207 protein-coding genes and 5 pseudogenes (2 of these 212 only partly in view) are annotated in these 228304 nt (G+C 66.8%); 117 read left to right on the top strand and 95 right to left on the bottom strand.

Annotated elements, in window-relative coordinates; all coding sequences use genetic code 11:
* The 7 genes from DIE15_RS05320 to DIE15_RS05350 form a co-directional block, all read right to left on the bottom strand.
* On the bottom strand, window positions 1-266 hold the 5' portion of the coding sequence (locus DIE15_RS05320; RefSeq protein WP_124832579.1) for a DJ-1/PfpI family protein. Its footprint begins 589 nt before the window's first position; the window shows 266 of its 855 coding nt (coding positions 1-266); its start codon is at window positions 264-266; its stop codon lies off the left edge, out of view.
* A gap of 152 nt (window positions 267-418) precedes the next feature.
* Window positions 419-1165, bottom strand: a complete 747-nt coding sequence (locus DIE15_RS05325; protein WP_124832580.1) for an SDR family oxidoreductase — start codon at window positions 1163-1165, stop codon at window positions 419-421.
* A 334-nt stretch (window positions 1166-1499) separates the two neighbouring features.
* Complete coding sequence (locus tag DIE15_RS05330; RefSeq protein ID WP_057925490.1) at window positions 1500-2351, bottom strand: carbohydrate ABC transporter permease; 852 nt, start codon at window positions 2349-2351, stop codon at window positions 1500-1502.
* A gap of 21 nt (window positions 2352-2372) precedes the next feature.
* Window positions 2373-3326, bottom strand: coding sequence for a carbohydrate ABC transporter permease (locus DIE15_RS05335; RefSeq protein ID WP_057925491.1), 954 nt, complete (start codon window positions 3324-3326; stop codon window positions 2373-2375).
* A gap of 54 nt (window positions 3327-3380) precedes the next feature.
* Window positions 3381-4640: an ABC transporter substrate-binding protein gene (locus DIE15_RS05340; protein WP_124832581.1), complete on the bottom strand. Its 1260-nt coding sequence runs from the start codon at window positions 4638-4640 to the stop codon at window positions 3381-3383.
* Window positions 4641-4703: 63 nt separating this feature from the next.
* Entirely contained in the window at window positions 4704-6689 is a 1986-nt protein-coding gene (locus tag DIE15_RS05345; protein WP_124832582.1) for a beta-galactosidase, read from the bottom strand.
* An 8-nt stretch (window positions 6690-6697) separates the two neighbouring features.
* On the bottom strand, window positions 6698-7846 hold the full coding sequence (locus DIE15_RS05350; RefSeq protein WP_124832583.1) for an ABC transporter ATP-binding protein: 1149 nt from the start codon (window positions 7844-7846) through the stop codon (window positions 6698-6700).
* A 186-nt stretch (window positions 7847-8032) separates the two neighbouring features.
* On the opposite strand from DIE15_RS05350, the gene DIE15_RS05355 reads away from it, so the two are divergent.
* The gene (locus tag DIE15_RS05355) at window positions 8033-9055 is read left to right on the top strand and encodes a LacI family DNA-binding transcriptional regulator (protein ID WP_124832584.1); all 1023 of its coding nucleotides are present in this window, start codon (window positions 8033-8035) and stop codon (window positions 9053-9055) included.
* A gap of 217 nt (window positions 9056-9272) precedes the next feature.
* On the opposite strand, the gene DIE15_RS05360 is transcribed toward DIE15_RS05355, so the two are convergent.
* Window positions 9273-9914: a GntR family transcriptional regulator gene (locus DIE15_RS05360; protein WP_124832585.1), complete on the bottom strand. Its 642-nt coding sequence runs from the start codon at window positions 9912-9914 to the stop codon at window positions 9273-9275.
* A 92-nt stretch (window positions 9915-10006) separates the two neighbouring features.
* Here DIE15_RS05360 and DIE15_RS05365 point away from each other — a divergent pair, with 92 nt between their 5' ends.
* From DIE15_RS05365 to DIE15_RS05375, 3 genes and pseudogenes are all read left to right on the top strand, one after another.
* Window positions 10007-10483 (top strand): OsmC family protein, encoded by a 477-nt coding sequence (locus DIE15_RS05365; protein WP_057925497.1) that lies wholly within the window; start codon window positions 10007-10009, stop codon window positions 10481-10483.
* A gap of 270 nt (window positions 10484-10753) precedes the next feature.
* Window positions 10754-11080, top strand: a pseudogene (locus DIE15_RS05370) (IS4 family transposase); the annotation flags it as partial.
* Between the two features lie 105 nt (window positions 11081-11185).
* A complete protein-coding gene (locus tag DIE15_RS05375; RefSeq protein WP_124832586.1) occupies window positions 11186-12367 on the top strand; it encodes a DUF6402 family protein in 1182 nt (393 codons plus the stop codon).
* Window positions 12368-13298: 931 nt separating this feature from the next.
* Here the strand turns inward: DIE15_RS05375 and DIE15_RS05380 are convergent.
* The gene (locus tag DIE15_RS05380; RefSeq protein WP_124832587.1) at window positions 13299-14249 is read right to left on the bottom strand and encodes a LysR family transcriptional regulator; all 951 of its coding nucleotides are present in this window, start codon (window positions 14247-14249) and stop codon (window positions 13299-13301) included.
* A gap of 114 nt (window positions 14250-14363) precedes the next feature.
* Between DIE15_RS05380 and DIE15_RS05385 the strand changes: the two genes are divergently transcribed.
* The 7 genes from DIE15_RS05385 (at window position 14364) to DIE15_RS05415 (ending at window position 22747) form a co-directional block, all read left to right on the top strand.
* The gene (locus tag DIE15_RS05385; protein WP_057925500.1) at window positions 14364-16115 is read left to right on the top strand and encodes an IlvD/Edd family dehydratase; all 1752 of its coding nucleotides are present in this window, start codon (window positions 14364-14366) and stop codon (window positions 16113-16115) included.
* 103 nt (window positions 16116-16218) lie between these two features.
* Window positions 16219-17148, top strand: a complete 930-nt coding sequence (locus tag DIE15_RS05390) for a dihydrodipicolinate synthase family protein (protein ID WP_124832588.1) — start codon at window positions 16219-16221, stop codon at window positions 17146-17148.
* A gap of 24 nt (window positions 17149-17172) precedes the next feature.
* Window positions 17173-18102, top strand: a complete 930-nt coding sequence (locus tag DIE15_RS05395) for a Gfo/Idh/MocA family protein (RefSeq protein ID WP_057925502.1) — start codon at window positions 17173-17175, stop codon at window positions 18100-18102.
* Between the two features lie 74 nt (window positions 18103-18176).
* The gene (locus tag DIE15_RS05400; protein ID WP_057925503.1) at window positions 18177-19181 is read left to right on the top strand and encodes an arabinose ABC transporter substrate-binding protein; all 1005 of its coding nucleotides are present in this window, start codon (window positions 18177-18179) and stop codon (window positions 19179-19181) included.
* A 20-nt stretch (window positions 19182-19201) separates the two neighbouring features.
* Window positions 19202-20752, top strand: a complete 1551-nt coding sequence (gene araG / locus DIE15_RS05405) for an L-arabinose ABC transporter ATP-binding protein AraG (RefSeq protein ID WP_124832589.1) — start codon at window positions 19202-19204, stop codon at window positions 20750-20752.
* Window positions 20753-20782: 30 nt separating this feature from the next.
* Window positions 20783-21802, top strand: coding sequence for an L-arabinose ABC transporter permease AraH (araH, locus tag DIE15_RS05410; protein WP_124832590.1), 1020 nt, complete (start codon window positions 20783-20785; stop codon window positions 21800-21802).
* Between the two features lie 45 nt (window positions 21803-21847).
* A complete protein-coding gene (locus tag DIE15_RS05415) occupies window positions 21848-22747 on the top strand; it encodes an SMP-30/gluconolactonase/LRE family protein (RefSeq protein WP_124832591.1) in 900 nt (299 codons plus the stop codon).
* Between the two features lie 105 nt (window positions 22748-22852).
* Here DIE15_RS05415 and DIE15_RS05420 read toward each other — a convergent pair whose 3' ends face one another.
* From DIE15_RS05420 to DIE15_RS05430, 4 genes are read right to left on the bottom strand one after another with little or no spacing between them, the layout of a single operon-like run.
* Window positions 22853-23728, bottom strand: coding sequence for a hypothetical protein (locus DIE15_RS05420; protein ID WP_124832714.1), 876 nt, complete (start codon window positions 23726-23728; stop codon window positions 22853-22855).
* Window position 23729: 1 nt separating this feature from the next.
* The gene (locus tag DIE15_RS05425) at window positions 23730-26885 is read right to left on the bottom strand and encodes a type VI secretion system Vgr family protein (RefSeq protein ID WP_260428186.1); all 3156 of its coding nucleotides are present in this window, start codon (window positions 26883-26885) and stop codon (window positions 23730-23732) included.
* A complete protein-coding gene (locus DIE15_RS37490; protein WP_260428187.1) occupies window positions 26822-27598 on the bottom strand; it encodes a phage late control D family protein in 777 nt (258 codons plus the stop codon). The genes DIE15_RS05425 and DIE15_RS37490 overlap by 64 nt, the downstream gene beginning before the upstream one ends.
* Window positions 27599-27868, bottom strand: coding sequence for a PAAR domain-containing protein (locus DIE15_RS05430; protein WP_124832592.1), 270 nt, complete (start codon window positions 27866-27868; stop codon window positions 27599-27601).
* A gap of 232 nt (window positions 27869-28100) precedes the next feature.
* On the opposite strand from DIE15_RS05430, the gene DIE15_RS05435 reads away from it, so the two are divergent.
* The 8 genes from DIE15_RS05435 to DIE15_RS05470 all read left to right on the top strand — a co-directional run bounded on the left by DIE15_RS05435 (window position 28101) and on the right by DIE15_RS05470 (window position 38287).
* Window positions 28101-28604 (top strand): MarR family winged helix-turn-helix transcriptional regulator, encoded by a 504-nt coding sequence (locus DIE15_RS05435; protein WP_057925509.1) that lies wholly within the window; start codon window positions 28101-28103, stop codon window positions 28602-28604.
* Window positions 28605-28823: 219 nt separating this feature from the next.
* Complete coding sequence (locus tag DIE15_RS05440) at window positions 28824-29654, top strand: p-hydroxycinnamoyl CoA hydratase/lyase (RefSeq protein WP_057925510.1); 831 nt, start codon at window positions 28824-28826, stop codon at window positions 29652-29654.
* 46 nt (window positions 29655-29700) lie between these two features.
* Window positions 29701-31149: an aldehyde dehydrogenase gene (locus DIE15_RS05445; RefSeq protein WP_124832593.1), complete on the top strand. Its 1449-nt coding sequence runs from the start codon at window positions 29701-29703 to the stop codon at window positions 31147-31149.
* Window positions 31146-33065 (top strand): feruloyl-CoA synthase, encoded by a 1920-nt coding sequence (locus tag DIE15_RS05450; protein ID WP_124832594.1) that lies wholly within the window; start codon window positions 31146-31148, stop codon window positions 33063-33065. The genes DIE15_RS05445 and DIE15_RS05450 overlap by 4 nt, the downstream gene beginning before the upstream one ends.
* A gap of 201 nt (window positions 33066-33266) precedes the next feature.
* A complete protein-coding gene (mhpT, locus tag DIE15_RS05455) occupies window positions 33267-34472 on the top strand; it encodes a 3-(3-hydroxy-phenyl)propionate transporter MhpT (RefSeq protein ID WP_057925513.1) in 1206 nt (401 codons plus the stop codon).
* A 65-nt stretch (window positions 34473-34537) separates the two neighbouring features.
* On the top strand, window positions 34538-35686 hold the full coding sequence (locus DIE15_RS05460; RefSeq protein ID WP_124832595.1) for a porin: 1149 nt from the start codon (window positions 34538-34540) through the stop codon (window positions 35684-35686).
* 28 nt (window positions 35687-35714) lie between these two features.
* Complete coding sequence (locus DIE15_RS05465) at window positions 35715-37439, top strand: tannase/feruloyl esterase family alpha/beta hydrolase (protein WP_124832596.1); 1725 nt, start codon at window positions 35715-35717, stop codon at window positions 37437-37439.
* Window positions 37440-37669: 230 nt separating this feature from the next.
* On the top strand, window positions 37670-38287 hold the full coding sequence (locus DIE15_RS05470; protein ID WP_057925516.1) for a PolC-type DNA polymerase III: 618 nt from the start codon (window positions 37670-37672) through the stop codon (window positions 38285-38287).
* 130 nt (window positions 38288-38417) lie between these two features.
* Here DIE15_RS05470 and DIE15_RS05475 read toward each other — a convergent pair whose 3' ends face one another.
* Complete coding sequence (locus tag DIE15_RS05475; RefSeq protein WP_057925517.1) at window positions 38418-38894, bottom strand: Lrp/AsnC family transcriptional regulator; 477 nt, start codon at window positions 38892-38894, stop codon at window positions 38418-38420.
* 179 nt (window positions 38895-39073) lie between these two features.
* Here DIE15_RS05475 and DIE15_RS05480 point away from each other — a divergent pair, with 179 nt between their 5' ends.
* Both DIE15_RS05480 and DIE15_RS05485 read left to right on the top strand, forming a co-directional pair.
* Window positions 39074-40411: a PLP-dependent lyase/thiolase gene (locus DIE15_RS05480; protein ID WP_124832597.1), complete on the top strand. Its 1338-nt coding sequence runs from the start codon at window positions 39074-39076 to the stop codon at window positions 40409-40411.
* A 38-nt stretch (window positions 40412-40449) separates the two neighbouring features.
* Window positions 40450-41634 carry a M20 aminoacylase family protein gene (locus tag DIE15_RS05485; RefSeq protein ID WP_124832598.1) on the top strand — a complete coding sequence of 395 codons (1185 nt, stop codon included), beginning with the start codon at window positions 40450-40452 and terminating at the stop codon, window positions 41632-41634.
* Between the two features lie 49 nt (window positions 41635-41683).
* Here the strand turns inward: DIE15_RS05485 and DIE15_RS05490 are convergent, their stop codons facing one another.
* The gene (locus DIE15_RS05490) at window positions 41684-42397 is read right to left on the bottom strand and encodes a GntR family transcriptional regulator (RefSeq protein ID WP_124832599.1); all 714 of its coding nucleotides are present in this window, start codon (window positions 42395-42397) and stop codon (window positions 41684-41686) included.
* 172 nt (window positions 42398-42569) lie between these two features.
* Between DIE15_RS05490 and DIE15_RS05495 the strand changes: the two genes are divergently transcribed.
* The 4 genes from DIE15_RS05495 to DIE15_RS05510 all read left to right on the top strand — a co-directional run bounded on the left by DIE15_RS05495 (window position 42570) and on the right by DIE15_RS05510 (window position 47351).
* Window positions 42570-43868 carry an MFS transporter gene (locus tag DIE15_RS05495; protein ID WP_124832600.1) on the top strand — a complete coding sequence of 433 codons (1299 nt, stop codon included), beginning with the start codon at window positions 42570-42572 and terminating at the stop codon, window positions 43866-43868.
* A 51-nt stretch (window positions 43869-43919) separates the two neighbouring features.
* On the top strand, window positions 43920-44648 hold the full coding sequence (locus DIE15_RS05500) for an aspartate/glutamate racemase family protein (RefSeq protein ID WP_057925522.1): 729 nt from the start codon (window positions 43920-43922) through the stop codon (window positions 44646-44648).
* A 10-nt stretch (window positions 44649-44658) separates the two neighbouring features.
* A complete protein-coding gene (gene hydA, locus DIE15_RS05505; RefSeq protein WP_057925523.1) occupies window positions 44659-46074 on the top strand; it encodes a dihydropyrimidinase in 1416 nt (471 codons plus the stop codon).
* Between the two features lie 77 nt (window positions 46075-46151).
* Window positions 46152-47351: a serine hydrolase gene (locus tag DIE15_RS05510; RefSeq protein ID WP_057925524.1), complete on the top strand. Its 1200-nt coding sequence runs from the start codon at window positions 46152-46154 to the stop codon at window positions 47349-47351.
* A 13-nt stretch (window positions 47352-47364) separates the two neighbouring features.
* On the opposite strand, the gene DIE15_RS05515 is transcribed toward DIE15_RS05510, so the two are convergent.
* Window positions 47365-48417 (bottom strand): RNA-guided endonuclease TnpB family protein, encoded by a 1053-nt coding sequence (locus DIE15_RS05515; RefSeq protein ID WP_057925525.1) that lies wholly within the window; start codon window positions 48415-48417, stop codon window positions 47365-47367.
* Window positions 48418-48536: 119 nt separating this feature from the next.
* Here DIE15_RS05515 and DIE15_RS05520 point away from each other — a divergent pair, with 119 nt between their 5' ends.
* A complete protein-coding gene (locus tag DIE15_RS05520) occupies window positions 48537-49832 on the top strand; it encodes a serine hydrolase (protein ID WP_124832601.1) in 1296 nt (431 codons plus the stop codon).
* A 58-nt stretch (window positions 49833-49890) separates the two neighbouring features.
* Here DIE15_RS05520 and DIE15_RS05525 read toward each other — a convergent pair whose 3' ends face one another.
* Entirely contained in the window at window positions 49891-51249 is a 1359-nt protein-coding gene (locus DIE15_RS05525) for an aspartate aminotransferase family protein (RefSeq protein WP_124832602.1), read from the bottom strand.
* Between the two features lie 547 nt (window positions 51250-51796).
* Here DIE15_RS05525 and DIE15_RS05530 point away from each other — a divergent pair.
* Window positions 51797-53794, top strand: a complete 1998-nt coding sequence (locus DIE15_RS05530) for a glycosyl hydrolase family 28 protein (protein WP_124832603.1) — start codon at window positions 51797-51799, stop codon at window positions 53792-53794.
* Between the two features lie 71 nt (window positions 53795-53865).
* Here the strand turns inward: DIE15_RS05530 and DIE15_RS05535 are convergent, their stop codons facing one another.
* Window positions 53866-54372 carry a GNAT family N-acetyltransferase gene (locus DIE15_RS05535; RefSeq protein ID WP_124832604.1) on the bottom strand — a complete coding sequence of 169 codons (507 nt, stop codon included), beginning with the start codon at window positions 54370-54372 and terminating at the stop codon, window positions 53866-53868.
* 279 nt (window positions 54373-54651) lie between these two features.
* Window positions 54652-55266: a glycine zipper 2TM domain-containing protein gene (locus DIE15_RS05540; RefSeq protein WP_057925530.1), complete on the bottom strand. Its 615-nt coding sequence runs from the start codon at window positions 55264-55266 to the stop codon at window positions 54652-54654.
* Between the two features lie 529 nt (window positions 55267-55795).
* Between DIE15_RS05540 and DIE15_RS05550 the strand changes: the two genes are divergently transcribed.
* Complete coding sequence (locus DIE15_RS05550; protein WP_124832606.1) at window positions 55796-56995, top strand: amidohydrolase family protein; 1200 nt, start codon at window positions 55796-55798, stop codon at window positions 56993-56995.
* A gap of 68 nt (window positions 56996-57063) precedes the next feature.
* The gene (locus DIE15_RS05555; RefSeq protein ID WP_057925714.1) at window positions 57064-58248 is read left to right on the top strand and encodes an amidohydrolase family protein; all 1185 of its coding nucleotides are present in this window, start codon (window positions 57064-57066) and stop codon (window positions 58246-58248) included.
* 28 nt (window positions 58249-58276) lie between these two features.
* Here the strand turns inward: DIE15_RS05555 and DIE15_RS05560 are convergent, their stop codons facing one another.
* The gene (locus tag DIE15_RS05560) at window positions 58277-59143 is read right to left on the bottom strand and encodes a LysR family transcriptional regulator (RefSeq protein ID WP_057925532.1); all 867 of its coding nucleotides are present in this window, start codon (window positions 59141-59143) and stop codon (window positions 58277-58279) included.
* Window positions 59144-59280: 137 nt separating this feature from the next.
* On the opposite strand from DIE15_RS05560, the pseudogene DIE15_RS05565 reads away from it, so the two are divergent.
* Window positions 59281-59493 (top strand): annotated as a pseudogene (locus tag DIE15_RS05565) (ankyrin repeat domain-containing protein); the annotation flags it as partial.
* Window positions 59494-59706: 213 nt separating this feature from the next.
* On the opposite strand, the gene DIE15_RS05570 reads toward DIE15_RS05565, so the two are convergent.
* Both DIE15_RS05570 and DIE15_RS05575 read right to left on the bottom strand, forming a co-directional pair.
* On the bottom strand, window positions 59707-60264 hold the full coding sequence (locus DIE15_RS05570) for a nucleotidyl transferase AbiEii/AbiGii toxin family protein (RefSeq protein ID WP_260428189.1): 558 nt from the start codon (window positions 60262-60264) through the stop codon (window positions 59707-59709).
* 127 nt (window positions 60265-60391) lie between these two features.
* Window positions 60392-60871: a helix-turn-helix domain-containing protein gene (locus DIE15_RS05575; protein ID WP_057925716.1), complete on the bottom strand. Its 480-nt coding sequence runs from the start codon at window positions 60869-60871 to the stop codon at window positions 60392-60394.
* A 485-nt stretch (window positions 60872-61356) separates the two neighbouring features.
* On the opposite strand from DIE15_RS05575, the gene DIE15_RS05580 reads away from it, so the two are divergent.
* On the top strand, window positions 61357-62160 hold the full coding sequence (locus DIE15_RS05580; protein WP_057925534.1) for an ABC transporter substrate-binding protein: 804 nt from the start codon (window positions 61357-61359) through the stop codon (window positions 62158-62160).
* Between the two features lie 75 nt (window positions 62161-62235).
* Window positions 62236-63084, top strand: coding sequence for a phytanoyl-CoA dioxygenase family protein (locus DIE15_RS05585; RefSeq protein ID WP_057925535.1), 849 nt, complete (start codon window positions 62236-62238; stop codon window positions 63082-63084).
* Window positions 63085-63184: 100 nt separating this feature from the next.
* Here the strand turns inward: DIE15_RS05585 and hutC are convergent, their stop codons facing one another.
* Window positions 63185-63922, bottom strand: a complete 738-nt coding sequence (gene hutC, locus DIE15_RS05590; RefSeq protein ID WP_057925536.1) for a histidine utilization repressor — start codon at window positions 63920-63922, stop codon at window positions 63185-63187.
* A gap of 47 nt (window positions 63923-63969) precedes the next feature.
* Window positions 63970-64734: an SDR family oxidoreductase gene (locus DIE15_RS05595; RefSeq protein WP_124832607.1), complete on the bottom strand. Its 765-nt coding sequence runs from the start codon at window positions 64732-64734 to the stop codon at window positions 63970-63972.
* A gap of 430 nt (window positions 64735-65164) precedes the next feature.
* Here DIE15_RS05595 and DIE15_RS05600 point away from each other — a divergent pair, with 430 nt between their 5' ends.
* Window positions 65165-65875 carry a YceH family protein gene (locus DIE15_RS05600; protein WP_057925538.1) on the top strand — a complete coding sequence of 237 codons (711 nt, stop codon included), beginning with the start codon at window positions 65165-65167 and terminating at the stop codon, window positions 65873-65875.
* Window positions 65876-65966: 91 nt separating this feature from the next.
* Here DIE15_RS05600 and DIE15_RS05605 read toward each other — a convergent pair whose 3' ends face one another.
* Window positions 65967-66389: a hypothetical protein gene (locus DIE15_RS05605; protein WP_124832608.1), complete on the bottom strand. Its 423-nt coding sequence runs from the start codon at window positions 66387-66389 to the stop codon at window positions 65967-65969.
* Window positions 66390-66417: 28 nt separating this feature from the next.
* A complete protein-coding gene (locus tag DIE15_RS05610) occupies window positions 66418-66972 on the bottom strand; it encodes a hypothetical protein (protein WP_057925717.1) in 555 nt (184 codons plus the stop codon).
* Between the two features lie 238 nt (window positions 66973-67210).
* Between DIE15_RS05610 and DIE15_RS05615 the strand changes: the two genes are divergently transcribed.
* Together DIE15_RS05615 and DIE15_RS05620 are read left to right on the top strand one after the other, a co-directional pair.
* Complete coding sequence (locus tag DIE15_RS05615) at window positions 67211-68341, top strand: 3-deoxy-7-phosphoheptulonate synthase (protein ID WP_057925540.1); 1131 nt, start codon at window positions 67211-67213, stop codon at window positions 68339-68341.
* A 388-nt stretch (window positions 68342-68729) separates the two neighbouring features.
* On the top strand, window positions 68730-69158 hold the full coding sequence (locus DIE15_RS05620) for a PRC-barrel domain-containing protein (protein ID WP_057925541.1): 429 nt from the start codon (window positions 68730-68732) through the stop codon (window positions 69156-69158).
* Window positions 69159-69213: 55 nt separating this feature from the next.
* On the opposite strand, the gene DIE15_RS05625 is transcribed toward DIE15_RS05620, so the two are convergent.
* The 7 genes from DIE15_RS05625 to DIE15_RS05655 all read right to left on the bottom strand — a co-directional run bounded on the left by DIE15_RS05625 (window position 69214) and on the right by DIE15_RS05655 (window position 74042).
* The gene (locus tag DIE15_RS05625; RefSeq protein WP_057925542.1) at window positions 69214-69729 is read right to left on the bottom strand and encodes an Ohr family peroxiredoxin; all 516 of its coding nucleotides are present in this window, start codon (window positions 69727-69729) and stop codon (window positions 69214-69216) included.
* Between the two features lie 25 nt (window positions 69730-69754).
* Window positions 69755-70510 (bottom strand): SDR family oxidoreductase, encoded by a 756-nt coding sequence (locus DIE15_RS05630; protein ID WP_124832609.1) that lies wholly within the window; start codon window positions 70508-70510, stop codon window positions 69755-69757.
* Window positions 70511-70715: 205 nt separating this feature from the next.
* The gene (locus DIE15_RS05635) at window positions 70716-71738 is read right to left on the bottom strand and encodes a LysR family transcriptional regulator (RefSeq protein ID WP_057925544.1); all 1023 of its coding nucleotides are present in this window, start codon (window positions 71736-71738) and stop codon (window positions 70716-70718) included.
* A 127-nt stretch (window positions 71739-71865) separates the two neighbouring features.
* Window positions 71866-72270, bottom strand: coding sequence for a cupin domain-containing protein (locus tag DIE15_RS05640; RefSeq protein WP_057925545.1), 405 nt, complete (start codon window positions 72268-72270; stop codon window positions 71866-71868).
* A 77-nt stretch (window positions 72271-72347) separates the two neighbouring features.
* The gene (locus tag DIE15_RS05645; protein ID WP_057925546.1) at window positions 72348-72827 is read right to left on the bottom strand and encodes a carboxymuconolactone decarboxylase family protein; all 480 of its coding nucleotides are present in this window, start codon (window positions 72825-72827) and stop codon (window positions 72348-72350) included.
* A gap of 181 nt (window positions 72828-73008) precedes the next feature.
* A complete protein-coding gene (locus DIE15_RS05650) occupies window positions 73009-73917 on the bottom strand; it encodes an RNA polymerase sigma-70 factor (protein ID WP_057925547.1) in 909 nt (302 codons plus the stop codon).
* Window positions 73914-74042 carry a hypothetical protein gene (locus tag DIE15_RS05655; RefSeq protein ID WP_260428188.1) on the bottom strand — a complete coding sequence of 43 codons (129 nt, stop codon included), beginning with the start codon at window positions 74040-74042 and terminating at the stop codon, window positions 73914-73916. The genes DIE15_RS05650 and DIE15_RS05655 overlap by 4 nt, the downstream gene beginning before the upstream one ends.
* Window positions 74043-74318: 276 nt before the next feature.
* On the opposite strand from DIE15_RS05655, the gene DIE15_RS05660 reads away from it, so the two are divergent.
* From DIE15_RS05660 to trhA, 3 genes are all read left to right on the top strand, one after another.
* Complete coding sequence (locus DIE15_RS05660) at window positions 74319-76397, top strand: carbon starvation CstA family protein (protein WP_057925548.1); 2079 nt, start codon at window positions 74319-74321, stop codon at window positions 76395-76397.
* A gap of 12 nt (window positions 76398-76409) precedes the next feature.
* Window positions 76410-76616 (top strand): YbdD/YjiX family protein, encoded by a 207-nt coding sequence (locus DIE15_RS05665; RefSeq protein WP_006761279.1) that lies wholly within the window; start codon window positions 76410-76412, stop codon window positions 76614-76616.
* Between the two features lie 211 nt (window positions 76617-76827).
* Complete coding sequence (gene trhA / locus DIE15_RS05670) at window positions 76828-77448, top strand: PAQR family membrane homeostasis protein TrhA (RefSeq protein ID WP_057925549.1); 621 nt, start codon at window positions 76828-76830, stop codon at window positions 77446-77448.
* A 21-nt stretch (window positions 77449-77469) separates the two neighbouring features.
* Here the strand turns inward: trhA and DIE15_RS05675 are convergent, their stop codons facing one another.
* Both DIE15_RS05675 and DIE15_RS05680 read right to left on the bottom strand, forming a co-directional pair.
* On the bottom strand, window positions 77470-77904 hold the full coding sequence (locus DIE15_RS05675) for a nuclear transport factor 2 family protein (protein WP_124832610.1): 435 nt from the start codon (window positions 77902-77904) through the stop codon (window positions 77470-77472).
* A gap of 101 nt (window positions 77905-78005) precedes the next feature.
* Window positions 78006-78359 (bottom strand): DOPA 4,5-dioxygenase family protein, encoded by a 354-nt coding sequence (locus DIE15_RS05680; protein WP_057925551.1) that lies wholly within the window; start codon window positions 78357-78359, stop codon window positions 78006-78008.
* Between the two features lie 493 nt (window positions 78360-78852).
* On the opposite strand from DIE15_RS05680, the gene DIE15_RS05685 reads away from it, so the two are divergent.
* The 3 genes from DIE15_RS05685 (at window position 78853) to DIE15_RS05700 (ending at window position 80388) form a co-directional block, all read left to right on the top strand.
* Entirely contained in the window at window positions 78853-79230 is a 378-nt protein-coding gene (locus tag DIE15_RS05685) for a hypothetical protein (RefSeq protein WP_124832715.1), read from the top strand.
* Between the two features lie 230 nt (window positions 79231-79460).
* Complete coding sequence (locus tag DIE15_RS05695) at window positions 79461-79946, top strand: hypothetical protein (protein ID WP_057925553.1); 486 nt, start codon at window positions 79461-79463, stop codon at window positions 79944-79946.
* Window positions 79947-80127: 181 nt separating this feature from the next.
* Window positions 80128-80388, top strand: coding sequence for a hypothetical protein (locus DIE15_RS05700; RefSeq protein ID WP_057925554.1), 261 nt, complete (start codon window positions 80128-80130; stop codon window positions 80386-80388).
* Window positions 80389-80539: 151 nt separating this feature from the next.
* On the opposite strand, the gene hpnH is transcribed toward DIE15_RS05700, so the two are convergent.
* Both hpnH and ispH read right to left on the bottom strand, forming a co-directional pair.
* Window positions 80540-81700 (bottom strand): adenosyl-hopene transferase HpnH, encoded by a 1161-nt coding sequence (hpnH, locus tag DIE15_RS05705; protein ID WP_057925555.1) that lies wholly within the window; start codon window positions 81698-81700, stop codon window positions 80540-80542.
* A 12-nt stretch (window positions 81701-81712) separates the two neighbouring features.
* Window positions 81713-82654, bottom strand: a complete 942-nt coding sequence (ispH, locus tag DIE15_RS05710) for a 4-hydroxy-3-methylbut-2-enyl diphosphate reductase (RefSeq protein WP_057925556.1) — start codon at window positions 82652-82654, stop codon at window positions 81713-81715.
* 433 nt (window positions 82655-83087) lie between these two features.
* Here ispH and DIE15_RS05715 point away from each other — a divergent pair, with 433 nt between their 5' ends.
* Window positions 83088-84275, top strand: coding sequence for a glycosyltransferase (locus DIE15_RS05715; RefSeq protein WP_124832611.1), 1188 nt, complete (start codon window positions 83088-83090; stop codon window positions 84273-84275).
* A 108-nt stretch (window positions 84276-84383) separates the two neighbouring features.
* On the opposite strand, the gene DIE15_RS05720 is transcribed toward DIE15_RS05715, so the two are convergent.
* Together DIE15_RS05720 and hpnA are read right to left on the bottom strand one after the other, a co-directional pair.
* Window positions 84384-85805: a phage tail protein gene (locus DIE15_RS05720; protein ID WP_124832612.1), complete on the bottom strand. Its 1422-nt coding sequence runs from the start codon at window positions 85803-85805 to the stop codon at window positions 84384-84386.
* A gap of 108 nt (window positions 85806-85913) precedes the next feature.
* On the bottom strand, window positions 85914-86921 hold the full coding sequence (gene hpnA, locus DIE15_RS05725; RefSeq protein ID WP_124832613.1) for a hopanoid-associated sugar epimerase: 1008 nt from the start codon (window positions 86919-86921) through the stop codon (window positions 85914-85916).
* Window positions 86922-87126: 205 nt separating this feature from the next.
* On the opposite strand from hpnA, the gene DIE15_RS05730 reads away from it, so the two are divergent.
* The 3 genes from DIE15_RS05730 (at window position 87127) to DIE15_RS05740 (ending at window position 89852) form a co-directional block, all read left to right on the top strand.
* Window positions 87127-87423 (top strand): acylphosphatase, encoded by a 297-nt coding sequence (locus DIE15_RS05730; protein ID WP_057925560.1) that lies wholly within the window; start codon window positions 87127-87129, stop codon window positions 87421-87423.
* Window positions 87424-87435: 12 nt separating this feature from the next.
* The gene (gene rarD / locus DIE15_RS05735) at window positions 87436-88341 is read left to right on the top strand and encodes an EamA family transporter RarD (protein WP_124832614.1); all 906 of its coding nucleotides are present in this window, start codon (window positions 87436-87438) and stop codon (window positions 88339-88341) included.
* 386 nt (window positions 88342-88727) lie between these two features.
* The gene (locus tag DIE15_RS05740; protein ID WP_057925562.1) at window positions 88728-89852 is read left to right on the top strand and encodes an OpgC domain-containing protein; all 1125 of its coding nucleotides are present in this window, start codon (window positions 88728-88730) and stop codon (window positions 89850-89852) included.
* 55 nt (window positions 89853-89907) lie between these two features.
* Here DIE15_RS05740 and DIE15_RS05745 read toward each other — a convergent pair whose 3' ends face one another.
* Window positions 89908-90114, bottom strand: a complete 207-nt coding sequence (locus DIE15_RS05745; protein WP_057925563.1) for a hypothetical protein — start codon at window positions 90112-90114, stop codon at window positions 89908-89910.
* A gap of 119 nt (window positions 90115-90233) precedes the next feature.
* Complete coding sequence (locus DIE15_RS05750; protein WP_057925564.1) at window positions 90234-91757, bottom strand: peptide MFS transporter; 1524 nt, start codon at window positions 91755-91757, stop codon at window positions 90234-90236.
* A gap of 485 nt (window positions 91758-92242) precedes the next feature.
* On the opposite strand from DIE15_RS05750, the gene DIE15_RS05760 reads away from it, so the two are divergent.
* From DIE15_RS05760 to DIE15_RS05790, 7 genes are all read left to right on the top strand, one after another.
* On the top strand, window positions 92243-92821 hold the full coding sequence (locus tag DIE15_RS05760; RefSeq protein WP_124832615.1) for a cupin domain-containing protein: 579 nt from the start codon (window positions 92243-92245) through the stop codon (window positions 92819-92821).
* Between the two features lie 178 nt (window positions 92822-92999).
* Window positions 93000-94613: a peptide ABC transporter substrate-binding protein gene (locus DIE15_RS05765; RefSeq protein WP_124832616.1), complete on the top strand. Its 1614-nt coding sequence runs from the start codon at window positions 93000-93002 to the stop codon at window positions 94611-94613.
* 11 nt (window positions 94614-94624) lie between these two features.
* Window positions 94625-95563 carry an ABC transporter permease subunit gene (locus DIE15_RS05770; protein WP_124832617.1) on the top strand — a complete coding sequence of 313 codons (939 nt, stop codon included), beginning with the start codon at window positions 94625-94627 and terminating at the stop codon, window positions 95561-95563.
* 13 nt (window positions 95564-95576) lie between these two features.
* Entirely contained in the window at window positions 95577-96479 is a 903-nt protein-coding gene (locus tag DIE15_RS05775; RefSeq protein ID WP_057925568.1) for an ABC transporter permease, read from the top strand.
* 106 nt (window positions 96480-96585) lie between these two features.
* On the top strand, window positions 96586-97578 hold the full coding sequence (locus tag DIE15_RS05780) for an ABC transporter ATP-binding protein (RefSeq protein ID WP_057925569.1): 993 nt from the start codon (window positions 96586-96588) through the stop codon (window positions 97576-97578).
* Window positions 97575-98606: an ABC transporter ATP-binding protein gene (locus DIE15_RS05785; protein ID WP_124832618.1), complete on the top strand. Its 1032-nt coding sequence runs from the start codon at window positions 97575-97577 to the stop codon at window positions 98604-98606. The genes DIE15_RS05780 and DIE15_RS05785 overlap by 4 nt, the downstream gene beginning before the upstream one ends.
* A gap of 160 nt (window positions 98607-98766) precedes the next feature.
* On the top strand, window positions 98767-100239 hold the full coding sequence (locus tag DIE15_RS05790; protein ID WP_124832619.1) for an OprD family porin: 1473 nt from the start codon (window positions 98767-98769) through the stop codon (window positions 100237-100239).
* A gap of 54 nt (window positions 100240-100293) precedes the next feature.
* Here the strand turns inward: DIE15_RS05790 and DIE15_RS05795 are convergent, their stop codons facing one another.
* The 3 genes from DIE15_RS05795 to DIE15_RS05810 form a co-directional block, all read right to left on the bottom strand.
* The gene (locus DIE15_RS05795; RefSeq protein ID WP_124832620.1) at window positions 100294-101289 is read right to left on the bottom strand and encodes a DedA family protein/thiosulfate sulfurtransferase GlpE; all 996 of its coding nucleotides are present in this window, start codon (window positions 101287-101289) and stop codon (window positions 100294-100296) included.
* A gap of 163 nt (window positions 101290-101452) precedes the next feature.
* Complete coding sequence (locus DIE15_RS05805; RefSeq protein WP_057925572.1) at window positions 101453-101722, bottom strand: hypothetical protein; 270 nt, start codon at window positions 101720-101722, stop codon at window positions 101453-101455.
* A gap of 234 nt (window positions 101723-101956) precedes the next feature.
* Window positions 101957-104266: a phosphocholine-specific phospholipase C gene (locus DIE15_RS05810; protein ID WP_124832621.1), complete on the bottom strand. Its 2310-nt coding sequence runs from the start codon at window positions 104264-104266 to the stop codon at window positions 101957-101959.
* A 515-nt stretch (window positions 104267-104781) separates the two neighbouring features.
* Here DIE15_RS05810 and DIE15_RS05815 point away from each other — a divergent pair.
* Both DIE15_RS05815 and DIE15_RS36875 read left to right on the top strand, forming a co-directional pair.
* Window positions 104782-105282, top strand: coding sequence for a GNAT family N-acetyltransferase (locus DIE15_RS05815; RefSeq protein ID WP_124832622.1), 501 nt, complete (start codon window positions 104782-104784; stop codon window positions 105280-105282).
* A 21-nt stretch (window positions 105283-105303) separates the two neighbouring features.
* Window positions 105304-105444 carry a hypothetical protein gene (locus tag DIE15_RS36875; protein WP_160327441.1) on the top strand — a complete coding sequence of 47 codons (141 nt, stop codon included), beginning with the start codon at window positions 105304-105306 and terminating at the stop codon, window positions 105442-105444.
* Between the two features lie 128 nt (window positions 105445-105572).
* Here DIE15_RS36875 and DIE15_RS05820 read toward each other — a convergent pair whose 3' ends face one another.
* Complete coding sequence (locus DIE15_RS05820) at window positions 105573-105824, bottom strand: DUF4148 domain-containing protein (protein ID WP_057925720.1); 252 nt, start codon at window positions 105822-105824, stop codon at window positions 105573-105575.
* Window positions 105825-106279: 455 nt separating this feature from the next.
* On the bottom strand, window positions 106280-107683 hold the full coding sequence (locus tag DIE15_RS05825) for a GntP family permease (RefSeq protein ID WP_057925575.1): 1404 nt from the start codon (window positions 107681-107683) through the stop codon (window positions 106280-106282).
* Between the two features lie 326 nt (window positions 107684-108009).
* Here DIE15_RS05825 and DIE15_RS05835 point away from each other — a divergent pair, with 326 nt between their 5' ends.
* From DIE15_RS05835 to DIE15_RS05855, 5 genes are all read left to right on the top strand, one after another.
* The gene (locus tag DIE15_RS05835; RefSeq protein WP_124832623.1) at window positions 108010-109491 is read left to right on the top strand and encodes a sigma-54-dependent Fis family transcriptional regulator; all 1482 of its coding nucleotides are present in this window, start codon (window positions 108010-108012) and stop codon (window positions 109489-109491) included.
* A gap of 66 nt (window positions 109492-109557) precedes the next feature.
* Entirely contained in the window at window positions 109558-110085 is a 528-nt protein-coding gene (locus DIE15_RS05840; protein WP_124832624.1) for a BON domain-containing protein, read from the top strand.
* A 61-nt stretch (window positions 110086-110146) separates the two neighbouring features.
* A complete protein-coding gene (locus tag DIE15_RS37495) occupies window positions 110147-110431 on the top strand; it encodes a hypothetical protein (RefSeq protein ID WP_242431784.1) in 285 nt (94 codons plus the stop codon).
* 103 nt (window positions 110432-110534) lie between these two features.
* Window positions 110535-110831, top strand: coding sequence for an H-NS family nucleoid-associated regulatory protein (locus DIE15_RS05850; RefSeq protein WP_057925578.1), 297 nt, complete (start codon window positions 110535-110537; stop codon window positions 110829-110831).
* A 583-nt stretch (window positions 110832-111414) separates the two neighbouring features.
* The gene (locus DIE15_RS05855; protein ID WP_124832625.1) at window positions 111415-113772 is read left to right on the top strand and encodes a GNAT family N-acetyltransferase; all 2358 of its coding nucleotides are present in this window, start codon (window positions 111415-111417) and stop codon (window positions 113770-113772) included.
* A 681-nt stretch (window positions 113773-114453) separates the two neighbouring features.
* Here DIE15_RS05855 and DIE15_RS05860 read toward each other — a convergent pair.
* Both DIE15_RS05860 and DIE15_RS05865 read right to left on the bottom strand, forming a co-directional pair.
* The gene (locus tag DIE15_RS05860; RefSeq protein WP_057925580.1) at window positions 114454-115005 is read right to left on the bottom strand and encodes a hypothetical protein; all 552 of its coding nucleotides are present in this window, start codon (window positions 115003-115005) and stop codon (window positions 114454-114456) included.
* Between the two features lie 267 nt (window positions 115006-115272).
* Window positions 115273-116097, bottom strand: a complete 825-nt coding sequence (locus DIE15_RS05865) for an IclR family transcriptional regulator (RefSeq protein ID WP_185734374.1) — start codon at window positions 116095-116097, stop codon at window positions 115273-115275.
* A gap of 657 nt (window positions 116098-116754) precedes the next feature.
* On the opposite strand from DIE15_RS05865, the gene DIE15_RS05875 reads away from it, so the two are divergent.
* Window positions 116755-117603 carry an ureidoglycolate lyase gene (locus DIE15_RS05875; protein WP_124832626.1) on the top strand — a complete coding sequence of 283 codons (849 nt, stop codon included), beginning with the start codon at window positions 116755-116757 and terminating at the stop codon, window positions 117601-117603.
* Window positions 117604-117808: 205 nt separating this feature from the next.
* Here the strand turns inward: DIE15_RS05875 and DIE15_RS05880 are convergent, their stop codons facing one another.
* Complete coding sequence (locus tag DIE15_RS05880) at window positions 117809-118192, bottom strand: VOC family protein (RefSeq protein ID WP_057925582.1); 384 nt, start codon at window positions 118190-118192, stop codon at window positions 117809-117811.
* Window positions 118193-118292: 100 nt separating this feature from the next.
* On the opposite strand from DIE15_RS05880, the gene DIE15_RS05885 reads away from it, so the two are divergent.
* The gene (locus tag DIE15_RS05885; RefSeq protein WP_124832627.1) at window positions 118293-118940 is read left to right on the top strand and encodes an ABATE domain-containing protein; all 648 of its coding nucleotides are present in this window, start codon (window positions 118293-118295) and stop codon (window positions 118938-118940) included.
* Between the two features lie 51 nt (window positions 118941-118991).
* Here the strand turns inward: DIE15_RS05885 and prpR are convergent, their stop codons facing one another.
* Complete coding sequence (prpR, locus tag DIE15_RS05890) at window positions 118992-120974, bottom strand: propionate catabolism operon regulatory protein PrpR (RefSeq protein WP_124832628.1); 1983 nt, start codon at window positions 120972-120974, stop codon at window positions 118992-118994.
* Between the two features lie 170 nt (window positions 120975-121144).
* Here prpR and prpB point away from each other — a divergent pair, with 170 nt between their 5' ends.
* The 6 genes from prpB (at window position 121145) to DIE15_RS05925 (ending at window position 129680) form a co-directional block, all read left to right on the top strand.
* Window positions 121145-122038: a methylisocitrate lyase gene (gene prpB, locus DIE15_RS05895; RefSeq protein WP_057925585.1), complete on the top strand. Its 894-nt coding sequence runs from the start codon at window positions 121145-121147 to the stop codon at window positions 122036-122038.
* 154 nt (window positions 122039-122192) lie between these two features.
* Window positions 122193-123365 carry a 2-methylcitrate synthase gene (gene prpC / locus DIE15_RS05900; protein ID WP_057925586.1) on the top strand — a complete coding sequence of 391 codons (1173 nt, stop codon included), beginning with the start codon at window positions 122193-122195 and terminating at the stop codon, window positions 123363-123365.
* 81 nt (window positions 123366-123446) lie between these two features.
* Window positions 123447-126041 (top strand): Fe/S-dependent 2-methylisocitrate dehydratase AcnD, encoded by a 2595-nt coding sequence (acnD, locus tag DIE15_RS05905; RefSeq protein ID WP_124832629.1) that lies wholly within the window; start codon window positions 123447-123449, stop codon window positions 126039-126041.
* Between the two features lie 26 nt (window positions 126042-126067).
* The gene (prpF, locus tag DIE15_RS05910) at window positions 126068-127258 is read left to right on the top strand and encodes a 2-methylaconitate cis-trans isomerase PrpF (RefSeq protein WP_124832630.1); all 1191 of its coding nucleotides are present in this window, start codon (window positions 126068-126070) and stop codon (window positions 127256-127258) included.
* Window positions 127259-127632: 374 nt separating this feature from the next.
* On the top strand, window positions 127633-128685 hold the full coding sequence (locus DIE15_RS05915) for a CaiB/BaiF CoA-transferase family protein (protein ID WP_124832631.1): 1053 nt from the start codon (window positions 127633-127635) through the stop codon (window positions 128683-128685).
* Between the two features lie 290 nt (window positions 128686-128975).
* Window positions 128976-129680 (top strand): hypothetical protein, encoded by a 705-nt coding sequence (locus DIE15_RS05925; protein WP_124832632.1) that lies wholly within the window; start codon window positions 128976-128978, stop codon window positions 129678-129680.
* Between the two features lie 33 nt (window positions 129681-129713).
* Here the strand turns inward: DIE15_RS05925 and DIE15_RS05930 are convergent, their stop codons facing one another.
* Window positions 129714-130157 carry a PaaI family thioesterase gene (locus DIE15_RS05930; RefSeq protein ID WP_057925591.1) on the bottom strand — a complete coding sequence of 148 codons (444 nt, stop codon included), beginning with the start codon at window positions 130155-130157 and terminating at the stop codon, window positions 129714-129716.
* 259 nt (window positions 130158-130416) lie between these two features.
* Here DIE15_RS05930 and DIE15_RS05935 point away from each other — a divergent pair, with 259 nt between their 5' ends.
* A complete protein-coding gene (locus DIE15_RS05935; RefSeq protein WP_124832633.1) occupies window positions 130417-132042 on the top strand; it encodes a methyl-accepting chemotaxis protein in 1626 nt (541 codons plus the stop codon).
* Here the strand turns inward: DIE15_RS05935 and DIE15_RS05940 are convergent.
* Complete coding sequence (locus DIE15_RS05940) at window positions 132015-133124, bottom strand: AGE family epimerase/isomerase (protein WP_124832634.1); 1110 nt, start codon at window positions 133122-133124, stop codon at window positions 132015-132017. The genes DIE15_RS05935 and DIE15_RS05940 overlap by 28 nt on opposite strands.
* Window positions 133125-133235: 111 nt before the next feature.
* Between DIE15_RS05940 and DIE15_RS05945 the strand changes: the two genes are divergently transcribed.
* From DIE15_RS05945 to DIE15_RS05955, 4 genes are all read left to right on the top strand, one after another.
* A complete protein-coding gene (locus DIE15_RS05945) occupies window positions 133236-133934 on the top strand; it encodes an MgtC/SapB family protein (protein ID WP_124832635.1) in 699 nt (232 codons plus the stop codon).
* A gap of 103 nt (window positions 133935-134037) precedes the next feature.
* Window positions 134038-135465 (top strand): flagellar hook-length control protein FliK, encoded by a 1428-nt coding sequence (locus DIE15_RS05950; protein WP_124832636.1) that lies wholly within the window; start codon window positions 134038-134040, stop codon window positions 135463-135465.
* A 176-nt stretch (window positions 135466-135641) separates the two neighbouring features.
* A complete protein-coding gene (locus DIE15_RS36880) occupies window positions 135642-135797 on the top strand; it encodes a hypothetical protein (protein WP_011548928.1) in 156 nt (51 codons plus the stop codon).
* A 166-nt stretch (window positions 135798-135963) separates the two neighbouring features.
* A complete protein-coding gene (locus tag DIE15_RS05955; protein WP_124832637.1) occupies window positions 135964-136443 on the top strand; it encodes an N-acetyltransferase in 480 nt (159 codons plus the stop codon).
* 189 nt (window positions 136444-136632) lie between these two features.
* Here DIE15_RS05955 and DIE15_RS05960 read toward each other — a convergent pair whose 3' ends face one another.
* A complete protein-coding gene (locus tag DIE15_RS05960) occupies window positions 136633-139695 on the bottom strand; it encodes a heavy metal translocating P-type ATPase (protein WP_124832638.1) in 3063 nt (1020 codons plus the stop codon).
* Between the two features lie 378 nt (window positions 139696-140073).
* Between DIE15_RS05960 and DIE15_RS05965 the strand changes: the two genes are divergently transcribed.
* Together DIE15_RS05965 and DIE15_RS05970 are read left to right on the top strand one after the other, a co-directional pair.
* On the top strand, window positions 140074-141513 hold the full coding sequence (locus tag DIE15_RS05965) for a DUF1254 domain-containing protein (RefSeq protein ID WP_124832639.1): 1440 nt from the start codon (window positions 140074-140076) through the stop codon (window positions 141511-141513).
* Between the two features lie 152 nt (window positions 141514-141665).
* A complete protein-coding gene (locus DIE15_RS05970; protein ID WP_124832640.1) occupies window positions 141666-145475 on the top strand; it encodes a DUF748 domain-containing protein in 3810 nt (1269 codons plus the stop codon).
* Window positions 145476-145540: 65 nt separating this feature from the next.
* Here the strand turns inward: DIE15_RS05970 and DIE15_RS05975 are convergent, their stop codons facing one another.
* On the bottom strand, window positions 145541-145762 hold the full coding sequence (locus tag DIE15_RS05975; RefSeq protein ID WP_057925599.1) for a hypothetical protein: 222 nt from the start codon (window positions 145760-145762) through the stop codon (window positions 145541-145543).
* A gap of 251 nt (window positions 145763-146013) precedes the next feature.
* Between DIE15_RS05975 and DIE15_RS05985 the strand changes: the two genes are divergently transcribed.
* The 4 genes from DIE15_RS05985 to DIE15_RS06000 all read left to right on the top strand — a co-directional run bounded on the left by DIE15_RS05985 (window position 146014) and on the right by DIE15_RS06000 (window position 149777).
* On the top strand, window positions 146014-147690 hold the full coding sequence (locus tag DIE15_RS05985) for an alkaline phosphatase family protein (RefSeq protein ID WP_124832643.1): 1677 nt from the start codon (window positions 146014-146016) through the stop codon (window positions 147688-147690).
* Between the two features lie 170 nt (window positions 147691-147860).
* Window positions 147861-148055 (top strand): YqaE/Pmp3 family membrane protein, encoded by a 195-nt coding sequence (locus DIE15_RS05990; protein WP_014900862.1) that lies wholly within the window; start codon window positions 147861-147863, stop codon window positions 148053-148055.
* 102 nt (window positions 148056-148157) lie between these two features.
* On the top strand, window positions 148158-149474 hold the full coding sequence (locus DIE15_RS05995) for a type II toxin-antitoxin system HipA family toxin (protein WP_124832644.1): 1317 nt from the start codon (window positions 148158-148160) through the stop codon (window positions 149472-149474).
* A gap of 15 nt (window positions 149475-149489) precedes the next feature.
* Window positions 149490-149777: a helix-turn-helix domain-containing protein gene (locus tag DIE15_RS06000; RefSeq protein ID WP_057925602.1), complete on the top strand. Its 288-nt coding sequence runs from the start codon at window positions 149490-149492 to the stop codon at window positions 149775-149777.
* 91 nt (window positions 149778-149868) lie between these two features.
* Here the strand turns inward: DIE15_RS06000 and DIE15_RS06005 are convergent, their stop codons facing one another.
* The 4 genes from DIE15_RS06005 to DIE15_RS06020 all read right to left on the bottom strand — a co-directional run bounded on the left by DIE15_RS06005 (window position 149869) and on the right by DIE15_RS06020 (window position 153994).
* Complete coding sequence (locus DIE15_RS06005; protein ID WP_057925603.1) at window positions 149869-150051, bottom strand: hypothetical protein; 183 nt, start codon at window positions 150049-150051, stop codon at window positions 149869-149871.
* A complete protein-coding gene (cydB, locus tag DIE15_RS06010; RefSeq protein ID WP_124832645.1) occupies window positions 150023-151030 on the bottom strand; it encodes a cytochrome d ubiquinol oxidase subunit II in 1008 nt (335 codons plus the stop codon). Before cydB ends, DIE15_RS06005 begins: the two co-directional genes overlap by 29 nt.
* 29 nt (window positions 151031-151059) lie before the next feature.
* Complete coding sequence (locus DIE15_RS06015) at window positions 151060-152481, bottom strand: cytochrome ubiquinol oxidase subunit I (RefSeq protein WP_124832646.1); 1422 nt, start codon at window positions 152479-152481, stop codon at window positions 151060-151062.
* A gap of 460 nt (window positions 152482-152941) precedes the next feature.
* Window positions 152942-153994, bottom strand: coding sequence for an RNA-guided endonuclease TnpB family protein (locus DIE15_RS06020; protein ID WP_124832647.1), 1053 nt, complete (start codon window positions 153992-153994; stop codon window positions 152942-152944).
* A 119-nt stretch (window positions 153995-154113) separates the two neighbouring features.
* On the opposite strand from DIE15_RS06020, the gene ltaE reads away from it, so the two are divergent.
* On the top strand, window positions 154114-155127 hold the full coding sequence (ltaE, locus tag DIE15_RS06025) for a low-specificity L-threonine aldolase (RefSeq protein WP_124832648.1): 1014 nt from the start codon (window positions 154114-154116) through the stop codon (window positions 155125-155127).
* 114 nt (window positions 155128-155241) lie between these two features.
* Here ltaE and DIE15_RS06030 read toward each other — a convergent pair whose 3' ends face one another.
* Both DIE15_RS06030 and DIE15_RS06035 read right to left on the bottom strand, forming a co-directional pair.
* Entirely contained in the window at window positions 155242-155454 is a 213-nt protein-coding gene (locus DIE15_RS06030; RefSeq protein WP_057925608.1) for a DUF1059 domain-containing protein, read from the bottom strand.
* Between the two features lie 159 nt (window positions 155455-155613).
* A complete protein-coding gene (locus DIE15_RS06035; RefSeq protein WP_124832649.1) occupies window positions 155614-156474 on the bottom strand; it encodes an HTH-type transcriptional regulator ArgP in 861 nt (286 codons plus the stop codon).
* Between the two features lie 232 nt (window positions 156475-156706).
* Between DIE15_RS06035 and DIE15_RS06040 the strand changes: the two genes are divergently transcribed.
* From DIE15_RS06040 to DIE15_RS06070, 7 genes are all read left to right on the top strand, one after another.
* Window positions 156707-157342 (top strand): DUF3274 domain-containing protein, encoded by a 636-nt coding sequence (locus tag DIE15_RS06040; protein WP_260428190.1) that lies wholly within the window; start codon window positions 156707-156709, stop codon window positions 157340-157342.
* On the top strand, window positions 157339-159033 hold the full coding sequence (locus DIE15_RS06045) for a DUF2875 family protein (protein ID WP_124832650.1): 1695 nt from the start codon (window positions 157339-157341) through the stop codon (window positions 159031-159033). Before DIE15_RS06040 ends, DIE15_RS06045 begins: the two co-directional genes overlap by 4 nt.
* Window positions 159034-159052: 19 nt before the next feature.
* A complete protein-coding gene (locus DIE15_RS06050; RefSeq protein WP_124832651.1) occupies window positions 159053-159451 on the top strand; it encodes a hypothetical protein in 399 nt (132 codons plus the stop codon).
* Window positions 159452-159468: 17 nt separating this feature from the next.
* Entirely contained in the window at window positions 159469-159729 is a 261-nt protein-coding gene (locus tag DIE15_RS06055; protein WP_124832652.1) for a PAAR domain-containing protein, read from the top strand.
* Between the two features lie 329 nt (window positions 159730-160058).
* Window positions 160059-160868 (top strand): hypothetical protein, encoded by an 810-nt coding sequence (locus DIE15_RS06060; protein WP_124832653.1) that lies wholly within the window; start codon window positions 160059-160061, stop codon window positions 160866-160868.
* A gap of 607 nt (window positions 160869-161475) precedes the next feature.
* Complete coding sequence (locus DIE15_RS06065) at window positions 161476-162546, top strand: MBL fold metallo-hydrolase (protein WP_057925610.1); 1071 nt, start codon at window positions 161476-161478, stop codon at window positions 162544-162546.
* Between the two features lie 118 nt (window positions 162547-162664).
* Window positions 162665-163324 (top strand): glutathione S-transferase family protein, encoded by a 660-nt coding sequence (locus tag DIE15_RS06070; RefSeq protein ID WP_124832654.1) that lies wholly within the window; start codon window positions 162665-162667, stop codon window positions 163322-163324.
* Window positions 163325-163460: 136 nt separating this feature from the next.
* Here the strand turns inward: DIE15_RS06070 and DIE15_RS06075 are convergent, their stop codons facing one another.
* On the bottom strand, window positions 163461-164156 hold the full coding sequence (locus DIE15_RS06075) for a phosphatase PAP2 family protein (RefSeq protein WP_124832655.1): 696 nt from the start codon (window positions 164154-164156) through the stop codon (window positions 163461-163463).
* A 427-nt stretch (window positions 164157-164583) separates the two neighbouring features.
* Entirely contained in the window at window positions 164584-165816 is a 1233-nt protein-coding gene (locus DIE15_RS06080; protein WP_124832656.1) for an MFS transporter, read from the bottom strand.
* Window positions 165817-165916: 100 nt separating this feature from the next.
* On the opposite strand from DIE15_RS06080, the gene DIE15_RS06085 reads away from it, so the two are divergent.
* Window positions 165917-166900 (top strand): LysR family transcriptional regulator, encoded by a 984-nt coding sequence (locus DIE15_RS06085; protein WP_057925613.1) that lies wholly within the window; start codon window positions 165917-165919, stop codon window positions 166898-166900.
* A 30-nt stretch (window positions 166901-166930) separates the two neighbouring features.
* Here DIE15_RS06085 and DIE15_RS06090 read toward each other — a convergent pair whose 3' ends face one another.
* Together DIE15_RS06090 and DIE15_RS06095 are read right to left on the bottom strand one after the other, a co-directional pair.
* Window positions 166931-167569 (bottom strand): 2-hydroxychromene-2-carboxylate isomerase, encoded by a 639-nt coding sequence (locus DIE15_RS06090; RefSeq protein WP_057925614.1) that lies wholly within the window; start codon window positions 167567-167569, stop codon window positions 166931-166933.
* A gap of 139 nt (window positions 167570-167708) precedes the next feature.
* Entirely contained in the window at window positions 167709-168530 is an 822-nt protein-coding gene (locus DIE15_RS06095; RefSeq protein WP_124832657.1) for an IclR family transcriptional regulator, read from the bottom strand.
* Between the two features lie 174 nt (window positions 168531-168704).
* Between DIE15_RS06095 and DIE15_RS06100 the strand changes: the two genes are divergently transcribed.
* From DIE15_RS06100 to DIE15_RS06115, 4 genes are all read left to right on the top strand, one after another.
* Window positions 168705-169691: a hydroxymethylglutaryl-CoA lyase gene (locus tag DIE15_RS06100; protein ID WP_124832658.1), complete on the top strand. Its 987-nt coding sequence runs from the start codon at window positions 168705-168707 to the stop codon at window positions 169689-169691.
* Window positions 169688-171001, top strand: a complete 1314-nt coding sequence (locus DIE15_RS06105) for a CaiB/BaiF CoA-transferase family protein (RefSeq protein WP_124832659.1) — start codon at window positions 169688-169690, stop codon at window positions 170999-171001. Before DIE15_RS06100 ends, DIE15_RS06105 begins: the two co-directional genes overlap by 4 nt.
* Window positions 171002-171082: 81 nt before the next feature.
* On the top strand, window positions 171083-172390 hold the full coding sequence (locus tag DIE15_RS06110) for an MFS transporter (RefSeq protein ID WP_124832660.1): 1308 nt from the start codon (window positions 171083-171085) through the stop codon (window positions 172388-172390).
* 1 nt (window position 172391) lies between these two features.
* The gene (locus tag DIE15_RS06115) at window positions 172392-173516 is read left to right on the top strand and encodes an amidohydrolase (RefSeq protein WP_124832661.1); all 1125 of its coding nucleotides are present in this window, start codon (window positions 172392-172394) and stop codon (window positions 173514-173516) included.
* Between the two features lie 37 nt (window positions 173517-173553).
* On the opposite strand, the gene DIE15_RS06120 is transcribed toward DIE15_RS06115, so the two are convergent.
* From DIE15_RS06120 to DIE15_RS06130, 3 genes are all read right to left on the bottom strand, one after another.
* A complete protein-coding gene (locus DIE15_RS06120; RefSeq protein WP_057925620.1) occupies window positions 173554-174030 on the bottom strand; it encodes an SRPBCC family protein in 477 nt (158 codons plus the stop codon).
* 132 nt (window positions 174031-174162) lie between these two features.
* The gene (locus DIE15_RS06125) at window positions 174163-174648 is read right to left on the bottom strand and encodes an SRPBCC family protein (RefSeq protein ID WP_057925621.1); all 486 of its coding nucleotides are present in this window, start codon (window positions 174646-174648) and stop codon (window positions 174163-174165) included.
* Window positions 174611-174988, bottom strand: a complete 378-nt coding sequence (locus tag DIE15_RS06130) for a helix-turn-helix transcriptional regulator (protein ID WP_057925622.1) — start codon at window positions 174986-174988, stop codon at window positions 174611-174613. Before DIE15_RS06130 ends, DIE15_RS06125 begins: the two co-directional genes overlap by 38 nt.
* Window positions 174989-175184: 196 nt before the next feature.
* Between DIE15_RS06130 and DIE15_RS06135 the strand changes: the two genes are divergently transcribed.
* Entirely contained in the window at window positions 175185-175715 is a 531-nt protein-coding gene (locus tag DIE15_RS06135) for a GNAT family N-acetyltransferase (RefSeq protein ID WP_124832662.1), read from the top strand.
* A 198-nt stretch (window positions 175716-175913) separates the two neighbouring features.
* Window positions 175914-176492, top strand: coding sequence for a hypothetical protein (locus DIE15_RS06140; protein WP_057925624.1), 579 nt, complete (start codon window positions 175914-175916; stop codon window positions 176490-176492).
* A 42-nt stretch (window positions 176493-176534) separates the two neighbouring features.
* On the opposite strand, the gene DIE15_RS06145 is transcribed toward DIE15_RS06140, so the two are convergent.
* The gene (locus tag DIE15_RS06145; protein ID WP_057925625.1) at window positions 176535-177119 is read right to left on the bottom strand and encodes a TetR/AcrR family transcriptional regulator; all 585 of its coding nucleotides are present in this window, start codon (window positions 177117-177119) and stop codon (window positions 176535-176537) included.
* A 333-nt stretch (window positions 177120-177452) separates the two neighbouring features.
* On the opposite strand from DIE15_RS06145, the gene DIE15_RS06150 reads away from it, so the two are divergent.
* Window positions 177453-178157, top strand: a complete 705-nt coding sequence (locus DIE15_RS06150) for an SDR family oxidoreductase (RefSeq protein WP_124832663.1) — start codon at window positions 177453-177455, stop codon at window positions 178155-178157.
* Window positions 178158-178212: 55 nt separating this feature from the next.
* On the opposite strand, the gene fabV is transcribed toward DIE15_RS06150, so the two are convergent.
* Window positions 178213-179415 carry an enoyl-ACP reductase FabV gene (gene fabV / locus DIE15_RS06155; protein ID WP_124832664.1) on the bottom strand — a complete coding sequence of 401 codons (1203 nt, stop codon included), beginning with the start codon at window positions 179413-179415 and terminating at the stop codon, window positions 178213-178215.
* Between the two features lie 204 nt (window positions 179416-179619).
* Here fabV and DIE15_RS06160 point away from each other — a divergent pair, with 204 nt between their 5' ends.
* From DIE15_RS06160 to DIE15_RS06175, 4 genes are all read left to right on the top strand, one after another.
* The gene (locus tag DIE15_RS06160) at window positions 179620-180153 is read left to right on the top strand and encodes a GbsR/MarR family transcriptional regulator (protein ID WP_006760784.1); all 534 of its coding nucleotides are present in this window, start codon (window positions 179620-179622) and stop codon (window positions 180151-180153) included.
* A 141-nt stretch (window positions 180154-180294) separates the two neighbouring features.
* On the top strand, window positions 180295-181548 hold the full coding sequence (locus DIE15_RS06165; RefSeq protein WP_124832665.1) for an SDR family oxidoreductase: 1254 nt from the start codon (window positions 180295-180297) through the stop codon (window positions 181546-181548).
* Window positions 181545-182015, top strand: coding sequence for a DUF2269 domain-containing protein (locus DIE15_RS06170; RefSeq protein ID WP_057925629.1), 471 nt, complete (start codon window positions 181545-181547; stop codon window positions 182013-182015). The genes DIE15_RS06165 and DIE15_RS06170 overlap by 4 nt, the downstream gene beginning before the upstream one ends.
* Window positions 182016-182156: 141 nt before the next feature.
* On the top strand, window positions 182157-182780 hold the full coding sequence (locus DIE15_RS06175) for a glutathione S-transferase family protein (protein ID WP_057925630.1): 624 nt from the start codon (window positions 182157-182159) through the stop codon (window positions 182778-182780).
* A gap of 64 nt (window positions 182781-182844) precedes the next feature.
* On the opposite strand, the gene DIE15_RS06180 is transcribed toward DIE15_RS06175, so the two are convergent.
* Both DIE15_RS06180 and DIE15_RS06185 read right to left on the bottom strand, forming a co-directional pair.
* Window positions 182845-184248: a serine hydrolase gene (locus tag DIE15_RS06180; RefSeq protein WP_124832666.1), complete on the bottom strand. Its 1404-nt coding sequence runs from the start codon at window positions 184246-184248 to the stop codon at window positions 182845-182847.
* A gap of 192 nt (window positions 184249-184440) precedes the next feature.
* Entirely contained in the window at window positions 184441-185619 is a 1179-nt protein-coding gene (locus DIE15_RS06185; RefSeq protein ID WP_185734376.1) for a hypothetical protein, read from the bottom strand.
* A gap of 288 nt (window positions 185620-185907) precedes the next feature.
* Here DIE15_RS06185 and DIE15_RS06190 point away from each other — a divergent pair, with 288 nt between their 5' ends.
* The 5 genes from DIE15_RS06190 (at window position 185908) to DIE15_RS06205 (ending at window position 189935) form a co-directional block, all read left to right on the top strand.
* Window positions 185908-186327 carry an HIT family protein gene (locus DIE15_RS06190; RefSeq protein WP_124832667.1) on the top strand — a complete coding sequence of 140 codons (420 nt, stop codon included), beginning with the start codon at window positions 185908-185910 and terminating at the stop codon, window positions 186325-186327.
* A 255-nt stretch (window positions 186328-186582) separates the two neighbouring features.
* Window positions 186583-186747 (top strand): hypothetical protein, encoded by a 165-nt coding sequence (locus DIE15_RS36885; protein WP_162840550.1) that lies wholly within the window; start codon window positions 186583-186585, stop codon window positions 186745-186747.
* Between the two features lie 166 nt (window positions 186748-186913).
* Window positions 186914-187573, top strand: a complete 660-nt coding sequence (locus tag DIE15_RS06195; RefSeq protein ID WP_057925633.1) for an isoprenylcysteine carboxylmethyltransferase family protein — start codon at window positions 186914-186916, stop codon at window positions 187571-187573.
* A 376-nt stretch (window positions 187574-187949) separates the two neighbouring features.
* Entirely contained in the window at window positions 187950-188390 is a 441-nt protein-coding gene (locus DIE15_RS06200) for a hypothetical protein (protein WP_057925634.1), read from the top strand.
* Window positions 188391-189098: 708 nt separating this feature from the next.
* Window positions 189099-189935 carry a bifunctional allantoicase/(S)-ureidoglycine aminohydrolase gene (locus DIE15_RS06205; RefSeq protein ID WP_057925635.1) on the top strand — a complete coding sequence of 279 codons (837 nt, stop codon included), beginning with the start codon at window positions 189099-189101 and terminating at the stop codon, window positions 189933-189935.
* A gap of 105 nt (window positions 189936-190040) precedes the next feature.
* Here the strand turns inward: DIE15_RS06205 and DIE15_RS06210 are convergent, their stop codons facing one another.
* Window positions 190041-190835, bottom strand: a complete 795-nt coding sequence (locus DIE15_RS06210) for an aminoglycoside phosphotransferase family protein (RefSeq protein WP_124832668.1) — start codon at window positions 190833-190835, stop codon at window positions 190041-190043.
* 391 nt (window positions 190836-191226) lie between these two features.
* Between DIE15_RS06210 and DIE15_RS06215 the strand changes: the two are divergent.
* Both DIE15_RS06215 and DIE15_RS06220 read left to right on the top strand, forming a co-directional pair.
* Window positions 191227-191763 (top strand): annotated as a pseudogene (locus tag DIE15_RS06215) (penicillin-binding protein); the annotation flags it as partial.
* Window positions 191764-191771: 8 nt separating this feature from the next.
* Window positions 191772-192383, top strand: coding sequence for a trimeric intracellular cation channel family protein (locus DIE15_RS06220; RefSeq protein WP_124832669.1), 612 nt, complete (start codon window positions 191772-191774; stop codon window positions 192381-192383).
* 292 nt (window positions 192384-192675) lie between these two features.
* Here the strand turns inward: DIE15_RS06220 and DIE15_RS06225 are convergent, their stop codons facing one another.
* From DIE15_RS06225 to DIE15_RS06240, 4 genes are all read right to left on the bottom strand, one after another.
* A complete protein-coding gene (locus DIE15_RS06225; RefSeq protein WP_057925725.1) occupies window positions 192676-192903 on the bottom strand; it encodes a hypothetical protein in 228 nt (75 codons plus the stop codon).
* Between the two features lie 70 nt (window positions 192904-192973).
* The gene (locus tag DIE15_RS06230) at window positions 192974-193357 is read right to left on the bottom strand and encodes a DUF6232 family protein (protein ID WP_057925639.1); all 384 of its coding nucleotides are present in this window, start codon (window positions 193355-193357) and stop codon (window positions 192974-192976) included.
* Between the two features lie 123 nt (window positions 193358-193480).
* A complete protein-coding gene (locus tag DIE15_RS06235) occupies window positions 193481-193741 on the bottom strand; it encodes a DUF2866 domain-containing protein (protein ID WP_011548992.1) in 261 nt (86 codons plus the stop codon).
* Between the two features lie 217 nt (window positions 193742-193958).
* Window positions 193959-195113 carry a porin gene (locus DIE15_RS06240; RefSeq protein WP_057925640.1) on the bottom strand — a complete coding sequence of 385 codons (1155 nt, stop codon included), beginning with the start codon at window positions 195111-195113 and terminating at the stop codon, window positions 193959-193961.
* A 307-nt stretch (window positions 195114-195420) separates the two neighbouring features.
* On the opposite strand from DIE15_RS06240, the gene DIE15_RS06245 reads away from it, so the two are divergent.
* Window positions 195421-196227: a MetQ/NlpA family ABC transporter substrate-binding protein gene (locus DIE15_RS06245; RefSeq protein ID WP_057925641.1), complete on the top strand. Its 807-nt coding sequence runs from the start codon at window positions 195421-195423 to the stop codon at window positions 196225-196227.
* A 136-nt stretch (window positions 196228-196363) separates the two neighbouring features.
* On the opposite strand, the gene DIE15_RS06250 is transcribed toward DIE15_RS06245, so the two are convergent.
* From DIE15_RS06250 to DIE15_RS06265, 4 genes are all read right to left on the bottom strand, one after another.
* Window positions 196364-197479, bottom strand: a complete 1116-nt coding sequence (locus tag DIE15_RS06250; protein WP_057925642.1) for a succinylglutamate desuccinylase/aspartoacylase family protein — start codon at window positions 197477-197479, stop codon at window positions 196364-196366.
* 258 nt (window positions 197480-197737) lie between these two features.
* Complete coding sequence (locus DIE15_RS06255) at window positions 197738-198520, bottom strand: ABC transporter substrate-binding protein (RefSeq protein WP_057925643.1); 783 nt, start codon at window positions 198518-198520, stop codon at window positions 197738-197740.
* 226 nt (window positions 198521-198746) lie between these two features.
* Entirely contained in the window at window positions 198747-199667 is a 921-nt protein-coding gene (locus tag DIE15_RS06260) for a LysR substrate-binding domain-containing protein (protein WP_057925644.1), read from the bottom strand.
* A 464-nt stretch (window positions 199668-200131) separates the two neighbouring features.
* Window positions 200132-201520, bottom strand: a complete 1389-nt coding sequence (locus DIE15_RS06265; protein ID WP_057925645.1) for an NCS2 family permease — start codon at window positions 201518-201520, stop codon at window positions 200132-200134.
* Between the two features lie 591 nt (window positions 201521-202111).
* Between DIE15_RS06265 and DIE15_RS06275 the strand changes: the two are divergent.
* Window positions 202112-202438: pseudogene (locus tag DIE15_RS06275) on the top strand (O-methyltransferase); the annotation flags it as partial.
* Between the two features lie 80 nt (window positions 202439-202518).
* Here the strand turns inward: DIE15_RS06275 and DIE15_RS06280 are convergent.
* The 8 genes from DIE15_RS06280 to DIE15_RS06315 all read right to left on the bottom strand — a co-directional run bounded on the left by DIE15_RS06280 (window position 202519) and on the right by DIE15_RS06315 (window position 210259).
* Window positions 202519-203301: an SDR family oxidoreductase gene (locus DIE15_RS06280; RefSeq protein ID WP_057925646.1), complete on the bottom strand. Its 783-nt coding sequence runs from the start codon at window positions 203299-203301 to the stop codon at window positions 202519-202521.
* Window positions 203302-203556: 255 nt separating this feature from the next.
* Window positions 203557-204561: an aldo/keto reductase gene (locus DIE15_RS06285; protein ID WP_057925647.1), complete on the bottom strand. Its 1005-nt coding sequence runs from the start codon at window positions 204559-204561 to the stop codon at window positions 203557-203559.
* A gap of 40 nt (window positions 204562-204601) precedes the next feature.
* On the bottom strand, window positions 204602-205564 hold the full coding sequence (locus tag DIE15_RS06290) for a cyclase family protein (RefSeq protein WP_124832670.1): 963 nt from the start codon (window positions 205562-205564) through the stop codon (window positions 204602-204604).
* Between the two features lie 20 nt (window positions 205565-205584).
* Window positions 205585-206700 (bottom strand): alkene reductase, encoded by a 1116-nt coding sequence (locus DIE15_RS06295; protein WP_124832671.1) that lies wholly within the window; start codon window positions 206698-206700, stop codon window positions 205585-205587.
* A gap of 69 nt (window positions 206701-206769) precedes the next feature.
* Window positions 206770-207576, bottom strand: a complete 807-nt coding sequence (dkgB, locus tag DIE15_RS06300) for a 2,5-didehydrogluconate reductase DkgB (protein WP_124832672.1) — start codon at window positions 207574-207576, stop codon at window positions 206770-206772.
* 148 nt (window positions 207577-207724) lie between these two features.
* On the bottom strand, window positions 207725-208687 hold the full coding sequence (locus DIE15_RS06305; protein WP_124832673.1) for an LLM class oxidoreductase: 963 nt from the start codon (window positions 208685-208687) through the stop codon (window positions 207725-207727).
* A 16-nt stretch (window positions 208688-208703) separates the two neighbouring features.
* Window positions 208704-209027, bottom strand: a complete 324-nt coding sequence (locus DIE15_RS06310; protein WP_124832674.1) for a MoaF-related domain-containing protein — start codon at window positions 209025-209027, stop codon at window positions 208704-208706.
* A 29-nt stretch (window positions 209028-209056) separates the two neighbouring features.
* A complete protein-coding gene (locus tag DIE15_RS06315; protein WP_124832675.1) occupies window positions 209057-210259 on the bottom strand; it encodes an MFS transporter in 1203 nt (400 codons plus the stop codon).
* A gap of 109 nt (window positions 210260-210368) precedes the next feature.
* On the opposite strand from DIE15_RS06315, the gene DIE15_RS06320 reads away from it, so the two are divergent.
* Window positions 210369-211313 (top strand): LysR substrate-binding domain-containing protein, encoded by a 945-nt coding sequence (locus DIE15_RS06320; protein ID WP_057925654.1) that lies wholly within the window; start codon window positions 210369-210371, stop codon window positions 211311-211313.
* 143 nt (window positions 211314-211456) lie between these two features.
* Here DIE15_RS06320 and zwf read toward each other — a convergent pair whose 3' ends face one another.
* Window positions 211457-212932, bottom strand: a complete 1476-nt coding sequence (gene zwf, locus DIE15_RS06325) for a glucose-6-phosphate dehydrogenase (protein ID WP_124832676.1) — start codon at window positions 212930-212932, stop codon at window positions 211457-211459.
* Between the two features lie 203 nt (window positions 212933-213135).
* On the opposite strand from zwf, the gene DIE15_RS06330 reads away from it, so the two are divergent.
* Complete coding sequence (locus tag DIE15_RS06330) at window positions 213136-213714, top strand: TetR/AcrR family transcriptional regulator (protein WP_057925656.1); 579 nt, start codon at window positions 213136-213138, stop codon at window positions 213712-213714.
* Window positions 213715-213902: 188 nt separating this feature from the next.
* Window positions 213903-214778, top strand: coding sequence for an SDR family NAD(P)-dependent oxidoreductase (locus DIE15_RS06335; RefSeq protein ID WP_057925657.1), 876 nt, complete (start codon window positions 213903-213905; stop codon window positions 214776-214778).
* A gap of 130 nt (window positions 214779-214908) precedes the next feature.
* On the opposite strand, the gene DIE15_RS06340 is transcribed toward DIE15_RS06335, so the two are convergent.
* From DIE15_RS06340 to DIE15_RS06350, 3 genes are all read right to left on the bottom strand, one after another.
* Entirely contained in the window at window positions 214909-215487 is a 579-nt protein-coding gene (locus DIE15_RS06340; RefSeq protein ID WP_057925658.1) for a peroxidase-related enzyme, read from the bottom strand.
* 85 nt (window positions 215488-215572) lie between these two features.
* A complete protein-coding gene (locus DIE15_RS06345; RefSeq protein WP_124832677.1) occupies window positions 215573-216556 on the bottom strand; it encodes an MDR family oxidoreductase in 984 nt (327 codons plus the stop codon).
* Between the two features lie 45 nt (window positions 216557-216601).
* Window positions 216602-217240 carry a TetR/AcrR family transcriptional regulator gene (locus DIE15_RS06350; protein WP_057925660.1) on the bottom strand — a complete coding sequence of 213 codons (639 nt, stop codon included), beginning with the start codon at window positions 217238-217240 and terminating at the stop codon, window positions 216602-216604.
* Between the two features lie 229 nt (window positions 217241-217469).
* On the opposite strand from DIE15_RS06350, the gene DIE15_RS06355 reads away from it, so the two are divergent.
* Entirely contained in the window at window positions 217470-218660 is a 1191-nt protein-coding gene (locus DIE15_RS06355; protein ID WP_124832678.1) for a M20 aminoacylase family protein, read from the top strand.
* A 56-nt stretch (window positions 218661-218716) separates the two neighbouring features.
* Complete coding sequence (locus tag DIE15_RS06360) at window positions 218717-220048, top strand: MFS transporter (protein ID WP_057925662.1); 1332 nt, start codon at window positions 218717-218719, stop codon at window positions 220046-220048.
* Window positions 220049-220082: 34 nt separating this feature from the next.
* Here DIE15_RS06360 and DIE15_RS06365 read toward each other — a convergent pair whose 3' ends face one another.
* The gene (locus DIE15_RS06365; RefSeq protein WP_124832679.1) at window positions 220083-221003 is read right to left on the bottom strand and encodes a LysR family transcriptional regulator; all 921 of its coding nucleotides are present in this window, start codon (window positions 221001-221003) and stop codon (window positions 220083-220085) included.
* 136 nt (window positions 221004-221139) lie between these two features.
* On the opposite strand from DIE15_RS06365, the gene DIE15_RS06370 reads away from it, so the two are divergent.
* Together DIE15_RS06370 and DIE15_RS06375 are read left to right on the top strand one after the other, a co-directional pair.
* Window positions 221140-221922 (top strand): transporter substrate-binding domain-containing protein, encoded by a 783-nt coding sequence (locus DIE15_RS06370; protein WP_124832680.1) that lies wholly within the window; start codon window positions 221140-221142, stop codon window positions 221920-221922.
* A gap of 45 nt (window positions 221923-221967) precedes the next feature.
* Window positions 221968-223083, top strand: a complete 1116-nt coding sequence (locus DIE15_RS06375; RefSeq protein WP_124832681.1) for a succinylglutamate desuccinylase/aspartoacylase family protein — start codon at window positions 221968-221970, stop codon at window positions 223081-223083.
* A gap of 278 nt (window positions 223084-223361) precedes the next feature.
* Here DIE15_RS06375 and DIE15_RS06380 read toward each other — a convergent pair whose 3' ends face one another.
* A complete protein-coding gene (locus tag DIE15_RS06380) occupies window positions 223362-224150 on the bottom strand; it encodes an IclR family transcriptional regulator (protein ID WP_057925726.1) in 789 nt (262 codons plus the stop codon).
* 227 nt (window positions 224151-224377) lie between these two features.
* On the opposite strand from DIE15_RS06380, the gene pcaF reads away from it, so the two are divergent.
* Window positions 224378-225580: a 3-oxoadipyl-CoA thiolase gene (gene pcaF / locus DIE15_RS06385; protein WP_124832683.1), complete on the top strand. Its 1203-nt coding sequence runs from the start codon at window positions 224378-224380 to the stop codon at window positions 225578-225580.
* A gap of 99 nt (window positions 225581-225679) precedes the next feature.
* On the opposite strand, the pseudogene DIE15_RS06390 reads toward pcaF, so the two are convergent.
* Window positions 225680-225826: pseudogene (locus tag DIE15_RS06390) on the bottom strand (DUF523 domain-containing protein); the annotation flags it as partial.
* A gap of 288 nt (window positions 225827-226114) precedes the next feature.
* Between DIE15_RS06390 and DIE15_RS06395 the strand changes: the two are divergent.
* A complete protein-coding gene (locus tag DIE15_RS06395; protein WP_124832684.1) occupies window positions 226115-227659 on the top strand; it encodes a PAS domain-containing methyl-accepting chemotaxis protein in 1545 nt (514 codons plus the stop codon).
* A gap of 398 nt (window positions 227660-228057) precedes the next feature.
* Window positions 228058-228304 carry the beginning of a PAS domain-containing methyl-accepting chemotaxis protein gene (locus DIE15_RS06405; RefSeq protein ID WP_124832686.1) on the top strand. Its footprint extends 1298 nt past the window's final position, so the window shows 247 of its 1545 coding nt (coding positions 1-247); the start codon lies at window positions 228058-228060; the stop codon falls past the right edge of the window.

The raw sequence follows: 228304 nt of genomic DNA on the forward strand, positions 1-228304 counted from the left end.
CGATGGAAAATCTCGCTGGGGCCCGCGAAGTCGAGAAGCGTACCGCCGTCGTAATTGACGATCAAAATGTCGAGCGGGTCATTCGGGGAAAGTATTCCTTCGCTGCCGGCCTGTGCACGAGCAGGCGTCGCGTGCCCAAGCAATGCGCTACCCCCCAGCACGGCGCCGAGGGTGGCGATGCTTCCAAGCTTGAGAACATCGCGGCGCGAGCGACCTGCCCGGGCGAGTTGCGTGACGGAATCGTTGTTATCGCTACTGTCGATCAAGATGATTTCTCCTGGCACTTCGGCCCCTCTGCGAGCGCACCCGGGCTGGGCCGGATTGAATAACCGCCACGACGAAGTGCGTGGCGGATGCGAGATCAGGATGTGGATGTGACGCGATGACGTGTCGGGCGCGGGAATCGAGAACCGCGGGCTTAAAGCTGCGACGCACCACCATCGACGACCAGTTCGGTGCCGACGACGTACGAGGATTCGTCGCTGGCGAGATAGAGTGCCGCGTAGGCGATGTCCTCGGCCTTGCCCATGTAGCCCACCGGAATGGCTGCGGCGAACTCGGCCTGACGGTCGCGCACCCATTCGTCGGGCATGCCCCACTTGGTGAGCAGTGGCGTCTTCATCGCGCCGGGCGCGATCGCGTTGAAACGGATTTTCCGGTCGAGAAACTCATAGGACCAGCTGCGAGCAAGCGATCGCACGGCAGCCTTCGCCGCCGCAGTCAACGAGATGCCATGCTTGCCGGTCTGCGCGACGAACGATGTATTGAGGATGACAGAGGAACCTTCTCGCAAGTACGGCAGCACCGCTTGAAGCGTGTACACCACGCCCTTGACGTTGATGTCCATGATCTCGTCATAGCGTTCGTCGTCGATGTCATCGATTGCGGACGGGAAAGCCCAGCCAGCGTTGGCGAACACGACATCCAGGCCACCGAACTTCTCTTTTGCTTCTGCGGCAATCGCTCGCATGTCCCGGATCGACCGTACGTCGCCCTTGAGAACGACCGCATTCTCGCCGAGTTCGGTCTTCACGCGCTCGAACACGGCGTCATCGCGACCGGTCACGGCGACTCGGGCGCCTTCCGCAATGAACAGCTTCGCGGTTGCAAGGCCGATGCCACTGGTTCCACCCGTGACCAAGGCCGACTTGCTCTTGAGTCTCATCTTCCGTTCCTTTTCATGTCATGTGATCGATCAGGCCGAAAGTCCAAAACGCAATCGCGTTTCCGCGCTTTTCCCGGCTTGATCTTCCATGCGAAGTATGGAACGTGACGCATATGGCGCAAAGGTCTTATAACCCTCAAAAAACGCCACTCAATCCGCATTGGCGACAACGTATCCCGGCGCCTGGTGACGCCCGCGCGTCAAGCAACCACGGCAGGGTCGGGGCGGGGCGGCAAGCGACATTCCCCAAGCCCCGTCAGAATGAAAAAAGCCCGCCGAAGCGGGCAACCTCTCGATGAAGAGGGAGAGAGCAGAATCCGCGATCAACGCGCGCTCAGCCTTTCGTCGCCCCAAAGGTCAGCCCCGCGACGAAGTGCTTCTGCATCGCGAAGAACATCGCGACCGACGGCAGCGCGGCGAGAATCGACCCGGCCGACACGAGATTCCACGACGTCGTCCATTGCCCCTTCAGCGCTGCAACACCCGCGGTAATCGGCGCAGCCTCATCGCCTTGCGTGAGGCATAGCGCCCAGAAGTAATCGTTCCACACGAACGTGAACACGAGAATCGCGAGCGCGGCCAACGCGGGCCGGATCAACGGCAACACGATCCGCCAGAACACCGTCCACTCACCGGCCCCCTCAATCCGCGCTGCCTCGATCAACTCAAACGGCAGCTGCTTGATGAAGTTGCGCAGAAACAGCGTGCAGAACCCCGTCTGAAACGCGACGTGAAAAAGAATCAACGCCTCGACCGTATTGAACACCCCCAGCCTGAGCGACAGGTCGCGTACGGGAATCATCAACACCTGCACCGGCACGAAGTTCCCCGCGACGAAGGTCCCGAACAGCGCGGTATTCCCGCGAAACCGGTAAGTCGCCAGCGCGAACCCGGCCATCGCCGCGAGCGCGATCGACCCGAGCACCGACGGCACCGTGATCTGCACGCTGTTCCAGAAGTAATGCAGCATCGGCGACGTGGTCAGCGCGTCGCGATAGTTCTCGATCATCGAGAAGTGCCGCGGCCAGCCCCAGTAGTGGCCTTCGACCAGCTCCTCGGTCGAGCGCACCGACGTGACGAACACGGCGATCATCGGCAGCAGCCAGATCACGAGCGCGACGGGCAGCGACAGCTTGTATAGCCGGCGCGATACCGGCTTCCAGTGGGCAACGGGTGTCGGAAACATGATCGATGAATCCCCGGTAGGTCACTGCTCGTTGCGCAGCATGCGGCGCAACTGGAACACGATGTAGACGAGCATGATCGCGAACAGCACGACCGCGATCGACGCGGAATAGCCGAGCCGGTAGTACTTGATCGCCTGGTCGTACATGTAATACGCGAGCACGGTCGAGCTCTCGAACGGGCCGCCGCCCGTCATCACCGAGATCAGGTCGAAGCTGCGCAGCGCGCCGATCACCGTGACGACGATCGCCATGAACGTGGTCGGTCGCAGTTGCGGCAGCACGACGTGCCACAGCAGCGCGAAGCCGCGCGCGCCTTCCATCCGCGCCGCTTCGATCTGCTCGGGGTTCACCGACGTGAGGCCGGTCAGGTACAGGATCATGCAGTACGCGGTTTGCGGCCACAGCGCGGCGAACACGATGCCGAACGTCGCGTAGCGCGCATCGCCGAGCACCGGGATTCCGTGTCCGGCGATCAGCGCGAGCAGCCCGAAGGTGGGATCGTAGAACCACGAGAAGATCAGGCCGACGACCACGCCGGACAGCACGAACGGCGCGAAGAACAGCGACTTCACGAGCCGGATGCCGGTGACGGCCTGGTTCAGGTACAGCGCGAGCGCGAGGCCGAGCGGCGGCGCGAGCATGAACAGCGCGAGCCAGATCACGTTGTTGCGCAGCGCGGTATAGAAGGTCGGCGCGTGCAGCAGCTCGGCGTAGTTCGCGAGACCGACGAACGTGCGCTCGGTCATCCCGTCCCAGTTGCAGAGGCTTAGCCAGAGCGTCGACAGGATCGGCCAGATCACATAGACGGCAACCATCGCGCACGCCGGCGCGAGAAAGAGCCATGCGGCGCGCCGCTGCCGCCGCACGGCCGGCGACGGGCGGCGCGCGGGCAGTGCGGTGGCGGCGGATGCGCCGCGCGGCGGCGGCGCGGCGCCAGCGCCGGCGGGCGGGGTGGACGTGATCGGACTGGACACGGCAAGCCTCCTGGGCGGACGCGGCGGCCCGAGGCCGCCGCAGAGGTCACGCGGTTACTTCTTGTAGATCCGCTTGCGGGTCTGCTCGAGCTGCGCGAGCACGGCATCGAGCTGCGCGGGATTCGCGACGAACTGCTGCATGCCCTTCATCCCTTCGTCGGCCATTTCCTTCGTCATGTCGCGATCGTAGAACTGCGCGACGCCGCCCTTCGTGTCGGCGAGGATCCGGAAGCCGATCCGCGAGACCGGATCGGCCGGCTCCGGCGACTTGCTGTTGGCCGACAGCGAGCCGAGCCCTTCCGCGAGCTTCGCGCCTATCTCGGGCGTTTCGACGAACGCGAGGAACGTGTGCGCGTCGGCCTTGTTCTTCGCCTTGGTCGGGATGTGCAGCGATTCCACCGGGCCGTCCTCGGCGATCGGCACCTTCGGGTCGATGATCGGGAAGCGGTAATAGCCCATTTCCTGTTTCACGTTCGGCGGAAAGCCCGCCGCGATGAAGGTGCCCATCAGCATCATCGCGGCCTTGCCCTGGAACAGGAACGGCTGCGCGCCGTCGAGATCGTAGGACAGCGCGTTGTCGATGAAGTAGCCCGCGTCGATCAGCGATTTCCACGTCGTGTAGACCTTCTTCACGCGCGGGTCGGTGTACGGCACGTCGCCGGCCATCAGCTGCTGGTGGAATGCGTTGCCGTTCAGGCGCAGGTCGAGATAGTCGAACCAGCCGGCGAGCGTCCACGCGTCGCGGCCGCCGACCGCGATCGGCGTGATGCCGGCCGCCTTCAGCTTCTTGCACGCATCGAGAAACTGGTCCCACGTCTTCGGCTCGTCGGCGATGCCGACCTTGCCGAACAGGTCCTTGCGGTAGAACAGCCCCCACGAGTAATAGACGGTCGGCGCCGCGTACTGCTTGCCGTTGTATGACGACGCGTCGCGCGTCGACGCGTACATCGCGCCCCAGCCGTTCTTCGCCCAGTCGCCGCTCAGGTCCTCGAACAGCCCGCGCTTCGCGTAGTACGCCATCCGCTCGCCCGCGTGCCAGTTCACGACGTCGGGCGCGACGGTCGTGAGCCACGCGGGCAACTGCACCTTGTACGCTTCCTCGTCGACGAAGGTGGGCTTCACGTCGATGTCGGGATGGGCCTTGTGGAACGCCTCGAGCGTCGACTGCCAGACCGCGCGCTGGCTGGCGCCCTTGAACGCGATGTTGATCGTCAGCGTGCCCGCGTCGGCAGGCGCCGCGGCGCCGAACGAAGCGAACGCGATGGCGGCGGCGGTCGCAAGCCGGGCGGCGACGCGAAGGGGGCGATGGGTCATGTGTGTCTCCATTCCTGTATGTCGTTGTGCGTGACCGGTGCATCGCGGCACCGGGGGCGGTTGCTACGAACGGCTTCGATACACGGCGACGCCTTGCGGCTCGACCGGTGCGGCGCCGACCACGAACGCGGACGGCGGCACCCCCTCGATCGTGTGCGGCGTGTCGCGGTAGTTGAATACGTAGGTGAGGCCGCCGCGTCGGCTTACGCGCACGCCGTCGCCGAGCGGCGACGGTGTCAGGCCCGCCTCGGCCGCGACGTCGGCGAACAGGCGCGCGGTGGTCGCGTCGTCGAACAGCGCGGCCCAGTAGTGCAGCGCGCCGTGCGACACGCACGCCGGATGGCCGTCGGCGAAGCGCGCACGCACGACGCTGCGCGCGTCGTCGTGCAGTTCGACGAGGTCGCGCCAGTGACGCGCGTCGCCGGTGAGCGGCGAGCCGTCGCGCAACGTGCCGTCGATCCGCTCGGCTACGTTCGGCCGCAGCGATTCGACGCGCCATACGCGCATCGGCAGGATCGACGCGAGCGGGCCGGGCGGCAGCGCGGGCGGAATCTGCAGGTCGGCGGTCTTCGAACCGGTGCGCGGGCCGAACACCGCATGCGCGCCCGATGCGGCGAGCCGCGCCGCGAAGTCGTCCGGCACGACCGGCAGCGGCGGCACGACGACGAGCCGGTAGCCGTCGAGCGGTGCGTGCGCGGAAATGATGTCGACGTCGAGGCCGAGCGAACGCAGCGCCGAGTAGTACTCGAACGCGATGCGCGGGTAGTGGAAATCGGCGCCTTGCGGCTGCACTTCGAACAGCCACTTCGCTTCATAGTCGAACACCAGCGCGACGGGTGCGCACACCGCGCCGTTCGCGTCGGGATCGGCGTCGAGCACGGCCGCGATCTCGCGCGCGACGCGCTGCGCTTCGCGGCCGCCTTCGTCGAGCTTGTCGTCCGGCGTGTGCAGGCCCGCATGCATCTGCTCCTGCGCGAACGGCGCTTGCCGCCAGCGGAAGTACGACACGCAGCCGGCGCCGTGCGCGAACGCTTCCCAGCTCCACAGGCGCACCATGCCCGGCAGCGGCGCGGGGTTCCATTGCGCCCAGTTCACGGGCCCCGGCTGCTGCTCCATCACCCAGAACGGCAGCTTCGACATCCCGCGATAGAGATCGTGATTGAACGACGCGAAATCCGGATGGCCGGTGCGCAGCCAGCGTGCCTTCACGTCGGGCGCGAACCACTGCTCCTCGAGCGCGCCGAGCGGATAGCTGTCCCACGTCGCGACGTCGAGGTCGCGCGCCACTTCGTAGTGGTCAAACTCGGTGAAGAGCTGCATGAAGTTGTGCGCGACGGGGCGGCCCGGCGAATGCGCGCGGATCACGTCGACCTGCATCCGGTGATAGCGCGCGACCTCGTCGGACGCGAAGCGCCGGTAGTCGAGGCGGTGCGACGGATGCGCTTCGGTCACGGTGCCGACCGGCGCGTCGATCTCGTCGAAATGCCGGTACTCCATGCTCCAGAACACGGTGCCCCATGCGCGGTTCAGCGCGTCGATCGTGCCGTAGCGCGCCTTCAGCCATTCGCGAAAGCGCACGAGCGCGGCGGGCGAGTAGCTGACGACCGTCTGGTGGCAGCCGAGCTCGTTGTCGGTCTGCCAGTAGCGCACGGCCGGGTGTCGGCCGTAGCGTTCGGCGACCGCCGTGCAGATGCGGCGCGACGCCTCCAGATAGGTCGGCGACGAGAAGTCGTAGTGGCGGCGCGAACCGAACTTGCGCGGCCGGCCGTCCGCACCGATCGCGAGGATGTCGGGGTGACGGTCGACCAGCCATTTCGGCGGCGTCGCGGTCGGCGTGCACATCACGATCTCGAGGCCGGCCGTGCCGAGCACGTCGACCGCGCGGTCGAGCCAGCCCCAGTCGTATTCGCCCGGCGACGGCTCGATGCGGCTCCACGCGAATTCGGCGATCCGCACCTGCGCGATGCCGAGCGCCTTCATCCGGCGGGCGTCGTCGGCCCACATCGATTCCGGCCAGTGTTCCGGGTAATAGCAGACTCCGAGGCGCATGCCGATCCTTATGCGTAGTGGTGGACGGGAACGTCGGCGCACGCGGGCACCGCGCGGCCGTCTTCGGTGAAGAGATGACAGGCCGCGGCCGGCGCATGCGCGTGCACGCGCTCGCCGCTGCGCACCGGCGCGTCGCCGGGCACCTTCGCGATCAGCGGCGTGCCGCCGGGCTGGTCGAGGTGCACGTAGGTCTGCTCGCCGAGGCGTTCGACGAGCGCGATGTCGCGCGCGAGCGTGGTCGCGTCGTGCGCGGTGCCGAGCGTCAGGTGCTCGGGGCGGATGCCGAGCGTGACGGTCGCGCCTGGCGCGAGCGCGGAGCCGTCGCGCGGCAGCGTGAAGGTTTCGCCGGACGGCACGAGGGTGACGGTGGTGCGCCGCGCGTCGCAGGCGGCGACGACGGCCGGCAGGAAGTTCATCCGCGGCGAGCCGATGAAGCCGGCGACGAAGCGGCTGGCGGGATGGTGATAGAGGTCGAGCGGCGCGCCGACCTGCGCGATGCTGCCGTGCCGTGCGGTGTCCGCGCCGGTGTGCAGCAGCACGATCTTGTCGGCGAGCGTCATCGCTTCGGTCTGGTCGTGCGTCACGTAGACGACGCTCGCGCGTTCGAACTGCCGGTGCAGCTTCGCGATCTCGATGCGGGTCTGGCCGCGCAGCGCGGCGTCGAGGTTCGACAGCGGTTCGTCAAACAGGAACACGCCGGGCTCGCGCACGATCGCACGGCCGATCGCGACGCGCTGGCGCTGGCCGCCGGACAGCGCCTTCGGCTTGCGCTCGAGCAGCGTGTCGAGCTGCAGGATCCGCGCGGCGTCGCACACCTTCCGGTCGATCTCGGCCTTCGGCACGCGCGCGAGCTTCAGCCCGAACGCCATGTTCTCGTAGACCGTCATGTGCGGAAACAGCGCATAGCTCTGGAACACCATCGCGACGCCGCGCTCCGCCGCGGGCACGTCGTCGACGCGGCGACCGTCGATCGACAGCTCGCCGTCGCTCAGATCCTCGAGCCCGGCGATCATCCGCAGCAGGGTCGACTTGCCGCAGCCGGACGGACCGAGGAACACGCAGAACTCGTGCGCGCCGATCTCCAGATCGACGTCGCGAATGACCGGCGCATGCTCGCCATAGGCTTTCTGCACGCGCCGCATCGAGATGCTCGCCATTGTCTCCACTCCATGTTCTAATGCGCTTTCATTGATGCTTAAGCGCTTAATCATCGCGATCAAAAAAAGAGCCCGTAGCGATCGCGGCCGAGTCGCGCCCGTTGGGCGGCAGGGTGTGCGGCGATAGTGCGCCGCTTCGGTGAGCGAAGCAAATACTGGATCGGCGTCTCATATAGTGAGCAAACGATGGCGACACTCGATGAAGTGGCCCGCCGCGCCGGCGTGACGGCCGCGACGGTCTCGAACGTGCTGCGCAACCGCGGCCGGGTCGGCGAGGCTACCCGTGCGCGGGTGCTCGAAGCCGTGCAGGCGCTCGGGTATCGACCGAATCTCGCGGCGCGGGCACTCGCGGAAGGGCGCGCGCCGACGGTCGCGCTGATGGTGTCGAGCATCGCGAACCCGTTCTATCCGGAGTTCGCGCTCGCGGTCGAGCGTGCGGTGCGCCGCAACGGGCAGTTCCTGATCATCTGCAATACGAACGAAGATCCGTTGCAGGGGCGTGCGTATCTCGACCAGATCGCCGGCACGATTTCCGAAGGCATTCTCGTGACCAACGCGAACCTGCACCTGCCGGATCTGGTCGACGTCGCACGGCGCGGCGTGCCGGTCGTGCTGTGTCTGTGGGAGCGGCCCGATGCGCCGCCCGAAGGGTTGCCGTGCGTGGCGGTGGATTTCCGCGAGGCGGGGCGGATCGCGACGCGGCATCTGCTCGAACTCGGGCACCGGACGATCGGCGTGATCGTCGGCGGCTCGGCGAGCGGCGTGCAGGCGGCGCGCTACGACGGCTTCGTCGACGTGATGCGCGACGCGGGGCTCGACGCGTCGATCGTCGCGGCGGAACCCGACTCGATCGAAGGCGGCGTGCGCGCGGCGGGGCGGTTGCTCGACGCGCATCCCGGGCTGACCGCGCTGGTCGCGACCAACGACCTGCCGGCGATCGGCGCGCTGCATGCGGCGGCCGATCGCGGCCGGCGCGTGCCCGACGACCTGTCGATCGTCGGCATCACCGACATCCATCTGGCCAGCGACACGCGTCCCACGTTGACGACCGTCGCGATCCCGACTGCCGAGGCCGCGGGGCTCGCGGTCGAACTGCTCAATGCGTTGCGCGAGGCGGGCGGGCAGGTCGACGATGCGTCGCGCGTGCGGACGGCGTCGGTGCCGAGGTTGGTGGTGCGGGGGACGACGGGTAAGGCGCCGAGGGCTTAGCGCGCGTGGGTGGCCGTGTGGCGCTACACCGGGCGTGACGCGGTTTGCCGGCGCGGGGGCACGACCCGCCAAGCGACGAACGGCACCGACCACCTGACGGAACAGGAGTCCGACGCGGATCGGCTGGCCGCCTCGGTCGCGTTCGACGGGCCGCATCACGATACGCGTCGCCGAATCGAGATGCGTGGCAACCGGCGAGGCCGGATTGGCCGCGGCCTCACTCGCCTTCGACGAGCCGCATCACGATGCGTCGGGCGGATTGGAGATGCGCGACCGTCATCGCACGTGCGCCGCGAGCATTGCGTTCGCGGCAGGCTTGCAGGATGGCTTCGTGCTCGACCTGGAACGATGGCGTATCCGCGAGCAGCGTCGCCTGCAGCCGCTCGTACCGCTCGACCTGGCTGCGCAATTCCGCGATCGCCTTCGGCAGTCGCTCATTGCCGCAACACGAATACAGCAGCGCATGGAACTCCCGGTTCAGCTCGCCTTGCCGGCGCGGCACGCTCGATTCGCCGAGCAGCCGGTGCACGAGTTCGGCGCGCGCGAGCGTTTCGTCGTCGATCCGCTTCACGCTGCGGTAGATCGCGTCGCCTTCGAGCAGCGCGCGCATGTCGTAGATTTCCTGCACGTCGGCCGCGCTCAGCATCCGCACGACCGCGCCGCGATTGCGGAAGATGTCCAGCAGCCCTTCACGCTCCAGACGCTGGATCGCCTCGCGCATCGGAATCCGGCTGATCCCGAAGTGTTCGGCGAGGTCGCGCTCGACGAGCCGCTCGCCTGCCTGCAACTCGCCGTTGATGATCATTTCCCGCAGCGATGCGGCCACCGTGTCCGCCGTGGAATCGAGTCTGCCTTCCATGCCCTAGAGTCCTCATTTTGGAATAATGGTATACCAAACGGCATTCCGGTGCCACAATGGCGGCCTCACATCCGATAGCAGAGGAGAGCGAGATGGCGCATGGCGAACACAAGTATCGCGTGGCAGTGGAGTGGACCGGCAACCGCGGAACCGGCACGTCGGGCTATCGCGAATATGGCCGCGATCATGTGATCCGCGCGGGTTCGAAGCCGGACATTCCGGGTTCGTCGGATGCCGCGTTTCGCGGCGACGCCGCGCGCTGGAATCCGGAAGATTTGTTGCTGGCGTCGGCATCGGCGTGCCACAAGCTCTGGTATCTGCATCTGTGTTCGGATGCGGGCATCCGCGTGCTTGCGTATGTCGACGATGCGGAAGGGACCATGCTCGACAGCGCCGAAGCGGGCCGCTTCGCGGAAATCGTGCTGCATCCGCACGTGACGATCCGTGCGGGCGACGATCGTGCGCTCGCCGAGCGGCTGCATCACGACGCGCATGCGAAGTGTTATGTGGCGAATTCGGTGAATTTCCCGATCCGGTGCGAGCCGGTGATCGAGGTCGCGGCCGCGTGACGCGCGCCAGGGAGAAGACGTGCAAATAATCAATTGTTATTAGGCAGGGCCCGAGTCAAATTATTGGTTGTATGGGGTGACGCTAGGTCGTCTAGTGCTACCCACTGGTGTTACTTCTGGCTGTCGATAGCGGCCTTTTTTGTTGGAAAAGCCGGAGCTGAAAATTAAATAAAGATCGATTATCTAGAAAATCGGCGGTGTGTGAAACTGATAACAATAGTCAGGTGGCGTTGAGAGTGAGAGGTATTCTGTAGATAAATGGCCGCCGTCGACCGGATCGAGCGTGTGCTGGCCTTGTTCATGGTTGTGGCGTGGCGCGTCACCTATCTGATGTGCAAAGGCGGAACCTGCCCGGATCTGGATGCCACCTTGTTCTTCGATCCAGATGAAATTCGTGGTGCTCATCTGCGCGCAAAAAAGAAAATGCCGACCAAGGCGCCCACGGTGAACGAGGTCGTACGGCTGATTGCTCAAATCGGCGGCTTCCTCGGTCGCAAGAGCGACGGCGAGCCCGGCGCCAAAACCATCTGGCGCAGTCTCGACAAAGTGCTTACCGCTGCTGACACGTTACGTGCGCTACGCGAAGGACTCGACTGACTTATGCATAACGCTCTGGGTTTGGGTATTCGGCTTGCAAGAACAGCAGCCCGCGAGTGAAACTCAAATCTAACCTAGATTCTTTGTTCGATTTTTGGAGAGCACATGTCAGAGTTACTGTCCTACTACGAAATAAACAAGATGCTTTGGCGATGGCGAAAACAGGACGGCGCGCGCATCGTGGATGAAGCCAAGCTCTCGATGGACGCAGCCCCGCCATTGCCCCCAGAGCCGCCCAAACCACCGGCACCCAAACCGGCTTCGGCACCCAAGCGGGATTCGCTGGACAAGATGGCCGACGACTTCGAAAGGATTGGTAACGCTTTTTCACGATTCAAGAGATGGCTGGATACCCCCGATCCGCCAAAGCCCAAACCTCCGCTCAAAGTCGAACCGACCATTCCCCCCTTCGACATTCAAGAGATTCCGGACGCTATGCGCCGGGAAATGATGCCGGTCGGCGCAAAGCTGATGGAGCGATGGTTTGCTGGCAGGCTTAATTATTCAACCAGTTCGGATGATCAAAAACATGCGATTGACCAGAACGGGAAGCCGTATGCGGATGACATGTACGACTACTCAATCGTCAAGTTAGACTGGGTTTTGAAGCACCGGAGAGCGAAAGAAAAGTATGACCAGCTAATTGAGGTCGGCATTTATTCGCCCGATGCACTCAAAATATTAAGGGAGAGCTTGTCCGCATACTACGATCACTACGGCTTCTTTAGAACGGCGGAAGTTTTTAAAGATGACGTGAGGATGATGCACGAAATGTTTCAGTTTCAACGGGCAACGGTTGACGGAGGCTTGGCGGATAAAATAAAGTCGTTCATGTACTTCACCGAAGAAAACAAGGGGGTGCCGGATGATTTATTTGCCTCTCTTGGAAGTTTCAACATCTGCGCGGCAGTTGCGCAAGCCAACTTCTACATTGACGAACGCAGCCGGAGTAGATGCGTTGACATAATTGGCATTTTTGTTTATGTAAAAGATGGATACACCTTTGAGGCTGATGCGGGTAAGTCATCGCAATACTTGGGTCATTGGGGCGAAAACGGAATCATTGTAGTTCCATACTCGTTTGTCAGTTCGCGAGATTCTCGAATCCCGCAACTTAATTATCCAGTGGCCGTCGGAGACGTAAGGAAAAAAAGAAACCTTTATTATCCGGTGCGCAATAGTGACTTCCGGGAGTGGCAAAAAAAGCATAAGCGGGGCGGGGACTTCATTATTTTTTCAGATAAGAAATTTGTTCGTCTCGATAAGTCAATCCGGGTGTTCCTATGAGTCGGCGCAAAGTAATACTACTTGTCGCCCTGGGTGCATGGGCTTGTTACATGTGGGGGTTTGACCGAAGCCCTATGGGGGAGGACTGCCAAAAGTCAATCTCCCCTGACAAAAAATACTATGCCACGATGTGCTTTATCACTCATGAGACATTTAGTGAGCAGCCGTTTAACATCATAGACTATGTATTTGTCGCCAGACTTTACGACAACAAAGACAATAAACTTTTGGCAATAACAACTTTTGACTCACCGGTTCCAGACTTTATCTGGGGGAAGGATTACCTACTGCTTCAAAGGGGAGACGGCGATGGATCGGAATTTACTTTGCCACCATCCCTAATGGATAGGATTTTGGCGAACCGCCCACGGTTAGTCCCACTCAGACAAACTTGGTCCAAATACGAGCGGATAGACTAATCCGGGTGTTCCTATGGACGGGATTCGACCGCCTGTATCAGACGGCCATAGCGCGGCTGGGTGTGTGTCGTGAGTCTTCCGAGCACGATGGACCTTGGGCGGTGTTCAGTACGCAGGAGGGCGCGTGGATAAGAGGATTTGAAGCGCCGCCCGTGCGCAGTCGCGGGCTGCATTGATTCAGGCATGGGGGGCCGCCGGTTCAGAACGTCGTCAGGACAGCTCTGATGGCTCTGTCAGTGTAGGTCGTAGGGCAGGCTAAAAGGCGGAACTGGAGCTTCTACACTGGGCGCGACGCTTCAGGCGTGCGGCAGGTAGCTAAGAGGTTGTTGTGTCAACGATGAGAACAGGGGCCGCGCGGCTCCTTTTCTTTTTCTGGAATCAGGACAGCCATCCGTACGCGCAGGCATGAAATGCATAAGTAATTGAAAATAAAGGAAAAATTCACGGATTCACCATACCGATAAGGAGCCCTTCAACGGGCAGGCGGCCCACATGAACCCGAGGCCGCCGCCTCACAACCCGATCCCGTACACGTCCCGCGCGGCCGCGCGGATCGCCTCCGCCATCACCGCGACGGCCGGCGAATGCAGCCGGTCGGTGCGCGTGATGATCCCGAAATCGTCCATCCGGCAATCCATCTGCAGCGGCAGCACCGAGACGATCCCGTGTCGCGCGTAGTACAGCGCGACATCTTCCGCGAGCACCGCGATCATGTCGCTCTGCTCGATCAGCTGCGTGATGAACAGCAGCGCGGCGGTTTCGACCACATTCGCCGGCGGCGCGAGGCTCGCGCGCTGGAACACGAGCTCGAAGCGGTGGCGCAGCACGCTGCCGGCCGGCGGCATGACCCACGCGGCGCGCTGCACGTCGGCGAGCGACAGCGGCGCCTGCGCGAGCAACGGATGGCCGGGCCGCACGACCGCGGCGACCGGCTCGCCGGTCAGCGCCTCGTAGCGCAGGTGCAACTTGTCGTGTTCGGCGGACAGCCGGCCGAGCACGATGTCGAGCTTGTCCTGCGCGAGGTGTTCGAGCAGCGCGTTGCTCGTGTCGATCTCGACGGATACCCGCACGTTCGCATGCGTGCCCTTCACCGCGGCGACGGCCGGCGGCACGAGCCGCAGCCCCGGCGACGTGATCGCACCCACCGCCACGTGCCCGAGATGGCCGGCCTTCAGCGCGGCCAGCTCCTCGCGCGCCTGGTCGAGGCTGCCGAGCGCCGCGCGCGCGTGGCGGATCAGCGCGTCGCCGTACAGCGTCGGCCGCATCCCGCGCGGCAGGCGCTCGAACAGCACCGCGCCGATCGATTCCTCGAGCTCGCGCAGCAGCTTGGATGCGGCCGGCTGCGTCATGTTCAGCGCGGCCGCCGCGCGATGAATGCTGCCTTCGTCGGCGAGCGCGACGACCAGCAGGAGCTGGCGGGTTTTCAGGCGGCTGCGGTTTCCCCACGGGCTGGCTTCGGTCATCGTACGGGTTTATATCGATATCGAAATGGATATCGTAATCGCCTAAAACGTCATTAGCGAGTTATCAAAATTCTCCCTAGACTGCGTCGGTATCCCGTCACCACAGGACTGACGATGTCGGCAACAAAACCCAGGCTGCGCTCCACCCAATGGTTCGGCACGAACGACAAGAACGGCTTCATGTACCGAAGCTGGATGAAGAACCAGGGCATCCCCGATCACGAGTTCGACGGTAGGCCGATCATCGGCATCTGCAACACGTGGTCCGAACTGACGCCATGCAATGCGCACTTCCGCAAGCTCGCCGAGCACGTGAAGCGCGGGATCTCCGAAGCCGGGGGCTTCCCGGTCGAGTTCCCGGTGTTCTCGAACGGCGAATCGAACCTGCGGCCGTCGGCGATGCTCACGCGCAATCTCGCGTCGATGGACGTCGAGGAAGCGATCCGCGGCAATCCGATCGATGCGGTCGTGCTGCTGGCCGGCTGCGACAAGACGACCCCCGCGCTGCTGATGGGCGCGGCGAGCTGCGACGTGCCGGCGATCGTCGTGTCGGGCGGCCCGATGCTGAACGGCAAGCTCGAAGGCAAGAACATCGGTTCCGGCACGGCCGTGTGGCAGCTGCATGAAGCGCTGAAGGCGGGCGAGATCGACCTGCACCACTTCCTGTCGGCCGAAGCCGGCATGTCGCGCTCGGCCGGCACCTGCAACACGATGGGCACGGCTTCGACGATGGCGTGCATGGCCGAGGCGCTCGGCGTTGCGCTGCCGCACAACGCGGCGATTCCGGCCGTCGATTCGCGCCGCTACGTGCTCGCGCACATGTCCGGCATCCGCATCGTCGAGATGGCGCTCGAAGGGCTCGTGCTGTCGAAGGTCCTGACGCGCGCCGCGTTCGAGAACGCGATCCGCGCGAACGCGGCGATCGGCGGCTCGACCAACGCCGTGATCCACCTGAAGGCGATCGCGGGCCGCATCGGCGTGCCGCTCGAACTCGAGGACTGGATGCGCATCGGCCGCGACACGCCGACGATCGTCGACCTGATGCCGTCGGGGCGCTTCCTGATGGAGGAGTTCTATTACGCGGGCGGCCTGCCGGCCGTGCTGCGCCGGCTCGGCGAAGGCGGGCTGCTGCCGCACCCGGATGCGCTGACGGTGAACGGCAAGTCGCTGTGGGACAACGTGCGCGAAGCGCCGAACTACGACGACGAGGTGATCCGCCCGCTCGACCGCCCGCTGATCGCGGACGGCGGGATCTGCATCCTGCGCGGCAATCTCGCGCCGCGCGGCGCGGTACTGAAGCCGTCCGCGGCGAGCCCCGAGCTGCTCAAGCATCGCGGCCGCGCGGTGGTGTTCGAGAACCTCGACCACTACAAGGCGACGATCAACGACGAAGCGCTCGACGTCGATGCCAGCTCCGTGCTGGTGCTGAAGAACTGCGGGCCGCGCGGTTATCCGGGCATGGCCGAGGTCGGCAACATGGGACTGCCGCCGAAGCTGCTGCGCCAGGGGGTGAAGGACATGGTGCGGATCTCCGATGCGCGGATGAGCGGCACCGCGTACGGGACGGTCGTGCTGCACGTCGCGCCGGAAGCGGCCGCGGGCGGGCCGCTCGCCGCGGTGCGCAACGGCGACTGGATCGAGCTCGACTGCGAAGCCGGCACGCTGCATCTGGACATTACGGATGACGAACTGCAGCGCCGTTTGTCGGATGTCGATCCGACCGCGGCGCCGGGCGTGGCCGGGCAGCTCGGCAAGGGCGGCTATGCGCGGCTGTATATCGATCACGTGCTGCAGGCGGACGAGGGGTGCGACCTCGACTTCCTGGTCGGCACGCGCGGCGCGGACGTGCCGAGCCATTCGCATTGAGCGCAAGGCGCGGCGCGGGCAACCGTCCGCGCCACGCGAAGTGGGTGATGTGAAACCGTGAACGCTTGATGGCCTCGCCTCGAGGCCGACGCAGGACCGAACCATGACATCGAGCAGCACGCCGCGCTATCGCGGCATCTTCCCCGTCGTCCCGACGACGTTTTCCGATACCGGCGAGCTCGACCTCGCGAGCCAGAAGCGCGCGGTCGACTTCATGATCGACGCGGGCTCGGACGGGCTGTGCATCCTCGCGAACTTCTCCGAGCAGTTTGCGATCACCGACGACGAACGCGACGTGCTCACGCGCACGATCCTCGAACACGTCGCCGGCCGCGTGCCGGTGATCGTCACGACGTCGCACTACAGCACGCAGGTGTGCGCGGCGCGCAGCCTGCGCGCGCAGCAGCTCGGCGCCGCGATGGTGATGGCGATGCCGCCGTATCACGGCGCGACGTTCCGCGTGCCCGAAGCGCAGATCTTCGACTTCTATGCGCGGGTGTCGGATGCGATCGCCATCCCGATCATGATCCAGGACGCGCCCGCGAGCGGCACCGCGCTGTCCGCGCCGTTCCTGGCGCGGATGGCGCGCGAGATCGAGCAGGTCGCGTACTTCAAGATCGAGACGCCGGGTGCGGCGAACAAGCTGCGCGAGCTGATCCGGCTCGGCGGCGATGCGATCGAAGGGCCGTGGGACGGCGAGGAGGCGATCACGCTGCTCGCCGACCTGCATGCCGGCGCGACCGGCGCGATGACGGGCGGCGGGTTTCTGGACGGCATCCGGCCGATCCTCGAAGCGTTCCGCCAAGGGCGGCACGACGATGCGTTCGCGCGCTATCAGGCGTGGCTGCCGCTGATCAATCACGAGAACCGCCAGTCCGGGATCCTCACCGCGAAGGCGCTGATGCGCGAAGGCGGCGTGATCGCGTGCGAGCGGCCGCGGCATCCGATGCCGGAACTGCATCCGGACACGCGTGCGGAGCTGATCGCGATCGCGCGCCGGCTCGATCCGCTCGTGCTGCGCTGGGCGCACTGAGCGAGTGGCGAAGGAGGAACGCAGATGAGCAAGGTGATTTCGCTGGGCGTGATCGGGATCGGCAAGATCGCGCGCGACCAGCATTTGCCGGCGATCGCCGCCGAACCGGGCTTCGCGCTGACCGCTTGCGCGAGCCGCCACGCGGAAGTCAGCGGCGTGCGCAACTATCAGGATCTGCCCGCGCTGCTGGCCGCCGAGCCCGAGCTCGATGCGGTGTCGCTGTGCGCGCCGCCGCAGGTGCGCTATGCACAGGCACGCGCCGCGCTCGAAGCCGGCAAGCACGTGATGCTCGAGAAGCCGCCGGGCGCGACGCTCGGCGAAGTGGCCGCGCTGGACGCGCTCGCGCGCGAACGCGGCCTCACGCTGTTCGCGACCTGGCATTCGCGCTGTGCGAGCGCGGTGGAGCCGGCGCGCGCGTGGCTCGCGACGCGCACGATCCGCGCGGTGCAGGTGCGCTGGAAGGAGGACGTGCGGCGCTGGCATCCGGGGCAGCAGTGGATCTGGGAGCCCGGTGGCCTCGGCGTGTTCGATCCCGGCATCAACGCGCTGTCGATCGTGACGCGGATCCTGCCGCGCGAACTGGTGCTGCGCGAAGCGACGCTCTATGTGCCGAGCGACGCGCAGATGCCGATCGCAGCCGAACTCGACTGTGCCGACACGGACGGCGTGCCCGTGCGTGCGGAATTCGACTGGCGGCACGGCCCCGTCGAGCAATGGGAGATCGCGGTCGACACGTCGGACGGCGTGCTTGCGATCAGCCGCGGCGGCGCGCAGTTGTCGATCGGCGGCGAGCCCGTCGAGATCGGGCCGCAGCGCGAGTATCCGGCGCTGTATGCGCAGTTCCGCGCGCTGATCGCGCGCGGCGAAAGCGACGTCGACGTGCGGCCGTTGCGGCTCGTCGCCGACGCATTCCTGTTCGGGCGGCGCGTCGGGACCGACGCGTTCGGCCGCTGACACCATGCCGGCGCGCTCCACCGCGAGCGCGTACGACGGAAGTTGAAGACCCAAGCCAATACAAGGAGACACGCATGAACCGCACGATTCGCCGACACACCCTGCGCGCGCTGCTGGCCGCGCTTTGCATCGCGCCGCTCGGGATGACGGGCGCCGCTCACGCCGACGCGCCGCTGAAGATCGGCTTCCTGGTGAAGATGCCCGAGCAGGCATGGTTCATCAACGAGCAGAACGCGGCCGCCACGCTCGGCCAGAAGGAGAATTTCTCGGTCGTGAAGATCGGCACGCCGGACGGCGAGAAGGTGCTGGCCGCGATCGACAACCTCGGCTCGCAAGGCGCGCAGGGCTTCGTGATCTGCGCGCCCGATGTGCGTCTCGGGCCGGCGATCGCCGCGCGCGCGAAGCGCTACAACATGAAGTTCGTGACCGTCGACGACCAGCTCGTCGACTCGACCGGCAAGCCGCTGCCGAACGTGCCGCACCTCGGGATGTCGGCGATCAAGATCGGTAATCAGGTCGGCCAGGCGATCTCCGACGAGATGAAGCGGCGCGGCTGGAAGCCGGAGGAAGTCGGCGCGCTGCGCATCACCAACTACGAGCTGCCGACCGCGAAGCTGCGCACCGACGGTGCGACGCAGGCGCTGCTCGCGAACGGTTTCCGCAAGGAGAACATCTTCGACGCGCCGCAGAAGACGACCGACGACGAAGGCGGCTTCAGCGCGGCAGCGCCCGTGCTCGCGCGCCATCCGAACATCAAGAAATGGGTGGTCTACGCACTGAACGAGGAAACCGTGCTCGGCGCGGTCCGCGCGACCGAGCAGCTGCACATTCCGGCGGCCGACGTGATCGGCGTCGGCATCAACGGCGCGGGCGAGGCGTTCGCCGAATTCCAGAAGAAGGAGCCGACTGGCTTCTACGGGACGATCGCGGTCAGCTCGACGAACCACGGCAAGGACAGCACGCAGAACCTCGTCGACTGGATCCGCAACGGCAAGACGCCGCCGGCCGACACGCAGACGAGCGGCAAGCTGATGACGCGCGCGAACTGGCAGGCCGTGCGCACCGAACTCGGCATCTGAGCGTGCGGGGCGCAGACGCAATGACGATGCAGACGATGACGGTGGTGCCCGGCAACGACGCCGAAACCGCCACGCCGCCTCCGGGCGGCGCGCTGCTCGCGCTCGACGGCATCACGGTGACGTTCCCGGGCGTGCGCGCGCTCGACGGCGTGTCGCTGTCGGTGCGCGCGGGCGAGGTGCACGGGCTGATGGGCGAGAACGGCGCGGGCAAGTCGACGCTGCTGAAGGTGCTGTCCGGCGTGAACCAGCCGCAGGCCGGTACGCTGACGCTGAACGGCACGGTGCAGCGCTTCGCGTCGACGCGCGCCGCGCTCGAAGCCGGCATCGCGATCATCTACCAGGAACTGCATCTGGTGCCCGAGCTGACGGTCGCGGAGAACCTGATGCTCGGCCAGCTGCCGAGCCGGCTCGGCGTGGTCGACGAGCGCGCGCTCGCGGTGCGCGCGCTCGATGCGCTGGAGCGGCTCGGCGAGCACATCGATCCGGACATCCCGGTGAAGTATTTGTCGATCGGCCAGCGCCAGATGATCGAGATCGGCAAGGCGCTGATGCGCGACGCGCGCGTGATCGCATTCGACGAACCGACCAGTTCGCTGTCCGCGCGCGAGACGACGCAGCTGTTCCGGATCATCCGTTCGCTGCGCGCGGAAGGCCGCGCGATCATCTACGTCACGCACCGGATGGAGGAGGTCGACGCGCTGTGCGACCGCGTGACGGTGTTCCGCGACGGCCACCGGATCGAGACGTTCGAATCGGTCGCCGACCTCGACCGCGACCGGCTGATCGGCTGCATGGTCGGCCGCTCGATCGAGGACGTGTACGGCTACCGGCCGCGCGCGGCCGGCGACGTGCTGATCGAGGCGAAGGAACTGACGGGGCCGGGCTTGTCCGAGCCGGTGTCGTTCGTCGCGCGGCGCGGCGAGATCGTCGGCTTCTTCGGCCTTGTCGGCGCGGGCCGCTCGGAGCTGATGAAGCTGCTGTACGGCGCGGCGCGCCCGAGCGGCGGGCACATCGAGCTGGGCGGCAAGCGCGTCGCGTTCGCGAGCCCGCGTCATGCGGTACGCGCCGGCATCGCACTGTGCCCCGAGGACCGCAAGCAGGAAGGCATCGTCGCGATCGCGTCGGTAGCCGACAACCTGAACATCAGCGCGCGCCGTCATTTCAGCCCGGCGCGCATGTTGCTCGATGCGCGGCGCGAACGCGAGCTCGCGCAGAAATACATCGAGCGTCTCGCGATCAAGACCCGCGACGGCGACACGCCGATCGGCGCGCTGTCGGGCGGCAACCAGCAGAAGGTCGTGCTCGCGCGCTGGCTGGCCGAGCGCATCGACGTGTTCCTGATGGACGAGCCGACGCGCGGCATCGACGTCGGCGCGCGTGCGGAAATCTACAACCTGTTCTACGAACTCGCGGAAGCGGGCCGCACCGTGATCATCGTGTCGAGCGATCTGGCCGAGGTGATCGGCGTGTCGGACCGGATCATCGTGATGAAGGAAGGACGGATCGCGGGCGAGGTGGCGAAGGCGCAGGCGACGCCCGACACGCTGATCAAGCTCGCACTGCCGCGCTAGCGGCCAGCAGTCAACCGGAATGCAAACGTTATGAGCCAGGCAATGCAACCCCAACGCACTTCCCCGCCCCCGGATGCCACGGCCGCGCCCGCGCGAGCGCGCGGCGGCGTGTGGCAACTGATCAACCGCTCCGGCATCGTGATGGTGTTTCTCGTGCTGTTCGCGACGCTGTCGCTGACCGTGCCGGACTTCCTCACGCCGCGCAACATCCAGGGCCTGCTGCTGTCGGTCACGCTGATCGGCTCGATCGCGGTGACGATGATGTTCGTGCTCGCGCTCGGCGAAGTCGACCTGTCGGTCGCGTCGATCGTCGCGTTCTCGGGCGTCGTCGCGTCGACGCTGATCACCGCGACGCACAGCGTCGTGCTCGGCATCGCGGCCGGCGTGCTCGCGGGCGGTGCGGTCGGGCTCGTCAACGGCGTGCTGATCGCGCGCTGGCGGATCAACTCGCTGATCGTCACGCTCGCGATGATGGAAGTCGTGCGCGGCCTCGCGTTCATCACGTCGAACGGCGACGCGGTGATGATCTCCGAGGAACGCTTCTTCGATCTCGGCGGCGGGTCGTTCCTCGGCATCTCGTATCCGATCTGGAGCAACATCGTCGGCTTCGTCGTGTTCGGCTTCCTGCTGCGCAAGACGGTGTTCGGCAAGAACGTGCTGGCCGTCGGCGGTAACGGCGAGGCCGCGCTGCTCGCGGGGCTGCCGGTGATGCGCATCAAGATCGCGGTGTTCGTGCTGCAGGGGCTCGTGACCGGCTTCGCCGGCGTGATGCTCGCGTCGCGGATGAGCCTTGGCGATCCGAAGACGTCGGTCGGGCTCGAACTCGGCGTGATCTCCGCGTGCGTGCTCGGCGGCGTGTCGCTGACGGGCGGCGTCGCGACGATCTCCGGCGTGCTGGTCGGCGTGCTGATCATGGGCTCCGTGCAGGACGCGATGAGCCTCCTGAACGTGCCGACCTTTTACCAATATCTGATACGCGGCGGAATTCTGTTGCTCGCGGTGCTGTTCGACCAGTATCGTCGCAACCAGCGGCGCGCGATGAAGATCTGACGAATGCGTGGCCGCCTGCAAATGCGACAGATATCGGGAGACGGCATGCAACAGATTCATCCGGGCGCGGCGGCGCTGCTGGTCGACAGCCGCAACATGCTCGGCGAAGGTGCGACGTGGTGCGACGCGACGCACGCGCTGTACTGGACGGACATCGAAGGCGCGCGACTGTGGCGCTGTCGCGCGGGCGGCTCGGATCTTGCGCAGTGGCCGATGCCCGAGCGGCTCGCGTGCTTCGCGCTGACGAACGACCCGGACGTGCTGCTCGTCGGGCTCGCGACGCATCTCGCGTTTTTTGATCTGCGCAGCGGCGCATTCACGCGGATCGTCGACGTCGAACCCGAATTGCCGACGCGCCTGAACGACGGGCGCTGCGATCCGTTCGGTGCGTTCGTGTTCGGGATGAAGGACGAAGGCGGCGAGCCGCCGCGCGCGGTCGGCGGGTTCTACCGGCTCAATCCGGACCTCACGCTCGAACGGCTTGCGCTGCCTGCGGCCGCGATCGCGAACAGCATTGCATTCTCGCCGGACGGCACGAAGATGTACTTCTGCGATTCGATGGTGCGCGAGATTTTCGTGTGCGATTACCGCGCGGGCGGCGACGTCGCCAACGTGCGGCCGTTCGCGCGGTTGACCGATGCGGACGGCGATCCGGACGGTTCGACGATGGATCGCGACGGCGGACTGTGGAACGCGCAGTGGGGCGGGCGGCGGGTGGTGCGTTACGGGCCGGACGGTGTTGAGACGGACCGCGTGGCGGTGCCGACCGCGCAGCCGAGCTGCGTGACGCTTGATGGCGAAGGCCGGCTGTACGTGACGAGTGCGCGGGTTGGGTTGAGCGACGACGCGCTGGCGAGCGATGCCGATGCCGGCGGTGTGTTCGTCGCGCAGACACGGCATGCGGGGTTGCCGACCGTGCGGTTTGCGGGGAAGCGCACGCGGTGAATGACGGGGCGACGGCGGGTGTTCATCGGCAGGCGCACAAGAGCACGATTTGGTCGGTAGATATGCCTCGAACACGAAATTACCGATCGGCCCCGTCTTTCCGGTTCATGCTTGATCGGATTCCGGGTCGTCCTGCATCCACCATACCGGATGATCGTGCGGCTCTCGCAACCACATCCACCGACCCGCTACGTGCTCGGTGGCCCGCCGCTGTTGGCGTTCCTCTTGAGGCGTTAACGTACGGACCGTGGGGAATTTTCGCCCCTTGTAGACCACCAATGGGTGGGAGCTGGAAATCGTGGTGAATCCCTCCCACAACCCCGTCTCGGGACACAGCATGCCTGTGCGCAGGTTCATTTCGCCGTATTTCTGACGTTTCGCCTGCCGCTCTTCAAGGCGGCGTTGCTTGCGTTCCTCAGGCGTCAAGATTTTGTATACGCGGCGTATCTCGACTATCCACAATTGCTGCGGAAATGATCCATCTATCGGATTGATGTAACCAAGATCGACATCGATCGGAAATTTACTGCCCGGAATATCTTTTGAGCGGTAGCGAAAGGACTGCAAATTGGGAGCATCGGGGGTGCGCGTCCTTATTTCATTCCCATATCGACGATTCCCGCGATGATTAATCCAATAGTCCTCTAGCTGGAGAAGCGACTTGATTTCCGTGTCCGGCAAGCTGGCAACCCTTGAATCAACGACTATTCTTACCCCGGCCGGGACAATTTTCGCCTTATCTCGATTGTCGCTGTAGTCCTCCGGATCGTCGCCAGTGGAAAACTCAATCTCCGTCCCACGCAGCGCACGATTTGCGTACTTATAAAGAAACCCTTTTGCAGGGTGGTGCGTCCACGTCGTGTAGTTTGTCCCAAAGACAATATGTTTCGGATCGTATGGCGCATCATCGCGCAGGATTGCCATTGCTGATTCGAGAATGGTGCGCAGCACGACACGTTGCTCTTCGTCTGTCGTCTGCATTTCAAATCCCTCCCCCAATGGCGTTAAGTGAAGCATTGTATTCTCCTGTGCATGTACCGGGGTTGCGCACGAAAGCACGATCAGGACGGTCCCAATAGGCTTGCACCACCTCCGCACACGCATAAGCATCTTCTTCATGTAACTGGCTCCGGTATCCATCTTCGAAATTCACCATCTTGGCCGCCGTTTCTGGCGACACTCTCAACAGCTTGCACACCTCGGCCTGTGCAATCGGCACGTCGGACTTCACATAGGCTCCGCCCGCCTGATTTTGCATGTGCGAAATCATCCAGTAATAGTGAAAAACCAACATGCGATGCAGCCCCGCCATTACCCGCGCGTCATCTGGAAGTCGCGTCTTTTCGGCCGCATCAAAGACATCCTTTCGCATACTGTCTCCATACACCTGCATTGCCTGCGAGAACATCGCATAGTCGCTCGGATGTTGTTGAAGCAAGGCAATCATCCAGAATGTTTGCTGGCAATGTCGCGCTTCGTGATAAAGCAGATCCGCGAAGGCCTTCAGGGTGCCGTCCAAGGCAGCTGCATTGCTCGACGATGCAACGATCTTCGTTATTTCTCTCTCTTGGATAGCGATTACCCAGGGTATGCCGATAAATGACGCGCTGACATCCGGGCGCATGTTGTATTTGGATTTCCCCTCCTTTTCATTAACGATATTTATCTTGGGGGTTGCGCCATTTGATCCAGTCGGATCGCCTAACAGGCCCTTGGGTAACCCAAATGGCCCTGCGCCAAGGGCGCTGCTCAGTATATTTTCAACCGCGAGCGCGATATTTGCCTTTAGGCTTCTTGATATCTCGCCACTCAACGTATTGAACCTGCCCCACTCGATCCCCTTGAGCGCCTTTTTGATCGTCGCCGTATAAGCCTTCGTCACCGGATACTCAACATCCCGGCGTATCGGCATATCGGGGGGCGTATCGCTCTGTTTAGCCCCGTCGATGAAGTGATGGAAGCGCAACCCGAAGTTGAGCGGGTCGCAGGTCGCGAACGCGGCCGGCTGATTCTCGGACGTCGCCCCCTGTTCCGGGGTGCTGACCTTCTTGCCCTTGATCGTTGTGGTGCGTTTGTCGGCGTTCGGCGCTCGGGCGGTGTAAGGCGTCGTGTTGTCGCGCACGACGGCTGCCCGGTTCACCGCAATCACCTTGTCCGGATCGCTCGCCGCCAGCAGCTCCACCGTGCCGAACGCGATGTCGTGGCTCGTCACCACATCCGTTTCGCCCAGCGCGTTACTCACGCCCTCTATCACGCGTCCGTTGTCGAGCGTGACCCGGTACGGCTGGTTCGGCAGTGCAAACCCGCTGTCGTGCTCCAACAGCACGAAGTGCGCCGCATACTGCCCCGGATTGTCGGGCGTGACCGGCAGGCGTATTGGTCGCACCTGCGCTTCGTCTGTCTGATGACTGCCTGCAAAGATCGTGTGCTCGCCCGCTGTTCGCACCACATACCCCTGATCGCTGATGCGTACCTCGGTACTGCCGGCGTGCAGCACGATTTCCTCTGCCGCATGCAGATGGATACTGTCAGTCATGCTTGTGATCTGGATTGTCTTCTTGGCGGTCACGTCAACACCGTCGTTCCGCGCCTCGATCCGCACTTTCCCCGCGGCGGCAACGAGTGTCATGCCTGCCTTGTGCACAAACAGAGAGAACGCATTCGATACGCTCGCGAACAACGAACGCCCCACGGCAATCCCGACATGCCGGCCGCTCGTCACGGCAACGTCCTCACCGCTCGCAATATGGGCGCTACGCTCGGCCGCCAGGCTGATACCCGCCGGCCCGGCCAGCACGATATCGGCTTCGGCAAGTTCCGGGAAATCGTCCGGGCCGGCAGACGTATTGCCCCGAATCGCATCGTTACGCGCCTTGATCGCACGGGCTACGTCGCTCTGGTCTGCGCCACGTTGTTGTGTGTTGTGCTGTTGCGCCAAATCCGTCAGGCTTTCCTGTAGCTCGCGCGCCTGCGTCAGCCGGCCCATTGCCTCTTTGGCGTCCTTCGCGTGACCCGGGCCGCCCGGTTGACCGTCCGTCGACACGAACAAACCCTTCAACGCCCGGACAACACCCCAGTCGTCGGTGCGAAGATCGAAGCCTTTGCCGCACGCATCGGCACGACCCTTCTTTCGAGTGATGCGCCGAAGGTTGCCGAGACTCAGCATCGACGTGCCTGCGTCGCTGGCAATCTGCGTCTGAATTTGCTCCCGCGTATCGTCGATAGCCACGTGGCCGGATGCAGTGCCGTGGAGTTCCTTGCCGCGCAGCACCGACAGCGCCTGATTGTGCGGCAGGTCCAACGCAGGCTGGCGGAATGCGTTGACGGCACTGCCGATAATCACCGGCAAATCCGGGTCGCCATAGTAGTGTGACACCGCGACTTCATGACCGACGCGCGGGATGAACGTCGCGCCCATGTCCACGCCCTGCCATGGTGACAGCACCCGCAACCAGATACCGGAATGCTCGTCGTGCCGGCCCTGCCGGCCCTGCCGGTCCCATGCGAATTGCACCTTGACCCGGCCGTATTGGTCCGTCCAGATTTCCTGTCCGGCCGGCCCGACCACAATCGCCTTCTCGGGCCCGCTCAGGATCGGCTTGTGGACGCTGCGTTCCAGTCGGAACGGCTCGTTCGTCGGCAACAGTTCGAATTGAGCGTCAACGCGATAGGGCTGCGCGCTGCTGGTGCGTCCTGCGACTTCCTCGATATCGAGCGCGCACGATACGACGAGGTATTCGCGGTTTGCCGCCTGCTGCGGATAGCCGGTCAACGTAAAGGTATGCCCGACCGTGAGCCCGCGCAGATGCCCTCGTCCGTTTGCGCGCCGCCCCGCGCAGCGTCGCGCCTCAAGCTGCACGCGCGCGAAATGTTGCGCCTCCCGCTCAGTATCGTTCGGTTGACCTGTCAGCCCTTGCGCGCCCGCGAGCGGCTGACTGTAATCCCCCCAACCGTAAAGTTCGCCGTCGGCGCTTGCGGTCGGGCGAGGGTCTTCCACAGTAGCGGCGAGATTGGCGCGCGGGCGCGTGTAGTCGTAGTCCGTCACGGTCACGCGGCCCGGCGTAAGGCGGCTGGTCACGGACAGCGTGTGAATGTGTTCCTCGTCGATACGCTGCCCGCCGGGCGGCAGATAGCGCAACGTCTCGTAAGCCGTGCCGTGCCGTGCGGTGGGTGACCGCCCATCGAGTCGCACAGAACCAGACGATGATGGCCGCCGTCGTGCTCGAACCACCACCAGATTCCCCATTCTTCCCAAAGGCGTTGCAGGAACGCCCAATCCGTCTCCGATGCTTGCCGCTGCACGTCGCGTTTCGGATAGACGCCCCGAAATGCACCCAAACGCTTGTCGACGGGGTAGGGATATTTCGAGAGTACCGCGTCGGTGATGTCGACGACGGTCATATCTTGAAACAGGCGACAGTCCTGCGTCAGCGTCGCCCGATAGAGCCATGGCCGCAATTCCAGTTCGTACAGAATCGAATCGCGATCCTGTCCGGCGATCCGGGCGGCTTCAACCAACCCCGTTATCTCGCGCGTACCCGCGCCGATGTTGCCGAGTCCGGCGACACCGGCCAGCCCAGGAATGGGCTGGCCTATGCCTTCGAGCTGGATCGACACGGTCACTTCGGTGCCGACCATCTTGTCCAGATCGAGATCGGCCGTACGACTCGGCGAGAACGCATAGGCGTCGTCGGTTCGCAACGTGACGAGGTAGCGGCATTCATCGAGACGGCCAATGGTTTCGATGCCTTGCAACCGAACTGGAACAAAGACCGGCAGCGCATCCATGCCGTAGGTGGGTAACGCCGCGCCGGAGATGGACAGCGTTCGGGCCTGGGTAAAAATCTCCATTTACTCTGCCCTCGCCGTTCGCTGGCCAATGACGATTGCACCGCAGCCGGTTTTGTCGCCGCGATATCCGACCAGGCGGCCACGGTGCGTGCGCGGGCCGCTTGCCAGCAGCGGAAAAACGCCACCACATTTCGGGCACGTCACGCCATGGCCGTCCAGTGCCACACCAATGCCGAGATGCTTGAGATCACCGGCGACTTCGGTGACGGTGCCGCCATGATCGGTGATGTCTCTCAGGCGAACCATTTCGCGATCTTGTGCGTTCTTCATCGGTGACTCGTGCGAGGAATGAAGACGTTCTTTTATCTCGCTCCGATGTGCAGCGCAATTTTCAAGATGGAAATCGATGGTTTTCGATAATTTGATTAGCAGATCGATGGATGTCTTCGTACTTATACGAGTCAATCGTAAATGGGGCGCGCGTTGAGATCGATGTCACGGCTATGCAATTTGCCCCCCGCCCTGCTGGTAAGATGGCCCGCAATCCCATCCCGCCCGTACCATGAGCTCCACCCCGACCAAGCCCGCGAAGCCGAAAAATGCTGCGAAGAATGCCACCCGCGCGATGGGCGACAAGCCGAAGGCGCGCGTGCAGCAGCGCCTGACCTATGTGATCGGCGGTCTCGACCGGCTGCTGCGCCGGCATATGACCGACGCGCTGGCACCGCTCGGCATCACGCTCGCGCAATACACGGCGCTGTCGGTGCTCGAGGCGCGCGGCGCGTCGTCGAATGCGCAACTGGCCGAGCGCTCGTGGATCACGCCGCAATCGGCGAACGAGGTGATGAGCGTGATGGCCGCCCGCGGCTTCGTCACGCGCGAAGCCGACCCGTCGCACGGCCGCATCATCCTGCTGACGCTGACCGACGAAGGCGCGGCGATGCTGCGCGAATGTGAAGCCGTGCTGCGCCCGCTCGAGACGCGCATGCTCGGCGAGATCTCCGCCGACGACGCCGCGCACGTGCAGCGCGCGCTCGAACTGTTCTCGCGCAACCTGCGCGGCTGACCCCTTCCCGAACCTCCGCGACGCGGGCCCGTGCGGCCCGCGTTCGCTTTGCCGGTCGCCTGACCGCTCCCCGATTTCTTCGTTTCCCCCGCTTTACGCTCCGGGTTTACACCGGCGCTCGTGCCGCTTGCAATATCAGGTAGCCTGATATTAAATGAAGCCGTTCGCAGCAGGAATGCTGCGCACCGAATCGCACAGGAACGAACGACAGGAACAGACATGAGCAAGTACGACAATCGTTGGCAGACCGTTGAAGTGAACGTGGAGGCCGGCATCGCGTGGGTGACGCTGAACCGCCCCGAGAAGCGCAACGCAATGAGCCCGACGCTGAACCGGGAGATGCTGGAGGTACTCGACGCGGTCGAGTTCGACGACGAGGCGAGGGTGCTGGTGCTGACCGGCGCGGGTGCCGCGTGGACGGCCGGCATGGATCTGAAGGAATATTTCCGCGAGATCGACGGCGGCTCCGACGCGCTGCAGGAAAAGGTGCGTCGCGACGCATCGGAATGGCAATGGCGCCGCCTGCGGATGTACAACAAGCCGACGATCGCGATGGTGAACGGCTGGTGCTTCGGCGGCGGGTTCTCGCCGCTCGTCGCGTGCGACCTCGCGATCGCGGCGGACGAAGCGGTGTTCGGGCTGTCGGAGATCAACTGGGGCATCCCGCCGGGCAACCTCGTCAGCAAGGCGATGGCGGACACGGTCGGGCATCGCCGCGCGCTGCACTACATCATGACCGGCGACACGTTCACCGGCGTGGAAGCCGCGGACATGGGCCTCGTGAACAGCAGCGTGCCGCTGGCCGGCCTGCGCGACGCGACGATCGCGCTCGCCGCGCGGCTGATGGACAAGAATCCGGTCGTGCTGCGCGCGGCGAAACACGGCTTCAAGCGTTCGCGCGAACTCACGTGGGAGCAGTGCGAGGATTACCTGTACGCGAAGCTCGACCAGGCGCAGCTGCGCGATCCGGAGCGCGGCCGCGAGCAGGGACTGAAGCAGTTCCTGGACGACAAGACGATCAAGCCGGGCCTGCAGGCATACAAGCGCTGACATTGCGCCGACGCAACCGCAAGAGACAGGCAAGGCAGGAGACGACATGACCGACAGACGGATGCTGATCGCAGGCGAGTGGTGTACCGCCCGCGACGGACGAACCTTCGAACGATTCAACCCCGCGACGGGCGCGCTCGCGTCGCGCGCGCCGGCGGCCGGCCCGGCCGACGTCGACGCGGCGATCGACGCCGCACACCGCGCGTTTCCCGCGTGGGCGGCGCTCGCGCCGACCGAGCGGCGCCGCCGGCTGCTGAAGGCAGCCGATCTGATGGACGCGCGCATCGACGAGATCATCGCGACGGGCGTCGCCGAAACCGGCGCGACGCCCGGCTGGCTCGGCTTCAATGCGACGCTCGCGGCGAACATGCTGCGCGAGGCCGCGTCGATGACGACGCAGATCGACGGCGACGTGATCCCGTCCGACGTGCCCGGCAATCTCGCGCTCGCGATGCGCGTGCCGTGCGGCGTGGTGCTCGGCATCGCACCGTGGAACGCGCCGGTGATCCTCGGCACGCGTGCGCTGGCGATGCCGCTCGCATGCGGCAACACGGTCGTGCTGAAGGCGTCCGAAGCGTGCCCGGGCGTGCATGCGCTGATCGGCGCGGTGCTGAATGACGCCGGGCTCGGCGCGGGCGTGGTCAACGTGATCACGCACGCGGCGGCCGATGCACCGGAACTCGTCGAGCGGATGATCGCGCATCCGCACGTAAAGCGGATCAACTTCACCGGGTCGACGCACGTCGGGCGCATCATCGCGCGCCATGCGGCCGCGCACCTGAAACCCGTGCTGCTCGAACTCGGCGGCAAGGCGCCGGTGCTCGTGCTCGACGATGCGGATCTCGATGCGGCTGTCGACGCGATCGCATTCGGCGCGTTCTTCAACCAGGGGCAGATCTGCATGTCGACCGAGCGCGTGATCGCCGCGCGGCCGATTGCCGATGCGCTCGTCGAACGGTTGACCGAGAAGGCGCGCACGCTGGTCGCCGGCGATCCGCGGGCCGGCCATCCGCTCGGCACGATGGTCGATGCGGCGGCCGCCGCGCGTGCCGCGTCGCTCGTCGAGGATGCGCGTGCGCACGGTGCGCGTTTGCCGCTCGGCTGCCGGATCGAGGGCGCGACGATGCAGCCGGCGATCGTCGACGGTGTGACGCGCGACATGCGGCTCTACCGCGAGGAATCGTTCGCACCGGTCGTCGCGATTCTGCGTGCGGACAGCGACGACGAAGCGGTCGCGCTCGCGAACGACAGCGAGTTCGGGCTGTCGGCGAGCGTGTTCAGCCGCGATGTCGCACGGGCGATGGCGGTTGCGCGACGGATCGAATCGGGGATCTGCCACATCAACGGGCCGACCGTGCACGACGAGGCGCAGATGCCGTTCGGCGGCACGAAGGCGAGCGGCTACGGTCGCTTCGGCAGCCGTGCGTCGATCGCCGAATTCACCGAGCTGCGCTGGATCACCGTGCAGACCACACTGCGTCATTACCCCATATGAGCGAGGTGACGATGAATGCATCGAAGCCCGCAAGCGGGCCCGTGACCGACCTGGGCGGCGTGCGTTATCGCGCGGCGGCCGTCGCCGTGGGCGCGGCCGAGATTCGACGCGCGGAAAACGGCGCGTGGTATCTGCGCTCGCGCGAACCGCTCGGCGACTACCCGACGCGCCTGACCGATTGCCTCGTGCGCGGTGCGCAAGCGCATCCCGAGCGCGTGTTGGCCGCACGGCGCGGCGCCGACGGCCGCTGGATCGAGATCACCTACGCACAGATGCTCGACCGCGCTCGCGCAATCGGCCAGGGCCTCGTCGATCTCGGGCTGTCGGCCGAGCGTCCGCTCGCGGTGCTGTCCGGCAACGATCTCGAGCATCTGCAGCTGATGTTCGCGGCGATGCTGGCCGGCGTGCCGTACTCGCCGATCTCGCCCGCGTATTCGCTGGTGTCGACCGATTACGGCAAGCTGCGTCACACGCTCGGCGTGCTGAAGCCGGGCGCGGTGTTCGTCGCCGAACGCGCGCCGTTCACGCGTGCGCTCGACGCCACGTTGCCGGCCGATGCGGCGCTGATCGTCGCACGCGATGCCGACGCCGATGCAGATGCAGGTGCAGACGGAAAGGGCCGTGCCGTACCGCTGTCGCGCTTGCTCGCCACCGTGCCGCGCACGATCGACGCGATCCACGCGGCGGTCGGCCCCGACCAACTCGCGAAGATCCTGTTCACGTCCGGTTCGACGAAGCTGCCGAAGGCCGTGCCGACCACGCACCGGATGCTGTGCAGCAACCAGCAGATGCTGCGCCAGACGATGCCCGAGCTCACGCGCGAGCCGCCGGTGCTGGTCGACTGGCTGCCGTGGAATCACACGTTCGGCGGCAGTCACAACCTCGGCATCGCGCTGTACAACGGCGGTACGCTGTACATCGACGACGGCCGCCCGGTGCCGGGCCGCTTCGACGAAACCGTGCGCAACCTGCGCGAAATCGCGCCGACGATCTACTTCAACGTGCCGAAGGGCTGGGAGGAGCTGACCGCCGCGCTCGAACGCGATGCCGCGCTGCGCGACACGTTCTTCTCGCGCGTGAAGCTGTATTTCTTCGGCGGCGCGGGGCTGTCGCAGGCCGCGTGGGACCGGCTCGACCGCGTGACCCACGGGCATTGCGGCGAGCGGATCCGGATCATGGCCGGCCTCGGGATGACGGAGGCGTCGCCGTCGTGTCTGTTCACGACAGGCCCGCTGATGCGCGCCGGCTATATCGGGCTGCCCGCGCCCGGCTGCGACGCGAAGCTCGTGCCATGCGGCGGCAAGCTCGAACTGCGTTTCAAGGGGCCGAACGTGATGCGCGGCTACTGGCACGCGGACGTCGATCCGCGCGACGTGTTCGACGACGAAGGGTATTACCGCAGCGGCGACGCGGGCGTCTTTGCCGATCCGGAGCGGCCGGAACTCGGGCTGCTGTTCGACGGGCGGCTGACCGAGGACTTCAAGCTCAGCAGCGGCACGTTCGTGAGCGTCGGGCCGTTGCGCGCGAATGCGGTGTCGAGCGGTGCGCCGTACGTGCAGGACGTGGTGGTCACCGGGATCAATCGCGACGACATCGGGTTGCTGGTGTTTCCGCGCGTCGACGCGTGCCGGGCGATTGCCGGGCTCGCTGCCGATGCGCCGGTGGCCGACGTGCTGCGCGCGCCGGCCGTGCGTGCGGCATTCGCGGCTTGGCTTGTCACGCTGAACCGGCATGCGAGCGGCGGGTCGACGTTCGTCGCGCGCATCCGGCTGATGGACACGCCGCCATCGCTGGATCTCGGCGAAGCGACCGACAAGGGCTCGCTGAACCAGGCGGCCGTGCAGAAGCATCGCGCGGCGACGATCGACGCGCTGTATGACCCGGCGCGGCGCGATCCCGACGTGATTTACGCGTAGGCAGAAGCAAACCGAAGCAAGCAGGCATAACGACCGGCCGGCCACGATACCGGCAGGCATTCTTGCGGCCAGTGAATCAGGCTGCCTGATAAAGGCGACCGTTCAGACGACACTTCGCGCGCCGACCCGCCACTGGCCGGCGGCGGCGCGCGGCGGCCGTTGCAGGGCCGACCGACTACAAGACATGGGATTGGAGACAAGATGAACACCTACGTTGCGGAAAAACCCACGGTCGCGACCACGCTCGCGCTGTGTTTCGCGGTCGCACTTCTCGAAGGACTCGACCTGCAGTCGGTCGGCGTCGCCGCGCCGCGCATGGCGCATGAGTTCGGGCTGAGCGTGTCGCAGATGGGCATCGCGTTCAGCGCGGGCACCTTCGGGCTGCTGCCGGGCGCGATGCTCGGCGGGCGGCTCGCCGACCGGATCGGACGCAAGCGCGTGCTGATCGCGTCGGCCGCGCTGTTCGGGCTGCTGTCGATCGCCACCGCGCAGGTGTCGACCTTCGCGATGCTCGTCGTCGTGCGCGTGCTGACCGGCATCGGCCTCGGCGGCGCGATGCCGAACCTGATCGCGTTGTCGTCCGAAGCGGTCGAGCCGCGCTCGCGCAGCAGCGCGGTGGCGACGATGTACTGCGGGATCCCGTTCGGCGGCGTGATCGCGTCGCTGATCGGCGTGCTGCTCGCCGGCGACACCGAATGGCGGCACATCTTCTATGTCGGCGGCGCGGGGCCGCTGCTGCTCGTGCCGCTGCTGGCGTGGTTCCTGCCGGAATCGCGCGCGTATCTCGACGTCGCCGGCACGCCGGCCGCGCGTACCAGCGTCGCGCGCACGCTGTTCGGCGACGGCCGTACGACATCGACGGTCGCGCTGTGGGTCAGCTACTTCTGCACGCTGATCGTCCTCTACTTCCTGCTGAACTGGCTGCCGTCGCTGATGGCCGCGCGCGGGCTCGATCGCGAGCATGTCGGCCTCGTGCAGATCGCGTTCAACGTCGGCGCGGGGCTCGGCGCGCTCGGCATCGGCGCGGCGCTCGACCGGATGCGCGCGTCGCGCGTGGTCGGCGGCATGTATGTCGGGATCGTGCTGTCGCTCGCCGCGCTCGCGGCCGCACCCGGCTTCGGGTCGCTCGCGGCGGCCGCGTTCGCGGCCGGGATGTTCGTGGTCGGCGGGCAGTCGGTGCTGTATGCGCTCGCGGCGATCTACTACCCGACCGCGATGCGCGGCACGGGCGTCGGCGCGGCGGTGGCCGTTGGCCGGCTCGGTTCCGTCGTCGGGCCGCTCGCGGCCGCGACGCTGCTGGCCGCGGGCCGCAGCGCGCCCGTGGTGATCGGCGCGAGCATCCCCGTCACGCTCGTCGCGGCCGTCGCCGCGCTGGTGCTGATTCGCCGTCCGCAAGCCGGCGACTGACGTTTCGCTTTTTCAATGCGTGCCGTCAGAGCGCGCAATTCACCAAGGTCTGGAGACGCAACGAAATGAAGACGAAGACAAGGAACGGCCTGCTGGCCGCCGGCGCATGCTGTGCGCTCGCCGCGCCGGGCGCGCACGCACAGTCGAGCGTGACGCTGTACGGGATCGTCGACACCGGCGTCGAGTTCGTGTCGCACGCGAACGCGGCGGGCGACCACGTGGTGCGCATGCCGGGCGTGACGGGCGAGCTGCCGTCGCGCTGGGGGCTGCGCGGCGCCGAGGATCTCGGCGGCGGCTATCAGGCGGTATTCACGCTCGAAAGCGGCTTCAACGTGCGCGGCGGCGATTTCGGGCAGGGCGGCCGGCTGTTCGGGCGGCAGGCGTTCGTCGGGCTGAAGGGCGGCTTCGGCACGCTCGCGTTCGGCCGCCAGTACACGATGACCTATCTCGCGCTGCAGGGCGCGGACATCATCGGCCCCGACATCTACGGCCTCGGCTCGTTCGACGCGTACGTGCCGAACGGCCGCACCGACAACGCGGTGACCTACGTCGGCACGTATCGCGGCGTGACGCTCGGCGCCGCGTATTCGTTCGGCCGCGACGGCGCGGGCACCGGCAACTCGCCGGGGCAGGGCACGTGCGCGGGGCAGGTGCCGGGCGACGCGACGCAATGCCGTGACTGGTCGGTGATGCTCAAGTACGACAGCGCGTATTTCGGTGCGGCGGCGTCGTACGAGGAGCAGCGCGGCGGCACGGGCGCCGCCGCGAACTTCTTCGACGGCATCGCGCCGGTCGCCTTCACGAGCAGCGGCGGCAAGGATACGCGCACGCACGTGAGCGCCTATGCGCAGGCGGCCGGCGCGCGGATCGGCGCGGGCTGGATCGGGCGGCGCGTGTCGACCGGTTCGCCGGCCGCACCGGGCGCGCATTCGGATCTGTTCTTCGTCGGCGCGTCGTATGCGGTGAAGCCCGATTTCGTCGTCGACGGCGAAGGCTATCGGATCGTCAACAGCGCGCACGACACGCGCGCGACGATGGCCACGCTGCGCGCGACCTATCTGCTGACCAAGCGCACGGCCGTCTACGCGCAATCGTCGTATCTGTGGAACAGCGCGCATGCGCGCTACGCGGTCAGCGGCGGCGGTGCCGGCACGACGCCCGGCGAAGGGATGGGGCAGCTCGGCGCGATGGTCGGCATCCGGCACACGTTCTGATCCGGCAGTCTGACGAACGGGAGATATCTTGAACAGGCAATCTGCATTCCTCTGTATTGTGCCGCTGTCGGCGGCGGCGATGCTCGCCGGCTGCGGCGGCGACGATTCGGTCACCGCCGCGCCGACCCACCTGAGTGCCGCGACGCCGGCCGCGATGGCGCAGACCTGCGATGCGCTCGCCGCGAAGCTGTCGTATGCGAACACGTCGTTCACGTCGGTGACGACCGCGGCCGCCGGTGCGCTGACGGTGGCCGGCAAGCCGATCGCCGAACACTGCGTGATCGAAGGGAAGATGAACGAGCGGGTGAGCGCTGTGGACGGCAAGACCTACGCGATCGGCTTCGAGATGCGCCTGCCGAAGGCGTGGAACGGCCGCTTCTTCTACCAGGCGAACGGCGGGCTCGACGGCAACGTCGTCACCGCGACCGGCGAGATCGGCGGCGGCGGGCCGCTGACCGACGCGCTGAACATGGGCTTCGCGGTGATCAGCTCGGATTCCGGGCACAGCGCCGCGCAGAATCCGCTGTTCGGCCTCGATCCGCAGGCGCGGCTCGACTACGGCTACGGCGCCGTCGACGTGCTCACGCCGATGGCGAAGCAGGTGATCCGGCTCGCGTACGGGAAGACGCCCGACCGCAGCTATTTCGGCGGCTGCTCGAACGGCGGCCGTCATGCGATGGTCACGGCCGTGCGCAACGCGGGCGACTACGACGGGATCATCGCCGGCGATCCGGGCTTCCATTTGCCGAAGGCGGCGATCGGCGAAATGTACGGCGCGCAGCAGTTCGCGAAGATCGCGTCGGCGACCGGGACGAACGGGCTGCCGGACATCCGCAGCGGCTTCACCGACACGGAACGCCAGTTCGTCGGCGCGAAGATTCTCGACAAGTGCGATGCGCTCGACGGCTCGACGGACGGCATGGTGCAGGACGTCGCCGCGTGCCAGGCGCATTTCAGCGTCGAGACGGACATCCCGACCTGCGCGAACGGCACGCGTACCGGCGCCTGCCTGACGACTGCGCAGAAGAGCGCGCTCGAGAACGTGTTCGCGGGTGCGCGCAACAGCGCGGGCACGGCGCTCTACGCGAGCTTTCCGTACGATCCGGGCGTGGCCGGCGGCGGCTGGGCCGCGTGGAAGCAGTCGAACTCGGTCACGCTCGACCCGGCCGCGATGGCGTTCACGTTCATGACGCCGCCGAAAACCGCCGCGACGCTCGCGAACCTTCCCGGTTTCGCGCTCGGCTTCGACATGGACAACGACGCGCCGGCGATCTTCGCGACGAACGGCGTGTACACGCAATCCGCGTGGTCGTTCATGACGCCGCCGGACGAGACCAACCTGTCCGCGCTGAAGTCGCGTGGCGCGAAGCTGCTCGCCTACCACGGCACCGGCGATCCGGTGTTCTCGTTCAACGATACGAGCGACTGGTATGGCCGGCTCGCGCAGGCGAACGGCGGCGACGCGTCGGGTTTCGCGCGCTTCTATCCGGTGCCGGGCATGAACCACTGCTCGGGCGGGCCGGCGGCCGACCAGTTCGACATGCTGACGCCGCTCGTCGCGTGGGTCGAGCAGGGGCAGGCGCCCGCCGCGATCGTTGCGACGGCGCGCGACACGACGAACGCGGTGCCGAACGCGGACGTGCCGGCCTCGTGGGGGGCGGGACGCACGCGGCCGCTGTGTCCGTATCCGCAGGTCGCACGCTACAACGGCTCGGGCGACGTGAATTCGGCGGCGAGCTTCAGTTGTCGCTGACGGAGAGGGCGTGCGAACGTATCGATGTGCAGACGCATCGGTACGTTCGCCGTTGCCCGCGGCGGCTGTGGCTGGCGTGCCGGTCCGTCTGGACGGAAACGGCGATGAGCCATGCATGGCGATGGCATTTGCCGCCCGACGCGGCAACCGGGGATACTATGGCGCTTTCTCGTCGGCGCGACGCGTCCTGACCGACGTTCCACGCCAGGTATCTTTCCTCTGATCTGACCATGCAAACCGTAGCGGTACTCGACTTCGAAACAACCGGGCTTTCTCCGAACATGGGGGACAGGGCGACCGAGATCGCCGTGATTCTTCTCCGCGACGGCGAGATCGTCGACCGCTACCAGAGCCTGATGAACGCGGGCCGCCGCATTCCGTCCGACGTCGTCGCGCTCACCGGGATCACGAACGAAATGATTGCATTGGCGCCGCCGGTGTCGAAGGTCATGAAGGAAGCCGCCGCATTTGTCGGCAGCCATCCCGTCGTCGCGCACAACGCCGGCTTCGACAAGCGGTTCTGGCAGGCCGAGCTCGGAATGCTAGGCATGGCGGCCGAGCACGCGTTCGCGTGCACGATGCTCGTCGCGCGGCGCATCTACCCGCACGCGCAAAGCCACCGGCTGTCGAGCCTGGCCGACATGCTGCGTTTGCCGCAGGCGGGCCGCGCCCACCGGGCGATGGTCGACGCGGAGATCGCGAGCCATCTGTGGTGCCGGCTGCAGCGCGATATCGGCGAGACGTACGGGGTGCGGCACATCGATCACGGGCTCATGTCGCGCTTGCAGACGACGAGCAAGGCGAAGGTCGCGACGTTCTTCGGGTCGTTGGCCGCCGGTGCGCGCTGAGAGCGGCTGACGCCGGTCGTCACTCGCCGAGGTTCACTGGTACCTTGAGCCGGCCGTCACGCGTCGGGATCCACCGGCACCTTGAGCCGGCCGTCACGCGTCGGGATCCACCGGCACCTTGAGTCGGCCGTCACTCGCCGAGTTCCACCGGCACCTCGAGCCCGACCTTCACGCGGCTCATGCTCACCAGCGTCTTGAACCGCTTCACGTTGTTGTTCGCGAAGAACAGCTCGCGGGTGAGCGCGTTGTACTGATCCATGTTGCGCACGGCGAGGATCAGCACGAAATCCCATTCCCCGGTCACGTAATAGCACTGCTGGATCTGCGGGCAGCGCTCGAAGGTCCGCTTCATCGCGTCGAGCTGGTCGATCTGCTCGCTCTCGACCTCGACGTTCACGACGATCGTCAGCGGATGATCGACCTTCTCCGGCGCGACGACGGCCGTATAGCGCTCGATCACGCCGTCTTCCGCGAGCCGTCGCAGGCGGCGGTTCACGGCGGCGGTCGACAGGTTCACGCGGGCGCCGAGTTCGTTCTGCGGCGTGTGCGCGTCGCGCTGGATTTCCATCAGCAGCTTACGATCGAACGCATCGAGTTGAGTGGGCATGATGGGGCGGCGACCTCGAAGAATGAGAAATTTTTGCGTCCGGGGCGCCGAATTGGCGATTTTGTTGACCGGCTTGCGCAATATTATTTTTCGAACCGACGGCGAGCGCAACCCGTATGCGCCCGCACCGCATCCACCGACGGGCCGCCCGCGCGGCCCTTATCCGGAGCCTTCCCGCCATGCTGATCGCCAACCCCCGCGCGTCGCGCACCGACTATCCCGACGCGCTGCGCCGCATCATGAACGTCGCCGCGGCCGACGAAAGCGGCGCGTGGCTCGCGCACTGGCCGCTCGTCGGCGCCGCGCGCACGCCGCTGCGCGCGCTGCCCGATCTGGCCGCGCGGCTCGGCGTCGCGAGCGTCAGCGTGAAGGACGAGGCGTGCCGCTCGCCGCTCGGCAGCTTCAAGGCGCTCGGCGCGCCGATCGCGCTGATGCGGCTCGTGAAGCGGCTGCGGCGCACCGAGGCGCTCGATCCGCAGGGGCTCGTCACGGGCCGCTACGCGGCGTCGCTGGCCGATCTCACGGTGATCAGCGCGACCGACGGCAATCACGGCCGCGCACTGGCCGCCGCCGCGCGCGCGATCGGCTGCCGCTGCGTGATCGTGCTGCACGCGCACGTCGACGCGGAGCGCGAGCAGGCGATCGCCGCGCACGGCGCGCGGATCGTGCGGATCGCCGGCAACTACGACGAATCGGTCGTGCACGCCGCGCAGCTTGCGGATGCGAACGGCTGGCACGTGGTGTCGGATACGTCGTACGACGGCTACGAAGCGATTCCGCGTGACGTGATGCAAGGCTACGGCGTGATCGCGGCCGAAGCGCTCGCACAGCAAGCGGGCGATGATGCTGGCGGCAACAGCGGCAACAGCGGCAACAGCGGCAACAGCGGCAACAGCGGCAACAGCGGCAACAGCGGCAACAGCGGCAACGGCGGCAACGGCGGCAACGGCAGCCAGCCGTTCACGCACGTGTTCCTGCAGGGCGGCGTCGGCGGTCTCGCTGCCGGCGTCGCGAGCTATCTGTGGGAGCATGATGGCGCACGGCGGCCGCATTTCATCGTCGTCGAGCCGCGCCAGGCCGACTGCCTGTACCAGAGCGCGCTCGCCGGGCGCGCGACGAAGGCGACCGGCAGCGTCGATTCGGTGATGGCCGGGCTCGCGTGCGGCGAGGCGTCGCCGCTCGCGTGGGATTTCCTCGCGCCGAGCATCGACCACTTCATGCTGATCGACGACGACGACGCGGTGCAGGCGATGCGCGCGCTCGCCGCCGGCAGCGAACGCGACGTGCCGTTCGTGTCCGGCGAATCGGGCGCGGCGGGCATCGCGGGGCTGACCGTGCTGATGCGCGACCCGGCGCTGGCGCGGCAGGCCGGGCTCGATGCAAACGCGCGCGTGCTGGCGATCAACACGGAAGGCGCGACCGCGCCGTCCGTCTACCGGCAGTGCGTCGGCGAGACGGCCGACGCGGTGCGGGCGCGCCAGCGCGACTGGCTGAACCGCGCGGCCGCAGTGGCCTGAGCGAACCGGACGACCTGACGATCGACGAGGCAAGCACGATGGACGCAATCGACGCGACGGAAGAAAGCACGCTGCAGGGGCAACTGAAGACCTGGCGCCGGCATTTGCACCAGCACCCGGAGACGGGTTTCGAGGAAGTGAACACGTCGGACTACGTCGCGCGAATCCTGACGACGCTCGGGCTCGACGTGCATCGCGGAATCGGCGGCACGGGCCTCGTCGCGAACCTGACGGCCGGCACCGGCAAGCGCGCGATCGGCATCCGCGCGGACATGGATGCGCTGAACATTGCCGAATACGCGCCGGGCCGCGAACATGCGTCGCGCACGCCGGGCAAGATGCACGCGTGCGGGCACGACGGCCACATGTCGATGGTGCTCGGGGCCGCGCGGCTGCTGGCCGAGCGCAAGGATTTCGACGGCACCGTACGCTTCATCTTCCAGCCGGCCGAGGAGCACGGCCGCGGCGCGAAGGCGATGATGGCCGACGGCCTGTTCGAGCGCTTTCCGGTGGACGCGATCTTCGGCGCGCACAACATGCCGGGCATGCGCGCCGGCTCGTTCTCGACGCGCGCGGGCGGCATCATGGCGAGCGAGGACAACTTCGTGATCCGGATCGACGGGCGCGGCACGCATGCGGCGCGCCCGCACATGGGTGTCGATCCGATCGTGATCGGTTCGCAGATCGTGCTCGCGCTGCAGACGATCGTGTCGCGCAATCTCGATCCGGGCCAGCAGGCCGTGATCTCGTGCACGGAGTTCATCACCGACGGTTTGCGCAACGTGATTCCGTCGACGGTAACGATCAAGGGCGACACGCGCAGCTATTCGCGCGACGTGCAGGCGCTGCTGGAAACGCGGATGCGCGAGATCGGCGAAGGGATCTGCCGCACGCATGGCGCGACCTGCACGTTCGAGTACACCCACGAGTTCGCGCCGACGGTGAATTCTCCGGAATGGGTCGACACGGCCGTGCAGGCCGCCGCGCAGGTCGCGGGCGCCGATGCGGTGAACGCCGACGTGCAGCCGATGATGATTTCGGAAGATTTCGGCGCGTTCTTGCAGGCGGTGCCGGGCAACTTCGTGTTCATCGGCAACGGCGAAACGGCCGGGCCCGGCGGCGTGCCGCTGCACAACGCGGGCTACGATTTCAACGACGAGATCCTGCCGGTCGGCGCGCGCTATTTCGCGGAAGTGGCGCGGCGCGCGTTGAAGGCGGCGTAGCGCGCCGTCGGCAGGCCGCTGGCGGCCGGTTCGTTGATGCGGCGAGCGGTTACGCCTCGGCCGCCCGCTTGCCCGGCGCGTCGGCCGTGCCGGTGCGATCGAGGATCGCCAGCACTTCACGCGCGGTGTTCTCCGAATGGCTGCGCAGCACCTGCGGCAGCCGCGCGTGGTCGGGATCGGCGAGCGCGGCCATGATTTCCTCGTGCTCGTGCAGCGATTCGGCCCAGCGCAGGGTGTCCGCGTTCGCGGCGCCGCGCGCGCGGTGCACCTTCGACATCAGCGACGCATAGATGCCCGACAGCACCGGGTTGCCCGCCGCGTCGACGATCATCTGGTGGATCTGCTGGTTCAGCCGGAAATATTCGACCCGCTTGCCGGCCTCGTGGCACTCGACCATGCGCCGATGCTTCGCCTGCAGCGCGGCGAGCGCCGACGCGCCGATGCGCTGGCGCAGCAATTCGCCCGCCATCGCCTCGAGCCCGTGCAGCAGCTCGAACGTCGACACGAGATCGTCGACGTCGATCGACGCGACGCGATAGCCGATGTACTGGCGATGCGTGACGGCGCCTTCCGCGACGAGCACCTTCAGCGCCTCGCGCAGCGGCGTCTTCGACACGTCGAATGCGAGACTCAGTTCCTTTTCGTCGATCCGCGCGCCAGGCGGCAGTTCGCCTTCGTCGATCATCACGCGCAGGCGCGCGGCGATCTCCGCGGCCATGCCGCGGGTGCGCAGAAGCAGGGGGTTGCGGGGTGTCTGGCTCATGATGGTGCGAGCTTATCACGATATCGGGGCTTACCCTGCACCATCGTAGTGACAAAACAAATTCAATGAAACCAAGCGTTTACGATAACTGTAATTATAAATTTCTAATCCTATACTCGGCTCAACGTTGCGCGACGTCCTGATCATCCTCGTTCACCCCTGGAGTCCGTCCATGTCTTCAACCTCCGGTGTCGCCGGCCTGACGGTCGGCAAGTCCGCCGTCCGCTGGAAGATATTCGTCGTCATGCTGAGCCTCATCGCGATCAACTACGTCGATCGCGCGTCGCTGTCCGTCGCCATGCCTTACATCTCGCAGGAGTTCAACATCGGGCCGGCGATGGAGGGTCTGATCCTTAGCTCGTTTTTCTGGACCTATGCGGTGATGCAGATTCCGGGCGGGATGCTGGCCGACCGGTTCAAGCCGCGCATCGTGATCGCGACGGCGACCGTGTTCTGGGGCTTCTTCCAGGCGATCGCCGCGATATGCACGAACGCGCCGTCGCTGCTGCTCACGCGCCTCGGCCTCGGCGCGTCCGAAGCGCCGATCTATCCAGCCGGCGGCAAGCTCAACGCGATCTGGATGACGCAGACCGAGCGCGGCCGCGGCGCCACGCTGCTCGACGGCGGTGCGCCGCTCGGCGCGGCGCTGGGCGCGGTGCTGATCGCCGGCCTGATCGCGCTGCTCGGCTCGTGGCGGCTCGCGTTCGCGGTGGCGGGCGTCGGCACGGTGCTGGCCGGTTTCCTCGCGTGGTACTACATCCGCAATACGCCGCGCGAGCATCCGGGCGTCAACGATCTCGAAGCCGACTACATCGAGGCATCGCACGCGAGCGACCTCGCGGCCGAGCCGGCCGGTGCGTCGGGCCGCTCGCGCGACTTCTTCAAGTACCGCTCGGTGTGGTGCATGTTCTTCGGCTGGATGTGCTTCAACAGCGTGTTCTACGGGCTGCTCACGTGGATGCCGAACTACCTGCACAAGGTGCACGGCTTCGACATCAAGCAGATGGGCGGCTCGACTTTCATCATCTTTTTCTGCGGCTTCATCGGCGAGCTGCTCGGCGGCTGGATCGCCGACAAGTGGAAGGCCGCGGGCGGTCGCCCGAACGTCGTGATGCGCACGCTGTTCGGCATCGCGGCGGTGATCGCGACCGTGTCGATCTTTTCCGTCGCCTATGTGAAGAGCCCGGTCGCGTGCGTCGCGCTGCTGTCGTCGACGCTGTTCTTCCTGCGCTGGTGCGGGCTGTACTGGTGCATCCCGTCGTCGCTCGGCACGCGCAACAAGATCGGCTTCCTCGGCGGCTTCATGAACCTCGGCGGCAACATCGGCGGCATCACCGTGCCGATCCTCGTCGGCGCGATCGTGCAGTTCACCGGCTCCTACTTCCTTGCGCTGATGGTGTTCGCGGCGGCCGGCGTCGGCCTGCTCGTGTGCTCCAGCGCGATCGACTACGAAAACAAGCTCCCCGTCTGACCGACCCTTTTCACTGCATTGATTGCATTCACTGGTAAAGAGAAATCCATCATGAAGAAACGTACCCTGCTCGGCATGCTCACCCCTTCGTCCAACACGTCGCTCGAACCGCTGACGAGCGCGATGGTCGCCGGCCTGCCGGGCGTGTCCGCGCACTTCGCGCGCTTTCCGGTCACCGAGATCTCGCTGACGGGCCAGGCGCTCGGCCAGTTCGACGACGACAAGATCATCCAGGCCGCGATGCTGCTCGCCGACGCGAAGGTCGACGTGATCGCGTGGAACGGCACGTCGTCGGGCTGGCTCGGCTTCGAGGCCGACGAGCGGCTGTGCGAGCGCATTACCGCGGCGACCGGCATTCCGGCCACGACGTCGGTGCTCGCGCTCAACGAGATCCTGAAGAAGACCAGCGCGCACGAGTTCGGCCTCGTCACGCCGTACCTCGACGACGTGCAGACGAAGATCGTCGACAACTACCGCAGCTCGGGGCTGAACTGCATCGCCGAGCGCCACCTGAACCTGAAGGTCAATTTCTCGTTCTCCGAAGTGACGGGCGACCAGATCGGCGGGATGGTGCGCGAAGTCGCGAAGGCCGGCCCGCGCGCGATCTCGATCTTCTGCACGAACCTGAACGCCGCACACCTGGTGCCGGCGCTCGAGGAAGAGACGGGCATTCCGATCTACGACACGATCTCCACCGTCGTGTGGAAATCGCTGCAGCTCGCCGACTACGACACGCGGCAGGTGAAGGGCTGGGGCCGTCTCTTCAGCGACGTGATCTGAGGCGCGCGCCATGTCGAACGATCTCGATTTCGTGATCCGTCACGCGGACGTCGTGACGGCGGCGGACCGGTTCTCGTGCGACATCGGCATCCGTGCGGGGCGCGTGGCCATGCTTGGCCACGGGCTGCCGCGCGCGCCGCGCGAGCTCGATGCGACCGGGATGCTCGTGATGCCGGGCGGCGTCGATGCGCACTGCCATCTCGACCAGCCGATGCCCGACGGGCTGAAGATGGCCGACGATTTCCTGTCCGGCACGCGCTCCGCGCTGTGCGGCGGCACGACCACCGTGGTCCCGTTCGCCGCGCAGGCGAAGGGGCAGTCGCTGCAGGCGGCCGTCGACGACTATCACCGGCGCGCGCAAGGGCGCGCGCTGATCGACTACGGCTTTCACCTGATCGTCGCCGATCCGACGCCGCACGTGCTGGCCGAGGAATTGCCGCGTCTGATCGCGAACGGCTATACGTCGTTCAAGGTGTACATGACCTACGACGACCTGAAGCTGAACGACCGGCAGATGCTCGACGTGCTGTCGGTCGCGCGCGCGCACGGCGCGCTCGTGATGGTGCATGCGGAGAACTCGGACTGCATCGGCTGGCTGACCGAGCGGCTGCTCGGCGACGGCCACGTCGCGCCGCATTTCCATGCGCATGCGCGGCCGGCCGTGGTCGAGCGCGAGGCGACGCATCGCGCGATCGCGTTCGCGGAGCTGGTCGACGTGCCGATCCTGATCGTGCACGTGTCGGGCGCCGAGGCGATCGAGCAGATCCGCTGGGGGCAGTCGCGCGGGTTGCCGATCCTCGCCGAAACCTGCCCGCAGTACCTGTACCTGACGGCCGCCGATCTCGGTCACGGCGGTCATGACGGCTACGAGGGCGCGAAGTGCGTGTGCAGCCCGCCGCCGCGCGATCCGGCGAACCAGCAGGCCGTGTGGAAAGCATTGAAGCAGGGCGTGTTCTCGGTGTTCTCGTCCGATCACGCGCCGTTCAACTACGACGATCCGTGCGGCAAGCATCCGGGCGGCCAGGCCGTCTCGTTCGACCATATCCCGAACGGGATCCCGGGGCTCGAGACGCGCTTGCCGCTGCTGTTCGACGGCGTGCGCAAGGGGCATCTGTCGCTGCACCAGTTCGTCGAGCTGACGTCGCTGCGGCCCGCGAAGCTGTACGGGCTGTATCCGCGCAAGGGGACGATCGCGGTCGGCGCCGACGCGGATATCGTCGTGTGGGACCCGGACAAGCGCGTGCGGATCGCGAATGCGTCGCTGCATCACGCGGTCGACTACACGCCTTATGAAGGGATCGAGGTGACGGGCTGGCCGCGCCATTGCCTGTCGCGTGGTGAGCTGCTCGTCGAGGATGGCCGGCTGCTCGCGGCAGAGCCGGGGCGCGGGCAGTTCCTGCCGGCCGGCAAGCCGTGCCTGGATTGACGTTCGATTCCAGGAAACGAGGATGGCCCGCGTGGCGCGCGGGCATCATCTGTATCAAACGACCTTGAAGGAGCGTCATGAGCCTTTCCCACGCAATGCGGCGCCTCGTGGCGGCGACCGTCGTCGCCGGTTCGTGCGGCGGCCCGGCGCAGGCCGCGGGCGGCGCGCCGCAGGACCTGCCGAGCGTCGTGCCCGAAGCGGCCGGCGTCGATTCTGCGCCGCTCGTGCGGATGTCCGAATGGCTGCGCCGCGACCGGATGGAGGTGCGCAGCCTCGTCGTCGTGAAGGACGGCAGGATCGTGTTCGAGCGCTACGGCGACGGCCTCACGCGCGACAACAACTACGAGCTGTATTCGGTGACGAAGACGATCACCGCGCTGCTTGCCGGCATCCTCGACGGCGAGGGCAAGCTCGGCCCGTCGACGAAGGTCGCGCCGCTGATCGCGGCCGCACGGCCCGATCTCGCGAGCGAACTCGCGGACAAGCAGGACATCGAGTTGCGGCACCTGATGTCGATGTCGAGCGGCCTGCGCTACACGACGCGCGAAGGCACCGATCCGCTGTACTACGACGCGCCCGACCGCTTGCGCGTGGCGGTGACGAGCCGTGCCGCGCAGCCGCCCGGCACGCATTTCGACTACATCGACGTAAACCCGGTGCTGGTCGGCACGGCCGTGTCGCTTGCTGCCGGCGAGCGCGAGGACGACTTCGCGCGCAAGCGGCTGTTCGAGCCGCTCGGTTTCGCGCATTACCGCTGGAGCGGCGCCGACGGCACCGGCGCGGTGGCGGGCGGCTGGGGCCTGCGGCTGCGCGCCGTCGACATGGCGAAGATCGGCATGCTGCTGCTCGACCAGGGCCGCTGGAACGGCAAGCAGATCGTGCCGGCCGGCTGGGTCCGGCAGATGACGACGCCGTCGCCGGCCGCGGCCGATTATGGCTACTACTGCTGGATCAGCCACGTCGTCGAGCACGGCACGCCGGAATTCGGCGCGATGGGCTTCAAGGGGCAGTTCATCACGGTGCTGCCCGCGCAGCGCGCGGTGGTCGTGATGACGAGCCTGCTGCCGACGGATGGCGGGTTGCGCGATGCGACCTATTTGAATCTGTATCGGCGCATGGTCGGCGACTACATCCTGCCGGCGCTCACGCCCGCGCAGCCGCCGGTCGAAAGCGCGGCTGCGACGCAGGCGCTGCGCGACGAACTCGAGCGCAGCCGGCAGACGAAGGGCGTGCCCGGTAGCGCCGCCGCGTTCAACGACGCACCGGAGATTTGTTGACGTCATCCTCCGCCTAAAGGCGGAGGATTCCCACAGCTGGCGATGCACGTCCGCATCGGAGAATGTTCACGGCAGCGTTGGTATCTCGATCATGCTCGACACCACAGTCACGGCAGGCCCACTCTCTTACTCTCAGTCCCGCGATACCTTTCGGCCGCGTCGTGCTGTCTTTCGACCCGCACGCCGAACAGGACTGGGTGGAACCGCTTTCGTCCACTTCCTCGAACGTGGCTCCGTGCGCGATCGCCTTGTAACGGAGCTTGTTCCGGAAGGACGACCAGGATGCGTCGTAGACGCTCTTCGCCATCCTGGTTCTGGCGAGCTTCGCGGCCGACACGTTGCCGACTGCGATGTAATCGAAACGCCGCACCAGATCGAGCGCGAGCTTGTGTTGGAAATCGGCACGGGCATTTGCCACCTTGGCGTGCAACTTCGCGATATGCCGCTTGTGCTTTCGCGCCCGTTGCGCTTTCGCGAGCTTCTCGGCCGCGCATCGACCGAACCGATCGTTAGGCAGCTTTTCGCCGGTCGAAAGTGTGGCGAAGTCTTTCAGGCCGAGATCGATGCCGACACCGGAACGGATCGGGCGGGCCTGAACATCGGGTATCTCGATCACGATGTTCAAGAACCAATGGCCGCGCGCATCCTGCGCAAAGTTGGTTCCGTCCTTGATCTTGCCTTCAGGAAGTGGGCGGCTGCTGAACACGCGAAAGGTGTTGCCGCCAAAGCGAAACGCGTCGCCCTCGCGCTTCAGGTCTCGGCCCTTCAGTGGCACCCAGCCAAGCGACTTCCTGCCGCGATAGCGCAGGTAAGGCCGACGGTGCTGGCTGCGCGACTTCGCGTATTGCTCGCACGTCGCGTTGATCGTGCCGGAGTGAATGCCAAGCTCCTTGCTGCTGCCGCTCGTCAGTCCATTCAGGTCGAAGCCTGTTGGCCATTTCTTGCTCCATTTCAGCGCATGCTTCTGCGTATCGTTGCAAAAGTTCCAGACGTAGTTCACCGCACGGCTCTGCTTGTTGAGCAGTCCGTTGAGCGACTTCACGCGGTAGCGGTAGACAAGGATCATGCCGTTGATCCTAACCCGTGGAAGAAGCTGTCTGTCAACAGCACTCCTTTCCTTCCCGCCATCCGCCCCGAAGGAAGTCCCCTTGGGGGAAATGGCGGGGTCTCTCGGAGCAAATTCTGATGAGGATCACGAACGTCATTGACCATGCGTCTGCATGGCATCCCGACGCGCGGCGGCCCGCAGCGCTTTTCATGCGCCGGCTGCTCGCGCGGGTTGCGGCGTTGCTGATCGGCGGTGGTGCGCTGGCGTCGGCGTCGGTGCCGGTAGTGTCCGCGGCGCACGCGGCCGACGCACTGCCGCCGCTGCATGAAACCGGCATCGCGGCGGCCGCCCCCGAAGACGTCGGCGTCGATTCGCGCATGCTAGTCGACCTGTCGCGCTGGATCCGCGAGCAGAAGCTCGACGTGTACAGCCTGCTCGTCGTGAAGGACGGCAAGCTGATCTTCGAGCGCTACGGTGCGAACGCATCGCGCGATTCGACCTACGAGCTGTACTCGGTGACGAAGGCCGTGACGTCGCTCGTCGCCGGCATCCTGATCGATCGCGGGGCCGTGCATCTCGACGAGCCGGTGGCTGCGCGGCTCGCCGCGTGGCGCCCTGACCTGGGCGGCGCGCTCGCCGACAAGCGCGGCATCGCGTTGAAGCACGTGCTGTCGATGTCGAGCGGCCTGCATTACGACTTCAGCCCGAAGGACGATCCGATCTACTACACCGCGCCGGACCGGCTGAAGCTTGCCGCGTCGGCGGCGCCGAAGGTCGCGCCCGGTACCGCGTTCGAATACACCGACGTGAACCCGATCCTCGCGTCCGCGATGTTGAGCGCGGCGGCGGGCGAACCCGTCGAGCGCTATGCGCAGACGCATCTGTTCGCTCCGCTGGACATGAAGCGCGCCGCGTGGGAGCGCGCGGACCGCACGGGGCTCGTGTCGGCCGGCTGGGGCTTGCGGCTGCGCGCGATCGACATGGCGAAGATCGGCATGCTCGTGCTCGACGGCGGGCGCTGGCAGGGGCGGCAGGTGGTGCCGCAAGCGTGGATCGCGCAGATGACGTCGCCGCGCGTGTCGCCGCATTTCGGCTACTACTGGTGGATCAACAACATCGTCGACAGCGAACCCGAATTCGACGCGATGGGCTTCAAGGGGCAATTCATCACGGTGCTGCCGAAGCGCAATACGGTGGTCGTGATGACCGGCGTGCTGCCGGTGGAAGGCGGGTTGCGCGATGCGGAGAACGTGAAGCTGTTCCGGCGAATGGTGAACGGCTATATCCTGCCGGCGCTCGATGGCGGTGCTGCATCGGGGCAGGGGGCGGGTGGCGGCGATACGCGTGCGGCGTTGCGCGACGAGCTTAAAGTGAGCGCACGCTCCGTAGGGGTGCCTGGCACGCAGGTCGATCCGACGGATCTGCCGAAGTAGCTTGGGTGCATGCGTCCGGCTCGCGCGTGCTGGCGAGCCAGACGTGCCTTTCGTCACATCACGCCAGTTCGTCCAGGCACGCGTCGAACTGTGCGACGAGCGTGTCGACGTCGTCGGCCGTCGTTTGCGGACACACCAGCATCATGTTGTGGAACGGCGTGATCAGCACGCCGCGGTTCAGCAGGTACAGATGCACGATGTGCTCGAGCTCGCTGTCGAGCTGTTCGCCCGCGATCGTGCCGTTGCGCGGCGGCGTGGGCGTGAACTGGAACTCGGTGCGCGCGCCGATGCGCGTCACGCACCACGGCAGACCGTGTTTCGCGATCGCCTGTTCGAGCCCGGTGGCGAGTCGCGCGGCCAGTTCGAACATGTGCGCGTACGCGGCGTCGGTCGCGACTTCGGCGAGCGTCGCACGCATTGCATGCATCGCGAGCATGTTCGCGGTGAGTGTCGTGCCGATCCCGGAATGGCCGGGCGGCGCGTTCAGCTTTGCCTGCTTCGCGCGTTCCGCGAATTCGGCGCTGAACCCGTACACCGCGCACGGCACGCCGCCGGCGATCGGCTTGCCGACGACCAGCGCGTCCGGTTCGAGACCGTGCGCGGCCGCGTAGCCGCCGGGGCCGCTGCTGATCGTGTGCGTTTCGTCGATCACGAGCAGCGTGCCGTAGCGGCGCGTCAGTGCGCGCGCCGCGTCCCAGAAGCCCGGCTCCGGCAGCACCATGCCGATGTTCGTCATCGCGGGCTCGGCGAGCACGCACGCGACATCGCCATCCTTCAGCACCGCGTCGAGCGCATCGAGATCGTTGAACTCGACGACGCGCGTGTTCGCGAGCAGGTCCCAGGACTGCCCGAGCAGGCTGTCGCGCTGCACCGGGCGGCCGTCGACGAGATCGACGAACACGTCGTCGACCGTGCCGTGATAGCAGCCGTTGAACACGACGATCGTGTTGCGGCCGGTGGCTGCGCGTGCCCAGCGCAGCACGAAGCGGTTCGCGTCGCTCGCGCTCAGTGCGAATTGCCACACCGGCAGCTTGAAGCGCCGCGCGAGTTCGCGCGATACCCACGCGGCGTCCTTGCTCGGCAGCATTGTCGTGTAGCCGCGCGTGGCCTGCTCGATGAGTGCACGGGCGACCGGTTCGGGTGCGTGGCCGAACATCGCGCCCGTGTCGCCGAGGCAGAAGTCCGCGTAGCGGTGACCGTCGACGTCGGTAAACGTCGCGCCGCGCGCTTCCTTCACGACCAGCGAGAACGGTGTCGACCAGTCCTGCATCCAGTGCAGCGGCACGCCGAACAGCAAGTGCTCGGATGCTTCCGCGGACAGCGCGCGGGAGACCGGCATGGCTTCGGTGAACGCTTGGCGCTCGCGATCGAACAGCGCGCGGGCGCGGATGAGGTCGACTCCGTGGCGGGAAGGCAAAGGCAGCTCCTGGGCTGTGAAGATGGGGAAACGATAGCGCGGGCAGCAGGGGGCTGAACAGAGGCGGAACTACCGAGCCGGATTGACGGCAGGGATTCGCGGGAGTGTTCTTTTGATCTCAAGACAGCCTGCAACGTAAGGATCAGCGCGCACCCGCCGGCCGTCGGTGGGGCGGCGTCGACCGACGGGCATGATCGTGGCGACCTGGTGCTGATGTTCGCGCCGACGGCTTCGGCGGGTCTTGAGCTGGCGGACACGCCGGTAGCGGCGATTGGCGAATAGGGAAATCACCCCGGCGGATGTGGACATCATCCGCTGGGGATTTCAGCCAAAATTTTTGCGCATAAACATACGACAACATATCTCTAAAAAAGCGTGGATGAATGTGAGTGTGCGCACACACACAGAGCATTCAATCAATAAAAACAGGGTAAACGACAAATACACGTCCTGCATCGATCGCGTCTAGACTGCGCAATGTAGTACGACGACGTATAAATAGCGATCCGCCACCCGCGAGTCGACGCCCCTACACTGAAGGAGTCTCATGGCCGCCAACCGCCACCGTTCGCCTTCGTCGGCCCGGTCCCGCTCGCCGAAGCGGGTATCGCGCCGTGACTTCATCGGCTGGACCGGCGCACTTGCCGGCGGCGCCATGCTCGGCGGACCGTTCGCGGCCACCCGGGCGCTCGCGGGAGGCAGCATGTCCAATGCGTCGGCGGTCGACCTCGTGTGGGGCGAGCATGGCGCGGCGGCGCGCATTGCCGCGTCGCTCGCGCATGTGTCGCGGCTCGCGTTCCGCAGGCGCGACTTCGACGTCACGCACTACGGCGCGCGCGTGTGCGCGACCGTCGCGCAGACGTCGCCGTACCCGGCAGCGAAATCGCCGGTCAGCCCCGGTTCCGAACTGACGACCGCGCCCGGCGCATTCGACTCGCGTCCGGCATTTCTCGCGGCGATCGACGCATGCGTGCGCGAAGGCGGCGGCCGCGTGGTCGTGCCGCCCGGCAACTGGTACTGCGCGGGGCCGATCGTGCTGCAAAGCAACGTCAATTTCCACCTGAGCGCGCACTGCACGATCTACTTCAGCCCGAACCCGGCCGACTATGCAAAGGATGGCCCGGTCGACTGCGGCGCGAACGGCCGTCTGTACTACAGCCGCTGGCAGGCGAACGACTGCCTGAACTACGGCGCGCCCGTCTATGCACGCAACGCGACGAACATCGCGCTGACCGGCGAAGGGCCGACGTCGATACTGAACGGGCAGGCGATGACGCCGTTCTCCGGCTCTGGCAGCAGCAGCGTGTGCTGGTGGACCTACAAGGGCTCGTCGGGCGCATACGGCGCGAGCGCGACGGTGCCGAGCCAGTCGTTCGCGAATCCGAACAACGTCGACCTGCGGATCGTCGCACCCGCGATCCCCGATGCGCTCTACACACTGCTCACGTCGCCCGTCACGCCGTGGCAGCAGGACCAGAACTACCTGCCCGCGCTGTCCGAGGCCGGCGTGCCGGTCGAGCAGCGCATCTTCGGCATCGGCCACTACCTGCGGCCATGCATGGTCGAATTCATCGGCTGTACCAACGTGCTGATGGAGAACTACCAGACGCAGAACACGCCGTTCTGGCAGCACCATCCGACCGCGAGCCGCAACGTCGTGATGCGTGGCGTGACGACGAACAGCATCGGTCCGAACAACGACGGCTTCGACCCGGATGCGTGTACCGACGTGCTGTGCGAAGGCTGCACGTTCAACACCGGCGATGACTGCATCGCGATCAAGTCGGGCAAGGACCTCGATACCGAATACGGCCCCGCGAAGCGACACCTGATCCGCAACTGCACGATGAACAGCGGGCACGGCGGCATCACGCTCGGCAGCGAGATGGGCGGCGGCGTCGAGCAGATCTACGCGACCAACCTGTCGATGCTGAACGCGAACTGGCAGACCAACCCGCTGAACATCGCGATTCGCGTGAAGACCAACATGAACCGCGGCGGCTACGTGAAGGACTTCCACGTGAAGGGCGTTTCGCTGCCGAACGGCGTGAACCTGAAGGGCGGCGGCTACGGCAGCGCGCTGCTCGCGGGCAGCCCGATCAACGCGAGCGTGCCGCTCGGCGTCGTCACGCCGGCGGCCGGCAATCCGTCGGCCGCGCAGGGCGGCATCGTCACGTTCGACTGCGACTACCAGCCCGCGAACGACGCGGTGCGCACGCGGCCACCGGTCGTGCAGAACGTGACGATCTCGGACGTGAAGGCGAGCAACGTGACGCTGAACGGCGTGACCGCATCGTGCTTCCAGGCGATCGTTGCGCAGGGGCCGGTCGCGTTCGACTACAACGGCACGCCGCCGCCGCCCGCCGTGCAGCCGATTTCCGGCGTGACGATCAGCAACTGCGACTTCGGCACGCCGGTCGCGTCGGGCACGCCGACCGTCACGTCGCCGGGGCCGATCTATGCGTTCAACGTGAGCGCGATGACGCTGACGAACGTGACGATCGCCGGGCAGGCGGTCAATGCGACGATCACCGACACGCGGTGAGGTGATGGGGGAGGAGAGCGTTCGCATGCGGCCGATCGATGCACGCGAACGCGAGGCTGAATGCGAACGCGTTACGCCAGCGTCTTGACCATGTGGTGTTCGTCGTAGAAGCGTCCGTCGACGAGCAGCGAGCGCGGTTCCGTGCCGAACCGGACGAACCCTTGCGACGCGTACAGCCGTTCCGCGGTGCCGTTGATCGCGTTCACGCACAGCATCAGTTGCCTGCATTCCCACGCCTGTGCCGCATGCGCGGTCGCGCTGTCGAGCAGCGATTGCGCGATGCCGCGCCCGCGATACGCGGGGTCGACGAACACGCCCCAGATCGTCGCCTTGTGCGCGACCTTGGCGCGCGCATCGCGGCGCACGCCCGTGATGCCGACGAGCGATGCGTCGTCGAATGCGCCGAACACGGCGCGCTCATGGGTGGCGGTGATGCGCGTCGCGAATTCGTCGACCGGGACGCCGGCTTCTTCGGCGCGGGTCGGCAGGAACGAGGTCGGCGACGTGTCGACCGCGCGGAGGCGGACGGACTGGAATTGCGCCGCATCGGCGGCGTCGAGCAGGCGGATCGTGATCATCGGCCGGGATTGTCGTTGTCGATTTGCTGGGCGGTCGGAATCTGCGGCGCGATGCGCGGCAGGGCATCGACAATGCTAAGCCGAAACGCGTTTGCTCGCGCGAGCGTCGACCGTATGCGGAAGATGACGGTGAAGGACCGTACGCGACAAGCGTGCCGCGCTGCCTGAAGGAAGGGGATGAAGCGATGCGCGCCCGCCGTCGCGCCGAAGCGGCGCACGGCGTGGAGCGCGCGAAATCGTGGATACGCGCCCGATCAGCTCAGGCGCATGCGAGCCGGATCAATACCGCGACAGCTGATTGCCGTTGATCTGCACGCGATCGCCCGGGCGCAGGTCGCCCGGCGACTGTACGTCGAACGAGCGCGTCGAGCCGTCGCTGACCTGCACGTCGATCCGGTAGCTGCTCGGCGGTTGGGCCGCACCCATCTGCTGGCCGATCTGGTTGCCGGCGACGGCGCCGCCGAGCGCGCCGATCACGGTGGCCGCATCGCGGCCGTGGCCGCGGCCGAACTGGTTGCCCACCAGGCCGCCGACCAGCGCACCAACGACGGTGCCGGCGACGCCCGACGTGCCGACCGAGCCGTTGACCGGCTGGATGTTCGCGACGGTGCCGTATTGCGTGCCGTAGCCGTTGCCGTACTGGCCGCCGTAAGGCTGCGGGTTGCCGTATTGGTCGTACTGCGGCGCCTGGCTCGGATACGCCGGTTGCTGCGGCTGCACGTAGCCGGGTTGCGAATACGCGGGCTGTGCATAGCCGGGCGTCGCGTATTGCTGCTGCGGATAGCCTGGTTGCGCGCCGTAGTAGCCCGGCGCGACACAGGCGGTCAGCGGAAGCGCCGCCACGGCGACGAGCGTGGCGAACAGGACGGTCTTCGTGGAAGGCATGCGCATCATGGTGTTTCCCTGCATCGGCAACGTGTTCGCCGACGAATTCCGGGACGGGTGGCGAACTCGGCGTGAGTATAAGGAAAGGGCGGATGCGCGTCCGGTGCGGCCGGGTAACAACGTGTAAAGTCTGTTGCCGCGCAAATCGCCGGCCGCGCGGGGTGCTGAAGTGAGCAACGGTAACGGAGCGACGGGTCTCCGGGTGCCTGCTTCCGGTGACGCTGCGCGCTTGCGGGGTCGTTGGCCTTTTCGCCGCTTTCGCTGCCTCTACCGCGCCCACCGCGCCCACCGCGCCCACCGCGCCCACCGCGCCCACCGCGCCCACCGCGATCCCGCCCCGTCACCGCGCCAGACCCGGCGGGCATGCGCGCCGCACATCGCGAAATCGAATGCGTGGCATCGCGACATTTAATTGGCCACTGGTCGCCCCGTCCGATATCGTGACCGCATTCCCTGCCAGCGGTCGCGCCGTGTCGGCCGCGGTTCCTTCCCCTGCCCGTGCCGGCGTCGCGCAGCGACCGCCCACCCATTCCGAGTCATGACCGATCGCTTCTTCACCCACGCCGTCGATGCTGGCGGCCAGCCCATCAATCTCGTCGTCCATGACGGCCGCTTTGTCGCGATCGGTGCCGATTGCACGGCCGCGCCCGGTGCGGAAACGATCGACCTTGGCGGGCGCGTCGTGCTGCCCGGTTTCGTCGACGGCCACATCCATCTCGACAAGAGCTTCGTCGGCGACCGCTGGGTGCCGCACGAACCGGTCGGCTCGCTGCGCGAGCGGCTCGCGGTCGAGAAGCGCCAGCTCGCTGCCGCGCCGCCGATCGTCGAGCGCGCGAATGCGCTGATCGCGCAGGCCGCCGCGTTCGGCACGATCGCGATGCGCAGCCACGTCGACGTCGACGCGACGACGGGCCTGTCGAACCTGCAGGCCGTGATGGCCGCGCGTGAACAGTGGCGCGGGATCGTCGACATCGAACTGGTCGCGTTCCCGCAGGCCGGCGTGGTGACGTGCCCGGGCACCGCCGCGATCCTCGACGCGGCCGTGCGCGAAGGCGCGGACGTGGTCGGCGGGATCGACCCGACGACGCTCGACGGCGACGCGGACGGCCAGCTCGACATCGTGTTCGGCATCGCCGAGAAGCGCGGCGCGAAGATCGACATCCACCTGCACGAACCGGGCGCGACCGGCATCGCGCAACTGCTGCGGATCGCGGCGCGCACGCGCGCGGCGGGGCTTGGCGGCCGCGTGAACGTGAGCCATGCGTATGCGCTCGGCCAGGTCGGCCATGGCGACGTCGAGCGTGCGGCCGCGGCACTCGCCGACGCCGGCGTGTCGATCCTGACCAACGCGCCGGGCGACTGTGCATTCCCGCCGGTACAGCAGCTGCGCGATGCCGGCGTGCACGTATTTGCCGGCAACGACAACATTCGCGATGCCTGGTGGCCGTACGGCAACGGCGACATGCTGCAGCGCGCGATGATGGTCGGCTACCGCTCGGGCTTTTACACCGACGAAGCGCTCGGCATCGCGCTCGACATGGCGACGCACGCCGGCGCGCGTGCGATCGGCAAGGACAACTACGGTATCGCGGTCGGCTGCGACGCGAGCTTCGTCGCGGTGCGCGCACCGAATGCGGCGGCCGCCGTCGCCGGCGTGCCGGCCGAACGCTGGGTGTTCCGCCGCGGCGAAAGCGACACCGGTGCGCCGTTCGCACCGGCGCTGCGTTTCACGCGATGACGACCTGATTGCCGTCGCGGTGCGTGCATCGTGACGGTCCTGCACTGACCGACCACACTGGAACCGACATGACGAACCTGCTGATCCGCAACGTCCGCACCCACGCCGACGAAGCGCTCGATATCCTGATCGAAGGCGAGCGCATCGCGCGCGTCGGGCCGTCGCTCGCCGCACCCGCCGGCTGCGCGATCGAGGATGGCGCGCTCGCACTTGCGCTGCCCGGCCTCGTCGAAGGCCACACGCACCTCGACAAGACCCACTGGGGGATGCCGTGGTATCGCAACGCGGTGGGGCCGCGCCTCGTCGACCGCATCGAGAACGAGCGCCACTACCGCGCGACGAGCGGCCACGATGCGGGCGCCGCGTCGCTTGCGCTGTCGCGCGCGTTCCTTGCGGCCGGCACGACGCGCATCCGCACGCACGTCGACGTCGACACCGAGGCCGGGCTGCGGCATCTGCACGGCGTGCTCGCGACGCGCGAGACGCTGCGCGGCCAGGTGGAGATCCAGATCGTCGCGTTTCCGCAGTCGGGCGTGCTCAAGCGCCCCGGCACGGCCGCGCTGCTGTCCGACGCGCTCGGCGCGGGCGCCGACCTGCTCGGCGGCCTCGACCCGTGCGCGATCGAAGGCGATCCGGTCGAGGCGGTGGACGTGCTGTTCGGGATCGCCGAGCGCCACGGCCGCGGGCTCGACCTGCACCTGCACGAGCGCGGGTCGATGGGGGCTTATTCGCTCGACCTGATCCTGCAGCGCACGGCCGCGCTCGGCATGCAGGGCAAGGTCACGATCAGCCACGGCTTCTGCCTTGGCGACATCGCCGAACGCGAGCGCGACGCGCTGCTCGCGCGGATGGCCGAACTCGGCGTCGCGATCGTCACGACCGCGCCGGCCGCGGTGCCGGTGCCGTCGGTCGTTGCCTGCCGCGCGGCCGGCGTGACGGTCATCGGCGGCAACGACGGCGTGCGCGATACGTGGACGCCGTACGGTTCGCCCGACATGCTGGAGCGCGCGATGCTGATCGGCATGCGCAACGATTTCCGCCGCGACGACGCGCTCGAAGTCGCGCTCGACTGCGTGACGCACGGCGCGGCGCGCGGTTGCGGCTTCGCCGACTACGGTCTGGAGGCGGGCAAGCGTGCGGACGTCGTGCTCGTCGATGCGCTGACGTTCGCCGAGGCCGTCGTCGCGCGGCCGACGCGGCGGCTCGTCGTGTCGGCGGGGAAGATCGTCGCGCGCAACGGCGCGCTGGTCTGAGCCGGGCACCGCATCGCGGCGGCTGCGCTCATTCCCGCTCGTGTTCGAGCATCGCCGCGAGCGCCTTCGTCAGTTCGCTGACCATCGGATCGGCCGTCGGCCGATGCAGGATCGCGATGTCCATGTTCTCGATCGGCGCGAAGCCGCCGTGCTCGTCGGTCAGCACCACGTGGTCGTCGGTCACCACGCGCGCGGGCAGCACGCTGATGCCGAGGCCGTCCGCGACGGCCGCCTGGATGCCGCTCAGGCTCGACGTCGTGAAGCTGATCCGCCAGCGGCGGCCGCGTTCCTCGATCGCCTTGATCATGTCGTCGCGATAGAGCCCGCGCGGCGGAAACACGACGATCGGCACCGGGTCCAGGTCGATCGTCGGATGCTGCGCGCTGTCGATCCAGCGTAGCTTCTCCGGCCAGCGCACCACCGCCTCGCGGCTATCGCGCCGCTGCTTGATCAGCACGAGATCGAGCTCGCCGCGATCGTAGGCCGCGCAGATGTCGCGGCTCAGCCCACACATCACTTCGAGCTTCACCTGCGGATGATCGCGCTTGAACGCGGCGAGCGCATGGGTCGTGCGGCCCGCCGCGAAATCGTCGGGCACGCCGAGCCGGATCGTCAGCGCGACGGTCGCCCCCGACAGCGCTTCCAGCATCTCGTCGTTCAGCGCGATCATGCGTCGCGCGTAGCTCAACACCGTCACGCCGGCGTCGGTCGGCCGCACGTCGCGCGTGCCGCGGTCGAGCAGGCGATGCCCGGCGATCTCCTCCAGCCGCCGCACCTTCTGGCTGACCGTCGACTGCGTCGAATGCAGGCGCGCGGACGCGGTCGTGAAGCTGCCGCAGTCGGCGACCATCACGAGTGCGCGCAACAGGTCGAGGTCGAACAAAGGTCTATTCATTTCCGCACTTTTCTGGATTCGAGCATTTCATTTCCAAATATGTGCGACGACTTTTAACATGGCCCGAGCCCGCGGGCAATCGCGGTTTCGCCGGAGCCGGCGCGGCTGCGCGGGCGGATATGCAAGGAGGACACCGGATGTTGTTCAAACGGATCGCGATCGTCGGGTCGTTGGAGTTGACGACGCTCACCTGGCCGTCGCGGCCGCTGACGGAGACGCGCTCGCGGGGCGGCTGCGCCGCGCGGCCGATCCGCTGTGATGCGGGCGAGGTCCGCACGGCGCTACTGCTCGCGACGCAGGGCAATCACGTGGAGGCGGTGCGCACGCTGATCGACGCGGGCGTGAATGTCGATCATGTGAACTGGCTCGGCTGGACCGCGCTGCTGGAGACGATCATGCTCGGCGACGGCAGCGAGCGCCGTGTGCGGATCGTGCAATTGCTGGTCGATGCGAAGGCGAACGTGAACCTCGCCGATTCGAACGGCGAGACGCCGCTGCAGCATGCGCGCAGCCGCGGGTATGCGCAGATCGAGCGGATTCTGGTGGCGGGGAGGGCGGTAGGGTTAGCGGGAGCGCGATTTGCGCGCGGTGCTGGTGTCAGGAAGCTGTTGGAGGAACTCGCCGGCCAGATTCACGCAGTAGTCGAACGACGGTGTATAGCCGAGTGTCAGGATAGCATCGAAGCGCGACTGCACGAACGCACGGTGCTCGTTGAGCGGACTCAGGAAGGTATCGCGATGGCGCACGAGAAATGCACTTGCCTCCATCAAGCTCTCCGGTTCCCGTTCGATGACCAGACAGAGATCGAACAGGTCGCGCGCGGTAGGGCGATCTCCGCGATGCCACATTTTCTTGGCCACGATTTCCGCTGAAGTCTCGACCTTGACGACGTGGTCCATTAACGTCCATTCGTCGTAACCGGGGGACATCAGGTTTCGAGAGACCACGAAGTCGATTTCACCGTCGGGCAACACCAGTTTCACGAAGCCGGCGTGTTCCTCGTACTCGGTCGTGATGTCGGACGCGGCGTCGCTGATACGCGGGTTCACGTATCCGAGATACTGCGGGTCGGGTATGAAGATGTCGATGTCCTTGCTGACACGATGTCCGTGACGCAGCATGAGGACGGTGCCGCCACCGAACGTCCAGAACGGACGGGACGTGCCGTACTTCTGGATTTCCGCGATGAGCGTCAATGCTTGACGGAAAAGGCCTTGCCACGGCCGTCGGGCAAGGCGGCTGGTGTAATCATGCCCATACCTCCCGGTACAGATGAAGATCTTTCGACCATGCGGCAAGATTCTTCCAGATCGCGCGAAGTGGCGTACCGGAGCGTTCGGCAGCTTCTTCGGCGGCCTTGACTACCACCGGCAACGGCACCTCGTCGAGGATGACGGAGATCTGCGATTCGTATCCCGCCGGAATGTGTCCCGTGGTCAGCGCGTCGGCCAGCAGTCGCTCGGTCAATTCGCCCTTATAGCTGACGTTCGAGCTCACAACGGCCTTGTAGAGACCGCTTTGGGGGGGGCGCGGCTGCGCCAGGAGTTCGATGCCGAGCACGCCGAGCAACGGGATCAGCTTGTTGACGCCAAGATCCTTGACCTTACCGGTTTCAAGCTGATTCACCGTGAGGCGAGACAATCCGGCGAGTTTTGCAAGCTGAGCCTGTGTGAGATCGAGTTCGGCCCTCCGTTTCGCAACGGCCTGACCGATTTCATAGAGTTGCATGTTGACCTCCCGACGCAGGTTCATCGCGCGCGAATGTAAAGTATATCTTACATCTCAACGATGCTCGTCGCCACTTGTGACTCCTGATGCGGTATAGGCAGCGCTCGGTGACGCCGATGCAGAAGTATCGAGACAGCTATGGTCGGCCGCGCTGTATAGGCATATTTTCGCGAATATTCGCCAAAACTTGTTCTGTTGCAGCTAAACATCATGCCAGGGTGAACGCTAAAAATATAAGAAAAATCTGAAAAAATGGCTATTTTTAGGCCATCAATCAAACGTCATTCCTGATTTTGCCTTCAGCTTTCCCAATTCGCCCACCTCCATTTCCCCCGCTTGCGTTCAAAAATCAAGCGGTCTAGACTGCATCGCAGTTTCATCGAAGTCCCCGTCTTTCGCGTACCCGTGCCGGGCCTCCCGGCACGACGCTCCCCAACGGACGCCCGGCGCTTGCCCGCCACGTCGAGACCACAAGGACACACACCATGAACCGCACTGCAAAGCTCGTCGTTTCCGCGCTGGCGTTCGCGCCGCTCGTCTCGTTCGCGCAGGACACGGCGACGATCCGCTGGGGCATCGATCCCACCTATCCGCCGTTCGAGGCGAAGCAGCCCGACGGCTCGCTCGCGGGCTTCGACATCGACCTGCGCAATGCGATCTGCGAGCAGCTGCATGCGAAATGCGTGTGGGTCGAGCAGGGCTTCGACGGGATGATTCCGGCGCTGCGTGCGCGCAAGTTCGACGTGATCATGTCCGCGATGACGGCCACCGACGAGCGGCTCAAGCAGATCGACTTCTCGAACAAGCTGTATGCGTCGCCGGGCGCGCTCGTCGCGCCGGCCGGCTCGAAGCTGCTGCCGACCGCGGCGTCGCTCGCCGGCAAGCGCATCGGGATCGACCAGGGCACCACGCAGGAGGCATACGCGAAGGCCGAATGGGCGACCAAGGGCGTGACGATCGTGTCGTACCAGAACCAGGACCAGGTGTATCAGGATCTGGTGAACGGCCGTCTCGACGCGACGTTCCAGGACAAGACCCAGGCCGGCTATTCGTTCCTGAAGACGCCGCGCGGCAAGGGCTACGCGTTCGCCGGCCCCGACGTGACCGACGTGCGCATCACCGGCTACGGCGTCGCGATGGGCGTGCGCAAGGGCGACGCCGACATGAGGAAGCGGCTGAACGACGCGATCGCCGCGATCCGCGCGAACGGCACGTACCAGAAGATCGCCGCGAAATACTTCGACTTCGACATCTACGGTGCGAAGCAGCAGTTGACCGCCGCGCCATGACCCGATGACCTCCATGATCCCCATGATCCCCATGATCCCCATGATCCCGTGATTCACTCAATCGACAGGCAAGCCATGACGAGTATCCAGGACCGCGTCGCGAAAGCCGTGACGCCCGAACTGATTGCCGCCTTCCGCGACGAAGGCGCGGTATGCATCAAGGGCATCTTCTCGCCCGACGAAGTGGCCGCGCTGCGTGCCGGCATCGACGCGAACCTCGCGCAGCCGAGCGAGCGCGCAAAAGTCGCGAGCCGGCCCGACGATCCGGGCTGGTTCTTCGAGGACTTCTGCAACTGGCGGCACAACGACGCATACCGCGACTTCATCGTGCGTTCGCCCGCGCCATCGGTGGCCGCGGCGCTGATGGGCACGCGGACGGTGCGGCTGCATCACGACCACCTGCTCGTGAAGGAGCCCGGCACGCGGCAGCGCACGCCGTGGCACCAGGACCAGCCGTACTACAACATCGAAGGCGACGACAACGTCAGCATGTGGATTCCGGTCGATCCGGTGCCGCTCGAATCGACGCTGGAATTCGTCGCGGGTTCGCACCAGGGGCCGTGGCTGATGCCCCGCACGTTCATGGACAAGGAGGCGAAGTGGTTTCCGGAAGGCAGCCTCGCCGACCTGCCCGACATCGAGGCCGACCGTTCCGCATTCCCGATTCGCCACTGGGCGCTCGAGCCGGGCGACATGGTGTGCTTCCGGATGCTGACGCTGCATGCGTCGGGCGGGACGCAGAACCGCCGGCGCGCGTTCTCGATCCGCTTCGTCGGCGACGATATTCGCCACGCGCCGCGCCGCTGGAAGACGTCGCCGGATTTCCCGGGGCTAGCCGACGAACTGCCGGACGGCGCGCCGCTCGAGCATGCGCTGTTTCCGGTCGTGTGGTCGCGCGATGCGGGGCAGGTCGGAGCGATCTGAGCGGCGCAGAACGACGACATCACGCAGGAGCACGCGCGCGGCGGCCGTTTCGCGATGAAGCGGCCGCCGCGCGTGGTCGTTTTCAGGTGCTGAAGCAGGTTCAGGTCTGGTGACGTCCGGCGCCCGGCTTGAAGCGCGAGCCGAGCCGGTAGCGGTTGCCCGGATGCAGGAAGTGCACGAACGTGACGGGCAGCCCGTTCGTCCAGGTGCGGCGCGTGAGCGTGAGGCACGGCTCGTCGGCGCGCATGTCGAGGAGCCGCGCCTGTTCGCCGGTCGGCAGCGACGCATCGACGACGTGCTCGATCTCCAGTTCGTAGTGCGACACGTTGTTGAACAGGTACTCGGACGGCGGCTCGACCTGGAAATCCTGGTCGATGAATTCAGGCGCGGCGGCCGGGTTCACGTAGCGATCCTCGAGCTGGATCGGGCGGCCGTTTTCCTCATGCACGCACACCACGTGAAAGACCGGCGTGTTGACCGCCAGCCCGAACGCGGCCGCGACGTCGAACGAGGCCGGCTCGCGCGACTGGCTGAGCACGCGGCAGCGATATTCGTGCCCGCGCGCGCGGATCTCGTCGCGGATGTGCGCGATCATCAGCAGGTTCGACTGCGGCTTCATTTCGGCGACGAAGGTGCCGACGCCCGCGATGCGCTTCAGCACGCCTTCCTCGGTCAGCTCGCGCAGCGCGCGGTTGACCGTCATGCGCGCGACGCCGAATTGCGCGGCGAGATCGAGTTCGGACGGAATGCGGTCCCCCGGGCGCCAGTCGCCCGCATCGACGTTCTGGCGAACGAGCGTCTTGATTTGCTGGAACGGTGCGGTGGTCTTCGTGACCATCGGGGAATCCTTTGGGGGGAAAGGCAACCGCGAAATTCTATCCCGGATCAGGTCGTGGGCAGTTCGCGAACGTCGGCCGTCGGCGCCGAACCGAACGCATCGCTCAGCGCGTAGCCGATGAGCTGCCGCGCGGCGGCCTCGGGCGTCGACAGCGCGCCGCTTGCCTTCAATTGGTCGAATTTCTCGCGCATCGGGAAATTCTCTTCGCTGGTCGAGCGGATCGTCGCCTGCATGCCGGTATCGACGACGCCCGGCGCGACGCTGCAGATCCGCAGTGCGCGATTCGCGTCGAGCGCGACGGCGCGTGCGTGATGATCGAGCGCGGCCTTGGTCGCGCAATAGACGCTCCAGCCCGCGTAGGCGTTGCGCGCCGCGCCGCTCGACACATGCAGGATCCGGCATTCGGTCGGGGCCGATACCGCCTGCACGAGCGCGGCCGACAACATCAGCGGCGCCGCGACATTCACGCCGACCGCGCGCGCGACGAGCGTCGGGTCCTGCGCGTCGAGCGGTCCGATCGGATCGACGATGCCCGCGTTGTTGAAGAGCAGCACGATCGACGCGCCGTCGACGAAGCGGCGCAGCGTGTCGCCGGCGAGCCAGGTCGCGACGGCCGACGTGTCCGACAGGTCGAGTTCGATTTCGGCGAAGCGCTCGCCAGCCTGCGCGGCGAGCGACGGATGACGGCTGCGCGACACGCCGAGCACGGCGATGCCTTCCTGCAGCAGTTGTTCGGCGAGCGACGCGCCGAGGCCGCGTGTGTGTCCGGTGACGATGGCGCGCACGTTCGGCGCTGAAGAGGATGCAGTCATGGCGGTGAACGGGTGAACGGATGAACCGTGTTGACGAGTGGCGTGGCGCGCATGCGCGGCGACACGGCGTGCGGGACGGGCGATGCGCGGGGTTGGCGTTGCGTGCGAAGGCGGCCGCGTGCGGCGGCGCGTCTCCGGGTGAACGCGTATCGTAGCGCTGGCCTGAGCGACGCGCAAACGCGCAAACGCTCGGCGACGCCGCGCGCGGGCGCTGACTCGGCGCGAGAATACGCGACGCCGCCCGCACGCATCGTCGCGCGGTGCCGCCCGCCCGATACGTTCGGACGAATGCCGGCTGCGGCAAGTTCGCGCGCCGTCGTGCGAGTGGCGCCGGGCCCCACGTCGCGAGCTATCATATGGCTCGCCCTTTCGCGACGCCGGACGGGCCGCGACCGTTTCCCTTCACCTGCTGCACGCTGCGACACGATCCATGAACACCACGCCGGACATGCCCACGCCACGCGCTCTGCGCGAACTCACGCCCCTCGAGGCCCGCATTATCGGGGTGCTCGTCGAGAAGCAGCACACGGTGCCGGACACCTATCCGCTGTCGCTGAATGCGCTGACCGCGGGCTGCAACCAGAAAACCGCGCGCTTGCCGGTGATGAACGTCAGCGAGGATGAAGTCACGACCGCGCTCGACGGGCTCAAGCACCTGAGCCTCGTGATGGAGGGCAGCAGCAGCCGCGTGCCGCGTTTCGAGCACAACATGAACCGCGTGCTCGGCATCCCGAGCCAGGCGATCGCGCTGCTGACGATCCTGCTGCTGCGCGGCCCGCAGACGGCCGCCGAACTGCGCCTGAACAGCGCGCGCCTGCACGGCTTCGCGGATATCTCGTCGGTCGAGGCGTTCCTCGACGAACTCGCGGCGCGTGCGCAGCCGCTCGTCGTCCGGCTGCCGCGTGCGCCCGGTGCGCGCGAGAACCGCTGGATGCACCTGATGTGCGGCGAGGTGAACATTGCCGATTTCGCCGGTTCCGATGCGGTTGGCGGCGCGGATTCCGTTCCGCCGTCGGAGTTCGAGGCGTTGAAGGCCGAGCAGAAGCGGCTTGCTGATGAAGTAGCGCGGCTGAACGCACTCGTTCAGCGGATGGCGACCGAACTCGGAATCGACGTCGACGCACCGGGCGACGCGGGCTGACGGGGCGCCTGAACCAACTCGATACCGGCGCGCCTGCGGGTGCGCCGGATGATGAACCTGCCTCGCTCCGCGGCCCGCACCCGCACCCGCACTACCAGCGGCACCCTGTCTTCCCGGACGCATCGACGTCCTGCGCCCACGCGAAATCGGTCTTCTTGCCGGTACGCGCATGGGTGTACGTCATCGAATAGACGATCGCACCCTGGCTCATCATTTCGTACTCACCGTTGATCTTGCCGTCGACCATTTCCCACCAGGTTGTCGTGAACTGGTACGGGCGGCCTTCCGCGAGTTCTTCCTGATCCACGTGCTTGAGCAGCAGCGGGATCGCCGACTTCGATTTCGCGTACCGGACGACACCGCCTTGCCATTTGGCGACGTCGTCGTAATACGTGCGCAGCTCGAAGCGCACGGGTTTGTCGCCGGTCGTCCTGAAGCACAGCACTTCCGTGCTGACGTCGGCCGACGCGGGCAATGCGATGCATAGCAGCAACGCGGCGAGTGCTTTTTTCATATCGACATGTGCGTGGTGAAGAGGCGATTCAACCGACGCTGATGCGCGTGGCGCCCGCGTCGACGAGCCGGAACAGGAGGTCCTCGACGGCCGCGCCCGGCGCCGAACCGAGATCCGCGTTCACGCGCCATCCTTGCTCCGTGCGTGCCGGCTCCGACAGATAGTGAACGATGCCGTGCAGGCCGTCTTCGGCCGGCACGCCTTCGTCGTCGGCGTCGAACCACGCGAAGAACCATGTCTTGAACACGTCGGTGGCCGCGGCTTCGGCGAGACCGTCGGCTTCGATCGTGGCCCAGTCCCACACGAACGGCCGGATCGATACGGTCGCCGTTTCGAGTTCGAACGCGAATGGCTCGAAATCGAGTTGCGCGGTCGAGTCGACCATCGCCGGCTGGCCGGCCGATTCGCCTTCGGTGCGAACGATGTCGGCGCGGCACGGCAGCGCGAGCGGGCCTTCGGTGGCGAGCGTGCCGTCGGCTTTCCGGAAGGCCGGTTCGACGACGGCCGCCGGTTGCGTTGCCGCTTGCGCGAGCAGGTCGGCGTAGGGCTGGCGGATGGCGCCGAGCAGTTCGGATACGGTCATCTTGGCGGTCGGGTCGAGTTGCGAGCGGTCAATCACGGACGGATGGTGCGTCGTGCCGCCTGCGTCGAACGACGGGCGCATCGGCAGCGGACAGCCACGATCGTACGGCACTTCGGTGACACGCGACCACTCGGCCGAATGGCCGGCAGCCTCGGACCGCGCCGCGCGTCGCTGCCGCCCCGCGCGAGTGCCATAATCGAGCCTGCCCATCATTCCAGACGTCCCCCGGAGAATCTCCATGCAAAACCTCGACAATCCTTCCCACGATCGCGAGGTAGGCAGCGCCGACGCGACCCAGGACACCACGCGCATCGACGACGTCCGCATCGGCGCCGTGCGCCCGCTGATTTCCCCCGCGCTGCTGCAGGACGAGTTGCCGGTGCCGGCCGCCACACAGACGCTCGTCGAGGACACGCGCCGCGCGATCGGCGACATCCTGCACGGCCGCGACGACCGGCTGCTGCTCGTCGTCGGCCCGTGCTCGATTCACGACCACGACCAGGCGCTCGACTACGCACGCCGCCTGAAGGCCGCCGCCGATGCGCTGAAGGACGACCTGCTGATCACCATGCGCGTGTACTTCGAGAAGCCGCGCACGACGGTTGGCTGGAAGGGGTACATCAACGATCCGCGCCTGGACGGCAGCTTCCGCATCAACGAAGGGCTGCGCGCCGCGCGGCAACTGCTGCTCGACATCAACGCGCTCGGCCTGCCGGCGTCGACCGAATTCCTCGACTTGCTGAGCCCGCAATACATCGCCGACCTGATCGCGTGGGGCGCGATCGGCGCGCGCACGACCGAGAGCCAGAGCCATCGTCAGCTCGCGTCGGGGCTCAGCTGCCCGATCGGCTTCAAGAACGGCACCGACGGCGGTGTGCAGGTCGCGTCGGACGCGATCGTCGCCGCGCGCGCGAGCCATGCGTTCATGGGGATGACGAAGATGGGGATGGCCGCGATCTTCGAGACGCGCGGCAACGACGACGCGCACGTGATCCTGCGCGGCGGCAAGAACGGGCCGAACTACGACGCCGAGCACGTCGAAGCGAGCTGCGCGGTGCTGCGCAAGAGCGGATTGCGCGAGCAGGTGATGGTCGATTGCTCGCATGCGAATTCGAACAAGTCGCACGAGCGGCAGATCGATGTCGCGCAGGATCTCGCGCGGCAGCTGTCGCAGGGCGAGCACCGGATCATCGGCGTGATGGTGGAGAGCCATCTCGAGGCCGGGCGTCAGGATCTGAAGCCGGGCGTGCCGTTGAAGTATGGCGTGTCGATCACCGATGCGTGCCTGAGCTGGTCGCAGACCGAGCCGGTGCTCGATGTGCTGGCCGACGCGGTGCGGCATCGCCGCGTGTATTCGCGCAACGCGTGACGCAGTGTGACTGCGTGGCGCTCGCCGCGTAGTCCGAGGCACCGGTGAAGGCCGGTTGCCTGTCTGCCCCCATGTTCTGCTGAACGACATGCCGCGGCGCTTGTTTTTGCGCGCCGCGCGCACCGCCTTTCCGCACGATCGTTGATCTCCATCCAGTCCGCCCGCCGGCCGCCTTGCACGCTGAGCGCACGATCCCGCGATTGTCGCTACCATGAAAGCCGTGTTGCACGCTGCGGCCCGGCCACGCCGGCCCGTCATGCACACGCGCAGTGGCGGCGCGGCCGTCTGCCATGCGACCGACGAAGCGCGGGGTGCTCACCGATCAGCCGTTGCGCCCGCGTCGCTTCGCTCCCGGAATCAACAACAACCGAACCGGAGTGCAAGACACATGAAGTTCTACAAGACCCTCATCGCAGCAACCGTCCTCGCATCGAGCGTCAGCGCGCACGCGCAGATCGCCGGCACACAGCCGCTCAGCGTGACCGTCGAGCAGTCGCAGGCGCTGCTCGAAGGCTGGAGCGTGAAGAAGAGCGTGCTCGGCAAGGCCGTGTACAACGACGCGAACCAGAAGGTCGGCACGGTGCGCGACCTGATCGTCGCACCGGACGGCTCGGTGTCGGCGGCGATCGTGTCGGCCGGCGGTTTCCTCGGCGTGGCCGCGCATGACGTCGCGGTGCCGATCGCGTCGCTCGACGCGCGCAACGGCAACATCTACCTGCCGGGCGCGACGAAGGATGCGCTGAAGGCGACGCCGGCATTCCAGTACGCGAAGGTGCCGTCGCCGCCGAAGCCGAAGAAGGTCGACGACAAGCACTGATCGGCATCGTTCGTGCGGCGCCCGTCGCGCGATGCGCCGGGCACCGCGTTTGCAATCAGCCTTTCGGTGTGTCGTCCGGCGCTGCGAGCGCCACGACGTGGCTGATGCCTTGATGCGCCATCTTCGTATAAGGGCTGAAGCGCTCGGTATTGCGCACGAGCTCCTCCGCCACCGCGCGTTCGACGCCCGGCAGCCGCACGCGGATGTCCGCGTTCAGCATGAACAGCCCGTCCATCGGATCGCGGCAGAAGTCGATCGACGCGGACACCGACGCGCCGGCGATCGACACCCCCGCTCGCGCGGCCAGCAGGCTCAGCGCACCATGAAAGCATGCCGCATAGCTCGCGGCGAACAGCTGTTCGGGATTCGGCCCGTCGCCGGACCCGCCGAGCGCGGACGGCAAACGCAACGCCACGTCGAGACGTCCGTCGTCGGAGCGCGCGACGCCCGATGCGCGGCCATGCTCCGCCGCGCCGCCGGTGACGGTCACGGTCGTCGAGTAGAGCGTCTGCGGTTCGCGCCCGCGATACTTGTCAAGCAGCGACAGCGGCGGCGGGCGCAATGGCGTCATGGTGTGCGTGATCCTGCGGTGCGGCTCAGCGTGCGGCCTGGTTCTGGCGGAACCACGCGTCGAAGGTCGTCGCACCGAGGCGCGCGCCGGGCCCGGGGACGAGCGTGTCGTCCTGCAGCACCGCGCCGAAGTAGTCGGCGCCCGCGTCCCGGACCACCGTGCGCGCATCGTGCGTGACCGACAGGAAATGCTCGATCAGGTCGGCGATCCGCACGCGGTCGGGGCCGCCGATTTCAGCGATGCCGTTGCGCGGCGCATCGAGCGCGAATTCGGTGACGGCGGCTGCGACGTCATCGGATGCGATCGGCTGGAAGAATGCGGTGGTCTGCCGCGTGGTGTCGCCTTCGGTGCTTGCTTGCGCGATCGCGCCGACGAATTCGAAGAATTGCGTCGAGCGCACGATCGTGTACGGCACGCCGGCTTCGCGGATCAGGTTCTCCTGGATGATCTTGCCGCGGAAATACGCGCTTTGTTGCAGCTGGTCGGTGCCAACCACCGACAGTGCGACGTGATGGCGCACGCCCGCCGCGCGTTCCGCGGCGAACAGGTTGCGCCCCGACGTCTCGAAGAATGCCTTCACGGTCGCTTCGTCGAACGACGGCGAGTTCGCGAGATCGACGACGACGTCCGCGCCGGCCAGCGCTTCGTCGAGGCCGGCGCCCGTGAGCGTGTCGACACCCGTCGACGGTGCTGCCGCGACGGCGTCATGCCCGCGCGCCACGAGGTTTCTGACGACCTTGCTGCCGATCAGGCCGGTGCCACCGATTACGACGATTTTCACGATTGCTCTCCTTGAACGGGCGCGCGACATGCACGCCGCTTGAACCTGTCGAAGCCGGCGCCCACCGCATTCACGCGATCGTGCCGGCACGTTGCGGAACCGCACGCGATCCGGCTTGCGTGTCGTTCGGCCTGCCCGAATCGTAGGCATGCGCCGCGTGATCCGGTAGTGCCTTGCAGGTACCCACGGTGTTGCGCGCCCTGCATCAATCGACCGTTTCCGTCTCCGTTTCCGTTTCCGCCGGCGCCAGCGTCGTCATCGTCGTCAGGCACTGCAGGTCGCGCGCCCGCGTCTGTTCGATCATGTAGTCGATGAACACGCGGATGCGCGTGGGCAGGTGCTTGCGGCTGAGATAGCAAAGGTAATGACCGCCGTCGTCCGGTGCATGCCGGCCGAGGCAGCTCACCAGTTGTCCGTCGGCGAGCAGGTCGCACACCTGGTACGCCGGCAGCTGCGCGATGCCGAGCCCGTCGAGTGCCGCGCGCACGACGAGATCCATGTCGTTGAACGTGTGATGCGCGGCGGGCTGACGCTGCTGCGCGAGCCCGTCGACCTTGAATTCCCACTCGATCACGCGGCCCGACGCGGTGCGCAGGTTGATGCAGCGATGCTTCGCGAGCTCGTCGACGTGACGCGGCAGACCGTGCCGATGCGCATACGACGGCGACGCGCAGACGATCATCTGCATTGGAATCAGCTGCCGCGCGACGATCGCGCTGTCCTCCATGCGTCCGTCGCGAAACGCGACGTCGACGCGGTCGGCGGAGAAGTCGACGGGGCGGTCGTTCAGCAGCAGCTCGAGCGTGATGTCCGGATACTGCGCGTGAAAATCGCGCAGCAGCGGCGCGATGATCTTGCGCCCGAAACCGGGCGTCGAACCGATGCGCAGATGCCCGCTCGGCGGCCCGCTGCGCAACTCGCGCATGTCGTCGAGCGCCTGCGCGAGATGTTCGATGCCCGGCCGGCAGTTCTCGTAGAAGCGCTCGCCTTCGCGCGTCAGCGACATGCTGCGCGTCGTGCGCTGGAACAGGCGCGCGTCGAGCCGCTCTTCGAGCCGTTGCACGTGACGGCTGACCGACGAGCGGCCGACGCCGAGGCGGTCGGCGGCGCGGGCGAAGCTGCCTTCGGTGACGACGGCAAGGAAAGTGACGACGCCGGCGTAGCAGCTCGAGAAGCTTCGTGCGTACGGATCGTCGGCGTCGGGGCGGCGGATGGAGGTGTCTGGCATGGAGGTGTCTGACATGGAGGCGCGAGAATCGTGTTGTCCATATGCGTCTAGACGTTTCAGCGCCGCCACCTGTGACATCGTCCGCCGTATTTTTATGAAAAAAGGGCCGCGGCGGCCGGCGAGCCGATTATTTCTCCGGCACGAACACCGGCGCGCCCTTGTCCTTCAGCAACAGCACGATGAACTTCGCGGGCTTCGTGCGGCTCGCGTTGCGTCCGACCGTGTGCAGGTCGTCCGGGCCTTCGTAGAACGTCTGGCCCGGTTTCAGCGTGACGGGTTCGCCGCCCTTCACCTGCATCACGATCGAGCCCTCGACTACGTAGACGAACGCGGGCGCGTGGTGCCGGTGGACCGGGTCCACCGCGCCGGGCGGATACTCGACCGAGATCATCTGCGCTTCCTTGCCCGGATAGTCGTCGAGCGGTTTCGTCATCAGCGGCGTGACGATGGCAGAGGGCGCCGCGTGGACGGCGCTGGTTGCGGCCCCCGCGACGACGAGCGCGGCCGCGACGGCATGTTTCAAGCGAATCATGGGATGGTTTCCGGTGAGGGTCGCCGGCAGACAGCCGGCGGCGAAGGAGGGGGGCTGCCCGCAGCCGGGCGCGGGCGTCAGGCGAGATTCGCCTTGTCGAGGCCGTATGCCTTGTCGGCCGAACCCGGTGCGGTGCGGAACGCCACGTTCGCGCGGTTCCAGCCGTTGATCACCATCACTTCGAACGTCAGGTCTGACAATTCCTTTTCGGACAGCTGGCCGCGCACGCGATCGTAGACATCGTCCGGCACGCCGTGCTCGGGGATTTTCGTCAGCACTTCGGTCCATGCGAGCGCGGCGCGCTCGCGCGGCGAGAACAGCGTCGATTCGCGCCACGTCGCCAGATGATGAAGGCGCAGTTCGCGCTCGCCGTGAAGGCGTGCCTCCTTCACGTGCATGTCGAGGCAGAATGCGCAGCCGTTGAGTTGCGATGCGCGCGCGGACACGAGATCGCGGATCGATTCCTCGATCGCGCTGGTGCGCAGCACGTTGCTGAGTTCGAGGAACTGCCTGAACAGCTCCGGCGATTGATGCATGTAGTTGAGACGCTGCGTCATGATTTCTCCAGGCGACAAAAAGGCTTGCCCGCGCTCGGCGGGTGTCATGGGGCGGCAGGGCGCCGCGTGAAATCATGTTAGGAGCGCGTGGCGGCGCGCGGTAGCCACGCGGAGGGACGCATCGTGTTGCATGTGCTGCACCAATGCCGCCACGATCGCGGCACGGCGCGCGCTACGATTTTCAGTCTTCGGATATCAGGCGCTGGTCGGCACCACCGCACGCGGCCGCGATCCGCGCGAGCTTGTCCGGGTTGCGCTGCACGAGGATCCGGACGATGCACGTGCCGTCCGTCTCGAACGACATCGCGGATTCGAGCTGCCCCGCGATGAAACGCAGCATCGCCCATTCGCCGTTCAGTACGACCGGGCGCATCTCGACGCCGCTGCCGCAGCGCAGCCACGTCGCGTAGAACAGCTGGGCGATGCGGCGGCCGCCGACCATCGGTTGCGGGAAACTCTGGACCTTGCCGCCGCCGTCGCCGATCAGCATCGCGTCTTCGGCGAGCAGCGCCTGGATCGACGGGAAGTCGCCTTGCGCGAGCGCGTGCGAGAAAGTTTGCAGCAGTTGCCGGTGCGTTTCGTGCGGCACCAGGTAGCGCGGCCGGTCGTCGTCGCGCAATTGGGCCTTCGCACGGCTGACGAGCTGCCGGCACGCGGCTTCGGATTTGCCGATCGCGTCGGCGATCCGGTCGTAGTCGACGTCGAACACTTCGCGCAGCAGGAACGCTGCACGGGCTTCCGGCGTCAGCCGTTCGAGCAGCATCAGGTACGCGACCGATACGTCGCTCGCGCGCTCTGTCATTTCCTCGGGCGTGGCCGGCGATTCGCCGAGCTCCGGCTCCGGCAGCCAGATGCCGGTGTAATGCTCGCGCCGGATCTTCGCCGCGCGCAGGCGGTCGATCGCGGTCCGCGTCGTGACCGCGACGAGCCACGCCTCGCCGTTCTCGATTCCGTCGCGCGCCGCTTCGTGCCAGCGCAGCCAGACGTCCTGCACGATGTCCTCGGCGTCCGCGACGGAGCCGAGCATCCGGTACGCGATCTTCTGCAGGCGCGGGCGCAGCGCGTGGAAGGTCTGGGCGTCGTCGTTCATGCTGCCCGCGCGCCCATGCGCGATGCGGGGCCGCGGTCGATGCGATGCGCGGCATCGCGGCGGCCGCGCAGGTCGACGACGAAATCGTCGCCATTCGCGTTCATCTGCTGAAATCCGGTGGGCATGGTCGTTCCTGAATCGAGGCACGCGAATACTGTACGTGGCTTGCCGGCGGCGATCAATCGCGGCCCGGCGATGCTCCAGACTGCTCCAGACGCTCGCCTACGTAATTTTACGTAGCACCGCGTACGTAGTTGTGCGCTTGTAAGCCGCCCCCGTCGCGCGGAATACTACGGCCCACTGCCGCGGCTTCCACGAGACGCGGCACGACGCATCGACGTCACGCGGGTTCGGTTCCTTGCCGGATCCACTCAAAACCACATAGGAGACCAGGAGACGCCATGAATCGGGCTTCCAGTACCCTGCTCTGGATCGCGGTCGCGCTGCTCGGCGCGTTCGCGTTCGGGACGATCGCACTTGCGCACGGCGAACGCGTCAGCGCGCTCTGGATCGTGATCGCCGCAGTCTGCGTATATCTCATCGCATATCGCTTCTACAGCCGCTTCATCGCCAGCAAGGTCATGCAGCTCGACGGGCTGCGGATGACGCCGGCGGTCAAGTTCAACGACGGCCTCGACTACGTGCCGACCAACAAGTACGTGCTGTTCGGCCATCACTTCGCCGCCATCGCCGGTGCCGGGCCGCTCGTCGGGCCGGTGCTCGCCGCGCAGATGGGCTACACGCCCGGCATGCTGTGGATCCTGGCCGGCGTCGTGTTCGCCGGCGCGGTGCAGGACTTCATCGTGCTGTTCATCTCGACGCGCCGCGACGGCCGCTCGCTCGGCGACCTCGTCAAGATGGAGCTCGGCACGGTGCCCGGCGTGATCGCGCTGTTCGGCGCGTTCCTGATCATGGTGATCATCCTTGCGGTGCTCGCGCTGATCGTCGTGAAGGCGCTCACGAATTCGCCGTGGGGCACGTTCACCGTCGCCGCGACGATTCCGATCGCGCTGTTCATGGGCGTCTACACGCGCTACATCCGTCCGGGCCGCATCGGCGAAGTGTCGATCATCGGCTTCGTGCTGCTGATGGCGTCGATCGCGTTCGGCCAGTCCGTGCACGATTCGCCGACGCTCGCCGCGTGGTTCACGTTCAACGGCACGCAGCTCACGTGGATCCTGATCGGCTACGGCTTCGTCGCATCGGTGCTGCCGGTGTGGCTGCTGCTCGCGCCACGCGACTACCTGTCGACGTTCCTGAAGATCGGCACGATCCTCGGCCTCGCGATCGGCATCCTGGTCGTCGCACCGGAACTGAAGATGCCCGCGCTGACGAAGTTCGTCGACGGCACGGGCCCGGTGTGGTCGGGCAACCTGTTCCCGTTCCTGTTCATCACGATCGCGTGCGGCGCGGTGTCGGGCTTCCACGCGCTGATCTCGTCGGGCACGACGCCGAAGCTGATCGACAACGAAACCAACGCGCGCTTCATCGGTTACGGCGCGATGCTGATGGAATCGTTCGTCGCGATCATGGCGCTGGTCGCCGCGTGCGTGATCGAACCGGGCATCTACTTCGCGATGAACGCGCCGGCCGCCGTGCTCGGCTCGACGCCGGAAGCGGTTGCCAACACCGTCACGCAATGGGGCTTCGTGCTGACGCCCGACATGCTGACGCAAACCGCGAAGGCCGTCGGCGAAACCACGATCATCGCGCGCGCGGGCGGCGCACCGACGCTGGCCGTCGGCATGGCGCACATCCTGCACCAGGTGATCGGCGGCGAAGCGATGATGGCGTTCTGGTATCACTTCGCGATCCTGTTCGAGGCGCTGTTCATCCTGACGGCCGTCGACGCCGGCACGCGCGCGGGCCGCTTCATGCTGCAGGACCTGCTCGGCACGTTCCACCCGGCGCTCAAGCGCACCGAGTCGCTGCCCGCGAACCTGGTCGCCACCGGGCTGTGCGTGGCCGCGTGGGGCTACTTCCTGTACCAGGGCGTGGTCGATCCGCTCGGCGGCATCAACACGCTGTGGCCGCTGTTCGGCATCTCGAACCAGATGCTTGCCGCCATCGCGCTGGTGCTCGGCACCGTCGTGCTGTTCAAGATGAAGCGTGAGCGCTATGCGTGGGTGACGATCGTGCCGACCGTGTGGTTGCTGATCTGCACGCTGACGGCCGGCTGGCAGAAGATTTTCGACGCGAACCCGAAGGTCAGCTTCCTCGCGCACGCCGCGAAGCTGCAGGCCGCCGTGGACGAAGGCAAGGTGCTCGCGCCGGCGAAGTCGATCGCGCAGATGAAGCGGATCATCTTCAACGATTACATCGATGCGGCGCTGGCCGGGCTGTTCATCTTCGTCGTCGTGGCGATCGCGGTGTACGGCGTGATCGCCGTGCTGCGCGCACGCCGCGAGGCGAAGCCGACCGTGCGCGAGACGCCGTACGAAGCGATGCCGGCCGCGCAGGCGCTCGGCAGCGGACGATAACGGGAGGCCGCGATGTTCAGCGATCTTGGCGGCGACCTGCGCAGTGCGGGGCGTTACCTCGGGCAGGCGTTGCGGCTGATGGTCGGCCTGCCCGACTACGACACCTACGTCGCGCACATGCGCGAGACTCATCCGGACCGAGAGCCGATGACGTACGAGGAATTTTTCCGCGAGCGTCAGAATGCGCGGTATGGGTCGGGGGCAGGGAAGTGTTGCTGAACCGGACCGGTGAAGCCGGCCGGTAAAGCCGTCCGGTGACGGGCCAGGAAGCGCCGCGAAGGCATTCGCGGCGCTTTTTCTTTTTGGGGACGGGCGGCGCTTGGCGCGCGCCGTCGCCGCAGCGTTTAACCGGCTTCAGCGCGACGCGATCCGGCCGCCGGTATCATAGGGCTCTGCTTTTTTCCGATGAATCCGCGCAGGAGAACCCGTCGTGCATGTCGGTGAGCGTTTCAACAGCATTTCCCATCTCGTCGGCGCGGTGCTGTCGGTAGCAGGGCTTGTCGCACTCGTGACGATGGGCGCGCTCGAAGGCGATCCCTACAAGATCGTGAGCTTCAGCGTGTACGGCGCGATGCTGATCTTGCTCTACGCGATCTCGACGCTGTATCACAGCGTGCGTAACCCGCGGCTCAAGGCAATCCTGCAGAAGTGCGACCATTCGGCCATTTATCTGCTGATCGCGGGCAGCTACACCCCGTTCACGCTCGTCACGCTGCGCGGCCCGTGGGGCTGGTCGCTGTTCGGCGTGAGCTGGGGGCTCGCCGCATTCGGGATCGCGCAGGAACTCACGCTCGGACGGCGCACACGCATCGTGTCGATGGTGCTGTACGTGCTGATGGGCTGGCTCGCGCTGGTCGCGATCCGCCCGCTGATCCACGCGTTGCCACCGGTCGGTACCGCATGGCTCTTGGCCGGCGGCGTCATCTACAGCGTGGGCATCTACTTCTTCATCAACGACGAGCGTATCCGCCACGGGCACGGTATCTGGCATCTGTTCGTGCTGGCCGGCAGCCTGTGCCAGTTCGTCAGCGTCGCGATGTATGTCGCGTGAGCGTGCACGGCACGGCGCGCGTCATTCGCGCCCGGCCGTCCGGGCTGCATCACGCAGCGCCATGAACCCGACCCACCCCCAGTAGACGCGATGATGCGCGATCAACCCGTCGCGCAGATCCATCACCTCGACGAGATCGACCTGATCGCCTTCCGGCGTTTCGCGCGGATATTCCCACGTGAGTTGCCGTCCGTTCGAAAAGAACAGGCCCGTGCGGTACCAGCGTCCGAGCTTGTTGCCCGGATTGCGCAGGCCCGCTGCGAAGAATTCGCCGATTGCAGCCTTGCCGTGCAGCACGCCCGAGCCATCATGGTCGGGCAGCGCGACGACGATCAGCGGCGTTTCGAGTATCGCGTCGTCCGCGTACAGCGACATCAGCGCGTCGAGGTCGCGTGCGACGACGGCGGCGTGCCAGTCCTGATGAATGCGTTGCGCATCGGTGTCGGGGTGTGTCATGGCGGGTTCCGGCAAGCGTGGATAACGGAACCACTGTATTGACGCAACGCTGCCGGACGTTTCAGCGCGACCCGAAACGTGGATGTCACGCGTGCGGCACGTCAACCCGCTAGCGCGCCGAGATTCAGTTCATACGACTTGCCGATCCACACCGCGCTGTCGCGATGGTCGCGCAGTTCGTCGTTCGTGTTCGGGTGCAGGAAGAGGTCGAGCGCGCCGTGATTCAGCACGAGCCACGGCACGATGGTGTCGAAGCGCGTGGCGTCGAACGCGATCTGATACGACCACGCGGGATGCGGGCCGACGAGGCGTTCGTGAAAGCGGCCGAGCTCGATGATCGTGCCGAACCGCTCTTCGACGACAAGGCGAAACGCCCAGGCCGCGTCGCGGCTCGCGGCGTCGAAGTAGACGTGTGCGTGCCAACTGTCGATGGCGGTGGTGTCGATGGCAGCCATGGCGGGACTCGAGAGAAGAATGGGGAAGGCATGAGCGCCGTGATGTACGGTCGATGCGTAATTATCGCGCTTCCTTGTCGGACACGTGTTGTCGCTGCGCGGTAAATCGGCGCGGAGGATTTGTCGTGCGTCAGAGAAGCCGGCGCGTTCGATGAGACGTCTCTCGCTCGTGCGCTGGATGCAGCATTGCGTCGAAAGCCTTGCCGGCCCGTGCTTCGGCCGAAATCTCGACGGCAATACGTCATTTCGAAAACTGCAAAGGCGATTTACGCACCGCTTCGAATCGTCCGCGAAAACGCGATCAGGTGGTTGAATGAAATAAAGAAATTCCGGTCAGGCAGCAGTGGCGAATCATGCGGATCGCGACCCCGCTGCCGGTGCTGAAAATATCAATTGCGGAATCGGCTATTCAAGCGCACGGCCACGCGACATACGATGATTGCACCGCATCGACGACGAAGATCGATGCGGAGACAACCATCTGGAGGCCATGATGCGATCCGTTGTTTCCCTTGCTGTCCTGTCCGGCGCGCTTGCCGTGCTGCCTGCCGCGAGCTTCGCGCAGTCCGTCAACACCGAGTGGCAGTCGAACGTCGCCCCGTTGAATTGGAAGGCGGCGCGTGCCGAGACCGACGTGCAGCTGATGCAGATGACGCGCGCCGGCTATCGTGCGACGACAGCCGGCAACCAGAACTATCCGCTCGCGATGCAGCGTGCGCTCGACCGCGTGAGGAACCCGGTGCCCGACCGCTCGCGCGAGGAGAAGGCCGCGATGGAAGCGCGCGCGGCCAGCGCCGCGCAGAGCGGTCGTCCAGTGAAGGCGTTCTTCGTGAAGACCGCGTACTACCTGAAGGGCGAGAACACGTTCTGATGCGGGAGACGAGCATGGCATGCGCCAACCGACTTCCCGGCGCGTTGCGGACGTCGATGATCCGGCAGTTGCCGGACGCGTGCGCGACGCGGCGGTGGGACGGCGTGTACGGCGTGTACGGGACGCGGCGACGCACGAACGGCAAGCGCGACGCAAGCCGCGGTGCCGTCGCATGCCGCGCCGCGTGGCCGGCATTCGACGCGGACGACGTCCATCAGCGAGGACGGGTCATGAGGGCCGTCCGGAAAGGCCGTCGCCACCCGCCATTGACGCGCGAGTGGCTGCTGCCGCTGCCGCCCGCGCATGTGCGCGACATCTCGCTGAAATGCCACATGGCGCTCGTCGCGCTGCGCGGCGAGCACGGCAGCGAAGCGTTGCTGATGCGGCTGCGCACGAGCGTCTATCTGGTGTTCCTCGCGCTCGACGACGCGGTATCCCCCGATGCGAGCATCGACCTGTGCGTCGAAGCGGAGCGCGTGCTCGACGCGAGCGTGGCGCGCGCTGGGCAAAGCGGCGCATGGACGCTGCACGACGACGAAAGCGCAGTGCTCGAACGCATACTCGCCGCGAACGACGCGTGCGTCGCGACGCTCACCCGGCACCGGCTCGCCGAGCTGTGGCGTCACGTGTGCGCGTTCGCGTCCGCGTCCGCCGAGCAGCCGGCACTGGTCGCGCAGGCGGCGGCGAAGATGCGGGAACCGGCCGTCCTGCATTGAGCGGCGGCAACACGACCGACGCTGGGGCCGTGTTTCATACTTGTCCCATTCACTGGGGCTGACGCTCGCCGTCTAATGTCACGACAGGAGCCGAATGGGTTCGGTCGATGACGATCCATCCTCGCGTTTGCGGCGATCGTGCGTGTCGGCGTGAACGTATTCGTTTCGGTCAGGAGGAGCGATGGCGCTATACAGGATCGGCGGCTATTTCACGTGCGGAAGCGGCCGCGCATTCAGCGAGAATCTGCCGCCGGGCAGCGACGTGACGATCGCGGGCATCTATCGATGCACCGTGTGCGGCGACGAGGTCGGCATTGCGAAAGGGCAGGCGCTGCCGTCGGAGGAAACACATCGGCACGATCTCGATCCGCCGTCCGACCCGCTGCTCGATCCCGGCCCGACCGCATGGCAACTGATCGCGGCGGCGCAGTCGAGACACTGAACGGGCGGTGTTCGCATGCTCATGCAAATGCGGAAGCGCCCCCGGCCCATGACGACGCCCGACAAAACAAAAGCGCCACGGAGCGAACTCCGTGGCGCTTCTTCGATGCCGGCCGATGCGGAGGCGCCAACCTCCGCATCGCGATACGCGCTTAAGCCGCCGTTGCCGGCTTCGCCGGCTTCTGCAGCTTGCCCTTGCCGGCGCGCTGGATTTCCTCGAGCTTGATCTCGACGTGGCGCGAGAACACGTACTCGGCCGGACGCTGCTTCGCGATCGAGATGTCCGGTGCGAACGGGCCGTCGGTCTTGATGCCCTTCTTGCTCACGCGCAGCGCCTTCAGCGGATGCGAGATCGTGTCCATCACGGCGGTGGCTTCGAAGCCGCAGTGGACCATGCAGTCCGCGCACTTCTCGTAGTTGCCGACGCCGTAGTTGTCCCAGTTCGTGTCTTCCATCAGTTCCTTGAAGGTCTTCACGTAACCTTCGCCGACCAGATAGCACGGCTTCTGCCAGCCGAACACGGTGCGTGCCGGGTTGCCCCACGGCGTGCACTTGTACGTCTGGTTGCCGGCCAGGAAGTCGAGGAACAGCGACGACTGGCTGAACGACCAGCGCTTGCCGCCTTCGCCGCGCTTCAGGATTTCGCGGAACAGGTTCTTCGTCTTGTCGCGGTTCAGGAAGTGCTGCTGATCCGGCGCGCGCTCGTACGCATAGCCCGGCGACACGGTGATGCCGTCGACGCCGATCGGCCCCAGCGTATCGAAGAACTTCGCGACGCGCTCGGGGATCGCATCGTTGAACAGCGTGCAGTTGATGTTCACGCGGAAGCCGCGGCGCTTCGCTTCCTTGATGGCCGCGACCGCCTTGTCGTACACGCCTTCCTGCGACACGGAATGGTCGTGCATGTCCTTGTCGCCGTCGAGGTGGACCGACCAGACGAAGTACGGGTTCGGCTGGTAGTCGTCCATCTTCTTTTCCATCAGGAGCGCGTTCGTGCACAGGTACACGAACTTCTTGCGCTTCATGATGCCCTTGACGATCTCCGGCATCTCCTTGTGGAGCAGCGGCTCGCCGCCGGCGATCGACACGATGGGTGCGCCGCACTCGTCGACGGCTTCCAGGCATTCCTCGACGGACAGGCGCTGGTTCAGGATCGGGTCCGGATAATCGATCTTGCCGCAGCCGTTACACGCGAGGTTGCAGCGGAACAGCGGCTCGAGCATCAGCGCGAGCGGATAGCGTTTGTTGCCGGACAGGTGTTGGCGCATGATGTATGCGCCGACGCGGACTTGCTGGAGCAGCGGAATAGACAAGAGTTGTCCTCCTTAAACTTCGCGGGCGACAGCTTGCGTAAGCTTCGCCGGCAACTTGAATTCGACTTTTTCTTCACGGCCCGCCATCGTCGTGACATCGACGGGCCCCAGCGCGCGCAGCGCACCGATTACATCCTCAACCATTTCCTCGGGTGCCGACGCGCCGGCGGTCAGGCCGACCGTCTGCACGCCCGCGAACCATTCGGGCTTCACTTCCGAGCCGTCGGCGACGAGATAGCTCGGCACGCCGCTTTCGGTGCCGATCTCGCGCAGGCGGTTCGAGTTCGAGCTGTTCGTCGCACCGACGACCAGCAGCACGTCGACCTGGCCGCTCAGCTCGCGCACGGCGGCCTGGCGGTTTTGCGTCGCGTAGCAGATGTCCCGCGTGTCCGGGCCGACGATGTCGGTGAACCGGCGCTGCAGCGCTTCGATGATGCCGCGCGTGTCGTCGACCGACAGCGTCGTCTGCGTCACGTACGCAACCGGCGTGTCGACCGGCAGCGTCAGCGTATCGACTTCGGCTTCGCTTTGCACGAGGATCACCTCGGCCGGAATCTGGCCGATCGTGCCCTCGACTTCCGGATGGCCCGCATGGCCGATCAGGATCAGCCGGCGGCCCGCCGCGACGTACTGGCGGCCCTGCACGTGCACTTTCGTGACGAGCGGGCAGGTTGCGTCCAGCACGTCGAGCCCGCGCGTTTGAGCATCGCGTTCGACCGTCTGGGCGACACCGTGCGCGCTGAAGATCGCCACAGCGCCGTGCGGCACCTCGTCGAGTTCCTCAACGAATCGCGCCCCTTTATCACGCAGGTTTTCGACGACATGCCGGTTATGGACGATCTCATGACGCACATAGACCGGCGCGCCGTGCTGTTGCAGCGCGCGATCGACGATCTCGATCGCACGGACAACCCCCGCACAGAAGCCGCGGGGCTGGGCAAGGATGACTCGCATAAGTGAGCGAACTCCGACGACAGACGCCGGGGTTCAAGGAGCTGGCACTGCTCGCTCGCCCCGGCTTGATGTTATGAAGGCAGGAAACGAACCGGCCAGGCCAGGCCCCGGAACCCCGAATTAATCGCGCATTTTAACCCTATCGGGCCGTCCTTGCTCTGGTGCTGTACCGGCCGTGTTGCATCGGCCGCTAAGCCGCGTCGGCGCTCGCTCGCGCGGAACCCGGTAAACTGCGCGGTTTCGCGGGCAGCCTGTCCGGCTGCCCGGCGTCGCGCTCATTTCAAGGCCATTCGATGACCGTCGATTCTTACGCGTATTGCCCTGCCGCCCGCGCGGTGATGGGTATTTTTACTTCGACCCTGATTGCAATCGAACGATCCGGCACCGCGGGCGGCCGGGCCGCTCGCGCCGGCGTCCGGCAGGAGGCTTGCCGATGATGCTGGCGATTACCTTCCTGGTGTCCGGCCTGTCACTGCTGATCTGGATCGTGCTGCTCGTCGCGCGCGGCGGCTTCTGGCGCGCGCGGCCCGCGCGGGCACTGCCGCCGCAGGCGCGCGGCGCCGCGGCCGAGGCCGGCTGGCCGGCCGTCGTCGCGGTCGTGCCGGCGCGCAACGAGGTCGATGTGATCGCCCGGGCGGCGACGTCGCTGCTCGAGCAGGACTATCCGGGCGACTTTCATCTGATCATTGTCGACGACCACAGCGACGACGGCACCGCCGACGCGGCTCGCGCGGCCGCGCTCGCGATCAACCGCGCCGACCGCCTGACGGTGCTGGCCGCGAAGCCGTTGCCGGCCGGCTGGTCGGGCAAGGTGTGGGCGCAGTCGCAGGGCATCGCCGCGGTGCGCACGCTCGGGCTGCCGGCCGACTACCTGCTGCTGACGGATGCCGACATCGGCCATCCGCCCGACGCCGTCGCGCAGCTCGTCACGCGCGCGCAGGCCGAACAGCGCGATCTCGTGTCGCTGATGGTGCGGCTGCGCTGCGATTCGTTCTGGGAAAAGGCGCTGATCCCGGCGTTCGTGTTCTTCTTCGCGAAGCTCTATCCGTTCTCGTGGATCAACAATCCGCGCAACCGGACGGCCGGCGCCGCGGGCGGCTGCATGCTGGTCAAGCGCAGCGCGCTCGAGGAAGCGGGCGGCATCGAGTCGATCCGCGGCGCGCTGATCGACGACTGCAGCCTCGCCGCGCAGATCAAGCATCGCGGCAGCGGCCGGCATCCGATCCGGCTCGATCTGGCCGACCGCAGCGTGTCGCTGCGTCCGTACGATAGCTGGCGCGACATCTGGAACATGATTGCGCGCACCGCGTTCACGCAGCTCCATTATTCGCCGCTGCTGCTTGCGGGCACGCTGCTCGGGATGACGATCATCTACCTCGTGCCGCCCGTCGCCGCGATCGTCTACGGCGCGCGTGCATGGCCGGCGTGGCTTGCGTGGGCGTCGATGTGCACAGCGTATGCGCCGATGCTGCGCTACTACCGGCGCTCGCCTCTGTGGGCGCCTGCGCTGCCGCTGGTCGCGCTGTTCTACGTCGGCGCGACGTTCGCGTCCGCGTGGCGCTACTGGCGCGGCAAGGGCGGCCAGTGGAAGGCGCGCGTGCAGGCGCCGGTGGAGCGCTGAGCCGAATGACGCCGGCGTATGCCGGCTGTCTCCTGGACTTCGGAAAGCAAACAGCCCGATCGGTGTGAACCGGTCGGGCTGTTTTGTTTGCGGCGGGGCCGCGCGCGCTTACCGCTGCGTCAGCATCATGTACATCTGGATCACGACGTCCGGCGAGAACGTGAACGGCACCCAGCCGTAGCCGGTGTGGCGCGCGACCAGCAGGCGGTCGCCGTTCGATTGCTTCTGCACGGCCATCATCGGGTTCTTCGTCGTCACGAAGCGCCAGCCGGCCGGGATGCCTGGCGGTGGTTCCGGCTGCATCGACGCGCGTGCGTGCGCGAGTTCCTCGATCAGCTGGCCCAGTTGTTCCGGGTGAAGCGTGATCGATTGGCCGTTGACGGTCAGCGTCAGTTCGTTCTGTGACGGGCGCGCGACTTGCAGCGTCGCTTTGTCCGCAGGCGTGTCCGCCGCTTCGGCGGGGGCGACTTCGATCGCAGTGTCGGCTGCGGTCGTCGCGACGACGGCGGTGGTCGCGTCGGCCGGCGCTGCAGCGACTTCATCGGCAGCCACCGGGGCGGCTGCGTTTGCCACCGGCTCGACGACGGGCTCGACAACCGATTCGACAACCGGTTCGACGACTTCAGCCGCGACGGCCGTCGCGGTTTCCGACGCTGCCGCGTTCGTCGCGGCGTCCTTCACGACCGCTTCGACCAGCGCTTCCGCGTCGGCGATCGCCTTCGCGTGACGCTCGGCGGCCGCTTCGGCCTGTGCGATCGCTTCGGTGTGGCGTTGCGCGACGGCCTCGGCCTCGGCTGTTGCCGCCTCGTGGCGTTGCGCGGCCGCGTCGGCTTGCGCGATGGCTTCGGTGTGGCGTTGCGTGATGGTTTGCGCCTCGGCAGTCGCATCGGCGTGGCGCTGCGCGGCGGCTTCCGCTTCGGCGATCGCCTGCGTGTGGCGTTGCGCGAGCGCTTCGGCTTCCGCGATCGCGGCCGCGTGGCGCTGCGTCGCGGCCTCGGCTTCGGCGGTCGCTTGCGCGTGGCGCTTCGCGGCGGCTTCGGCCTCCGTGGTGGCGGCGGCATGACGCTGCGCGGCCGCATCCGCTTCGGTCGCGGCGGCGTGATGACGTTGCGCGGCGGCCTCGGCTTCGGCGATCGCGGCCGCGTGGCGTTGCGACGCGGCTTCGGCATCTGCGTGACGTTGCGCGAGCGCTTCGGTCAGCGCGGTCGCTTCGGCGTGCCGCTGGGTGGCGGCTTCGGCCTGCGCGGTGGCTTCGGTGTGGCGCTGGGCGGCGGCTTCGGCCGCGGCGGTGGCGTCGGCGTGGCGCTGCTGCGCGGCATCGGCGTCGGCGGCTGCGGCCGTGTGGCGCTGCGCGGCGGCCTGTGCTTCGGTCTCCGCAGCGGCGTGACGTTCGGCGGCAGCCTGGGCTTCCGCCGCGGCGGCGCGCGCGAACGCTTCCGCGCTGCGTGCCGCCTGCTGCGCGGCGTGGTGATCGTGGAGGAGATGATCGACGCCCGCGTTGAGCGAATCGATCTGATCGTTCAGGTTCATGCGTGTCTTCTCTGCGTAAGACCCGCGATTTTAACCGCTGCGCCGGTGCCGGTCCGTCAACGACGTGTAACAAAGTGCGCAAAGCGGCGTGGCGCACGCCGCTTTGTGCTATTTCAGGTAGCCCGCCGAGCCGAACCAGTCGAGCGCGTCGCGCAGCCCTTCGCGGTACGGACGCGCGCGGTAGCCGAGCTCGCGCTCGGCCTTCGCGGACGTGAAATACATCTTGTTCTTCGACATCCGCAGCCCGTCGACGGTCACGAACGGCTCCTCCTTCGTGAACTTCGCGACGGCTTCCGCGCCGACCGCGAGCGGGTAGAGCGGCCAGCGCGGCAGCGCGATCGTCGGTGCCTTGCGCCCCGTCATCTGCGCGATGTCGGCGAGCATCTGCTGCAGCGGCAGGTTCTCGCCGCCGAGGATGTAGCGCTCGCCGATCCGGCCGCGCTCGAGCGCGAGGAAGTGGCCGTGCGCGACGTCGTCGACGTGCACGAGGTTCAGGCCGGTATCGACGAACGCGGGAATCTTGCCGAGCGCGGCCTCGACGATGATGCGGCCGGTCGGCGTCGGCTTCACGTCGCGCGGGCCGATCGGCGTCGACGGGTTGACGATCACGGCCGGCAGCCCTTCGTCGGCGATCATCCGCTCGACCGCGCGCTCGGCCAGCACCTTGCTGCGCTTGTACACGCCGATCGCCTGCTCGGCGGTCAGCGGCCGGTTCTCGTCGGATGGATCGCCGGCGCTCGTGACCTTCAGCGTCGCGACGCTGCTCGTATAGACGATCCGCTCGACGCCTTCGGCACGCGCCGCGCGCATCGTCGCGACCGCGCCTTCGAGGTTCGCGCGCTCGATCTCGTCCGGATCCGGCGCCCACAGCCGGTAGTCGGCCGCCACGTGCAGCAGGTAGCGCACGCCGCGCAGCGCGGCGCGCATCGACGTCTCGTCGCGCATGTCGCCGGTGACGATCTCGGCGTCGAGATCCGCGACGTTCGTGCGCGGGCTGGTCGGGCGCACCAGCACGCGCACCGCATAGCCCTTCTGCTGCGCGATGCGTGCGACGGCCGAGCCGACGAAACCGGACGCGCCGGTGACGAGAACGAGATCGCGGGAGGTATCAGTCATGCGTTTCCTTCAGGGCCGCGCGCGGGCGGCGCGGCGGTTGTGCGTCGGCGAGATTGTACGTGGTCGGCGCGCGCGGCGACGCGAGTGCCGCGCGGCGGCCGAGCCGGACAGCGTCGGCCCCCGCGGCCGGCCCGCCCGGCCCGTGTGCGAAGCGGCCGACGCGTCTACAATGCCGGGCTTGAATGCACTACGGGAGGGCGACGCGATGAGCCGCAATGACTTGGACGAACGGATCGAGACCTACTACGTGCGGGTGCGCGGCGTCGTGCAGGGCGTCGGTTTCCGTCACGCGACGGTGCGCGAGGCGCATGCGCTGAAGCTGCGCGGCTGGGTCGCGAATCTCGAGGACGGCAGCGTCGAGGCGATGATCCAGGGCCCCGGTCCGCAGATCGACCGAATGCTCGCGTGGCTGCGCCATGGGCCGCCGTCCGCGCGCGTAACCGAGGTCACGTTCGAGGAGCGTCGGACCGAAAAGCGCTTCGAGCGCTTCCAGCAGCAGTAAGGCGAAAACAACATGACGGGGTATCCGGAGGCCGGGCGCGGCATCGCGCTGTCGGTCGTGGCGTCAACGCTGTTCGCGCTGATGTCCGTCTACGCGAAACTGCTCGCGCCGCTCACAGGGCTCGACATCTTCGCGTGGCGAATCCTGTGGACCGTACCGGGCGCGCTCGCGTTGATCGCGCTGCGCGGCCGTTGGCCGGCGCTCGTCGAACTCGCGCGGCGCAGCGCGCGCGACTGGCGCCTGCTGATCGCGCTGCCGGTGAGCGCGGGCCTGCTCGGCCTGCAGCTGTGGCTGTTCCTGTGGGCGCCGCTGCACGGGCGGATGCTCGAAGTATCGCTCGGCTATTTCCTGCTGCCGCTGACGATGGTGCTCGTCGGCCGCTTTTACTATCACGAACGGCTCGACCCGCTGCAATGGGCGGCGGTCGCGTGCGCGGCGCTGGGCGTCGCGCACGAGGTGTGGGCGACGCGCGCGTTCGCGTGGCCGACGCTCGTCGTCGCGCTCGGCTATCCGCCGTATTTCGTGCTGCGTCGCCGGATCAACGCCGATTCGCTGGCCGCGTTCGCGCTCGAGATCGTGCTGCTGTCTCCGGTCGCGCTCGCGGTGGTGTCGACGAGCCCGACGCCGGTCGCCAGCCATCCGCTGCTGTGGGCCGCGCTGCTGCCGGGGCTCGGCGTGCTCAGCACGCTCGCGCTCGCGAGCTACCTGAAGGCGAGCCGGATGCTGCCGATGGCGCTGTTCGGGATCCTCGGCTACGTCGAGCCGGTGCTGCTCGTCGCGGTGTCGCTGCTGCTGCTCGGCGAGACGCTGAGCGCCGCGCAGCTCGCGACCTACGGGCCGATCTGGGCCGCCGTCGCGCTGACCGCGTGGCACAGCGCGATGCTGATGCGGCGGCTGCCCGCGCCCGGCCGAGCATAGTCGCACCCGACTCGATCGCAGCGCCGACATGCCGCGCATCGTGCATCGCGCATTCGTCGTGTCGAATCCCGCGATGCTGACGTCGAACTGGCGACGCATTGACATCACGCTGGCCGCACCGCCAGCTTCGTATCGTCGATGTCACGCCTGTAATCGAACAGAAGATTCCGTTGCACTTTGTTACTTAGGGTATCCCCCGACCGGCCGCTAGACTGACCTGACCGTCTTCTCTTCGTATGCAGCGTTTCCATGAACGGTCATCTCCGTGCCGGGCCGGCCGGGTTGGCGCGATGCGGGCATACGCGTATCGCCGCCGATCAGGTTCGCCTTCTCCCTTTCGAATCTCCCGCCGGTGCGTGTCGCGCCGTCGTCGCGCAGGTGCGGCCATGTCGCTGAGTACGCCACCCGCCGCCTCGTTCCCGCCGGCGCGCAGCGGCCGCCTGATCGAAGTCGATTTCTTCCGCGGCATCGTGCTGCTGATGATCGTCGTCGATCACATCGGCGCGAGCGTGCTGTCGCGCGTGACGCTCCACGCCTTCGCGCTGTGCGACGCGGCCGAGGTGTTCGTGTTCCTCGGCGGCTTCGCGACCGCGAGCGCGTATGGCGCGATCGCCGACCGGCACGGCGCGCGCGCCGCGCAGCGGCGGTTCGTGCGTCGCGCGATGCAGATCTATCGCGCGTTTCTCGCGACGTCGACGCTGATGCTCGTCGTGTCGGCCGTGCTCGACCATTACGGGATCGACGCGCCGAACCTCGCGCTCGACGACGTCAGCGTGATGCTCGCGTCGCCGCTCACGGGCGCAGCCGAGCTGCTCACGTTCCAGCGCCAGCCGTATCTCGCGTCGGTGCTGCCGATGTACGTGCTGTTCGCGCTCGCGTCGCCGGTGATCGTGCCGTTCGCGCGCCGCCATCCGTGGCTGCTCGTCGCGTTCAGCGCGGCGTCGTGGCTGGCGGCTGGCTGGCTCGGCCCCGAGCTGCTGGACACCGACTCGTTCCGCTGGAGCTTCAACCCGTTCGCGTGGCAGCTGATGTTCGTCGCCGGCGTGCTCGCGCGCTGCCAGCCGTTCTACCGGCACGTCGCGCTCGGACGCTGGAGTGCCGCGGCAACCGGCGTCGCATGCGCGATCGTGCTCGGTTGCGCGAGCTACAAGCTGTTCTCGGGGCTGCCGGTGCCCGAAGGCGTGCTCAAGCGCGATCTCGCACTGCCGCGCATCGTGAGCTTCGCAGCGGTCGCGTGGCTGATGGCGGACTGCGTGCGCCACGGCTGGATCGCGCGGATCGCGCGCGCGGTGCAGCCCGTGGTGGCGGTCGGCCAGCGCGGGCTCATCTGCTTCGTCGCGGGCGCGGCGATTTCTCTCGTCATCGATTCGCTGCTGCATCCGGTCGCGAACGGCGCCGAGTTGCGGCGCATCGGCCTGGGCCTCGCGGCCGACGCATGCGCGGTCGGGCTGATGATGGCCGTGGCGGGTTCGGGATCGTGGTTCGCGCGCTGGCGCGCCGCGGCCGCGTGAGCGGCGCGGGAGCGCGCGCAGGCGGCACGCAAGCGGCCGCGCGACGGCGGTGCGGTCAGTGAGGTGAGCCGATGCGGGAGCGGGGGACGGCGGTCGCGTCATCGGATTCGGTGTCGTCGCGTTCGTCGGACGTCGGATCGTCCTGCTGCGCGAGCACCGCGTCGGCTTCGGCTGCGGCGCGGGCGGCGCGCAATGCGGTGCAGCGCTGCGCGTGCCGGATGTCCGACAGTATCCTCAAGAGCCGAGTCGTTTTGCTTTTCATGATCTTCTCCCGCCGGTGCGCATCGCGTGGAACGGATGGACCGTTGCAACCAGTGTAGGACGTGCTGGCCGCGCTGGCGGGAGAATGTGGCGTGCATGCCGCACGCCGAGGGATAGTACTTACTGGGCCGAAGCCATCGCCTGCGCCTGCAACGCTTCTTCCTCGCGGCGTTCTTCCGCGCAGCGCTGATGCTGGCGCGACAGGCGGTTCATCATCGGCAGCAGCAGCAGCGCGAGCAGCATGCCGATCGCGGCGAGCCAGCCGAGCTTCTCGAACAGCGACAGGTAGAGCGGCAGCGATTCGGTGGCCGGCAGGTCGTGCGACGGCATCTGCGCGAAGTTCGCGACGACGCTGCCGAGATACTGCGACACGCCCGTCGCGACGAAATACGCGCCCATCATGAAGCCGCTCATGCGCGCCGGCACGTAGCGCGCGATCATCGCGAGGCCGAGGCCGCTCACCAGCAGTTCGCCGAGCGAGTAGAGGCCGTAGCCCCACACCATGAACCACGACGACACGCGACCGTCCACCGCGTAGCGGCCGCTGATCGTGAACACGAGGTAACCGGCAGCCACCGCGCCGAAGCCGAACGCGTACTTCGCCGCGACCGGCAGGTCACGGCCGCTTTTCGAGAACGCGTTGTAGATCCACACGAGCACCGGGCTCAGCATCATGATCCAGATCGGGTTCAGTGCCTGGAACTGTGCGGCGCTCCACGTGAACAGCGTCGTGCCGAACAGGATGAAGCGCGGATCGACGTTGCGCAGCGCGAACAGCGTCAGCGACGTCGACATCTGCACGTAGAAGATGAAGAACAGGATCACCTGGCCGATCAGCACGAGCGCCGCGATCAGGCCGGCACGCTCCGAACGCTCCGACTTCGCGATCATGTACGCGAAGATCGCGAGGATCGCGAATGCTGCCGTCCACACGCTCGCGACCGCGAGCTGCTTGTGCTGCAGCACGTACAGCGTGACCAGCGCGAGCGCGACGCCGCCTGCCGCCACGCCGCCGAGGCGCTTCCAGCGGATCGGTTCGTCGTCGGGCTGCGAGCCGATGTGCGCGAGCGTGCGGTGCATCAGCATGAAGTTCAGGATCGCGAGCAGCATGCCGGCGCAGCAGACCGCGAACGCGGTGTGCCAGCCCCAGTGATCCTTGATCCACGGCGTCGCGAGCATCGACACGGTCGAGCCGATGTTGACAGCCATGTAGTAGATCGTGAACGCGCTGTCGATGCGCGCGTCGTCGCCTTCGTAGATGCGGCGCACGAGGTTCGCCGCGTTGGCCTTGAACAGGCCGTTGCCGACGACGATCACGCCGAGCGATGCGTACATGTACGCCAGCGCGTCGTTCGGGACCGCCAGCATCAGGTAGCCGGCGCACAGCACGGCCGCGCCGATGATCATCGTGCGACGGGCGCCGAGCACCTTGTCGCCGATCCAGCCGCCGATCGACGGCGACGCGTAGACGAGCGCGGTGAACGCGCCCCAGGTCAGGTTCGCGTGGCTGTCGGTGAAACCGAGCCGGTCGACCATGAAGAGGACCAGGAGCGCGGCCATGCCGTAGTAGCCGAAGCGCTCCCACATTTCGATGAGGAAGACCGTCGTAAACGATCGGGTTTGTGAAACAGGTGCGTGCATCATCAATCTCGTTTGAAGCGGACGGCGCGGATCGCGCGTCGCCTTGGGGGTCGAACTGGCGCCGGAGCACGGTGGCCGGGTAGGCTTTGCGTCGGCGATGGAGCAGTCGGGCCGGGGTCGGACTCCGCCTGACGAGGCGGCGCGAGACCCCGACCGGCGCGCGAGTGGTAACGTTTGCCGGTCCGGTGCGTCAGGTCCGCGCCACTCAGGGAAACTCCCGATATGGCAGCAGCTTTCAGGAACATTTGTCTCATCATCTACTTGTAAGCTTGGCGCCCGTTCTCCGCAAATTCCCGGAGAGCCGCTTGCAGCTTGCCTGTGAAGACGGCGAGTCTGGCAAGATAGCGCGTCGTTTCGCTCGCTTCGGGCCCTGTTTAGTGCACCGGGCTCAACGCCGAAGACGTGTGCGAACCCGAAGATTAAGCCATCTCAAGTTAACTTAGTTACTTTCCATCAAACATTTTTTGACGACCACTTTTCGGCCTGCTATGGTTCCCCCCACTGAAAACTCGCGATCGGCAGACGCTGTCGCACTTGGCAGCAAGATTCGCGCGTTGCGCCAACGACTCAAGCGCACGCTCGACGACACCGCTACCGCCGCGGGGATTTCGAAGCCGTTTCTGTCTCAAGTCGAGCGCGGGCTCGCGTCGCCGTCGCTGACGTCGCTGGCCGGTATCGCCCAGGCGCTCGGCGTGACGGTGCAGTACTTCGTGGATACGCCGAGCGAGGAACGCTCGGTCTGCCGAGGCGAGCAGTTGCGCTTCTTCGGATTCGCCGATTCGGCGAACCTGTTCGCGAGGCTGACGAACGTGTCCGAAGGGCGTCAGCTCGAGGCGATCCTCGTGCGGCTGCCGCCGGGGCAGAAACGGTCGGAGGTGACGACGCATGCAGGGGAGGAGTTCCTGTATGTAATTGAAGGGGAAGTGTCGCTGACGCTGGAAGGCAAGACGTTCGTCCTGCAGGCCGGCGACAGTTCGCACTATCAGTCGACGGTCCCGCACAGCTGGGTCAACACCGCGACGATCGAGTCGGTGGTGGTCTGGGTCGGTACGCCGCGGCTGTTCTAACGCACAGGTATTCCTTCGTTTCAGAGACGGGATACCTGTCGAAAGAAACGTAAGGAATACTAAAATGCAATACGAGAATCACGGGCCTCCTCAATCGCTGCACACGTCAGCGTCTCACGCGTAATCCGCGGCATCCGCCGCGCAACGCTCACCGAACAACCTTCTCAAAACTGCCACGATGAAATCCTTGCATGCCATGTCGGCCGTGCTGGCCGCGCTCGCCCTGACGACGCCCGCCGTTCACGCCGTTACCGTTCCGTCGAACGTCGCGCTCGCCCCTCAACAGGACCTGACGCGCCAGGTGCCTGCCGAAGTCGAGTCGCTCGATCCGGCGCACATTGAATCGTGGACCGGCAACACGATCGGCCTCGACCTGTTCGAAGGGCTCGCCCGCATCGATGCGGCCGGCCAGGTCGTGCCGGGCGTTGCGCAGTCGTGGGAGCGCAAGACGCCGACGACATGGATCTTCAAGCTGCGCCACGATGCGAAGTGGAGCAACGGCCAGCCCGTGACGGCCGCCGATTTCGTCTACTCGTGGCAGCGTCTCGTCGATCCGAAGACGGGCTCGAAGTACACGATCCTCGTCGAGTTCGTGAAGAACTCGAAGGACATCATCGCCGGCAAGGTCGCCCCGTCGACGCTCGGCGTGCGCGCGGTCGACCCGTACACGCTGGAAGTGACGACCGACGTGCCCGTCGCGTTCTTCCCCGAGCTGACCGCGATGGCGCCGCTCGCGCCGGTGAACAAGGACGTGGTGACGAAGTTCGGTGACGCATGGACGCGCCCGGGCAATATCGTCAGCAACGGCGCATACCAGCTCGTCGACTGGCAGCCGAACAACCGCATCGTGGCGACCAAGGACGCGAAGTACTGGAACGCGCCGAAGGTCGTGATCAGCAAGGTCACGTACCTGCCGATCGAAAGCGACGAAACCGCGATGCGCATGTACCAGGCCGGCCAGATCGACTACAGCTACTCGATTCCGTCGGGCATCTTCCAGCAGGTCAGCAAGCAGTTCGGCGGCGAACTGCGCCCGGGCCTGCAGCTCGCGACCTACTACTACTACCTGAACAACAGCGACGCGGCGCTGAAGGACAAGCGCGTGCGCCAGGCGCTGTCGATGGTGATCGATCGCGACGTGCTGACGTCGAAGCTCACGCAGGCCGGCGAGAAGCCGATGTACGGCCTGATGCCGAACGGCACGAAGGGCGCGCAGCCGTTCACGCCGGAATGGGCGTCGTGGCCGATGGCCAAGCGCATCGCGACCGCGAAGGACCTGTTGAAGCAGGCCGGCTACTCCGACGCGAAGCCGCTGTCGTTCACGCTCACGTACAACACCAATGACCTGCACAAGAAGGTCGCGCTGTTCACCGCATCGGAATGGCGCACGAAGCTCGGCATCAACACGAAGCTCGAGAACGTCGAGTTCAAGGTGCTGATGAAGGAACGGCATGACGGCAAGGTGCAGATCGCGCGCGACGGCTGGTTCGCCGACTACAACGACGCAATGACCTTCTTCGACCTGATCCGCTGCGGCAGCTCGCAGAACACCGTCGGCTACTGCAACAAGCAGATGGATACGCTCGTCGACGAAGGCAACCAGAAGCTCGACGACAAGGCACGTGCCGCGCTGCTCACGCAGGCGCACGACACGGCGATGAACGACACGCCGATGGTGCCGCTGTTCCAGTACTCGGCCGACCGTCTCGTGAAGCCCTACGTGGGCGGCTACTCGCTGAAGAACGTGATCGACATGCGTGCGTCGCAGGACATGTACCTGATCAAGCACTGAGCGGAGCGATCATGCTGGCCTACGCATTGAGACGCACGTTGTGGGCGGTGCCGACGATTCTCGCCGTCATCACCGTCTGCTACCTGCTGCTGCATTTCACGCCCGGCGGTCCGTTCGATACGGAGAAGCAGCTGTCCGTGGCGACGCTCGCGAACCTGAACGCGAAGTACCACCTCGACGAGCCGCTGTGGAAGCAGTACCTGCTGTACCTGAACGCGCTGCTGCACGGCGATCTCGGTCCGTCGTTCCGTTACGTCGACTGGTCGGTGAACGATCTCGTGAAGAAGGCGCTGCCCGTGAGTCTCGGCGTGGGCGGCGTGTCGATCCCGATCTCGATCGTGTTCGGCGTGCTGCTCGGCACCGTCGCGGCCGTGCGGCGAGACAGCCTGATCGACCGCTTCGTGATGCTGATCGGCAACTTCGGCAACGTCGTGCCGCCGTTCGTGCTCGGCCCGGTGCTGGTATGGATCTTCGCGATCCTGCTGAAGACGTCGGCCGGCAACGGCTGGCTGCCGGCCGGCGGCTGGGGCGACGGCGGCTGGCAGTACCGGCTGCTGCCGATCGTGCTGCTGACCTTCATCAACGTGTCGCTGCTCGCACGCGTGATGCGCGGCTCGATGATCGAGACGCTGTCGAGCAACTACATTCGCACCGCGCGCGCGAAGGGCCTGCCGGGCTCGACGATCGTGCTGCGCCACGCGCTCAAGCCCGCGCTGATGCCGGTCGTGTCGCTGTTCGGCACGGTCTGCATCACGTCGATCACGGCGGCCGTCGTCACCGAATCGGTGTTCGCGCTGCCGGGGCTCGGACAGCTTGTCGTGAACGGCGCGATCAACCGCGACTACACGCTGGTGCTCGGCCTCGTCGTGCTGACGACCGTCTGTGCGGTGCTGTTCAACCTGCTGGTCGACCTCGCGTACGCGTGGCTCGATCCGCGCATCCGTTATTGAGCGAGGCACTGCGATGACTCCGACTACTCCCGTCGTCAGTCTGCCCGTGCAGACCGACTCGCCGCCGCGTTCGCGCTCGCCGCTCGCGCTCGCGTTCGCGCGCTTCCTTCACAACCGCGCGGCCGTGTTCAGCCTCGTGCTGCTCGCGCTGATCACGCTCGCGTGCTTCGTCGGCCCGTGGCTGCTCGCGGCCGATCCCGCCGCGAGCGACTGGGGCTCGATCAGCCTGGCGCCGACGCTCGCGAACCAGCACTGGTTCGGCACCGACGAACTCGGCCGCGACCTGCTCGTGCGCACGCTGATCGGCGGCCGCGTGTCGATCGAGGTCGGCCTGCTCGGCACGCTGGTGTCCGGCCTGTTCGGCGTCGCATGGGGCGCGACCGCCGGCTTCGCGGGCGGCCGCGTCGACTCCGCGATGATGCGCGTCGTCGACATGATGTACGCGATCCCGTACCTGCTGATCGCGATCCTGATGATGACCCTGTTCGGCCGCTCGTTCATGCTGGTCGTGCTGACCATCAGCGCGTTCTCGTGGATCGACATGGCGCGCGTCGTGCGCGGCCAGACGCTGTCGCTGCGCAACCGCGAGTTCGTCGATGCGGCGCGCGCGATCGGCGTGTCGCCGGCATCGATCGTGCTGCGCCACATCGTGCCGAACCTGCTCGGCGTGGTCGTCGTGTACGCGACGGTCTCGGTGCCGAACATCGTGCTGACCGAATCGGTGCTGTCGTTCCTCGGCCTCGGCGTGCAGGAGCCGATGACGAGCTGGGGCGTGCTGATCCAGGACGGCGCGCAGAAACTGGAATCGATGCCGTGGCTGCTGCTGGCGCCGGCCGTCATGCTCTGCGTGACGCTCTACTGCGTGAACTTCGTTGGCGATGGCCTGCGTGACGCGCTCGACCCGAAGGATCGCTGAGATGAAACAACCCCCACGCTCACTATGTTCGCTCGGGGGGGGCGCAGCCCCCCCGTCTCCCCCAGGCGCTTCCATCGAAGTGTCGGGCGGCCCGGCGGAGGCTGGCATGACAGCACTACTCGAAGTAGACAACCTCGGCGTGCGTTTCTCGCGCAAGGACGCACCGCCGATCGACGCCGTAAGCGGCGTGTCGTTCACGCTCGAAGCCGGCAAGACGCTCGGCATCGTCGGCGAATCGGGCTCGGGCAAGAGCCAGACCGTGATGGCGCTGCTCGGCCTGCTGGCCGGCAACGGCACGACGACGGGTGTCGCGCGCTATCGCGGCGACAACCTGCTCGCGATGGATACGCGCGCGCTGAACGCGGTACGCGGCGACCGGATCGCGATGATCTTCCAGGATCCGATGACGTCGCTCAATCCGTTCCTGACGATCGAGCGGCAGATGACCGAGACGCTGCAGCTGCATCGCAAGCTGTCGCGCAAGGAAGCCACGAAGCGCGCGATCGAGGTGCTCGAGTCGGTGCGCATTCCCGACGCAGCGCGCCGCATCCGCATGTATCCGCACGAGTTCTCGGGCGGCATGCGCCAGCGCGTGATGATCGCGATGGCGCTCCTGTCCGAGCCGGAAATCCTGATCGCCGACGAGCCGACCACCGCGCTCGACGTGACCGTGCAGGCGCAGATCATCGACCTGCTGCGCGAGCTGAACCGCGAGCGCGGCACCGCGATCGTGCTGATCACGCACGACATGGGCGTGGTCGCGGGCCTCGCGGACGACGTGATGGTCATGTATGCGGGCCGCACCGTCGAATACGCGCCGGCCGAATCGATCTTCGCGGCGCCGTCGCATCCGTACACGATCGGCCTGCTCAATGCGCTGCCGCGCCTGACCGATGCGGACGACGCGCCGCTCGTCGCGATTCCCGGCAATCCACCGATGCCCGGCACCGCGCCGGCCGGCTGCGCGTTCGCGAAACGCTGCACGTATGCGCAGGAGCGCTGCGGTGCCGCGCGCCCCGCGCTCGAAACCTACGGCGCGGTGGGCGCGGTGCGCGCATGCCACCGGCCGCTGGCCGATCTGACGGGAGGTCTGCGATGAGCGTCGATGAACGCCGCAATGCCGGCGCGACGGGCACGACGAGCGATACGCTGCTGTCCGTCGAGGATCTGAAGGTGCATTTCCGCGTGCCGCTCGGCGGCTATCCGTGGTCGCCGAAGGGCACGCTGCGTGCGGTCGACGGCGTGTCGTTCGACGTGAAGCGCGGCGAGACGGTCGGGCTCGTCGGCGAGTCGGGCTGCGGGAAGTCGACGCTCGCGCGCGCGCTGATCGGCCTCGTGCCGATGACGGCCGGCACGGTGCGCTGGCGCGGTGACGCCGTCGCGCCCGATCACCTGCGCGGCACCGCGATGCGCCGCGAAGTGCAGATGATCTTCCAGGATCCGCTCGCGTCGCTCGATCCGCGCATGACGATCGAGCAGATCGTCGCGGAGCCGCTCGTCACGCACCATGCGGGCCTCGGCCGCACCGAGGTGCGGCGCCGCGTGGTCACGATGCTCGAGCGCGTCGGCCTGAATGCGCATCACCTGCTGCGCTATCCCCACGAATTTTCCGGCGGGCAGTGCCAGCGCGTCGGTATCGCGCGTGCGCTGATCGGCGAGCCGAAGCTCGTGATCTGCGACGAACCCGTATCGGCGCTCGACGTGTCGATCCAGGCGCAGATCGTGAACCTGCTGCGCGATCTGCAGCGCGAACTGTCGTTGTCCTATCTGTTCGTCGCGCACGACCTGGCGGTGGTGAAGGCCATCAGCCAGCGCGTGCTCGTGATGTATCTCGGCCGCGTGATGGAGTTCGGCACGCGGCAAGACGTGTACGGCGTGCCGCAGCACCCGTACACGAAGGCGCTGCTCGATGCGGCGCCGACGCCGGAGCCGGCACGCGAGCGTGCTCGCCGTCCGATGCTGCTGGCGGGCGAGATGCCGTCGCCGCTCAACCCGCCGTCCGGCTGCGCGTTTCGCACGCGCTGCCCGGTCGCGATCGACGCGTGCTCGCAGGACGTGCCGTTGCCGGAAGTGCGGCACGGCTCGGCCGCACGTGTCGCGTGCATTCGGGCGGGCGCGGCGGCGTGAAGTGACGCAGCAACCATAACCAGGCAGGTCGACAGGGGTAGGGTGCGGCGCGAACGATCTTCGCGCCGCGGGTAGAGGCGCGTCCTTAGCCGGGCTCGCCGGGGGGCCGGAAGCGGATCGCAACCGGCGTGGACGACATCAACACAAGACGAGAATGACGATGAAAAAGCAAAAGACGATCGGGACGGCATCGAAGATGCTGCTTGCATGGGGCTTGCCGGCGCTCGCCGGCGTATCGCTGACCGGCGTCGCGCACGCTGACGACGCGGCCCCCGCGCCGCTGACGGTCGCGCAGGCTGCGCCGTCCGCGGGCGCGAGCGTGTCGGTTGCGCAGGCAACGACCCCGAACGCCGTGATCAATGCCGAGGCGAGCCAGGCCGTCACGCCGCCGGACGAGCCGTCGGCACAGTCGAAGTCGAACGGCTTCATCGCCGACAGCCATCTGAACTTCCTGTTCCGCAACTATTCGGACGTGCTCGACAGCAAGGGCGGACCGCACCGCCATGCGTGGGTCCAGGGTGTGATGGCGAACTTCGAATCGGGCTACACGACGGGCCTGATCGGCTTCGGCGTGGACGCGTCGGTGTATGCGGCGCTGAAACTCGACGGCGGCGCGGGCGCGGGCAGCATGGTCCACATCGCGAAGGGCGGCGGTGGCGGCAACCAGCTCGCGTGGGCATACCCGGGCATCTACGACGTGAAGGCGCGCATCTCGAACACGGTGATCAAGTACGGTCTGCAGGCCGTCGACAACCCGTTCATGGAGCAGCACGACAACCGTGCGCTGCCGCCGACGTTCCTCGGCGCGACGATCGTCAGCAATGAATTCAAGAACGTGATGCTCGAGGCCGGCAGCTTCACGAAGAACGACGCACGCGGCCATACGACGCTCACGAACCTCACGACGCAATACGGTGGCACGCGCGTCAATCGCCTGACCTATGTCGGCGGCACGTGGGACTACTCGCCGAACGGCGAAGTCGCGCTGTACGCGAACCAGGCCGACGACGTATGGCACCAGTACTACGCGTCGGTGAAGCACAGCATCGGCAGCGCGCAGACGATCAAGTGGACGGGCTTCGGCAACGTCTACTCGACGCACGACACGGGCGACGCGCTGCAGGGCAAGATCGACAACAACGCATACAGCCTGTCGCTGGCCGCGCAGCACGGCCCGCACGAGCTGCTGCTCGGCTACCAGCAGATCCTCGGTGACCAGTTCTTCGACTACCTGAACGAAACCAACGGCATCTTCCTGACCAACTCGATGGACGTCGACTACAACGCGCCGCACGAAAAGTCGCTGCAGCTGCGTTACACGTTCTACGGCAAGGAAGCGGGCCTGCCGGGCTTCAAGGCGATGGTCTGGGGCGTGACGGGCTGGGGTGCGGACGGCAGCGCGGGGGCCGCGAACGATCCGGGCAAGTCAAGCATCTACTGGAGCAACGGTGCGCCAGTGCAGGGCCGTCACCACGAGTTCGGCTTCATCCCGTCGTACACGTTCCAGAGCGGCAAGCTGAAGGACACGAAGGTCACGTTCATCGCGATGTGGCACAACGGTTCCGCGCACTACTCGGACGCGACGAACCGCGAGTATCGCCTGGTCGTGAACGTGCCGCTGCACGCGTTCTGATCGAAGGGGGCGCATGCGCCCCCGCATCACACGGCCGGCCTGCGAGCGAAACGATCAGGCCGGCTTGTGCAGCCCCGCGACCGGATCGTTCGCAGCGGGCATGTCTTCCACGAGCGACGTGAGCTGGCGGCCCGTATCGCGCCATGCGTCGAGGCCGCCGCGCAGCGCGAGCGCATCGGTGAAGCCTGCGTCGAGCAGGCGTTTCGCCATCAGCGCGGCCGTGAACTCGTTCGGGCACGAGCAGTACACGACAAACTTCTGCGTGAACGGATAGCGCGCGACGATGTCGCCGATCTGGCGTTCGTCCGCGAACTGCGCGCCGGGAATCGTGAACGGGTCGAGCTTGCGGTGTTCGGGCGAGCGCACGTCGAGGACCACCGGCGCGGACGCATCGCGCATCATCACGTCGAGCTCGTCGACGCCGATTCGCGCGCTCGCGAGCTGGCGGATCAGCGCGCGGCGGCGCATCCAGCGGATCGCCGCGTACACCGCCAGCACCGCGACGGCCGCCAGCAGCGCCACGCGGCCGAGCTGGCCCGCGCCGGCGAACAGCCAGTCGATCTGGCGATAGAACATCACCCCGACCACCAGCCCGACGATCGTCCACAGCGCGGCGCCGAGCGCATCGTAGCCGACGAACGTGCGATAGCGCGTGCCGAACGCGCCGGCCATCGGCACCGACACGAGCGACAGCCCCGGAATGAAGCGCGCGACGGCGAGCACGCGCACGCCGTAGCGGCCGAAGAAGCGCTCGGTCTTTTTCACGCAGCTGTCACGCGACAACGACAGCCGGCAGATCGTCTTCAGCGTCGTGCCGCCGAAGCGCCGGCCGGCGAGGTACCACACGGTGTCGCCGATCAGTGCGCCGAGCACCGACAGCGCGACCACCGTGACCAGTTGCGAGCCGATCATCGCCGGATGCATCGCGGACATCGCACCGAACAGCACGAGCGTCGGCATCGCGGGCACCGGCAGCCCGATGGCCGCCGCGAGCACGTTGGCGAAGACGAGAAGCGGCCCGTATTGGGCGACGAGGTCACGGAGGAGCATGACGGCTGGCCGAAAAGGAAGCGCGTGGGGAGGATACGCAGATGGGCCGATTATCGGCCATTTTCAACCGGACGGCGGGAAATGACGGAAAGCGCCTGACGGCGGCAGGGAGATGCGGGCGGGACGGTGAGCCGATGCATTGCGCGCGGCTCACCGCTCGACATCAGGAAGAGGTGCGGGCGAGCGATGCGACGCCGTGGTTTTCGCCGGGCAACTCGGCGCCGTGCGAGCGGATCGCCGCGATCAGCTCGGCTGGCGTGATCTCGTAGCGGACCTCGCGGTGAATGCCGGGCTTGCGTTCGTCGATCTCGATCAGCAGCACGCTCTTGCCGTCGCCGGTCGATTCGAGCCGGAGCGAGCGCAGTTCACGGCCGTCGGCCGGGTCGTGTTCGGTGAGCAGGGTCATTGCCCCGGATGAGCCGGTAGTGCGCATCGAACCTATCCTCGTGTCGTGTGTGCCAGGTTGGCGAAGATGTCATTATTGAATGCAGCTTGACGAAGTTTAACGCGAACGGGCCGCAACACGGAGCATTTTCGTGGGCATGAAAAGAGGGCTGCACCACCTATCCTTCTGATATTTGAGCCGCGCCAGGCGGGCGTCTCAGCCCGATCGGCCGACGCCGCGCCCGGCGTCCGGCCGATGATCCGGCCGGGCGGGTGCGTGCCGTCAGAAGCGGTCGGCGAGCCCCATCGCCGGGTCGCTGACCGAGTGGCGGCCCGTTTCGACGCGGCCGGCGATGCGGCGCGAGAAGCTCGCGTCGCTGTCGGCGGTGACGACGAAGTCGTACCAGTGCCCGGTCGAGTCGAGCTTCCAGTGCAATTCCGATTGACCGCCGGCGTGCACCGTGACGGTCCACGTCGTGCCTGTGTCGTTCCCGTTGCCGTGGTCGTCGTTCGCGCCGCGACCGGACAGCGGGCCGTACACCTCGTTCGACTTCACCGTGAAGCGCACGGCGCTGCCGCCGTCGTTGCGCAGCCGCAGATGCAGGTTGCCGCTCGCACCCGCATAGCCGACCCGGATTTCCGGATGCGGTGCGCGCGCGCCGGCCAGTCGGGCGAGGTCGCCGGTGAAGCGGCGGTGATAGCCGTTCGGACCGAGCACCCACAGGTCATATTTACCGCTGTCGTCGGCCAGCGCCGCCCAGTCGCCGCGCAGCGCCTTGCCCGGCTCGACGACGTAGCGGCGCGGCACGCGGTCGAGGTGCAGCTTGTCGTACACGTGGAATACCGCTGCCGCGCGGCCGGTGTTCGCGAACTTCAGCGTGACGGTGCCCTGGCCGGCATCGACGTGCGCGCTTGCATGCAGCTCGTACGGCAGTGCGCGCGACGGGCGCACGCCGGCGGCCTGCGCGGGCAGCGACGGCGTGGCCGGCGGCGTGATCTTCGGCGCGGCCTGCTGCGCGGCGCTCAGCGCGTCGACCTGGTTTTTCGTCGTACGACCCGCGAGCGTCGGCAGCGGTTCGTTGTTCGGCGCGCGGAAGTTGAACGCGCTCGTCAGGTCGCCGCACACCGCGCGGCGATACGCGCTGATCTGCGGCTCGACGACGCCGAAGCGTTTCTCGAGGAAAAGCAGCGTCGACGTATGGTCGAACACCTGCGAGTTGACCCAGCCGCCGCGGCTCCACGGCGACACAACCCACATCGGCACGCGCGGCCCCGGGCCGTACGGACGGCCGTCGGCCGCGGGCTGGCTCGACGTCGCCGGCGCGAAGTCGTGGTACTCGACGGCGACGTCGGCATCCGCGAGCGTATGGCCGCCCGCAAGCGAGCCGTCCGCATTGCGCGACGGCACGGCCGGCGACGGCATGTGGTCGAAGAAGCCGTCGTTCTCGTCGTAGTTGATCAGCAGCACGGTCTTGCTCCACACGTCCGGATTCGCGGTCAGCGCATCGAGCACCGCCTGCACGTACCACGCGCCCTGCGCGGGGCTCGACGGCCCCGGGTGTTCGCTGTACACCGACGGCGGGATGATCCACGACACCTCGGGCAGCTTGCCGTTGCGGATGTCGTCGCGAAACGTTTCGAGGAAGCCGTACGGCATCGTGTTGCCGAAGCCCTTTGCGAGCGGGCTCAACGGATCGTCGATCGCCGGATCGTAGAACGCCCCGGCCGCCGTCACCGGCTGCGTGATGTCCGTCGACGCGACGTACGCGGGCCGGCGTGCGGGCGGCATCTGCTCGATGGCCGCGCGCCAATGGCGAAAGCTCATCATCTCGTTGCAGCCGAAATTGTCGATCAGGCTCTGGTAGACCTTCCAGTTCACGCCGGCCTGCTGCAGCCGGTCCGCGTAGGTTGTCCATGTCCAGCCCTGGCTCGACGGGCCGATGTCGTTGCCGCCGTTGAACTGGTTGTTCAATGCGGCGAGCTTCACGTGGCTGCCGTCGGCCGGGCTGATGCCGTTCGGGCCGTTGGTGCCGCTCCAGTAGAACAACCGGTTCGCGATCGTGCCCGTATGCATCCCGCAGTGGTAGTGGTCGCACAGCGTGAATGCGTCGGCGAGCGCGCGCTGGAACGGCACTTCGGCCGCATCGTAATAGCCCATCGACAGCGGCGTCTTGGCGTCGGGCCAGCGGTTCATCCGGCCATGGTCCCACGCGGCCTGCGCGTCGGCCCACGTGTGCGGCGTGCCGCCCGCGCGCTGCGCGTTGCCCTGGCTCGCATCGAGATGGTACGGCGTGAAGGTCGTCGCGGGCGTCGCTTTCGTGTAGGTCTGGTAGAACACGTCGCGGCCGTTCGGCGACGGCACCGCGAAGCGGTCGCCGTAACCGCGCACGCCCTTGAACGTGCCGAAGTAGCCGTCGAATGCGCGGTTCTCCATCATCAGCAGCACGACGTGCTTCACGTCCTTGATGGTCCCCGTTTCGTGAAACGCGGGAATGGCGAGCGCGCGGCGGATGCTCGGCGGAAACGCGGAAAGCGCGGCGGCGGCGAGGCCGGAAGTGGCGGTTTGCTGAAGGAATTTGCGGCGTGACGTCATGGCGTTCTGATCCTGTGATGATGGGAGCGTTCGTGACTTCGTCTGGTTGCGCTCGTGCGTCGTCCCCCCGGGACGGTCCGCGATGCGTGTGCGTTCGAGCGCGTCGGCCGTTGTCGTGATCCTGTGCGCCGCGCGCTCGTGATGCGCGGGGCAGGACGTCGGCACACGCGGGCCCGGCGAGTGCCGGGCAGGGCGCGGCCAGTCTAGGGAGCGCAGATGACGTCGACGTGATGCGGAAATGACATGACGTATTGCGTCTGTTACGTTGTGTGCGCAACTAATTGGAGGCGCGTCGCGAAGATGGCGGAATGGATGGAAATTACCGGTTTCCCCGGCGGGAGCGGTCAAGAATTGCCGGCTGCGTGAAATTTGCGTGACGCCGTGTAGTTGTGCATGCAACAGAATCGCGTTATGTGGCGACCATGTTTCATTTGCGTGAAATCGGATAAGCTCGATGCGTTGTTGCGTTCGTGCAGCAACATGCCCCGGCCCGATACTTTCGACTCTACCCAGTCATGACCGATATCACGATCCGGCACAGCGAGACGCACGACGTCGACGCGATCCGGCACATCGTCGCTCACCCTGCGGTGTACCTGAACACGCTCCAGCATCCGTTTCCGTCGCACGAGAAATGGCAGCAGCGGCTCGAACGGCTGCGCGAACAGGGCGTGAGTCTCGTCGCCGAACTCGACGGCTCGGTGGTCGGCCATCTCGCGCTGCATCCCGAGCAGAACCCGCGCCGGCGTCACGCGGCGTCGCTCGGGATGATGGTCGATGCGTCGCATCACGGGCGCGGCATCGGCGGCCGGCTCCTGGCCGCCGCCATCGACCTCGCCGAAAACTGGCTGAACGTCACGCGTCTTGAATTGACCGTGTTCGTCGACAACGCGGTGGCCATCGCGCTGTATGAAAGGCACGGCTTCAGGATCGAGGGCGAGGCGCCGGACTATGGGCTGCGCGACGGTGCGTATGCGTCGGTGTATCAGATGGCGCGGATCAAGGGGCGGCAGTAATCGACGCGTGTCGACGCGGGCATGCTGGCCGGTATGCGCGACAAGGCCGCGCTCGCCGATGCGCTACGCGCGGTACTGCGCGAGCCGGTACTGGCGCGGGCCGATTCGGACGTGCTCGTCGCCGCGCCTGCGCGCACGATGCGTCGGTCAGGCCGGTCGTGAGGCAGTTCGACGGCGTATGCGCGAAGCTGCCTGCGGGCGATCCGCAGACAGTGGCATGCGCGAAACCGATTCAGCCGGTGAAGGCGTAACGATGGGAGGGCGCGCGCTCGGGCGTATTGATATGGTGATTACTGGCCCGACTCCGACGACGCGCCGTGATTACTGCCATAGCCGGCACTTTGCTGGCGGGCAATCTTCGCTTCGGCGGAAACGATGCTGGCCGGATAGAACCAGTCGCTCGACTGGAAGCCGGCCTGCTTGAGCGCCTTCACTTCGGCGTGGACCTGCGCACGCGTGAGCGGCGGGTTCGACTGCGCTTGCGCGGCGAGCGGGGCGGATACGGCCAGGGCAATGGCAACTGCATGAATCAGGCGCTTCATGATCGGGACCTCCATGTTTCCGACGGGGCGGCCGGCCTTCGTTCGACGAAGCGGCGGCGGTTGGAAACAGTCTAGGCCCGGCCTCGCGCGGGAAAAATGCGATCGCTCCCAACGCAGTGTTCTGCAACGGACAACAATGGACAGGGTGAGCAGGCTGTGCCGGATTGCGGTACGCGGCGGACGTTGGGCCTCCGGGCCGTGCGGTAGTGCGGCGCTGTGCGGCTCCGGTCGGTCGGGGGACGCATTGGCCGATGCGAATGCCGGGCGCCCCGCCCCGGTTTGCATGCAGACGTGCCGGGAACGTGCCCCGCGATGGATATCGCGCAGCGCTGTCTGTTGCGGCGATGCCAGGCCGTCGAGCCGCCGTGACACGCGCAGGGAAGAAGGGGGTGCCGGCCGCGTCGATGCGGCCGGCCGAGGGGGGCGGCGTGCGGAACGCCGCCCGATGTGAAGGCTTACACGAGGCCCGTCGTGTAGTACACGGCGATCACGAAGAACACCGCGAGCGTCTTGATCACGGTGACCGCGAAGATGTCGCGGTACGACTCGCGGTGCGTGAGGCCAGTGACCGCGAGCAGCGTGATGACCGCGCCGTTGTGCGGCAGCGTATCCATGCCGCCGCTGGCCATCGCGACGACCCGGTGCAGCACGTCCAGCGGAATGTTGGCGGCCTGTGCGCCCTTGATGAACAGGTCCGACATCGCGGCGAGCGCGATGCTCATGCCGCCCGACGCCGAACCGGTGATGCCGGCGAGCGAGCTGACTGACACGGCTGCGTTTACGAGCGGGTTCGGAATGCTCTTCAGCGCGTCGCTGACGACGAGGAAGCCAGGCAGCGCGGCGATCACACCGCCGAAGCCGTATTCCGACGCGGTGTTCATCGCGGCGAGCAGTGCGCCCGCGACGGCGGCCTTCGAGCCGGCCGCGAAGCGGCCGCTCACGCGCTTGAACGCGGTCAGCACGACCAGCACGATGCCGAGCAGCAGCGCGGCCTCGACCGACCAGATCGCGACGACCGTCTTGATCGACGTCGTGACGGGCGCATGCACGCCGGGCAGCACCTCCGGCGCGACGGTGTATGACGCGGCGCCGTACCACTGCGGGATCAGTTTCGTGAACGCGAAGTTCGACACGCCGACGAGGATCAGCGGCAGGATCGCCAGCGCCGGATGCGGCAGTGCCGTCGTTTCGACGCGTTCCGGTTCGTTGACGAGCGACGTGCCGTAGCCTTCGCCCTTCGCCATCGCCGAGCGGCGGCGCCATTCCAGGTAGGTGAGGCCGACGACGATGATGAACAGCGAGCCGATCGTGCCGAGCGCGGGCGCGGCCCAGGCAGTCGTCTTGAAGAACGTGGTCGGGATGATGTTCTGGATCTGCGGCGTGCCGGGCAGCGAATCCATCGTGAACGAGAACGCGCCGAGCGCGATCGCGCCGGGCATCAGACGTTTCGGAATGTTGCTCTGGCGATAGAGCTCGGCCGCGAACGGATACACCGCGAACACCACGACGAACAGCGACACGCCGCCATAGGTGAGCAGCGCGCACACCGCGACGATCACCGCATTCGCGCGCGAGCGGCCGATGTAGCGGATCGCCGCATGGACGATCGACTCGGAGAACCCGGACAGTTCGATCACCTTGCCGAATACGGCGCCGAGCATGAACACCGGGAAATAGAGTTTGACGAAGCCGACCATCTTCTCCATGAAGATGCCGGAGAAGACTGGAGCGACGGCGGCGGGTTCGGTCAGCAGGACCGCGCCGAGCGCGGCGATCGGCGCGAACAGGATCACGCTGTAGCCGCGATACGCGGCGAACATCAGAAACGCCAGCGCGGCGAGGACGATCACGAAAGACAAGGGAGTCTCCTAAATGCTTGGAATGGCTTTGGTTGTTGTTCGATCGCGGAACGCGCCGCGGACCGGCTCAGGTTCGTGCAGGTTTCGTGCCATCGGCCGCATTGCGCCGCCGGACATGGGTCCGGCGCAGACCGGCGGGCCCGCGCCGGCCAATGTCTGACGATTCTACATAAATCGTCTCCATTTGGAGACGATCCGGCCGCCGGGGCAGCCCGCCGAATCGGGCAGGGCTTTCCCGGACAAGGCATTCCGGCATGTCTCCAAAGTGAGATACTTCGTCTCGTTCTGGAGACATTCGGCCAAGCATACGCGGAGACGACGACACGATGATGAACGACTGGGCCCGCCTGCCCGTCAATTACGGCGACGTGCTGCGGCGCGCCGCCGAGTCGCTGTTTCGTACGTTCGAGGATTCGAGTGCGGGCACGGTGGTGGTCGATCGCGACGCACGCGTCGTGTGGATGAACGAGCGTTATGCGGCGCGCTTCGGGTTCGCCGATCCGCAGCAGGCGGTCGGCCTCGACTGCGAGGCGGTGATGCCGAACAGCCTGATGCGTGAGGTCGTGTCGACCGGCCAGCCGATCCTGCTCGACATCATGGAGACGGGCCGGGAGCCGCTCGTCGTCACGCGCCTGCCGTTGAAGAACGAGGCGGGCGAGACGGTCGGCGCGATCGGTTTCGCGCTGTTCGACCAGTTGAAAACGCTCACGCCGATCTTTTCCCGCTACGCGCAGCTTCAGCAGCAGCTGATCGCGACGCAGCGTTCGCTCGCGCAGGCGCGCCGTGCGAAATACACGTTCGCAAGCTTCGTCGGCACGAGCACCGCGAGCCTCGAAACCAAGCGGCAGGCGCGCCGCGCTGCGCAGGTCGATTCGCCGGTGCTGCTGCTCGGCGAGACGGGCACCGGCAAGGAACTGCTCGCGCATGCGATCCACGCGGCGTCGGCGCGCGCGCTCCAGCCGCTCGTGACCGTCAACGTCGCCGCGATTCCCGACACGCTGCTCGAAACCGAATTCTTTGGCGCGGCGCCGGGGGCGTATACAGGTGCCGACCGCAAGGGGCGCGTCGGCAAGTTCGAGCTGGCCGATCGCGGCACGCTGTTTCTCGACGAGATCGGCGACATGCCGCTGCCGCTGCAGGGCAAGCTGCTGCGCGTGCTGCAGGACAAGGAGTTCGAACCGGTCGGTTCGAACCGGATCGTGCGCGCGGATGTGCGGATCATCGCCGCGACGTCGGCCGACCTGCCCGCACTGGTCGAGGCCGGCCGCTTTCGCGCGGATCTCTATTACCGGCTCAACGTGCTGACGATTCACGCGCCGCCGCTGCGCGAGCGCGCGTCCGACATCGCGGCGCTCGTCTATGCGACGCTGGAGGAACTGGCCGCGCAGCACGGCCGTGCCGCCCACTGCGAGCTGACCGACGATGCGCTGCGGATGCTGTGCGCGTACCCGTGGCCGGGCAACGTGCGCGAGCTTCGCAATACGCTCGAGCGTGCGCTGATGCTGTCGGATCGCTCGGTGATCGATGCGGGTGCGCTCGCGCCGTTCCCCGGGCCGGTGCGCGCGGCGCCCGATAGCGTGCCGGCAGGTACTCGGATTGCCGCGGTCGGCCGGGATGCGGGCGACGCATCGGATGCGCGGGGTGCGCCGGTCGTTTCGTATACCGATGCATTGGCTGCGTGGGAGCGCCAGTTCCTGATCGATGCGCTTGCGGCTTGCGACGGCAAGGTGGTGGAAGCGGCCGCGCGCATCGGCATCGGTCGGGCAACGCTCTACAAGAAACTGGCGGCGCTGGGGATCGACCGGTAGCACGCGGCGGCGGGTGCACGCGGACATGAGGAACGGCACCGGTGACGTGCCCGACAGGAGACAACGATGAAGCGAATCGGCATTGCCGGATGGCTGGCCGCACTGGTGGCGACGTCCTCGTTCGCACAGTCGAATGACGCGGACGCACCTGCGGTACGGCGCAACTGGTACAACGACCCGTTCATCGCACTGTCGCGGGACTTCGCCGAATGCCCGCTGCCGCTCGGCCCGTGGATGACGCGCGCCGAGATGGAGGACGACGCGCACTACCGCGTCGAGCGCGGGACCACCTGCTGGCTTGCGCACCGCTGCACGAAACCGAATTCCTATATGTATGACGCGCCGATCGCCGCGGCGGCGAAAGCGCATTTCGCGGGCACCGATCGTCTGCAGGGCACGAGCCTGTGGATCACCGTGCAGCGGCGCTTCATCTATGTCGAAGGGTGTGCCGATCCGGCATTCGATCGGCAGGCGCTGGCGCGCGAACTCGGCGCGCTTCCCGACGTCGAGCAGGTGTTCGTTCGCATCACCGAGGATCCGCACCGGGCCGTGCCGTACAAGACGCGCGGGCGGCCCGACCGGACACCGGACTGAACGCGGGAGGGCAGCGCATGGCATACTCGCGACATTCAAAAATAGGTTGACGGAAAGAACAATGAAACACATGCTTGCGTCGGTCTGTCGGTGGCCACGGACGCATTGGCGTCGGGCCGGATTGTTGGCCCTGGTTGCGGGGCTCGGCGGGTGTGGCGGCGGGGCGCCACTGTTCACTTCGGACGGGCGCCCGACTACGCAGGTGCAGTGCACCGGAAGCGGCTGGAGCAATTGCACGGACAATGCCCGAGCCATCTGCAACGGGGAATTCGACGTCCTCCAGCAATCGACCGATGACGCCGTGCGAAATCTTCTCTTCGCATGCAAGAAGAAAAGCGGCTATTGATCCCGATATGACCGGATAAGGAGACCCTAATCGGGTGAAGCGCTTTTCTATTGGCTTGGAGTCGGCTATTTTTCATGAATAACACTCACGGAGTCCCATCCATATGGCGACCTACAGGCAACTGACAGCGCAGCTCGAAAGACTTCAGCAAAAGATCGACAAGGAACGAGAAAAGGCGATTGCCGATGCGATTGCCGCCATTCGGGCAAAAATCGAGGAATTCGACATTACGGCCGAAGAGCTCGGTTTCCGTCCGATTGGCACTGCCGTTGCCGCGAAACCGAAGCGTTCGTTGCCGCCGAAGTACCTGAACCCGAAGACGGGTGAAACGTGGAGCGGCCGCGGGCGTGCGCCGGCGTGGCTCGGCAAGAACCGCGCGCGTTTCCTGATCAAGGACTGACTCCCGAAAATCCTCACCTTTCGTGCGCTGACCGACGGTGCGAACGGCCATGTGGCCGTCGCACCGTTTTGTTTTTGGACGGCCGCCACGTGATTCGGAACCGCGAATTGAACGGCAATGCCTTGCGATTAACGGATGCTTTTTTGCGAATTCGCTGCGATTGAACCGGATATCGCCGCGAATTCCGGTAAACAACCCCGCAATTACGCGGCACACGCGTATCGGCATTCTCGATGACATGCGAGAGCTTCGCGGTGCCGATGTACCGTCGATCGCCATCACCGCTCGCGCATTGACGCGCTGCGCCGTGCAATTCCCGAACTTGCTCACCATGGCTCCTGTAAACCCTCACCTTTGACGAGGCGGCCGGATGACCGCCTCGTGTTGCCTTCGCTCGTTGCGTCGTGCGAAGGCGTCGGTTACCGGCCCATGTTGCGGGCATTGATGCCCGTCGCACAGTCGGCCGTTCGGCATATAGGCAGCCGCATCGCGTTCGCCTATGCTTGGAGTTCGCGTCGACCGGCACATGGCCATCGGGCTTGCATGCCGGTCGGATCGTCTTTCGTTACCGTATGGAGCCGATGTGACCGTCCGCCATCTCGATGCGTTGTTCCAGCCCAGGTCCGTTGCGGTCGTCGGTGCGTCATCGCGTGCGGGCAGTATCGGTGCGATGGTGTGGGCGCGCGTGCTCGACGGCGCGTTCGAGGGGCCCGTGTGGCCCGTCAATCCGAAGTATCGCGAACTGAGCGGGCACGCGGTCGTGGCCGATGTCGACCGGCTGCCGGCGCCGCCGTCGGTCGCTGTGATCTGCACGCCGCCTGCCACGTGGGCCGGTATCGTGCGCAAGCTCGGCGAACTCGGCACGCGCGTCGCGGTGATCGTCGGCGAAGCGCGCACCGATGCCGATCGCGCCGCACTCGATCGCACGCTCAAGGCCGCGAAGCCGTTCGTGCTCCGTATCGTCGGCCCCGGCAGTCTCGGCGTGCTGTCGCCCGCGCGGCATGCGCATTTCGGCGCACCGGCCTACACGGCGCGATCGGGCGGCGTCGCCTGGGTGTCGCAATCGAATGCGCTGACGAACGCGGTTCTGGGCTGGGCCGATGCACGAGGCCTCGGCTTTTCGCATGTCGTCGCGCTGGGCAGCGAGGCAGACGTCGATGCGGGCGATGTCCTCGACTACCTCGCCAGCGATCCCGGCACGCGCGCGATCCTGCTCGAGCTCGACACCGTATGCGCCGCGCGCAAGTTCATGTCGGCAGCGCGTGCGGCGGCGCGCAACAAGCCGGTGCTCGCGCTGCGCACCGGGCGCGCCGATCCCGGCGATGCGCTTTACACGGCGGCGTTCCAGCGCGCGGGGATGGTGCGTGTCGATGCGCTCGATGATCTGCTCGACGAGATCGAGACGCTCGGTGTCGGTCGCGTCACCGCGCGGGGGGCTGCAACGCTCGTGACGAGCGACGCAGGCGTCGCGAAGCTCGCGGTCGATGCGGTCGCGGAGGTGCGCGACGTGCTGGCCGACTGGCCGGCGGCGGCAACGTCGGCGGTAGCGGCCGCGCTGCCGCATCTCGCCGGGGTCGGCAATCCGCTGACGCTCGGCGACGATGCGCGTCCCGAACATTTCGGCACCGCCATCAAGGCGCTCGCGCCGTTTCCGCAAACAGGCACGTTGTTCGTCGTGCATTCGACGTCCCACAGCGCGCCGGCCGAGGCGGTCGCGCGCACGTTGATCGAATCGCGACAATATGCATACCGCGGTATTCTCGCGTGCTTCTTCGGTGCGGTCGACGCGGCGACGCGCGACGCGCTGCATGCGAACGGCATCCCGGTGCATACCACCCCGCAGCGGCTTGCGCGCGCATACGCACGGCTGGTCGACTACAGCCTCGGGCGGCAGTTGCTGATGCAGACGCCCGAGGGCACGCCGCCGCAACCGGCCGAGTGCATTGCATCCGCACAGGCCGAGGCCCGTCGGATGGTCGAGGCGGGCGACCATGAACTGGCCGGCGAAGCGGCGTTGCGCTGGCTCTCTCACTTCGGCCTGCACGGCGAGCCGGCCGATGCGTCCGCGGGCGCCAGAGTCGTCGACGTCACGGTCGACATGTACGACGATTCGAACTTCGGCCCGGTGTTCCGCTATGCCGTGCCGCCGGCGGACGGCGTGTCGGCGCCGTTCGTCGTGTACGGGCTACCGCCGCTGAATACGGTGCTCGCCCGCGCGGTGATGGCGCGTTCGCCATATGCGCGCCGTGCGCCCGTCGAACCCACGCTCGACGCGCTGACTGCGCTGTCGCAAGTCGTTTGCGACGTGCGCGAAGTCGTCGCGATGTCGATCACGCTGCGCGTGCTGTCCGACCGTGCATATGTCATCGCGCCGCGGCTCACGCTGGCGGCCGGGCGCAGCCGGCTCGCGATCATGCCGTATCCGCGCCATCTCGAGCAGACGCTCGAATGGCGCGGCGAGACCGTGACGATCCGTCCGATCCGTCCGGAAGACGAGGAGGCACACAACGAGCTGCTTGGCGCGATGACGCCGGACGATCTGCGGATGCGTTTCTTCGGTGCGGTGCGCAGCTTCGATCATTCGCAAGTCGCGCGCATGACGCAGATCGACTACGACCGTGAGATGGCCTTCATCGTGTCGTTCACCGACGTGTCGGGGCGCTCGCACACGCTCGCGGTGGCGCGCGCGGTCTCCGATCCCGACAACGAGACGGCGGAGTTCGCGATCGCCGTGCGGCCGGACCAGAAGGGCAAGGGGCTCGGCCGGCTGATGATGACCCGCATCATCGACTACGCGCGATCGCGCGGCACCGCATGGATGATCGGCGAGGCGCTGCGCGAGAACACAGCGATGATTTCGCTGGCGAAGTCGTGCGGTTTCGAAGTGTCGACGACGGAGGAACCCGGCGTGGTGGGGTTCAGGATGAAGCTGCAACCGTAGCCGCATCGGCGCAGGTGGTGCTCGAACGTGCGGCGGTATCGTGCGCTGTAGACGGAACGCACGATGTGGGTGATGCGTGATCGCGGTTGCACGGACTCTTCGCAGTTCGGAATGCAGATCATCCGCTGTGCTCGATCGGATCCGCGAAGCGATACAACGCTTCGTGACCGATAGAGAAAGGCGTCGGTGTCGAGTTACGGCATCCGCGGCGAGCGAGTTGCAAGCGCCGATGCTCGTCGCATATTGCCGATTCCGGTCATGTACTCGGGCGCGCTGACACCTGCATTTCGCACTTGCAGCATCGGAAACAGAACAAAGGTGAGATTTTTCGGGAGCCGCGAGTGAGCTTTTCCGGGAGCGTCTAGGTGAGCTGATCCGGGAGCACTCGGTGAGCCTTCCCGGGAGCCACCGGTGAGCCCTTGCGGGAAGCCCCGGTGAGCCCTTGCGGGAAAGGGCGGTGAGCGTCTGCGGGAGGCGTCGGTGAGGACGTTCGGGAAGAGCCGGTGAGCCTCTTCAGGAGCGTTGGGTGAGCTTTTCCGGGATACCCGGGTGAGCGCTTACGGGAGGCTTTGGTGAGACTTTTCGGGAGCCTGCGGACGCAGTACCCCAGCAGGCGCGGCGCCAGCGTTTGCCGGCGTCCGCGCCGGTGCGGGCACGCATGAACCGTGCCCGCGACGGCGTTTATGCAGCGAGTTTCGACGCCGCGTCGTTCACCTGGTCACGCGAAATCGCGAGTTCCTCGAGGTGCGCTTCCGCATAGACGCCGCCGGTTTCGCGCTCGAGGCGGGCGATCGTCAGTGCGCAACGCGCGGCGTCCTTCGGCATCGCGATGAAGCGCTTGACCGATTCGCCGGACGTAAACGCGTCGAACAGCGCGCCGCGCACGTCGTCCGGAAGCGTCTTGGTCCATTGGTACGGCTTGCCGTTGAACGTGATCGACGGCGGCAGCGTGCGTTCCTTCTTGGAGGCCGTGATGAGGCCGTAGGTGCGCGCGGCGTCGCCGATCTGCTCGGGCGAGAAGAGTTCGTCGGGCGTGATGTCGAACTGCTCGATGTAGTTCTCGATCGCCAGCATCGCTGCGGAGCGATCGTCACGCTTCTTCTGCGCGCGCGCGACGATGTCGCGCAGCTCGTCCGCTTCCTCGGGCGTGATCGTGAAGCTCGCCTGCTTCTGCTGAAGTTCGGAGAAACGCTGGAATTCTTGATCGTTCAGAAGTTTGGCCATGACATCCATCGGACACGGCGGCCGCGACAGCCGGCCGCCGTAGTTTTTGAGAGGGCCGCTATTCTAGCGTAGCGCCGGGGGTGCGCAGCGCTCGCAGGTCCGGCAATGGTCTGCGTAATGCCGGTGCGAGCGTCCGCGACACCGCATTGCATTGCATGCCACGGCGTCGCCGCCGCACGCCGCCGTGCGCCTGCCCGACTTGCTGGCCGAGTGACTGAAGGCCTGCCGCGCCCGAACAACCGACTGACCGTCCCCCCCTTCAGCACCGTCGCGCGTTCAGGAAGTTTCCGTGCGGCACATCGACAACTGGCCTGCCGTATCGCGCAGCCCTGTGACGACCACGTCGACGGATGGCGCCATGTGCGCGTCGATCCGGCGCATGTATGGGCAGGTCAGCACCGCGATCGCATGGCCGGACGGGCCGAGGATCGGCGCGCTCAAGTCGGTGACGCCGTATGCCTGGCGGCTGTCCTGGCGCACGTAGCCGGACTGCCGGATCGATTGGCACGCGTTGGCGAGTTCCTGCTCGTTGATCGGCGTTTCGCCCTTGACCTTGCGATGCTCGACCAGCATGTGCGCACGCTGCTCGGCACCCTGGAACGAGAGCATCACACGCCCCGACGCCGTATCGGCGAGCCCGACGCGCGAGCCGAGCCGCACCGACACGCCCCACGGGCCGGGGCCGTCGACCTGCGCGATCGCGAGCAGGTTGCCGCGATCGTAGACGGTCAAATGGCACGACTGTTCGGTGGCGTCGGCGAAGCGCTGCATCAGCGGCAAGGCTTCGGCGATCAGCCGGTTCATCGGCGGGTGCCGGTGCGCGAGCGCGAACAGCTTCAGGCTGAGCGTGTAGCGGTCGCCGCTGCTCGAGCGCATCACGTAGCGGCGCGCCACGAGACGTTCGAGCATCCGGTAGATCTCGCTTGCGTTGCGTCCGAGCTCCTTCGTGATTTCGGTGCGGGTGAGTCCTTCCTTTTGTTCCGACAGGAGTTCGAGAATGTCGAGACCCTTGTCGAGGGCGGGCGCACGATAGCGGTCGGCTGCGCCCATCGACTCCCGTGCGTCGCTGCCGGGGAGCGGATTAGTGGTCGTTTGCATCATATGTAGGAAGTCCGGGATTTGCCGATCGGTGGGCGACGCACGCTGGCCGGTTTTGCACGCGGATTCGTGAAGCCGCTTGCGGATATGACTGCCATCCGCGCGAGCTTAACAACAAACTTTCAGTGTGCAATGCAGCGTGTTTTTACCGATCGTTACCGATTAAGAACGGATCACGTGTGGTTTTCGATGACAGGGTCGCATCAAATAGTGTCTGTTCATGTCCCGATGGCAATGCAGGGTGCCGTGCGACACCGGTGCCATCGCGCCCGTGGCTCCGATGCTGCGGTGCAATGCCCGCGGGCGCACCAATAGTCGGTATCCGTCGCGCGCCATTTCACGGCGGGCCGCCGATGGTACAAAGAGCAGCGGGCCAGCGACGGTGTGGCCGCGCGTGAAGCCGGCCGGCATGGGCCGACACATGCCGCGGATAACGCGCCGTCGTCGCCGATGCGCAGACCGGCGGCCGCCCGTTCGATGCGTGTCGCACTTCGGTGCGATGCCGCGATCGCTGCGCCCGCGCGAGCCTCGCGTGTCGAACGGCCTGCCGGATACGGCGCCGACGCGCGTCATCGACGATCGATATTCAGTCCGGCGCGTGGCCGCAAGCGGCTGCGTCGGCCGGTATCCTGTCACATTCGACAACAGAGGTTGAGCACGATGAAACTGCTTCGCTATGGCCCGTCCGGCCACGAAAAGCCCGGTATTCTCGACGCGGACGGCCGGATTCGCGACCTGTCCGCGCACGTGCCGGATCTTGCCGGCGACGCGCTGTCCGACGCCGGTCTCGCACGCTTGCGCGCGATCGACCCGGCCACGCTGCCGCTCGTCTCCGGCGAGCCGCGCATCGGCGCGTGCGTCGGGCGTGTCGGCAAGTTCATCGGCATTGGTCTGAACTATGCCGATCACGCTGCCGAAGCCGGCATGCCGGTGCCGAAGGAGCCAGTGGTATTCGGCAAGTGGACGAGTTCGATCTGCGGCCCGAACGACGGCATCGACATTCCGAAGGGCTCCGTGAAGACGGACTGGGAAGTCGAGCTGGGCGTGGTGATCGGCGCGACGTGCAAGAACGTGGACGAAGCGCGCGCGCTCGACTACGTCGCCGGCTACTGCGTTGTCAACGACGTGTCCGAGCGCGAGTGGCAGATCGAGCGCGGCGGCCAGTGGGACAAGGGCAAGGGCTTCGACACGTTCGGCCCGATCGGCCCGTGGCTCGTCACGCGCGACGAGGTGCCCGATCCGCAGCGCCTCGACCTGTGGCTCGAGATCGACGGCCATCGCTATCAGAACGGCAACACGCGCACGATGGTGTTCACCGTCGCGCAACTGATCGCCTATCTGTCGACCTGCATGACGCTGCAGCCGGGCGACGTGATCACGACCGGTACGCCGCCGGGCGTCGGGATGGGCATCAAGCCGTCGCCGGTGTTCCTGAAGGCCGGCCAGATGGTGCGTCTCGGGATCGAAGGGCTCGGCGAGCAGCTGCAGAGCACGCGCAACGCGCAGTAAGCGCTTGCGTGGATCGCGTGGCGCGTGCAACCCGCCGCCACTCGCCGATATCCGCAGTGCTGTCCGATCGGCCAGCCCGCTCGCCTCGCATGATCGCAGGCGGCGACCGTCGCGCACCGAACACCGATGCAGCAAAGACAAGGGCCCGGTTCCGCGCGATGCGGAACCGGGCCCTTGTCGTTCATCCGCGTCCGTACGAAGCGGATCAGACGACGTTGTCCAGCTCGCAATGGGCTTCGAGCCGATACCCGTCGGGATCGACGACGAACGCCGCGTAATAGCCGGGACCGTAGTGTTCGCGCTTGCCCGGCCCGCCGTTGTCCTGCCCGCCGTGCTGCAGCGCGGCGCGGTAGAACGCATCGACTTCCACCGGCGATGCCGCGCGGAACGACACGTGCAACCCCGACTCGGGATCGGCAACGACCGGACGCGCCGCGTGCTGCAACCACAGCACCGGTTCGGTGGTGCCATAGCCGAGGGATCCGTCGTCGCTGTGCAGGCGCTTGTAGCCGAGTGCACCGAGCGTGCTGTCGTAGAACGCGCGGCTGCGGTCGATGTGGGCAACGCCGAACGAAAGGTGATCGATCATGTGTGGCTCCTTGAACTGAAGGGGGACGTCAGTGCAGCAAACCTGTTTTTAACCACCATGACGGTTATGTTAGGAAGCGCCTGCGTGCTTGTCAACCGGCATGGTGGTTAGATACGATCGAGGCATGAACGAAACGCAACCTTCCGTCACGATGGACTGCCTGATTCCGGCGCCGTCCGAAACGCTGAGCATCGATTTCGCGAACACGCTGTACTGGCGCGGCGCCGACGCGCCGACGGAAACCTTCTGCACGCCGGGCGATCTGTTCACCTGGTGCCGCGAACAGGCGCGCGTGCCGGCCGGCCTGGCCGACGCGTGTCGCGCACAAGCGCAGCAAAGGAATGGCGAGCCGGCGATGCTGGCGCGTGCGCTCGCGTTGCGCGAGGCGCTCTATCGGCTCTTTCATGCGCAGGCCGAGCGGCGCGAGCCGCAAGCCGGCGATCTCGCGCTGCTGGGCGGTTTTCTGGTGGAAGCGGCACCGCGCGTCGAGCTCGCGCGGGTCGACGGCGGCTATGCGTGGCGGATCGGGGAGGCGGGCGCGACGCTCGCGGGGCTGTTGAGCCCGGTGCTGTGGTCGGCGACCGACCTGCTGGGCGGCGCGCGGCTCGCGAAGGTCAAGCGTTGCGCGAACGACGCATGCCAGTGGCTGTTTATCGACGACAGCAAGAACGGCAGCCGCCGCTGGTGCTCGATGTCGTCGTGCGGCAATCGCGCGAAGGCGTACCGCCACTATCACAAGGTCGATTGACGGGGCCGCCTGTTCCAACCGTTCCACCCATCCCGTCCGTCCGACCCGAACCTATTTCGCCGACAGCTTCCGCCACAGCGTCGTCTTGCTGATGCCGAGCATCGCGCACGCGCGATCGCGGTCGCCGCCGCACGCGTCGAGCACCGCGCGGATCTCGTCGGCTTCCGCGCGGCGGCGGCGTGCGTGGAGCGTCTGCGCGTCGTCGGCATCGTCCGCGTCGGGCGGCCCCGCGAACAACTCGGGCGCGATCGCCTGCAGCGCGTCGGGCGCGAGCGCCGCGCACGCGGCGTCCGGCTCGTGTTCGTCGACGTCCTCGGCCAGTTCCACCGCGATCCGCTCGACCACGTTCTGCAGCTCGCGCACGTTGCCGGGCCACCGGTAGCGCGCGAGCGTCGCCTGCGTCGCGTCGAGCACGCGCATCGCATCGTCGACCTCGCGCACGCGTTCGGTCAGCCTCGGCTCGCGCCGCGCGGCCTGCACGAGCAGCGTGGCCGCGAGCGCCGGAATGTCGGCGGCCCGCTCGCGCAGCGGCGGCAGGCCGATGTTCAGGATGTTGAGCCGGTAATACAGGTCGGCGCGGAACGTGCCGGCTTCGACCGCCGCAAGCAGCGGCCGGTGCGTCGCGGCGATCACGCGCACGTCGATGCGGATCGGCTCGGTCGAACCGAGGCGGATTACCTCGCGCTCCTGCAGCACGCGCAGCAGCCGGCTTTGCAGCGACGGCGGCATCTCGCCGATCTCGTCGAGAAACAGCGTGCCGCGGTGCGCGGCCTCGAACAGCCCGGTCTTGCCGCCGCGCCGTGCGCCGGTGAACGCGCCTTCCTCGTAACCGAACAGCTCGCTCTCGAGCAGCGCTTCCGGAAACGCGCCGCAGTTGATCGCGACGAACGGATAGCTGCGCCGCACGGACAGCGCGTGCAGGCTCTGCGCGATCATTTCCTTGCCGGTGCCGCTCTCTCCGAGCACGAGTACGGTCGCGTCGGATTTCGCGTAGCGGCGCACGAGATCGCGCACGCGCGTCATCGGCGCGGACGCGCCGATGACGTCGTCGAGCGCGTAGCGTGCCGCGAACTGCTGCGTGTTCGGCTGCGAACGCAGCGCACGGTCGAGCCGTTCGACCGCGCGCGATTCCTGGAACGTCAGCACGCTGCCCGACGTGACGCCGCGGTCGACGAGCGGCCCGCGGTGCACGACGTAGCGCACGCCGCGCACGGTCGCGAGGGCGTCGCCGTCCTCGCCGCGCAGCGTGCGCAGTTCGGGCCGCAGGTCGACGAGCGCACGGCCGACGGCCGCTGCGGGTTCGACCCCGAGCGCCGACGCGAGCCGCTCGTTGATCGCCTCGACGCGACCGCGCGCGTCGAGCGCGACCACGCCATCGCGCAGGTGCTGCAACAGGTTGTCGAGTCGCTGGCGGCGAAACGCCTCGGCGTGCGTCGCGTATGCGACTTCGAGCGCCGTCTCGACCGCCTTGCGCACCGACGCGTGCGAATACAGGAACACCGCGCCCATGCCGGCGCTCGCCGCGAGATCGGTGACGAGGCCGGGGCCGACGATCGTCTCGATGCCGCGGTCGTGCAGGTCGTGCACGCAGGCTTCGGCTTCCTGCGCGGACTGATATGACGCAAACTGCACGTCGAGGCCGTAGGCGGCGACGAAGCGGCGTACTTCGGGCGGTGTCTCGCCGGCGCTGACGAGCGCGATTCGCGACGCATCGCGTCGTGCGCGTGCGAGCGCCTGCATCACGTCGAAGCCGGTCGGCGACACGACCACGACCGGCACCTGCGCACGCGTTTTCAGGAAGCCGCCGTTCGAGCCGGCCGCGACGATCACGTCGGGCCGCGCGGTGCCGGCCTCCGCGATCGCGCTCAGCGCGTCTTCGTACGCACGCGTGACGATGCGCACGTCGGCGCGTTCGTCGAATTCGCCGGCGATCTCGCGAAACAGGTCGCGCAGGCGGCTGATGCCCATCGCCCAGATGCGCGGGCGCACCGTACGATCGGCCGGGCCGACGGGCTTGGTCGAGGAGAGATCCATGACGACCGATTATGCGCGTGTGATTTCATTTTTGAAACATGAAATTGCTGAATTGAAATATCCGGGCGTTTCATCTCACGTGCCGGTTGCTTAAGAATCAGTGGGTTAGCGGCATTTCGCGAGCTGGCCCGGCTCTTGCTGTGTATGGGCATTCCTTCAGGAGGCCGTTCATGAGCAATACGCATCTTCAGAGCGCCGGCGCGAAATTCCGCGCGGCAGTCGCGGCCGAGCAGCCGCTGCAGGTGGTCGGCGCGATCACCGCGTACGCGGCCAAGATGGCGCAGGCCGTCGGCTTCAAGGCCGTCTACCTGTCAGGCGGCGGCGTCGCCGCGAATTCGCTCGGGATCCCCGATCTCGGCATCAGCACGATGGAAGACGTGCTGATCGACGCGAACCGGATCACCAACGCGACCGACCTGCCGCTGCTCGTCGACATCGATACGGGCTGGGGCGGCGCGTTCAATATCGCGCGCACGGTGCGCTCGTTCATCAAGGCCGGTGTCGCGGCCGTCCACCTCGAAGACCAGGTCGGCCAGAAGCGCTGCGGCCACCGTCCGGGCAAGGAAGTCGTGCCGACCGAGGAAATGGTCGATCGCGTGAAGGCCGCGGTCGATGCGCGCACCGACGACCAGTTCGTGATCATGGCCCGCACCGACGCGGCCGCCGCCGAAGGGATCGATGCGGCGATCGAGCGCGCGATTGCCTACGTGGAAGCCGGTGCGGACATGATCTTCCCGGAAGCGATGAAGACGCTCGACGACTACCGTCGTTTCAAGGCGGCCGTGAAGGTGCCGATCCTTGCGAACCTGACCGAGTTCGGCTCGACGCCGCTGTTCACGCTGGACGAACTGCGCGAGGCGAACGTCGACATCGCGCTGTATTGTTGCGGCGCGTATCGCGCGATGAACAAGGCCGCACTGAATTTCTACGAGACGCTGCGCCGCGACGGCACGCAGAAGGCTGCCGTTCCGACCATGCAGACCCGCGCCGAGCTGTACGACTTCCTCGGCTATCACGCATACGAGCAGAAGCTCGACGAGCTGTTCGCGCAGGGCAAGAAGTAACGCGGCCCGCGCGCCGGGACGCGTGTCCTGGGCGCTTTGCATGACCGGACCAGGCGCTGAAGCGCCGGATGCGGTCGACAGCTTTGCATGGGACCGCACCAAGCGCTAAAGCGCCAAGTGCGGCCTACACCGATACACATTGGAGAGTAGAAACATGAGCGAGACGAAAGACGCAGCAGCACCGGCCGCCGCAGGCGCATTCAAGCCGAAGAAGTCGGTGGCGCTGTCGGGCGTGACGGCCGGCAACACGGCGCTGTGCACGGTTGGCAAGACCGGCAACGACCTGCACTACCGCGGCTACGACATTCTCGACGTCGCCGAATCGTGCGAGTTCGAGGAAATCGCGCACCTGCTCGTGCACGGCACGCTGCCGAACCTGACCGAACTGGCCGCCTACAAGACCAAGCTGCGCGCGATGCGCGGCCTGCCGAACGCGCTGAAGGCCGCGCTCGAGCAGATCCCGGCATCGGCCCACCCGATGGACGTGATGCGCACCGGCGTGTCGGTGCTCGGCACCGTGCTGCCGGAGAAGGACGATCACAACCTGCCGGGTGCGCGCGACATCGCCGACCGCCTGATGGCGTCGCTCGGCTCGATGCTGCTGTACTGGTACCACTTCTCGCACAACGGCAAGCGCATCGAGACGGAAACCGACGACGATTCGATCGGCGGCCACTTCCTGCACCTGCTGCACGGCAAGACGCCGTCGAAGTCGTGGGTCGACGCGATGCACACGTCGCTGATCCTGTACGCGGAGCACGAGTTCAACGCATCGACGTTCACCGGCCGCGTGATCGCGGGCACGGGCTCGGACATCTACTCGGCGATCACCGGCGCGATCGGCGCGCTGCGCGGTCCGAAGCACGGCGGCGCGAACGAAGTCGCGTATGAAATCCAGAGCCGCTACAGCTCGCCGGACGACGCCGAAGCCGACATCCGCCGCCGCGTCGAGAACAAGGAAGTCGTGATCGGCTTCGGTCACCCGGTCTATACGATCTCCGATCCGCGCAACAAGGTGATCAAGGGCGTCGCGCACAAGCTGTCGAAGGAAGCGGGCGACCTGAAGCTGTACAGCATCGCCGAGCGCCTCGAGTCGGTGATGTGGGACGCGAAGAAGATGTTCCCGAACCTCGACTGGTTCAGCGCGGTGTCGTATCACATGATGGGCGTGCCGACCGCGATGTTCACGCCGTTGTTCGTGATCTCGCGCACGTCCGGCTGGAGCGCGCACATCATCGAGCAGCGCGTCGACAACAAGATCATCCGCCCGAGCGCGAACTACACCGGTCCGGAAGACCTGCAGTTCGTGCCGATCGAGAAGCGCTGATCGCCGGCCGCGCGCGCCGGCGCCCGTGATGCGGGCCGCCGGCGCGCGCGCAACGTCTTACCCCGAATTCCGCCCCACATCATGAATACCGCCTACCGCAAACCCCTGCCCGGCACGTCGCTGGACTACTTCGACGCGCGTGCTGCAGTCGAAGCGATCGCCCCCGGCGCGTACGACACGCTGCCGTACACGTCGCGCGTGCTCGCCGAAAACCTCGTGCGCCGCTGCGATCCGGCGATCCTCGCCGATTCGCTGAAGCAGATCATCGAGCGCAAGCGCGAACGCGACTTCCCGTGGTTCCCGGCGCGCGTGGTGTGTCACGACATCCTCGGCCAGACGGCACTCGTCGACCTCGCGGGCCTGCGCGACGCGATCGCCGAGCGCGGCGGCGATCCGGCGAAGGTGAACCCGGTCGTGCCGGTCCAGCTGATCGTCGACCACTCGCTCGCCGTCGAGTGCGGCGGCTTCGATCCGGACGCGTTCGCGAAGAACCGCGCGATCGAGGATCGCCGCAACGAGGATCGCTTCCACTTCATCGAATGGACCAAGCAGTCGTTCGAGAACGTCGACGTGATCCCGCCGGGCAACGGCATCATGCACCAGATCAACCTGGAGAAGATGTCGCCGGTGATCCAGGCGCAGGACGGCGTCGCGTATCCGGACACCTGCGTCGGCACCGACAGCCACACGCCGCACGTCGATGCGCTCGGCGTGATCGCGATCGGCGTCGGCGGCCTGGAGGCGGAGAACGTGATGCTCGGCCGCGCATCGTGGATGCGCCTGCCCGACATCGTCGGCGTCGAGCTGACCGGCAAGCGCCAGCCCGGCATCACCGCGACCGACGTCGTGCTCGCGCTGACCGAGTTCCTGCGCAAGGAAAAGGTGGTCGGCGCGTATCTGGAATTCCGTGGCCCGGGCGCGGCGAGCCTCACGCTCGGCGACCGCGCGACGATCTCGAACATGGCGCCCGAATATGGCGCGACGGCCGCGATGTTCTTCATCGACGGCCAGACGACCGACTACCTGCGCCTCACCGGCCGCAGCGACGAGCAGGTGAAGCTGGTCGAGACCTACGCGAAGGCGGCGGGCCTGTGGGCCGACACGCTGGGCAATGCGCAATACGAGCGTACGCTGACGTTCGACTTGTCGAGCGTCGTGCGTAACATGGCCGGACCGTCGAATCCGCACAAGCGGCTGCCGACGTCCGATCTCGCCGCGCGCGGGATCGCCGGCCAGTGGGAAGAGAAGGCGGGCGAGATGCCCGACGGCGCGGTGATCATCGCCGCGATCACGAGCTGCACGAACACCAGCAACCCGCGCAACGTGATCGCCGCGGCCTTGCTCGCGCGCAACGCAAATGCGAAGGGTCTCACGCGCAAGCCGTGGGTGAAGAGCTCGCTCGCGCCGGGCTCGAAGGCGGTCGAGCTGTATCTGGAAGAAGCGAACCTGCTGCCGGAACTCGAGAAGCTCGGCTTCGGCATCGTCGCGTTCGCATGCACGACATGCAACGGGATGTCGGGCGCGCTCGATCCGAAGATCCAGCAGGAGATCGTCGATCGCGACCTGTACGCGACCGCCGTGCTGTCCGGCAACCGCAACTTCGACGGCCGCATCCACCCGTATGCGAAGCAGGCGTTTCTCGCGTCGCCGCCGCTCGTCGTCGCGTATGCGATCGCCGGCACGATCCGCTTCGACATCGAGAAGGACGTGCTCGGCCACGATCAGGACGGCAAGCCCGTCACGCTGAAGGACATCTGGCCGACCGACGAGGAGATCGACGCGATCGTCGCGTCGAGCGTGAAGCCCGAGCAGTTCCGCAAGGTCTACGAACCGATGTTCGCGCGCACGGCCGATGCGGGCGAGCGTGCGGCGCCGCTGTACGACTGGCGTCCGCAGAGCACGTACATCCGCCGTCCGCCGTACTGGGAAGGCGCGCTTGCCGGCGAACGCACGCTGACGGGCATGCGTCCGCTCGCGGTACTCGGCGACAACATCACGACCGACCACCTGTCGCCGTCGAATGCGATTCTCGCGAGCAGTGCGGCCGGCGAGTACCTCACGAAGATGGGCCTGCCGGAAGAAGACTTCAACTCGTACGCGACGCACCGGGGAGACCACCTGACCGCGCAGCGCGCGACCTTCGCGAACCCGACGCTGATCAACGAGATGGCGGTCGTCGACGGCGCGGTGAAGAAGGGCTCGCTCGCGCGCGTCGAGCCGGAAGGCAAGGTCATGCGGATGTGGGAAGCGATCGAGACGTACATGAATCGCAAGCAGCCGCTGATCGTGATCGCCGGCGCCGACTACGGCCAGGGCTCGTCGCGCGACTGGGCCGCGAAGGGCGTGCGGCTCGCGGGCGTCGAGGCGATCGTCGCGGAAGGGTTCGAGCGGATTCACCGCACGAACCTGATCGGGATGGGCGTGCTGCCGCTCGAGTTCAAGCCGGGCACGAACCGCACCACGCTCGGCATCGACGGCACCGAGACCTTCGACGTGATCGGCGAGCGTACGCCGCGCGCCGATCTCACGCTCGTGATTCACCGCAAGAGCGGCGAGCGTGTCGAGGTACCGGTGACGTGCCGGCTCGATACGGCCGAGGAAGTGTCGATCTACGACGCGGGCGGCGTGCTGCAGCGTTTCGCGCAGGACTTCCTCGAATCGTCGCAGGCGGCTTGACCGGGGCAAACAGGGATAACGCAAACATGGCTCATATTCCTCAAATCAGGATTCCGGCGATCTACATCCGCGGCGGCACCAGCAAGGGCGTGTTCTTCCGGCTGCAGGACCTGCCGGACGCCGCGCAGGCGCCGGGCGCCGCGCGCGACGCGCTGCTGCTGCGCGTGATCGGCAGCCCAGATCCGTACGGCAAGCAGATCGACGGAATGGGCGGCGCGACGTCGTCCACCAGCAAGACGGTGATCGTGTCGAAGAGCACGCGACCCGGTCACGACGTCGACTACCTGTTCGGTCAGGTTGCGATCGATCGGGCGTTCGTCGACTGGACCGGCAACTGCGGGAACCTGTCGGCGGCGGTCGGCCCGTTCGCGATCAGCGGCGGCCTCGTCGATCCGGCGCGCGTGCCGCGCGACGGCATCGCGACCGTGCGGATCTGGCAGGCGAACATCGGCAAGACGATCGTCGCGCACGTGCCGATCACGAACGGCGCGGTGCAGGAGACGGGCGACTTCGAGCTGGACGGCGTCACGTTCCCGGCCGCCGAAGTGCAGCTCGAGTTCATGGACCCGGCCGCCGACGAAGAAGGGTCGGGCGGGTCGATGTTCCCGACCGGCAACCTCGTCGACGATCTCGCGGTACCGGGCGTCGGCACGCTGAAGGCGACGATGATCAACGCGGGGATCCCGACGATCTTCGTCGAGGCGGAAGCGATCGGTTATACGGGCACCGAGCTGCAGGACGCGATCAACGGCGATGCGAAGGCGCTCGAGAAGTTCGAGACGATCCGCGCGCACGGCGCGCTGCGCATGGGCCTGATCGACACGCTCGATGAAATCGCGACGCGGCAGCATACGCCGAAGGTCGCGTTCGTCGCGAAGCCGGCCGATTACGTTGCATCGAGCGGCAAGCGCGTGAACGCGGGCGACGTCGACCTGCTGGTGCGCGCGATGTCGATGGGCAAGCTGCACCACGCGATGATGGGCACGGCGGCGGTCGCGATCGGCACGGCTGCGGCGATTCCCGGGACGCTCGTCAACCTTGCAGCGGGCGGCGGCGAACGCAACGCGGTGCGCTTCGGGCATCCGTCGGGCACGCTGCGCGTCGGCGCGGAAGCGCAGCTCGAGAACGGCGAGTGGACCGTCACGAAGGCGATCATGAGCCGTAGCGCGCGTGTGCTGATGGAAGGCTGGGTGCGCGTGCCGGGGGATGCGTTCTGACGCGCGACGGTTCTCGCGTGCAACCACGCGGCGGTGAACCGGTACCCGATCCCTGCGAAGCGAACCCGCTGCGCAGGGATTTTTTCGTTGAACGCACGCGTGACGGAGGCGATCCTCATACCCAATGCGTTGGGCCCGTGGTCGTACCGATGCGCGCAAGCGGGCCGATCGTGGTGCATGAGGGCAGCGCAGGCGCTAAAGAGCCGACGCGGGTCGACCGCGAAGCATGGGACCAGCGCAAGCGTTGAAGAGGTACGCGGGTCGACCGCGAAGCATGGGACCAGCGTAAGCGTTGAAGAGGTACGCTGGTCGACCGCGAAGCATGGGACCAGCGTAAGCGCTAAAGCGCTAACGCTGGTCGACAGGAGAATCGCATGTCGCTTGATGCGCCGCTTTCCGGCGTCCATATCGTCGAATTCGAAGGTCTCGGCCCCGGCCCGCTCGCGGGCTGGATGCTTGCCGGAATGGGCGCGCGCATCACGCTGATCGCGCGTCCGGCCGGTCGCACGAGCGCGCCGGACGCGTTGCAGGGCCGCGACGGCGACCTGCTGCGCGAAGGCAAGACGATCGTCGAACTCGATCTGAAAACCCCGGCCGGCCGCGACGCAGCGCTTGCGCTGATCGCGCAGGCCGACGCGCTGATCGAGGGGCTGCGACCGGGCGTGATGGAGCGCCTCGGCCTCGGGCCCGACGCGTGCGCACGCCGCAATCCGAAGCTCGTGTACGGACGGATGACGGGCTGGGGCCAGGACGGCCCGCTCGCGATGGCCGCCGGGCACGACCTGAACTACGTCGCGCTGACGGGGCTGCTGTCCCTGTCCGCGCCGCGCGACGGCCGTCCGGGTGTGCCGCCGACCGTCGTCGGCGATGCGGGCGGCGCGCTCGGGCTCGCGTTCGGGATCGTCTGCGCGCTGTTCGACGTGCGCGGCGGCGGCCCGGGGCGCGTGGTCGACGGCGCGATCGTCGACATCGTGTCGATGCTCGGCTCGCTCGCGCTGTGGGCGCGCGCGAACGGGCAGCTCGACGGCGCACAGCCGAGCCTCTTCCACGACGCGCCGTTCTACGACGTATATCGCTGCGCGGATGGCGAATGCGTGACGATCGGCGCGCTCGAGCCGCCGTTCTATGCGCTGCTGGTCGAGCGGCTCGGGCTGACCGACGTCGATCCGGCGTCGCAGTACGATCGCGCGCGCTGGCCGGCGCTGAAGGCGCATTTCGCCGAGGTGTTCGCGCAGCAGCCGTCCGCGCATTGGCGCACGCTGCTCGAAGGCACCGACGCGTGCTTTGCGCCGGTGCTGAGCATGGCCGAAGCGGCGGCGCATCCGCACAATGCGGCGCGCGGGATTTATCGCATCGACGGGAACGGCAATATTCGCGCGCGCGTGGCGCCGCGGTACCTGCCGTCGACGGGGGACGGTGCGGAATAGGCGTGCCGGACTTTGCGTCGAGCAATCCTTATCAATGGCGGCAATCGTCTCAAGATTCGTGACGGCTTCAAATGGGGCTCGCCATCGGACAACATTTTTCGGCGTGCCGGAGAAGCGGCGCGAGGCCATTGTTTAATGGAGAATCCGTCACAAGAGAACCGTGACAATCGTCGACGGTGGTGAATGCGGGCGCTGCGACCGGTATGGGTGTCGACGGCCGCGCACGTTAGCACGCTATTTGGGCAGCACGATCTTCACTACCTGAACGCGAGCGGGGGAAAGGCATACCGATGAAATCTGCAGTGATGTTGGCGGCTATCCTGGCAGCCTTCGCAAGCGGCGCCCATGGCTCGACGACCTACGGCAGCTATGACGAGTTCTATGCAGTCCAATCGCGTGCGGCGTTCGGCGGCCCGATCGAGCACGACGCAAGCGTTCTATATTCCGACCGGAGCGGGGATGTCTACGGAGAATTTGGCGTCGAGTCGGGCGGGAAGACCCAACACGTCGAAATAGTGGGGAACCGCATGACGATTGGCGGAAAAATCTATCGCTTTTCGAACGCAACGACTTTCCCGGGTGAGCATCCAGTAGAAATTTACCCAGGCAGCGCTAGCGTATTTTTTGCCGAAAGCGTGCGCCACCGTCCGCCCGCTCTCTGCGTGGAAGGAAGCGGCAGCGGGTCGGGCGAAGCTGACCGCCACCGGCAGATTTACCTGCTGATCAATCCGTTTGCGGCGAAAAAGGACGTGACGTTTCTTCATTTGCCCAGCCTGCTTTCGTCCTGTCGGGCGGTATTGGCAACACCGGACGGGAAGTTTGCGTTTCCGAAGAACAGCTATCTGCTGGACGATGCGCAGGAGTCTCGTATCGGTCTCTCAATGTCGTACTACGTGTTTGAAAAGCGACGCTTCGTCCCCGTCCTGAACGACATTCGGCTTCGATTCGTGCGTCCCGACGTTCCATTTCAATTTTCGGTTCAGGACACGGAATAGGGCTCGTCGAAGCACGTCATCGGCCAATCCGGCTCACGCCTTTTCCTCCGGCGCATCCGGCATCTTGCCGTCGCCGACGCGGTTGATCGTGCCTTGCGCGATCGCGACGAGCCGCTCGTGATCCCCGTCGATGACGAACACGTGACACTGGCAGGTTGCCTGGTGCCGGCCCGCATAGACGACCTTCGCACGCGCGACGAGCGTGCCGCTCACGGCCGGCCGCAGGTAGTTGATCTTGTATTCGGCGGTGATGACGCGCGGGCCGAGCACGAGCGCGCCGGCGAACGTCAGCGCGTTGTCGGCGAGATAGCCGATCACGCCGCCGTGCACGAAGCCGTGCTGCTGCCGCAGTTCTTCCCGCACGGGCAGGCACAGCGACACCTCGTTGTCGCCGATATGCATCAGCTCCGTGCCCAGCAGCATGCTGAACGGTTGCGCGCGCAATGCGCCGCGCGCGTGATCCGTGATGTCCGTCATCGACTTCCTCGCAATCCGTGTCCGCTTGCGCTGAACTCTAGGAAGGGGGCTGCGGATAAGCAAGGAAATTCGTCCGCGTTTCTTGCGATTGCTGGCGCGATGCGACGCGATTATTGCGTCGAACGCGCGAGATGCTCTCGTTTGCGGGTGATTCGGCGGGAATAGCGGAGATCCGCTGGCCAGGAGCCTAAAGTCCGACGAAGAAATGCCGCTAATGTCGGGGCATTGCTCCATCGTCGGCTCTCCAGGAATCTCCCCCATGTTCGGAAAAATCAAGCTCGCGTCGGGTCTGCTCGGCGTGTTGACCGTGTTTTGCCTCTTTCTGTTCGCGATCGAGGCGCTCGGCTTCTGGGCGCTCGCGTCGACGCGCGGCGGCGTCGACGCTCTGTCGAAGGTCGCGATCGCGCAGGTCGACGCGGCCAGCCAGGCGACCGAGCGCCTGCTGGACGCGCGCGTGAACCTGTCGCGTGCCGGCACGCGGATGGTGCGCGGCGGCCCGAAGCCCGACGACATCATCCGCCATGCAAGCGCGTCGCTTGCCGAAGCGGACAAGGCATTCGCCGCGCTGACGGCCGCACCGGCAGTCGACGCAACGAACCGCGCGCGCGTCGCGGCGCTTGCCGAGCGCTATCGCGCGCTGCGTGGCGCGCTGGGCGAACTCGTGCAGTTCCTCGACGCCGACAACATCCAGGCGTTCCTCGACCAGCCGACGCAAGGCTTCCAGGACGCGTACCTCGCCGAACTGCACCGCTTCGCCGAGTACGGCGGCGCGTCGAGCCGCGACGCGCTCGACACGATCGACAGCGGGATGCAGTGGTTCAAGTGGGTCGGCATCGTGCTGCTGGTGGCGATGCTCGCGGCGAGCGCGGCCATTTACACGGCCGCGCGGCGCGCGGTGGTCGCGCCGCTGGACGAAGCCGGCCGTCATTTCGAGCGGATCGCGCAGGGTCGGCTCGACGAAGCCGTGCGGGCGGGCGGCGTGTTCGAGATCGACCGGATGCTGCGCGGCCTCGCCGCGATGCAGGCAAGCATCGCAGACACCGTGCGCACCGTGCGTCACGCGTCCGACGCGATCCACCTCGGCGCGGGCGAGATCGCAGGCGGCAACGCGGACCTGTCCGCGCGCACGGGCACGCAGGCCGCGTCGCTCGAGGAAACCGCCGCGAGCATGGAGGAGCTCACCGCGACCGTCCGCCAGAACACCGACAGCGCGCGTGCAGCCAGCGCGCTGGCCGACGCGGCGCTCGATGCGACGCGCCACGGCGGCGGCGTGGTCGACAGCGTGATCGACCGGATGCGCGGCATCGCGCAGAGCTCCGGGCGGATCGCGGAGATCATTTCGGTGATCGACGGCATCGCATTCCAGACCAACATCCTCGCGCTGAACGCGGCGGTCGAGGCCGCGCGGGCCGGCGAGCAGGGCCGCGGCTTCGCGGTGGTCGCGGGCGAAGTGCGCTCGCTCGCGCAGCGCAGCGCGCAATCGGCGAAGGAGATCAAGGCACTGATCGAGGAGTCGGTCGCGCAGATCGACGGCGGCTCGGAGCTCGTCGAGCGTGCCGGCGACGCGATGCGGACGGTATCGGCATCGATCACGCGCGTCGTGCAGACGATGTCGGAGATCACGGCCGCGTCGGTCGAGCAGAGCGTCGGCATCGAGCAGGTGAACCAGGCCGTCACGCAGATGGACCAGCTCACGCAGCAGAACGCGGCGCTGGTGGAGGAAGTCGCGGCCGCCGCCGCGTCGCTGAACGACCAGACCGCGCACCTGATGCAGGCGGTGTCGGTGTTCGAACTGGGCGGCGCGCGCGCGGTTCGCGGTGTTCGCGATGCGCGCGCGTCGTCGTTTGCCGCAGCCGGTTACGACGCGGCGGGTAGCGCCGCGTAAGCGGTCGCGAGGTGGTAGGGCGTCGTCGACGGCATGTCGGCGCGCGACACCTGCCCGTCGGCCGTCTTGCACTCGAACCAGCCGCGCGGATGCAGGAAGCGCGCGGCGAAGTGCTCGATCTGCTGCGCGAGCGGCGCGGAGGCCGACGTGCCGCCATGCGTCGCGAGCGCGCGCAGGTATTCGGTCTGCGCCCAGATCCGCTGCGTGCCGTCGATGCAGACGCCTTGCGCGTCGACCGCCGCGCATACGGCGCCCGTCTGCGGATCGATCCCGTGTTGTTCGGCGAACGCGAACGCGCGCGCGAGCGCGTCGGGGAGCCCGGTCTGCGCGAGCCGAGTGCCGGCCGCGTCGACGAGGTAGAACCATTCGAACTGGTGGCCGGGCTCGAAGCGGTTGTCGGCCGCCCCGAGCGGCAGCTCGGCGACGCAGCCGCTCGCCGGATCGACGAACGTGCGCTCGATGGCCTGCGCGGTGCGCGCGAGCGCATCGTTGAACGCGGCGTCGCCGAACGCATCGGCGGCCGCGAGCCATGCTTCGGTCAGGTGCATCAGCGGATTCTGCAGCGCGCCGCTGCCCGACGACGAGAAATCGGCGTGACGCGCGGCGTCGAGCAGCGCGTCACTCGGCTGCGGCGCGAAGCGGTCCTGGATCAGTGCGGCGGTGTCCTCGGCGACCGTGCGCGCCGCGGCGTCGCCCGACGCCGCATGCCATGCGGCGCACGCGAACACGACGAACGCGTGCGTATAGAGGTCCTTGGTCGTGTCGAGCGGCACGCCTTGGGCGTCGACGCTGTAGAACCAGCCGCCGTGGCGCGGGTCGCGGAAGCGGCTGCACAGCGAGTCGAACAGCGTGGCCGCGTGCGCGGTGTCGCCGGCCTGCGCGAACACAAACAGTTGCCGCGCGCACGCCATTGCGCGATAACGGGTGACGGGCAGCGGGGCATGGGTGGCCGGATCGACGGCCTCGAACGGCAGCCGCAGCGTGCGGTCGAACCCTGAACTCTGCCAGATCGGCAAGATGACGTGCGCAAAATGGTCGCGCAATCGGGCGGTCTGGGCGGAAGCGGAATCGGGAACGGACATGGCGGGGTTGAGCGCTTGGATCGAATCGAGTCGGCGCGGCCCGGAGCGGCGCGGCCGGGGCCAAGGATAAACCATTCCGCGTGGCCATCCTCAAAAAAGGAGATAAATCGGATGCTCAGCAACCTGGAACTCGTGATGCGGCTGGTTCTCGCGGCGGCGCTCGGCAGCGTCATCGGCTTCGAGCGCGAGCGCCTTTCATGGGCCGCCGGCCTGCGCACGCACATGCTGGTCTGTGTCGGCGCGACGCTCATCATGATCGTGTCGGCGTTCGGTTTCGCCGACGTGCTCGGCGGCAGCGACCACATCGTGCTCGATCCGTCGCGGATCGCCGCGCAGGTGGTGTCAGGGATCGGTTTCCTCGGCGCGGGCTCGATCCTGCTGCGCGGCGAGATCGTGCGCGGGCTGACGACGGCCGCAAGCCTGTGGTCGGTCGCCGCGGTCGGCCTCGCGGTGGGCGGTGGCCTGTACGTCGCAGCGATCTCCGCGACGATCATCATCCTGATCATCCTGGCCGGCATCAAGCCGCTCGAGCGGCGCTACTTCACGGTGCGGCAGCGCCGCCAGCTCGCGCTGACGGTGGTGAGCGGCGCGCTGACGTTCGATTCGCTGCACGCGGCGCTCGGCCCGGACAGCGCGCGCGTGAAGCAGTTCATCGTGCAGCGCGCCGACGACACGGGCGAGCACGATGAGGTGCGTATCGCGCTTGGCCGCGTGTCGGATCTCGAATACCGCGCGATCTGCGACAAGCTGCGCGGGCTGCCGTGCGTGACGCGATTCGAGGAAGGCAACGGGTTGTCGGGCGACGAATAGACGGCATCCGATCGGCCGGATCGGCGATCGGTCATGCGACAATGGCCGTCGCTGATTCCGTTCGACCTCCGATTCCGCGCTCGCGGGCCTGTCATCCGACTCCATGACCGAATCCGTTTCCCTGCCTCGCTCCCATTCCCGCTCCGACCGCTCGTCGGCCCGTTCGCGTCCGCGCTCCGTCGCGGCCGCGGCAGACACCGCCGCCAAGGCAACCGCGCGGTCCGGCAACGCGGCGGGCGGCGATGCACCGCGGGACGAACGCACGCTCGACCTGTTCGGCGATCCGGTGCTCGAGCCGGCTGCGCGTGCACCGGTCGTCGCGCGCGATGACGCGGTGACGGACATTGAGACGGCCGCCGCCGTCGCGGACAGCGAGGACGCCGGCCGGCAGGCGACGCTCGACGGATTCGCCGCGCCGGGCGACACCGCCGGCGCGGTGGAGCAGGCTCCCGACGTCGCGACGACGACAGCGTCGGCATCGACGCGTGGAAACGGCGATGCGGTCGATGTCGTGCGCGCGGCCGATGCCGACGTAGCGACGCTAGCCGATGCGCAGCAGTCCGACGGCATCGCCGCGACTGCAGCCGCTGAGCAGGCAACCGGCGGTGGCCAGGTGAAGACCGGCAGCGTGTCGGAAGCTGGCGACGCGGGCGAGACGAACGCCGATCGTGCGACGGCGAATGGTGGCGCGGTTGGCGGTGCGATCGATGCGGTGCTCGGCGACCGTTCGGTGAAAGCGGGCGGCGAGGCGGAAGGTGCCGCCGCGCCGGTCGGTCACGCTGAAGCAGCGCGGACGGCCGGCGAGACCACGAAGGGAGGGCGTCGCGGAGCCTCCGGCGGCAAGCGACGTGCGGCCGCCGGCACACGCGAAACGGCGGCAGTGCGCAGCGCGCCGGAAGCGGCGGCTGTCGGCGCCGAGCTGGAATCGCCCCCGGCGCATACCGCGCCATCTGATGAACCGCAGGCGTCGGCCGAACCGGCCGAGCCCGCAATTGCCTCGATTGCCGTGAGTGCCGTGAGTGCCGCGAGTGCCCGCGACGCCGCGCGAGCAACCGCCGCGCCGGCCGCGCCGGTCGCGCAGCCGATGGCGTCCGCGGCGTCGTTCGTGACGAAGCCGTCGGCGGATCGCCCGCAACCGGACGCGCCGAGCGCGCCGGCCTTCGATGCAGACACCCATCTGCGCCCGCTGTCGGATCGGCTTGCCACGCTGCAGGCCGAGATGGCCGGCCTGAAGCAGGCGGCCGATCGCGAGATGCGCCGCGTCAACCGGATGCTGCTGGCGCTGGCGGTCGTCGTGTTCGCGGGGCTCGTCGCGCTGGTGCTGCAAACGCGGCAGATCGCGCACCTGAATCAGGACCTGGACGCCCGGCAACTGCGGATCGACCGGCTGGCTGCCGATCTGTCGACGCAGCAGGCAACGCTGATGACCCTCGCGGAACACCACGAGGCGATGCTGTCGCAGGTCGACCGGCTTCAGCGCAACGCGAACCGTGAGGCGGCGGCCGCAAAGCGCATGCGTCGGGCGCACTAAATATTCCGACCCTACCTGCAAACCGCGACCTGACAAGGAGGTCGTGATGGCTCGTCCGTCTGTGGTGCGGAGCGGGTGCGGCAAACTGATGCGGCGAGCTGGCGGAGTTCAGGGAAAACCCTTAGAATGGAGTCAACCTAAGGGAAAACCCTAGAATCATCTGTCGGGAGTCTCTCATGAGCTTCATTTTCGCCCTGCTGCAAAAGATCGACGACCTGTTTGTCTCCCCGCACCTGCCGCTCGACGCGGAATACTCGTACGCCGCGCGTCATGCCGAAGCCGAGCGCGTGCGTCGTGCGAACCTCGTGCCGATCGTCCTGTACCGTCGCTGATTCGCTGATTCGCTGATTCGCTGATTCGCTGATTCGCTGATTCGCTGATTCGCTGATTCGGCGCGGCGTTCGCCGCAACTGCCTGCCCGTTTTCCACCGCCGCATCGCGCGCCGGTGCAACCGTCCCGCTACACTGGAAGTCCGACTTCCCTCGCGACCCCAGGCCATGCTGCAGATGCGGCCGATGACGGCCGGCGAATTCCACGCATACCGCACGCGCGCCATCGACGGCTACGCGCGCGATCTCGTGTCATCCGGGCAGAACGAGACCGGCGACGCGGCGGCCCGCGCCCGCGCCTGCTTCGATACGCTGCTGCCCGACGGCCTGCTCACCTCCGGCCAGACACTCGTCCAACTGATCGACGCCGCCAGCGGCGACACGGTTGGCGACCTCTGGTACGCGATCGTGCCCGAAGGGCCGAACCGCACGCTGTTCATCTACGACCTCGACATCGTTCCGTCCCGGCGTCGCCAGGGCTGGGCCACGCGCGCGCTCGATGCGCTCGAGGTCGAGGCACGCCGCCATGGCGTCACCGAGATCGGGCTGTCGGTGTTCAATCACAACACGGCCGCACGTGCGCTGTATCGCGCCTGCGGCTTCGCGCCGATCACGACGACGCTGATCAAGCCGGTTGTTCCGGGCTGAAGCCGGTCGTGTGCGTGCCGGTGACGCGCGTTACCGTTTCCCCGGCCATCTTCCGGCCATCTGTCTCGACGCAGGGCATGCATGCTGCGGCTGCGCCCCACAGGTCGGCAAGCGCCGCAACCTTCCGCATTCCATACATGACGAGCGCCGGCTGCCCATCGGACGGTCCGGCGCTCGTCACGGCCCCCATCACCTCGCCCGTCCTTTCCATTTCCGCAGCAGCAGCGCATTCGTCACGACGCTGACGCTCGAGAATGCCATCGCCGCCCCCGCGATCACCGGGTTCAGCCAGCCGAGCGCCGCGAGCGGCACGCCGATCAGGTTGTAGACGAACGCCCAGAACAGGTTCTGCTGGATCTTCCGGTACGTCCGCTTCGAGATGTCGATCGCATCGGCGACGAGCGCTGGATCGCCGCGCATCAGCGTGATGCCGGCCGTATGCATGGCAACGTCGGTGCCGGTCGCCATCGCGATGCCGACGTCGGCCGCGGCGAGCGCGGGCGCGTCGTTGATCCCGTCGCCGACCATCGCGACGATCCCGCCGTGCGTGCGCTTCAGTTCGGCCACCACGCGCGCCTTGTCGTCGGGCAGCACCTGCGCATGCACTTCGTCGATCCCGAGCGATGCCGCGACGGCCGCCGCGCTGCCGCGGTTGTCGCCCGTCACGAGCACGCTCGCGACGCCGCGCGCCGACAGTGCCGCGATCGCGTCGCGCGCGCCGGGCTTCACGGTGTCGCCGAACGCGATCAGCGCGAGCAACGTGCGCGGCGCATCGGCGCGCATCAGCCACGAAATCGTGTTGCCCGCGCGTTCGAGTTCCGCGGCACGCGCGTCGAGTTCGGGCGGCACCACGATGCCGAGCTCATCGCGCCAGCGGGTGCTGCCGAGCGCGAGCAACTGCCCGTCGACGCGCGCTTCGACGCCGCGTCCGGCCACCGCGCGCGCATTGACGGCGACCTCGACCGAACCTGCGTCGCCGCCGCGTGCCACGACGTCCGCATCGTGCGCGGCGACCACGGCGCGCGCAAGCGGGTGGTCGCTTTGCCGCTGGACCGCGGCCGCGAGAGCGAGTGCTTGCTCACGCGGGATGCCGACGGCGTCGAACGCCGTCACGGACGGCTTGCCTTCGGTCAGCGTGCCGGTCTTGTCGAACGCGATCACGGTTGCGCGCTGCGCGAGTTCGAGCGCCTGCGCGTCCTTGATCAGCACGCCGTGGCGGGCCGCGACACCGGTGCCGGCCATGATCGCGGCGGGCGTCGCGAGGCCGAGCGCGCACGGGCACGCGATGACGAGCACCGCGACCGCGTTGAGGATCGCCGTTTCGGTGCCGGCGCCCGCGATCAGCCAGCCGATCAGCGTCAGCACGGCGATGCCGAGGATCGCCGGCACGAACACTTCGCTGACGCGATCGACGAGCCGCTGGATCGGCGCCTTCTCTGCCTGCGCGGATTCGACGAGGCGGATGATGCGCGCGAGCGTCGTCTCCGCGCCGATCGCGGTGGTTTCGACGACGAGCGCGCCTTCGCCGTTGATCGAGCCGGCCGTGACCGGGTCGCCGTCGTCCTTCGGCACCGGCAGGCTTTCGCCGGTGATCAGCGATTCGTCGACGTGCGAGCGGCCCGAGACGATGCGGCCGTCGACGGGCACGCGCTCGCCGGGACGGATGCTGACGGTCGTGCCGACGCGCACCCGGGCCAGCGGCACGTCGCGTTCGACGCCGTGCTCGACGACGCGCGCGCGGTCGGGGCGCAGCGCGTTCAACGCGCGGATCGCCTCGGTCGTCTGGCGTTTCGCGCGCGCTTCGAGCCATTTGCCGAAGCGCACCAGCGTGACGATGACGGCCGATGCCTCGAAATACAGATGGCCCGGGTGGGCGGGGTCGCGCAGCAGCATCCAGAGGCTCAGGCCGAACGCGGCCGACGTACCCAAGGCGACGAGCAGGTCCATGTTGCCGGTACGCGCCTTCACCGCATGCCAGGCGGCGCGGTAGAAGCGTGCGCCGAAGCCGAACTGGACGATCGACGCGAGCACGAGCTGCAGCCAGCCGGGCAGCATTGCGTCGATGCCGAACGGCGCGACGAGCATCGGCACGACGAGTGGCGCGCTCAGCACGGCCGAGCCGATCACCAGATTGCGCTCGCGGATCGCTTCGCGGCGCTTGCGGGCGTCGGGGGCTTGCGCCGGGTCGCTGGCGCGGGGTTCGGCTGCAGCGGCAGCGTCGGCGTCCGGCGTGGCGGCGAGCGATGCGCGATAGCCGGCCGTCGTGACCGCCGCGATCAGCGCGGCGGCGTCGAGCGGGCCGGCGCCATGCACCGACGCGCGCTCGGTTGCGAGGTTGACCGATGCGCGCGCGACGCCCGGCACCGCGGCCAGCGCTTTTTCGACGCGGCCGGCGCAGGATGCGCACGTCATGCCGCCGATGTCGAATTCGAGATCGCGGGAAGCGGCCGGCGGCGTCGCCGCGACCGGTGTCGCACCGTAGCCGGCCTGCTGCACGGCTTCGGCCAGTTGCGACGCGGAAACGTTCGGTGCCGCGTCGATGGTCGCGCGTTCGGTCGCGAGGTTGACGGACGCACGCGTGACGCCCGGCACCTTCGCGAGCGCTTTCTCGACGCGCGACACGCACGACGCGCAGGTCATGCCGTCGATGTCGAGTTCGATCGTGGCGGGGGCGGCAGGCGTCATCGCGCGGGTGGCTGCGCCGGCGGCATCCGGTACCGTCGGCGTCGCACCGTAGCCGGCCTGCTTGACGGCGTCCGCCAGTTGCGACGCGGAAACGCCCAGCGCGATATCGACCGTCGCGCGCTCGGTCGCGAGGTTGACCGACGCACGCGTGACGCCCGGCATCTTCGCGAGCGCTTTCTCGACGCGCGACACGCACGACGCGCAGGTCATGCCGTCGATATCGAGTTCGATCGTGGCGGCGGTCGGTGGCGGCGCCGTCGGCGTTGCGGGCGGTGCTTCGGCGTGTGGTGCATGCTCCGCATGCGCGGCTGCAGCGGCCTCGACCGCCGCTTCGCGCACGGTCGCGCGATAGCCGGCCGCGCCGACTGCGTCGACGAGTTGCTCGGGCTCGACCGTGTCCTGCGCGATTACCGTTGCCGCATGCGCGTCGAGATCGACCGTGGCCTCGACGACGCCCGGCACGGCGGCCAGCGCGCGCTGCACGCGGCCCGTGCAGCCGCCGCAATGCATGCCGTCGACGCTCAGTTCGATCGTTTGCATGCTTGCGGAGACGAGTGGTTCGGTCATGTCGGATTCCCCAAAAGCGCGGTTCGTGCCGCGAATGACTCCAGTATCAACATTCCCATGATGGGAAGGTCAAGGGGTGCGGTGCAATGCAGGATCGTGCCGGTTGCCGATGTATTCGCGCCGCCATGCCGGCCCGCGCAGGCGGGGGCTTTTGTCGATGTGGTGCCGGATCAACGGAAATCCGGAATGGCGACGGGCCGGCTACCGCTCCACCCGTTATTCGGCATATTGGGGGATGCCCTTAGGCGCTATGATACCGGCCTGACAATCAGCGCCCGCCTGGCGAAGCGGCGGCCGGGCAGGCTGGGGTGCCTTGCGTTCGCCGTGGTGAGTCGAACAGGGCGTTGACAGACAAGAACGATATTCGGCCAGTACTCAATGATTGAAAACCTACGAGAATCCATTTCTCTGCGGCGTGCGGCAGGCGCGTCGCTGGCCTTGGCGGCGCTGCTGACGGGATGCGCGTCGCAACCGGACGCGATCCAGCGGAAAACCGGCTGGATGCGCGCCGAAGTGGCCGACTCCTATATCTATGCGTATCCGCTCGTGCTGATGGACGTCGCAAAGGAAGCCGCGACGGGCGGCGATGGCGCGCAGCCGGGCCAGGCGCCGCTCAACACGCTGCGCCATGCGCAGGCGCTGCCGCCCGTCGGCGCGCTCAACCCGCCGCTGCCGGGCGTCGACACGCTCGACTCGACCGGCTGGCTCGACGTCGGCGCGGAGCCGGTGATCGTCACGCTGCCGGACACCCGCGGCCGTTACTGGGATGCCCGCGCGCTCGACATGTGGACGAACGTGCTGTGGTCGTCGCCGAGCGTGGCTGCACGTGGCGCTCGCGGCGTCGCGCGATCGCAAACGATTGCCTTTGCCGCGAAGGACTGGCAGGGCACGCTGCCGAAGGGCGCATTGCGTATCGACGTGCCGTCGGCCAACGCGTGGTTCGAAGTGCGGCTGCAAACGAGCGGCGGGCGCGACCTCACGAACGCGAAGAAACTCCAGCGGGCGATCCGCGTGGTGCCGCTGTCCGTCTATACGGGCAGCGCGCGCGGCGCGTCGGTCGCGGTCCATGCGGGCAGCGCGCCGTCGGAAGCCGTGAGCGGCGGCACGCCGGCCGAGCAGGTCGCCGCGCTCGACCCGAAGGCGTTCTTCACGCGCTTCGCGCAGGCGCTGCAGGACAACCCGGCACCCGACGACGACGCGCATGCGCAGGAACTGCTGAAAGACATCGGCGTGTCGGCCGGCTACCCGGTGCCATGGACGGGCGATCGGCTGAGCGCCGCGACGGCCGGCGTCGCCGAAGCGCGCGCGCGGCTCGCGGCGGCGCCGCCGAACCTGCTGAACGCGAACGGCTGGAACTGGATCGGCGATACGGCCGGCAAGTACGGCCAGGACTACGCGCTGCGCGCGTACGCGGCCTACACGCAGTTCGGCACCGCGACGCGCGACGACGAGACGCTCGCGCTCGTGCGCGTCGACAGCGATGGCCATCCGCTGAACGGCGCGAACCGCTACGTGCTGCACTTCGCGCCGGGCGCGCTGCCGCCGGTGCGCGGGTTCTGGACGCTGACGCCGTATGCGACGAACGGCGCGCTGCCCGACGTCGGCGCGGCGCGCCGCTCGCTCGGCGATCGCGACCGGCTACGCCGCAACCACGACGGTTCGATCGACGTGGTCGTATCGGCGTCGCCGGGCGGTACCCACGCGGCCAACTGGCTGCCGGCGCCGCGCACCGATTTCGCGCTCGCGCTGCGCCTGTACGCACCGAAGCCGCAAGCGAGCGACGGCTCGTGGCTGCCGCCCGTCGTCGTCCGGAAGTGAACGGATAGGCGCCGCCGCTGTCCGATCCGCGGACGCGGCGCTCGCGCCCGAACGCCGTTCCGTCACCACCTGAGCCTATACTTTCGGGACAGCGTGCGCGGCCGTGCCGGTTTTCCGGTGCGGTCCGGCATCCATTCCCGAGGCATCCAAGCATGGCAAGCGCAGACAAAGAAACCGTATCCTCGACCCTCCATGCCCTCGGCGGCGTTGCCCGCTCGCGCCGGACCCGGCGTATCGGCCTCGGCGTGCTGATCTTCCTCGTTTTATTCGGACTGCTCGGATTCTTCGCGGCGCCGCCGCTGATCCGCCACATCGCCGAACAGCAACTGAGCCAGCAGCTCGGCCGGCCGTCCACGATCCGGCGCATCGCGCTGAACCCGTACACGCTGAACCTCGAAGCCGACGGCGTGCACGTCGGCGAGCGCGGCGGCCAGGGCGACTTCATCGACATCGGCAAGCTCGTCGTGAGGCCGTCGTGGTCGTCGCTGTTCCGCGGCGCGCCGATCGTCAACGAAGTGCGCGTCGACTCGCCGCGCTTTCATATCGTCCGCTACGACGCGCAGCGCTTCAACTTCACCGACCTGATCGAGAAGTTCTCGACGCCGTCGCCCAAACCCGAAAGCAAGCCGACGCTTTTCTCGGTGTCGAACATCCAGGTCAACGACGGCCGGATCGACTTCGACGACCGCCTGCTGAACGAAAAGCACGTGGTCGACAACTGGACGCTCGGCATTCCGTTCATCGCGACGCTGCCGTCGAAGACCGACATCTTCGTGCAGCCGAAGCTGCGCGCGCGGTTCGACGGCAGCCCGATCGCGATCGACGGCAAGACGAAGCCGTTCGCGCAGTCGCGCGAGTCGGAAGTCGCGCTGACGTTCGATCGGCTTGACGTGCCGAAGCTGATTTCATACGCGCCGGCGAAGCTGCCGGTGATCGTCACGAGCGGCCTGCTGAGCAGTAACCTCAAGCTGAACTTCGTGATGAGTGGCGACACGCCCACGCTGCGCGTGTCGGGCACCGTCGACCTGAACGACGCGAAGGTGACCGGCCGGGCGTCCGAGCCGCTGTTCGCCGCGCGCGGCGTGCACGTGGCCGCCGCCGGCCTCGAGCCGCTGCGCAACGTGCTGCATTTCGACGAGATCCGGATCGACCAGCCGGTCGTCGACCTGTCGCGCGACAAGCAGGGCGTGCTGAACGTCGAGAAGCTCGCCGGCCAGCCGGCCGCCGCGCCGAAGGCTGCCGCCGCCCACCCGGCCGCGTCGGGCACCGCCGCGTCGGCGGCTGCCACCGCTGCTACCACCGCCACCGCCGCTAGTGCTGCGAGCGGTGCAAAGGCCGAGGCCACGGCGAAGGAAGCGCCGCCGCTCGACCTGACGATCCGTCATTTCGCGATCGACGGCGGCACGATCAACGTCGACGACCGCGTGCCGGCGACGCCGACCGCGATGTCGCTGACGAAGCTCGCCGCGACGCTCGACGGCTTCACGCTGCAGGGCAAGACGCCCGCGAAGTACACGCTGTCGACGTCGCTGTCGCGCGGCGGCGACGTGAAGGCCGAAGGCGCGTTCAGCGTGGCGGCGAAGCAGGCCGACACGAAGCTGACGGTCGACGCGCTGGCGCTGCCGGCGCTGCAGCCGTATCTCGGCGAGGCGACCCGTGCGCGCGTGCTCGACGGCACGCTCGGCGGGACCGTCAACGCGAAGGCGGACTGGGGCAAGACGCCGCTCGACGCACAGATCGCCGACAGCACGGTGAGCCTGAAGTCGCTGAAGCTCGCGACGCCGGACGCGAAGGCGCCCGCGATCGTGCTGCCCGACGCGAGCGCGAAGATCGCGAAGGTCGACGTCGCCGCGCGCACTGCGGAAATCGCGAGCGTCGACGCAACCGGCCTCGCGCTCGACGTGACGCGCCTGAAGGACGGCAAGATCGACCTCGCGGCGCTGGCCGAACCCGCACAGGCGGCGGTGCCCAAGCGCACCGTCGCGCGCAAGGCCGAAGCGGCCGCGCCGTCGTGGCATTACCGGATCGACGCGCTGAACGTGAAGGAATCGTCCGCGAACTTCACGGACCTGTCGACGCCGCGCCCGGTGAAGCTCGCGATCAAGCCGCTCGACCTGTCGGTGCAGAAGATCAGCGACGACATGACGAAGCCGCTGCCGGTGCAGCTGAAGGCGACGCTGAACCGCAAGGGATCGCTGAACGTGTCGGGCGACGTGACCGCGCAGCCGCTGAAGGTCGGCCTGAAGATCAACGGCAACCGCCTCGACGCGGCCGCGTTCGAGCCGTACTTCGGCAGTGCGTTGAACGCGACCATCGCGAGCGCGCTGCTCAACGCGCAAGGCAACCTGACGTTCGCGCAGGTGAAGGACACGCCGCGCGCGACCTATCGCGGCGATGTCGCGCTGGTCGACGTGCGGATGCTCGACAAGGCGACGTCCGATCCGTTCGCGGGCTGGCGCTCGCTCGCGCTGTCGAACCTGAAGGTGAACTACGACGAGAAGGGCACCGACGTCGACGCCGCGCGCGTGACGTTCTCGAACTTCTACGGTCGCGTGCTGCTCGATGCGCAAGGGCGACTGAACCTGAAGGACGTCGTCGCGAAGGAGACGGGCCCCGCGCAGTCGCTCACGCGCGACGCGAGCAAGGGCGAGCCCGTGCCGCTGTCGCCGGGCGTGACGCCGCCGGCTGCCGCACAGGCCGCATCGGCCGCGGCCGTGCAGCAGGCGTCGGCGCCGGTGGTCGTGAAGGCCGCGCCGCCGCCGCAGAATCCGGTTCGGATGCATTTCGGCGAGCTGCTGCTGCAGAACGGCCGCGTCACGTACACGGACAACTTCATCAAGCCGAACTACACGGCGAACCTCGTCGCGATCAAGGGCACGGTCGGCGCGTTCGGCACGGATTCGACGACCTCCGCGCCGGTTGACGTCGCGGCGAACCTCGCGGGCAACGGGCCGATCTCGATCAAGGGTTCGGTGAACCCGCTGATCGAGAAGCCGGCGCTGGACCTGACGGCGACCGCGCACGACATCGAGCTGACCAACCTGACGCCGTATTCGGCGAAGTACGCGGGCTATCCGATCACGAAGGGCAAGCTCAACGTCGACTTGCACTACCAGCTCGCGAACGACCAGTTGCAGGCGAACAACCACATCTTCATCGACCAGCTCACGTTCGGCGATCACGTCGACAACGACACGGCGACGAAGTTGCCGGTCAAGCTCGCGATCTCGCTCCTGAAGAACACGCGCGGCGAGATCGACGTGAACCTGCCGGTGTCGGGTTCGCTGTCGAATCCGGAGTTCAGCGTGGGCGGGCTGATCTGGCGCGCGGTGCTGAACCTGATCGCGAAGGCCGTCACGTCGCCGTTCTCGCTGCTCGCGCATGCGTTCGGCGGCAGCGGCGGCGAGGATCTCGGCTACGTCGAGTTCGCACCGGGCTCGTACCAGCTGACCGACGCGCAGCAGAGGAAGCTCGACACCGTCGTGAAGATGCTGACCGAGAAGCCGTCGATCCGGCTGGACCTGATCGGTCGCGTCGATCCCGCGAAGGACGCGCCGGGGCTGCGCGACGCGTACGTCGAGCGGCTGGTGCGTCAGCAGAAGCTGAAGGACGTGATCGGCCAGGGCGAGAGCATCGATCCGATGTCGGTGAAGGTCGATCCGGCCGAGTACGGCAAGTACCTCGAGCGTGCGTACAAGGCCGCCGACTTCAAGAAGCCGCGCAACCTGGTCGGCTTGCAGAAGACGCTGCCCGAGGCGGACATGAAGCAGGCGCTCGCCGAACACGCGCCGGCCGACGACAACGCACTTCGCACGCTCGCGCAGCAACGCGCGCAGGCCGTGCGCCAGTACCTCGACGGCAAGATCGATTCGAGCCGCATGTTCGTCGTGGCGCCGAAGCTCGATGCGAAGGGCATCGAGGACAAGGGCGCGACGACGCGCGTCGACTTCGGCCTGCAGTAAGCCGCGTTACGCCATCATCCGCCGCCGCGTTCGACTGGAAATCGGGCGCGGCGGCGCGCTTCCCGTCAGCGCGCCGCGATCTCCGGTTCGCGCTTGTCCAGTTCCTTCCTCGCGGCCAGCGGCAGCCGGGCGTCATCCCACTGCGCGAGCCATTCGACTTCCTTCGCGGTGAATACCTGGCCGTAGTTGCGCAACGCGTACTGCAGCGCGTCGACGACGTGGTGGCGAATGATTTCGGGGGTGCGTGCATCGTCCAGCACGAACCGGAGAGCTTCCAGGGTCGACATACTCGTGCTCCGGGTCAGGGAAAACCCTTTATCACACGCCAATAGTCGAACGCCAACCGGGAAATAAATACGGACGCACGCGGCTGCGCCCGGGCATGCATCGCATTGCGACCGTGCGATGTCAATTGCGATTGGTTACGTTTGATAGAGAACCGAAAGCGCCCCTTCATCGGACCGCCGCACGATGCGGCGATATTTTGCGCGCCTGTTGGCAAGTCGTGCAGGTCAACGTCAATCGATGAGGTGGGGTGATGATTTCCAGGTTCGCTAAGCAACGAAAAATGGCGGTGATGGTGGCGGGCGCGCTGGCGCTCGCAAGCGTGGGCACCCACGCGGCGCAGCAGGACGGCAACAGCCAGGGCCACGATGTGGGCAACGGCCGGCGCGTCGTGAAGCACGTGCTGCTGATCAGCGTCGACGGCCTGCACGAGCAGGATCTTGCGCGCTGCATCGGCGCGAACACGTGCCCTAACCTCGCGGTGCTCGCACAAAGCGGTGTCACGTACACGAACGCGTATACGCCGGGCCTGTCGGACTCGTTTCCGGGCCTCGCGGCACTCGTGACGGGCGGCTCGCCGAAGACGGCCGGCCTGTTCTACGACGTGTCGTACGACCGCAACCTGTACGCGCCGAGCGACACGACCTGCTCGGGCAAGCAGGGCTGGAACGTCGTGTTCGACGAGACGACGGGCATCGATGCGTTCAACGGCGGCGCGCTTGTGCACCTGGACGGCGGCGGTGCGTTCAACCCGCAGGCGATCCCGCATGCGAAGGTCAACGGCCAGTGCGTGCCGGTCTATCCGCACAACTACGTGAAGACCAACACGGTGTTCGAGGCCGTGAAGGCCGGCGTGCCGAACGCGACCACCGCGTGGGCCGACAAGCACGCGTGGGGCTACGACTGGCTGAACGGCCCGTCGGGCACGGGCGTCGACGATCTCGCACGCACCGAAATCAACTCGATCGATCCGGCGACGCAAACCGACTATACGGACGTCTATTCGCATACCGCGCAATTCGACAACCTGCACGTGCAGGCGCTGATCAACCAGATCAATGGCCGTGACTCGACGGGCACGAAGCGCGCACCGGTGCCGACGTTGTTCGGCGCCAACTTCCAGACGTTGAGCGTCGCGCAGAAGGCGGTGGTGACGAAGGGCGGCGGCTATCTCGATGCGAACTTCACGCCGAACGGGCAGGTCGCGAACGCGATCACGTACGTCGACAACTCGATCGGCCATATCGTCGCGGCGCTGAAGCAGGCCAACCTGTACACGTCGACGGCCGTGATCGTCACGTCGAAGCACGGGCAGTCGCCGACCGACCACACGAAGCTCGTGAAGAACGGCGACACGCTGACGAAGCTGCTCGAAGCGAACAACTATCTCGACCCGAACGGCAACTTCGGCCAGAACAGCACGACGACGGGCAACCTGAACGACGGTTCGGGCCTGGTCGGCACGGGCTTCGTGCAGACCGACGACGTCGGCCTGATCTGGCTGCGCGACCGCAGCCAGCGCACGGCGGTGGTGCAGACGCTGAAGGCGAACCTCGGCTGCAACGCGCCGGGGATCTGTGCCGACGGCCCGCAGGCAACCATCCTGTACGGCGCGGCGCTGGCCGACCGGTTCGGCGATCCGGCCAACGGCCGTACGCCGGACATCATCGTCCAGCCGAATCCGGGCGTGATCTATACGTCGAGCACGAAGAAGGACGAGGAACACGGCGGCAATGCGCCGGACGACAGCCACCTCGGCCTGCTCGTGTCGTATCCGGGCCTCCATCGCGCGCGCACCGTGAGCGACGTCGTCGGCACGAAGCAGGTCGCGCCGACGATTCTCGGGCTGCTCGGCGCCGATCCGAAGCTGCTGCACGCGGTCGTGGCCGAGAACACGCACGTGCTGCCGGGGCTCGGCATCGACCACTGAGCCTGGGGAACGGGATCGAGCCCGCGGCATGGCGCGGGCCGTTCGGACGATGACGGCGGCGCCAGGCCGATGACGGCGCCGCGATGCCGGTGCACGCCTTGAATTCGGGCGCGTGCACCGGCGTATTCGTCACGCATCACCCGTTCAACGACGCACCGCGAGGATCGTTCATGCGCCTGCTGCTTGCCCTGCTGTTGCCGTGGTTCCAGTTCTTCACGATCGGCCGCCCGATCGCCGGGATCATCTGCCTGATCCTGCAGCTTACGATCATCGGCTGGCTGCCGGCCGCGATCTGGTCGGTGTATGCGCTGAGCCAGTACAAGACCGACCGCAAGATCGAGGCGGCGCTGCGCGAGCGGCGGTAGGCGGGCTCACCACGCCAGCCGAGCAGCGTGGTTTTCATTTCGGCAGAAATTTATATAATTCACTGATGTTCGGTGATGTAATTTATATAGATTTCTGCTCAAATGACGCCTTCCTGCACGATCCAGCTTCACGCCGACGGTACCTGGCATGACGTCGGCGGCGTCACCCTGTTCGGAGAGCCGGACGAAGGGTGGCGCGGCCGCGCCTATACGGGCTACGACGTCGAATGGATCGTTCGTCATCAGTTCGCCCGCGACGCGCGCGCGATGTCGTGCACCTTTCCGGTCGACCTCGAGCCGCTGATGACGTCCCACTGGCCCGTGTTTCTGATCGATTTGCTGCCGCAAGGGTTCGGCCGGCGGGAACTGTTGCGTCGACTCGATCTCCCCGAAACGGCAGAGGAGCGCGCCGACTGGGCGTTGCTGCTCGCGGGAGCCGGGAACTCGATCGGCAACTTGCGAGTCAAGGAAGCCGCGCAGTGGCTCGCGGAGCGCGGAGGCCCGCGGCAAGGATTTACGGACGACGATGTTGCCGCACGCGGTGACACATTCAGCGAATATCTCGCCGAACACGGATTTTTCGTTGCGGGCTCCTCGGGCGTGCAGGGCGAGTGGCCAAAGCTCTTGCTGACGCGCGCCGACGACGGGCTGCTCTATCTCGATCACACGTTGCCTGACGAGCGCGCGGTCGAGCACTACATCGTCAAGTTCGGACGTGGCGCGAACGAGCGCCTCGCGCAGATCCTGCGGCACGAAGCGCCGTACATGGCATTGGCGCAGCGTCTTGGCTTGCGCGTGCATGCGCCGCTGATGTTGCGGGATCGGTCGCTGTTCATTCCGAGATTCGATCGCGCGCGTGACGGTGGCAGCGTCGTTCGGTTCGGGCAGGAAAGCATCGCTTCGTTGACCGGCAAGGCCGGCTTCGGCGTCGCGCCGAGTCACGATGAGGTGTGCCGTCATCTCGTTCGTCAATGCACGGATCCCCAAACCGAGGTGGCCGAGTATCTGTGTCGCGACGTCGCAAACCTTGCGCTTGGCAACAAGGACAATCATGCGCGAAACACGGCACTGCAACGATGCTTCGACGGACGCGTCGCCCTGACTCCGCTGTACGATTTCGCGCCGATGTATCTTCATCCGGACGGCATTGCGCGCCGCATCCGTTGGGAAGGAAATGACGATGGCCGACCGGACTGGGCGCGGGTACTCGACGCCGTCGTCCGGGCAAGCGAACCGCAGGCGGAGGACACGCATGTCGCGCTGGATCGTCACGCATTGCAGACACGCCTGCATGCAATGGCGCCGCATTTGCAGGAGATCGCCGATCACGGTGTCGATCTTGGTCTGGAACACGACGTGCACGCTTTTTTGAAACCCGGTCTCGAGCGGCTTGCGCGCGAGCTGGAGATGCTGCGCTAGCGGGGACGCGACACCATGGACAAACGCTACAACGCGATGTCGCTTCCCGAACAGCTTGCGCTGCGGCGCCAGGCGATCGAAGACGTTCTCGCGCATCCCGAATGGCCGTTGCACGAGTCGGTGCGTCATCTGAAGAAGACGATGCGGCTGACGAGCGCCGAAATGGCAAAGCTCGCCGGCGTATCGACGAAGACGATTCAGGATATCGAACAGGGGCGCAGCGACGGAACAGTTCAGACGATGAACCGCATATTCGGCATGCTGGGATTGAAGCTCGGCGTCGTGCGGCGCGCGCCGCCATAACCCGCACGGTGGTGGCGGGGGCGGCGCATCCGTCGGGTGATCGACGGATGCGCGACGCGTCCGGCGGGTGGATGCCGGTCGGCCGGCCGCCTCACTTCACCGCAAACAGCGTCAGGTTCATGAAGATCTTGAACGCATAGCCGAGCGTGACGGCGCCGAGCACGCCGCCCGCCCACAGCACGACGAACCACATCCAGCCGCGCATGCGCGACCGTGGCGGCGCGTCGGGCTGGCGAGCGGCGGAATCAGTGGTGGTAGTAATGCTGGTCTTCATGGCGCACCTTGCCTCGGAATACCCAGTAACCCATCGTCGTGTAGGCGATGATGATCGGGAGGATAACCGCTGCGCCGACCAGCGTGAAGGTCTGGCTCGAACGCGGCGCGGCCGCTTCCCAGATCGTCATCGTCTGAGGAATCGCGTACGGGAACATCGTGACGAGCAGGCCGACATAGCCGAGCAGCACGAGCGCCAGCGCGAGCACGAACGGCGTCATGTCGTGCCGGGCGCGCACCGCGCGGCGCATCCATACCGCGCACCCGGCGACCAGGAACGGCACCGGCAGCAGACGCCAGAACAGCCCCGAATCGAACCAACGCTGCGCGATGGCCGGATCCTGCAGCGGCGTCCACAGGCTGACGACCGCGATGAAGCCGAGCAGCACGACGGTCAGCGGCCACACGACGCGATGCAGGCGCCGCTGCAGGTCGCCTTCCGTCTTCGCGACCAGCCAGCAGCAGCCGAGCAGCGCGTAGGTCACGATCAGGCCGAGGCCCGTCAGCAGGCTGAACGGCGTGAGCCAGTCGAATGCGTCGCCCGCGAACATGCCGTCCTTGATGTTGATGCCCTGCAGGAACGCGCCGAGCGCGATCCCCTGGAACAGCGTCGCGCCGGCCGAGCCGCCGATGAACGCGAGATCCCACAGCTGCTTCGTGCGCCGCGCCTTCGCGCGGATCTCGAACGACACGCCGCGGAAGATCAGGCACACCAGCATGAAGATCAGCGGCAGGTACAGTGCCGACAGCACCGTCGAATAGACGATCGGGAACACCGCGAACAGCCCGGCACCGCCGAGCACGAGCCACGTCTCGTTGCCGTCCCACACGGGCGCGACGGTGTTCATCATCAGGTCGCGCTCCTTCTCGTCCGGGAAGAACGGAAAGACGATGCCGATGCCGAGGTCGAAGCCGTCGAGCACGACGTACATGAAGAGCCCCAATGCGATGATCGCGGCCCAGATTACGGTGACGTCCATAGGTTTTCTCGTGTGCGAAATGGGTGGGCTCAGACGGTCTCGATCAGATCGTCGACGGCCGACATCGGGCGGCGCGCGGTGTGATCTGGGCGCGTGTCGGGCATGTCGTCCTGCGCGTCGTGCTTGACGTCGGGCAGCGCGGGGCCGGCCTTCATCAGCTTCAGCATGTAGTACACGCCGGTGCCGAACACGAGGAAGTACACGATCACGAACGTCATCATCGACAGGCTGACCTGCTGCACCGACAGCGGCGACACGGCCTTCGCGGTGCGCATCACGCCATACACGACCCACGGCTGGCGGCCTGCTTCGGTCGTCACCCAGCCCGCGAGCAGCGACACGAAGCCGGTCGGGCCCATCACGAGCGCGAAGCGCTGGAACCACTTCGATTCATACAGGCGGCCGCGGCGGCGCAGGAGCCACGCGAGCGCGGCGAGGCCGATCATCGCGAAGCCGAGGCCGACCATGATCCGGAAGCTCCAGAACACGACCGTCGAGTTCGGGCGGTCTTCAGGCGCGAAGTCCTTCAGCCCGCGGATCTCGCCGTTCCAGCTGTGCGTGAGGATCAGGCTGCCGAGGTGCGGCACCTTCACTGCGTAGCGGGTCGTTTCCGCCTGCATGTCCGGAATGCCGAACAGGTTGAGCGGCGTGCCGCCCTTCTCGGTTTCCCACAGCCCTTCGATCGCGGCGATCTTCGCGGGCTGGTGCTTCAGCGTGTTGATGCCGTGCTGGTCGCCGATCACGGCCTGCAGCGGTGCGAGCACCAGCAGCAGCCACAGCGCCATCGAGAACATCTTCTTCACGCCCTTGTCGCGGCGGCCCTTCAGCAGGTGCCATGCGCCCGTCGCGGCCACGACCAGCGCGGCGACGATGAATGCGGCGATCGCCATGTGGAACAGGCGGTACGGGAACGACGGGTTGAAGATGATCGCGAACCAGTCGGTCGGCACGACGCGGCCGTCGACGATCTCGAAGCCCTGCGGCGTCTGCATCCAGCTGTTCGACGCGAGGATCCAGAACGTCGAGATCAGCGTGCCGATCGCGACCATCAGCGTCGCGCCGAAGTGCGCGCGCGGGCTCACGCGATTCCAGCCGAACAGCATGATGCCGAGGAAGCCGGCTTCGAGGAAGAACGCGGTCATCACCTCGTACATCAGCAGCGGGCCGGTGACGGCGCCGGCGAAGCTCGAGAAGCCCGACCAGTTGGTGCCGAACTGATAGCTCATGACGACGCCGGAGACGACACCCATCCCGAACGCGACCGCGAAGATCTTCGACCAGAACAGGCAGAGGGTTTTGTAGTACTGCTTGCCGGTCTTCAGCCAGCGATATTCGAGCACGGCGATGAAGCTGGCGAGGCCGATGCTCAGCGCCGGAAAGACGATGTGAAAGGAGACGGTGAACGCGAATTGCAGGCGGGCCAGATCGAAGGCCGAAAGAGCGGTGTCCATACCAGTTGACCGAGGCTGACGATACCCGCCGGCGGGTGCCGGCGGCCCCCGGGCGATGGGGCGTCGGGGTTGGCTGGAGTATGGGTTGCGATGGTGCGCCGCGAAATGTGCCAACTCGTCGCAGATGTCCAGCCCGCCGCGCGCATTTTCGGGATAAATCGTTGATTCGTATCAAGAACGGCGTTCGTGGCGCAGGCGGCTGCGGCGTGGCGGTCTGCCGCACGTGCGGCAATATGGCGCGTCGCGTCATCGGAACGATGTGGCGGGTGCAACGAGGTCGGCGCACGCCGCGGTGTCGCCCGGCGTCCGGTCGGGCCGACGTCGGGTCGACGCGGCGCGCATCCGGCCACCGGCAGGTGCTGCGCGAATTGCGTACACTCTGAGTCTCGTTTCGGCAGGGCCGGGCACATCGGTTCCGGTCCGCGTTTACTCAGGGCACGAAGTTGACGTCTTCCTCCGCCTAAAGGCGGAGGATTCCCACAGCTGGCGATGCACGTCCGCATCGGAGAATGTTCACAGCAGCGTTGGTATCTCGATCATGCTCGACACCACAGTCACTGCAGGCCCACTCTCTCATTCGCAGTCCCGCGATACCTTTCGGCCGCGTCGTGCTGTCTTTCGACCCGCACGCCGAACAGGACTGGGTGGAACCGCTTTCGTCGACTTCTTCGAACGTGGCCCCGTGCGCGATCGCTTTGTAACGGAGCTTGTTTCGGAAGGACGACCAGGATGCGTCGTAGACGCTCTTCGCCATCCTGGTTCTGGCGAGCTTCGCGGCCGACACGTTGCCGACCGCGATGTAATCGAAGCGCCGCACCAGATCGAGCGCGAGCTTGTGTTGGAAATCGGCACGGGCATTCGCGACCTTGGCGTGCAGCTTCGCGATATGCCGCTTGTGCTTGCGTGCTCGCTGGGCTTTCGCGAGCTTTTCCGCCGCTTGCCGGCCGAACCGATCATTAGGCAGCTTCTCGCCGGTCGAAAGTGTGACGAAGTCTTTCAGACCGAGATCGATGCCGACACCGGAACGGATCGGTCGGGCCTGAATATCGGGTATCTCGATCACGATGTTCAAGAACCAATGGCCGCGCGCATCCTGCGCAAAGTTGGTTCCGTCCTTGATCTTGCCTTCAGGAAGTGGGCGGCTGTTGAACACGCGAAAGGTGTTGCCACCAAAGCGAAACGCGTCGCCCTCGCGCTTCAGGTCTCGGCCCTTCAGCGGCACCCAGCCCAGCGATTTCCTGCCGCGATAGCGCAGGTAAGGCCGACGGCGTTGACTACGCGACTTCGCGTATTGCTCGCACGTCGCGTTGATCGTGCCGGAGTGGATACCGAGCGCCTTGCTGCTGCCGCTCGTCAGTCCATTCAGGTCGAAGCCTGTTGGCCATTTCTTGCTCCATTTCAGCGCATGCTTCTGCGTGTCATTGCAAAAGTTCCAGACATAGTTCACCGCACGGCTCTGCTTGCAAAGCAGTCCGTTGAGCGACCTCACCCGGTAGCGGTAGACAAGAATCATGCCGGTGATCCTAACCCGTGGAAGAAGCTGCCTGTCAACAGCACTCCTTTCCTTCCCGCCATCCGCCTCGAAGGAAGTCCCCTTGGGGGAAATGGCGGGGTTTCTCGGAGCAAATTCTGATGATCGATTTACGCAGCGATACCGTGACACGTCCGAGCCAGGCGATGCTGGCCGCGATGACTGCCGCCGAAGTCGGCGACGACGTATGGGGCGACGACCCGACCGTGCTGCGCCTGCAGGCGGTCGCGGCCGAACGTGCCGGCAAGGAAGCCGGCCTGTTCTTCCCGAGCGGTACGCAGAGCAATCTGGCCGCGCTGATGGCCCATTGCGAACGCGGCGACGAATACATCGTCGGCCAGCTCGCGCACACCTACAAGTACGAAGGCGGCGGCGCGGCCGTGCTCGGCAGCATCCAGCCGCAGCCGATCGAGAACGCGCCGGACGGTACGCTGCCGCTCGCGAAGATCGCCGCGGCGATCAAGCCGATCGACAATCACTTCGCCCGCACGCGCCTGCTCGCGCTCGAAAACACCATCGGCGGCCTGGTGCTGCCGGAAGGCTATGCGCAGGAAGCCGTCGCGTTCGCGCGCAGCCGCGGGCTGGCCGCGCACCTCGACGGCGCGCGCGTGTGCAATGCGGCGGTCGCGTCGGGGCGCCCGATCGCCGAGCTGTGCGCGCCGTTCGACACCGTGTCGATCTGCTTCTCGAAAGGGCTTGGCGCGCCGGTCGGTTCGGTGCTGGTCGGCAATCGCGCGCTGGTCGAGCGCGCGCAGCGCTGGCGCAAGGTGCTGGGCGGCGGGATGCGGCAGTCGGGCATCCTTGCGGCGGCCTGCCTGTATGCGCTCGACCACAACGTCGAACGACTCGCCGACGATCATGCGAATGCCGCGCATCTCGCGGCAGGCCTCGCGCGCATCGAGCCGGTGAAGGTGCTGTCGCACGCGACGAACATGGTGTTCGCGCAATTCCCCGAAGCCGATTGCGCGCCGCTCGAGGCGTGGCTCAAGGAGCGCGGGATCCTCACGCAGATGCTGTACGCGTCGCGCTTCGTCACGCACTGCGACGTGTCGCGTGCGGACATCGATACCTTCATCGACGCGGTCGGCGCGTATTTCGCGCAACGGCGCGCGTAAGGCGGAATGCGCCGGCCGGCGGGGGCGCCGGCGCGTCGTGGCGCGAAGCAGGAAGTGGGGAGGCGATCGGGGCGACGCTGCAACCCGTCTGTCGATATCTGGCGTGCCGGCGGATTACGCTTGCCGGGGCGTGTCGACCGGCGGCGTGCCGTCGCGGAATAGCGATTTCAGTTGCGTGCGCAGTTCGGCGCTGTCGGTGTGCTGGTGCACCGAGACCGCATGTTGCACGGCGGCTTCCAGCAGTTCGTTGTCTGAGTCGGCGGAAATCGCGACGGAGCAATTCATCGCGCTGGGGAACTCGCGGCAATCGATATAGCGGCGGGACATGATGTTCTCCTCACGGGAAAGGGAACGGCCGGATTTGCATGATCGGCCGCGCCGCGCGTTCGCGAGGCCGATGAAAAAAGTATAGGCGGCGCGGCGGGGTTTCTCGCCGCCGCGTGCACCGCACCACGTGCCGCGCCGGCGATGTCGATCACCCGCGCGTCACGGCAGCGGCGCGAGCAACCGGCGCGCCGCTTCGACCACCCGTGCGGACAGCGACGCCATGGTCGGCGACTGCACGGCCCACGCGTGCCAGTACAGCGTGACGTCGGTCGGATGCACGGGCGCGAGATCGACGAGCCCTTGCGCGTCGAGCGGCGCGCCGCCGGTCAGCGGCTCCGGCACCATCGCGTAGCCGAGCCCGTGCCGCACCGCCGCGAAATGCGCGTGCGTGCCCGGCACGTAGTGGCACGGATAGGCGCCTTCGGGCAACCCGAACTTCTCCTTCAGGAATGTCGACTGCAGCGTGTCGCGCCGCGAATACGCGACGACCGGCGCGTTGCGCGCGCTCGTGCGGTTCAGGCCGCGCGGAAACCAGCGCCCCGCGAACGCGGCGGCCGCGAGCAGCCGGTAGCGCATCGTGCCGAGCGGCGTCGCGACGCAGCCGCGCATCGGTTTCGGCTCGGTCGTCACGCAGCCGACGGCCATTCCGCTTTCGAGCAATGCGAAGGTGTGGTCCTGGTCTTCGACGATCAGCTCGAACAGGATGCGCTCGCCCGCGAGCACCGAAGTCAGCGCGGGCAGGAACCACGTGCCGAGGCTGTCGGAGTTCAGCGCGATCGTGACCGAGATCGGCGATTCGCGCTCGGTCGCGAGCGTGCTTTGCAGGTCGGCCTGCAGCAGCGCGACGCGGCGCAGGTGTTGCAGCACGCGCTGTCCGGCCACCGTCGGCCGGCACGGCCGCGTGCGCAGCACGAGCGGCGCGCCGAGGCTTGCCTCCAGCGCGCGCACCCGCTGCGTGACGGCGGACGCGGTCACGTGCAGGCGCACGGCGGCCTGCTTCGGATCGATCGTCAGAGACATGTACCAGATAGACCGAGACAGGTTGTCATACTTAAAACGATGAAGCCTTGGTAGTCATGGCATTGGGGCCGATCATGATGCTTGACGATCAAGTGTGGCATGGAAATCGGTCACACCTTGGGACCAAACTGTGACCGATTCGGCATGATGTGCCAGATGGTCTGGCGCAAGATGCGCATATCGGAGAACCAAATGGATTACCGTCGAGACGACACGTAATCCGCTGGCTAGTATCGAGTCTTACAAGACTGCTTTCAATCAGGGCAAGGCGATCAACGACCAGTCGCAGAACTGGCGGGTGGTCCCGAACACCTCGGCGACGTCGCTCATCAAAAATGCGCTGCTTCCAGTCGTGCCGCCCCAGCAACTTATTCAACGAGAAGAAACTCCCAACGAAGCTCGCGCGCGCATGCAGCAGGATCCGGACGCTCGAGAAGCGAATAACTACCATTCGGGTGTGCTGCACAGTACGGAGAATCATCGGTGGGTTACCGCGATGGACGTGGCCATCGGCCAAGCAGTCACGCTCGATGATCCGGTTTGGCGAGAATTGCTGATCCTGATGGCGGACTGGAAAATGGCTCCGGCGTCACTCGCCAAGATTCAGAAAAATGCAAATTATGGTCGTCTTGATTCCAAGATGCGGGATTTTATTCAAGCCTGTTCCGACTATTATATGTATGGGACTTTTCCTGAGGCGCACGTGTCTTCGACCCCACCGCCATTGGTAACCAGTGAATTGACATCAGCGGCCATCGCTGCACAAGAGAAGGCTCAGGCCGAGTACTACAAACAAGAGGCGCAGAAAGCCCAGATGATGTATGGGAATAAGACGATCGGGGAAGTCTTCCAAGGGATGCCGCGATGATCGCGAGACCGCGAATTTGGCCGTATGCTGCCGCGTTTGTTGTGGTGGCGATAGTCTGGACCATCTTTGTGATGGCGCGACACTACAGTTATTGGCAAACGACAGGGCAGGAGATGCCGCAAATGGGAAGTAGCATTCGGAATGGTGTGCTGGTGGTCTTGGCTTTGGTCGCCTTGGCGTATGGCGCGAGCGTCGCGTGGTTGCATCGAACTCCGGTGGCGACTGCCGTCACATCCGACCGTCCGGTTCCGGGCAATCAAGAGAGCAGTGCAGTCGTAGCGCACGGCTTCAACGGCTCTTCCACGATGTTGTCACAGACCGGACAGAAGTACGTGCTTGAGGTTCGTGGAATGGGGATCGTGGTTGGTGAATATGCCGACGAGGAAATCTGGCACGAGATCGAGAAAAAGGCTGATAACCACGCATCGTATGTATCGGCAAATCCGGAAGACTATCCGGATAGTGACGATATCCGGATGGCTAATCTTCGTGTGTCAACTACTTTGTCATTCAAGGAAGGCGGTCGTCATGCCGTCGAATACTGGCCGGTGCCAACGATTGTCTGGGGGCCACCAAAAGACAAGGGGAATGGTTTTCGTGCGGCAAAGAGTATTGCTGATGGTAGGCAACAAGCAAGTCTTGGTGTGACGCTTTTCCTTTGGGAGGCGGACGCCAATACTAGCGATGGTGCGGCAATGATCGAAAAGCTGTTCGCATTCTTCGACTCGCATCCGGATGTTCCGGCGGCCTTGGTGGTCAGTCAGGACGGATCGATGTTGCGCTCGCTTCTTGTTGCGCCGGGTAGTGGCGGAACATCTCGCGCGGGACACATCATTCCCGAACTGCCGGATAGTATGGGTGCCATCCTCGTATCCCGTTCGGATCGAGTGGACAAACTTATTCGTCCGTACGCCGTCGAGCAGACTGCTCAGATCGACCGGAATAGTACCGAATACGACATCATCAGGTTGTGGAATTTCTTTTGGGAGCAGAACGACGATCGCGGCCCTGACAGCTTCACTGCGCATTACATCGAGCAGGAAAAGCAGGCTGGCGTTCTGTATCCGGGAGCGATCGGCGTGATGTCGTCTACTTGGTGGCAGGCGCAATTGCCGCGGTTCTGGAAAACCATCGGCAACAAGGGGCCGGGCCAGTTTACGCCGACGCCGTACATTCCGGTGCGCTGGACGACATGGCAGGTCAAGCAATTTGATGATGCGCCCTTGCTCGGTTATCTCCATCGCCCGGTAGACGTGAAATTGACCGACGATCATGGGCAACTGCTCAAGACTGCGGCCCAAGCGGCAGTGCTGAAGGCGGGCTGGGAGCAGGCCATTGCAACGTTGCCCGACGGGAAGGAGCCGAAACGCGTGTTTTACGATACAACCGGCGATCGGCTGTGGGCTGTCCCATTGAATCAGGCGCTCGCGCAAGCAGGCGCGGCTGCCCCAAGCCTGAGCGACGTCAAGGATGGTTACGATATCGGCGCACGCATTGGCAACACTGGTGTGAGTTCGCCGCTTGTACAAGTCGGTTTGGGACTGATCGCAGGCTATCAGGATGGAGGAGCGAGTGCGACCGTCAACCGGCGCTCTAATGGTACGGCGAGCATCATCATGATTAGCCCGCCCGACGCGACGAGTAAAGCGGCGTGGGCTCAGGCGAACAACGGCGCGAATCCGTTCAAATGATGGCTGTATCGTGAACTCCATGAAAGAACGCGACCATCAGATCCAATCCACGGATGCGAAACCTGACGACGTTCGTGAATGGATGCCGCCTTCGCCAGTGCGTTCTGTCTTGTTTATGGTGACCTTCATCGGCTTTTGGATGTTCTACCCCTTTGGGGTTTGCGCGGGGCTGATTCATGGCATGGCCGGTGTCAACGGTGCAGATTGGTGGTGGGTATGGACCTTTCGAAGCACGGCGTTGTTGCTTGCGCTTCACTGCGTGTATGCCTTTATCACGTCACCTTGGGAAAAGCGCGGTCCCGGATACCGAGGCTATGTAGTCAACAGCGTTGCACTGATGGCGGGCATAGTTTCCCTCGTCTGGACGGGACCGGAAGTAGTCGCGGCGGCGTTCGATCCTCGGTATGGTTTTGAGTAACTTCGGAGAGTAAGTCGATGAGAGGCGTGATTCGAGTGGGCGATTCGACGGATCATGGTTGTCAGGTCCAGACTGGTAGCGAACGATCCGTGGTGATGGGGCGCGCAGTTGCTCGGGTCGGCGATCGCTGTACTTGTCAGTTGGGGCTTGGCGAATGCGAAATTCTCGAAGGCGATGAACACGTTCAGATTGACGGGCGAGCAGTTACCTTCGACGGTCACCGGACATCATGCGGTGCCGTTCTGATTTCGTCGGTATCGACGTCTGGTCGAATATAGGCAACCGCTTCGAAGAGGTTATGCGGCTCGGCGTGAGCAAAGTACCTTTGTCGGCTGAGCCGATTGATGATGGTGAATAGCGAAACAGAGTCGAATATACGAGGACGCGAATGTTGACCGCCGAGGAAAGTATCGTGCGGATCCGTTGCAAGCTCGCTGAGGCAAGCCTCACGCTACTGGACGACGAATGGCGCGGCATGGGAGGGCAGTATCGATTCCGGTGTGAGCGAGGGCATGTGTCGTCCCAGTGGGGCTCTAGCCTGATGCGATTGGTGCGAGGGCAACGGGGCACTTCGCTATGTTGCAATCGTTGTTGGACCGAAAACGTCATGAAGCGGTTACACGACATCGCCAATCAATCCGGCGGTCGGTGTCTGACTGAAACGTTTTGCGGAAAAGCTGGCCGCTGTCGATTCGTGTGTGCGGTCGGCCATGAGTTCGAGACGACGGCTGCTATCGTGTTGGGCGGCTCATGGTGCTCGAAATGCTCGAACGAGAGGCGAGCCGAGCGTCGTCGCTACGAGGGGGGATTGGCGCCGATACAGGAGCGTGCGCGAGAGCGAGGCGGGGAATGCCTGTCGACGGCTTACCACGGGCAAACCGCGAAATATCGATTCCGATGTGCTCACGACCACGAATGGGAAGTTACTGGGATCGAGGTGATGCGCAAGGCGTGGTGTCACCAGTGCTTTGTCGAGCGGCGGCGTCGGCCTGAAGGGATGGAGGAGCTTCAGCAAGCTGCCGAACGTCAGGGCGGCGCATGTCTCGCGACCGAATATTCGGGCGTGACGCACGAATATCCGTTCCAATGCGCAAGGGGCCACCAATGGTCGATGCGAGGTATCCAGATCCTCGAAGGCGGCTGGTGTGCGACATGCCGCACGGAAGAGCGGCGGCAGCGTGGACTGGAAGCAATGCGTGCAATCGCCGCCGAGCGTGGCGGAACGTGCGTGTCCGATACGTATATCGACAACAACACCAAGCTTGAATGGGAGTGCATGCGCGGCCATCGATGGTGGGCGCGGCCAAGGGTAATCACGTCGGGGAGCTGGTGCGCACAGTGTCAGTACCTTTCGCAAATCACGCGTGACGAGACGCGTCGTCGGGGTCGGTGGGAAGCAGTGCCGGCGGCAGAATGAGCGCTTGTATAAGCGTGTTTGTAGGGCAGTCGATCCGCTGTGGATGGATGCTACAAATTTGCTACAGCACAGGGCGGGAGCCTTGCTGGAAAGGCCTTGCGCTTATCATTCCATCCCCTGAACTACGGGGCGGACTGTGGGCGCGCGAGATGCCTCGTCACTGTTTCTTTGCGGCCCTGGCAGACCTGTAAAGGGGTGATTGGATAGTCGACAGACTGTTTTACATCCCTAAGCTGCCCCTGTCGTTGTATCGGATTGGTCGAAAGCAACAGCGCTGTTGTCCTGCGTCAGTCGTCTCCATCGTGGCATCCGAATGACTGGTCATGGCGCTTTGTCCCGACTGGTAATTTCGTCCAATCGATCGTCATCGACATGGCGGCGCAATTCCTGTGAACGTAAGACGAGAGCAGGCGGTAGTGTAAGACAGTGCGCGCGACGCTCCGGGCGCGGCATGACGTCTCGCCGCGTGCAACGATGACGGTGGTGCACGTGTTTTGAACTACGCTGTATGAATGTGTGCCCGCACGCCGGCGATACCCGCGGTGCGGGTTGCACAACCCGCACCCATCGCCCAACCGACCCGCCCAGCCGACGGAGCGACTTCGCCATGATCTTCCGGCAACTTTTCGACCCGCAATCGTCGACCTACACGTATCTGCTCGCCGACAGCGCATCACGCGAAGCGCTGCTGATCGACCCGGTGTTCGAGCAGGTGCGCCGCGATGCGGCGCTGCTCGACGAACTCGGGCTGCGGCTCGTCGCGACCATCGATACGCACGTGCACGCCGATCACGTGACGGGTGCATGGCTGCTGAAGCAGCGCACCGGCAGCGCGATCGCGATTTCGGCCGCGAGCGGCGCGCAGGGCGCCGACCGCTACCTGAACGATGGCGATCGCTGCGCATTCGGCACGCGCTACCTGACCGTACGCGCGACACCGGGCCATACGAGCGGCTGCATCAGCCTCGTGCTCGACGACGAATCGATGGCGTTCACCGGCGACTGCCTGCTGATTCGCGGCACCGGCCGCACCGACTTCCAGCAGGGCGACCCGCGCGCGCTGTATCGCGCGGTGCACGGCCGGCTCTTCACGCTGCCGGCCGCCTGCCTGCTGTATCCCGCGCACGACTATCGCGGGCTGACGGTGACGAGCGTCGGCGAGGAGCGGCGTTTCAATCCGCGCCTCGGCGGCGATCTCAGCGAAGACGATTTCGCGGGCTACATGCGCAATCTCGGGCTCGCGCATCCGCGCCAGATCGACGTGGCGGTGCCCGCGAACCTGCAGTGCGGCGTCGCCGCGAACGCGCCCGACACGCAGGCGGTGCCCGATTGGGCGCCGCTCGTCTATACGTTCGCCGGTTTCTGGGAAATCGATCCGCAGTGGCTCGAGGATCACCTGCCGGCGGTGCAGGTCGTCGACGTGCGCGAGCCGGATGAATTCACCGGTCCGCTCGGCCACTTGCCCGGCGCGACGCCGATTCCGCTCGGCGAACTGACCGCGCGCACCGGCGAGCTCGCGCGCGACCGGCCGATCGTGACCGTATGCCGGGCCGGCGGCCGCTCGGCGCAGGCGACCGTGATCCTGCTGAAGGCCGGTTTCGGTGCGGTCGCGAACCTCGGCGGCGGGATGCTGCGCTGGCGCGGCGAGGGCCGCGTCGTGATGGACGGCCGGTCGTAGCGGTGCGATATCGTGCGACGAAAAAATGTTCGGACCGGTTGTCGAATCGGCACGATGCCGTTCGTCGTCAAGGTATCCGCTCACATGGCGCGGCGCCGACACCTCGAGAGACCACGCGATGACGCCGACGCTTTACGCCCACCCCTTTTCGTCCTATTGCCAGAAGGTGCTGACCGCGCTGTACGAGAACGGCACGCCGTTCGAATATCGCGTGCTCGCACACGACGATCCGAAGCCGATGCAGGAACTGGCCGCACTGTGGCCGATGAAGCGCTTCCCGGTGCTCGTCGACGCGGGCCGCACCGTGATCGAGGCGGCGATCATCGTCGAGTACCTCGACCTCTACCATCCGGGCCCCGTGCGGCTGGTACCCGACGACCGGCGCGCGGCGCTTGAAGTGCGGACGATGGATCGTTTCTTCGACAACTATGTATCGACGCCGCAGCAGAAGGTCGTGTTCGATGCGCTGCGGCCGGAGCACGAGCGCGATGCGCGCGGTGTCGCCGATGCACGGGCGATGCTCGAAACGTCGTACGCGTGGCTGGACCGCACGATGGCCGATCGCGAATGGGCGGCCGGCGACCACTTCAGCCTCGCCGACTGCGGCGCGGCGCCGTTCCTGTTCTACGCGGACTGGACGCACCGGATCGATCCGTCGTTCGCGAACGTGATCGCGTATCGCAAGCGGCTGCTTGCGCGGCCGTCGTTCGCGCGTGCGGTCGACGAAGCGCGGCCGTATCGTCCGTTCTTCCCGCTCGGTGCGCCCGATCGCGACTGACGTGCGCAGCCGCGATCGTCGCGGCAGCGACGACGCGGGCGGCGGCCTGCGCATGGCGCGATGCCGCCGCGCAGGGCCGGCAGCGTGTGCCCGGACGTCGTGATGACAGCAGCGGATGCATCGCGGCGTCGTCCCGTTACATCGTCGTGTGCTTGACCGACCGCGCGAGCGTCAGCAGTTCGTCGAACTGCGTGATCAACTCGAAGCACAGCAGGAACGCGAGCGTATAGGCCGGTGCGGGGAAGCGCCGGATCGCCGCGAGCACCTGCGGCGCGAAGCGCGATCGAATCGCCTCGCGCGTCAGCAGCCACGCGATCACGATGCCGATCGCGGCACCGGCTATCAGGTCGGTCGGGTAGTGATAGCCGAGATACGCACGCGGCACGCAGATGAACACGACCGCATACAGCAGCGCGAGTACGCCGGCGCGCCGCGCGATGATGAAGATGCCCGTCGCGATCGCCATCCACAGCATCGCGTGATCGCTCGGAAACGAACTCCAGGCCTGCAGCGTGGCCGCACGCAATTCCTCGGACGGAAAGTGCAGGTGCAGGTCGGGGTTGTAGATCGGCCGCACGCGGAACGGCAGGACTTTCGCGAGCAACCGGCCGAACGCGAGCGCGACGAGCCCGCTCGCGACCGTCGCGATGACCAGCTCGCGTTGCCGTTCGCGCTCCGGTCCCGGCTGGAACCACAGCCAGCAGAGCACGGGGATGAGCACGAAGCCCTTGAACGTATAGAGGCCGGCGATCACGCGGATCGCGTGATTCATCAGCGGTCCGAACGTGATGTGGGTGAGGAAGATCTGGATCGTGGTGTCGAAATTATTCATGTTCTGGGACCCCGGCGGACGCACGACGCATGACGTGCGGCCGGCAGGATCAGGAAGCGCGCTCGTACCGGAGCGCAATGGGGGGCAAGTATGTCATCGGTAATTTCGAAGAAAATGGGAAAAAATACCGGGAATCCCCTGAGAAAACGCGATTTCCTGGCGGGGCCGGATGGGAGCGTGCCGTGCGGCGCGGGCGTGTCGAATCATCTGACGGTTGCGCGCGGATCCCTTGGCACCGGCGAAAAATAATCGGTTGACCTAGGCAATACGTTGAGTCGTCGCGGACCTTGCGCCGGATGACCGAATGCGTTCCGCGTCTCGCACGGATCTGCCGCGCTGCGCTGCACCGCGCAGTACCGAACGAAAAATAAAAGAAAAGACGGGCAAGCCCTGCTGCCTGCCCGCCTCGCACTCGCGATGCCGAAAATTACCGACGCCACATGCGCACGGCCAGCGCCGCCAGCGACGTCGCCACGGCCAGCACGATCACCGCATTCCAGCCCAGTTGCGCGAGTAACGAACTGCCGATCGCGGCACCGGCCGCCATCCCGATGAACATGCCGACGAACAGCACCGCGTTGAGTCGGCTGCGCGACGCGGGATCGATTCGGTAGACGATTGCCTGGTGCGCGATCAGCGTGGCCTGTACACCGAGATCGAAGCCGATCGTCGCGGCGGCGAGCAGCGCGAGTTGCGCATGCGGCGTCATCAGCGGAGCGGCAGCCATCGCGGCGAACGATACCGTCGCGATTCCGATGCCGATACGCGTGACGCGCTCCGGACCATGGTGATCGGCGAGGCGTCCGGCAATCGGCGCGGCCAGTGCGCCGGCAGCGCCCGCGAGGCCGAATGCGCCGGCGGCTGCGCTGCCGAGGTGGAACGGCGCGCCGTGCAGCATGACCGCCAGCGTCGACCAGAACGCGCTGAACCCGACGGCCAGCAACCCTTGCGCGAGCGCGGCGCGGCGCAGCGCGGGATGACGGCGCCACAGTTCGCCGAGCGACCCGATCAGCGCGCGGTACGACAGCTGCGTGGTCGGCTCGAAGCGCGGCAGCCCGCGTGCGGCCACGATGCCGATGGCGGCGACGCTGGCGGCCGCGAGCGCGAACATTGTGCGCCAGCCGGCCGTTTCCGCCACGAAGCCGGCGACGACGCGCGACAGCAGGATGCCGAGCAGCAACCCCGTCATCACCGTACCGACGATGCGGCCGCGATGCGTGTCGTGCGCGAGCGTCGCGGCGGCCGGCACGACGTCCTGCGCCATTGTCGCGGTCAGGCCGATCGCGAAGCTCGCGGCCAGCAGCAGTCCGAGCGACGGCGCGACCGCCGCGAGCAGCAGCGCGACGACCAGCGCGGCGGCTTTCGTCACGATCACGCGGCGCCGGTCGAAGCGGTCGCCGAGCGGCGCGAGCAGCAGGATGCCGAGCGCATAGCCGAGCTGCGTGAGCGTCGGCACGAAGCCGATCGCACGCGCCGACGCGCCGAGATCGGGACCGAGCGCGGCGAGCATCGGCTGCGCATAGTAGAGCGGTGCGACGCCGAGACCGGCTGCCGCGGCGAGCAGCAGCACGAGCCGGCGATCGGGCATCGAGGAGGCGGCCGCGTGGGCCGGTGCATGGGCCGCGCGGGGCGCGGCGTCGAAACGGGTCGGAGTGGACATCGCGTACATCCTTGTTTGGGTAACGGATGGACGCGAGTGTGCCGACGGGCAGCCGGCCACGGTAGTGCCGTCCGGCGCAGATTTGTTATACGCTTGGCGAATGACCGAGAAAATCCCCAGCGTGCCCGCCACTGGCGGGTCTCCGCGTGTTCAGGCCGTGCCTGTCGGCGGCGCCGGCTATCGTTTCGAGCTGATGGAAACCTTCGTGCGCATAGCCGAGGCCGGCAGCCTGTCGGCCGCCGCCGCGCAACTGCACACGACGCAGCCGACCATCAGCCGGCGGCTGCAGGCGCTCGAACGCTCGCTCGGCGTGAGGCTGCTGCAGCGGACGACTCATACGATGCGGCTGACCGTCGATGGCGAGCGATGTTTCACGCGCGCGAAGGAGCTGCTGACCAACTGGGCGGCGTTCGAGGCCGACCTGCGCGGCGCGCAGGAGGAGCCCGAAGGCCTGCTGCGGGTCGCGGTCCCGCATGCGTTCGGGCAGGAGCGCTTCGTCGGGCCGCTCGCGCGGTTCCTGCGCGATTACCCGCGTGTCTCGGTGGAGTGGCTGCTGCAGGACGAGGTGCGGGATTTCGTCGGCAGCGGGATCGACTGCGCGATCCAGGTCGGCGAGCCGACCGATCCGTCCGTCGTCGCGATCCGGCTGACCAAGGTGCCGCGCTTCGTGGTGGCCGCGCCGTCCGTGCTGAACGGTGCCGACGTGCCCGTCGATCCCGACGCGCTCGCCGCGTTGCCGTGGCTCGCACTGCGCACGTATTACCGGACCGAACTGACGCTGACGCATGCCGTCACGGGCGATACGCGACGCATCGCGATTCGTCCGCGCATCACGACCGCGAATCTCTACGCGCTGCGCAGCGCGGCGCTGCTCGGTGTCGGTGCGTGCGTCGGTTCGTCGTGGATGCTGGCCGACCATCTCGCGCGCGGCGAGCTCGTGCATCTCGCGCCCGACTGGCACGCCGCGCCGTTGCCGGTCTACCTCACCTACCCGCACGCGCAGTTCTATCCGTCGCGGCTCGTGCGCTTCGTCGCGATGATGCGCGAGGCCGTGCCGCCACTCGTCGAAGGGCGCGACGGGTAGGCGCCGTCGCGCGTGCCGTCGCGCGTGCCGTCAGCCGCGCCGGATGCCTTCGGGCAGCGCGCTGATGCGACGCACTTCGGGCGAGTCGAGCCACGCACGGGACGTGGCGCAGTCGACGAACATGTCGGTCGCATCGTCGCCCCAGAACAGGTCGCCGTCGAGTTCGAAGGTCGGCACGCCGAACACGGCGTGCGCGATCGCGTGGTCGGTGTTCGCGCGCAGGGCGTCCTTCACCGGTTGCGCGTCGACGGCCGTCACGCCTTCGGGAAAGCCGACCGCCTCGCACAGCGCGGCGAAACCCTCCGGCGTCGACACGTCCTGGCCGTCGCGCCAGATGTGCCGGAAGATCCGCCGGATCGCATCGGGCGAGTTGCCCATCGCGATCGCGAGACGCAGCGGCCGGATCGGGTTGAACGGATGCGCGGGCGGCATCCGGAACGGAATGCCGAGCTTGTCCGCGCGGTATTGCGCGTGGCGATACGTGAAGATGCGCTTCGCCGCGATCTCGGCAGGCGCCTTCTGTCCCCAGTGCGCGAGCAGCGCGCCGAGCACGATCGGCTTCGGCTCGTAGGCGGCGGCAGGCGGCAGTTGATCGAACCGTTCCTGCTGCAGGTAGGCGAACGGCGAAACGAAATCGAAATACCAGGTGGCGGTGCGCGCGGCGTTCATCGTGGGGATTCCCTTGTACGTGTCCGGACGGCGGTTGCGTGTACCGTGCCGGCGCGCGGCGCGGTGCATGCGCTGCGGCCAGTGTCGCATGCGGCCGCCTTTTGTGCTGTCCGTCGCGCCGCCGGATGCGCGTGGCCGGCTAGGGCTGCGCGGTGTCGTCCGCCGCCGTCGCGAACCGCGCGAGACTGTCGCGCACGGCCTGCGCGTCGTAGCGCGCGCCTGCACCACCGAGCGCGACGGTTGCCTTCTGCGCGAGCGGCAGCAACATCGCGAGCGCCGCGGCCATCGCCGGCGCGGCGGCAAGCCGCGATTTCGGGCCGGACACCGTCAGCGCGCCGACGCAATCGCCGGCCGCGCCGAATACCGGCACGGACGCCGACGCCGTCTCCGGGTCGCGCTCGCCGTACGACGCGGCCCACAACTGTTCGCGTACGTCGTTCCACTGCGCATCGTGCGGGTCGGTGAACGCGAGCAGCACTTTCCCGGACGCCCCCTGGCGAACCGGAAACTCCTCGCCGACCCGGATCGACACCCGCACCGTGCGCGTCGGTTCGACACGGTAGAGCACCGAGCGCATGTCGCCGTGCCGCACGTAGAACGATGCCGTTTCGCCGAGTTCGCGGCTCAGCGCCTCGAGCAGCGGTTCGACGACCGGGCCGACCCGGAACGAGCGTTGATACAGCGCGGCCAGCCGCAACGGCTCGTGTCCGACCGCGTACTGGCCGTCGTCGAGCTTGCGCACGAAGCCGCCATGCTCGAGCGCGGCGAGCAGGCGCAGGATCGTGCTCTTGTACAGCCCGGTGCGGCGGGACAGCTCCGCGAGCGACAGCCGGTCGTCGGTTTGCCCGAAAGCATGGAGGATCGCGAACGCGCGATCGAGGACGGCGACGCCGCTGGAGGTGTCGGCCGACGAATCGGGCGCTTCGTCGGGGTGATCGGCGGGAGTCGAGGTCGGGGGCACGGCTTGCTGTTCCTGTGGATGACGGTCGATCGACTATATCGTTCTGTCTGACAGAACTCAAGTTCCAAAAAATCGCAATTTCACGGGTATACCCCGCTTACCTCACGATCGGCGCGTGTCTAAAGTTCCGTCTAACAGAACGATGTTCTTTCAGATAGAACTTTGAGGTGGCGAATGAGCGTTTCCGAATATCCGAAGGTGCTGGTCAGCGAGGTCGGGCCGCGTGACGGCCTGCAGAGCATCAAGGCCGTGATGCGGACGGCCGACAAGTTGCGCTGGATCGTGGCGCTTGCCGCGGCCGGCCTGCGCGAGATCGAGGTCGGGTCGTTCGTGCCCGCGCGGCTGTTGCCGCAGATGGCCGACGTGCGGGAAGTCGTCGCGCATGCGCTGGCGATTCCCGGGCTGCACGTCGCCGCGCTTGCGCCGAACCTGCGGGGCGCCGAAAGCGCGTTCGACGCGGGTGTCCACAAGCTGACGTTGCCGGTATCGGTGACCGAAGCGCACTCGCTGGCGAACATCCGCAAGACGCCGGCGCAGATGATCGACGAGGTGCGCGCGATCGTCGCGCTGCGCGATGCGCGGTTTCCGTCGGTGCAGATCGAGGCGGGCGTGTCGGTCGCGTTCGGCTGCACGATCGCGGGCGCCGTCAGCGACGACGAGACGATCGCGATGGCGGCCGCGATGGCCGAATGCGGCGTCGACGAGATCGGGCTCTCCGATACGAGCGGCTATGCGAACCCGGCTCAGGTGCGCCGGCTGTTCAGGCGGCTGCAGCGCGAAGTCGGCGACAAGGCCGGCGGCGCGCACTTCCACAACACGCGCGGGCAGGGGCTTGCCAATGTCGTCGCGGCGCTCGACGCCGGCGTGACGACGATCGACGCGAGCCAGGGCGGCCTCGGCGGCTGCCCGTACGCGCCGGGGGCGACCGGCAACATCGTCACCGAGGATCTCGTGTTCCTGCTGGAGTCGATGGGGTACGACACGGGCGTCGACGTGGACGCGCTGCTCGCCGCGCGCGCGATCCTGCACGCGGCGCTGCCGGCCGAGGCGCTGTACGGCCACGTGCCGGACGCGGGGCTGCCGAAGGGCTTCCGTTATGCGGACGGCCGCGTGCCGACCGCGGCCCAGCCGGAAGGCTGCCTGACGGGAGCCGCGCAATGAACGATCGCCAACCGGCTTCGGCGCTGCCGTACGAAGGCGTGCGCGTGATCGAGATGACGCACATGGTGATGGGCCCGACCTGCGGGATGCTGCTCGCGGATCTCGGCGCGGAAGTCATCAAGATCGAACCGATCGCGGGCGACAGCACGCGTGCGCTGCGCGGTTCCGGCGCGGGCTTCTTCGGGATGTTCAACCGCAACAAGAAGAGCCTGGCGGTCGACGTGAAGGATCCGCGCGGGCTCGAGATCGTGCGGCGGCTTGTCGCGACGGCGGACGTCTTCAGCGAGAACTTCAAGAGCGGCACGATGGACCGGCTCGGCCTCGGGTATCCGGCGCTGTCCGCGCTGAATCCGCGCCTGGTGTACGTGTCGCACAAGGGCTTCCTGCCGGGGCCGTACGAACATCGCACCGCGCTCGACGAAGTCGTGCAGATGATGGGCGGCCTCGCGTACATGACGGGCCCCGAAGGCCGGCCGCTGCGTGCGGGCTCGAGCGTGAACGACATCATGGGCGGGATGTTCGGCGCGATCGGCGCGATGGCCGCGCTCGCGCAGCGCGAACGCACCGGGTGCGGCCAGCAGGTGCAGAGCTCGCTGTTCGAGAACAACGTGTTCCTCGTCGCGCAGCACATGATGCAGTTCGCGGTGACGGGGCAGGCCGCGTCGCCGATGCCGAGCCGCATTTCCGCATGGGCCGTGTACGACGTGTTCTCCGTCAAGGACGGCGAGCAGATCTTTCTCGCGGTCGTGTCGGACACGCAGTGGGCGCTGTTCTGCGACGCGTTCGGCCTGGCCGCGCTGAAGGACGATGCGCGCCTCGCAACGAACAATCTTCGCGTGCAGGCCCGCGACTGGCTGCTGCCCGAACTGCGCGCGCGGCTCGCCGCGCATTCGGCTGCGGAGATCGGCGCGACCTTCGAATCGATCGGCCTGCCGTATGCGCCGATCACGAAGCCGCAGGACCTGTTCGACGATCCGCATCTGCTCGCGACCGGTGGCCTCGAAGCCGTGACGCTGCCGGCCGATGCGAGCAGCGCCGGCCGGCCGGTCGACACGCGCACCGCGCTGCTGCCGCTCACGCTCGCGGGCGAGCGCCTGCGGTTGCGTGCAGCGCCGCCCGCGCTCGGTCAGGACACCTGCGCGCTGCTCGGCGAGCTCGGCTATACGGCGGACGACGCGCGGGCGCTGATCGAAGCGGGCGTCGTCGCGGGGCGGCACGAACACGATGCGAACGGGCTGACGCCGGGCATATCGGGCTTACCGGGCGCATCGGGCGATACGCCTTCGCCGAACGAAGTGGCGAGCGCGTAGCGCCGCTGCGATCCAACGAACGAACAAGGCATCCCGCCCGCGATCGCGCGGGCGCGGACTGCCGCATCCACGGAGACAACCATGACATCCGCTTCCCCGGCGCTGGCCGCCGATCGCGAGACCGACGCGTCGATCGAGCAACGAGCCGTGCGCAAGGCCGCGTGGCGCTTCATTCCGCTGCTCGCGCTCGCGTACTTCTTCAACTATCTCGACCGCACGAGCGTCGGGTTCGCGGCGCTGACGATGAACCGCGATCTCGGCCTGACCGCGACGCAGTTCGGCTGGGGCGCGGGGATCATGTTCGCGGGCTATTGCGTGTTCGAAGTGCCGAGCAATCTCGCGCTGTACCGCTTCGGCGCGCGGCGCTGGCTCGCACGCATCATGATCACGTGGGGGCTCATGGCGGCGGCGACCGCACTCGCGACGGGGCCGACCAGTTTCTATGCGATCCGGCTGCTGCTCGGCATCGGCGAGGCCGGCTTTTTCCCCGGCGTGATCTTCTTCCTCGCCGTGTGGTTTCCGGCGAATTACCGCACGCGCGTGCTCGCCTGGTTCACGGTGTCGACTCCGCTGTCGTCGCTGATCGGCGGTCCGCTGTCGACGTGGCTGCTGCAGCTCGACGGTGCGCTCGGTCTTGCCGGCTGGAAGTGGATGTTCATCGTCGAAGGGCTGCCCGCGTGCGCGCTCGGCTTTCTCGTGCTGAAGCTCCTGTCCGACTCGCCGGCCGCGGCTGCGTGGCTGTCGGACGACGAGCGTACCGCGTTGCAGCGTGCGTTCGAGCGCGAAGGCGCCGCCACAGGCCGCAAGAAGCGCTTCGGCGTCGCGCTGCGCGACGTACGCGTGTACCTGCTCGCGCTGATCTCGTTCGGCTTCACGATGGGTTCGTACGGAATCGGCATCTGGCTGCCGCAAATGCTCAAGGCGCACGGGATGTCGACGATGCAGACCGGGTGGCTGTCCGCGGTGCCTTACTTCTTCGCGACGATCGCGCTGCTGTGGTGGGCGAAGCGGGTGGATCGCCGCGGCGGACCCGTCGCGAACCTCGCGATCGGGCTGGCTATCGGCGCGGTGGCGCTGGGGGTATCGACCCACTTCCTGACGCTCGGGCCCGCGCTCGTCGGCATCACGCTCGCGCTGATCGGCACGATTGCCGGACGCACGATCTTCTACACGCTGCCTTCGCGCTTCCTGTCCGGCCAGGCCGCGGCCGGCGGGCTGGCGCTGATCAATTCGATCGGCGCGCTCGGCGGATTCGCGGGCCCCTATCTCGTCGGCTACCTGAAGGACAGCTTCGGCACCTTCACGGCCGGGATGCTCGGCCTCGCGATCGTCCTGGCGATCACGACGCTGTTGACGCTGTCGCTGTACGCGTTCGACCGGAGCGAATGACATGACCCTTTCGATCAAACGACGCCGGCTGCTCGGCGCAGCCGCCGCATCGCTCGCGCTCCCCGCATTTGCCGATACGCGCACGCCGGCTGAAAACGGAGCTACCCGCATGACGACGCAAAGCAACTATCTCGCGGTACGAAACAACTGGCTCGCCTCCGCGCTCGAACCCGCGCTCGAACCGGATCTGCCGATCGTCGATGCGCATCACCACTTCTACGAGCGGCCGGGCTGGATCTACATGCTCGACGACTATCTGCAGGATGCGCGATCCGGCCACAACATCCAGGCATCCGTCTACATGCAGGCGCTGACGCGCTATCGCGACGCGGGGCCGGCCGAACTGAAGCCGGTCGGCGAGACGGCTTACGTGGCCGGCGTGACCGAGCCGCTGCAGCGGAGCGGTCCGGCCGTCGCGAAAGGCATCGTCGGGCATGCGGACCTGCGGCTCGGCGAGCGTGTGCGCGACGTGCTCGAAGCGCATCTCGACGCGGGGCGCGGACGCTTCCGCGGCGTTCGCCACCTGAGCACGTGGGACGCCGATCCGTCGCTCGCGAACCCGTTGTCGGCGGTGCCGCGCGGGTTGCTGCTCGATCCCGCGTACCGGGCCGGGGTCGCGCAGCTCGCGCCGCTCGGACTGTCGTACGACGCGTGGCTGTTCTTCCCTCAATTGCCCGAGCTGTTCGATCTGGCGAAGGCGAACCCCGACACGCGGATCGTCGTCAATCACTGCGGCGGCGTCGTGCGGATCGCGAGCTATGCGGACCAGCGGCCGGAAGTGTTCGAGCGCTGGTCGGCGTCGATGCGCGAACTCGCGCAATTGCCGAACGTATTCGTGAAGGTGGGCGGCCTCGGCATGCGAATCAACGGTTTCGATTTCGAGAAGGGTGCGCGGCCGCCGTCGTCCGCACAGCTCGCTGACGCATGGAAGCCGTGGATGCATACCTGCATCGACGCGTTCGGCGCCGAGCGCTGCATGTTCGAGAGCAATTTCCCGGTCGACAAGGGGTCGTATTCGTACGTGAACGGCTGGAATGCGTTCAAGCGGTTGACCGCGCATGCGAGCCCGAACGAGCGCGACGCGCTGTTCCGCGGGACCGTCTCGCGCGTGTACCGGCTCGGCTGACGCGTATCGTGCGCGTCGCGATGCGGCGCATCGGGCCCTAACCCGTCTCGACCAGTGCCGCGAGCCGGGCGAGCGCCATGCGCCAGCCGGTCTCGTTGTCGGCGGCCGGCACGCCGGGCGGCACACCGTCGTGCACCGCATCGACGCGTGTGCCACCCGCTTCGTCGGACAGCGTGATCGTGATCGTCATTGCGCCGCGCAGCATCGGATCGTCGGTTTCGAACACGTCGATTTCGACGATCCGCTCGTCGGGTACGAGCGTCACGAAGCGGCCATGATAGGTGTCGGTGTGCGCGGTGGTCTTGCCCGTGTCGTCCGACGATTCGTCGTAGCTCAGCGACACGCGCAGCGCGCCGCCTTCGCGCGCGTCGTATGCGTAGACGCGGCACGTCATGCCGTCGGGCACCTTCCATTGTTCGACCGCATGCGGGTCGAGCAGCGCGCGGTAGACGCGCCCGCGCGGCGCGTTCAGGTGCCGGCTGACCCGGGTCGAATGCGTGTGCATGTGCAGCATGTCGCCTCCCGCGGAACGCGCGCGACGGTGCACGCCGGGTGCGGGCGTGTCGTCACGCTTCCTTCAGGAATCCTAGGCGCGCGCGCGGCGGCATGCAATCGGACCGAACACGGACCGAACACTCGCTCGGATTCAACCCAACGCAGCCGCGAATTCGTCGAGCTGCGTGATGCAGATGTTCCAGCCTTCGAAGAACCCGAGTGCCTCGTGACGCTCGCGCGTCGCCGCGTCGGGATGCATCACGCGCGCCTCGTAGCGGCAGCCGGCGTCGTCGTCTGCCATCGTGATGATCGCCGTGAAGCCCATCCAGGGCACCTGCGGCCGCCAGCCGCCCGTGAGCATCGACGTGAACGCGATCCGCGCTTGCGGCACGATTTCGAGGAAACAGCCGGGGTTGTCGCTCGTGCCGCCGTCGGGGCCGCGCATGAACGTGTGGAAGGCGCCCCCCGGGCGCAGGTCGAACGCACGTACTTCGGTGATCCACGGTTTCGGGCACCACCATTCCTTCAGCAGTTCGGGGTCGGTCCACGCGCGCCAGAGCGCCTGGCGCGGCGCGCGCAGCGTGCGGGTGATGACGAGGTCATGGGCTTCGGCGGGGTCGACGTGGCTGGCTGACATGGGCTTGCTCCTCCTGGTGGCGGCGTTCGACGAATTCCACGAGACGATCGGTGCGCGCTTCCCACAGCGCGCGCTGCGCGGCGAGCCACTGCTCGGCTTCCGCCAGCCGGCTGCCGACCAGCTCGCAGGTGCGCGAGCGGCCGTCTTTCCGGGTCTGGACGAGGCCGCTGCGCTCGAGCACCGCAACATGCTTCATGAACGACGGCAGCGCCATGTCGAACGGCGCGGCCAGTTCCGACACGGTCCGCCCGCCGTCGCCGAGCGCGCTGACGATCGCGCAGCGCGTCGGATCGGCGAGTGCGTGAAATACGTCGTCGATGCCGGGTTGAAAGTTAGCCATGCGGCTAAGTATAGGCAATGTAGCGGGAATTTTCACCGCGTAGCATGATGGGGCGGTAACGCGCGCCGACCCGGCGCCGCGTTGCCTGGCACCGGCCGCCGTTGCACACGCATCGCGCGCACGCCGGTGTTTCTTTTGGATCCCGGCAGGCGCATGCCACCGAACGTGTGCCGCCCGCCTGATTGCCGGAGAAGATATGACCGAATCCGTGACCGTTCGCCGTGTCGACGCGAGCGAAGCGCATGCGTGCATCGACGCGCTGGCCGACGTGCTGATCGATTGCGTCGAAGGCGGCGCGTCCGTCAGCTTCATGCTGCCGATCGCGCGTTCGACGGCCGTCGCGTTCTGGACGCGCGTGGCCGACGGCGTCGCGAGCGGCGAGCGGATCCTGCTCGTCGCGGAGGACGCCATCGGCCGGATCGTCGGCACCGTGCAGGTCGTGACCGCGCAGCCGGAGAACCAGCCGCATCGCGCGGACATCGCGAAGATGCTCGTGTCCCGCCATGCGCGGCGCCAGGGGGGCGCCGCGCGGCTGATGGCGGCCGCCGATAAAGCCGCGCGCGACGCCGGCAAGACGGTGCTCGTGCTCGACACCGTGACGGGCGGCGATGCCGAGCGTTTGTACGAGCGGGCGGGCTGGCAGCGCGTGGGCGTCGTGCCGAACTATGCGCTGGTGCCCGACGGCGCGCTGTGTGCGACGACGTATTTCCACAAGCAGCTCGTGTAACGGGTCGCGATCCGGCTCGCGATCGACACGCGTGAGGCGGAGCGGGGCCGCAGGCCCGAAGCCGCGCGGAAAGGAAAAGCCGGCCGGCGGCAGTGCGGCTCCGATATATTCGTGCTGGAGCACGCCGCCACAGCACGACTAAAAGCCAGCACAACGCCACAAAAACGCCACAAAAACGCCACCGGAATCGCCGCCTCGATGAAACGCTCCCATGTCGCCTTTGCCCTCACGGGCCTGCTCGTCGCGCTGCCGATCGCCGCGTACGCGCTCGTCAAGCCGCTGCGCGTCGTCGCGCCCGCGCTGCTGCCCGGCGTGTCATGCCCGAGCGCGGACATCTGCACGGACGATGGGGCGAAGCTCGGCGCCGCGCAGCAGCTCTATCGCGACGGCTACGCGCGCGCGGCGGCGGCCGTGGGCGCGTTTCGCGACGCACCGCGCGTCGTGTTCTGCTCGACGCGCGAATGCGCCGACAAGTTCGGTCTCGGCGATCGCGCGGCCCTGACGCTCGGGAATTTCGGCGTGGTTGTCGCGCCGCGGGGCTGGCAGACCTACTTTCTCGCGCACGAACTGATCCATCACCGTCAGGCGGAAGTGCTCGGCAACCTCGCGGTCGCGACCAAGCCGCGCTGGCTGATCGAAGGGATGGCGTATGCGCTCAGCGACGATCCGCGCCATCCGCTGAAGGAACCGTTCGAGTCGTGGCGCACGCAGTTCGCAGCGTGGCATGCCGCGCTGGGCCAGCAGCCGCTGTGGGACGCCGCGCGGGCCGTGGAATAGCGATCGCGCGCGGCGGGCGTCTGCCGCCGTGCCGCTATGTCGTTATGCCGACACGGCCGGATCGTCGGGCTGCCCGACGAGCGTGCGCCGCCCCGCGTCGAGGATCTCGTCGGCCAGCGCCGGATCGGTGCCGGCGATCGCGCGCGACAGCACGAGCGCGCCGACCATCTGGCTGAAGGCGGCGATCGCGTCGCGGCGCGTGTCGGCCGCGGCCGGGCCTTCCGCGGCCACCATCCGTTCCAGCCGGTCGAGATACGCGGCGACACCGTGCGCGTAGCAGGCGCGTGCCGCGTCGGTCAGGCGTGGCGCGTCGCCCGCGAAGCCGGACAGCGGGCAGCCGGCTTCGACGTTGTCGCGATGCGCGGTCGACAGGTACGACGTCACCTGTTGCGCGACGCTGCCGGCGCTCGGCGAATCCGCGCGGTCCTGCATGGCCTTCTCCATCACCGCGGCGACCAGCGCATCCTTCGATTTGAAGTGGTTGTAGAAGCCGCCCTGCGTGAAGCCGGCTTCCTTCATCAGCTCCGTCAACCCCACCGCGTCGACGCCGCGCACCCGGAACAGCCGCTCGGCGGCCGCGACGATCGCGTTGCGGTTTTCGGCAGCCTGTTGTCTCGAGACGCCCATCGATTCCTCCCTCATTCCGGTAATTGCGTCGATTGAAAAACACAATGGTGATCACCATTGACGTGCCGGAATCGCGCTGACACAATGCATCGCAAAGACAATGGTGATCGACATTGACATCAAGTGTAGCCGACTTCACGAACGAAGCGAAGCGACCGGCGCGGCACGGATGGACGTCGGTCCGGGTCTTGGGTGCGAAGGGGGCGGGCGGCGGTCCAGCCAGTCTTCCGGCACCGTCGGAGCAACGGTTCGGTACGCGATGGCAGCGTGGTTTTTCACCGGATCCCGAGTGCGCGGCGAACCGGCGCGAACGGAATCGCGAAAGGAACGATCATGAAGATCGAAGGTGCAGTCGTTTTCGTCACGGGCGCGAACCGCGGGCTTGGCCTCGAGTTCGCGAAGCAGGCGCTCGAACGCGGGGCGCGGAAGGTTTATGCGGGTGCGCGCGATCCGGCCAGCGTGACGCTGCCGGGCGTGGTGCCCGTGAAGCTGGACGTGACCGATCCGGCGGCGGTCGCCGCGGCTGCCGACGCCGCCCGCGACGTCACGCTGCTGATCAACAACGCGGGCATCGCGCGGCTCGGCAGCCTGACCGACGACGGCGCGGTCGACGCGTTGCGCGATCACCTCGAAACCAACGTGTTCGGGATGCTGGCGATGTCGCGCGCATTTGCGGGCACGCTCGCCGGCCACGGCGGCGGCGCGATCCTGAACGTGCTGTCCGTCGCGAGCTGGGTGAACCGGCCGATCCTGTCGGGCTACGGCGTGTCGAAGTCGGCCGCGTGGGCGCTGACCAACGGGTTGCGGCATTCGCTGCGCGAGCAGCGCACGCGGGTGGTCGGGCTGCATGCCGGCTTCATCGATACGGATCTGACGCGCGGTCTCGACGTGCCGAAGGCGACGCCGGCCGACGTCGTGCGCCAGGCGTACGACGCGATCGAATCCGGGGCGGAGGAGGTGTCCACCGACGACTTCACGCGGGAGGTGAAGGCCACGCTGTCGGCCGGTGTGTATCTGGACGAGGCGACGCCGCTCTGACGTCGCCTGTGAAAGACGGCCCGCCGCCCGCACCTGCGCGCGGCGGGTCCGGCCGTCAGGCCGTGGTGTCGATGATGCCCGGGATCTTCACGTCCGGGTTCACGTCCGCGTCGTAGTCGACGCCGGCGATCTCGAAGCCGAACAGGCGCAGGAACTCGGTCTTGTAGCCGGCGAAGTCGGTCATCTCGTACAGGTTCTCGTTCGTCACCTTGTCCCACATCGCGACGACCTTGCCCTGCACTTGCGGATCGAGTTCCTTGTAGTCCGCGCGCAGACGGCCTTCTTCGTCGATGTGCGGCGTCGCGCCGTACAGGCTGTCCTTGAACAGGCCGTACACCTGCTCGATGCAGCCTTCGTGCGTGCCTTGTTCCTTCATCACCTTGAACAGCAGCGACAGGTAGAGCGGCATCATCGGGATCGCCGAGCTTGCCTGCGTGACGACGGCCTTCAGCACCGACACGCGTGCATCGCCGCCGTGCGCGGCCAGTTGGTCGCGGATCGACAGCACCTTCTTGTCGAGATCCTTCTTCGCTTCGCCGATCGAGCCGTTCCAGTAGATGTCGTGCGTGATCTGCTCGCCGAGGTACGTGAACGCGGTCGTCTTCGCGCCGTCGGCCAGCACGCCGGCTTCAGCGAGCGCGTCGATCCACATCTGCCAGTCCTCGCCGCCCATCACGGCGACGGTGCCGTCGATCTCTTCCTGCGTCGCCGGCTCGAGCGACACCTCGCGGATCACTTCCTTGTCGGTATCGAGGCCGCGGAACGTGACCGACTTGCCGACTGGCTTGAGCGTCGAGCTGATGGTTTCGCCCGTCTTCGGATGCGTGCGGCGCGGTGCCGCGAGGCTGTAGACGACCAGGTCGACCTTGCCGAGATCCTGCTTGATGGTGTCGATCGTGACCTGCTTGACCTTGTCGGAGAATGCGTCGCCGTTGATGCTGCGCGCATAGCGCCCCTTTTCCGCGGCGAACTTCTCGAACGCGGCGCTGTTGTACCAGCCGGCCGTGCCCGGCTTCGTTTCGCTGCCGGCGCGCTCGAAGAACACGCCCAGCGTGTCCGCGCCCGAGCCGAATGCGGCCGAGATCCGGGCGGCGAGGCCATAGCCGGTCGACGCGCCGATCACGAGCACCTTCTTCGGGCCGTTGGCGATCGGGCCGTGCGAAGTCACGTAGTCGATCTGTTCCTTGACGTTGGCTTCGCAGCCGACCGGATGAGTCGTCACGCAGATGAAGCCACGCACGCGCGGTTTGATGATCATGGAAACCTCTAGTCAGAAAGGCGCGGACGGCCTGAAATCGGAAAAATCCCGCGCATTGTAATGGATGCGGGCGGGCACGGCGGGAAAGGCGGGCGGTGACGGCGGTCGCGATCGCCCGGGGGCGGACCGCCAACGTGGCGATTCGCATGGACGCCAGTTATTTCTCTCTTGACAGAAATAACTGAAAAAACTAAATTTCCCGACATGGAACTCACACCGATTGCCGAACGATTCATCCTCCACTGGGGCGAAATGGGCTCGCGATGGGGCGTCAACCGCACTGTCTCGCAGATTCACGCGCTGCTGTACCTGGCCGGGCGGCCGGTCGCGGCCGACGAGATCGCCGAGACGCTCAACGTCGCGCGCTCCAATGTCAGCACGAGCCTGAAGGAACTGCAGGCGTGGCGGCTCGCGAAGGTCGTGCACGTGCTGGGCGATCGCCGCGACCATTTCGAGACGTCCACCGACATCTGGGAACTGTTCAAGCTGATCGTCGAAGGGCGGCGGCAGCGCGAGATCGAACCGACGCTCACGGTGCTGCGCGACTGCCTGACGAGTCCCGAGATCGCCGATGAAAGCCGCGAGACCGAACAGCGCATCCGCGACACGCTGCAGTTCGTCGAGACGCTCACGACCTGGTCGGACGAGATGCTGCGGCTCAAGCCCGACACGCTGATGAAGGCGCTCGGCATCGGCGCGAAGATCAGCCAGACGGTCAGGCGCAAGTCGTCGAAGTAAGCGGTATCGGACGTGCGGGCACGCAGCCCGCTTTTTTTGGAGTTGTTATTTCTGTCGTTACAGAAATAACTGTAAATAATGGATGAAAATGAACAGGCCCATGCTGTCGATCCGCCGGCATGCCGCATCGCGGAGTGCGACATGAACATCCTCGTCTGCGGCGCGAACGGGCTCATCGGGCGGGCGTTGGGCGCGCGGCTCGAAGCCGGCGGCCATCGCGTGCTGCGCGGCGTGCGGCATGCGGTCGGCCCGCACGACGTCGCGATCGATTTCGCGAAGGATGTCGATCCCGATGCGTGGCTCGTCCGGCTGGATGGCGTCGACGTCGTGATCAATGCGGTCGGGATGCTCGCCGACCGGCGCGATGCGACGTTCGACTCCGTGCATCGTGCGGCGCCCTGCGCGCTCTTCACGGCATGCTGCCGCACCCGCGTGCGACGCGTGATCCAGATCTCGGCGCTGGGCGTCGAGCGCGGCGACACGCCGTATTTCGCCAGCAAGTACGCCGCCGACACCTTCCTGCAGACGCTGCCGCTCGATTACCGGATCGTGCGTCCCGCGCTCGTCTACGGGGCGGCCGGCACGTCGGCACGGTTCTTCCGGATGCTCGCGAGCCTGCCCGTGCACGCATTGCCGGCGGGCGGCCATCAGCGGCTGCGCCCCGTGCATGTCGACGATCTCGCCGAGCTCGTCGCGCGGCTCGTCGATTCGCCGGAGGCCGGCAACCCGGTCATCGACGCGGTCGGCGCCGATGAAGTCGAGTATCGCGAGATGCTGGGCGTCTATCGTGCCGCGCTGGGTTTCCCGCCGGCGGCCCGCATTACGCTGCCGGGCCCGCTGGTCGGCGCGGCGGCCGCGCTGCTCGGCACGATGCCGGGCGCGATGCTGACCCGCGATACGTGGACGATGCTGCGCGGCGGCAACACCGGCGATCCCGCGGCGCTTGCGGCCGTGCTCGGCCGGCCGCCGCGCGGGCTGCGCAGTTTCATCGGCGCGGACGCGATCACGCTGCGCCGCGACGCGCTCGCGATGTGGCATCGGCCGCTGCTGCTCGGTGCGCTTGCGATCGTCTGGATCTGGACGGCCATCGTGAGCGCCTTTGTCCACCCGCTGAGCGACAGCCTCGCGATGCTCGCCCGCGTACACCTGAGCGGGCTGCCCGCGCTGATCGCGCTCTACGCGGCATGCGCGCTGGACTTCGCGTTCGGCGTGGCGACCGTTGCCGCGCCGTCGCGCCGCCTGTGGGCCGCGCAGGGCGCGCTGATCGTCGCGTATTCGGCCGTCATCGCGGTCACGATGCCCGGCCTGCTCGCCGAGCCGTTCGGCCCCGTGCTCAAGAACGTGCCGATTCTCGCGATCCTGTCGATCCTGTTTTCTGAAGAAGAACAAGCATGAACACCTATCTCGTCATCAAGACGCTGCACATCCTGTCCTCGGTGCTGATGGTCGGCACCGGCTTCGGCACCGCGTTCTACCTGTTCTTCGCGAATCGCACACGCTCGGTGCCGGCGATCGCCGCCGTGTCGCGCCTCGTGGTGCGCGCGGACTGGTGGTTCACGACGCCGGCCGTGCTGTTCCAGCCGGCGTCCGGACTGTGGCTCGCGCATACGGCCGGCTGGCCATGGCAGACGCCGTGGCTCGTCGCGTCGATCGTGCTGTATGCGATCGCGGGCGCGTGCTGGCTGCCGGTCGTATGGCTGCAGATCGAGCTCGCCGGGATGGCGAAGCTCGCGCATGCAAACGGCGACGCCGCGCTGCCGGCGCGCTACTGGCAGTATGCGAAGCGCTGGGAACGGCTCGGCTATCCGGCGTTCTTCGCGATGCTGGCCGTCTATTTCCTGATGGTGCTCAAGCCGATGTAAGCGGGGCAGCGTGCCGGCACACCGATTTCGCGTGCGGGCCCTGTCGATTTCCGTGCGCTCGTGTATAAATTCGACGGGAGCGCGTTCGGGCTCGCCTCGATCACGCCTGACGCTTCGCACTCGACCTCACAAGGAGCCTGCATGCTGCACATCCTCGGCAAGATCCCGTCCATCAACGTCCGCAAGGTGCTGTGGCTGTGCACCGAACTCAACCTGCCGTTCGAACAGGAAGACTGGGGCTCGGGCTTTCGCACGACCAACGACCCGACCTATCTCGCGCTGAATCCGAATGGTCTCGTGCCCGTCGTCAAGGACGACGACTTCGTGCTGTGGGAGTCGAACACGATCATCCGCTATCTCGCGAACCGCTATGGCGGCGACGCGCTCTATCCGGCCGAGCCGCAGGCGCGCGCACGGGTCGATCAGTGGATCGACTGGCAGGGCGCGGACCTGAACCGTTCGTGGGTCGGCGCGTTCCTCGGCCTCGTGCGCAAGTCGCCCGATCACCAGGACCCGGCGGCGATCGCGCAGTCGATCGCGGGCTGGACGAAGCACATGAAGGTGCTGAACGCACAGCTCGAAGCGACCGAAGCGTTCGTAGCAGGCGATCACTTCACGCTCGCCGACATTCCGATCGGCCTGTCGGTGAACCGCTGGTTCGGCACGCCGTTCGAGCATCCGGACTTCCCGGCGGTGACGCGCTACATCGAGCGTCTGGCGACGCGCGAAGGCTTCAAGCAATACGCGGGCAGCGCGAACCCGTAACGCATCGCATGTCGCGCGCGGTGCAGGGCCGGCGGTTCGACTGCCGCCGCCGCACCGCGGCATGTCACGTACCGGATGCCGGTACGGCCTCGAGCACGCGTGCGAGAAACGCCTCGTGATTCCACGCGGATTCCGGCCGCGACAACCCGAGCCGCACGACCACCAGCTCGCGGCTCGGCACCACGCTCACGAACTGGCCTTCATGGCCGACCGCGTGAAACGCGTCGGCCGGCATCGCGCGCGCATGCGGATCGCGATCGTTGAACGGCTCCGGCACTTTGACCCACAGTTGCGCGCCGAATTCCTGCCGCGTCGATTGCGGCGTCGCGCGCGTCAGGTAGCGCACCCAGCCATGCGGCAGCAGTCGCTGCCCGTTCCACACCCCGTCTTGCAGCAGAAGCTGCCCGAAGCGCGCCCAGTCGCGCGCGCTCGCATACATGAACGACGCGCTGCCGAGCGTGCCGGCCGCATCGGGCTCGAACACCGCACTGCGCATCTCGAGCGGCGCGAACAGCGCACGGCGCGGAAATGCAAGGTAATCGTCCTCGGTGCCGCCCATCGCTTCGCGCATCACGCGCGCGACGATCGCGCTCGTGCCGCTCGAGTAATGCCACTGCGTGCCGGGCTTTGCGGCGAGCGGCTTGGCCGACGCGAAGCGCGCGGTGTCGGGCTGCGTGAACAGCATCACGGCGACGTCGGACAGCGGGTCGTCGTAGTCTTCGTTGAATTGCAGGCCGCTCGTCATTCGCAGCAGTTCGTCGAGCGTGATCGCCGCGCGCGGGTCGCCGCTGTCGCGCCATTCGGGCAGCAGCGCCGACGCATCCGGCGACAGCTTGTGCTGCGCGACGAGCACTCCGACCAGTGCGGCCGTCACGGTCTTCGTCATCGACCAGCCGGGCAGCGGCGTGTCGGCCGTGAAGCCGGGCGCGTAGCGCTCGGCGATCACCTGCCCGCGCCACATCACGACGACCGCACGGGTGCGCCGCGGCCGTGCCGGATCGGGTTCGTCGAACGCGCGGTCGAGTGCGGCCTGCAGCTTGCGTGTGTCGATGCCGGTGGGCGGGGCGGCCGGCGCCGCTTCCTTCGCGGGCGGTGGGTCGGCGACGGGCGGCAGCGCGGCCGGCAGCACGCCGGGCGACGGCCCGAGCGCGAGCGTGCAGCCGAGCCCGGGACGGAAGTCCGCCTCGCGTTGCGCGAAGCCGGCGAAGGTCGCGACGGCGCGATGATGCTCGGGATCGATCGACGGACGCACCAGTTTCAGCAGCGGATGCACGCCGGCCATGATGTCGACATCGATCACCGACGCGGCCGGACGGCCTGATACGAATACGCCGGAACACAGCGCCTTCGCGGCATAGCCCGTCGCGATCGGGGCGAGCCGCGACAGCATGTAGCCGGTGTAGCCGACCGCGGCGACGAGCGCGACGGCGACGCCGCGTCGGATCAGCGATTTGAAGGGGGGCGTCATGCGCGAGCGTCCTCGGTGGCGTGCCGGCCGGCAACGATCCGGCAGTGTCGCAGGTTCGGGCAAGCGGTGGCAATCGCGGGGGAGCGACGCCGGACGGCATCGCCCAGGCGGCATGGTGCCCGGCGTGTGCGAATCGCATGTGTCGATCGCGCAGGTTCGAACGGGCCGCATGCGGCCCGTTCATACGGTGCGTCATTGTGCGTTGTCGTTGTCCGAACGCAGTGTCCAGACCGTCGCGGTATTCGTGTTGTCGTCGACGGCCGCGAATTCCGGATGACCCTTGCTGCCTTGCCCGAACGCGAGGCCGAAGGCTGCGCCCGGCACGGTGTCGACCTGCATCTGCGCGACGAAGCGTCCGTCCACCGTGAATTCGACGATCTCGCTCGGATGCTGCGGATCGGGATTGACCGCATCGCCGTTCGCGGTCACGAGATGGCCGTTCGGCGCGAGCGCCAGGGCGAGCGGGCCGTGCAGGTGTGCGGCATCGAAGTAGATCATCCGTCCGACGCCACCGTTGCGGTTCGTCGATGCGGCGTTCTGGATCGCGAACACCGCGTTGTCGCCGGTGGACGCGACGTACAGGACGTCGACTTTCGGGTCGTACGCGAGACCGGTCGGGCCGACGACGAGCGCGTTGGGATCGGTCCGGTTCACGTAACCCGACGCGATGATGTGCGAGCTCGGCAGCATCGTGACGCCATCGGGGCCGATCACCAGTTCGATCCGTGCGACCGTCCCATTGAGCACGTTGGACACGAACGCGGTCACGCGCGGACCGTGATCGATCACGGTCATGTCCCACGGCCCGTCGAGCAGCGTGGCGCTGACCAGTTGCGTGACGAGATTGCCTTGCGGACCGATGACGAGCAGCGAACCCGGTGCGACCACGGTCTTGCCGTCCGGCGCGGGGACGTTGCCGACCAGCACGAAGCCGCTGCGCAGCACCGTGAGCGCGGTCGTCAGGCCGAGATTGCTGCCCTGGAAGAACGTTGCCGGCGTTTTGCCGGGCGACAGCTTCACGATCGTCGTGCCGGTGCCTTGCGCGTTCGACGCCGCGTTGAAGTTGGACACGACGACGTCGCCCGATTTCAGCGTGCTCCAGCTCGGCACGCCGCGCGGCACGAACGCGATGCCGTACGGATTGACGTCGCCGTTGGCCGGCACGGTCGACGCGGTGACCGACGAGACGACCGGCAGGATGATGTCGCTGTCGCCGGCCCACGCGAAAGCCGACGACAATGCGACCACTCCGGCGCCGCAAGCCGCGTGGCAAAGCGTGCGCGCCAACGTGCGACGGGCGTGGGCAAAGAGCGGCGGGTGAATGGCGAGGACGGGCGGGGCGGGTGAACGACAGGAAGGGAGAGGGTTCATGGCATGACTCCGGTTGATGATCGCAATCAGTCATCCCGGCTGCCGGCCTGCGCAGCCGACGGGTGTCCGGCGCGGGTTCGCGATCGTGCCGCGCGAATCCACGCTCGGAATAAACGGATCGCGACGGCCGAATATTCCCTCAGTCGACGGACATCGCATGCGAGCCGGCGTGCATTGTTCACCGCAATCGCGACACGTCCTGACAAGTTGAAATCCGATCCGCCATCGGCCGATAATCGTCCGGCATCGTTCCCAGTCAAACCGCAATCGGAAAAATCGGAAAACGCCATGTCCTACGACAACAACAACCCGTTCGCCAGGATCCTGCGCGGCGAACTGCCGTGCGTGAAGGTCGCCGAAGACGACGCAACCCTCGCGATCATGGATCTCATGCCGCAGGCCGACGGTCACGTGCTCGTGATCCCGAAGGAGCCGGCCGCGCAGATCTTCGAGCTGTCCGGCGATGCGGCCGCGGCCGGCATCCGCATGACGCAGCGCGTCGCGGCGGCCGTGCGCGCGGCGCTCGGGCCGGACGGCGTGTTCATCGGCCAGTTCAACGGCGCGGCCGCGGGCCAGACGGTCCCGCATGTGCATTTCCACGTGATCCCGCGCTGGGAAGGCGTCGAGCTGCGGCTGCACGCGCGCGACATCGCCGATGCGGCCACGCTCGAATCGGTCGCGCAGCGCATCCGCGCACATTTCGTGTAACGCGTGCACGGCGGGTGGTTCCCGCGGCGCCAGCGGGCGCGCGCCGCGACGCCGTTCGCATCTGTTTCAGCAGTCACGCTCGGTAACACGTGTAACCGCCCGAGAAACTTGGCTCGGCCGCCCCGGCGCTAGACTCCGCGCATTGCTTCATCGAGCGACAGGAAGGGCGTGCGACCCCTTCGTGCCGGCCGTCGCAAGATGCGACGGCCCGGTGTTCGCAAGGTGTCATGTGTCCTCTTCGCCGGGAATCGAGCCATGTACAAAGTCCTCATCACGTTTGCGCTGATCGCCGGCCTGTCCGGCTGTTACGTCGCGCCGCCTTACGGTTACGCCCCCGCGCCGGCTTATTACGGCTATGCGCCCGCGTATTACGCACCGCCCGTCAGTGTCGGGATCGGCGGACACTTCCGTATTCGCTGACCACGCGGCGGGCGCGGGCTTGCCCCGCACGTCGATCGACCGCGTCGTTCGACGTTCCGCCGCCGCTTCCCGCAGGGAAGATTCGCGCGCCGCATGACGGCGCGTCTGCGCATCGCTCGCCCGGGTTCCTATACTTCACAGGAAAGTCCACTCCGGCGAGGCAGCCATGGCCGTTACGCGCAAGGTCGCAATCGTGTCGGGCGTCTCCACGCTCGTCTATCTCGGGCTCGCCGTGCTCGGCATCGGCGGGTTCGCAGCCTTCTTCTCGCATCCGCAACTGACCGTCATCGTCGTCGCGACGTTCGCGCTGGCCGTCGCCGCGTTGTTTACCGAAGGCAACCTGAGCGCCGGCGAACGCGAGAACCGCGACAACCGCTGGGTGCTCGCGGCCTTCGCGGCGAGCGGCTTCCTGCTCGCCTATCTGCCCGCGCTGACCGACCGGCTCGATGTATGGACCTTCGGTGGCGACACGGTGCGCTGGATCGGCGTCGTGCTGTATGTCGCGGGCGGCGTGCTGCGTATCTGGCCCGTATTCGTGCTCGGCAAGCGCTTCAGCGGGCTCGTCGCGATCCAGCCGGGCCATACGCTCGTGACGGGCGGCATCTACAGCCGCATCCGCAACCCGAGCTATCTGGGCCTGGTCGTCAATTCGATCGGCTGGGCGTTCGCGTTCCGCTCGGGCGTCGGCCTGCTGCTCGTCGCGCTGACGATGGTGCCGCTCGTGGCGCGCATCCGTTCCGAGGAAGCGCTGCTGCGCGCGCAGTTCGGCGCCGAATACGACGCGTACTGCGCGCACACCTGGCGGCTGCTTCCCGGCGTGTACTGACCCTCGTTTGCTTCGAACGGGCGGCGCGCGTCGATCTGGCCCCGCTGCGCTCGCCGATGTGTTGCCACCTGTGTCCGAACTCGCGATGCGGACGCTTCCCGCACCGTCATCCCGACCGGCCGATCGTCGTCGAAGCCTTTGCCGGCGGGCGTTGCCGGACGATTCGGCAAGCCTTTCCGAGTCGCCTTCCGGTAAACAACTTGTTACCAGAATGTCGACGGCAGCGGGGCTCGACCGGTGCTATTCTTCGCCGCAAGCTCATTGAAATGAATTGGTCCGGGATTCGGCACAATGCCGGCATCGACGTCGATCGGTTCAGATCGTCGTATCGAGCGGACTTTCAATAACCAGATTGCGAACAAGGAAGAATACGGGAATGTGGAAGAAAATTGCCCCCACTCTCGTCGTCGCCGTGCTGACCGGCGCGACCGCACTGCCGGCAATGGCCGGTGACCTGAACAACGCGCTCGGCGGCGCGCTCGGCGGGGTTGCCGGCGCAGCGGTCGGCGGCGCGGTCGGCGGCAGCACGGGCTCCGTGATCGGCGGCGCGATCGGCGGCGGCGCGGGCGGCGCAGTGACGGCGAACCGTCACGAGCGCACCGGCGCGATCATCGGCGGCGCACTCGGCGGCGGCGCGGGTACCGCGGCCGGCAACGCGATGGGCGGCCGCACGGGCGGCCTGCTGGGCGCAGCCGTTGGCGGCGGCGCCGGCGCGGCGCTCGGCGGCAACCTGTCGCGCAACTCGTACGACCGCGGCGATCACGGCGGTCGCGGTTATCGTCACCGCAAGCATCGCCATCACCGCGACTGGGACTGATCGCCGCGGGCGCGGCACGGTGCGCGGCCTGCGCACCGGCGCGCCCGACGCGTCGGCACCCGATCCGACAGCCGGCCCGGCAGCCTCAGCCGGGCCGCCTTCGCCGGCAAGACCGGCGGCCTTCATCGCCTTCATCCCCTTCGGCAGTTCAAGCCCGGCCCCGCTCGACGGCTCGGCACGCTCCCTCCCGCTTTACCTTTCCCGCTTGCAGACCACATCGCCAGTTGCACTGACATGCAGCCGGGCAGGTTTGGCCGACACCACGCGATATCGCTGATCGACGCGTTGTCCTCCGGTCATCAGGATTTCCCTGATGCGCCGACCGTTTGCGACACGCGTGCACCGGCCATCGCGGGCGCCGGCGGGTAGTGCGAAATCGAATGGATGTCATCGCAACATTTAATTGGTCGATCAGGATCGACTTCGCTATCGTCAACGCTGCCCGCGTACGGAATCGAACCGTGCCGTCCCCCGTGCCCCGCCGCATGACCCCGAGTGTCCGCGGCCCGGCCGCCGGACCCACAGGCATGGGTCGCCCCGCCCGCTGAACCGGGCGGACCCGTCGCGAAGCCTGGCCGACCGAAAGAAGGCGCCCGCGCTTTCAAGCCACCCCGGCAACGATGTCCCGCCGCCGCATGCGTGCCCCACGCGCGTGCCGCGCCTGCCGTTGCTACCCGGGGCCGGACCAACCCATTGCCTGGATGCTTTATGTCTAAGACAACGTATTACGCGCCGCATGGCGGCCACCCGCCGCAGACCGATCTGCTGACCGATCGCGCGATGTTCACCGAGGCGTACGCGGTCATTCCGAAGGGAGTGATGCGCGACATCGTCACGAGCTGGCTGCCGTTCTGGACCAACACGCGCCTGTGGGTGATCGCGCGTCCGCTGTCGGGTTTCGCCGAAACCTTCTCGCAGTACATCGTCGAAGTGAACCCGGGCGGCGGCAGCGACAAGCCCGAGCAGGACAAGAACGCCGAAGCCGTGCTGTTCGTGGTCGAAGGCGAGGCCGAGCTGACGCTGCAGGGCAAGAAGCACACGCTGAAGCCGGGCGGCTACGCATTCATTCCGCCGGGCGCCGACTGGACGCTGCACAACGTCAGCGATGCGGCCGTGCGTTTCCACTGGATCCGCAAGCACTATCAGGTCGTCGACGGCATTGCGCTGCCGGAAGCGTTCGTGACCAACGAGCAGGACGTCGAGCCGATCGCGATGCCGGGCACCAACGGCGCATGGGTGACGACGCGCTTCGTCGACATGAGCGACATGCGCCACGACATGCACGTGAACATCGTGACGTTCGAGCCGGGCGGCGTGATTCCGTTCGCCGAGACGCACGTGATGGAGCACGGCCTGTACGTGCTCGAAGGCAAGGCCGTCTATCGCCTGAACCAGGACTGGGTCGAGGTGGAAGCGGGCGACTTCATGTGGTTGCGCGCATTCTGTCCGCAGGCATGCTATTCGGGTGGCCCTGGCCGCTTCCGCTACCTGCTGTACAAGGATGTGAACCGTCACATGAACCTGACGCTGAATCCCGCGCGCTAAGCGTTGCGCGCGTCGGACCCGAAAGCCCGCCGGTGTATGCCGGCGGGTTTTTTGTTGGCGACGTGGTTCGATGCAACCGGCGTGACGGCGTGCGTGCGTCGCGCGCTACTCGCCGAGCGCGGTGGCGGCCAGCATCGCGACCTGCAGCCGCGTATCGGGCGGCAGTTCGTCTTCCATCAGCCAGACCGCCGACAGGCCGGCCCATGCGAGGATCCATTGCAGCAGCCGGCGCCGGTCGAGTTGCGCCGTCTCGGCGACGAGCATCACACGCCGCGCGAAGCGCGCGGGATCGACCGCGATGTCGTGCGCGGGATTGCAGAACAGGTTCGCGTAGTCGAACGCGCGGTCGCCGCGCAATCCCTTCGGATCGATCGCGAGCCAGCCGCGATCGCCGAAGTGCAGCAGGTTGCCGTGATGAATGTCGCCGTGCAGCACGGCGTCGTCGACGGGTTGCACGGCCAGCAGCCGGTACGCGGTCGCGGCAGAGCGGCGCAGCACGTCGTCGTCCGTGTCGAGCGACAGCAGCGCGTAGAACCAGTCGTGCAGCGGCACGACCGCGGGCGGCGCCGGTGCGCGATGCGCATGCAGCCGCGCGACGGCATCGCACGCGATCCGGATCGCATCGTCGTCGTGGCCGGCAGCGGACAGGCCGGCGAGCGTCGGCGCCGGCTGCGCGCGTTCGAGCAGCACCGCGTCGCTGTCGTGCAACCACACGCGGGCGGCGCCATCCCCGTTCCACCAGGTCATCAGCGCATTGCCGCGACGCTCTTCGTCGCAGGTGGCGACCTTCAGCATCGCGGGACGTGCGTGCCAGACGACGGGCAGCACGCCGCCGCTCGCGGTCAGGATCGGGCCGCCGTCGGGAACGAGGTCCCACAGGTGCAGGTACGTGTCGAACATGCGGACGATGGTACAGGCGAACCGGCTCGTCCGCAGCGCGGTTCGGGCGGCGCTGCCGCCCGCGTGCCCATCCTTTCCTAAATAGAATTTAGCCAACCAAACTTTGGCTAAAGAATGTTCCGGTTTCGCGTCATCCCTTCGACAATGCGCGCCTTCCGTGACCGATGGGCGCCACTCGAGCGCCCGCTGTCGCCGCATCGAAGAAGGAGCCCGCATGACCGATCACACCGCCAACCCTCCGCCGTCACCGGCGCCGCCTCACACGTCATCGCGCCGCCGTGCATGGCGCACGCTCGCAGGCGCGCTGCTCGGTCTGACGCTCGCATGCGCGGGCATCGGCGCATGGACGATCCAGCGCATCTGGACGCAGTTGCCGTCCGTCGGGCACCTGGCGTCGGCGCGCAACGCGTTCGTGATGGACAGCATGCTGCGCGACGTCGTGAAGGCCGGCACCGCGCGCGGCGCGCTTGCGCTGCGCCGCGCCGACGCGGCCGGCAAGGCGGGCACGTCGAACGGCTCGAAGGACGTGTGGTCTGCTGGCTATTCGTCCGGCATCGTCGCGGTCGCATGGCTCGGTTACGACACGCCGCACCCGATTGGGCGCGCGACCGGCGCGACGCTCGCGCTGCCGGTCTGGTTCGACTACATGGGGACGGCTGTCGACGGACGCACGCCGGTCGAGGCAACGCCGCCGCAGGACGTCGCGCTCGTCGACGGCGATTTCGGATACGCCGAATACACGCGCGGCACGTGCACGGCCGACGTACCGGCGTATATCCATAGCCGCTTTGCGTGCGGCGGTGCGGTGGTGGTGACGGGTGCATCCGGCACGCCTGGCGATAGCGACAAGTCCGGCGAGCCGATGCCCGCAGCTGTCGATGCGGCCGAGCGCGAACGCGTGCTCGACCTGTTCCGGACGGATGACTGACGCGCACCATGCATACGCTCTACTTGATTGCGATCGTCGCGGAAGCGATGTCGGGCGCGCTGATGGGCATGCGGCGCGGGATGGACCGCTTCGGGCTCGCGCTCGTCGGCGCGGTGACCGCGCTCGGCGGTGGCACCGTGCGCGACGTGCTGCTCGGCCACTATCCGCTCGGCTGGATCGCGCATCCCGAGTACCTGGTGATCACGCTCGTCGCGGCGACGGTCGCGTCGTGGGCCGCACGGCACGTCGCGCGGATGAAGACGCTGTTCGTCACCGTCGATGCGATCGGCCTCGCGGCGTTCACGATCATCGGCTGCGACATCGGCGCGTCGACGGGCACCGCGCCGATCATCGTCGTGCTGGCCGGTGCGATCACCGGCGTATGCGGCGGGATGCTGCGCGACGTGCTGTGCAACGAGATGCCGCTGATCCTGCGCGAGGAGCTGTACGCGAGCGTCGCGTGCTTCACGGGCGCGCTGTATGTCGGGATGCTGTATCTCGGCATCGATGCGGGGCTTGCGACGGTGGTCGCGCTGGCGGCGGGCTTCACGATGCGGATGCTTGCCGTGCGGTTCGGATGGAAGATGCGGACGTTCGGCGCGGCGGACGTCGAGCATTGAGCGACGAGGCGCCTGGCGCGCCGCCATGTGCGGATGAACGCCGCGTCGCCACTCGCGCGCGACCGTGCGCACGAACTGCACGCGGGCGAGCTCGCCGCCCCAGAGTGTCGTCACGTTGGTCCGTTCGCGCACAACAAGCGACGAACGGCGAATTGAAAGGGAATTGATAAATTCGTCATTACAAATGCGAATTATTATCAATATGGGGACGGAAAGCGGCGTGTGCGGACGCGCACTGTCCGCGCGGATCGGGCGAGCCGCGCGGGACAAATTCGGGAGAAGCGGGCCGGCCCTAAGCCAGCGATTCGATGCGAATCAGCAGGTTGCGCGCATGTGCAAGGAACGCGTCGTGCGTCGCGCGATCGCCGTGGCCTTCGAAGCCGGCCTGTTCGGCAAACGCGAGTTGTTCGGCGTAGAGGTCGACCAGTGCGCAGCGTTCGTCGGGCGGCATCGTGCGGATCATCGAGACGAGCAGCAGTTCCTGCGCGCGCAGCATGCCGGACAGCGATTGGGCGTTCATGCCGACCTCCTCGAACGATGCGGCGGCGTGCCGCTCTTTCATACTAGGAGGTTGGCGCGCACAGCGGAAATCAGCCGGCAGCCGTCGCCGTCCGTGCATTGCGCACGACCTGCGCGACGCGCTCGACGAACTCGGGGTCGACGCTCGACAGCGCTTCGCGCTTGCCGTCGGGCATCTCGACCATCAGCCGGTACGTGATGTCCTGCGTGGTCCATGCGAGATAACCGACGACGGCGAGCATCACGCCGACGACCAGCGCGGCGCTCGATGCGCCGATGCCGCCGGCGATGGCGGTGGCCACGCCGATCAGCGAGATCAGCGACGGCACGAGACGATTCTTCGGGATCTTGACGACGTCGACGTTGCGGATGTCACGCAGCGGGAAGACTTGCCCGGCGGCCGACAGGCCGTTGCGCGTGACCATCACGCCGCGTTCGTTGAATGCGTTTTCCATCGTATGTTACGTGGACGAAAACGCGCAGCGTAGCAGACTTCGTTGCCGCGTCAAACGAGACCGAGTGCCGCACGATGCGTGCGGGCCGGTTGCGACGCGGGCAGCGACGCGCGTGGAAGGGAATCAGAACTGCAGCCGGCCGTCGCCGTACAGGCGGCCCGGCACGTGCGACGCGACGACCTCGGCGATCTCTTCGTCGGTCGATTCGGCCGGCACGATCTGACGTCGCGCGGGCGCGTCGAGATGCATCGTCCATTCGACGAGCCGGTACGGGCGGCCCCAGGGACGCTGCATTTCCACCGACACGCGGCAGCTCTGGACCGGTAGCGAATGTTGGCACGTCAGAATCGCGTGCAGATGGCTGAAAACGGTATCTTCGATCATCTTGGCCTCCGATCCTGTCTTGTGGGCAGTTGATGGCGGTGCCGTAGTAGGTCTCAAAAAAAAAGCCGCCGGTGCTCAGGCGGCCAACAGGGGGGGTGAGAGCATCCTCTCAGCCCAGAATTAAGCGAAACTTAAAAGCCCATAAAAAAGCGCCCCGCGTGGAGCGGGGCGCTTCTTGCCGTTCTTGCCGTCGTGATCCGCGAGTTAAGCGGATGCTTTAGAACTTGTGACGGATACCGACGCGAGCAGCGATCTGGTTCTGCGCACCGTTGCCCGACGTGCTGAAGTAGCTCGTGCTCGAGCCGATCTGCGCTTGCACGTTGTTGCCCGATGCCTTCTGACCGATGACCAGGGCATACACGTCCGTACGCTTGCTGAGCGCGTAGTCCAGCGCCAGGTTGCCCTGGTTCCAGTGCGCCGAGTTGCCGCTTTGCGTTGCGTTCGTGTACGTGTAGCCGACAGCTGCCGACAGGGCCGGCGTGATCGCATACTTCAGGCCTGCTTCGTATGCGTTGTAGAACGTACCCGACGCACCGGCTGCGACCGGGGTGAACTGCGTGCGCGTCCACAGGGCCCATGCCGTTGCCGGGCCGAAGATGTAGCGGCCGCCGACGCCGTACGTGCGCAGGTCGCGGATGTTACCCGTGCTGATGTTCGCGATCGTCGTCGAGAATGCCGGCGACGACTGGCTCGGGAAGCGGATGTCCGTGTAGGCCGCGCCGAGTGCGAACGGACCGTTCGCGTAGTTCACGCCGAAGCTGTATGCACGCGACGAGCCGCCGGTGTTCGTGGTGCCCGTGCCCGCTGCGCCGGCGAAGTCGGTCGAGTTCGAGAAGCCGTACAACGCGCCGAACGTGAAGCCGGCGTAGTTCGCGCTCTGGAACTTCACCGAGTTGTTGATGCGGCTCGACGTGAGCTGGTCGACGTCGTTCACGTGGTACGCGTAGTTGCCCGCGACCGTGTTGCCGCCCGTCGAGTAGTTCGAGCCGAGTACGTCGGTCGAGAACGAGTACTGACGACCGAGCGTCAGCGTGCCGTATTGCGACTGGCTCAGGCCGACATAAGCCTGGCGGCCGAAGATCGCGCCGCCCTGGCCGATCGTGCCGTTGCCGCTGTTGAAGCCGTTTTCGAGCACGAAGATCGCCTTCAGGCCGCCACCGAGGTCTTCGGTGCCGCGCAGGCCCCAACGGCTGCCCTGGGCCACGCCGTCGTCGTACTTGAACATCTTGCCGCTGCCGCCGTTTGCGGTCTTGCTGTGGTTCACGTAGCTGATACCGGCGTCGATCACGCCGTACAGGGTGACGCTGCTTTGTGCGTGTGCCGTGCCGGCCGTTGCTGCGAGGATGGCGATGGTCAACAGTTTCTTGTTCAAAGGATTCTCCGAGCGAGTAAATGGCGTGTCCAGTTGCGGTTCCGGCGCTCTCTGCGGGCGCTTTCACGGACCGGCGGCAACTTTATCGGCGGGCCACGTAATGAATGTGACAGCCTCTGTCATATGACGAATCTGTGGTGCCGATGCGACATTGGATTTTGCACGGTTGTATAGCGGGGAGTTATACCGATTCCGCCTGAGATTCGATCGGGATCCGGAATATGCACATGAAACAAGCTTCGTTGGTGCCGTTCCGGCCCCGTGTCACGATGCGCGCTTCGACCACGACACGGGACAAGAGGACACCATGCGACGTTCGATCCTGACCGGCCTCGGCGCGCTTGCCGCGGCGCTGGCCTTTGCCGCACCCGGCGCGCATGCCGAAGCGCAGACGCTGAAGATCGGCACGATGAGCGGCCCCGACGCACAGATCTGGACCGAGGTGACGAAAGTCGCCGCACGCGAAGGCCTTGCGATCAAGGTCATCGAATTCAACGACTACGTGCAGCCGAACGCGGCGCTCGACGCGGGCGACCTCGATGCGAACGGTTTTCAGCACCAGCCGTTTCTCGACAGCCAGATCAAGCAGCGCGGCTACCGGATCGTGAACGTCGGGCTGACCTACACGGCGCCGATGGGCTTCTATTCGAAGCAGTTCAAGTCGCTGAAGGACTTGCCGGCTGGCGCGAAGGTCGGGATCCAGAACGATCCGTCGAACGGCAACCGCGCGCTGCTGCTGCTGCAGAAATACGGGGTGATCAAGCTGAAGGCGGGCGCCGGCACGAACGGCGTGAACGCGACGCCGCTCGACGTCGCCGAGAATCCGAAGAAGATCAGGATCGTCGAGCTCGACGCCGCGCAACTGCCGCGCGCGTTGCCCGATCTCGATGCCGCGTCGATCAACACCGACTATGCGGTGAAGGCCGGGCTCACGCCGGTGAAGGATGCGATCGCGATCGAGGATCTGCGCGGGCCGTACGCGAACCTGATCGCGGTGCGCGCGCAGGACAAGGACAAGCCGTGGGTGAAGAAGCTCGTCGCGGCGTATGAATCGGACGACGTGCGCAAGTTCATCGACCGGAAGTTCGGCGGCGCGATCGTGCCGGCGTTCTGAACGACGGCGCAAGCGGGCCGCTGCCCGGCCGCGTCGCCGGGCGGTCCGCCCGGCCGAAAAGCAAATCGCCCGCGCAAGCGGGCGATTTCGTTGGCGCGCGCCGTGATGCGGCGCGCGGGCCAGCAGCGCAGGCCGCTCAGGCCGACAGCAGCGACCCGGTGCGGATCGGCGTCGCGCCGGCAATGCGCGCGACTTCCATTCCCGCGGTTGCGAAGCGCACGATCTGGCGCGCGTACAGCACGCCCGACACGCTGCTCTTCAGCGTGATCACGCGATCGGTCAGCGGATCGACGATGTCGGCTACTTCCTGGCCGGCCTCGATCCATGCGCCGACCGGCGTACGGAACACGATCACGCCGGACACCGGAGCGACGAGCGGATCGGTGCCCGCGAGCGGCGTGGCCGGGTGAGCCAGCGGCGGCAGCGGTGCCGGCGTGCCGTCGATGACGCCGCGCTCGGTCAGGTATTCGACGATCGCTTGCGAGTCCTTCTCGGCGAGTTCGTACGACACCTCGCGCTCGCTGCGCAGTTCGACCGTGACGGAAATCGCGCCGTTCGGGATCGGGAAGCGATCGCCGAACCGGCTGCGCAGATCCGACCAGCAGAAGCTGTGGATCTCGTCGAACGGATTGCCGACCGAATTCAGCGCGAGCAGCGAAGCCTGCGCATCCAGGTAGCGCGACAGCGGCTCGACGTCTTCCCACAGGTCGGGGTTCGTGTAGAGGTGCATCACCGCGTCGCTGTCGCAATGCAGGTCGAGCACGATGTCGGCGTCGAACGACAGCTTCTGCAGCGCGAGACGCTGCGATTCGAGTTCGGTACGCGGCTTCTGCTCGTCGAGCGCCTCGCGCATCGCGGCGCGTACGGCGGCGAGGTTGCGCTGTGCGTCGTTCGTCAGGCGGCCTTCGATGCGCGGCAGCACGAGCGCCGCGAGATCGTGGAAATTGCGGTTGAAGTTCTGCATCGAGCCGAGCTCGAAGCGGCCGAGGTGGTCGCCGAACACATGCTGCGACAGGCCGATCGGGTTCGGCACAGGGACGATGACCACTTCGCCGCGCAGCTTGCCGGCCGTCTCGAGCGCGGCGATCTTGCGGCGCAGCAGCGTGGCGACCAGCATGCCCGGCAGTTCGTCCGCGTGCAGCGACGACTGGATGTAGACCTTCTTGCCGCCGCGCGGGCCGTAGTGGAAGCTCGTGATCTGGCGTTCGGTGCCGACGGCGGGGGAAATCAGCGGATGGGTCTGCGTTTGCATGATGAGGGGAGGGCGGCGCAGCCGCGAGTGATCCGGTATGCGTGGAAGATCGATTGTACGTTGCCTTCCGCGAACCTATCAAACCACGCGCACGGTCTATCGTTTTCCTTTTCGAATCATCAGGTTGGCGCGTAAAAAATAACGTTCCCGCAGCCCCTCGGGCGGGCGTTTTCCGCAGCTTTGCGTCGCACGTACGCAAAAAAAACGGGCTCCTTGCGGAGCCCGTCTGCGCGGATGCGAAGCGCGCGTTGCGCGGCGTTACTTGCCGTACACGTCGAAATCGAAGTACTTCTTCGCGATCTTTTCGTACGTGCCGTCCTTGCGCATGCCGGCGATCGCGCCGTCGATCTTCGTCTTCAGGTCGGTGTCCTCCTTGCGCAGGCCGATGCCGGCGCCGTTGCCGAGCGTCTTCGGATCGTCGATGTCCTTGCCGGCGAAATCGAAGTTCGCGCCGCGCGGCGTCTTCAGGAAGCCGATTTCAGCCTGCACCGCATCCTGCAGCGCGCCGTCCAGACGGCCGGAGATCAGGTCGGCGTAGACCTGGTCCTGGTTCTGGTAAGGCACGACGTTCACGCCCTTCGGCGCCCAGTAGGTCTTTGCGTAGGTTTCCTGGATCGTGCCCTGCTCGACGCCGACCGACTTGCCCTTCAGCGATTCGGCCGTCGGCATCAGGCCCGTGCCCTTCTTCGTGACGAGGCGCGTCGGCGTGTTGAACAGCTTCGACGAGAACGCGATCTGTTCCTGGCGCGCCGGCGTCATCGACATCGACGACAGCACGCCGTCGAACTTGCGAGCCTTCAGTGCCGGGATCATCCCGTCGAAGTCGTTCTCGATCCACACGCACTTCGCGTTCATGCGGCGGCAGATCTCGTTGCCGAGATCGACGTCGAAGCCGACCACCTTGCCGCTCGCGTCTTTCGATTCAAAAGGCGGGTAGCTCGCGTCGACGCCGAAGCGCACGGTCGTCCAGTCCTTCGCGTAGGCAGTGCCGGCCGATACGGCGAGCAGGGCCACGGTCACAGCCGCAAGAATCTTTTTCACTCGGTGACTCCTCGTTTTGTTCGATGGGTGCGCGGTTGTGCCGCGCCGTAAGCTTTCGGTCCGGCGCGGCTTCGCGTCGGACTGTCCGTTTCGCCTGCCCGATGCGGGCGCGCGACGTGCGCAAGATTATCAAGACAAAATACCGGCAGGGCGCCTAGGACAAGCCCCGATACCGGACCCGACGGCCGCGCGTGCGCCGCGCGACCGTTTCAGACGAAGGAACGATTCAACCGAGCGTTTCGTTGACCGCGCGCTGCAGACAGGTGACGAATTGCGAGACGGCGGGCGTCGGCAGCAGGTCGCGGCGCGCGATGATCGACAGGTCGAAGCGCGGCATGCTTTCGTCGAGTTCGGCCGTGCGGATGCCGAGCGGCGCGACCATCGCGGCCAGCGGGCGCGTGAAGCAGCCGATCACGTCGGAGCGCGCGACGAGCCCGAGCGTCACCGCGAACGACATCGGCGAGCGCAGCAGGCGCTTCGGCAGCGGCAGCCCGCGCGCCTCGAACATCGCGATCATCACGCTGTGCGGGAACTGCTCGGCGCCGACCGTGACGATCCACTCGGCGTCGAGCAATTCCTCTAATCGGCGCGCGTGCGCGAGCGGATGGCCTTCGCGCATCACGACGGTGAACTCGGTCGACAGCAGCGGCACCTGCGTGAAATCGCGGTCGAGGGCGGGCACATGGTGCATTGCAGCGATGTCGAGCGTGCCGTTGCGCAACTGCGCGAGCGCGTCGGGCACCGTCACTTCCTCGAGATGCAGGCTGACGTTCGGCATCGACCGGCGGAATGCGGTGACCGCATGCGGCAGCGCGGTCAGCGCGATCGACGGCATCGTGCCGACCGCGACACGCCCCGACATTTCTCCTTTCACCTGCTCGACGGCCTCGACGGTGCGGCGCATGTCGCCGAGCAGCTGCTCGGCACGCGGCAGCAGCGCATGGCCGCACGCGGTCAGCTCGACGCCGCGCACGCTGCGCACGAGCAGTTCCGCGTTCAGCGCCGTCTCGAGTTCGCGGATCGTATGCGTGATCGCGGGCTGCGTGACGCCGAGTTCGCGCGCGGCGGCGCGCAGGCTCTTGTGATGCGCGGCGGAGACGAACGCCTGGAGCTGCGCGATGTTCAGGTGGTTTCGGATGCGGGTCATCGATCGGTTCGGATCTGGCGGCGGGCGGGGCGCCGGCGCGAAGATCGATAGGGTAGCGCGCCGCGACGGCGGACGCTGCACGCGCAGCAAAGGTGCCCGGCCGGGCGTAGGGGCCGATCGTCCCGGCGGCGGCGTGCCGCCGGCGCGCGCTGCTGCGTTGTGCCCCGACGTGCCGGCCGACCGACGATCTGCGTGCGGACGTACGCCGAACCGGTTGCGTGCGCAACCCGTAGCGTGCGCGCCATGTCGTGTCGTCCGCCGTTGATCCGCATGAAGTGACGATCATGCGTCGGGCGGTCGGCGCAGCGCCGACGGACGGTTCGTCGCACCCTGCCTTACCGACAAAAAAGGCCTGGAAACATGCGTTCCCAGGCCTGGAGACCATCAATGACGATGGTGGAGGAGACGTTGTCGTCCCGATGCGCGCCGCCCTTTTCGCCAGCGACGTCGCGCATGATCCTCGATCAGATCGCCCAGCCGCCGAGATAGAACGTGACGAGCACGGCCGCGATGAGCACGGTGCCGACGTTGAGCTTGCGGAATTCGCCGCTGGCGATGCGGCCGATCACGAGCGTCGAGAAGCCGAGCATGATGCCGGTCACGATGTTCGCGGTCAGCACGATGAACACCGCGCACACGAGGCCCGACATCGCGTCGACCATGTCGTCCATGTGCAGCTTGCTCACGCTGCCGAGCATCAGCAGGCCGACGTACATCAGCGCCGGTGCGGTGGCGTACGACGGCACGAGGCCCGCGAGCGGCGAGAAGAACATCACGACCAGGAACAGCAGGCCGACCACCGCGGCGGCGAGGCCCGTCTTCGCGCCGGCGGCCACGCCGACGCTCGACTCGATGTAGGCCGCCGCCGGCGCGCCGCCGAGGAAGCCGGAGAAGATCGAGCTGACCGAATCGGCGGTCAGCGCGCGGCCGCCGTTGATGATGCGGCCGTTCTCGTCGAGCTGGCCCGCCTGGCCGGCGACGGCGCGGATCGTGCCGGTCGCGTCGAACACGGCGGTCATCACGAGCGCCAGCACGCTCGGCAGCACGGCCATCGACAGCGCACCCTTGATGTCCATTGCGCCGATCAGCGATGCATGGCCCGGCGCGCTCAGCGACGGCAGCGCGAAGATGCCGCGGTATTTCACGGCCGGATCGAACGCGAGGCCGATCAGCGAGATCGCGACCACGACGAGCAGGATGCCGCCCGGCACGCGACGCTTCTCGAGCCCGAAGATCGCGGCGAGGCCGACGACCGACATGATGACCGGGAACGCGGTGATCTGGCCCAGCGAGACCGGCAGGCCGGCGCCCGGGTTCTTGATCACGAGGCCGACGTCGTTCGACGCGATCAGCAGCAGGAACAGGCCGATGCCGATCCCGGTGCCGTGCGCGACGCCCGCGGGCAGGTTGCGCAGGATCCACGAGCGCACGCCGGTGACCGAGATACCCGTGAACACGAGGCCCATCAGGAACACGGCGCCGAGCGCGACGGTCGGTTGCAGGCCCTTGCCGAGCACGAGGCCGAACGCGGTGAACGCCGTCAGCGAAATCGCGCAGCCGATCGCGATCGGCAGCTTCGCCCACAGGCCCATCAGCAGCGAACCGAAGGCCGTGGTGAGGCAGACCGCGACGAACACGGCACTCGTGTCGAAGCCGGCCTTGCCGAACATGCCGGGCACGACGAACACGGAATAGACCATCGCGAGGAAGGTGGTCACGCCCGCGACGATCTCGCGGCGCTGCGTGCTGCCGCGCGACGAAATGCCGAAGTACCGGTCGATGACTCCCGTGGTGCCGAGGTCCGTTTCTTCCGCGCCGACGCCGACCGTCGGCTGCACCGGGGTATCACTCATGAGTTGCTCCTTTATCAGCATGCTGAAACGGCCTGTAGCGGACCGTCGTCAGGGTGTCTCGTATCTGGTTGAAATAATCGGCAACGTCGTGGGGACGCATGACGCGTGATTCGTGTCGTCGTACGCGCGCCGAAGGACGCGAGGGTGTCGCGTCGTACGACGCGTGGTGTGGTCGACCCCGTCACGTGTGCTTTGCCGTAGCGAAGGTTAGGCGAACGGCTCATCACGTCCCATTGGGGGAAGAGCATGCAGCGCATGTCGCAGCGCTTATATCGGCGTGCAACGGGGCTTCGTCGTCGCGGAACGCGTGTATACGCCTAGTTCGAATCCGTTAAGGCGATTATTTGAATGCGGGGTTGGCGGGCAGGGCGGGGCGGGGTGATGCATTGAAGCTTACTGATGTCTTTCGTCGGGGCCGCGCAGGCGCGTGAGAACGGCCGCGCGTGACGCGATGCGCCGCCGCGCGCAACCTGCATCCGGATGATACCGGTGCCGCGCGCGTGCTGCGCGAGATGCGCGCAGAACATGTCGGCCACCGCGCTCGAGTACGCGTCGATTTCCGCAGACGTGCGTTCGGTTTCCGAAAACGCCTTCGAAGCGTCGAAGGTCGCGCGGGCGCATGCCAATCTGGAGGCGGCCGGGCTGGCCGATCTGGTGGAGATCCGCGTAGGCGAGGCGTTGCACACGCTGACCGGCGATCTGCCGGATACGGTCGACCTGCTGCTGCTCGACGGCGCAAAGGCGCTGTATCCGGAGATCCTCGCGCGGGTCGAGCCGCGGCTGCGGCCCGGTGCGTTTGTCGTCGCCGACAACGCGGAAGTCAGCCCCGACTACCTTGCTTACGTGCGTGCGCCGCGCAACGGCTACCTGTCGGTGCCGTTCGGCGGCGATGTCGAGCTGTCGACGCGGATCGGCTGAGCCCGCGAAACGCATTGAACGTGCGGCGCCCGCTGCGGGCGCACCGATCCGTGCCGCCGATCGAACCGGCGGCAACGGGGTTACAGGCGGTAGCCGCCGCTCGCGTCGATGACCTGGCCGGTCGTCCATTGCGACGCCGGGCTCGCGAGGAAGCCGATCACGCCCGCGATGTCTTCCGGCGTGCCGACGCGGCCGAGCGGGCTGGCCGACGTCATCGTCGCGCGGCCGTCGTCGGTGCGCAGCCAGCTCGCGTTCATGTCGGTATCGACCGGGCCGGGCGCGACGGCATTGACGACGATGCCGCGTGGGCCGAGCTCGACGGCCCAGTGACGCGTCAGCGTATCGACGGCCGCCTTCGAGGCGGCATACGCGGAAATCGCGCTGAAATTGCCGCCGGCTTCGAACACGCGGCTCGACAGCACGCTCGACAGATTCACGATCCGGCCACCGCGCGGCATGCGCTTCACGGCCTGCTGCGTTGCGAAGAACACGGCTTTCACGTTCAGCGTGAACTGACGGTCGAACAGTTCGACCGACGTGTCGTCCAGCGTGCCGCCGTCGGCGACGCCGGCGTTGTTGACGAGGACGTCGAGCGTGGCCGGCAAGTTCTGTTCCGCGACGGCGCGGTCGAACGCGTCGAACAGCGTGGCGACGCCGTCCGGCGCGTCGAGGTCGGCCTGGATCGCGAAGCCGCGGCCGCCGAGTTCGCGGATGCCGGCGAGCGTCTGTTCTGCCGCCGCGCGGTCGGCGCGATAGTGAACCGCGACGATGTAGCCCTGTCGCGCCAGTTCGTACGATGTTGCGCGACCGATGCCGCGCGAGCCGCCGGTGACGAGGGCGAGTTTCGATGCTTGCGTGCTCATGCTCTGTTCCTGAAAAAAGGGGCGGTGCCACCGACCGAGGATGGCGACGCCGGAAAGGGAAACCATTGCTGCGGGCCGTTCGCCGGGCGCGTTGCAGGATGCGGGCGCGATGGCGTGTCGTTCGTGGTCGGCCATGGCCGCGCGTCGCCGCAACCGGCGGCGCCGCGCGAACCAACCGGACCTGCGTGCCGGATACCGCGGGTTACCGCACGATGCGTGTGGCCGGCACGGGCATCGTGCGGCTCGGGTTCACGCTCAGGCCGCGCCGGCCGGCGTCGGTGCGTGTTCCGCGATCAGGCGTTCGGCCTTCAGTGCGTCCCACAGGCCGGCCGGAATCGGCGCCGACGCGAGCCGCAGGTTCTCGTCGATGCGATCGGGCCGGCTCGCGCCGGGGATCACGGCCGCGACGGCCGGATGCGCGAGCGAGAACTGCAGTGCCACCGCACGAACATCGACGCCGAACTGCTCGGTGAGCTGCCTGAGGCGTGCAACTCGATCGAGCATTTCCTGCGTTGCAGGTTGATATTCGAAGTGGGTGCCGCCGGCGAGCACGCCGGAGTTGTACGGTCCGCCAACGATGATGCCGAGCCCGCGCGCGACACTTTCCGGCATCAGCCGTTCGAGCGCGTCCGCATGGTCGAGCAGCGTGTAGCGGCCGGCGAGCAGGAAACCGTCCGGGTCCGAACGTTCGAGCGCGAGCTCGCACGGTTCGATCCGGTTCACGCCGAGGCCCCAGCCCTTGATGACTTTCTCGTCGCGCAGCCGCGTGAGCGCCTTGGCCGCGCCCGACATCGCGACGTCGAACACGTCGAGCCAGCGCTCGCCGTGGAAGTCGATTGCCGGATCGTGGATCCACACGGTGTCGAGGCGGTCGGTGCGCAGTCGCTCGAGGCTCGCTTCGATCGAGCGCAGCGTGCCGTCTTCCGTGTAGTCGTAGACGATCTTGTTTGGCCGGCCGTGGCGGAATAGCCCACCCTTCTCGCCGAGATCGCGTTGCGATGCATCCTCGTGCTCGTCGAGCACGAGTCGGCCGACCTTTGTGCCGAGCGAGTATTCGTCGCGCGGGCGTCCAGCGAGTGCTTCGCCGAGGCGCAACTCCGCGAGGCCCGCACCGTACAGCGGCGCGGCATCGAAGTAGCGGATGCCGCTATTCCAGGCCGCGTCGACCGTGGCGAGTGCTTCTTCGTTCGGGATGTCCCGATACATGTTGCCCAGCGGCGCTGTGCCGAAACCCAGGCGGGAAGGGAGCGTGATTCTCATGTGAATTCTCCGGCAACCGGTAGACGAACGGCCCGCGGGATCAGCGGATCGCGACCGGGTTGATGTTGACCTGCGTGGAGCCGACGTACAGCGGCTGGCCGAGCACGAACAGGAATTCCCACGCCTTGTCGCGCACCAGCGCGCGGCTGTCGATCAGCTCCAGGTTGTAGATGCCGCGCTTCGCGAGCATGTACTGGTTGATCGGGAATTCGTCCTTCGTGTGCGGATTCGGATAGACCTCGGACGCCCATGTGTCGCCGCCGAACGCGACGATGCCCTGATCGGCGAGCCACTTCGCGGCTTCCATGCCGATGCCCGGCTCGACGTCGAGGAACTGCTTGTTGTCCTTGCTGATCAGTTCGAGCCAGCCGGTGTTGAACAGCACCACGTCGCCCTTGCGCAGCGTCAGGCCCTCCTTCTTCAGCACGGCCTGGATGTCCGCGACCGTGAACTCGGTGCCACCCGGCACGATCGGCTTGCCGTAGTAAGCGGTCATGTCGAGCACGACGCCGCGCGTGACGATCGGCGGCACCTTCTCGACGCCGAGCTTCTTCACACCGTCGACGGTCACGAAATCGGCCGCCTTGTTGCCGTTGTAGTAGACGTTGTCGATGCCGATGTGGCCGATGCCGTTGAGCTGCGTGCCGACGCCCGTCCATGCGTTGACGAGTTCGTCGTTGAACGTGAACTTGTTCGGGCCAAGGCTCTTGCCGGCCTGCTGGCCGACCTGCACGTTGTACAGCCGGAAGCTGCGATGGCGGAACGCCGGCAGGTCCTTGTCGACCGGCACGGCCAGCGGATAGGTCTTGCCGGCCTTCACGAGGCCGACCGCCTGCCTGATCACGTCGGGCGTCAGCAGGTTGGCCGCGCCGATCTCGTCGTTCGCGCCATACGCGGACGGATACCAGTCGGCCGCAGGGGCGGCCGGTGCGGCGTGCGCCGCCTGGGCAACCGTGAACGGCAGGATCGCGGCGAGCGCGAGCCGGGCGAGCATTGCTTTCATTCCGGACTCCCGTGGGTGGGTCAGGCCGCGGCTTGCGCGAGCGTCGGATAGTCGGTCAGGCCTGCTGCGCCGCCGCCGAACAGCGTGTTGCGATCGTGCGGCGCGAGCGCGGCGCCGGTGCGCAGGCGCTCGGGCAGGTCGGGGTTCGCGACGAACGGGCGGCCGAATGCGACGAGGTCGGCCCAGCCGGCGGCGATCGCTTCGCGGGCGCGCTCGGCGGTGTACGCACCGGCGTAGATCAGCACGCCGGGGTACGCGGCGCGCAGTTGTCGCTTGAATTCGACCGGCATTAGCGGCGCGTCGTCCCAGTCGGCTTCCGCGATGTGCAGGTAGCCGACGCCGAGTTCGCCGAGCAGCTTCGCGGCGGCGAGGTAGGTCGTTTCCGGATCGTCGTCGACGCAGCCATTCAGCGTGGTCAGCGGTGCCAGGCGGATGCCGACGCGCGATGCGTCGCCGGTGCCTTCGATCAGCGCCTGCGCGACTTCGCGCAGGAAGCGCAGCCGGTTTTCGAGCGAGCCGCCGTACGCGTCGGTGCGCGTGTTCGCGTTCGAGTCGATGAACTGGTTCACGAGGTAGCCGTTCGCGCCGTGCAGCTCGACGCCGTCGAAGCCGGCTTCGATCGCGTGGCGGGCGGCGGCGCGGTATTGATCGACGACCTCGCGGATTTCGTCGACGGACAGCGCGCGCGGCTCGGACGCCTGCACGAAGCCCGGCGTGCTGCCGTCCTCACCGGCGATGAACACGTTGACGCCCTTCGCCTGGATCGGCGACGACGACACGGGCTGCCGGCCGCCGAGCAGGCTCGTGTGGCTCAGCCGGCCGACGTGCCAGAGCTGCGCGAAGATGCGGCCGTGTGCTGCATGCACGGCGTCCGTCACCTTGCGCCAGCCGGCGACCTGCGACGGCGTGTGAATGCCGGGCGTCCATGCGTAGCCCTTGCCGAGCGGCGCGATGTAGGTGCCTTCGCTGACGATCAGGCCGGCGCTCGCGCGCTGTGCGTAATACGCGGCCATCAGTTCGTTGGCTTCGTCGCCGGGCTGGCTGGCGCGCGAGCGCGTCATCGGCGGCATCACGATGCGGTTCGGCAGCGTCAGCGCGCCGAATTGCAGCGGTTGGAAAAGCGGGTCCTGGGTCATGGTGGTGTCCTGTCGGTGCCGCGGCTGTCGGGCCGCGGCGAATCGGATAGCGAAGGGCGGGCGGTGCGTTCAGTCCCACTTCGGCGCGAGGCCGGCCGGGTCGACTTCGCGGCCGTTGCGCTCGAGCGCGGCGATCTGCGCCATGTCTTCGTCGGTGAGGCGCAGCGTCTGCGCGAGCAGGTTGCTCGCGAGGTTTTCGCGCTTGGTCGACGACGGAATCACCGAATAGCCGAGCTTCAGCGCCCACGCGAGCGCGACTTGCGCCGGCGTCGCGTGGTGACGTTGCGCGATCGCGCCGATCACCGGGTCGCCGAGCACCTTGCCGTACGCGAGCGTCATGTACGACGTCACGTGGATGCCTTCGCTGTTCAGGAAGTCGACCAGCTTGCGGTTCTGCAGGTACGGGCTCAGTTCGATCTGGTTCGTCGCGATTGCATCCTTGCCGACGGCCGCGATCGCTTCCTTCGTCAGTTCGATGTTGAAGTTCGAGATGCCGATCTGGCGCGTGAGGCCCTTCGCCTTCGCGTCGGCCAGCGCGGTCATGAATGCCTGGATCGACACGCCGTTGTCCGGCGCCGGCCAGTGGATCAGCGTCAGGTCGACGGTGTCGGTGCGCAGCTTGCGCAGGCTTTCCTCGAGGCTCGCGACCAGCTTGTCCGGCGCGTAGTTGTCGACCCAGATCTTCGTCGTGAGGAACAGGTCTTCGCGGCGAACGCCCGATGCGGCGATTGCTTCGCCGACTTCGGCTTCGTTGCCGTAGATCTGCGCGGTGTCGATCGCGCGGTAGCCGACTTCGAGGCCATTGCGGACCGAGTCGATGACGACCTGGCCCTGCAGGCGGAACGTGCCGAGGCCGAATGCGGGAATGTTGCTCATCGTGGGCTCCTGGGAGAGGGGAACGGTTGCGGTATGGAGGTCATTCTGGCGCTCGAGACTGATGAGATAAACGCCGTTAGAGGTCAAAAATATTTGATTAAAATTCAAATATGCGTCGTGAATCCGGCCGGCTGCCGGCATGCCAGTCTCAGGCGGTGCCCGTTCGCGCGTTCGTGCCCGCGGCGGCGTTCGCGTGGAACACCGGCAGCACGTCCGCGGCGATCTCCGACATCGTCTCGTCGAGCGGGCGGCGGTTGCGGCGGAAATGCAGGCCGATGTGCTGCACGCCCGCGTCGCGCATCGCCGCGAGTTCTTCCGTCAGCGCGATGCGTCCGGCGCGGGCGCCGAAGCGGTGCCGCTGCAGCGGTTCGTGCGGGTCTTCCGCGAGGTCGAGGTGGATGAAGCTCACGTACGGCTTGTTGCCGGCCACCGCGCGCCAGTTCGCGGCGCGCTGCAGGTGATCGGCCGGCGCGCCCGGATAGGCGAGGCAGCCGTCCATGTGTTCGCCGATCCATGCGGGCGTTTGCTGCGCGAGACCCGCGACGAGCAGCGGCACCGGCGAGCGTGCGGCGGGCAGCACTTCCAGGCCGGGCGGCAGGTGCTCGCGCGCGCCGTCGCGCAGCAGCGCGATCTGGTCGCGGAAATTCGCGCCGCGCGATGCGAAGTCGCGGCCGAACAGCGGATATTCGACCGGCCGGTCGCCGCTCGCGACGCCGAGCAGCAGGCGGCCGCCGCTCAGTTCCTGGATCGTCGCGGCCGATTTCAGCGTCAGCAGCGGTTCGCGCAGCGGCAGTACGACGGCCGCCGTGCCGAGCAGGATGTCGTTCGTGATGCCGGCGAGGTAACCGAGATACGAGAACGTCTCGAACACCTGCGCGGCATCGCCGAACGACGGGTCGTACACCGGCACGTCGCGTACCCAGAGCGCGCGAAAGCCGAGCGTATCGGCCAGTCGCGCGAGTTCCGCATGGCTTTCCAGGTCGGGCACGCCGGGGCGGCGGCCGTCATGCTGGCGCTTCGCGTCGCCGGCCGGCGACCAGTCGTTGTCGAGCGGCAGCTCGATGCCGACGCTGAAGCCGCCGTCGGCGAGCCTGTCGAGTGAAGTGGACATGATCGGGCGCCTCCGTTCAGACCGCGCGCAGGCTGCCTTCGAGCCGGTAGAAATCGAGCGACGCCGCGGTGAAGAACGAGCGCGACGTGCCGGCGGCGAAATCGTCGATGTGCACGACCGTCGCGCGGTCGGCTTCCTGCCACGAGATCGCGTAGGTTTCGCCGGCGACGTGCTGCCACGTGTACGAGACTTCGCCCTTCGCGCCGGCGTATGCGCCTTCGGTGATCTCGTAGCGCATGTGGAGGCCGTCCTCGTCATACGCGTTGAGGGCGGCCAGGCCGTCGTAACGGACTTCGAAAGTCTTGCCGGCGAACGGCGGACGTTGGGTCGATGCGTTCATGCTGATGGGCTCCTGCGAGAAAGTGACGTTCAATGTGCGAGTTCGACGGGTTCGGCCGTGCGTTCCGGCAAGCCTTCGCTGCGGTCCAGACGGCCGCTCAGCGCGGTTAGCGCGAACGCGCCGAGCGTGACGACGGCGGCGATCCACGGCGTATGGCCGAGGTCGACGTTCGCGACGATCAGGCCGCCGAGCGACGAGCCGCCGGCGACGCCGAGGTTGAATGCGGCGATGTTGAAGCCCGACGCGACGTCGGTGGCGTCCGGCGCGAAGTGGCGCGCCTGCTTGACGACATACACCTGCAGGCCCGGCACGTTGCCGAAGGCGACGGCGCCCCATGCGAGCATCGTCAGCACCGCGAGCCACTTCACGTGCACCGTGAAGGTCAGCGCGAGCAGCACGATCGCGAGCAGCAGGAAGATCCGCTTGAGCGCCTTGATCGGGCCGACGCTGTCGGCGAGCTTGCCGCCCCATACGTTGCCGAACGCGACCGACACGCCGTAGCCGACGAGCACGAGGCTGACCTGCGACGGCGTGAAGCCGGCGATCTGCTCGAGCAGCGGTGCCATGTAGGTGAACGCGATCAGCGAGCCGCCGTAGCCGACCGCCGTCATCGCGTAGACGAGGAGCAGGCGCGGCTGGGCCAGTACGCGGAACTGACGGGCGAGCGGTGCCGGCGGTGTCTGCGGAAGGCCGCGCGGCACGAACGCCACTGCGCCGAGGAACGCGATGAGACCGAACAGCGCGACGATCAGGAACGTCGCGCGCCAGCCGAAGTGCTGGCCGATGAAGGTGCCGAGCGGAATGCCGGCGACGAACGCGACGGTCATCCCGCTGAACATCGTCGCGATCGCGCTGGCGGCCTTGTCCTTCGGCACGAGCGTGGTCGCGATGATCGAGCCGACGGAGAAGAACACGCCGTGCGCGAGGCCGGTGAGGATGCGCGCGACGATCAGCGATTCGTAGCTCGGCGCCTGCCAGGCCACGAGGTTGCCGACGGTGAACAGCGCCATCAGTGCGGCGAGCAGCGTCTTGCGCGGCACGCGGCCGGTGAGCGCGGTCAGGAGCGGCGCGCCGATCGCGACGCTCAGTGCGTAGAGGCTGACGAGCAGGCCGGCCGACGGCAGGCTGACGCCGAGATCGGCGCCGATCGTCGGGATCAGCCCGACGATCACGAATTCGGTCGTGCCGATGGCAAAGGCGCTGATGGTCAGCGCCAGCAGGGCGAGTGGCATGATGGGATCCGGGTTCCAGTTAGGATGGATCGCAGTGTGCCGGCTTTACTTTTGCGGAAAAACGGGTCTATAAATCAAATTGTTTTGATTTGAAGTCAACAATGACGCGATGAAGATCACGCTTGACGAACTCCAGGCCTTTGCCGCCGTGGTCGACTCCGGTTCGATCACCGCTGCCGCGCAGCAGCTCGACCTCACCGTGTCGGCCACGAGCCGCACGCTCGCGCGGCTCGAGGAGAAGCTGAAGACCACGCTGCTGCGCCGGACCACGCGCCGGCTCGAACTGACCGAGGAAGGGCGTGCGTTCCTGCAGGACGCGCGCGCGATCATCGAGTCGGTCGAGAACGCCGAGGAGCAGATGCTCGCGCGGCGCGAGATGCCGTCGGGGCGGCTGCGTGTCGATGCCGCGACGCCGTTCATGCTGCACGTGATCGTGCCGCTCGTGCGCGGCTACCGCGAACGGTTCCCGAAGGTCGACCTGGAACTGAACAGCAACGAGGGGATCATCGATCTGCTCGAGCGGCGTACCGACGTCGCGATCCGCATCGGCCGGCTCAAGGATTCGACGCTGCACAGCCGGCGGATCGGCAACAGCCGGCTGCGCATGCTCGCGAGCCCCGCGTATATCGAAGCGCACGGCCAGCCGCGCAAGGTCGAGGATCTCGACAGGCACACGCTGCTGGGCTTCACGCAGCCCGAATCGCTGAACGTCTGGCCGATCCTCGGCACGGACGGCGAGCCGTGCCGCATCGAGCCCGGCATCTGGTCGTCGAGCGGCGAGACGCTGCGGCAGCTCGCGCTGGAGGGGGCGGGGGTCGTATGCCTGTCGGATTTCATGACCGCGCAGGATCGCGAGGCCGGTCGGCTCGTGCAGGTGCTCGCGCGGCAGACGCTCGACGTCGAACAGCCGATCAACGCGGTGTATTACCGGAACACCGCGATTTCGTCGCGAATCGCGTCGTTCGTCGATTACATGATCGAGGTGCTGGGTGGCGGGAGCGGCGGTAGCGGTGCACCGGCGCGGCGCAAGGCGGCGTGGATGGGGCCGCTGTAACGGCGGAGTGCCGGGATCGGCGGCCGGCGACCGGCAGCGGGCGACCGGCAGCGGGCGACGGGTGGCGGGCACCCGATCAGGCGCCCGGTGTGATCCGGCATGCCACCCGGCGCTTGCGCCGCGGGCATGCCGCCGTGTCGTGATTACGCTTCCTCGGACCACGACATATTGTCGCGCGCCAGCAGCGCCGACGATGCCGCCGGCCCGAACGTGCCGGCCGTATAGAGGCGCGGACGGTCGCCGAGCTGCTTCCAGCCGTCGAGGATCGGCTCGACCCACGACCACGCGGCTTCGAGTTCGTCGCGGCGCATGAAGTGCGTGAGACGCCCGCGGATCACGTCGATCAGCAGCCGCTCGTACGCTTCCGCGCGCCGTTCCGGAATCGCCTGCTGCAGGTCGAGGTTCAGGCTCACGGGCACCATCTTCATCCCGCTGCCCGGCTCCTTCGCGAGCATCTGCAGCTGGATCGATTCTTCCGGCTGGAGCTGGATCACGAGGCGGTTGCTGTAGTGGCGCGGGCCGCTCGGGATGATCGAGAACGGCATGTCCGCGAACTCGATCACGATTTCCGATTGGCGGCGCTGCAGCCGCTTGCCGGTGCGCAGGAAGAACGGCACGTTCGCCCAGCGCCAGTTGTTGATGTGCGTGCGCAGCGCGACGAAGGTTTCCGCGTGGCTGTCCGCCGGCACGTTGTCTTCCTCGAGATAGCCCTTGACCGGCTGGCCGTCGACCGCGCCGGCCGTGTACTGGCCGCGGACCGTGTCGCGCGCGACGTCCGACAGCGCCATCGGACGCAGCGAGCGCAGCACCTTCAGTTTTTCGTCGCGCACCGCGTCCGGGTCGAGCGACACCGGCGGCTCCATCGCGACGATGCACAGCAGTTGCAGCAGGTGGTTCTGCACCATGTCGCGCAACGCGCCGGTATGGTCGTAGAAGCCCGCGCGGCTGCCGACGCCGACCGTCTCCGCCACCGTGATCTGCACGCTGCGGATGCTCGGCGCCTGCCACAGCGGCCCGAAGATCGGGTTGCCGAAACGCAGCACCATCAGGTTCTGCACGGTTTCCTTGCCGAGGTAATGGTCGATCCGGTAGATCTGCGATTCCGCGAAATGCTTGCCGACCGCATTGTTGATCGCCTTCGCCGACGCGAGATCGTGGCCGAGCGGCTTTTCGAGGACGACGCGCGAGCGCGCATCGACGAGGTGCGCGGCCGACAGGTTGTCGCAGATCGTCGTGAACAGCTCCGGCGACGTCGACAGGTAGAATACGTGGATCGCGTCGCTGCGCGCCGCTTCGGCGAGCCGCGCATAGTCTTCCGGCGCGTTCACGTCGATCAGCACGTACTTGAACAGGTCGAGGAAGCGGGCCCACGCATCGGCGTTGAACGCCTTCTCGTCGATGAACGGGCGCGACTGCTCGTCCATGAACTTGCGGTAGCCGTCGATGCCCCAGTCGCGGCGGCCCACCGCGATGATGCGCGTCTGGGGCGGCAGGTTGCAGTGCAGGTGCGCCATGTAGAGCGCGGGCAACAGCTTGCGGGCGGCCAGGTCGCCGCCGCCGCCGAAGATGATCATGTCGACGGGCTGGTCGGCTTCGGTCTGGTTGGGCTGATTCGTCATGAGTGGTTCGCGGTCTGAAACGGGTGAGCGTGGAACGAACGTCGAAGCGCCGGCCGCCGGTGCATTGGCGTGCCAGTACGTGAAAACACTAATAGTGCACGGTTTTGAGCGATTGCGGATGGGTTCGCGCGTATGTAACAGGGCTTGCACTCCATCTGTCGGCACGACTATGATTGAGTGCTCACTCATTAAAGGAGTCGAACGTGGCCCGACCGCGCAGTCCCGACAAGCATGATGCCATTCTCGCGGCCGCCGCCCGTGCGCTCGCGGAGGACGGCGCGAGCGCGACCACCGCGCGCATCGCGCGGCTTGCCGGCGTTGCGGAAGGCACGGTGTTCACTTATTTCGACACCAAGGATGCGCTGCTGAACGCGCTGTACCTGAGCCTGAAGGGCGACATGCGCGACGCGATGATGACCGGGTTTCCGGAGCGCGCGCCGGCCGAGCAGGCAATGCGGCATGCGTGGAATGGCTACGTGTCGTGGGGCGTCGCGAATCCGGACGGGCGGCGCGCGCTGCAGCAGCTCGGCGTGAGCGGTCGCATCGACGACGCGCATCGCGCGGCCGGGGCCGAAGGGTTCGGCGCGATCAGCGCGTTGCTGCGCGCGCAGGTCGCTGCGGCGGGCGGGCTCGAGGCCGACGACGCGCATGCGTTCTGCGCGGCGCTGTTCACGTCGATCGCGGAAACGGCGATGGAGTCGATCGCACGCGATCCGGCGCGCTCGGATGCGTACCGGGAAGCCGGGTTTCGTGCGCTGTGGGCCGTGTTGCACGCAGTGTGAGCGAGCGGCTGGCCTGGCCGAAAGTTTGTGGCCGGGTGATCGGCGGCGCGTCCGTTTCGGGCGTCGCCGCGGCGATGGAAGGTGGTTTCAGGCAGGGCGACGCACGGTGAAATCGACCGTTTCGACGCCCATATTAATGAGTGAGTAATCATTCATTTTGTGGTTTCAACTTTGTCGAGGAGTGGGAAATGTCGAAAGTCTGGCTGGTGACAGGGGCCGCACGCGGCCTGGGGCGTGCCATCTCGGAAGCGGTGCTGGCGGCGGGCGACCGGCTGGTGGCCGGTGCGCGCGATCCCGAGCGGCTCGCGGATCTGGAGGCGCGGTACGGCGACCGGCTGCTGCCGATCGAGCTCGACGTGACCGACGCGGCGGCGGGCGCGCATGCGGTGGCGGCCGCGCGCGACGCGTTCGGCCGCATCGACGTGCTGGTGAACAACGCGGGCTACGGCCACACCATGCCGTTCGAGCAGATGGGCGCCGACGACTTCCGCGACCAGATCGAAACGAACCTGTTCGGCGTGGTCAACCTGACGCGCGCGGTGCTGCCGGCGATGCGCGCGCAGCGCGCGGGCCACATCTTTCAAGTGTCGTCGGTCGGCGGGCGTACGTCGACGGCCGGCCTGTCCGCATACCAGGCCGCGAAATGGGCGGTCGGCGGGTTCAGCGACGTGCTGTCGAAGGAAGTCGCGCCGTTCGGCGTGCGCGTGTGCACGCTGGAGCCGGGCGGCATGCGCACCGAATGGGCCGCGCGGGCGAAGCGTGACGTCGATGGGCTGCTGCCCGACTATCAGCCGTCGGTCGGGAAGATCCTCGAACTGTTCGGCGCGTACGGCGGCCACGAGGTCGGCGATCCCGCACGGATCGCGGCGCTGATCGTCGAGCTGTCGCGTCGCGACGACGTGCCGATGCGCCTGTTGCTCGGCGGCGATGCGCTGTTCGTGTGCGAGCAGGCGGAAACGCAGCGCGCCGAAGAGGCGGCGCGGTGGCGCGACACGACGCTGTCGACGATGTTCCCGGACGCGAAGCTGCCGGACGGGCTCCCGGCGTTGAAGAAGGTCGGATAGGCCCGGGAACGGCGGTATCGGGGGCGCGTGTGAGTGCCGCGCCGGACTTCCGCGGGCGCGCGCGGCGACCGGCGGAAGACCGGGCCCATGCATGCCCGGTCTTCGACAGCCATCACCGTTACGGAGGGCTTCAACGCCCCATCGCGTAGAACTCCGCGTTCGGCCGCATGTTCGTCACGTTCGCGATGCGATTGGACATCCCGAAGAACGCCGCGATCGCCGCGATGTCCCAGACGTCCTCTTCGGTGAAGCCATGCGACTTCAGCGTGTCGAAATCCGCTTCGCCGACCTGGTGCGCGGTCTGCGAAACCTTCATCGCGAAGTCGAGCATCGCCTTCTGCCGGACGGTGATGTCGGCCTTGCGGTAGTTGGTCGCGACCTGGTCGGCGATCAGCGGATCCTTCGCGCGAATGCGCAGGATCGCGCCATGCGCGATGACGCAGTACTGGCACTGGTTCACCGCGCTGGTCGCCACGACGATCATTTCGCGTTCGGCCTTGGTGAGGTTGCCCGGCTTGTCCATCAGCGCATCGTGATACGCCATGAACGCGCGAAACTCGTCCGGGCGATGCGCGAGCGTGAGGAACACGTTCGGGATGAAGCCCGACTTTTCCTGGACGGCAGCGATCCGTTCGCGAATGTCGTCGGGCAGGTCGTCGAGCGCCGGCACCGGAAAGCGGCTGACGGGCGCGTTGTCTGCAGCGGTCATGAGGTCTCCTGGATAAAGTGGCACGGGCGAACGCGATGCGCGAGCCGCCGGCCGAAAATGAAACGACGGGGTGCCGTTGCCGGCGTCATGCGTTGACGTCCACGACGATGCGGCCGCGCACCTTGCCGCCGATCAGTTCCTCGGCAAGCGGGATGACGTCTGCGAGGCCGACCTGATGACTGATCGCCCCCAGCTTCTCGACATCGAGATCGGATGCGAGCCGACGCCAGGCCTCCAGCCGCTCGGCGCGCGGGCACATCACGCTGTCGATGCCGACGAGCGTCACGCCGCGCAGGATGAACGGCGCGACGGTGGCGGGGAAGTCCATGCCGGCGGCCAGGCCGCAGGCCGTCACCACGCCCCGATAGCGCGTGGTCGCACACACGTTGGCGAGCACGTGGCTGCCCGCGACGTCGACCGCGCCGGCCCATCGCTCCTTGCCGAGCGGCTTGCCGGGTGCGCTGAATTGCGACCGGTCGAGGATCTCCGCCGCGCCGAGCTGTCGCAGGTAGTCGGCATCGGCCGGGCGGCCGGTTACGGCGACGACGCGATACCCGAGCCGCGCGAGAAGGGCGGTGGCGACGCTGCCGACGCCGCCTGCCGCGCCGGTCACCACGATCTCGCCGTCGTCCGGGCGCACGCCATGCCGTTCCAGCGCCATCACGCACAGCATCGCGGTATAGCCGGCCGTGCCGATGGCCATCGCCTGTTGCGGCGAAAACGCGGACGGCAGCGGCACCAGCCAGTCGCCGTCGACGCGCGCCTTCTGCGCCAGGCCGCCCCAGTGCGTTTCGCCGACGCCCCAGCCGTTGAGCACGACGCGATCGCCTGCGCGGTAATCCGGATGCGAGCTGTGCTCGACTTCGCCGACCAGATCGATGCCCGGCACCATCGGAAACTTGCGGACCACCGGGCTCTTGCCGGTGATCGCCAGCCCGTCCTTGTAGTTCAACGTCGAATAGCCGACCCGGATCGTCACGTTGCCCGCGGGCAACTGCGTGTCGTCCAGCGTTTGCAGCCGCGCGTGCTGGCCGGTTTCGTCCTTGTTGATCACGATGCCCTGGAACATCCGTCCTCCTTTTTAGACCGATCGTCTAGTTAATGGCAAAAAAATTCAGCGGCGAGGCAATCCATTGAAGAAGAACTGCGCGAACAGTGCGAGCGGCACATCGCTGCGTTCGAGCTTCGCGCGCAGCACGGCGCCTTCCCAGCCGATCCAGAAGAACGCGGCCAGCGCGGCGGGGTCTGCCGAATCTGCCAGCTCGCCGGCTTGCTGCGCGGCCGTCAGGCAGTCGGCCAGCCGGCGCTGCCAGTCCTCGAACGTCGTGCGCAGGCTCGCACGGAAACTCTCGGGCAGCGCGCCCATTTCCTGGCCGAGATTGCCGATCAGGCAGCCGCGGCTGTATTCGTAACGCGCCATGCCGTCGCGCGCATCGTCGACGAACGCGCGCACGCGCGCCAGCGGCGACTGCTCCGACTGGCTGAAATGACGGTCCAGCTTGCGCGCGAAGAACTCCGCGTAGCGATCGATCAGCTCGAGGCCGAACGCCTCCTTGCTGTCGAAGTAGTGATAGAACGAGCCCTTGGGCACGCCGGCGCGCCCGAGGATCTCGTCGAGCCCGGTGGCCGAAAAGCCCTTCTCGGTGAGCACTTCCAGCCCGGTGCGCAACAGCATGTCCCGCGTCGCGACGAGGTCTTCGTGCTGCTTCGGTGGCCTGCCGCGGCGGCGAGGCGGATCAGTTCGAACGTCCATGGGCGAATAATAGACCGTTCGTCTCAAAAATCAAGGGTTCGCGCGGCGAGTGCGTCGGACGAACGCATGCCGGCGACTCGTGACCGTATTAACCCTGATTAACAAAGCTTATCGCGGTGAAAAATTCCGCATCTTATTGAACCGATATCGGCTCGCTATAGTGGCTCGCTTTCCCGCACGCAATCGTCCGCGTGCGGCTGACACGCTGACGATCAGCAGGAGCCGCTTGATGACCACCGACGTCCGATTCACCGAAATCGAGGATCTGATGCCCGCCGCCGGCGGGCTGCGCGAGATTCGCCATCATATTCACCACCACCCGGAACTCGCGTACGAGGAGCACGAGACGGCCGCGCTCGTCGCGGACAAGCTCGAGCAATGGGGCTGGCAGGTGACGCGCGGGGTCGGCAAGACGGGTGTGGTCGGCACGCTGTGCGTCGGTGACGGCACGCGCAGCATCGGCATCCGCGCGGACATGGACGCGCTGCCGATCCTCGAGGCGACCGGCCTGCCGTATGCGAGCGGCACGCACGGCAAGATGCACGCATGCGGCCACGACGGCCACACGACGATGCTGCTCGGCGCCGCGCAACACCTCGCGAAGACGCGCAACTTCTCCGGCACCGTGCACCTGTATTTCCAGCCGGCGGAAGAGCACGGCGTCGACAGCGGCGCGAAGAAGATGATCGACGACGGCTTGTTCGAACGCTTTCCGTGCGATGCGGTGTTCGGCATGCACAACCATCCGGGCGCGGCGCCCGGCGTGTTCCTCACGCGGCGCGGCCCGTTCATGTCGGCCGGCGACAAGGCGATCATCTCGATCGAGGGCGTCGGCGGCCATGCGGCGCGGCCGCATCTGACGGTTGACCCGGTGGTCGTCGCCGCGAGCATCGTGATGGCGCTGCAGACGATCGTCGCGCGCAACGTCGACCCGTCGCAGCCGGCGGTCGTCACGGTCGGCTCGATGCACGCGGGTACCGCGAACAACGTGATCCCGAACGGCGCGCGCCTCGAACTCAGCGTGCGCTCGTTCAGCCCCGACGTGCGCGCGCTGCTCAAGCGCCGTATCGTCGAGCTGGCCGAATCGCAGGCCGCGAGCTACGGCGCGACCGCGCATGTCGAATACATCGAAGGCTATCCGGTCGTCGTCAATACGGATGTCGAAACGGATTTCGCCGCGCAGGTCGCGCGCGAGCTGGTTGGCGACGCGCATGTCGTCGAGCAGGCCGACCTGCTGATGGGCAGCGAGGATTTCGCGTTCATGCTGCAGCAGCGGCCCGGCTCGTTCGTGCGGCTCGGCAACGGCGAAGGCGAGGACGACTGCATGGTGCACAACCCGAAGTACGACTTCAACGATCGCAACCTGCCGATCGGCGCGGCGTTCTGGACGCGTCTCGTGGAGCGTTACCTCGGGCAGTAACCCCCGCAGCGGCGCGCGGCCGGCGCTTCCGGCCGCATTGAGAGGAGAAACGAACGATGCAGAAAGACCATCTCGCGCTGCACCCCGCGTCGACGGAGGCCGTCGAAACCGACACGCGCGCCGCGCCGGCCGTCACGAAGCGCGGCGCGATCGCGGCGGCCGTCATCGGCAACTGGCTGGAGTTCTTCGATTTCACCGTGTACGGCTTTTTCGCGGTGCTGATCGGCAAGCTGTTCTTCCCGTCGAGCGACCCGACCACGTCGCTGCTGCTGTCGGTCGCGACGTTCGCCGCCGGCTTCTTCACGCGGCCGCTCGGCAGCGTCGTGCTCGGCGTGTATGCGGACCGCAAGGGCCGCAAGGCCGCGCTGAACCTGACGATCATGCTGATGGCGCTCGGCACCGGCCTGATCGCGATTGCGCCGACCTATGCGCAGGCCGGCGTGGCCGCGCCGTTGCTGGTCGTCTGTGCGCGGCTGATGCAGGGCTTCTCGCAGGGCGGCGAGTTCGGCGCGGCGACTTCCACGCTGATCGAGCAGGGCGGCACATCGCGCCGCGCGTTTCGCGCGAGCTGGCAGCTCGCGACGCAGGGCGGCGCCGCGCTGATGGGCTCGGGTTTCGCGGCGCTGCTGTCGAACACGCTGACGAAGGATGCGCTCGAGAGCTGGGGCTGGCGCCTGCCGTTCCTTGTGGGCGTGCTGATCGCACCCGTCGGTATGGTTTTGCGCCGCCGGCTCGCGGACGATGCGCCCGGCGACAGCCATCACGGCATCGAGCGCGGCGTGCTGCGCGAGCTGTTCTCGCGGCACACGCGCACGGTGCTGCTGTTGATGCTGACGGTGATGGGCGGCACGGTGTCGACCTACATCCTGACCTTCTACATGCCGACCTATGCGATCCATACGCTCGGCTTGCCGATGAAGCTGTCGATGTTCGTTGGCGTCGCGTCGGGCTGCGTGATGCTGGTGACGTGTCCGCTGTTCGGCTGGCTGTCGGACCGCCTCGGCAGCCGGCGCATGCCGATCTTCGTCGGGCGCGGCGTGCTCGTCCTGCTGCTGTTCCCGGCGTTCTGGCTGATGAACCATCATCCGACGCTGTCGGTGATCCTGCCGCTGACCGCGCTGATGCTGCTGTTCTATTCGCTCGGGTCGGCATCCGAGATGGCGCTGATGTGCGAATCGCTGCCGCGCCACGTGCGTGCGACGGGCATCTCGATCGCGTATGCGCTCGCGGTGACGATTTTCGGCGGCACCGCGCAATTGATCGCGACCTGGCTCGTGAAGACGACGGGCAGCAAGCTCGCGCCGGCCGGTTACGTGGCCGCGTGCGTGGTGCTGTCGCTGATCGCGGTCGCGAGGCTGCGCGAGACGGCGCGCGAGTCGATGGACTGACGGGCCGCGCCGCGGGCGGCGATCTGCACCGGAATTACCGCCCGCGCACGGTCCGCAGGTACGACGCGAGCATCGTCGCCAGTTCCTGCGCGCCCGGCGTCAACGGCACGGCCGCGCGCTGCAGCAGGCAGACCTGTTGCGATTCCGCCTGCTCGCGCACCGGCACCTTCGCGAGCGCGCTTGCGAACGGCCCGTGCCGCGTGACGGCTTCGGATTCGAGCGCGAGACAGTCGGTCTGCGTGACGAGCTGCAGCGTCTCGAACATGCCTTCGACGGTGGCGATGATCTTTGGCGCCGGCTGGCCGTGCGCGTCGAAGTACGCGAGCAGCCGGTTGACGACCGGATCGGCGCTCAGGTTCGGCGAACGCGTCGACACCCACGCGTAGTCGGCCAGCTCGGCAAGCGATTGCGCGTGCCGCTGTGGATGGTCGCTGCGGCACACGACCACCGGCGCCGACGCATGCAGCGGCGTGACCGCGAGATCGGTCGTGTCGGTCTGCTTCGCGACGAGCGCGATCGCGAAATCCACCGCGTTTTCGCGCAGCCAGCCGATCATCATTCGCGACGTGCCGGTGCGCAGGTGCACGTCGACCTTCGGGAAACGCGCGCGGAACGCGCTCAGCACGGGCGCGAACGCATCGATCAGCGGTTCGGTCACGAGGCCCAGCGTGACGGTGCCTTCGAAGGCGCCGCTCAGTTGGCGGATCTCGTGCTCGACCTGCTCGCATTCGCCGAGGATCGCACCCGAGCGCGCGAGCAGCCGCTGGCCGACGGCGGTCGGCACGATCCCGCGATTGGTGCGCGTGAACAGCGTCGCGCCGAGCGTCGCCTCGAGGCTCTGCAGTTGCTGCGTGACGCCGCTTTGCGCGAGATCGAGCGCGCGTGCGGCGGCGCGCAGGCTGCCGTGTTCGACGACGGCCTGGAAGATGCGGAGCTGGGACAGCGTGAACGCCATGATCGAGCGCGAGGCCGGTGATCGGAAATACTGATCATGATAAGGCAGCGGGCGATTCCGGCGGCGGCGCGCGCGCACTACGATCGCAGGCAGTCCGGCTCATGCCGTTTGCCTCTCTTCCTGCCTTTCGTCGACCATGAAACGCTTCCGCCGCCTCTTCGTTCCGCTGGTTTCCCTGTGCATCGGCTTCGCGGCGACGTCCGCGCATGCGCTCGACGCGCATGTGGTGCGCCTCGGCATCGATCCGACCTATCCGCCGATGGATTCGAAGGCGCCCGACGGCAGCCTGAAGGGCTTCGACGTCGATCTCGGCAACGAGATCTGCCGCCGCGCGCAGCTGCGCTGCCAGTGGGTCGAGCTCGAGTTCTCCGGGATGATTCCGGCGCTGCAGGCGCGCAAGATCGACGCGATCCTGTCGTCGATGGCGATCACCGAGAAGCGCGAGAAGCAGATCCTGTTTTCGTCGAAGCTGTTCCGCTTCAAGTCGCGGCTCGTCGCGCGTCCCGAGCGCGGGCTCGGCAGCACGACCGCGTCGCTGGCCGGCAAGCGCGTCGGCGTGCAGTCGGGCACGCAGTTCGAATCGTGGGCGCTCGCGCACTGGGCGTCGGCCGGCGTCAGCGTGGTGCCGTACAAGAGCCAGGACGACGTGTTCGCCGATCTCGTCAACGGCCGGCTCGACGCCGCGCTGCTCGGCTCGGTGGAGGCCGATTACGGATTCCTGCGCCAGCCGAAGGGCAAGGGTTTCGCGTTCGTCGGCGCACCGCTCGACATGGGCGATCGCGGCGTCGGCATCGGGATGCGCCCGTCGGACACGGCGCTCAAGGCGTCGATCGACGGCGCGATCGCATCGATGCTGAAGGACGGCACGTACGACCGGATCGCGAAGCAGTACTTCGATTTCAACCCGTACGGCGATTGAGCCGCGCGCGCCGCTTCTCCCCGTTTCCTTTATTCGAGACCACCGATGCAGATTCGCACCACGCCGCTCCTGTCGCCATCGATCGGCACGCAGCGCACGCTGACGAGCTTTCATTTCGGGCCGGCCGACGCCGGCCGCAAGATCTACCTGCAAGCCGCGCTGCACGCGGACGAGACGCCCGCAATGCTTGCCGCCGTCGTGCTCAAACAGCGTCTCGCGCGGCTCGACGCGGACGGCCGGCTCGCGGCCGAGGTCGTGCTGGTGCCGGTCGCGAACCCGGTCGGTCTCAATCACCATCTGCTCGGGCAATTCATCGGCCGGTTCGATCTCGCGAGCGGGCGCAACTTCAATCGCGGCTTCCTGCCGCTCGCGGACATCGCCGCGCGGGCGCGCGACCGGCTCGGCGCGGATCCCGAACGCAATCGCGCGATCGTGCGCGAATGCGTCGGCGCGGCGCTCGACGAGATCGCACCGCGCACCGAATTCGATGCGTTGCAGCTGGCGCTGCTGAAGCTGTCGCATGACGCCGATATCGTGATCGACCTGCATTGCTCGCTCGAAGCGGTGATGCATCTGTACACGAGCGACACCGCGTGGCCGCAGGTCGAGCCGCTTGCGCGCTATCTCGGCGCCGAGGCGTCGCTGCTCGCCGAGGATTCCGGTGGCCACGCGTTCGACGATGCGCATCACCTGCTGTGGACGCAGTTGCGGCAGCATCTGCCGGAACGCACGCCGATGGCGGCGGGCACGGTGGCCGTGACCGTCGAATGCCGCGGCCAGCGCGACGTGACGCATGAATACGCGGCGCGTGACGCCGATGCGCTCGTCGACTATCTGGTGTGGTGCGGCGCGGTGCGTGGCGAGCGCCCGCCGCTGCCGCCGCTCGCCGCGCCGGCCACGCCGCTCGCGGGCAGCGAGCAGTTCTACGCGCCGGTGAGCGGGATTCTCGTGCACCGCGCGGCGATCGGCGCGACGATTCGCGCCGGCGATCCGCTGTTCGACATCGTCGATCCGCTGACCGACGCGATCACGACGGTGTCGAGCGGCACCGACGGCGTGTTCTACATGCGCCGCGCGATCCGCTTCGTGACGGCCGGCGCGCCGCTCGGCCGCGTGACGGGCATGGTGCCGGTGCGCAAGGGGATGCTGCTCGGCGCGTGAGCAGCGGGTACGGTGTCCGAGAGGCGCCGTGCAATTTCGTTCTCGTCAAATTGACCGGGCTGTGCCGCGTCACTAAATTGAGCGGTGCGGAGTTCGCTCCGCGTTCCGTGAGAAGGCGTTACAGCAGAGTCAGAGTTGAGCGGGCGGCCCGGTGCCGCCCGTCTTTTTATGCGTGAATTATCGTATTGCCGACACGACAATCGAAGCTGACGCCGCGGCGCTCCGGCTTTGGGGAGAATGCCCAGCCGCCGGCTGCTGCTGGTCCGCCGGCCTGCCCCTCACCCGCGTCGCGCCACCAGCTCCGACACCGTCTGCGCGGCCTGCTGCAGCGGCCCGAGAAACTCCTTCACCATCTGCTTCGCGGTGTGCCGCTGCGCATTGCCGCTGATGTTCATCGCGGCGATCACCTGCCCGCGCCGGTTGCGGATCGGCGCGGAGATCGACATCAAGCCCACTTCGAGTTCCTGATCGACCACGGCCCAGCCCTGCTGGCGCACCTGTGCGATCGTCGCCTTCAGTTCGCCGAGGTCGGTGATCGTGCGCGGCGTGTGCGCGCGGATGCCGCTTTGCGCGAGCGTTTCGTCGAGCGCGGCGTCGTCGAGCGCGGACAGCAGCACGCGGCCCATCGACGTGCAGTACGCGGGCAGGCGGCTGCCGATCGACAGGTTGATCGTCATGATCTTGTGGGTCGGCACGCGCAGCACGTAGACGATCTCGGTGCGGTCGAGCACGGCGGCCGAGCAGCTTTCGTGGATCTGCGCGGACAGCTGCTCCATCACCGGGTCGGCGAGATTCCAGAACGGCATCGACGTGAGATACGCGAAGCCGAGCTCGAGGATCTTCGGCGTGAGCCGGAACAGCCGGCCGTCGGCCTCGACGTAGCCGAGCGTCTGCAGCGTCAGCAGGATCCGGCGCGCGCCCGCGCGCGTGAGTCCGGTGGCCGACGCGACCTCGGTGAGCGTCTGCTCCGGGCGCTGGGCGTCGAACGCGCGGATCACCGCGAGGCCGCGCGCGAACGACTGCACATAGGAGTCGCCGGGTTTCGTCTGGATGTCTTCGGTTGTCATGAACGGTCGGATTGTCGTGCAGCCGAGAAGATAGCGCATGGGGCCTGACACGCCAACCGCCCCGCGGACCGGGCGCTTGACAGGTCGTCCCCGCACTCCCTATGATGCGTTGAACGTTCGATACACGATCTTATGTTCGTATATAGAACATTTAAGCGCATCCCGGCGGGCAATGCAAGGGGCGCGTTTTCTTCACTTCCCAGCCTTGCATGAGACCGGAGACATTGATGACCGAAGCTTTTCTGTGTGATGCGATTCGTACCCCGATCGGCCGTTACGGCGGCGCGCTGTCTGGCGTGCGCGCCGACGACCTCGGCGCGGTGCCGCTCAAGGCGCTCGTCGAGCGCAACCGCGACGTCGACTGGACGGCGATCGACGACGTGATCTACGGCTGCGCGAACCAGGCCGGCGAGGACAACCGCAACGTCGCGCGCATGTCGGCGCTGCTCGCGGGCCTGCCGGAAGGCGTGCCGGGTTCGACGATCAACCGCCTGTGCGGTTCCGGGATGGACGCAGTCGGCGTGGCCGCGCGCGCGATCAAGTCGGGTGAGGCCGCGCTGATGGTGGCCGGCGGCGTCGAAAGCATGACGCGCGCGCCGTTCGTGATGGGCAAGGCCGCGAGCGCGTTCGCGCGTCAGGCCGACATCCACGACACGACGATCGGCTGGCGCTTCGTCAATCCGCTGATGAAAAAGCTGCATGGCGTGGATTCGATGCCGGAGACGGCCGAGAACGTCGCGGTCGACTACAACATCAGCCGCGCCGACCAGGACCTGTTCGCGCTGCGCAGCCAGCAGAAGGCCGCGCGTGCGCAGCAGGACGGCACGCTTGCCGAGGAAATCGTGTCGGTCACGATTCCGCAGAAGAAAGGCGATCCGGTCGTCTTTTCGCGTGACGAGCATCCGCGCGAAACGTCGCTCGAGACGCTCGCGAAGCTGAAGGGCGTCGTGCGCCCGGACGGCTCGGTGACGGCCGGCAACGCGTCGGGCGTCAACGACGGCGCGGCCGCGCTGCTGCTCGCGAACGAGGCCACCGCGAAGCGCTTCGGCCTGACGCCGCGTGCGCGCGTGCTCGGCATCGCGACGGCCGGCGTCGCGCCGCGCGTGATGGGCATCGGCCCGGCGCCCGCCACGCAGAAACTGCTCGCGCGGCTCGGGATGACGATCGACCAGTTCGACGTGATCGAGCTGAACGAAGCATTCGCATCGCAAGGCCTCGCGGTGCTGCGCATGCTCGGTGTTGCCGACGACGATCCCCGCGTGAATCCGAACGGCGGCGCGATCGCGCTGGGCCATCCGCTCGGTGCGTCGGGCGCGCGCCTCGTGACGACCGCGATGTACCAGCTGCATCGCACCAACGGCCGCTTCGCGCTGTGCACGATGTGCATCGGCGTCGGTCAGGGCATCGCGATCGCAATCGAACGCGTCTGATCGCGTCATGCGGTGAAGCGTGCGCGGGATGCGCGCCGCTTCGCCGTGTTCCCTTCCGGGCGATATGGCCGGCACGAGCGCTTCGTGCCGGCCATATTGTCATTCAGCCTGCGAATGTTGCGCGAGGCGCGCGGCGAGTGCGTCGATCTCGGTGTGTGCGAATACCTCGACGCCATGCTGGCGCAGCAGCGCCGCCGTCACGCCCGTGCCGGCCTGCCGACGGCCCGCAAAACTTCCGTCGTAGAGTTTCGCCGCGTGCAACGGCCGCCTGGATTGGCACGTCGTCTGGCGTAATCCCATAAAGCATTGGGCTTCATCCGCAAAGCGCCGGGCTCGATTATCGGCCGATTATTTGATCGAAATCATCCCGACGACCGAATTCGATATTTTATGTGCTCCCGGATTAAGGTTTTCCCGGAAATTGCCGACAGCAGGGGCGAGACCGTCGTAAAGCGATAAACCGTTTTTCGGCTACTGAGCGTGATTTCCGCGCCGCGCGGATCCAGCATCCGGATCCGCCTTTCGGAGCCCTGCATGCGCAACAACCAGCCTGTCACCCAACAAGAATTCGAATTTCCCGACGACGTCACGCTGATGTCGACCACCGATGCCGACAGCATCATCACGTACGCGAACACGACGTTCGCATATGTGAGCGGCTTCTCGACCGACGAACTCGTCGGCCAGCCGCACAACGTCGTGCGGCACCCGGACATGCCGAAGGAGGCGTTCGCCGACATGTGGGCGACGCTGAAGAACGGGGAGCCGTGGACGGCGCTCGTGAAGAACCGCCGCAAGAACGGCGATCACTACTGGGTGCGCGCGAACGCGATACCCGTGATGCGTAACGGCGCATCGCACGGCTACATGTCGGTGCGCACCAAGGCGCCGCGCGACGAGATCGCGGGCGCCGACGCGTTGTATCGCGCGTTCCGCGAAGGCAAGCAGGGCCAGCGCCGGTTCCACAAGGGCTTGATGATCCGGACCGGGCTGCTGCGCATCGCGTCGCTGCCGCAGACGATGTCGGTGCGCGCGCGCGTGCATTCGACACTGTGCGTGCTGGCACCGGTTGCCGTCGGCGCGGGCTGGGCATGCGGGCTGGCCGGCGGCGGGCTCGCGGCGTTCGCTGCCGTCACGGCCGGCGCGTCGGTGGCGGCCGGGCTGTGGCTCGATGCGCAGATCGTGCGTCCGCTGAAGCGGTTGCATGACCAGGCGCTGAACGTCGCGACTGGCGAGAGTCGCCGCGGGGTGCGGATGAACCGGGTGGACGAGATCGGCATGACGCTGCGCACGATCAATCAGCTCGGTCTGATGTTCCGCTGGCTCGTCGATGACGTCAGCGAGCAGGTGCACAACGTGCAGCGCGCGAGCAACGAGATCGCGCAAGGCAACAACGACCTGAGCGCGCGTACCGAACAGGCCGCGTCGAGCGTGCAGGAAACCGCCGCATCGATGGCCGAGATGACGGCCACCGTCGACAGCAATGCGGAGACCGCGCTGCAGGCGAACCGGCTCGCCGTGTCCGCGAGCGACGCGGCCGAGCGCGGCGGGCAAGCGGTGAGCGAAGTCGTCACGACGATGCGCGACATCACGGCGAGTTCGCGCAAGATTGCCGACATCATCGGCGTGATCGACGGGATCGCGTTCCAGACCAACATCCTCGCGTTGAATGCGGCGGTCGAAGCGGCGCGCGCGGGCGCACAGGGGCGCGGTTTCGCGGTAGTCGCGGGCGAGGTGCGGGCGCTCGCGCAGCGCAGCGCGAATGCGGCGAAGGAAATCAAGACGCTGATCGGCGCGAGCGTCGACCGGGTCGAGTCGGGTGCGCGGATCGTCGACGGCGCCGGCAAGACGATGGAGGACATCGTCACGCAGGTGAAGCGCGTGTCGGACCTGATCGCGGAGATCAGCTCGTCGACGGCGGAGCAGAGCACCGGCGTCGCGCAGGTCGATCAGGCGGTCGTGCACCTGGACAACATCACGCAGCAGAACGCCGCGTTGGTCGAGCAGAGTGCGGCGGCATCGGAAAGCCTGAAGCAGCAGGCGACGCGGTTGGTGGATGCGGTCAACGTGTTTCGGTAATCGCCGGGAGCGCGCGCGAGCTTGCGCGCCCCGTCGGAGCGAGGCGGCGAATCTCCGGTTCCGAGCGGGTTCGATTCGACGAATCGAATGACAGGAATTCGCATTCACGATTCCGGATTGACTCGCCAATCTGGCCAAAAAAATCGTGTCGAATAATCAGGGAATTGTCGCCCGGATATTTGATAAAAACCGATTTCCATTCATCCATGAACAAAGTTTTCAGATAGATCAAGATGATGCAAAATTAATGCATATTTACCTGTTGGCGGCATAATGTTTTCGCCGAATTTGCCGAAAGCGCAGGAGTGTGATCGAACGCATGCGGGCCGACCGCGATGCGGACGGTCCCGATCCAATCCACAAGCGGACGCAAGATCCGCAACCCGGAACTCCACACCATGCGCAATAACCAGCCTGTCACGCAACGCGAATTCGAGTTTCCCGACGACGCAACGCTGATGTCGACCACCGACGCGAACAGTTACATCAAGTACGCGAACGCCGCATTCATCCAGGTCAGCGGATTTTCCCCCGAAGAGATCGAAGGTCAGCCGCACAACGTCGTGCGGCATCCGGACATGCCGAAGGAGGCGTTCGCCGACATGTGGGCGACGCTGAAGAGCGGCGAGCCGTGGACGGCCCTCG

Source organism: Burkholderia sp. Bp9031 (assembly GCF_003857965.1).
Lineage (GTDB): Bacteria > Pseudomonadota > Gammaproteobacteria > Burkholderiales > Burkholderiaceae > Burkholderia > Burkholderia ambifaria_A.

Bases quoted from the DNA above. Each gene is read 5' to 3' on its own strand.
- DIE15_RS05325 (WP_124832580.1), bottom strand. From the start codon at position 1,165: ATGAGACTCAAGAGCAAGTCGGCCTTGGTCACGGGTGGAACCAGTGGC.
- DIE15_RS05330 (WP_057925490.1), bottom strand. From the start codon at position 2,351: ATGTTTCCGACACCCGTTGCCCACTGGAAGCCGGTATCGCGCCGGCTA.
- DIE15_RS05340 (WP_124832581.1), bottom strand. From the start codon at position 4,640: ATGACCCATCGCCCCCTTCGCGTCGCCGCCCGGCTTGCGACCGCCGCC.
- DIE15_RS05345 (WP_124832582.1), bottom strand. From the start codon at position 6,689: ATGCGCCTCGGAGTCTGCTATTACCCGGAACACTGGCCGGAATCGATG.
- DIE15_RS05350 (WP_124832583.1), bottom strand. From the start codon at position 7,846: ATGGCGAGCATCTCGATGCGGCGCGTGCAGAAAGCCTATGGCGAGCAT.
- DIE15_RS05355 (WP_124832584.1), top strand. From the start codon at position 8,033: ATGGCGACACTCGATGAAGTGGCCCGCCGCGCCGGCGTGACGGCCGCG.
- DIE15_RS05360 (WP_124832585.1), bottom strand. From the start codon at position 9,914: ATGGAAGGCAGACTCGATTCCACGGCGGACACGGTGGCCGCATCGCTG.
- DIE15_RS05365 (WP_057925497.1), top strand. From the start codon at position 10,007: ATGGCGCATGGCGAACACAAGTATCGCGTGGCAGTGGAGTGGACCGGC.
- DIE15_RS05375 (WP_124832586.1), top strand. From the start codon at position 11,186: ATGTCAGAGTTACTGTCCTACTACGAAATAAACAAGATGCTTTGGCGA.
- DIE15_RS05380 (WP_124832587.1), bottom strand. From the start codon at position 14,249: ATGACCGAAGCCAGCCCGTGGGGAAACCGCAGCCGCCTGAAAACCCGC.
- DIE15_RS05385 (WP_057925500.1), top strand. From the start codon at position 14,364: ATGTCGGCAACAAAACCCAGGCTGCGCTCCACCCAATGGTTCGGCACG.
- DIE15_RS05390 (WP_124832588.1), top strand. From the start codon at position 16,219: ATGACATCGAGCAGCACGCCGCGCTATCGCGGCATCTTCCCCGTCGTC.
- DIE15_RS05395 (WP_057925502.1), top strand. From the start codon at position 17,173: ATGAGCAAGGTGATTTCGCTGGGCGTGATCGGGATCGGCAAGATCGCG.
- DIE15_RS05400 (WP_057925503.1), top strand. From the start codon at position 18,177: ATGAACCGCACGATTCGCCGACACACCCTGCGCGCGCTGCTGGCCGCG.
- araG (WP_124832589.1), top strand. From the start codon at position 19,202: ATGACGATGCAGACGATGACGGTGGTGCCCGGCAACGACGCCGAAACC.
- araH (WP_124832590.1), top strand. From the start codon at position 20,783: ATGAGCCAGGCAATGCAACCCCAACGCACTTCCCCGCCCCCGGATGCC.
- DIE15_RS05415 (WP_124832591.1), top strand. From the start codon at position 21,848: ATGCAACAGATTCATCCGGGCGCGGCGGCGCTGCTGGTCGACAGCCGC.
- DIE15_RS05420 (WP_124832714.1), bottom strand. From the start codon at position 23,728: ATGCAGACGACAGACGAAGAGCAACGTGTCGTGCTGCGCACCATTCTC.
- DIE15_RS37490 (WP_260428187.1), bottom strand. From the start codon at position 27,598: ATGGAGATTTTTACCCAGGCCCGAACGCTGTCCATCTCCGGCGCGGCG.
- DIE15_RS05430 (WP_124832592.1), bottom strand. From the start codon at position 27,868: ATGAAGAACGCACAAGATCGCGAAATGGTTCGCCTGAGAGACATCACC.
- DIE15_RS05435 (WP_057925509.1), top strand. From the start codon at position 28,101: ATGAGCTCCACCCCGACCAAGCCCGCGAAGCCGAAAAATGCTGCGAAG.
- DIE15_RS05440 (WP_057925510.1), top strand. From the start codon at position 28,824: ATGAGCAAGTACGACAATCGTTGGCAGACCGTTGAAGTGAACGTGGAG.
- DIE15_RS05445 (WP_124832593.1), top strand. From the start codon at position 29,701: ATGACCGACAGACGGATGCTGATCGCAGGCGAGTGGTGTACCGCCCGC.
- DIE15_RS05450 (WP_124832594.1), top strand. From the start codon at position 31,146: ATGAGCGAGGTGACGATGAATGCATCGAAGCCCGCAAGCGGGCCCGTG.
- mhpT (WP_057925513.1), top strand. From the start codon at position 33,267: ATGAACACCTACGTTGCGGAAAAACCCACGGTCGCGACCACGCTCGCG.
- DIE15_RS05460 (WP_124832595.1), top strand. From the start codon at position 34,538: ATGAAGACGAAGACAAGGAACGGCCTGCTGGCCGCCGGCGCATGCTGT.
- DIE15_RS05470 (WP_057925516.1), top strand. From the start codon at position 37,670: ATGCAAACCGTAGCGGTACTCGACTTCGAAACAACCGGGCTTTCTCCG.
- DIE15_RS05475 (WP_057925517.1), bottom strand. From the start codon at position 38,894: ATGCCCACTCAACTCGATGCGTTCGATCGTAAGCTGCTGATGGAAATC.
- DIE15_RS05480 (WP_124832597.1), top strand. From the start codon at position 39,074: ATGCTGATCGCCAACCCCCGCGCGTCGCGCACCGACTATCCCGACGCG.
- DIE15_RS05485 (WP_124832598.1), top strand. From the start codon at position 40,450: ATGGACGCAATCGACGCGACGGAAGAAAGCACGCTGCAGGGGCAACTG.
- DIE15_RS05490 (WP_124832599.1), bottom strand. From the start codon at position 42,397: ATGAGCCAGACACCCCGCAACCCCCTGCTTCTGCGCACCCGCGGCATG.
- DIE15_RS05495 (WP_124832600.1), top strand. From the start codon at position 42,570: ATGTCTTCAACCTCCGGTGTCGCCGGCCTGACGGTCGGCAAGTCCGCC.
- DIE15_RS05500 (WP_057925522.1), top strand. From the start codon at position 43,920: ATGAAGAAACGTACCCTGCTCGGCATGCTCACCCCTTCGTCCAACACG.
- hydA (WP_057925523.1), top strand. From the start codon at position 44,659: ATGTCGAACGATCTCGATTTCGTGATCCGTCACGCGGACGTCGTGACG.
- DIE15_RS05510 (WP_057925524.1), top strand. From the start codon at position 46,152: ATGAGCCTTTCCCACGCAATGCGGCGCCTCGTGGCGGCGACCGTCGTC.
- DIE15_RS05515 (WP_057925525.1), bottom strand. From the start codon at position 48,417: ATGATCCTTGTCTACCGCTACCGCGTGAAGTCGCTCAACGGACTGCTC.
- DIE15_RS05520 (WP_124832601.1), top strand. From the start codon at position 48,537: ATGAGGATCACGAACGTCATTGACCATGCGTCTGCATGGCATCCCGAC.
- DIE15_RS05530 (WP_124832603.1), top strand. From the start codon at position 51,797: ATGGCCGCCAACCGCCACCGTTCGCCTTCGTCGGCCCGGTCCCGCTCG.
- DIE15_RS05535 (WP_124832604.1), bottom strand. From the start codon at position 54,372: ATGATCACGATCCGCCTGCTCGACGCCGCCGATGCGGCGCAATTCCAG.
- DIE15_RS05540 (WP_057925530.1), bottom strand. From the start codon at position 55,266: ATGATGCGCATGCCTTCCACGAAGACCGTCCTGTTCGCCACGCTCGTC.
- DIE15_RS05550 (WP_124832606.1), top strand. From the start codon at position 55,796: ATGACCGATCGCTTCTTCACCCACGCCGTCGATGCTGGCGGCCAGCCC.
- DIE15_RS05555 (WP_057925714.1), top strand. From the start codon at position 57,064: ATGACGAACCTGCTGATCCGCAACGTCCGCACCCACGCCGACGAAGCG.
- DIE15_RS05560 (WP_057925532.1), bottom strand. From the start codon at position 59,143: ATGAATAGACCTTTGTTCGACCTCGACCTGTTGCGCGCACTCGTGATG.
- DIE15_RS05570 (WP_260428189.1), bottom strand. From the start codon at position 60,264: ATGCTGCGTCACGGACATCGTGTCAGCAAGGACATCGACATCTTCATA.
- DIE15_RS05575 (WP_057925716.1), bottom strand. From the start codon at position 60,871: ATGCAACTCTATGAAATCGGTCAGGCCGTTGCGAAACGGAGGGCCGAA.
- DIE15_RS05580 (WP_057925534.1), top strand. From the start codon at position 61,357: ATGAACCGCACTGCAAAGCTCGTCGTTTCCGCGCTGGCGTTCGCGCCG.
- DIE15_RS05585 (WP_057925535.1), top strand. From the start codon at position 62,236: ATGACGAGTATCCAGGACCGCGTCGCGAAAGCCGTGACGCCCGAACTG.
- hutC (WP_057925536.1), bottom strand. From the start codon at position 63,922: ATGGTCACGAAGACCACCGCACCGTTCCAGCAAATCAAGACGCTCGTT.
- DIE15_RS05595 (WP_124832607.1), bottom strand. From the start codon at position 64,734: ATGACTGCATCCTCTTCAGCGCCGAACGTGCGCGCCATCGTCACCGGA.
- DIE15_RS05600 (WP_057925538.1), top strand. From the start codon at position 65,165: ATGAACACCACGCCGGACATGCCCACGCCACGCGCTCTGCGCGAACTC.
- DIE15_RS05605 (WP_124832608.1), bottom strand. From the start codon at position 66,389: ATGAAAAAAGCACTCGCCGCGTTGCTGCTATGCATCGCATTGCCCGCG.
- DIE15_RS05610 (WP_057925717.1), bottom strand. From the start codon at position 66,972: ATGACCGTATCCGAACTGCTCGGCGCCATCCGCCAGCCCTACGCCGAC.
- DIE15_RS05615 (WP_057925540.1), top strand. From the start codon at position 67,211: ATGCAAAACCTCGACAATCCTTCCCACGATCGCGAGGTAGGCAGCGCC.
- DIE15_RS05620 (WP_057925541.1), top strand. From the start codon at position 68,730: ATGAAGTTCTACAAGACCCTCATCGCAGCAACCGTCCTCGCATCGAGC.
- DIE15_RS05625 (WP_057925542.1), bottom strand. From the start codon at position 69,729: ATGACGCCATTGCGCCCGCCGCCGCTGTCGCTGCTTGACAAGTATCGC.
- DIE15_RS05635 (WP_057925544.1), bottom strand. From the start codon at position 71,738: ATGCCAGACACCTCCATCCGCCGCCCCGACGCCGACGATCCGTACGCA.
- DIE15_RS05640 (WP_057925545.1), bottom strand. From the start codon at position 72,270: ATGATTCGCTTGAAACATGCCGTCGCGGCCGCGCTCGTCGTCGCGGGG.
- DIE15_RS05645 (WP_057925546.1), bottom strand. From the start codon at position 72,827: ATGACGCAGCGTCTCAACTACATGCATCAATCGCCGGAGCTGTTCAGG.
- DIE15_RS05650 (WP_057925547.1), bottom strand. From the start codon at position 73,917: ATGAACGACGACGCCCAGACCTTCCACGCGCTGCGCCCGCGCCTGCAG.
- DIE15_RS05655 (WP_260428188.1), bottom strand. From the start codon at position 74,042: ATGCCCACCGGATTTCAGCAGATGAACGCGAATGGCGACGATTTCGTC.
- DIE15_RS05660 (WP_057925548.1), top strand. From the start codon at position 74,319: ATGAATCGGGCTTCCAGTACCCTGCTCTGGATCGCGGTCGCGCTGCTC.
- DIE15_RS05665 (WP_006761279.1), top strand. From the start codon at position 76,410: ATGTTCAGCGATCTTGGCGGCGACCTGCGCAGTGCGGGGCGTTACCTC.
- DIE15_RS05675 (WP_124832610.1), bottom strand. From the start codon at position 77,904: ATGACACACCCCGACACCGATGCGCAACGCATTCATCAGGACTGGCAC.
- DIE15_RS05680 (WP_057925551.1), bottom strand. From the start codon at position 78,359: ATGGCTGCCATCGACACCACCGCCATCGACAGTTGGCACGCACACGTC.
- DIE15_RS05685 (WP_124832715.1), top strand. From the start codon at position 78,853: ATGCGATCCGTTGTTTCCCTTGCTGTCCTGTCCGGCGCGCTTGCCGTG.
- DIE15_RS05695 (WP_057925553.1), top strand. From the start codon at position 79,461: ATGAGGGCCGTCCGGAAAGGCCGTCGCCACCCGCCATTGACGCGCGAG.
- DIE15_RS05700 (WP_057925554.1), top strand. From the start codon at position 80,128: ATGGCGCTATACAGGATCGGCGGCTATTTCACGTGCGGAAGCGGCCGC.
- ispH (WP_057925556.1), bottom strand. From the start codon at position 82,654: ATGCGAGTCATCCTTGCCCAGCCCCGCGGCTTCTGTGCGGGGGTTGTC.
- DIE15_RS05715 (WP_124832611.1), top strand. From the start codon at position 83,088: ATGATGCTGGCGATTACCTTCCTGGTGTCCGGCCTGTCACTGCTGATC.
- DIE15_RS05720 (WP_124832612.1), bottom strand. From the start codon at position 85,805: ATGAACCTGAACGATCAGATCGATTCGCTCAACGCGGGCGTCGATCAT.
- hpnA (WP_124832613.1), bottom strand. From the start codon at position 86,921: ATGACTGATACCTCCCGCGATCTCGTTCTCGTCACCGGCGCGTCCGGT.
- DIE15_RS05730 (WP_057925560.1), top strand. From the start codon at position 87,127: ATGAGCCGCAATGACTTGGACGAACGGATCGAGACCTACTACGTGCGG.
- rarD (WP_124832614.1), top strand. From the start codon at position 87,436: ATGACGGGGTATCCGGAGGCCGGGCGCGGCATCGCGCTGTCGGTCGTG.
- DIE15_RS05740 (WP_057925562.1), top strand. From the start codon at position 88,728: ATGTCGCTGAGTACGCCACCCGCCGCCTCGTTCCCGCCGGCGCGCAGC.
- DIE15_RS05745 (WP_057925563.1), bottom strand. From the start codon at position 90,114: ATGAAAAGCAAAACGACTCGGCTCTTGAGGATACTGTCGGACATCCGG.
- DIE15_RS05750 (WP_057925564.1), bottom strand. From the start codon at position 91,757: ATGATGCACGCACCTGTTTCACAAACCCGATCGTTTACGACGGTCTTC.
- DIE15_RS05760 (WP_124832615.1), top strand. From the start codon at position 92,243: ATGGTTCCCCCCACTGAAAACTCGCGATCGGCAGACGCTGTCGCACTT.
- DIE15_RS05765 (WP_124832616.1), top strand. From the start codon at position 93,000: ATGAAATCCTTGCATGCCATGTCGGCCGTGCTGGCCGCGCTCGCCCTG.
- DIE15_RS05770 (WP_124832617.1), top strand. From the start codon at position 94,625: ATGCTGGCCTACGCATTGAGACGCACGTTGTGGGCGGTGCCGACGATT.
- DIE15_RS05775 (WP_057925568.1), top strand. From the start codon at position 95,577: ATGACTCCGACTACTCCCGTCGTCAGTCTGCCCGTGCAGACCGACTCG.
- DIE15_RS05780 (WP_057925569.1), top strand. From the start codon at position 96,586: ATGACAGCACTACTCGAAGTAGACAACCTCGGCGTGCGTTTCTCGCGC.
- DIE15_RS05785 (WP_124832618.1), top strand. From the start codon at position 97,575: ATGAGCGTCGATGAACGCCGCAATGCCGGCGCGACGGGCACGACGAGC.
- DIE15_RS05790 (WP_124832619.1), top strand. From the start codon at position 98,767: ATGAAAAAGCAAAAGACGATCGGGACGGCATCGAAGATGCTGCTTGCA.
- DIE15_RS05795 (WP_124832620.1), bottom strand. From the start codon at position 101,289: ATGCTCCTCCGTGACCTCGTCGCCCAATACGGGCCGCTTCTCGTCTTC.
- DIE15_RS05805 (WP_057925572.1), bottom strand. From the start codon at position 101,722: ATGCGCACTACCGGCTCATCCGGGGCAATGACCCTGCTCACCGAACAC.
- DIE15_RS05810 (WP_124832621.1), bottom strand. From the start codon at position 104,266: ATGACGTCACGCCGCAAATTCCTTCAGCAAACCGCCACTTCCGGCCTC.
- DIE15_RS05815 (WP_124832622.1), top strand. From the start codon at position 104,782: ATGACCGATATCACGATCCGGCACAGCGAGACGCACGACGTCGACGCG.
- DIE15_RS36875 (WP_160327441.1), top strand. From the start codon at position 105,304: ATGCTGGCCGGTATGCGCGACAAGGCCGCGCTCGCCGATGCGCTACGC.
- DIE15_RS05820 (WP_057925720.1), bottom strand. From the start codon at position 105,824: ATGAAGCGCCTGATTCATGCAGTTGCCATTGCCCTGGCCGTATCCGCC.
- DIE15_RS05835 (WP_124832623.1), top strand. From the start codon at position 108,010: ATGATGAACGACTGGGCCCGCCTGCCCGTCAATTACGGCGACGTGCTG.
- DIE15_RS05840 (WP_124832624.1), top strand. From the start codon at position 109,558: ATGAAGCGAATCGGCATTGCCGGATGGCTGGCCGCACTGGTGGCGACG.
- DIE15_RS37495 (WP_242431784.1), top strand. From the start codon at position 110,147: ATGAAACACATGCTTGCGTCGGTCTGTCGGTGGCCACGGACGCATTGG.
- DIE15_RS05850 (WP_057925578.1), top strand. From the start codon at position 110,535: ATGGCGACCTACAGGCAACTGACAGCGCAGCTCGAAAGACTTCAGCAA.
- DIE15_RS05860 (WP_057925580.1), bottom strand. From the start codon at position 115,005: ATGGATGTCATGGCCAAACTTCTGAACGATCAAGAATTCCAGCGTTTC.
- DIE15_RS05865 (WP_185734374.1), bottom strand. From the start codon at position 116,097: ATGATGCAAACGACCACTAATCCGCTCCCCGGCAGCGACGCACGGGAG.
- DIE15_RS05875 (WP_124832626.1), top strand. From the start codon at position 116,755: ATGAAACTGCTTCGCTATGGCCCGTCCGGCCACGAAAAGCCCGGTATT.
- DIE15_RS05880 (WP_057925582.1), bottom strand. From the start codon at position 118,192: ATGATCGATCACCTTTCGTTCGGCGTTGCCCACATCGACCGCAGCCGC.
- DIE15_RS05885 (WP_124832627.1), top strand. From the start codon at position 118,293: ATGGTGGTTAGATACGATCGAGGCATGAACGAAACGCAACCTTCCGTC.
- prpR (WP_124832628.1), bottom strand. From the start codon at position 120,974: ATGGATCTCTCCTCGACCAAGCCCGTCGGCCCGGCCGATCGTACGGTG.
- prpB (WP_057925585.1), top strand. From the start codon at position 121,145: ATGAGCAATACGCATCTTCAGAGCGCCGGCGCGAAATTCCGCGCGGCA.
- prpC (WP_057925586.1), top strand. From the start codon at position 122,193: ATGAGCGAGACGAAAGACGCAGCAGCACCGGCCGCCGCAGGCGCATTC.
- acnD (WP_124832629.1), top strand. From the start codon at position 123,447: ATGAATACCGCCTACCGCAAACCCCTGCCCGGCACGTCGCTGGACTAC.
- prpF (WP_124832630.1), top strand. From the start codon at position 126,068: ATGGCTCATATTCCTCAAATCAGGATTCCGGCGATCTACATCCGCGGC.
- DIE15_RS05915 (WP_124832631.1), top strand. From the start codon at position 127,633: ATGTCGCTTGATGCGCCGCTTTCCGGCGTCCATATCGTCGAATTCGAA.
- DIE15_RS05925 (WP_124832632.1), top strand. From the start codon at position 128,976: ATGAAATCTGCAGTGATGTTGGCGGCTATCCTGGCAGCCTTCGCAAGC.
- DIE15_RS05930 (WP_057925591.1), bottom strand. From the start codon at position 130,157: ATGACGGACATCACGGATCACGCGCGCGGCGCATTGCGCGCGCAACCG.
- DIE15_RS05935 (WP_124832633.1), top strand. From the start codon at position 130,417: ATGTTCGGAAAAATCAAGCTCGCGTCGGGTCTGCTCGGCGTGTTGACC.
- DIE15_RS05940 (WP_124832634.1), bottom strand. From the start codon at position 133,124: ATGTCCGTTCCCGATTCCGCTTCCGCCCAGACCGCCCGATTGCGCGAC.
- DIE15_RS05945 (WP_124832635.1), top strand. From the start codon at position 133,236: ATGCTCAGCAACCTGGAACTCGTGATGCGGCTGGTTCTCGCGGCGGCG.
- DIE15_RS05950 (WP_124832636.1), top strand. From the start codon at position 134,038: ATGACCGAATCCGTTTCCCTGCCTCGCTCCCATTCCCGCTCCGACCGC.
- DIE15_RS36880 (WP_011548928.1), top strand. From the start codon at position 135,642: ATGAGCTTCATTTTCGCCCTGCTGCAAAAGATCGACGACCTGTTTGTC.
- DIE15_RS05955 (WP_124832637.1), top strand. From the start codon at position 135,964: ATGCTGCAGATGCGGCCGATGACGGCCGGCGAATTCCACGCATACCGC.
- DIE15_RS05960 (WP_124832638.1), bottom strand. From the start codon at position 139,695: ATGACCGAACCACTCGTCTCCGCAAGCATGCAAACGATCGAACTGAGC.
- DIE15_RS05965 (WP_124832639.1), top strand. From the start codon at position 140,074: ATGATTGAAAACCTACGAGAATCCATTTCTCTGCGGCGTGCGGCAGGC.
- DIE15_RS05970 (WP_124832640.1), top strand. From the start codon at position 141,666: ATGGCAAGCGCAGACAAAGAAACCGTATCCTCGACCCTCCATGCCCTC.
- DIE15_RS05975 (WP_057925599.1), bottom strand. From the start codon at position 145,762: ATGTCGACCCTGGAAGCTCTCCGGTTCGTGCTGGACGATGCACGCACC.
- DIE15_RS05985 (WP_124832643.1), top strand. From the start codon at position 146,014: ATGATTTCCAGGTTCGCTAAGCAACGAAAAATGGCGGTGATGGTGGCG.
- DIE15_RS05990 (WP_014900862.1), top strand. From the start codon at position 147,861: ATGCGCCTGCTGCTTGCCCTGCTGTTGCCGTGGTTCCAGTTCTTCACG.
- DIE15_RS05995 (WP_124832644.1), top strand. From the start codon at position 148,158: ATGACGCCTTCCTGCACGATCCAGCTTCACGCCGACGGTACCTGGCAT.
- DIE15_RS06000 (WP_057925602.1), top strand. From the start codon at position 149,490: ATGGACAAACGCTACAACGCGATGTCGCTTCCCGAACAGCTTGCGCTG.
- DIE15_RS06005 (WP_057925603.1), bottom strand. From the start codon at position 150,051: ATGAAGACCAGCATTACTACCACCACTGATTCCGCCGCTCGCCAGCCC.
- cydB (WP_124832645.1), bottom strand. From the start codon at position 151,030: ATGGACGTCACCGTAATCTGGGCCGCGATCATCGCATTGGGGCTCTTC.
- DIE15_RS06015 (WP_124832646.1), bottom strand. From the start codon at position 152,481: ATGGACACCGCTCTTTCGGCCTTCGATCTGGCCCGCCTGCAATTCGCG.
- DIE15_RS06020 (WP_124832647.1), bottom strand. From the start codon at position 153,994: ATGATTCTTGTCTACCGCTACCGGGTGAGGTCGCTCAACGGACTGCTT.
- ltaE (WP_124832648.1), top strand. From the start codon at position 154,114: ATGATCGATTTACGCAGCGATACCGTGACACGTCCGAGCCAGGCGATG.
- DIE15_RS06030 (WP_057925608.1), bottom strand. From the start codon at position 155,454: ATGTCCCGCCGCTATATCGATTGCCGCGAGTTCCCCAGCGCGATGAAT.
- DIE15_RS06035 (WP_124832649.1), bottom strand. From the start codon at position 156,474: ATGTCTCTGACGATCGATCCGAAGCAGGCCGCCGTGCGCCTGCACGTG.
- DIE15_RS06045 (WP_124832650.1), top strand. From the start codon at position 157,339: ATGATCGCGAGACCGCGAATTTGGCCGTATGCTGCCGCGTTTGTTGTG.
- DIE15_RS06050 (WP_124832651.1), top strand. From the start codon at position 159,053: ATGAAAGAACGCGACCATCAGATCCAATCCACGGATGCGAAACCTGAC.
- DIE15_RS06055 (WP_124832652.1), top strand. From the start codon at position 159,469: ATGAGAGGCGTGATTCGAGTGGGCGATTCGACGGATCATGGTTGTCAG.
- DIE15_RS06060 (WP_124832653.1), top strand. From the start codon at position 160,059: ATGAAGCGGTTACACGACATCGCCAATCAATCCGGCGGTCGGTGTCTG.
- DIE15_RS06065 (WP_057925610.1), top strand. From the start codon at position 161,476: ATGATCTTCCGGCAACTTTTCGACCCGCAATCGTCGACCTACACGTAT.
- DIE15_RS06070 (WP_124832654.1), top strand. From the start codon at position 162,665: ATGACGCCGACGCTTTACGCCCACCCCTTTTCGTCCTATTGCCAGAAG.
- DIE15_RS06075 (WP_124832655.1), bottom strand. From the start codon at position 164,156: ATGAATAATTTCGACACCACGATCCAGATCTTCCTCACCCACATCACG.
- DIE15_RS06080 (WP_124832656.1), bottom strand. From the start codon at position 165,816: ATGTCCACTCCGACCCGTTTCGACGCCGCGCCCCGCGCGGCCCATGCA.
- DIE15_RS06085 (WP_057925613.1), top strand. From the start codon at position 165,917: ATGACCGAGAAAATCCCCAGCGTGCCCGCCACTGGCGGGTCTCCGCGT.
- DIE15_RS06090 (WP_057925614.1), bottom strand. From the start codon at position 167,569: ATGAACGCCGCGCGCACCGCCACCTGGTATTTCGATTTCGTTTCGCCG.
- DIE15_RS06100 (WP_124832658.1), top strand. From the start codon at position 168,705: ATGAGCGTTTCCGAATATCCGAAGGTGCTGGTCAGCGAGGTCGGGCCG.
- DIE15_RS06105 (WP_124832659.1), top strand. From the start codon at position 169,688: ATGAACGATCGCCAACCGGCTTCGGCGCTGCCGTACGAAGGCGTGCGC.
- DIE15_RS06110 (WP_124832660.1), top strand. From the start codon at position 171,083: ATGACATCCGCTTCCCCGGCGCTGGCCGCCGATCGCGAGACCGACGCG.
- DIE15_RS06115 (WP_124832661.1), top strand. From the start codon at position 172,392: ATGACCCTTTCGATCAAACGACGCCGGCTGCTCGGCGCAGCCGCCGCA.
- DIE15_RS06120 (WP_057925620.1), bottom strand. From the start codon at position 174,030: ATGCTGCACATGCACACGCATTCGACCCGGGTCAGCCGGCACCTGAAC.
- DIE15_RS06125 (WP_057925621.1), bottom strand. From the start codon at position 174,648: ATGTCAGCCAGCCACGTCGACCCCGCCGAAGCCCATGACCTCGTCATC.
- DIE15_RS06130 (WP_057925622.1), bottom strand. From the start codon at position 174,988: ATGGCTAACTTTCAACCCGGCATCGACGACGTATTTCACGCACTCGCC.
- DIE15_RS06135 (WP_124832662.1), top strand. From the start codon at position 175,185: ATGACCGAATCCGTGACCGTTCGCCGTGTCGACGCGAGCGAAGCGCAT.
- DIE15_RS06140 (WP_057925624.1), top strand. From the start codon at position 175,914: ATGAAACGCTCCCATGTCGCCTTTGCCCTCACGGGCCTGCTCGTCGCG.
- DIE15_RS06145 (WP_057925625.1), bottom strand. From the start codon at position 177,119: ATGGGCGTCTCGAGACAACAGGCTGCCGAAAACCGCAACGCGATCGTC.
- DIE15_RS06150 (WP_124832663.1), top strand. From the start codon at position 177,453: ATGAAGATCGAAGGTGCAGTCGTTTTCGTCACGGGCGCGAACCGCGGG.
- fabV (WP_124832664.1), bottom strand. From the start codon at position 179,415: ATGATCATCAAACCGCGCGTGCGTGGCTTCATCTGCGTGACGACTCAT.
- DIE15_RS06160 (WP_006760784.1), top strand. From the start codon at position 179,620: ATGGAACTCACACCGATTGCCGAACGATTCATCCTCCACTGGGGCGAA.
- DIE15_RS06165 (WP_124832665.1), top strand. From the start codon at position 180,295: ATGAACATCCTCGTCTGCGGCGCGAACGGGCTCATCGGGCGGGCGTTG.
- DIE15_RS06170 (WP_057925629.1), top strand. From the start codon at position 181,545: ATGAACACCTATCTCGTCATCAAGACGCTGCACATCCTGTCCTCGGTG.
- DIE15_RS06175 (WP_057925630.1), top strand. From the start codon at position 182,157: ATGCTGCACATCCTCGGCAAGATCCCGTCCATCAACGTCCGCAAGGTG.
- DIE15_RS06180 (WP_124832666.1), bottom strand. From the start codon at position 184,248: ATGACGCCCCCCTTCAAATCGCTGATCCGACGCGGCGTCGCCGTCGCG.
- DIE15_RS06185 (WP_185734376.1), bottom strand. From the start codon at position 185,619: ATGAACCCTCTCCCTTCCTGTCGTTCACCCGCCCCGCCCGTCCTCGCC.
- DIE15_RS06190 (WP_124832667.1), top strand. From the start codon at position 185,908: ATGTCCTACGACAACAACAACCCGTTCGCCAGGATCCTGCGCGGCGAA.
- DIE15_RS36885 (WP_162840550.1), top strand. From the start codon at position 186,583: ATGTACAAAGTCCTCATCACGTTTGCGCTGATCGCCGGCCTGTCCGGC.
- DIE15_RS06195 (WP_057925633.1), top strand. From the start codon at position 186,914: ATGGCCGTTACGCGCAAGGTCGCAATCGTGTCGGGCGTCTCCACGCTC.
- DIE15_RS06200 (WP_057925634.1), top strand. From the start codon at position 187,950: ATGTGGAAGAAAATTGCCCCCACTCTCGTCGTCGCCGTGCTGACCGGC.
- DIE15_RS06205 (WP_057925635.1), top strand. From the start codon at position 189,099: ATGTCTAAGACAACGTATTACGCGCCGCATGGCGGCCACCCGCCGCAG.
- DIE15_RS06210 (WP_124832668.1), bottom strand. From the start codon at position 190,835: ATGTTCGACACGTACCTGCACCTGTGGGACCTCGTTCCCGACGGCGGC.
- DIE15_RS06220 (WP_124832669.1), top strand. From the start codon at position 191,772: ATGCATACGCTCTACTTGATTGCGATCGTCGCGGAAGCGATGTCGGGC.
- DIE15_RS06225 (WP_057925725.1), bottom strand. From the start codon at position 192,903: ATGAACGCCCAATCGCTGTCCGGCATGCTGCGCGCGCAGGAACTGCTG.
- DIE15_RS06230 (WP_057925639.1), bottom strand. From the start codon at position 193,357: ATGGAAAACGCATTCAACGAACGCGGCGTGATGGTCACGCGCAACGGC.
- DIE15_RS06235 (WP_011548992.1), bottom strand. From the start codon at position 193,741: ATGATCGAAGATACCGTTTTCAGCCATCTGCACGCGATTCTGACGTGC.
- DIE15_RS06245 (WP_057925641.1), top strand. From the start codon at position 195,421: ATGCGACGTTCGATCCTGACCGGCCTCGGCGCGCTTGCCGCGGCGCTG.
- DIE15_RS06250 (WP_057925642.1), bottom strand. From the start codon at position 197,479: ATGCAAACGCAGACCCATCCGCTGATTTCCCCCGCCGTCGGCACCGAA.
- DIE15_RS06260 (WP_057925644.1), bottom strand. From the start codon at position 199,667: ATGACCCGCATCCGAAACCACCTGAACATCGCGCAGCTCCAGGCGTTC.
- DIE15_RS06265 (WP_057925645.1), bottom strand. From the start codon at position 201,520: ATGAGTGATACCCCGGTGCAGCCGACGGTCGGCGTCGGCGCGGAAGAA.
- DIE15_RS06280 (WP_057925646.1), bottom strand. From the start codon at position 203,301: ATGAGCACGCAAGCATCGAAACTCGCCCTCGTCACCGGCGGCTCGCGC.
- DIE15_RS06285 (WP_057925647.1), bottom strand. From the start codon at position 204,561: ATGAGAATCACGCTCCCTTCCCGCCTGGGTTTCGGCACAGCGCCGCTG.
- DIE15_RS06290 (WP_124832670.1), bottom strand. From the start codon at position 205,564: ATGAAAGCAATGCTCGCCCGGCTCGCGCTCGCCGCGATCCTGCCGTTC.
- DIE15_RS06295 (WP_124832671.1), bottom strand. From the start codon at position 206,700: ATGACCCAGGACCCGCTTTTCCAACCGCTGCAATTCGGCGCGCTGACG.
- dkgB (WP_124832672.1), bottom strand. From the start codon at position 207,576: ATGAGCAACATTCCCGCATTCGGCCTCGGCACGTTCCGCCTGCAGGGC.
- DIE15_RS06305 (WP_124832673.1), bottom strand. From the start codon at position 208,687: ATGTCCACTTCACTCGACAGGCTCGCCGACGGCGGCTTCAGCGTCGGC.
- DIE15_RS06310 (WP_124832674.1), bottom strand. From the start codon at position 209,027: ATGAACGCATCGACCCAACGTCCGCCGTTCGCCGGCAAGACTTTCGAA.
- DIE15_RS06315 (WP_124832675.1), bottom strand. From the start codon at position 210,259: ATGCCACTCGCCCTGCTGGCGCTGACCATCAGCGCCTTTGCCATCGGC.
- DIE15_RS06320 (WP_057925654.1), top strand. From the start codon at position 210,369: ATGAAGATCACGCTTGACGAACTCCAGGCCTTTGCCGCCGTGGTCGAC.
- zwf (WP_124832676.1), bottom strand. From the start codon at position 212,932: ATGACGAATCAGCCCAACCAGACCGAAGCCGACCAGCCCGTCGACATG.
- DIE15_RS06335 (WP_057925657.1), top strand. From the start codon at position 213,903: ATGTCGAAAGTCTGGCTGGTGACAGGGGCCGCACGCGGCCTGGGGCGT.
- DIE15_RS06340 (WP_057925658.1), bottom strand. From the start codon at position 215,487: ATGACCGCTGCAGACAACGCGCCCGTCAGCCGCTTTCCGGTGCCGGCG.
- DIE15_RS06345 (WP_124832677.1), bottom strand. From the start codon at position 216,556: ATGTTCCAGGGCATCGTGATCAACAAGGACGAAACCGGCCAGCACGCG.
- DIE15_RS06350 (WP_057925660.1), bottom strand. From the start codon at position 217,240: ATGGACGTTCGAACTGATCCGCCTCGCCGCCGCGGCAGGCCACCGAAG.
- DIE15_RS06355 (WP_124832678.1), top strand. From the start codon at position 217,470: ATGACCACCGACGTCCGATTCACCGAAATCGAGGATCTGATGCCCGCC.
- DIE15_RS06360 (WP_057925662.1), top strand. From the start codon at position 218,717: ATGCAGAAAGACCATCTCGCGCTGCACCCCGCGTCGACGGAGGCCGTC.
- DIE15_RS06365 (WP_124832679.1), bottom strand. From the start codon at position 221,003: ATGGCGTTCACGCTGTCCCAGCTCCGCATCTTCCAGGCCGTCGTCGAA.
- DIE15_RS06370 (WP_124832680.1), top strand. From the start codon at position 221,140: ATGAAACGCTTCCGCCGCCTCTTCGTTCCGCTGGTTTCCCTGTGCATC.
- DIE15_RS06375 (WP_124832681.1), top strand. From the start codon at position 221,968: ATGCAGATTCGCACCACGCCGCTCCTGTCGCCATCGATCGGCACGCAG.
- DIE15_RS06380 (WP_057925726.1), bottom strand. From the start codon at position 224,150: ATGACAACCGAAGACATCCAGACGAAACCCGGCGACTCCTATGTGCAG.
- pcaF (WP_124832683.1), top strand. From the start codon at position 224,378: ATGACCGAAGCTTTTCTGTGTGATGCGATTCGTACCCCGATCGGCCGT.
- DIE15_RS06395 (WP_124832684.1), top strand. From the start codon at position 226,115: ATGCGCAACAACCAGCCTGTCACCCAACAAGAATTCGAATTTCCCGAC.